The following is a 230,686-nucleotide window of genomic DNA, read 5'->3' as shown; positions in this document are numbered from 1 at the left end:
TTCATTTCAATTCTCTCCTTTTTACGATGCTCTATATTTGAACTTGGCTGTTAAGGTACCAGAACAATTTTTAATGATTGATCACCTTTTTTCATTAGTTCAAAACCTTCCTCAAAATCTTTAAGTGCTAATTGATGCGTCACAACGCCGTCTGTTGGGAAATCTCCTTTTGCTATACCATCGATAACAAGCGGATAACAATAAGGTCCTAAATGGCTACCCATCAAGTCTAATTCTTTACGGTCTGATATAATACTCCAATCCACTGTAACGGGATCAGCAAATACTGAAAATTCTACAAAACGGCCTAATTTTCTGATTGCACTCAAACCTTGCTCTACTGATTTAGGATGACCGGTGGCTTCGATGTAAGTATCACAACCATACCCTTCAGTCAGTGCTTTGATTTCTTTGACGACATCTACTTTTGATGGATTCATAACAATATCAGCGCCGAATTTTTTCGCTAATTCTAAACGATCATCTTTCATATCTAGCACTACTAACGTTTCAGCACCTGATTTTTTAGCAGCGCCCACCATGCCTAGTCCTAAAGTTCCTGCACCAGATAACACAACGAAATCACCGAGTTTAACATTCGCACGTTGTACAGCGTGTAGACTACATGCGTAAGGTTCAATTAAAATCGCTTTTGCAATCGGCATATCTTCTGGCACTTTATAATTAATTGCTTCTTTCGTAAATTTCATATATTCTGCCATACCGCCGTTTACATTGTTTTGGAAGCCATATAAATCATGTTTTTCACACATCCAATACTGACCATGATTACAAAATCTACAATCCCAACAAGGTACAATTTGTTCAGAAATTACACGATCACCAATTTCAAAATCTGTAACTTCATCTCCTTTTTCTACAATGCGTGCGATAAATTCATGTCCAGGTATCATCGGTGCCTTGATATATGACGGCTGTGTTTCATCACCCCAAAAGCTAGGTGCCCCATCATATGCTTTGATATCGCCTGCACAAATACCGCAAGCTTCTACTTTAACGACAATTTCCTTAGGATTATCAATTGTTGGCGTATCTACAGTTTCATATTTATATTCTCCAGGTGCATAAGCTACAACAGCATTCATTTTTTCCGGATAATTTTTCTTTGTCATTATTAACAGCTCCTCCACTTTTTTAGAAAGCGTTTTCATTTACAATTACAATTCTAATATATATTTTCGTTTCTTTCAAATATTTTTTCGTTTCTTTTCGTTTTGATCTGTTTTTATTTGCTTGTGTACGATTTATGTTAAAATAGTTAATGATACGAAGGAGGATATGATTCATATGAAAATGTACGCGGATGAACGAAGAGAGCATATATATACTTATATAAAATCACATAAACGTGCGACTGTTAAACAGCTTTCAGATTATTTAAGTGTGACAGAAGCAACTGTTAGGAGTGATCTTAGACGTTTAGAAGGTGAAAACAAAGTCACTCGAACACACGGTGGTGCAAAAGTAACTGAAAATATGACATCTAAATTAAACTTTTCTTATCGTCTGACACAAAAACATAGTGAAAAGTATAAAATTAGTAAATATGCATTAAAAAAGATTGAACCACAACAGTGCATTATGATTGATGCAAGCTCTACAACATATGAATTAGCAAAATTATTAGCAGAAACTACGATGGAACTTACAATTATTACAAACGGTTTAGAAAATGCGGTACTTTTAAAAGAGAACCCACATTTAACTGTTCTAGTAGTTGGAGGATTTGTTTCGCAAGACTCAAATGCTATTACTGGTAATATAGATTCACAAATATTAGAAATGTATCATATTGATTATTTCTTTTTATCCGCAAATGGCTTTACACTTGATAATGGATTAACAGACTTCTCACTACCTGAAGTTCAATTAAAAAAACAAATGGTGCGAGAAAGTGAAAATGTAATTGCACTTATTGATAAAAGTAAATTCGATATTTCTTCTACACTTTCCTTTGCAAAAATCAGTGATATCACCGAAGTTATAACAGATGAACCACCAACTCAAAAATGGACACATGACGTCCCTTTCACGCTCACAATTGCACACTAAATAAAAAAGGAACAATGATGAAAACTGTTATTTTAAAAGTTAAATATGACTTTTAAAATATCACAGTACATCATTGTTCCTTATATTTTTGTTATTTTTAAACGCCGCCACTCCAACCTACAGCAGTAAAGATGTAAAGTATAACCGAGCCAACGACAATCCAAATTAGAAATAGTGGTACCATAAATTTAAACCACGAGCCAAAGTTTGCTTTGGCAATCGCGATAGCACCTACTGTTGCACCTAAAGTTGGTGTAATTAAGTTACCTAACCCTCCACCAAACGATAAGGACGTTAATAACATTTGATCATTAACACCTAACGCATTAGTCACAGGTTGTAAAATAGGAATCATCACGCTCATTAACCCTGAACCAGATGGTACTAGTAAATTAAATATACCTGCGACAATAAATACGATAACAGCTACCATGCCAGACGATGAACCATCAAGTTGTGTAGTAAGGCTGTTTACAATTGTGCTCAATATCTTACCTTTTTCTAAAATCACACTAATTGTATTTGCCATGATAATTGCAAATGCTACGACTAACATCGGTTTAGCACCTTCCAAAAATCCATCAACCATTGCAGTTGTCCCTTTTTGTTTTATTAAATAGGCTAAAACAAAACTAATACCAAAAACAGTAATAAATACACCATTGCCGTATTTTTCTGTCCAGTTTAACATACCATTACCTAAGGCTAATATAATCGGTGTCACAATGACTAATGTAGCTACGATGATATCTCTCCAATTTACTTGTCTATCTTCAATTGCCATATCATCATTACTTTTTTCTTTATGATTAAACAGCCACTTTTGTGTCGGCATCATACTCTTATTAGGATCTTTAATGACTCTTCTTGCGTACCAAATCACATATAACAGAGTGATAATTAAAAACACTGCATACATTATAGCTCTTCCACCATAACCAGAATAAAGTGCTACTTCAGGATAAACAATTTGTCCAATTTTAGCCATACCTGAAGGTGAAATTGAAAAAGCCATATACAAAGGTAAAAATGTTATGGCTAGTGCCATAATAGGGTCTAATTTCAAACGATTTACGAGTATGACTCCAAGCGTTACGAACACGATCATTTGATCTCCACCAACGAAGAAACCGATAAACGCCATCAAGGAAAATAACCCGATAATTAATGGCAATGCACCAGCATGTTCGAAACGAAAAATCATATAATTCGTTAATTTTGTCACAGAGTCTAATTGTAATATACCACCCATTGCACCACCTATAAATAGTAATAGTGTAATCGTTTGGGCTGATTGAATCCCCCCATTAAGTATGAGTGTAATAGCATAAAATGGATTCACTGGGTTTTGTGAAATTGCATGATACGTCCCTTGTATCATTGATCCATCTTTACTTGTTTCAAATTGCCCAGCAGGAATGACATACGTCAATAAACAAGCAAACATCATCATAATAAGCATCATTAATAGCACATGAGGTAATTGGAATTTTCTTTTCACTTTTTTTTCAGTTTGCTCTGGCGCAGTGTTGACGTTACTATGGTTTACATGTTGATATGATGTTGTACTTGATTCTGACATGAACTTCACTCCTTATATTAAAAAAACAGACGCAACGTTTTAAAACAGAGGCGTCTATCCACTGTATTGTTTACTGAGTATTAGTGTGTTACTTCTTTCCTACTATATCTATTTTCTTTAAAAGGAATACCTATATGATCTCGTAATGTATCCCCCTGATATGCTTTATCGTAATAACCTTTTTCTTCTAAGATAGGTAATACATAATTTAAAAACTCATCATATACAGGTCCATTAATATGGGGGCCGAAGATAAATCCATCTGCTGCGCCATGTTCAAACCATTCAATGATTAAATTTGCTACTTCTTCATAAGTACCAGTGAAAGGAGAGCGACGGGCTGTTTCTTCCAAAGCGACATCTCTCAATGTTAAATTATTTTGTTTTGCGCGTGCCGCAATAGAATCTGCAGTAGCACGGAAACTATTTTGACCCACTTCACCTAAATCTGGAAACGGTGCATCGAGATCATATTGGCTGAAATCATGATGATCATAATATCTACCTAAGTAATCTAAAGCTTCGTCAATTGTCGCCAATGATTTTATTTCATCAAAGCGTGCTTCTACCTCATCGTTCGACTTACCAATAACTGGGGATAATATAGGATATACTTTAATGTTTTGTGGATCGCGTCCAAACTTTTTGGCTTGTGATTTAATACTGTCGTAATTACTTTTAGCGGTATCTAGTGATTCACCTAAAGTAAATACTGCATCAGCATATTGAGCTGCATATGCTTGTCCTTTAGGAGATGCACCTGCTTGAAATATAACAGGTTGGCCTTGTTTAGAACGACTAGCATTTAATGGACCCTTAACTTGAAAATATTGTCCTTTATAATCTAACGTATGCATTTTTTCCTTATCTAAATATGAGCCAGTCTCAACATCAAATGTAAAGGCATCATCTTCGTAAGAGTCCCATAACCCTTGAACGACTTGCAGATGTTCCTCAGCAATATCATACCTAACATCATGTTCAGGATGATCTCCTTTACTATAGTTATCGGCACTACCAGCAAGTGGCGAAGTTACTATATTCCAACCTGCACGCCCATGACTGATTTTATCGATTGTTGCGAGTTGTCGTGCAACAGTAAAAGGTTCACTATATGATGTTGAAATAGTACCAACTAAACCAATACGCTGAGTTACCGGCGCAAGCGCAGCTAAAAATGTTAACGGCTCATGTCTATCTAAAAAATGTGGAATAGATTTCTCATGAATAAATAATCCATCTGCCACAAATACAAAACTGAATCCTGCCTGTTCAGCTTTTTTAGCAACATCAAGTTGGAATTCAAAATTTGTACTGGCATCGCTCGGTACATCTTTAGATTTCCAAGCATGCATATGACCACCAGGACCGTTTAACATGATTCCAAAATCGATTTTATTTTGACTCATAATACCCCTTCTTTCTGCTTTTCTTTGTTATTCGTAATAGCTAATTGGTCTACTGTTTTAATTCTTAATTTATGATTTTGAACTGGCATATGTAGCATAAATTCATCTATATTGCCGTCACGATTTAATTGATTTAGCTGTTGCTTAATTTCATCCGCGGAACCATTAAAAACATCTATTTGCTTTTCTTCAACTTCAAAGTCTTCGTCACTTTGTTTTTTAAATGTTTCTACTTGTTCCTTTGTATTAACAGTGATTTTTCTACCATCATCGAAATGTAAAGCATAATTTGTACTACCTTCTTTAACTAATGCCTGTTCTTCTTTATTCTCCGATACAACGGCAGCTACCCCTACAATGACTCTGCCTTCAGGAAATTGTTGCTTATAATCTTTAAGGGCTTGTTGTAATGTTTCAATATTTGAATTTATGAAAAATGCATATATAAATCCAACTTTTTCTGTAGCAGCAAATTGAGCAGAACTTTCACTACCACCTAGTAGATAAATTTGTGGTGTGGAGATTTCATTATTACGTATCGTTGTTTTTAATTGTCCATAATCTTCGTTTGCAGAAAAATCTCCATTATTAAATTGATTTAATAAATGAAATTTATCATTGAAACTTGTTTGTGGTGACTTTAATTCTGTTTGCAACGCTTGTGTCGCTAAAGGAAAGCCTCCCGGTGCTTTACCTATACCTAAATCGACTCTTCCAGGTGCTAAATGACTAATGAAATGAAATTGCTCTATAACTTTGAATGGACTATAATGTTGCAACATTACGCCACCAGAGCCTACACGTATATTTTTTGTGTGATTCAATATATGTGTTACAAGTATCTCCGGACTCGTACCTGCAACTTCTTCTATATTGTGATGTTCAGCAACAAAGTACCTTGTATAATTTAATTTATCTGCTAGTTGTGCCAATTCAACTGTACGAGCTATACCGTCGTTTACTGTTTCATTTTTATCTATTGGACTTTGATCAAGAATGCTAATAGCTGTCACACGCTGTCCCCCCATATCAGTTTTCTGAAAAATTTATTATATGTAATATTATGCCTTCTATGACTTTTTGTCAAGTATCCCTATCTCTTTACTAAGGATTAAAAATAAAATGATTTGATACATGTGATTTATTATTCCAAATACAGCGATATTGGTTAATTTTCAACAATACAAAAAAGTTGAGAAAGTCTGTTTTACAACAAACTTTCTCAACTTTTAATTTTATATTTAATTATACTTTAGTAAGTCCAGCCCACAGTATGTTCTGTTTCTTCTTCACTTGAAAGTTCGTCAATATCAATCATTGCTTCTGATACATTTCTCGAATGATAGCCAATACGTTCTAGTATAGCAATCATATCTAGATATAACAGACCACCTTCTGGTGAACATTCACCTGAACTTAAACGCTTAATATGTTTTTTTCTTAAATCATGTTCAAGTGTATATGAATCGTTACTTAAATTAACAATTTCATCTTTTTTAACTTTGTCATATACGCTAAACATTTCAACTGATTTATCGAATGACATATTCACGTGTGAATAAAGTTTATCGATACTTTGTGCAGCTTTATCAGAGATTTGTACTGGTTCATTGTGTAACTGTTTCAAATCTAATATATACGCTTCAGATAATTCAGCTACTTTTAACATCGTACGGTTTACGTCAAATAACACAGACATTCTTTCTGCATCTTTTTTGGATATTTTCTTCTCAGATATTTTCGTTAAATATTCTTTTACATTGTCATGCATATTTTGAACAGCCGCATGTTTTTGAAGTACTTTTTTCTCATTTTTTTCATTGTATTCACTAACATTCTCTAATAATGAGTATGTCATTCGTCCAATGTTTTGGATTTCATCTTGTGCTTCTTGTAAAGCAATACTTGGAGCTCTATTAATTAAATTTTTATCTAGATGTCTAGGTTTATATTTTTCTGTTATATCTTCACCAGGAATAAGTTTTGTTACGATCCAAGCTAGAACAAATATAAATGGTAATTGAATCAATGTATTTGTAACATTAAATGTACCATGTGCAAAGGCAATCGTCATTTCTGGATTTAAGTGCATTACTCCTTGCATCCATTCAACAACCCATTGATAAATAGGTAAAATCGCTAAGAATATTGCCGCACCTATTACGTTAAACATAACATGTACTGCTGCTACACGTTTTGAAGCAAGTGAGCCAGCTAAACTTGCGAGTATTGCCGTGATTGTTGTACCAATGTTGTCACCTAACAATATAGGTAACGCACCATTTAAACTAACTAAGTCATTCGCATAGAATCCTTGTAGTATACCAATTGTGGCGCTTGAACTTTGAACAATAACTGTTAAAATCGTACCTGCTGCAACACCAAAAATTGGGTTAGTTGACATGTCTAGCATGAATTGATGGAAACCATCTAAATTAGCTAGTGGTTTTACGGCACTGCTCATTAATTCTAATCCGTAGAATAACGAACCAAAACCAAATAAAATCATACCAATATTTTTAACTTTACGCTTTTGAACAAAGAATATTAAAAATGCACCAATAGCTAATATTGGTAGCGAGTATGCACCAAGATCAATACCTATAATAAATGCTGTAACTGTAGTACCTATATTCGCTCCCATTACAACACCAATGGCTTGACGCATTGTCATAAATCCTGCACTTACAAGTCCAATGGTAATTACCGTTGTACCAGAACTACTTTGAATCAAAATCGTAACTATCGCACCTGCAAGTACGCCCATAAGTGGGTTGCTCGTAAATTTATTTAATATACTTCTAAGACGGTCTCCTGCTGAGGCCTGTAAGCCGTCGCCCATTTGCTTAATTCCGTATAAAAATATACCTAATCCACCGATAAAAGTGAAAATTGTCTCCATAACAGATGAATCCATTGTCACACCTCTTTAAATTATTTGTAAACTATGTGAATTATAACGCATATTTGTAAATTTAGTGTTAATTTTTTATTAAAATTATAGACCAATTTCTAAATGCTTTTGCAATCATATTTCAACGATATATCAGACCACCTAACAAATGCTTTGCTATCAGTGTTTTCCTATTTATTTTATTGATTTTATGTGTAAAATAATTATGTCTTTTTAATAAATTTAATCATATAAATATACTCAAAAGAATTAATTCTCTTTATTTACGTTTTTATTGAGGTATATGTATTAAAACCGTCTCCCCAAATTTTGAGAAGACGGTTTTAATTTGAACTTAATGCTTATATAGAAATTTTTCACTAAATGATTGTTATATACTGTTAATTACTTGATTTAAGATGGTAATTCTGATCGTTTCCCACTATGCTTTCTAATCATTGCTGCTAATATCGATGAAATTATGCCGAAAATTATAAATCCTACAAACATCCACATCGTTGAGTTCATTTCTAATGACTGATGCATATAGAGTAATTCTCTTAAATATTCAGCATAGTGCGTAAATGGGTTCCAATCCACTATATAGTCTTGATAAAATTTCGGTAACATTTGTTTTGGCGATGTTACGAGTTGCATACTAAAGAACATTGCTATAAAGAAAATAGGAATTGATTTCATACCTAGCCACGTCATTACACCTAAGATTAAACCCATAAATCCTAGAATAGAAATGGATATATAAATTGCTATTTTATTTATATCAGGGAAGTCAAAACCTAACACACCTGACATGAAATAAACATACCCAAATCCACCAACAAATGCTGTAATCACCCCTACAATCATTTGTCCTATTGAAGCGATAATACGTTGCGAAATTTCAATATTATTACTCGTTCTAAATGCAAAGAATAGTAGTAATGAAGCTACAATTGAGCTTATCCAGACTGGCATAAACATTAAGAACGGCGCGTTACCACTAGCTTGGTGGTCCTTCACTTCATTCACCTTTTTATTTATTACATTTACAGGCGTTGTAATATCTTTGATATCGCTCGCATCTATTTGCACATTCTGTTGGTCTAATGTATCTAAACTCTGTTTGGAAATTTGTTTGTTAAGATTATCCCCAATACCTTTCAGCATATTAGATGACATTTGTGAAGCCTGCATATTCGCCCCACTATTCGTAAGTGTTTTAAATTGAGCTTGCTTTACTGTTATATCTTGGTTACTACTTTCTTGAGCCATTTTCTGTTGCATTTGTTTGGCTTGAGCAGCAGGTATTTCACCTGATTTCACTTTATCTTCCATTTCTTGTTTCTTAGTATCCATTACTATCTTTTGAGTTTTACTCATCGCATTTTTTGAAAAATCTTCTTCGAAAATTGCAGCACCAAAATATTTTTGTTCATCTAATCCTTTACGTGCTTCTTTTTCACTATCTACATTGATCCATTTTATTTCGTCAGAGTTACTATCTTTCAATTTATCTTCTAAATTTTTACCTATATTTATATCTTTACTTTGAATAGATGTCCCTTCATCATGATTCACAATTGCGATTGGCATCTCTTTAGGTTGAGGATTATACGCTGGATAAAAACCAATTGAAAAAATTGCAAGTATGATTAATATCGCTATTGGCGCAATCCAAAGTAATTTACTTTTAAATATATTCATACCATTTACCTCCTTATTGAACATCATGTTGCTTATTCACTACTTTGTTTATTATAATGAGGTTAATAGAATATTCAATATGCAATAACAATCATATTGTCTTTTTATCAACATATCATTACATATTGTTAATTAACTAAAATGAGGTGACTACTATGCCAGAAGATCGACGTGTACGTAAAACTAAATCAGCGATTAAAAATGCTTTTATACAATTGCTTGAAGAAAAAGAGTTAGAAAAAATTACGATACAAAATATTACCCAATTAGCCGATGTGAACCGTGGTACTTTTTATTTACACTATGAAGATAAATACATTTTACTTTCTGATATGGAAGATGAATTTATATCAAGGTTAGCCGATAGAATTGTATTCGAAAAAGTCATCATGCATGATGTAAGTATTGAAGCATTTGCCAAAGCATTTTCAGAGGAAGTTTTAAAGAATATCATTACTTATTTATATGACAATATTGAATTTTATAAAGTGATTTTTAAACTTGATAGAAAAAGTAAAATAGAAGAAAAAATTTCTGATTTAATGCTAAATAATATGAAAAAAAGCATACCTTTTAGTAATACTGTTTCTGATATTCCTATTGATTATTTTCATAGTTATGTAAATGGGGCCACAGTTTCGTTTATAAAACATTGGGTACAAGATGAAGATAGAATGGATCCAGATACAGTAGTTGATTATTTGTTTAAAATTATCTTTAATGGTCCTTTACGTCTTATGGCAAATGAGCACCAGCATGCTGATCATACAAAGTAAACTTGTCATCTTTGTATTTCTCCGTCAATATTTAAAAGAATTTTAGAGAAAGGAACTATTATTATGATTAGTGCATATAAACACTCACAAACACATGAGATTGTTGAATCTCCATTAGATCAATCCGCTTCTTGGATAAATGTAGTTGATCCAAATTGGGAAGAAATTGATTCCTTAATAAATTTATACGGTATCCCAGAGGATTTTGTTAGAGATCCATTAGATGCTGAAGAAAGTGCTCGTGTAGAATATGATGAAGACACACGTTATTCACTGATTATTCTCGATATACCAGTTGTAAATGATACAAATTTAAAAGTACTTTCTTTTATTACTATTCCTTTAGGTATCATCATTGGCAATAAAAAAATAATAACTGTTTGTAATACTGAAAATGAATTTCTCGAGAACTTTAGTCGTCAAAATATTAATTTACATTTTCATAGTCGCTTTGCACTTAATATATTACTGACGATTTCCAATCACTATAATAGAAATCTTAGATTACTTAATAAAACAAGATTACGCATCGAACGTGATTTAAAAAATAATGTCACGAATAAACAACTTTATAATTTAATGGAAGTAGAAAAAAGTTTAGTATATTTTCTTGCGGCACTTAAAGGCAATGAAGCCATTATCAAAAAATTATTTCGACTACCTGCAATTAAGCGTTTCGATGAAGATGAAGATTTGTTGGAAGATTTGGTTATCGAGAATAACCAAGCCTTAGAAACCACAAAATTATATACAGACATTTTAGAGAGTATTACAACCTCTTATGCTTCATTGCTTTCTAATGAAATGAACAATACGATGAAGACATTAACATTGTTTACTGTTTTCTTAACCTTACCTACATTAGTATTTAGTTTTTTTGGTATGAATGTACCCTTACCTATAGATGATCACAGCTATGTATCATGGCTCATTGTTATTGCTATTTCATTAGTCATCGTGACGATTGTTGGCGCATTTTTATGGCGTAAACAAAAGCTTTGAAGGCATCCTAAAAATTGATATTTAACATAAAAACAAACCCACGTCGTAATTAACGTTGGGTTTGTTTTTATGCGTTATAGCAAAAGTCTAAATCTCACTAGAATTTATATAATTATCCTGCTTCATTTTTATATTTATTTCTAAAAGATAAAGTGTACGTAACCGCAAAGGCTACGATAAAGGTAATGAGCATCGCAATACCATAATGTAACCAACCATTATTCTGACCGCTAATAGATATAAAACCTGGAAGTCCTGCAGTACCTAAAGCAATTGCTTTAACTTTAAAGAATGAGATATAAGCTGAACCAATACCTGAACCTACAATCGCTCCAATGAATGGATACCTTAATTTTAGATTCACTCCAAACATTGCAGGTTCCGTAATACCTAAAAGTGCTGAGATGTCCGCAGCAGATGCTACACCTTTTAATTTCTTGTTCTCTTTTATAATAAAGAAAGCGGCTAAAGCTGCTGCACCTTGTGCTATATTAGACATCGTCGCTATTGGGAAAATAAATGAACCACCTGTAGACGCACTATCTGCAATCAATTGTGTTTCAATTGCAATAAAACTGTGGTGCATACCTGTAATTACAATTGGCGCATATAGCAAACCAAAAATAAGTCCGCCAATTGCACCACCAAATTCATATAACCACGTTAGTCCATCAGATAACCAATAGCCTAACGTGCGTGTGATGGGTCCAACAAATAAAAATGTTAAAAATGCAGTAACTAAAATTGAAAGTAGCGGTGTTAATAAATTATCTAATACAGCTGGTACTACTTTACGTAAACCTTTTTCTAAATTAGCTAAAATATAAGAAGCTACTAACATTGGCAATACTTGCCCTTGATAACCTACCTGATTTATTTCTAAACCAAGCACATTCCAAGAAGGTATTTCTTTCCCTTCTTCTAAAGCTTTGGGATAATCATAGGCGCTCATTAACTCTGGATGCACAAGAATCATCCCTAAGGCTGCTCCAAGAAAGGCGTTTCCTCCAAAGCGTTTAGCAGCGCTAAATCCAATTAAAATTGGCAGTAGCGTAAACGGTGCATTCGCAAAAATGTTAATCATTTCTGCCAGACCTTTGAATTGATTATGTACTTCTATTAACGACTGTTTATCATAGAAAATACCTGGTGCTGTTAGAATATTATTAATTCCCATTAATAAACCACCTGCTACGATTGCAGGGATAATTGGTACAAATATATCAGATAACATTTTCACAAATCTCTGGAATGGATTCATGTTTTTATTACCTTCTGCTTTTACTTCTGATGTCGTAGCAGCTTCTTTACCTGTTATGCTTTCTAACTCTGCAAATACCTTATTCACAGTACCCGAACCTATAATAATTTGATATTGGCCACCAGTAGAAAATGTTCCCTTCACAACATCCATTTCGGATAATTCTTTTTCATCTACTAATCTTTCATCCTTAAGAACAAGACGTAATCGTGTGGCACAATGTGCCATCGCATCTATATTTTCTTCTCCACCGATTGCTTGTAATATTTCTGTAGCAGATTTTTTATAGTTCATCTCTATACCTCCCATTTAAATAGAACCGGTTCCATAAATATGAATATTTTTATTGTAACCGGTTCCAATAAATTACGCAATAGCTAAATGAACTTTTACATCGCTTATTCTACGATATATATACCACTTACTAAATGATGTTCAGCCCATATTTTCGAGTTCAGAATCAACAACTTTATTATAATAGCCTTGAATTCTACTTATAAAATAATCTTTTAGTTTTAGTATAGATTCTGAATTTGTCTGTGCATCTTCAAGATGAATCTTCCATGCTCTGTCTGGGCATTCAGTTTCAAAAAATTCTTTGTGTATTCTAACGGTACTTCTGTTCACTGGTAAATTGTATTTTTTCAATAATAGTGCAGCAACCCAAAAACTAACTTCTTCATTTTTCATAAATTCTTGATCTGTAAGCACACCATCTCTTTTAGATTGGCATCGTTCTACACCTATAAAATGTGTATTGGCATAGACGTTACCACAATGCCATTCAACATATTCTGTTGGGTGAAACCAATAGCAAGTATGCTGATCTACATAAACACTTGCCCATCCTTTTTCAAGTTCATTTTTTTCGATTCTATTATTTAGCCAATCTATATAATCTTTGGCAGCATAATTCTCAGCATCATCATGAAGAACAATGCCTAATATATAAGGTTTTAAATCAGTTATTTTATTATTTGTGGTATAAAAATTGGAATAAATATGATTCATAATGAATAACCTCCTCTAAATAATACGTATATGAATTAAAAATTCGTTATTGTATAGCAAAAATTTATACGTACCTCACTTTACATTGTTCTAAATTTAATTTTTACATCTTTATAACAACATTATATTCAAAAATATTTATATTTAAAGTATTACTGTTCACAACATTTTATTATATAATGTAATTTGTTCAACAAATCATTTTTCTATTAGGAGTTGCTTTTATGATGGAAAGTACAACACTATGTATTCATGAATATTTAAGTACATACACACGACGTTGTATCGACCGAGTAATCTTGTTATTTTCTTTAAATAACCAACTTGACGTCGTGAATAATGGGAAACATGAGTCTGTTGGCAGCAATCTTATCGTTATCAATCATAGCGATTTATATCAAATAACGAATGCTGAACAACTTGTTGAATTAACAATACCTGTACAGCAATTTGCGGAAATAGATCAATCATTCTTTCATTGTTATTATAATTTCAAATTGATAAATTCTAGTGAATATATCAAGTATTTAACATTAACTATGATTGAGCAATTAAGTCGCTTAAATGATACGAAATATTCAAATATCATTGAAATTATTACCATTTTAAATAAAGAAGCTAAAATTAAACAAGATTTTATTTATGTACCTTCTATTCAATCTGAAAGTAACTTGTTAAATAAAATCACTGTATTTATTAAAGCTCACGTCACTCAGCCTATTTTTTCAAAAGATATTTCTAATTCTTTTTATATATCGGCACCGTATATCTCTATTTTGTTCAAGAAATACTTAGGCATAAGTTTTAAACTTTATATTGCTAGTTTAAAGATAGCCACCTCCTTAGCAGAATTAGTTCATAGTAAGGAGACAATCCATGCCATTTCAGAAAATATGGGATTTAACCATTATCCAAATTATACACATCAATTTAAAAACCACTTGAATATGACACCTAATGAATACAGGAAAAAGTTCATGGTATTACAGCGTATCCCTGTTAAGCTAATTAACGAAGACGTTAGTAATTATATACCCTATTTCGAATCTATTTCAGTAGAAAAGCCATTGCCATCTAATCAAGTCAACATCGAATTGGATCAATTAACCTATAAAGATATTGCAAAAACACCGACGCTTTTTATTCACATTGATGAACTGATGGATATCGTTCAATCAACTTTAAACACTAACCTCAATTTCACTGATTTATCCGAATCCTATTTAATGATTAACAATGTTAATAAGCTCGCTTTAGAAAAGTTGAATTTCACTGGCTTGATTGACTTCATTGACTCATTATTTTCAAATAATGTAGGTATCGCAATTAGGGTTAAATCTAGCCATCAATTTAAATTTATTCAAGATATCATCTTACAGTATTTAAAATATAAAAATGAGCACCATTATCAACAATCTAACTCTAATTTTATAATGCTTTTCGATGCTGAACATTTGTCATTAAAAGAAATTAACCGTTTATATATTAAAGTAAAAAATTTAAATATACGTATAAAACTAGCTATAACAGTAGAAGGTGTAATCAAACAAACACATTCCTTAAAAAGTGCATTTGATATATTACATAGATTCAATTTTGATTTTTATTTTATTGATATTGAACAAAAAGAGGTCCAATCATTGCTTAATAAGAAAAGTAATATGTTTAATCACTCAATGAGCTATTTTGACTATTATAATCAACTCATTGACTCATCTCAAATTCACACCTCTAAATTTGTATATACCAAACTCACCAAAAAGTGTTTTAAATTATATAAAGAAAATACTCCCTTAGAAACTGCCGACTTAATGTGCCATATATTAATTATGCTCAATCGCGGAAGTGGTGTAGGTTACGAATTAATGCCTAAAGATAATATGGATATTGCATTAATGAATCGTCACGGAATATGTGAGCCTTTAATATATCTATATCAAATTGTGAAACCTTTTATTGGTAAACCTTTATCAATTCATGAAAATTATATCGTTTTTAAGGATTTTCAATATATACACATCTTATTATTTAATTCATTGAAACATCGCTTTTCGCCACAAGAAGTACATAAATTTGTCCTAGGACCTCATGTATTACCTACTAAGGCAATGCTATTTATACAAACACTTAACAGAGAACATGGTTTTATTGATTACGCCCTACCACCTTTATTAAATGAAACGTATATCGAACGCACACTTTTACGTCATATAGAACAAGCAAATACGCCAAAAGCCGAGATAAAACAATTTATACGAACAGCTAATCCCCTAGAGTTTGAACTTCATTATGACGAGCTAAAGTATATACGTATCTCACCATTATAAATAGCAATCAATGTTACACTTAATGTAGTTTATCTTATAAATAAGTCTAAAATAGTACTATTTATTATAAATCGAATAAAATTACCCACTTTATAATTGCATTATTTTAGCATTTCAGATATAAAAGAAGAAACGGATATAAAGGAGATTTCAACTTTGAAAAACAAAAAAATGTTTGCAATTGTTATTAGTTCAGTAATGTTAATTGTTGCTATTGTTTTAGTCATTATGATGATGTCTAGTGGTCCAAAAGAAACTTACTATGGTTATATGGAAAACAGTACAACAGCTGAAAAAGTAATCAGCGAGAAAGATAAAAAGATAGAAAAAGATGTGAAGTTACCTTCTGAATCTGGATTTTCACCTAAGGGCGGAGATTTTGTTAAATTAGTAAAAGCTGAAGGTGACGATACTTATAGTGAAATGGAAGTTATCGATCATGACGATATGCCACATGGCTTAATGATGAAAATTCATGACATGGGTGAGATGAAAGGCATGTAATCCACAGGATTATGTAAGTGCTTAACTTCTTTACTCACATATATAAGAGCAGTTAAATTTTCTTAAATAGAGATTTACTGCTCTTTTTTTAATCTATATAGTCTCTGTAAAAAAGAAGTATTAATAAAATTAACGAACAAATATTATTTCAAAGAAACTAATCTAAAAAAGAGGCTGAGACATAATGACATGTCTTAGCCTCTTTTTTTTATATTGGCAGTGGCTGACTGAATTGAAAATGCGCTTATACCAAGCTTTTTTCAATTCTAGTCAGCTGTGCCGGGGTGGGACGACGAAATTTTATTAGAAAAATTAGATTTCTGTCCCACTCCCTTGTCTACGTTTTTATTTTCTTAGTTAGTCTTTAATTTTATAATCTTTTTTAAATGCATTATGTTTGGCACCTTTGATATCTTTATTTGTCTCCGGATCAAAACCTTGGACTACAATTCCTGTAGTCATGCTGATTGGTTGAACTACATAAGTATGTTTTGGATCATCTTTAAATTTAACTTCTTTATAAAACAAACCTTTTTTAGCACTGTACAGTGTTTCTTCAGATTTAATTTTCTCTGTCAAATTTTGATCTTCCATATAATGATCAACCAATTCTAAGTGTTTATGCCCTTGGTATGTTCTCATGGCAAAGAATAATACAATTGAAATTATAAGCGCTACAAGTAATACACCCATAATTTTAAAAAATGTCTTCATTTATAATCTCCTCTGGTTAACGCGATATCTTTCTATAGTAAAGTAAGTCATTAACTTAATATGTAAGTTATATCTTACTCAAATCATTAATATTCGCTCATTCAAATTGATAATAGTAATAGTATGACTGATTATAATACAATTATAAAGCGTTATAACTGTTTTGTAACAAAATCTCCTTATATTTCAGAGCAACCCAAACATCAAGTTAACATTTCTTAATATCATTTAATACATATAATACATAAATTCTATTTCAAGTTTAGTCGAATTGATTAAAATCCTATAATCTTTATATGAATTCAAGTAATTAAGACGTACGGAATGTTATAGTATTAAATTTTTACTTATTTAATAAGATAATAGTTAAAAAATAGTATAAAAAGCTATATCTAAAGGTGCGCAACCGTTCCTTGACAATGAATGGTGTTCATAATATGGTTAAATTTCAAAAGGGGTGATTAAATGGAGGAAAAGGACAGCTACCTAGAACAGCAACTATGCTTTCTATTTTATGTTTCTTCTAAAGAAATAATTAAGAAGTATACTTCTCATTTAAAAGAGTATGATTTAACATATACAGGTTATATTGTCTTACTCGCAATTAAGGTGGACGAAAAAATTAATATTAAGACACTTGGTGAGCGTGTCTTTTTAGATTCTGGAACACTTACACCTTTGTTAAAAAAACTTGAGAAAAAAGGTTATGTAACAAGAACTCGTGAGATTGATGACGAACGTAACTTACAAATTGCACTTACTGATAAAGGGACAAACGTGCAAGAACCGCTTTCAAAAGTTTCAAAAAAAGTTTTTAGTGAATTCGATATGGACATAGATGAAGCTATAGACTTAAAAGATACATTGCAAAAATTTGTTAATAAACATTTCTCGAAAGATATTTAAATCATATGGGGTTTGTTGAGGTTAAATGGGACAATGTGATACATACATAACATTTTTATCTTCGACTCACCTCTTTTTAATCCTACTTACTACAATACCCACTTACTTACTTTACTCCTGAAACTTATCTATCCAACGCTTGTTATAAAGCATTCTCTACATCTTAACGTTTCATTTTAAAATGTTTCAACTTTCATGCTAAAATAATGTGAATACAATGATTAATAGTTTGACTTTGATTTTCTTTGACTATTTTATTATAATGTATTTGTAAGGTAAACTAAGTGTTCACCTTAATTTTATACTTTTTATAACTTAAACTTCAATTCCATTCGATTAAATATAATAATTAAACTACGCTGAGGAGAGATGTAGCATGACTTTTGAAAATAAAAATTTTAACAATCCGTTTATCGATGTAAATCCAGGTGATTTATTCAGAGATTTTGGAAAACAAATTTTCGAACAATTTCCTGGCAATGAGAGTATTAAATCAGATATTAAAGAATTAGACAACGCCTATATCGTTGAAGCTGAACTTCCAGGTATTAAAAAAGAAAATATTAGTTTAGAATTTGAAAATAATTTGCTAACGATTGAAGGTAAGCAAATTGTCGAAGTTCAAGATGAAAACGACACTAAACGTGCAGTACACCAAGAACGTAACCATAGTGATTTGAGCCGCCAATTCCCATTTGAAAATGTTGATGATAGTAGTATCAAAGCTTCTTATGAAAATGGCCTACTCACTGTAACGTTGCCTAAAAAAGAGCAAAAAGAACAACCGAAATCAAACATCAAAATAGACTAAACATTCATAGATAATAAATAGCGCTACATTTCCAATTTATGGTAATGTAGCGCTATTTGTTTTCTTATTTTTTTCTATATTTAAGAAATCAGTCTCAAATTGTCTTTTTTTACGATATGTAGCATGGTAATGATGCCTATAACACCAAAGAATGCTAAAAATATAAATGCTAAATGGCTTGTACCAGTCATCATTGTGACATAAGATATGACAATTGGAGGGAAGAAACCACCAAGTCCGCCCATCATTGAAACAATACCATTCGCTGCTCCTGATTCTTTGGCAAAATAGAATGGAACGAGTTTGAACACGAGACCATTACCAGTACCTGCACATATACTAATAAGTAAACAACCGATTGTAAACAATAATATATGACTTGAAAACCCTAAAATAATTGCACCTATAATCATAAATACAAAATCTATCATTAATAAAATAACTGCATTAAATTTATCTCCTAAAATCCCACCTAATGGCCTTAAAAAAGTGGCTAACGCGATAAAGATACCAGATCTAATACCAGCATCTACTTCACTAATACCAAAGTTTTGAACTAAAAAATTCGGTAAAAATAATCCAAACGCTACAAAAGCACCAAATGTAATAAAATACCATAATGATAAATAATAAAGCTTAAGATCTTTCATTAATTTTTTAGACTGCTTAACGAGTGGCACCTTTATTTTTTTCTCATTCGCATCACCCAGAAGAAACATTAAAATTGCAAATAAAACAATAACAATCAAATAGCCTCTAACTGTCGTTTGCCATCCAATCATATCTGCAATAACTGGAGCTAAAAATGAAGAAATTGCAGTACCAATGTTCCCCATACCATATATTCCATTAGCAAGTCCTACTCTTTCTTTAGGAAAATATTTAGAAATTGATGTGACACCGACTGAGAAAATTGCGCCCCCAACACCTAAGAAGAAACCAGAAGCCATTAACATGCCCGGCGTTTGGGCTTGACTTAAAAAGTAAATAGGAAATAATAGAATAATAAAGCTACAGAAAAACACCCATTTAGCACCAATAATATTAGTTAAATATCCAAATGGCACTCTTAAAATAGAACCCAATATAACGGGTATTGCTAAAATAATTGAAAGTTGATTCCCCGTGATATTAATATCTTGGGAGATAAAAGGCATTAATGGAGATATAATACTCCATGCCATAAATCCAACTACAAGACTTAGCGTTTGTAAGCTAAGTTGGAAACCACCACTTGCTTTGTTCATTCATTTCACCTTCATTTTCATCTATTTAATTTCAATGATTAAATAGCCAGTATTTCGCAGTTACTCTACAATTAAAAAATATGCATATTATTTAATATTTATGAAAGTTAAAACTGGTGTAATATAAGCGAATTGAAAATTGCTTTTTGTTTACAAAATACTAGCTACACTTTCATTTTATGTTTATTGTGAAAAAATTAACATAAGGATTATCCCTTAAGTTAATGTGTGGTTTCCCCTATATTCATCAACCATTATTATTACTTTATATTTTGGTTTCACAGCACAGTAAATAAATCTTTTATAAAAAAAGTTAGCACGAAAAAATGACTGAATAGAACAATCATTTTTCGCGCTAACACTATATTGATGAATCTATGTGATTTAAAAGTCGACTAGTTTTTTCTTCATTGCATATTCAACTAATTCAGGTTTTGTTTTTAAGTCTAGTTTTTGCATGATATGTGTTTTATGTGCTTCCACCGTTTTGACAGAGACGAATAACTTTTGAGCGATGTCTTTATTGCCATATCCTTTTGCAATTAATGGCAAAATCTCGATTTCTCTTTTAGATAAAATTTTAAATGGATCATTACTCGCTTGAGTATCTTGAAACGAATTGTTAACGAATTCGTTTACTAGCGATGTTGTGAGTTTCATATCTACGTAAGTTTCACCTTGGTAAACGGTTCTTATAGCCAATAAAAGCTGTTCATCTGGAGCATTTTTTAAAATGTAGCCTTTTGCGCCATTCCTTAATACATGAAATAAATATTCCTCATCGTCAAACATCGTTAATATCAATATCTTTGTTTCTGGAAAACTCTCAGATATCTTACTTGTTGCAATAAGCCCTGATTCACCCGGTGGCATGCTTAAATCCATAATTAAAACATCTGGCTTGTATTCCATTACTTTCTGGTACGCTTCTACACCATCAGCTGCCGTCCCAACGACTTCCATATCTTCTTGATAGTTTAAAATCATAGAAAATCCTGTGCGCACAACAGCATGATCATCTGCTATCACTATTCTCAAAATTAATTTCTCCTTATTCCCTTATATTGGAACTTCTAATGTAACGATAGTACCTCTATCAATCTGTGTATCTATACTTACTTCTGCATTAACGAGTTCTGCGCGTTCATTCATACCATAAAGTCTTAATCCGGTACCTTGTGGTTGATCTGTTTTAATAAAGCCTTTGCCTCTATCTATAATTTCTGCAATTAATTTATAGTCGTTTACATGTAAATCAATATCAACAGTATCTACACCAGCATATTTTATTGCGTTAAACAATGCCTCTTGAACAACACGATATACGACTGTTTCAATCTCACTATCAAAGCGATGTGAAGCTAGATTAGAGTGATATTCTATGCGTATGCCATAATTGGCTTCAACTTGTTTGAAATAGGTTTTAAATGCTGCATCTAAACCTAGATCATCCAAAGATGACGGCCGCAATTCAACAGATAAATTACGAATATCATCTATCAATTTGGACATTAATCCTTCTATTCGCTTAGAATTATCTACCAAAGTTTGCATTTCTCTATGGTATTTTAGCAGCCTTAATTCCACATCGATGTTTAACATTTCTTGTACGAGACTGTCATGCAATTCACGTGATATTCTTTTTCTTTCATTTTCTTGTGCAGATATCGTTTTTTGCATCATTTTTCGCTGATACATCTTGTCATGACGCTCTATTTGAGGTGAAACATTTTGTAATGTAAATGCTTTAATATCTTTTGTTTCATCAATAGTTTGATATGTCGCTGTAAAAGGTTCAACTGTACCACGCGTCGTTTTCATAAATACTTGAAAACTTGTATTTCCAACTGAATCAGCTTCTAAAAAGCAATTTGTACATGATTGTAAATCATATTCATTTGTATACCCATCACAGCGACTACATATCGTATTAGTCATTTCTTGGTAGTCATTATCCGGTGAAATAATATCATGCGCTGCTTTATTCATCGCTATCACTTGACCATATTTATCAACAAATACTATTTTTTCACTTGTATTATTAAAATATTGAACTAACAATTGGTCTATACTTTCCACTTGATTCGTTTTCATAAAATCACCTAGTCTTCTTCATTAAAAACACCCAATTTATTTACGATTGAAATAGAGTGACATGTTTGAGGTAGTGGCCTATTATTTCTTTGACCTAATAATAGCACACCATAAACGTGATTTTCATACCATAATGGTATTGCCATCACTGCTGTTAGCCGTTCACATAATATTATTGGATATTTGTGTTTTTCGCTCGGTAAGAGAAATTGATTGATATCTTCTATCACCATTCGCTTACCTGTTTTCATCACATTTCCTGCAATCCCTTTACCTATTCTAAGCACAATAAGTTTATAGCGAGAATTGGTACTTCCAGATACATAATTCCATTTTATCGGTGACAATTGGTTTTCATCTTTGTAAAATGCCAATCCTGCAAAATCAAAACCTTCTTCAATACGTAGCGTGTCTAAAACGGCTTGATAATTCACTTGTTCATTAAAAGATAATAGGCTCAATCTTTCGCCTCCATTCACACTTTATGCTTTCGATAAATAATGTAACTACGGCTCACATAAGTTAGTGGTACACTCCACACATGAACTAATCTAGTAAACGGCCAAAAAGCCATAATCACAAATCCTAGAAGTATATGCATCTTAAACGCGAGTGGTACATGCGTCATTAATGTAGCATCAGGTGAAAACATAAATAGTTGTCTAAACCATATTGAAATTGTCTCTCTATAATCAAATGTTGGTATCGTTGCATTTGTTACTAAAGTAGCATAGCAGCCCATAAAAACAATAATTAGAAGTAAAAAATTCACAATAATATCTGAGGCAGAACTCAATTTTCTAATGTTCTTTTTAGTTACACGGCGTGCGGTTAGCAACAACATACCTATCATAGTTATTATACCAAATATACTCCCAATATACACTGCTCCTATATGATACAAGTGATCATTAACACCGACTGCTGATAACCAAGATGCAGGTATAACTAAGCCTACAAAATGCCCCATAGCTACGGGAATTATGCCTAAATGGAACATGAGACTGCCCCATTTCAATTGTTTCTTTTCAATAAATTCACTAGATTTAGCAGTCCATGAAAATTTATCAAATTTATATCGTGCGATGTGCCCAATTAAAAAAATAGCTACGCAAAGATAAGGTACAATCACCCATAGAAATTGATTAAACATTTGTCTTCACCTCTGATACAGGTTCGATGCACGCTTTCAAAGTAGCTCTTAATCCTTTGATTAAGTAATAATATGGGCTATCTTTTTCTTTTAATTGTTGTGCCATCGCATAAGTACCATCTTCAATAATCATGATGATAAATTCAATATTTCCTTGTGCGCGTGAATCATTTTGCCATTGTGCGACATATAAAAACTCTAGCATTAAAGGTAAATAATCTGGCAATTCATTGGCTGCCATTTCCAATCCAAACATCTCATATAATACTTTTAATTTAGCGAGTAACTGTCCACGTTCCTTTTGTGTATCAAATTTATTATAAGTCATATAAAGTGGTGCCTTTTTATTAAAATCAAATGTGTCTGAATACAATTGTTTAATTTCTAACAGGCTGAGTTCATGCATCTTTTCACGATAAATTAATAAATCATCAAACGCTGGATGTCCCAAATCAATAACTTCTTCAAATGTTTTCGGATGAAATGTCAATTTTTCAGGAAATTCCAACTGTTGAGCTAAGTAACCAAAAGTTTCTTGATAATAAAAATACTGCGTTAGATTAATCACGGAAAATCCCTCCATAGAAATTTTCGTTGTATATTTCTTGTCCTGATTTTTCAGATGCTGTACCCACAGGAACACCACATCCTTCACAATTAGAACCGAAGTATTCTCCACCATAACCTTGACTACCTTGAGCACGATACGTATCTATATAGTCTTCTTTATGAGATGTTGGTATTACAAAGCGATCCTCATATTTCGCTATAGCTAACAAACGATACATATCTTTTGTTTGGCGTTCAGTTAATCCAAGTCTTGACAATTTATCAGTATCAAATGGTTTGTTTGTCACTTCTGCACGCATATAACTTCTCATAATTGCCATACGTTGTAATGCTATTTTAATTGATTCTGTATCTCCAGCAGTAAATAAATTCGCTAAATATTGAATTGGTAATCTCATTTCTTCAATTGCTGGGAATATCATATCAGGATTTCTATTTGCATCTGTTGCCGTTTGCCCTTCAAAATAACTCATGATTGGACTCAATGGTGGACAATACCAAACCATTGGCATAGTGCGATATTCAGGATGCAATGGAAACGCAAGTTTATATTCAATAGCGAGTTTGTAAACTGGTGAATTTTGAGCTGCCTCAATCCATTCCATTGAAACACCATCTTTTTGTGCTTGTTCAATCACTGATTCATCATATGGATTTAAGAATAAATCGAGTTGTTTTTCATATAAATCTTGTTCGTTTTCTGCACTAGCCGCTTCTTCAACTCTGTCGGCATCGTATAATAAAACACCTAAATATCTCATACGACCAGTACAAGTTTCAGAACATACTGTAGGCGTGCCTGCTTCAATACGTGGGAAACAAAATGTACACTTCTCTGCTTTATTGGTTTTCCAGTTAAAATAAACTTTTTTATAAGGGCAACCTGTCATACAATATCTCCAACCACGACAAGCCTCTTGATCGACTAGCACAATACCATCTTCGTCTCGTTTATACATTGCACCAGAAGGACATGAAGCAACACAACTCGGGTTCAAACAATGCTCGCATAATCTTGGTAGATACATCATAAAGGTTTCATCGAATTTAAATTTAATATCTTCTTCAATACGTTGAATATTAGGGTCTTCTGGTCCAGTAACGTGCCCCCCTGCTAAATCATCTTCCCAGTTAGGTCCCCAATTCAAATCTAATTTCTCACCTGATATTAGAGAATGTGCTTTAGCGACTGGCGAATGATTACCTGCTTTAGCTGTCGTAAGGTGGTCATAATTATACGTCCACGGCTCATAGTAATCTTTAATCACTGGCATATCAGGATTATAAAATATTTTCCCTAATGCTATTTTGGACCATTTACTACCAGATTTAAGTTCTAGTTTTCCTTTTTTATTTAAGTACCATCCACCTTTATACTGTTCTTGGTCTTCCCATCTTTTGGGGTAGCCAATACCTGGCTTAGTTTCTACATTGTTAAACCACATATATTCAGCTCCGGGTCGGTTTGTCCATGTACTCTTACAAGTGACACTACAAGTATGACAACCTATACATTTATCTAAGTTTAATACCATTGCGATCTGTGCTTTAATCTTCAAGCCAGTCAACCTCCTTCAGTTTTCTAACAGCTACATAAACATCTCTTTGATTTCCAATAGGACCATAATAATTAAAGTGATAACTGATTTGTGCATAACCACCTACAAGTTGTGTTGGCTTTAAATGTATTCGTGTTGGTGCATTATGAGAACCACCTCTTGTTTCTGTAATTTCAGAACCTGGGGTTTCAATATGCTTATCTTGAGCGTGATACATAAACATCGTTCCTCTTGGCATACGGTGTGACACAACTGCTCGGGCAGTTACTACTCCGTTTCTGTTGTAGACTTCTAACCATTGATTGTCTGCAATATCATGTGCTTTTGCATCCTCTTTTGAAATCCAAACCGTTGGACCACCTCTAAACAGTATCAACATATGTTGGTTGTCTTGATAAGTAGAATGGATATTCCATTTACCATGTGGGGTTAAGTAGCGTAATACGAGTGTTTGATCATCCATCGTGACATGCTTATCCCTTGTCCCAAATACCATTGGTGGTAAAGTTGGTTTATAGACAGGTAAGTTTTCTCCAAATTGTTGGAATATTTCATGATCAATATAATAACTTTGACGTCCTGTTAATGTTCTAAACGGTACTAAACGTTCAATATTTGTTGTAAAAGGTGAATAACGCTGTCCATTTTTATTTGAACCAGGGAACACTGCAGTTGGAATAACTTCTCTTGGTTGGGCCGTCATATTTAAAAACGTTATTTTTTCTGATGCACGTTCACTAGAAATATCTTTTAATGGCATGCCTGTTTGTTGTTCTAAATCTTCATAAGATTTTTGTGATAATTTGCCATTTGTAGCTGAAGACAAATTCAATACAGCATCTGCTGCACGTCTTGCAGTATCTATTCTAGGTCTACCGTTTCTCACTGAATCTTCTTTGTCATCATTCCAAGTACCGACCATATGTTTCAGCTCTTCATATTGTTCTGACACTGTAAAACTCACACCATGAGCACCCACTTTAGCTTTTTCTAATAAAGGCCCTAGTGTGACATATTTATCAAATATTTTTGTATAATCTCTATCAACAACTGTGAAGCTTGGCATTGTCTTACCAGGAATGGCTTCTACTTCACCTTTAGTCCAGTCCTTTACAATACCGTTCACATTCGATATTTCTTGTTGCGTATCATGAGCTAAAGGTGTAGTTACGACATCTTTGTATACGCCTGTAAGGTGTTTTTTCGCAGTTTCTGACACTTCTTTACTTAACGATTTGAAAATATCCCAATCTGAACGTGATTCCCATAAAGGATCGATTGCCGGATTAAATGGATGTACAAAAGGATGCATATCCGTAGATGATAAGTCATGCTTCTCATACCATGTCGCTGCTGGCAAGACAATGTCTGAGTAAAGTGGTGTCGAAGTCATTCTAAAATCTAGTGACACAAGTAAATCTAGCTTACCTTCAGTGTCATCTCTCCATTGAATCTCTTCTGGTTTCACTTCTTCATTCGGTTCTGCCAATAGTCCAGACTTTGCTCCGAGTAAATGTTTCATAAAATACTCTTGCCCTTTCGCAGAACTAGATATTAAATTAGAACGCCAGAGGAATAACGTTTTCGGATGATTCTTTTTCAAATCAGGATCTTCAATCGCAAACTCTGTATCTCTCGATTTCACAGAATCTACTGCACGTTTTAAAATCGCTTCATTATTAAATTCATTTGCCTCTCTTGCTGCTTCACCAAATGACAAACTATTTTTATTAAATTGTGGATACGAAGGCAACCAACCTAATCTGGCTGCTAGCACATTATAATCTGCTGGATGTTGGTGCTTAATATTCTCAGCTAATGGGGATTTTATACTATCCACATTAGATTCTTCATATTTCCACTGATCTGTCGCAAAATAGAACCAACTCGTGCCATTTTGTAATCTTGGTGGTCCTTGCCAATCTTTGGCGAATGCAAGTGTATTCCACCCTTCAATGGGTCTACATTTTTCTTGGCCAACATAATGCGCCCATCCGCCACCATTCACACCCTGACAGCCACATAGTAATACTAAATTCAAGATAGAACGGTATATCGTATCTGAGTTAAACCAATGGTTAATACCTGCACCCATAATGATCATCGATTTACCCTTTGTATCAATTGCATTTTGCGCAAATTCACGTGCCACTTGCGTAACCACATCTTGTTTCACACCTGTCACTTTTTCTTGCCATGCAGGTGTATAATATGAATTTGCATCTTTATAGTCCTTCGCTTCTAATTCATGATTAAATCTTTTTATGCCATATTGACTTGTCATTAAATCATAAACTGTCGTTATATATTGTTCTTCTCCATTTGCTAGAGTAATTTTTTTAACCGCAATTGGTCGTTCAAAAATACCATTGCCCTCATTATTGAAATATGGAAATTGTATTTTTTCTAATTCAAAATGATCTTCTGCAAGACTCAGTGCCGGGTCAATTTTACTACCGTCTTCATTTTCTAATTTTAAATTCCATTGTTTATCTTTTTCCCAACGTTGTCCCATTGTGCCATTTGGAACCGTTAAGTCTTGAGTTATTTTATCAAAAATGACAGGCTTCCATTCACTATGCTCTACTGTTTCGCCTAAGTCATTTGCTCTTAAGAAACGACCTGCTTTAAAACCATTTTCATCTTTATCTAACATGATAATAAATGGCATATCCGTATATTGTTTTGAATAATTTATAAAATGCGCATTGGGTTGATTAACGTAATGTTCTTGTAGTATGACATGCGTCATCGCTTGCGCAAGTGCTGCATCAGAACCAGGATGTGGTGCTAACCAATTGTCTGCAAATTTCACATTCTCTGCATAATCAGGTGCAATTGACACCACTTTCGTTCCTTTATATCGAACTTCAGTCATAAAGTGTGCGTCTGGGGTACGAGTCATCGGTACATTAGAACCCCACATCATAATGTAAGATGCGTTATACCAATCACTTGATTCAGGCACGTCGGTTTGTTCACCCCAAATTTGAGGTGAAGCAGGTGGTAAATCTGCATACCAATCATAAAAACTCAGCATTTCTCCACCAAGTAAACTCACAAATCGTGCACCAGAAGCATAACTCAACATAGACATAGCAGGTATCGGGGTAAAACCAGCTATTCTATCTGGACCAAATTTTTTGATAGTATAAATAATTTGAGCAGATATGAGTTTCCCTACGTCTTTCCAATTCGTTCTCACTAATCCACCTTTGCCTCGTGCTTGTTTATATAATTTTGCTTTTTCCTCATCTTCTACGATAGATGCCCAAGCTTCTATCGTATTATTATCATGAGTTTCTAGGGCTTCTACCCAAAGTTCCCACAACTTTTTACGGATATATGGATAACGAATTCTTAAAGGACTATATTCATACCAAGAAAATGAAGCACCACGTGGGCAACCTCTAGGTTCAAATTCAGGCATATCAGGCCCACAACTTGGATAGTCTGTTTGTTGATTTTCCCATGTAATCACACCATTTTTAACAAATACTTTCCATGAGCAAGAACCTGTGCAATTCACACCATGAGTCGTTCTAACTACTTTGTCATGACTCCATCTTTCTCGATACATTTTCTCCCATTCCCGACTCTTACTTTCTAAGACCGACCAGTCACCATTAAATTTTTCTGTCGGCTTAAAAAAGCTTAATCCAAATTTTTTCATTGAAAACACCCTCTCAGATCATTGCCAGTAAAATTTTAAAAGTAGGATTCTATGGTTCACTTCATTCACTGCTTAACTAAATTGTACATTTTTTCACAAATTTCAAATATTAGGGAATCACCTAATAAGCAGTGGAAATACCCTTAGTTTTTAAGTGCACACTCATGAGCAAAAGTAATTTAATGTCCTATAAATATAAAAAAGACGATCTCTATTCACTACAATAGAAATCATCTTTTTATTCTTTGGGGTTATCAATTATCTTCTGAAATCATCTTATTTTATATCCTTAGAGTGAATTTTCTCATCAAAATGTCGCATTAATTGTTGTTCTATAAACAACTGTTGGCTGTGATGAAGCTCATGCTTTTCATCAGGGTTAATTAAGCACCATCCACCGTTTTCATAGATATCAAATGCTTGCTCAATTGCCTGTAAACGGGGTCCAGAAATTAAATATTTCTTACTAGCACATTTTTTTAAGGTGCTTTTAATATTTTCATAAGCTGCTATATCTCCTACAATCACTATGCCTGGTGATATTTGTTCTAAATCATCAGAAACCTGCTCCGCAATTGTAGTTACCGTACCTATAATATGTTTTTCATTAAAAGAAGAAACATTAAATATGAGCAATACTGGATAATCTACTTGTGTAGTCTGATATATTTCATTCATAATTTCACTCAACCGCTTCACACCCATATAAATAGCTAACGTGCCCCCATTTATAAGTGCTGTAACATCAACTTGCTGCTGACTATTTTTATTCAGATGCCCTGTCGTAAAAGTGACACTATGGGCGACATTACGAATTGTTAATCCTAAACCTACTGAGGCTACAGCAGCACTCGCTGTTGTAATACCTGGTACAACTTCAAAATCAATTCCGGCTTGTGACAATGTAACAACCTCTTCATGGACTCTACCAAAAATTGCAGGATCCCCACCCTTTAATCTAACAACACATCTATGGTGCTTTGCAGCTGAAATTAATTTTTCATTTATGACTTGTTGTTGTATATGCTTACGGTATGCTTCCTTACCCACATTTATTATTTCAATTTCTGGTCTTACTAATTGTAAAATGAATGGATTGACTAATCTGTCATACAATATGATATCTGCACTTCGAATAAGGCGTTCGGCCTTTCTTGTTAATAATTCAGGCTGCCCAGGTCCAGCACCTACGAGATATACCTTGCCATAAGTGTTTAGTGGCATATATATACAGCTCCATTATGAATTTCTACATCGTAAACATCCACACATCCAGTATCTGGTGACTGAACGAGTCCCGTTTTCAAATCTATTTTTTGATCATGCAAAGGACAATATACAAATTCACCGCTTACCGTACCTTCTGAAAGTGGTCCTTGTTTATGAGGACATACATTATGAACTGCGTGTATTTCACCTGATTCTGTTAAAAATAAACCAATTTCGATATAGTTTATGATTACCTTTTTGCCAACTAAAGGAACAAGCTCATCGACCGTTGCTACTTTTATTTTTTCTAATGCTTTCATAATTAAACTTTCTCCACTTCAAATATTTTTTGTGCTACTTCATTATTTATAATGTGTGACCATGGTTCAGCTTCTATAGCTTTTTTCGCTTCCATAATACGATTGAACAAATCGTCTTGTCTTTCTTGATTTAATAAAACTGCTTTAACGTTTTCAAAACCTAATCGCTGTATCCACGGTGCAGTACGTTCTGCATAAATACCAGTCTCTCTATAATATTGCATCATCGCACCACATAATTTAATAACCTCATCTTCTGTTTTGACGGTAGTTAAATGTATACCCTCTGTTACGTCCGTACCGCCATTGCCCCCAATATAAATTTGAAAGCCATTTTCAACGCTGATAACACCAAAGTCTTTAACACCAGATTCTACACAGCTTCTTGGACAACCAGAGACACCCATTTTAAACTTATGTGGCGTGTCGATGTATTCGAATGTTTTTTCTAAACGAATACCTAATTGCGTAGTATATTGCGTACCAAATCGGCAAAATTCCTTACCTACACAACTTTTAACTGAGCGTGTCTTTTTCGCATATGCTGGAGCTGAACGCATACCTAAATCAGACCATATTTGTGGTAGTAATTCTTTTTTAACACCATACAATCCTATACGTTGAGAACCTGTCACTTTCACTAATGGCACATCATATTTTTTAGCAACTTCTCCTAACCGAATTAACTGATCTGCATTCGTAACACCACCGCGCATTTGGGGAATCACAGAAAATGTACCGTCATTTTGAATATTGGCATGATAGCGTTCATTTGCAAAACGTGACTCAATTTCATCATTATGCTCAAATGGATAAACCATATTCAAATAATAATTAATAGCTGGTCTACACTTTGGACAACCCGACTTATCATTAAAATTGAGTGCATAGCGTACTTCCTTAGACGTTTTCAATCCTTTTGCTCTTATCTGAGTAACAATTTGATCACGCGTGAGCTCAGTACATGCACATATACCAGATGGTTTAGAAGCAACAAAATCATCACCTAATGTATACTCTAAAATCTGACCAATTTGCCCTTTACACTTACCACATGAATTGCCAGCTTTTGTTTCTTTTGTGACTGCTTCTACACTAGTAAGACCATGCTCATTAATTGCACTCACAATCTTTCCTTTGCTGACACCATTGCATCCACAAACTGTCTCATCATCTGACATGTCGACAATACTTATTTCACTCGTTTCTCCGCCTTTATGCATAAGTGAAACCATCGTGTAATCCTCTAATGGTTCTTGTTTTTTCATCATATTAAAAAATCTTGGACCATCATCAATATCTCCATATAAGACTGCTCCAACAATGCTGTCATCTTTTAAAAACACTTTCTTATAATGTTTATTAACACTGTCAAAAACCTCTACACCTTGGATATCTATATCTTCTTTAATTTGACCAGCACTATATAAATCACAACCCGAAACTTTTAAAGAAGTAAATGTTGTGGAACCTCGATAGCCTTCTGTTTCTCGACCGGTTAAATGGTCTGCCAATACTTTACCCTGCTCATATAATGGTGCAACTAATCCATATACTTTACCATTGTGTTCTGCACATTCACCAACTGCAAAAATAGCTTCATCGCTCGTTTGCATATAATCATTAACGACAATGCCTCTATTCACTTTTAAGCCACTTGACTGCGCAACTTGTGTATACGGTCGAATACCAACTGCCATGACCACTAAATCTGCTTCTAATGTTGTACCATCCGCTAACAAAACACCGGTAACATCTTCTTGTCCAAGTATTTCTTGTGTACTTGCCTGCAATTTAAAGTGCATTCCTTGTGCTTCTAAATCTGCTTTCAACATATCTGCAGCCTTTTTATCTAATTGCATTTCCATAAGCCATTCAGCAAGATGTACCACAGTAACTTCCATACCTTGATCCATTAATCCACGTGCACATTCTAATCCCAGCAAACCACCGCCGATTACGATAGCACGCTGCTTTGTTTTAGCAATTTCAATCATACGCTCAGTGTCTTCAATCGTTCTCCAACCTATTACACTCGATAAAGATGCACCTGGTATAGGTAATACAAAGGCACTCGAACCAGTAGCAAATATACAAATATCATAATTACATCTAAGGCCATCAGCTGTAATCACTTGTTTAAGTTCTCGATTAACCTCTACTACTGGATCATTTGTAATAAGCTGAATATCATTGTCTTTATACCACTCAAATGGATTCATAATGGTCTCATCCACTGTCATCTTTTTCTGCAATATATTTGATAACATAATTCGATTGTAATTTGGATATGGTTCCTTACCTATAATCGTTATGTTATATTGCTGTGCATCACGTTCTAATATTTCTTCAATCGTGCGTATGCCCGCCATGCCATTACCAATCATTACTAACTGCTTTTTAGACATTGTCTTCCGCCTCATACTCTTCATTTAAAAATGCTTGTACCGCTTTTGATAGTTGTTTCACTCCGCTACGATTTGTACCATTTGATCTAAAATGAATACTTATGTCTTTGTATTTTATTTCGCACATGTTGTAAAAATCAGATTGCGCTTTATCACCTATATGGTTAACAAGTTGATAACGCTTAGCATCTTGCTTAATTAGATGATTAACACCTTCGTCATCTGTTGCAGCAAAAATAATATCCGCATATTTAATATCTTCGCTGTCATAACACTTCGTAAACAACTTTATTTTAGGATATTCAATTTCAAAAAATTCCGGTAAAAATTTTTTGCTTATAATAACTAGCGACTGTATGTCTTCCTTAATAAGCTGTTGTACTTTTCTGTACGCAACTTTACCTGCGCCAATCACTACAACACGTTTATCTGACAAGTTGAGTTGAATTGGATACACTTTCAAACACCTCTAATTGTTTAATTCTTTCTGTAATCATCGTTGAGAGCAAAGGGTCAAAATTAATAGCTGCTGCATAATGTATATTACAACTATCATTCATTTGTGCTATATGACGTTTTGCTTTATTCACCAAAAAGCCGTCATAGAAAAATATGGGTACAATCAATATGTCTGTATTATTTTTTAAATAGTGCAGTAAGTTAAAGCGATAATTGTAGTCACCATATAATGTCATCATAGAAATAGGTATTTCAAACACGTCACAGTCTTGAGTTAACTGCCATAAAGCAATATCAGGATGACGATAACATTCGCTGCCATGAGCCATTAAAATAATGTGCTGTATTTTAGGATGACTTTTAATTTTAAATAAAATTTTCTGTTTAACTAGCGTTGTCATTAATTGATGTGTGCCAAGTGGCTCAGCAATTTTATATTTAATATGTGGATATTTATTCTCATAAAGTTTTAAGATCATAGGAATATCTTCTAAATAATGCTTTGCTGGAAAAAGTAAAAGTGGAATGATATTAAAACTTTTAGTACCCTGTTGAATACGTGTGTCTAGTACTTGTTCAAGACTTTGATTTTTACTTTCTAAGAAAGCAATATGATAATCACGTACGTTACGACTTACCAATTGCTCCAAAAAATGATGAAGTACTTCATTTTGTTTCCCTTTATTCATGCCATGAACAACAAGTATAAAATCAGTCATATGATCCCCCCTTTTCTTTACACTTGCATTGTAATATAAATTCAGTTGCTTTTGTGAATTAAATCACATGATAGTTTAAAAATAGGTAATCCCCTTATTCAATCACTAATGGGATTCCCTATGCATTTATTCAATTTATTAGAATGGTGGCGTACCTAGTACTTCTTCGTCAAAACTTTCCGGTATTAGTACTTTTCTCATGATAACTCCCAAATCTCCATCGTTACTCTCGTGCTCACCGTATATTTCATAACCACGTTTTTTATAAATATCTAGTAGCCAAGGGTGTAAACGTGCAGATGTACCAAGCGTCACTGCTGGTGCTTTAAGCGTGTCTCTTAAATAAGTCTCCTCAACATATTTTAACAATTTACTTCCAATACCTTTACCATCATATGACGGCTTCGTAGCGAACCACCAAACAAATGGATATATTGAGATACGACGTTTTCCTTCCCAAGGATAACGCACCGTAAGCGTTGAAATTATTTCATGATCATCTTCTAGTACAAACATCGTGCTTGTTTTAATATTCTTTTTAACTAATTCAACATTCGCATTAACTGATGGCCAATCTATACCTAATTCCCTTAACGGAGTAAAAGATTCATACATCAATTTTTGTAATGCCTCCGCGTCAGATTCCACAGCAACTCTTATATTATATTCAGACATTTTGTCACTCCTTCTCATTTATAGCTTATTCATTCATGGATAACTTCCCTAAAAAATCATAAACCATTTACAATCATATCAATACAATATGGCTTCTTAATTATTGAGTCAATTATTATGTTTTAAAAACTAAAAAAAGCACAATCACAAAAAAATTATGATCATGCTTGTTACTATTTTGAATACCATTAATTATGTAAGCTATTTCGTTTACCATTTAAATACGCATAAACTAGACCAACGAAAATACCTCCACCAATATAATTACCTATAAAGGCGAACACAATATTTTTTAATACGTGTAACCATGCGATTCCATCAAAATCATAAAACACCATACCTGCGTATAGCCCTGCATTAAATACAACGTGCTCATAACCCATAAATACAAAGACGATGACTCCACTAGCAATGAAAAATGCTTTAGTTAGACCATCTTTAAATTGAATTGATAAATAAATACCAATATTAATAAAGAAATTACAAAATATGGCTTTACCTAAAATGCCATACCATGTGGCATCTACCGTCTTACCATTCACAAGTTTCGTTAAGCTTGCAACCATGTCTGAAGTCATGATTGGCGTGAATTTCATTAAAGCAAATAAGAAAAATCCACCTATTATATTAAATAGAAAACATACCATCATAATACCCAACGCTTTATTCATACCGATAACTTTATAATACCAACCAACTGTTAAAAACATAAAGTTACTCGTTAATAATTCTGAATGTGACAGTACAATTAAAACTAAGGCTAAACTAAATGAAATAGCTCCCATTAAATTTATTAAACCTTCATTTGCACCTGCAAATTGTGTTTTTATAGCTAGCATAAATACAGTAACGATTGCTAGTAAGAATCCTGACATAATTGATTTAAGCGCATAACGACCAGGTGTCTTATCAAACAAAACTTCCTTCATTTGTACTTGATTATTAATATTATCAATCGTTTCTCTCGACATGTAAGTGTCCTTAATGGATTTATTATTATCTACCAAGAAATATGCCCCCTTTTTTATTTTAAAAAAATGATGATTTATCTATACCAATGATGTTATTATATTAGTTTCATTTGATATTTAATAGTCAAAAAATAAGTTTTTTAATTTTGAAATTTAATATATTGCGCATTAGCTTAAAATAACGTAAACTTTACTTGTACTAAAAACAAACACAAGTAAAACCTAAAGGAGGCCTATACTTGAATACACAATTCTCTGTTTCAATCCATATTCTCTCTCTGTTAGCTATAAAAAATGAACCTGTTTCAAGTCAATATATCGCTGACAGTATTAATAGTAACGCCACCTTAGTGAGAAAATTATGTCGTTATTTAAGAGACGGTAATTTTATACAGAGTAGCCAAGGTATTGCCGGTTACAGTTTATCTTGTTCATCCCATGATATTAAACTCGGTGATTTATATAAGCTTATTTTTGCTGACACAACCCATTTCGCCAAAATTCATGGTCACACTAACACAGATTGTCCTGTTGGGAAAAATATAACGCCTGCACTTGATGAAATATACAGTGATGTTGACGAAACGATTATAAATAAACTTAACGCCTATACAATTAAAAGTGTCATTGATCGCTTTTAAATAAATAACGCTTGATTAGCATGCTATATACTTAATTTTCATTAAGTATAAACAAGCTAATCAAGCGTTTATTTTTGTGAAGGAATATAGAAATGAGCGTTCTTATAATGGTATATCAGATGTGAACAATCAAATGGTATACCAGTAGTTGTATAAAATACTTGTTCATAATTTAAGCAAGGATCGCCCTCATCCAATTCTAATAATTCAGCTTCTTCTTCTTCCAATTTATCTACATTAAAATAAATATCAGAAAACCCAATCTTCACTTTTAAGTTTTGTTCTAAATATTTAAAAATAGAGTTTTCTGCTATAGATTCATTTAAAAATAGCACGATATCTTTATTAAAATACGACTGCTCGAAACAAAATATTTCACCATCTACATAAACAATACGCTCTAAAACATAGACTAATGTATCTTTCTCTAACTTTAATTTTTGTCGAACGCTTTCTGGTGAAATGACTTCCTCAACGCGCAATACCTTATTTGTTACATTTAGTCCTGTAAATTCATCACTAAAACCGCCAGTTGAAAAAAGATTAAGATATCCATCTCTTTTTTTATTACGCACATAGATACCACTACCGCGTGCTTGATAAATATTACCTTGCTTTTCTAATATTTCCAAAGCTTTAATAATCGTGCTTTTACTCACATTATATTTTATTTTTAATGCCTCAACACTTGGTAATTTATCCCCTGCTTGAAATTGACCACTTTCTATATATTCATTCATTTGTTGCGCAATTTGTTCATACTTGAGCATATACTTACCCCTTTTATATTAAAATTCACCCAATTATAACATGAATGCCAATTTAAACTATCGAACTTTTTATTTGTAAGGGTCTTTACAAATTGTACCGGTACAATTAGAATGTAAGAAACGATTACACAAATCGTGTTGATTAACTTATTAAAGGGGTTGGGAAATGTGGCAGACAAAAATAAAATACTCGCACAAAGTATATTAGAGGCAGTTGGAGGAGAAGAAAACCTTGTCAAAAGTACTCACTGTGCGACACGATTACGTTTAGTATTGAAGAGATCTATTCCAGATGCCAAAAAGAAAGTCTCAGAAATAGACGGAGTTGTAACTGTTGTAGAAAATAATGGGCAATTTCAAGTCGTTATTGGCAATAACGTTGGTGAAGTATATAAATCTTTTGAGATTTTAACTGGTAAACAACAATCTAATGATAATGATCAACCTGAAAATAAAGGTTCGATACTCAATCGTGTAATCGCAACAATGTCAGCAGTATTCGCACCATTTATTTATATTTTAGCTGCCGCTGGTATATTACAAGGGTTATTAATAATCATAAAACTTATAGTTCCAAATTTTGAAAATACCGGTACTTATGAAGTATTTAACTTCATATCTTGGGCACCTTTCACATTCTTACCAATATTCATCGCAATTACTGCTTCACGCCATTTTAATGTAAATACTTATATTGCAATTGCTTGTACTGCAGCATTGGTGAGTCCTGATTTAACTGGAATGGTAGAAAGAATACAAAGCGGAGAAACTATTAAATTGTTTGGTATGCCTCTTACAGAGACAAGTTATACTTCATCTGTTTTGCCACCATTGTTCTTAGTTTGGATATTATCCTATGTTGAAAAATACTTAAACAAATGGATACACGATGTAGTAAAACCTTTATTCACTCCATTTTTTAGTATTGTTATTATGGTTCCTGTTACGTTACTCGTTATTGGACCAATCACTACCCTCGGAGCACATGGTATTGCTGCTGGCTTTAATTTTCTAGTTGAAGTTGCACCATGGTTAGCAGGCGCACTTATTGGAGGTTTGTGGCAAATATTAGTAATCTTCGGTGTACATTGGGGAATCACTCCTATGGTTTTAGCAAATTTTGAACAACATCAAAGTGATTCTTTCCAAGCATTCCAAACAATTGCCGTAATTTCACAAATGGGAGCTGTTATCGGCGTATTAATAAAATCTAAAAGAACAGAAATTAAACGCGTCGCTTCTTCAGCTGCTGTTACTGGCATTTTTGGTATTACAGAACCTTCAATATATGGTATTAATTTACGCTTTAAAAAGCCCTTTATAATAGCATGTATTAGTGGTGCTCTAGGTGCATTTGTTGCAAGTTTCTTTAATCCTAAATATTATGCATATGCTGGCCTACCTGGTCCTATAACAATTATTAACGGATATAGTCCCGACAATCCTTCATCTATATGGGGCATTGTAATAGGATCAATAATTGCTATCATTTTACCTATTATATTAATTCAATTTTTAGGTTATGGTCATGATACGACAGAAGAAGTAGAAGACACAGAAATTAATTCAAGTACTGACCCTCAAACTAATTCAACAAATAATAATCTTGAAACACTTATTCATAGTCCATTAAATGGACAAGTCATTCCATTACCTGAAGTCGATGATCCTATTTTTGCTGAAGGTATGATGGGTCAAGGTATTGCTATAAAACCTCAGGATAATACAATTTATTCACCAATTGAAGGTACCGTAAGTATGATTGCTAACAGTAAACATGCAGTAGGAATTACTTCTCCTAATGGTGTAGAAATATTAATACATGTTGGTTTAGAAACTGTTCAGTTAAATGGAGAAGGATTTGAACTATTTGTTAATGAAAATGATGCAGTCAAGCAAGGTAAACCTTTAATAAGTTTCAATCAAAAATGGCTTGAATCAAATGGGTACGATACTGTAATTCCAATCATTGTCACTAATTCAGCTGAATTTAGTGAAGTAATTACTACAGATGCAGTACAAGTTTCGCAAAATGATGCATTACTAACAATTATAAATAAATAATAAGAATAAAGGAGTATATAATAATGACTAAATTACCAGAAGACTTTTTATGGGGTGGCGCTCTTGCTGCCAATCAATTTGAAGGTGGTTACGATAAAGACGGAAAAGGCTTAAGTGTTATTGATGTAATGACTAATGGAGAACATGGCAAGCCTCGTGAAATCACGCAAGATGTAGACCCAAATAAATATTATCCAAATCATGTAGGTATAGATTTTTATAATCGTTATAAAGAAGACATCGCATTATTTAATGAAATGGGATTAAATTGTTTACGTACGTCAATCGCTTGGTCTCGTATCTTTCCTAATGGAGATGAAACAGAACCTAATGAAGCAGGACTACAATTTTACGATAATATTTTTGATGAATTGTTAAAATATGGGATTGAGCCAGTGATTACTTTATCTCATTTTGAAATGCCTTTACATTTAGCACGCGAATATGGCGGTTTTAGAAATAGAAAAGTAGCAGATTTCTTTGCTCAATTTGCAGAAACTGTATTCAAGCGTTATAAGGATAAAGTTAAATATTGGATGACTTTTAATGAAATTAATAACCAAATGGATATAGATAATCCGATTTTCTTATGGACAAACTCAGGCGTCCTTATCGAAGAAGATGAAAACCCAGAAGAAGTACTGTATCAAGTCGCTCACAATGAATTAATCGCGAGTGCAAAAGCTGTAAAAATAGGTAGAGAAATTAACCCTGATTTTGAAATAGGATTAATGATTTCTCATGTAGCAATATATCCTTATTCTTGTAATCCAGAAGATATGATGGAATCCGTAAAAGCAAATCGTTTACGTTTCTTCTTCCCAGATGTCCAAGTTCGAGGCTACTACCCTAGCTATGCAAATAAAATGTTAGAACAAAAAAATTATGATATTGGTTGGCAAAAAGGAGATGACAAAATTTTATCAGAAGGTAATGTTGATTATATTGGTTTTAGCTACTATATGTCTACTGTTGTTAAACACGATGCAAAATCATATACTGGAGAAAATGTTACCAATGGTGGGTTAGCGAATTCTGTCGATAATCCTCATATTCAGCAAAGTGACTGGGGTTGGGCCATTGATCCTACAGGGCTACGTTATACTTTGAACATATTATATGATCGTTACCAAATACCACTTTTCATAGTTGAAAATGGCTTTGGTGCTGTAGATGAAATTGATGAAAACGGTGAAATTCATGATACGTATCGTATCGATTATTTAAAAGCACATATTAATGCAGCAATCACAGCAGTTGACGAAGATGGAGTGGATTTAATGGGCTATACACCATGGGGTATTATAGATATTATTTCTTTCACTACAGGAGAGATGAAAAAACGTTATGGTCTAATTTATGTCGATAGAGATAACCAAGGTAATGGCACTTTAGAACGTAGAAAGAAAGATTCTTTTGATTGGTATCGTAATGTTATTGAAACAAATGGTGAATCATTAAGTTAGTGATAAAGACAGTAATTTTCACTGATTCCTGTGGTAATAGTACTAATCATCGACTAATACTTTTGACTCTAACCTAAGTTAACTATTATGAAGAATATTGATTTACTTAAGTATACGCAAATAGAACTGACGACAAAGCCAAAGACTTTGTCGTCAGTATGAAGAGTAGTACAGAACTCTAATTAGAGCAATTAGAGTTCTGTACTACTCTCTTTTTATATAAAATATTAGTTTTTATACTTACTTAACACATGTAAACCATAAGCAAAGATGCCATATCCTGTTAATGTACGTATAAACCATTTAAATGTAGTATGACTCAAACTTTTTTCATTTAAAAATAACGCCGGTAGTAGCGTACTCACTGAATATAGTCCAAGTACTTTAACATAACGTTTATTCAATACACTCACCTCTTTTCATATACTATTATATCGAAAAGAGGCTTAGAATAAACAGGTGATTTTCAACATCTTATTGACTATTCTTATAATTTTGTTAAAAGTGTCTCTAAATTATCAAAAGTACTATTCATACCTTCTTCTACACCCATGTCCAACAATTGTTGTGCTGCTTTAGGATCTGGCAATTCTGCTATAGATTTAATCGTAGTTAAACCGTCACTCTTTTCTTCTATATGAATGATGTTATGCATACCTGCCATTTTTTCATCAATATTACCATCTTTGTCTGCAAAGTAATCATAGTAATCAATGAGTATAGGTTCCTTCACTTCATTATAATTAGTCACAGTATAGCTTGTACCTTGAGGCGCACGTATAGCAAAAAATGCATGTCCACCAGTCTGAACATTAAATTGAAATACCTCAGTCTTTGCACCTTGTGGATGAAACCATTGTTCAAATAAAGCACGGTCAGTATAAGCTTTAAATATATTTTGTGCAGTTGTGTTAAAATCTCTCGTAAAAATTATTTTATTTTCCTTAACTTGAAATGTCATTTACGATTCTCCTTCATTCATAATTACATATGATGTTATTTTTTTTACTTTAGCATTTTTGCTATGGCTTTCAAATTCAAAGAAGTCTGCAAAATAAACTGAATCTCCATTTTGAGCAATTTGAGTGCCATGAACTGCGCCTAATTTGCCATGTGAAATATTATGCGTTACTTCCAATGAAGCAATGTCGAATTTATGTTCGTTAATTTCATCATAAAACGCTTCAAAACCATGTAATTCAATAGCGCCAGGAACCTCCCATATAAAATCTTCTGTGACAGCTTCAAATAATTGTGCTTTATCTACTAATATTGAGCCTATTAAAAAATCTAACATTACTTTTCTTTTAGGTGCATTATCACAATTTAAATCTCCCGTTAATTTAAATGGTAAGTCTGACTCGGTTTCATTATTAAAATTCAAGTTGATATCTATTAACGATTCATGAAGAATTTCAATCGCTTTAGGTCCAATACCATGAATGCCTAATAGCGCTGTACGCTCATACTGTGATACTTTTTCCAAAGTTGTTACCCCTATATTATTAAGTGCTTGTGTTGCAGGTCTTCCAATTTTTGGCAATTCTGTTGACATGTTATCTCCCCCTATCTTAGTATCACTATACCCATTTCATCGTTTCATTATTTATCAATAAGCATTAATTATAACTCACTAACTTTTATCGTAAGATAGTTGACAAATCTTACAATTTAAACTACCTTATATTATAAGATAGTGAAAAGAGGGATGATATGTCAATTTCAAATCAAATGATGAAAGGATTATTAGATGGGGCCATATTGGGACTGATTTCTCAAGGTGAAACATATGGTTATGAAATTCTAGATAAATTAAAATCTCAACAATTCCCTGAAATTAGCGATGGCAGTATATATCCAGTATTATTACGACTAAATAAAAATGGTTATGTTACTACAATAACTAAAAAATCGGATACTGGCGGACCAAAACGTAAGTATTATTTATTAACTGAAGACGGAAAAAAAGAATTAGCAAATTTTAAAAGTAAGTGGAACTACTTAAATAATGGGATGAATAATTTAATGAGGAGTGTTGATGTTGTTGACTAAAAAAGCTGAAGATTTTTTACTTAAATTAAGAATCGAATTATTATTTCGTGGCAAGAACGAAGATGAAGTTAATGCGATTGAAGAAGAATTACGTGATCATATTACAATCGCTGAAGAAAACAATGATAATATTGATAATTTACTAAACACACCTATTAAAGATTATGCTGATAACTTTTCTAAAGAATTGAGTTTAACTAAAGGTATTCATAAATACATACTTTACATTATTTCATTTATGATTGTAATGACAACTGTTCCAAGAATGCTGGATAATTCATTCCAGTTAAGCTTATCTTTAATACTCTATATTTTGTTCATCTTTATTGGTTCTTTTGTATTGGTATTGTTTGTAGTAAAAAAAGTAATTATGAGATGGGGCGATAGTAAGAAAACATATGTTGCTGCTTTCGTTATTGCACCTGTTATTTTCGGAATTTACTTACTGTGTGAATTCGTGTTACGTAACCATCCATTATTTGTTTTTTGGTCACCCGATCAAACTACTAACTTTACAATGGGACTAATACTTTTATTAATTACAATGATTACTTGTTTTGTATTAAAACAAAAATATTTTGCTTTTTTAATATTAGTCTTATGTCTCCCAGACCTTATTGGAAGAATATTTACTGGTGGAGATCATACAAACTATAATTTCGTACTGATTACTAGTATCGGTACTATAATTATTCTCTGGAGTGTTAGTATTTATATATTCTTTAAATATTGGCGTGAGAGAAAAGAAAAAAGTCATTAATCTATATAAAAATAGCTACTAGATACCTATATTAGGTTATCTAGTAGCTATTTCTTTTAATAAGCGTTAAATTTTAGACGTTTATGTTTCTTAGTCTTCTAAAGCAAATTCTATACTAGCTTGGAATTTCACATCTTTACCAACCATTACGCCGCCTGTTTCCAGTTTTTGGTTAAATGACATGCCGTATTTTTCGCGATTGATTGTACCATTTACAATAAATCCTGCAGTTGTTGCACCATTTAATGGATTTTTACTTGAACCTTCATAAGAAGCATCAAAAGTTTCTTCTTGAGTTACATCTTTAATTGTTAAATTACCCGTTACTGATTTTTCATCTACTGAAGTAATTTCAAATTTTACATCTGGATAATTTTCAGAATCAAAGAAATCTCCACTACGTAAATGACCATCACGGTCTGCTACGTTTGTATCAATTGAGTCAGCTTTAATTACAGCTGTACCTTTAAGTGATTTTAAATCATTAATGTCGCCTTCTAAGTTTACATCGAAATCTTTAAATTTACCTTTAACGTTTGAAATCATTAAGTGCTTCACTGAAAATTCTACTACTGAATGTGCTGGATCAAAATTAAATGTTGTCATAAAAAACATACCTCCAAAGTATTATTAGTTTATTTGATACATTTAGTATACCAGATATATTTATTATATCAAGTGAAAAGTTTGCACTTTTCATCTACTTTTAATTTCATTCCCTTAATTCACTTTTTTATTCAATTTAAATTTAAAAAGTAATTTAACTTACAGTAAATTTCAATATTAATGCGCTAGCATCTCTGCTTTGATTTCTTTACTACTTAACGCTTTAGGATAATATGTCGGCCAATTATCTAATTCTTTCATCACTTTTTCTTTATCATTACCTATAAATATATGATAGTGATGTGCTTTCTTAGGTGCAATATTATGGTCACTAAATTGGACGTACTTAGGTAAATCTTTATCTTCATTACCCTCTAATTTAAATGTATATCTTACACCTCTGTTGCCTTTTTCATATTTCAAAATATCTTTGCCATCATACTTATATTTACCTGACGCTTTTTTGCCGTTCTTCTCAAACGTAATTGAGTCACTTGTGATATTGATATTATCTATATCTGTTTTATAACCCTTTTCGTAATACGCTTTATATTCTTTTGCTGTCATTGAATCATCTTCTTCAGCTTTATGCTTCATCACATCATCTAATGATCCATCTTTCAAATATGGATATACTGATTGCCAATCACCTTTATAATCCGCTAATGGTCTATCTTTAACTTGGTTATCTTTAAAGTAACCCTCTGAAATTGCTTTTTCATGTTTGCCTTGCTGTTTATCATCATTTACTTTGATATCGTTACTTAAAGCTTTATCAATGTTTTTTATATTTTTATTCATAAGGGATTGATAGGTTAAATCCTCATCCTGTTGTTGTTCTTTATTAAGAGATTCCATATTATAAAATTTTAATGGCTTAGCCTTTGTTTCTTTACGAATTGTATCTGTAACTTTATTTGAAACATTATCTTCATATAAAATATATTTTGCTCCTGAATCATTAATTTCATTAACTATTTCTGTTAAAGCTTTTTGAGATGGGTCTTCTGCATTCATGTTTTGAACACCTTTTTGTACAAAACCATATCTTTCAGATAAATAACCCATTGATTCGTGAGAAATAAACACAGCATTACCTTGTTTATCTTTTGTAACATCTTTCATTTTGTCATCTATTTTTTTCAGTTCTTTATCTAGTTTTTTATAATTTTCTTCATAATCTTTTTTGTGTTTTGGATCTTTTTTAATTAATTCATCTTTGATTTCTTTAGCAAAAGTTTGATTGAATTTAGGATCTAACCAAACATGCGGATCATATCCTCCATGATGATGTCTCTCGTGCTCATGCCCCTCTTCTTCTTCGTGACTATGTTGATCTGTAAGTAGTTGGGATTTGTCTAATTTATCTTCTAGCGATAATTTTTTATCTTCATCTTTTATCGTTGATGCCACTTTTTTAGCAACAGGGTCTAGGTTGTCCCCTGTGTATAAGAACAAATCTGATTTACTCGCATTAATTATGTCTTTTTGAGTTGGTTCATAGCTATGTAAGTCTGTGCCTGCTGGATAAATTGATTCTACTGAAACATGTTCTCCTCCAATTTCTTTAGCAAATGATTTTAGCGGAAAAACTGTTGTATTAATTTTTATTTTATTTTTGTCACCTTCACTTCCTTTTTCATTCGTATCAGCTTTGCCACATCCTGCTACGACAATTGCAAATGTAATGACCAAAGATATTATGTATAGTGTTTTTTTCATTCTACATCCTCCTATAAATAGTAATGCTTACGATTTAAAATTATAAACTCCCTTCGACCAAAACGCAATACTAAATAATAATGATTACGATTTATTTTCATGTAAAAGAAAAGCCTAAAGTACATTGTTATTACAATTTTTTGTACTTTAGACCTATTAGTTACTCGTTTTTCTCTATTAATTTTTTATAATTGTCGTAATCATACGGATCTTCCACTTTTTCTCCACCTATATAAACTGTAGGTGCGGTATCAATATTTTTATCTTCAGCTTGTTCTTTATCTTTCTGAGCTGCTTTCCATGATTTACTATCTTCAGTTTTATAATCTTTTTTAATTTTTTCTTTTTGTTTACTGTCGATACTTAATTTATCAATTTGTTTATCAACCAGTGACTCAGTTATCCATTCTTTTTCAGCATCGCCTTGTTGTTCAAACATTAATTTTTGAAAATCTAAATATTGCTTCGGTGCAATTTGCTGTACTGCATGACCAGCTCTCGATCCAATAATCGAATCATCACCAAGAAAAGCCATATTCACAAATTCATAATCCACTTTATCTTTATCTATATAATCTTTTTTAAGTTTAGGTATAATATTACTTTCTACTTTTTTACAATAGGAGCATTTAAAATCACCATATTCTATAATTTTAATTTTCCCATTGGCATTTTGCTTGTCATCTTTATGTGCATCCTCATCACTTGAGCAAGCAGTTATTAATAACATAGTAGCTATCAAACCTAAACATAGCCATAATTTTTTCATATGCTTTCAAAAACACCTCAATTTTAGATATCGCTAAATAAAATTATTCTTTAATATCCATATTTTCTTCTTTATAATCAGGTTCATGTTTGTGTGTATATGCTTTCGAATTAAAATCTTTTAAATGTTTTGCTTTATCGTCTTCAAATTTATAAGTATAATAATGTACTTCTTCGTCTTCTTTAAAAGGCTTATAAGCAAGCATGACATATTTACCCTTTTCATAAACGTATATATTCGCATTCTTTTTGTCGAATTTTTCTTCAAGATCACCTTTTTGTTTTTCAGATAAGTTCTCTTGATATGTTTGTTGTTTATTTACTGCTTTATCTATTTTATCGGCATACTTCCCACTAATACAGCCTGCTACAATAATCGTCGATATAGCGATCATGATCAATAACTTTTTCATTATTTGGCACACTCCTAAATCCAGTTTAACTATTCATGAATCACCTTTAAAATATACTTCTTCCATAAATATTATCATACAATGAACAACTTAAATGTTCTAGAGTGATTTTAAATTCATTCTTTTTAAATATTTTATTTTTACGAATAAAAATTCGGCTCGACAATTTATGTCAGGCCGAATTTATTGTTAATCTGCTAAGTGCATTTTAATTGCTAATGCACCATAATTTAATTCGTCAGTTTGCGAATATATTTGATATATGGCTGCTAATTTTTGAGAAAGCTGTTCTTCCTCTTTAGCACCGATTTCTTTATTTGTATAATGATTAATCAATGCTTGAAATGAAGGGAAACCCACCGTTTCTGTGACGACTACATTGACTTGTTCATCCGTCTCGAGATTTGTAAAAATAATAGTATCTCCATTTTGTACTTCTTGTCTTTTTTCATCATTTAATCTTACTTCGATTGTTTTTGTCCCATTTTTAACTAGATGAAATGGCTCATTATTTAATTTCATCGAATGTTCTATGATACATACACTCCATTCTTGTATTTATGTGGTTATTTATGTTTAAAAATATCACAATTGCAAATGTAATTACAGTGTTGTCTATAGTGCTTCGTAACATTAATCTATTATAATTCTTTTTGTTCTGCTCGTATCTTGCGTTGACTTTTCAGCATAAACACACTGAGTAAACTGATAATAGAAATAATAACTGCAAACCAAAATGCGCCATGATACCCACTTAATAAAGCTTCATGTTGTATTTGAGCTGCCATCTCTTGTTTTCCAATACCTTTATAATTACTCATATCAGGTGTGAAGTTTTTAGAAACTTGGGTCATCACTGTAATTAAGCCAGCTGTACCAATAGAAGCTGAAATTTGTTGCACTGTATTCGTCATTGATGAACCATGTGCATTCATCTCACGTGATAACTGGTTCATTGTATGTGTCATTAATGGCATCAATCCTAATGCAATACCTATCATGCGAATTGCATATACCGTTGCAAGAATTGCTGGTGAAGTCTGTTCGTCCATTATTACAAAATAAGAAGTCGTTATTACAACAATGGACATGCCAATTAATGCTAATATTTTAGCACCATACTTCTCATATAAAAATCCTGAAGCTACTGACATTATACCCATTACAATTGCACCAGGTAATAATATAAGCCCAGATTGAAGCGCTGAGTCTTTCATTATATTTTGCACGAACATTGGTAATATTGTTTCGGATCCAATCATTGATATCATTGTAAATGCCATAATTATAATACCTACAGCAAATTGACTGTTTTTGAATACTGAAAAATCTAGTAATGGCGTTTTTAATTTTGTTTGGCGGATAATGAAAGCTGTTACTAAGATAAGTCCGCCTATTACAGTTGTTAAAACTACTGGATCATTCCAACCATCACGTGAAATCGAACTTGTACCATAGAGTAAACCACCAAATCCTAGTATGGATAATATGATGGATAATACGTCAACTGGTACTTTTCTATTCGTACCCACGTTTTTCACAAACTTAAGTGCTCCGATGAATGTTAATGCTGCGATTGGTGCAACAACAAAGAAAAGTGAACGCCAATCAAAGTATTCAACAAGTACACCTGATAACGTTGGCCCTATGGCTGGTGCTAAACCAATTACTAAACCAAATGTCCCCATATACTTACCACGCTCATGAGGTTCAAAGATGTCTAATATTGTAGTCATCATCAGCGGTAACATAATTCCAGATCCTAATGCTTGAACAATTCTTCCCCCTAATAAAATTGAAAAATTAGAGCTAAATCCTGCAATTATAGTACCTATAAAAAATATTAATATTGCTGTTAAAAATACTTTCCTAGTTGAAAATCGTTGAATCACCATCGCTGATAATGGGACAACTACGCCATTAGTCAATAGAAAGGCTGTTGTGAGCCATTGCACTTGTGTGTAATCTATTTGAAAATCTTTCATTATACTTGGTAATGCTGTTGTTAATAACGTTTCATTTAAAAGTCCAAAGAAACCGCCAAGCAACATCATTAATATCATTAATATTTTGGCTTTTTGATTCATATTCTGTCTCCTGTTTTCCTATTAGTCTATCAACCATAAAATAGCTGCATTTATGCATTATACATATATTTCAACGACATCACATTAAATAAACTTAAAAACATTGCAAATCGTCGTAATTATTTTTTTATGCACAACCCCTATCTTTAAATCGTAATAATTACTATTTACAAAATATTTATGATACTTCATAATACACATAGATAAAGGAGGTCATATTTTATGAAATTAGATGTACAAACAGCACGTCGTAACTTAAATAGTCCTAATATAAAGACACGAAAACGTGCGCGCAAGATTATTCAGCAACACAAACGTAATAAATAATATTTCTACTTAAATACGTTAATTTTAAATTATAGTGACAGCTTAAATTCCCTCCAGAATGGTGTTTGTCAATTTCTATTAAATTATGCGGATTTTCTACATAAATTAATTCTCATATAACTGTGTGATAATGATGCATAAGAAGACGGACAGAAATCTAATTTTTCTAACAAAATTTCGTCGTCTCACCCCAGCACTGCCAACTAGAAAAATCGAGACTGAGACATGTGATATGTCTCAGTCTCTTACTTTTCATCAAGACAATAATATACTTAAAAATATTATAATTAAAGTATATTATTGCCTTTACTTTTTTCGGTAAAATAGTGTTGTACACCAATAATTTTATTTGAAAGGAGAATTTTATGCAACTTTTAACTATAGAAAATATTAACAAACGGATTAAGAAGCAAAAAATTTTAAAAGACATTTCATTCACTCTTAAGCAGGGCGAGGTCGTAGGTTTAGTCGGTGCTAATGGAGCTGGGAAAACAACGTTAATGAAAGTGATTTTAGGACTTTCTAATTATCAATCCGGTTCACTTAAATTACATGGGCCTATGAATAATAACCACATTGGCGCTTTAATTGAAAGCCCTGGAGTGTATCCTTTCCTTACCGGTTACGAAAACATGAATTTAATTAATGAAGATAAAGAAAAAGAAAACATGGAACAAATTATAAAAAATTTAGAAATGTCTCAATTCATACATAAAAAAGCTAAAGCATATTCTTTAGGAATGAAACAGAAATTAGGTATTGCACTTTCCCTTCTAAATCAACCTCAACTCGTTATCCTAGATGAGCCTATGAACGGATTAGATCCAAAAGCAGTGAGAAATGTAAGGGAAACTATTTTAAGTCTCAAAGCACAAGGTGTTTCGTTTCTTATATCAAGTCATATGTTAGGTGAACTCGTTAAAGTGACTGACTCGATTTTAATTATTGATAATGGTGCTATCGTTAAAGAAACGACAATGGAAGAACTCAATAATTCGAATGAAAGTGATTTGGAAAATGTATTGCTTAATATTATCGATCATAAGGAGGAGAAAAAATAATGGGAACATTGATAAAACAAGAATTATATAAAATTTTTAAAAAGAAATCATCAATTATTATACCAATCATTATTTTTATCATCATGATTGGTTTAGCTATTTTAAGCAAAAACTATTCGAATGTAATTGAGTCAAAGTTGCTACTTGAACAAGGTTATAGTGGCTTTTCTTGGATTATCTTTTTGATGATAATTCAAGCAAGTACAATTATTACTATGGAATTCCATTACGGTACAATTAAAAATTTACTTTATAGAAATTACACAAGAACAAGTATTATTTTAAGTAAATTTATTGCCTTGTTTATCTACTCTCTAATTGTATTTGTACTTTGTATTCTAATTAGTTTGCTACTTAACCTTACATTTTTCTCTGACATCGATATTTTAAAACACTCAGGAGAACAATTATCTCCATTACAAAGTTTATTATTAACATCATTAGCAACTTATGTAGGTATGTGGCTCATTTTAAGTTTAACGTTGTTACTTTCTTGTATACTTAAAAGTCCAGGCGTCTCAATCGCTGTCGGTATAGTTTTCTATTTTGCTACTTCGATACTCGCTGGCATTTTATTTATGGCAATTGAGCAATGGGAATGGCTTAAATGGAGTCCTATTAATATGTTAAATCTAAGTGTCCAAATTCTCGATAATGATATATACAAAAAAATGACAAAATTAGAATTACACGAATTACTTATTGGTAATATTGCATATATTGTAGTTTTCTTAGCATTAGTAGTTTTAGTCTTTAGAAAAAAGAACGTTTAATTTTTACTCCTAAGATAAGTTATTAAAACCAGACTCTCATGATGTGTTCTAGGTAAGCAAGCACGAAATTATAATATATAACAGCCCTGAATTTTATAAATTCAGGGCTGTTATATATTATATCTAGTTTATTACTTAGCTTTCATCATAAATAATATTTATCCGTCACTTTTAAATCATCTGTTAATTCATAAATAAGAGGTGCGCCTGTTTTTATTTCATAATTAACAATAGCTTCGTCAGATATATCCTCTAAATATTTAATTAGTGCTCGTAATGAATTACCATGAGCAGAAACTAATACTGTCTTATCATCTAATAACTGTTGAGAAATTTGATCATTCCAATATGGTATCACTCTAACCAAGGTATCTTTTAAGCTTTCAGATTCTGGCATAACTCTTCTATCTAAAAGTTCATATTTTCTATCATTTAAATAACTATTTCGTTGTTCTTCATTTTGCTTTGGTGGTGGTGTATCATATGATCGTCTCCAAATATGAACTTGGTCTTCACCAAATTCTTCACGAGCATCATTTTTATTTAAACCTTGCAATCCGCCATAATGACGTTCATTTAATCTCCAAGATTTTATAATTGGTATAAATAACTGATCAGATTCATTTAACAAATGATATGTCGTTTTAATAGCTCTTTTTAACAGAGACGTGTAAACAATATCAATTTCTATACCTTGGTCTTTTATTTTTTTACCAGAGGTAATTGCTTCATTTCTACCCTGTTCAGATAAGTTTACATCTGCCCATCCTGTAAATAAGTTTTTAGCATTCCATATGCTTTGCCCATGTCTACATAAAATTAGTTTTGGCATAATATTTCCTTCTTTCCATTAAGTAAAATATGGTTTTATACGATATTTACAGGAATGTTACAGCAATAATACTTATTGTTTATAGTTGCAAAGCTGACCACTCACCTATTCCTGCACTTATTATCGCATTTCTATATTAAAATTATAACAATTTACACTTTATTTTGAAATGATTGTATTCATTTATTCATAAAAGATACTTTCTTTTTATTTTTCTGTAACCTACTCACCATTTTTTGATGTTACAGTTATAAACGTTGAAATAAGAAAACAGCAAATAACTATTATTTATTAAATTTTTAAATACTTAAATGTAAAAACATAACCTGTGATATTTCATATTGTATACAGGTAAATCTATTAGGAGGATTTTAAAAAATGAAAAAATTATTATTAGCATCTTTCGCATCGATTACTATTGCAGCAACTGGTTTAGGAGTGAGTTCAAGTGTATCAACAGCAGACGCAGCTGAGACATCAACACAACAAACTAACAATGACGTATACAGTGAATTTATAGAAGCAGGCGGCACTAAAGCGCTATGGGATAATATTGTAATGCCTGAATCAAGCGGTGACCCTGAAGCAGTAAACGAATTGGGCTATAAAGGTTTAGGACAAACTAAAGAAGCTTGGGGCACTGGCACAGTTGAAGAACAAACTAAAGGTATGATTAACTACGCTGAGGAGCGTTACGGTTCAATAGAAGCAGCTATCGATTTCCGTCTAGCTAATGGCTGGTGGTAATTAATGCCACCTATTCAAGCACTACGTGTAAGAATAGATTGTTTTAACACATAAAAAGAGACCTGAAATTACTTTCAGGTCTCTTTTTATGTTATTAACTCAATTATTTATCAAATAACTATATTTTCCAGCGTAAAGGCTCGGACCGTATCTTAGGCAAGTAATTATAGAATTTACATATGTTAAAAAGTCGGAACAAAAAAACTGCCAACAATTGTCGACAGTCAGAAATTAATTACAAATATATTTAGTTTGAATATTATTTATTTTTAATTATTGTATAGATGCTGGTTCGGGATGTACATAAACTGAAGAAATACCTTTTTCATGCATATGTTGTTCTACTTTGTCACAGATATTGTGCGCATCTTCTAAAGATAAATCCGATTCTACGACAATAGTTACATCTACAAAAATACTACTGCCATGGTATCGTCCTTTAATATTTTGCACATCAATCACATCTTCTATTTCTAAAACATAATTTTTGTAAGCTTCTAATTCTTGTTCATTAAACCCATCACTTAAAGTAAAAATTGATTCTTTAAATATTCTAAAACCAGTGTAGATAATAAGTAAACCTAAAATCGTTGCTAATACTGTATCAAGAATTGGCAAACCAAATTGTGTAAAAATTAAACCTACAGCTGTTCCAATACTAACTAACGCATCTGATAAATTATCCTTTGCCGCTGAATTTAGCGAACTACTATTCGTTCGTCTAGCTAACTTTTGATTAATATAAAATACTATCAACATAATAATGCCACTTATAACACTGACATATATCGTAATTACATTAGGTGCATGGTGATCTTTAGAAAAAATTTCAGGAACACTTTCTATAACAACTTGTATACCTACAAACATGATAATAAACGAAACGAGTAACGTTGAAATATTCTCTGATTTTAAGTGTCCATAAGGATGGTTTTTATCCGCAGGCTTAATAGAAATTTTCAGTCCTATAATAACCGCTAACGAAACTACAATATCAGTCATATTGTTTAAACTATCTGCTCTAACTGCTGCTGAATCGTACATAGAGCCAATAATAAATTTGGCAATTGAAAGAACGATATATACAATTAAACTTAAATAAGCGCCTTTTTGCGCTGTTTTCAAATTTTCACTTTGTGTCATATCTGTTGTCCACCTTAATTAATATAGAACATTTATTATGACCTATCCCAAGCATATTTACAACAATTTTTATTCAAAAATTATTTAATATAAAAAATCTAATTATTTTTTTAGCCTTTCCTAAATAAAGTTGTTAAATTGTACAAAAACAAAAGCCATCACTATTCTAACTTTACTTTTAAGTCTTAAAAAAATCAGTCTTTCAGTATATATTTTGATAAAACAAAAGTAATAGGTATCGTTATAATTAATCCTGCAAACGGGGCTATTACTGAAGAAATATGAAACCACTGTACGAATATATACAATAGCAATGTCTGCATACCCATATTTACAACTTGTGTTAACGGAAATTGAATAAATTTACGCCATGTGGGTTTTACTTTATATACAAAATGGCAGTTTAAATAATATGAAATTATAAAACTAACCATAAACCCGCTTACATGACTGACTAGGTAATTTAAATCTATTAATTTTAATAAGATAAGGTAAACGATGTAGTAATTTAATGTATTAATGCCACCAACAATGATGAACTTTATAATTTCATAGTGGGTTTTATTTAAATTCATCTGCTTACTCCTTTGATTCATATTTATAATTATTTCGCACGTTCTGTTTGTTTTTTAGTATGTAAATTATCATTGCATTTCTAAATTCATATGGGATAATTATTTAGTTACAGAATAATTAAACTTGTATGTAATAATGCATAAGAGAGAAATTTAAAGGAGTACTTAACATGGACAAAACTTCAAATCGCCAAATACCGCTAATTGTTATTATTGTGTTAGGTATTATGACTACTTTTGGTCCTTTAACAATAGATATGTACGTTCCATCATTACCAAGTGTACAAAGTGATTTTAATACAACCGCTTCTCAAGCGCAACTCACACTGTCTTTCGCTATGATAGGACTCGCAATAGGACAATTTATCTTTGGACCTTTGTCAGATGCATATGGACGTAAAAAGATTGCTTTGATCATTATCATATTATATGCAATAGCTTCATTTATTGCAGTATTCGCAACTTCTATGTCTACTTTATTAACAATTCGTTTGATACAAGGTTTGACTGGTGGCGGAGCCATCGTCATCGCTAAGGCCTCTATAGGAGATTTACATAAAGGTAAAGCCTTAGCCAAAGGTCTAGCTTCACTTCTTGTCGTGAATGGGATTATTACTATTATCGCTCCACTGATCGGTGGTTATGCCTTAAGTGTCTCAAACTGGCAAGCTATTTTCTTTATTTTAACAATTGTTAGTATGATCATATTCTTTTTTGCCCTTTTCAAAATGGAAGAAACAAGAACAGCTGATCTTTCAAAACTTAACTTCGGCACTATTTTTAAAGACTTTGGTTATTTGTTGAAAAAACCAGCTTTTGTTTTTCCTATGTTGCTGCAAGGATTGACGTATGTGATGTTATTCAGTTTTTCATCTGCAGCCCCTTTTATTACACAAAAAATTTATGATATGACCCCCCAACAATTTAGTGTGCTATTTGCAATTAATGGTATTGGATTAATTATCATGAGTCAGCTCACTGCTATTTTAGTTAGCTATATCAATCGTTATGTATTACTGATTGCACTAACAATGATACAAATTGCAGGCGTCGTATTAATTTGTATCACACTCATATTACACTTACCAACCTGGGTTTTAGTCATCGCATTCTTCTTAAATGTTTGCCCAGTAACAGGGATTGGTCCGCTAAGCTTCACATTAGCAATGGAATCTCGTACAGGTGGTAGTGGCAACGCCTCTAGTTTACTCGGTCTTTTCCAATTTATTCTAGGTGGTGTGATATCACCGTTAGTTGGTTTACAAGGCGGATATAGTGTCATGCCATATTTAACGATTTTAGTTATTACTACGGTGCTAATTATTTCATTAGAACTTGGCTTAAAATTCACTACCAGAAGAAGTGTATTGAACAAATAATCTATATAAAACAAGTGGGACACCAGTCCTATTATTAAAGGGAGCTCCCAAATATTTGGAGGCTCCCTTTTATTTTTTGTTACTATGATTTATCTAAACGATAGGAAGCCATATTTCTGTAATATATTCTTCTGATCTAATTGGTCCCTCTTTATACAACTCAAAAAATGGCGCATCGCGAAATTCATAATCTAATGTAGGTAAAATATGTCTATTTATCTTTTCCATACCTTTTTTAATAGACTCAGGTACTGGCCCTTTAGCATCAAAGACAATGTATCTACCCTCAGATAATTCTGTTCGCTGCCATTGCGCTTCATCTGTATCATTGGTAACACCAATGAGGCAATGGACTTCACCATTAGCATGAGGCTTATAAACAGCCAATAGCCCTTGCAATTGATTATTACCTAGTGGCATTAATTCCTGTTTCTTCCCTTTATCATCAAAATCCATCCAGAAATTAAATATATCTTCTTGCGCTTTTTGACCAGTACCATACTCCTTTTTCACACCTAAAACTGAAGTCCGTGATAGCGTCTCTAATCTATATTCCATACACATCCACCCCTTTTTGTTATTATAACCAAAATACATATACAATTTCTATCGTGAACTATTATATGGATATTCAGGCATCTTAATATGCATCTTCAAATAATGGTTATATAATAAAATAAATTTCAAAACAATTCCATTTTTACAAATCAAGCAAGGAGCCATAGCATGAGTCGAAAAATTTTATCTGTAAAACCAATTAGTCAGCTTTTTCCTATTCCAATGGTTATGGGATGTGAAGGCGTATCCGCTGCCATGATACTACAATTTAATGAACACGCTATTCCAGCTACACAAATTATGAAACATTGGCCTAGACATGCAAATAACCCTTATAAAGGCTATGTGGGCAATCATCTATGGATTAAACGGGGGCGCATCACCAAACAATATTCCCGACTGCTTTAGTTCCTCATTTAAAACAATACGATGCACATATCAATGACAGTACTGGACAATCTTTAAATGACCTATGTAGCATTATTGATCAAGGCCAACCAGTCGTAATTTATCACACTGTGCTAGGTCAGCGTCCTGAGAAACGTACATTTAAATTAGATAACCATCCCACTCAGTTAGTGTCCAATATTCATGTCACTGTACTCATCGGTTATGACGAACATCATTATTATTATATTGATCTACTATGGTCAGATTTAGGTAAAATAATACTTGTTCCTGCAATCATACCCAATCAATTTCAAATTATTAAAATCAAAAAAGCTAAATTAGAACATAGTTATAACGCACCTGGTCGCATGAGTTTTTATATTCAACCATCATAATGTTGACAAAATAAAAATAGATAGGACGACATATAAATTTAATTTACTTTCATATTCTCGCCCCTACAAGGTTACTAAAAAATTGAAATACTATATAATGCATGATTGATTTCCTGTTCTATATCAGCTGAACGCCATTCTCTTTGATAACCTAAACATGGACAAATGTATGTGATACCGCGTTCTTCAAATGCATTTCTAAAATGAACATGCCCCATAATGCTATAGCGAATATCGTATTGTTGATATAGAGTATCAAAATCTGATGTTCCTATAAACGCATTAAAATAATCAAATATACGATGTGGCATCGGCACTGCAAATTTTGGATGCGTTACGATATGTGTCATAAGTATCACTTTTTTGTGTTTAACTTTTTCAATATCCTTTGCCGTTTGTTTGGCTGCAATGCGAGATAGTTTTCTATCTTCCATAGGCCAATCAATTTTCACTTTATCTTGCCATGTTGCACCGTAATACTTTCTACGAGCAATTCTTTCAATTGAAAATTTAGGATCCGCATACGTATAATCATACCAGCCTGTGTTCCCAACAATGGCCCATTCATCATTTATGTCATAAGGTTTTCCAATTAAGCACGATTCCATCGCCATATAAAAATCTAAAATCTCAGCTGATGTGGCACCTGTATCTGTAGACCAAAAATCGTGATTTCCCGGAATAAATAATACTTTTATTTGTGTTGTGCTTTCAAGCCGCTCAATAAATTGCTGTGTTAAGTTATAATTATTGGAGATATCTCCTGCAATTAGCAACATTTCTATACCTCGCTGATTTATAACTTTAATTAATACTTGTTGATAATCTTCAGGTTTCAGTGTCTTATGTCTATCTACATGCAAATCTGAAATCATACCTATTCTCATTTTCATCACATTCCTCTACTTCATAACAGTATCATTATTACATACTCTCTTATAGTTCATTAAGTAATCCGCATAATTTTGAATTGTTCTAATTAATAAAATAAATATAAATCATTAACACAACGTCATCACGTAATATATTTATTCTACATTACTATTGAAAGTGTAAATATTTCTTTTTAAAAATAAATGATGCTATAATAATATCAATTTAGTATATAAAGGAGGACATTCTATGGAGTTTACAATTAGAGCCTTGTCCGAAGAAGATAAGCACGGTAAAGCGATAGTTCATTATGAAAGTTGGCTGGAAACTTACGATGACATAGCTAAGAATGATTACTTAGAAAAACTTGATAAAGAAAAGTTTATCAAGCAGTCCTCCTTACATGATGTACCAACATTAGTTGCTATTGTTAATAACGAAGTTGTAGGTTTTATTTCCTATGGCAAGACACAAACATCAACGTCTTCAGACGATTGGAGCGAAATCTTCGCATTATATCTATTAGAAGAATATCAACGTCATATGATTGGCTTTGCGCTAACACAGCGTGCATTAGAGTTATCTTATCCAGATAATGTAATGCTATGGGTTGTAGAGGAAAATGACAATGCCATCAATTTCTATGAACAGGTAGGCTTTAAACGAACGCCTGAAAAAAAACCTACTTATCTCGGTAAAACATATAATGAAATAAGAATGAACTTCACAAGAACTGAACACGAGCAATAATTAAATCATAATAAACAAAGCGTACCTCCTACATAATGTAGACGTACGCTTTGTTTATTATGATGTAAGTTTTAGTGTGTTTCTCCTAACGCTACTTTGATATCTTTATCTGATTCAATGACCACTTCAAGTGCTACTTTCAAACCTTTAGCGATTGTCTCTAGAGACATCGATGGCTTTTCTACTTTATCTGTAACTTGTTCAGGTATGAATGGAACATGGATAAAACCAAATTTAATATTTGGAAACTTTGTCGCCTCTAAGTAACCAAGTTGATATAAAATATGATTACATACAAATGTGCCAGCTGTATTGGATAAACGTGCAGGTACACCTTGTGATTTTATTCCCTCAGTCATACGTTTAACCGGTAGATTAGAAAAGTAAGCAGCTGCTCCTGTTGTTTGTATGACTTCATCAAGTGGTTGATTGCCTTCATTATCTGGAATACGTGCATCATCTATATTGATTCCGACACGTTCCGGTGTTAATTCAAACCTACCACCTGCTTGTCCAATTGCTAAAACAATATCATATTCTTTTTGATTTAATTGTTCTTCTACGACCTCTTTACTTTTATGAAATACAGTTGGTATTTCTAATTTATCTATCTTATGACCATCAATTTCATCTGGCAAAAGTTTTACAGCTTCTAAAGCAGGATTAATTGCTTCTCCACCAAAAGGATCGAAACCCGTTATTAATATATTCATCATTTAATAGCCTCCTTTATTTTTAATTCACTAACGCTCAATAATTATGATTTAAAAAGCCCAAAAATACATTAAACCAATGTGTACAAAAATTAATATAAACGCGATAGGTGCTTGTGCTTTAATAACGCCAAATTCATCTTTCATTTCTAATAATGCTACTGGCAATGTATTAAAGTTTGCTGCCATAGGTGTTAACAACGTTCCACAAAATCCACCTGTCATTGCTAAAGCACCAGCTATAACAGGGTCTCCACCTTGAGCTATAACAAATGGAATACCAATACTTGCTGTGATAACCGTAAATGCTGCAAAAGCGTTGCCCATTAGCATCGTAAATAATACCATGCCTAATACATATGCTGTCGCTCCTAATAAATGATTGCCTTCCGATAAAAATGAAGATAGCCCTTTAGAAATAACATCTCCAACACCACTCACAGTAAATAGCACACCTAAAGCTGCTAAAAACTGAGGTAATATACCTACAGTGCCAATCTGTTGTGTTAATCTATCACTATCATAGAGTACATATTTGCCATTAGGTTTAATTACAACATAAGCTGCTAATAACCCTAAAACAGAGGATACACCTAAACCAATTGCGCCACCTAAGGGCGTCCAATTTGATACCGCGATTGCAGCCACAGCTAGTATAATAGCTGGAATAAATAATTTATTACCATATTTTTTTGCACCTTTATCCCCTGTTGTTTCATCAACATCAATGATATTTTTGATTATTACTTGCTTAAATAATGTTAATCCACCCATTACTAAAATAAATATACCGTTTATTACATTTGATATATAAGGACCTATGATAAAAGTTGTTGCTAGCAAAATCCAAAATAGTGCTGTACCATACTTCTTCTGATGTGACGAAGCTTTTAATACACGATATGCTGTATAAAGTAATTGTAAACCTATTAATATGTAAAAGAGTTCTAAAATATTATTTAATGTATTTTCACTCATTTTTGTTCACCTGCTTCGTGCCATACTTTTTCTCTAAATACTTATCAAACCTTATGTTATTAATCCACACAATAATGAAAACGATAATTGCAATTGGTAATGATGCGAGAACAAGATCGACTGCATCTACTTTAATGCCTAATGACTGAAACGTTCCAACCATTAGTAATACACCTGCTGCGCCAACAAATAAATTTTGTCCAAAGAAATTACCATAATTTTCCATTGCAGAAGCTTGTGCTTTTATCTTCTCAATATCTGTTGCATCGACTTCTTCATCTTTTAAGTTATAACGTGTTTTTAATGCACCTTGTACCATCGGATTAATCAGCGGCCTAACAAATTGTGGATGTCCTCCTATGCGAATCGACGCCACACCTGCTAGCTCTCTAATAACTAAATAAATTGTCATCAATCGTCCACTCGTTACACGCTTCACCTTTCCTATTAAATTAGAAGCTTGTTTTTTCAATCCAAACCTCTCTATTAATCCAACCATCGGTAAAGTTAAAATGAACAACGTCACCAACCTATTATCTACAAACGCCTTGCCCAATGTATCTAGAATTTCATAAATATCTATTCCTGATACAATACCAGTAACTACTGCGGCAATTAAAATTACTGCAATAGTATCAACTTTAAAGACAAAGCCTAATATGATAATCAAAATTCCTATTAATTTTAACCATTCCATAAAATCCCTCCTTTTTACTATAGTATAAATTTATTATTCCTAAATACAATGAATTTTCAGAAAAATTATGTTGATAACTCGCTTTTATGAAAATCCACAAAAAAGAGCGGGAGTATGAAATCCAATTTTGATTTCATACTCCCGCTCTCACAAAGCTAACTAGAAAAAGTTGCACTTCAAGAATAACTGTTATTTAGTTTAACTTACCCATAAGATTTATTTTTATAACAATTTCAATTCTGACTCAGGAACTTCACGTGAAGGTAATAGCGTCTCAACAATCAATATAATCGTACAAATTATTGACACAACATTTAAAAATATTGCAACGCTATTGATTTGTATAATATCAAACAAGATATTAACAAAAATCGATAAAATAATTAAAATGAGTGCAGTAACCCTTTTTCTACCTGCATCATAAAATCTTCTTAACGTCACTGAAACCATAGGTACCATGATTGCTAAAGCAAATATACCAATAAGTGCAGATAAAATCGCTGCGACAATAAAAGCCCCTGTTATAAAGCTAATTGCGCCGATTAACGCTACGATAAAGATGCCAATGATATGAACCAATACTGGTGTCCAAAACTCTAGTCTATCTGATTTCCCTTTAAAGTCAGCATATCTCTTCCAAAAACTTTTATACGCCTCTATCATATTGTTACCACTCCATTTTCTTCTTATGGAATTACCTGTGCAATGAATATATTCACTAATATATCGCACTAACCTATACACTAACAAGCATTAGTTTATAAAAATTTATTTAAGAAAAGATTACAAGTTATTCTTGTTCTTTTGCTGACTCAATATAAGAATTAATAATTTGTTCTAAAACAACAGGTAATTCTTCAAATGCACTTTTTTTATGCAAACGTTCACTGACTTTATGTGCGTCTTTACCTATCGGTCCACATAATAATATCGGCGCGCTAATAGCTTTAATAACTTCAAATGGTAGTTGATATGTTTTATTAAAATTAGGCGTATTTTTTTCATAGGCAGCAATTTGTTCCATATCTCCATCAAAGTTCAAATAACTACTATCACTAATACCATTAAAATAGTGAACACGTTCACTTTGACGTTGAAATTGATCGCGTAACGTTCGACGCACTAATTCAACTGTTGACTCAATACGCTTATCGTAAGACGAATTAACAGCAGGATAATATGGTGTTGCAAAAAATGTCACTACTGCTGGTGCAATATCTTTACAGGTTTGCATTAACTTATCAGCAACGTTGACACTTTGTAAATGTAACTCATCTGTCTCTTGGATCGCCTTATCAATTTGCATAGTTATATATGCCTCTCCATGTTGTTTAATGGCATATCGCTTTAATTGCTCATATGTGAGCACATTAATTTTCGTATCAAATTCTTTCTCTTGCTCTTCTAATATAGCGAGCCAATCACTTTCACAACGTTCTGTAGCGTGTATTACTGAATCGATAAACTGCCTAAACACATCAACTGGCTTATTTTTAAAAAGAAAAACATTAAATAATCCTTTTGTTCTGAATGGTGTTTGGACATCGTACGCCAATTTATAATCTCTCATATGCAGAGATACTGGAACGGGCGTTGCATCATTTTCAAAAACTTCTCTAAATGCATTGTTGTATTCAATTTCTTGCGTAATATAACTCATCATAAAGTTAGAACTCAAACCATCTAATGGATTACCTACATGCGTTTCTTTGCCATAACATAATACACCAGGCATAATCTTTCCAATTGACCCTGAATATATATAATGCTTTTCATCAGCACCAGCTTGTTGAAAAGTAGGTTCACTATTTAAATGAAGTTGTATATCCAAATGATATTGTTGCTTTAGCTGGGCAATTGCTTCTACTGCTTTGCGCATCCCTGAAGAGTGGACTTCTTCATCTGGCACTGTAACTAAAATTAAATTAATATCCCATGCTTCAACACTAGCTAATTCAATTAATGAAAGATGCAACATGAGCCCTGCTTTCATATCCATTGTGCCACGGCCAAATAAATAGGTGTCATTGTTTAAGTCTTCAATTGCTTCTGCATTTAAATAATGCTGATTTTGGGAAAATAATGATTTTAGTTCATCTGGATTAAACGCATTGCAATGAAAATTACCATAATCTTCTACACCAACAGTGTCATAATGACTAATTAACACAATTGTTTTTGCCGAAGTATTTGCTTGATAAAAGGCAACAACAGCTTCCTTATCATCTTCAGTTTGTGTCAATTGAATATGCTTTTTATGTTCTTGAAAGTATGTAAGTTGTAACAATAACTGCTTTACGAAGTTTGGAAATGTTAGTTCCCCTTCAGAATTCGTCACTGTTGGATGATTCACTAATCTCTTTAATAAATTTAATCGATTTTCGTATGATTGCCATAGCAATTTCGTCACTTTATCCCCTCTATTTGTAAGCGTTTTCTCAAGTATAATATGTATTGAAATTCAATAGCAATAGATTTAATTATAAAAGCGATATTTTAACGTATTTAATAGTTCCTCAATCGACACTTAGTTACAATTGAATGTTCCTAACTATAATATTCTATAAATTAATTAACAGTTTTCAGAAAATTAAAATTACATGTCATTATATCCTTGTAATCTGATAAGGATTGTTGTATTATTCATGTATTATCAATCTTGGAGGTTAATATTTATGACATTATATTTACTAGAAGCAAATGACTTAGCTTTTGCCTCAACAAAAAGCGAATTAGAAAAGAAAGCAGCTGATTTAACAACAGCTGAAGTACCAACGCTTATCGAAGTACAGGCGACAGAAGACCTTACACACGGATACTTTATCGTTGAAGCTAATGATGATACTGAAGCGAAACAATTTTTAGAAGATGCTTCAATTAATATAAATCTTGTTAAAGAAGTACGTTTAGTTGGTAAAGAATTAGAAGACGTTAAAAAAGGTGATGCACATGTAGATTACCTAGTAACTTGGAATATTCCAGAAGGCGTTTCTATGGATCAATATTTAGCACGTAAAAAGAAAAACTCAGTACATTATGAAGAAGTGCCTGAAGTACAATTCCAACGTACTTACGTTTGTGAAGATATGTCAAAATGTATCTGTTTATACGATGCACCAGACGAAGATGCTGTTCGCCGCGCACGTAAAGCTGTAGATACCCCTATCGATGATATCGAGAAAATATAGAAAAACTTATGACTAAAGTCATTAGTTTTTCTTAATGCAATAGCTTAGCTATTGTAATCCTTTATTCTAAAAGTGATTTTTAATCACTAGATTTTCTTATGCAATAGCTAAAGCTATTGTAATCCTTAATTTTGCTTCTCAATGAAATTGAGATTAGTAGTTCTTATGCACTTTTTTCAAAATAAAAAATTAAAACCAATCACTTCACGGGCTATGTGTATGCATAGCCCTTTAGTGTAAGGATAAACCATACTAAAACGATAAGATTAATCGAGGTGTTGTAATGATTCACATTGACCACGTTCAACATCAATTTGGCGATAACCAAGTCATTAATGATTTTGAATTAAATATAGAAAAAAGTAACATCGTAACTTTTATAGGTAAAAGTGGTTGCGGTAAATCAACGTTATTAAATATTATTGGTGGTTTTTTAACACCAACTTCAGGGACAGTAAATATTGATGGAAAAATTAAACAAACACCATCACCTGATTGTTTAATGATATTTCAACACCACAACTTACTTCCTTGGAAAAATATTAACGACAACATACGTATTGGTTTGTCTCAATACATAAGCAATGAAGACATTAATAAACAGTTAAAAACCGTAGATTTAAATCATAAAGGAAAATTATTTCCAGAAGAATTATCCGGTGGTATGAAACAACGTGTTGCGCTTTGTAGAGCACAAGTACACCAACCAAATGTCATTCTCATGGATGAACCTTTAGGCGCTTTAGATGCCTTTACACGTTATAAATTACAAGATCAGCTTGTACGTTTAAAAGAGCGCACAAAAGCAACAATCATTTTAGTTACGCATGATATTGATGAAGCGATTTATCTTTCAGATAATATCGTGCTACTCGGTGAGGGTTGTGAAATTATCAACCAATATAGTATAAAACAATCTCATCCTCGTAACCGCAATGATAGCCATTTATTAAAAGTTAGAAATGATATTATGGAAAAATTTGCGCTAAATCATCATATGGCAGAGCCAGAATATTATTTATAAGGAGTGTTAAAAATTGAAAAAATATATTGCTTTTACTTTAATACTCCTTCTTATTCTTTCTGGTTGTAGTCCAAATAAAAATCAAGATAGTCAAAATGGTGACAATAAAAAACAAACTATAAAAATAGGCTATCTTCCAGTAACACATTCAGCAAATTTGATGATGACAGAAGAAATTCAACAAAAGTCTAAAAAATCTGGTTACAAACTTGAACTCATACGTTTTAATAATTGGCCAGACCTTATGGATGCATTGAACAGCGGTAAAATTGATGGTGCATCTACACTGATTGAACTTGCGATGAAATCAAAACAAAAAGGCTCAGATATTAAAGCAGTCGCCTTAGGTCATCACGAGGGCAATGTGATTATGGGACAAAAAGGTAAGGAAGCTTCTGATTTTCACAATCACGGAGAATACAGTTTTGCTATCCCACATCGTTATTCAACACATTATTTATTACTAGAAGAAATGCGAAAGCAAATGAACTTAAAATCTAACACTTTTAGTTATCATGAAATGGCACCAGCAGAAATGCCTGCAGCGTTAAGCGAAAAGCGAATCTCGGGTTATTCTGTCGCGGAACCATTCGGGGCATTGGGAGAAAAATTAGGTAAAGGCGATACTATAAAGCATGGTAGTGATATCGTTCCAGATGCTTATTGTTGTGCACTCGTACTCAGAAGTGATCTTATTGATCAACATCATACAGTTGCCAAAGCATTCATGTCAGATTATAAACAAGCTGGTTATAAAATGAACAACAAAGAAAAAAGTGTTGATGTCATGGCAAAAAACTTTAAGCAAGATAGAAAAGTTCTAGAACAATCAGCAGAATGGACATCATATGGCGATTTAACAATTAAAAAAGATGGTTACAGTAAAATTACAGATTTAGTAAATGATCATAATCTTTTTAAAGCACCTGCTTATAAAGATTTTGTTGATCCTACGCTATATAAGGAGGGATAAATGAAATGACAGCTAATTTAGTCAAAAAATGGACATTACCAATCATTACTTTCATCATTTTCCTATTTATATGGCAATGCGTAATATGGATTGGAGATTACCAGCCCATTCTTTTACCGGGACCCTTACTTGTAGCAGAAAGTATTTGGCAGTTCATTATTACCGGGGAAATATTCTCACACTTAGGTATTAGTTTATTTCGCTTTATTGTAGGATTTGGATTTGCAGTTATCGTAGGGGTTCCTGTTGGCTTTTTATTAGGACGCAGTAATGCATTATTTGATGCAATAGAACCACTATTTCAATTAATCAGACCAGTCTCCCCTATTGCATGGTCGCCATTCGTCGTTTTATGGTTTGGTATCGGGAGTTTACCGGCGATGGCAATTATATTTATTGCAGCATTTTTCCCAATTGTATTTAATACAATCAAAGGGATTCGAAATGTGGAACCACAATACTTGAAAATTGCATCTAATTTAAATTTAAAGGGTTGGTCATTATACCGAAACATCCTCTTCCCTGGTGCATTTAAACATATTATGGGCGGTATACATATGGCAGTTGGAACAAGCTGGATATTCTTAGTTTCTGGTGAAATGATCGGTGCACAATCTGGACTTGGATTCTTAATTGTTGATTCACGGAATATGTTGAATTTAGAAGATGTTTTATCTGCCATATTCTTTATTGGGGTATTTGGATTTTTAATTGATCGCCTCATTAGTTATTTAGAGAAAATGATATTAACACGTTTTGGTGAATAAAGGAGAGTATATTTATGAGTTTAAAAACACACATTGAAAACGAATTAGATCCCTATTTAGTAGAAATTGATGACGGTTCACATTACCCTAAAACCTTCATTCAAACTTTATTTAAAGAAGGTTATTTTAAAGAAGATGATGTCAAAGCAAATTCAGAAGTCATCGAAGAAGTATCAAAATCTTGTCTGACAACGGGCTTCTGTTTATGGTGCCAACTGGCATTTTCTACCTATTTACAAAATGCAGAACAACCGCATTTAAATAAAGACTTACAACACCAATTACTATCAGGTAAAATTTTAGGTGCTACTGGATTATCAAATCCGATGAAATCATTTAATGATTTAGAATCATTCAACTTGTCACATCACTATAAGGATGAACAATTCATTGTGAATGGTAGATTACCTGCGATTAGTAACATTGCTTCAGAACATTATTTTGGTGCTATTTCTAAATCTGAAACATCAGATGAACTTGTAATGTTTATCGTTCAAGCCAATCAAGAAGGCGTTAATATAAATGAAATGTCTACCTTTTTAGGTGTAAATGGTTCAGCAACATTTTCAATTGAAATGAATGATGTGCACATACCTGAAGAACATATTATTACACACGATGCAAAAACATTCGCATCTAAGATACGTCCACAATTTGTAGCGTTACAAATACCGATTGCATTAGGTTCAGTACGTTCATCACTTGATTTAATTCATAAATTTTCTAATGCACAAAATGGCATTAACAAATATTTAGAATATGATGTTCAAGATTTTGAAGCACGTTATAACAATATAAAAAATCAATTTTACAATTTATTAGATACACATGATTTACACAATCAATTTGGTGACTTGATTGATTTGAAAAAAGAAGCCGGTTATTTACTACTTGAAGTCAATCAAGCATCTATGGTTAACGGGGGTTCTAGAGCATATTCACCTCGTGCACCTCAAGCACGTAAATTAAAAGAAGGCTTTTTCTTTGCAGCGCTAACGCCAACATTAAGACATTTAGGTAAACTACAAGAAGAATTCAAAAGCAGCAATGCTTCAGTTTAATAGCTCAATTCAAAAACAGTAATAACTGTTATATAATAGGAAATTACTTGTTGATATTTTTATTTTTAAGTAATAGCAGTTATTGGGGCCACTTCTGACTAGTTAATAAAGCATTAGCTGGAAACTACAGGATGAGGTGTACCCGCGAAAAGCGTGCACAAAAATTCAGACAAAGTCTGAGACTTTGTCGACATACTAAAACAGCGAACAACCGTGTAAATACAGTTGTTCGCTGTTTTTCTGTTATTATGCTTTAACAAACCATTCAATTGCACGTTTAATACTTTGATCCCAATAAGCATAATCATGTTCACCAGGTCCATCCTCAAATTGATATGGAACTGCTTTTTCATCTAAGTACTTGATAAATTGTTGATTATCTTCATGCAATTCATCTTCTGTGCCACACATGATGAGTAACTCCGGAATAGCTTTATTTTGGTCTACTGCTTGATCGACTAAATGATATGGATCTAAGTCAGTACCTTTAACTCTTTTACTTGTTCCTGCTATAGCTTCACCTGAGAAATCATACCAATCAAAATCCATAAGATGTTGACCATTAAACACTGCTGATAACGGACAAGCTTTAGCAAAACGATGTCCTTGTGATAAAGCATATTTAATGGTGCCATAGCCACCCATAGAATGCCCAGCAATAAAATTATCTTCTCTTTTATCAGATAATGGTAAAATTTGATGCGCATAATCTAACACTTCTAATACATAATCAAAATAGTTATGGCCATAAACCATGTTACTATATCCACTATGGTCCGCATTTGGCATAATGACAGCTAATTGATGCGTATTAGCATAACGTTCAATACTTGTGTAACGCATATAAGAAGTTTCATCACTTGAAAGACCATGTAGTAATAATAAAGTTTTCAATGGTTTCGGTTGTGCTGCTTTATTAAAATAACTTTTATCTTCCGGTAAAATCACCATAAAATGATGATGCATACCTATTGTTTTAGAATTATAATTAATTGATAAAATTGCCAACTTTAATCACTACCCTTTATTAATTAACACTTTGTGGCTTATGCTTTTCTTTTTTCTGTGTTTTGTTAGAAGGATCTAAACGTTTTTCTAAAAATCTCAATCCAACGTCAATTAGAATTGCGATTAATGCAATTGGAATTGCACCTGCAAGAATAAACGTTGTGCCATCTGTTGCGTTTGTACCACGAATAATAATGTCACCTAAAGTTGGTGCTCCAATAAATGACCCAACTGCTACAACACCAATTGCTACAACAAGTGCGATTCTTAAACCACCTAAAATTACAGATAAAGACAACGGTAACTCAATTAAACGTAACACTTGGTTTCGTGTCATACCCATACCTTTACCAGCATCTTTAATGTTTGCATCAACGCCAATAATACCTGTAAAAGTATTTTTAATTATAGGTAATAATGCGTATAAGAACACTGTTAAAACAACTGTATTTGGACCTAAGCCCATCACTAACATTAAAATTGCTAACATCGCAATAACTGGTACAGTCTGTATAATATTGGCAATTGTAATAATCGTCCATGATAATTTTTTATATCTAGCAATGATAATCCCCAATGGAATACCTACAATTGCTGCAAATAAAACGCCATATACTGACATTAATAAATGCTTAATGAATAAATCCCATAGGTAGCCAAAGTTGACTGAATAATATTCGACTAATTGCTGTAATAAATTACCTTCCATTAGTTTTGACCACCTTTCTTATCGTCTTCAAAATAGTTGTGTGCTTTCAAGAATTTTTCAGCTACAACAGCTGGTTCTTGACCTTCACCATCTGCTTGATAATTAAGCTTTTGCATTTCTTCTGTTGATATTTTGCCCTTCAACTTATTAATAATTGGTTTTAATTTTGGATGTTTTTCTAATAAACTATTCGTTGCTACTGCACTCGAATCGTATGGTGGGAAAAAGCGTCTATCGTCTTCAAGTACTTTTAAATCGTACCCCTCAATACGTCCATCCGTTGAATAACCAACTGCTACTTCTAAGTTTTTTGAATTTAAGGCATCATATACAAGTCCGATTTGCATTGGACGTACTGTATCAAAGTCAAACCCATATTCTTTCGTAAATCCTGGATAACCGTCACCTTCACGATGTAACCACGAACTGTCCACGCCAAGTCTTAACTCATCACTATGTTTTTCTAAATCTGAAACAGTTTCTAAATTATATTTCTCAGCTGTTTCTTTAGTAACCATAAATGCGTATGTGTTCGCAAAACCATATGAATCAAAGAATGTTTGATCAAATTTCTTTTGGAACCCATCTTGAGTCGCTTCCATCGCTTTTCCAGGATCTTTTATTGGATCTTCTTTTAAAGCACCTGTTAAATCTGTGCCATTATATCTTGCCCCTGACATATTTGCATCACCATTCACTAAAGCATTATGTTGAATGGTACTTGAACCTAAATTGTTAATTAATGATGGTTTAATCTGACCATCTGTATCATGTTCTATTAAAAGTCTCAACATATGAGACATAATTTGTGATTCACTCGTTGCAAGTGCTGTAATTTTAACTTCATTATCTGAGCTGCTACCACTTAAACCAGGTAAACTACATCCAGATAACACCGTCAGACACAGTACAAGCACGATACTATACTGTTTAAACTTCTTCATAATGTCCTCCTTTTATTATCTGGATACTTTTAAGCCTTTTGGAACAGCCCATTTTTCGACTAATGAAAGTAATACATCTACAACTAAAGCTAAAATTGTTACAAGTATAGCTGCACTTACAATCATCAATGGATCATATAAATTTAAACCGTTAAATACAAAGTCACCTAAGCCGCCTGCACCAACATAACTTGCTAGCGTCGCCCAACTGATTACATATACAGATGATAATCGAATACCACCTAATATAAGTGGTAAAGCTAACGGTAATTCAATATCTTTCATAAGTTGTAACTTGGTCATTCCCATACTTGTGCCAGCTTCTTTAATATTAGTGTCGATGTTTTTGACGCCTAACACAGTATTATTCAATATTGGTAAAAGTACATAGATAAATAATGCTACAATTGCAGGTAATTTCCCCACGCCAAATATTGGTATCATGATAGCTAATACCGCAAGTGTTGGTATTGTTTGAAGCACACCAGCAATTGTGAGTACGATATTTGAAGTTCTTTTCATTTTGGATAAGATAATGCCTAATGGAACAGCCACTACGATAGCGATTAACAATGCGATCATTGAGATATAAAAGTGTTCAGCTGTTTTTGATATCAGTTGCCCACCATATTGCTCTATGAAAACTTTCATTATTTATCAGCTCCTACATTTTCGGGCTCTACTATTGCATTTTGATCCGCATTGTCATCTTCGTCTATTTCGCCCCAAATACTGTCATAAACAATATCCACTAGGTTTGCTCTCGTAACTAATCCAATTAATGTTTCACCATCTTTATCCACTACCGGAACGTTTCTTACATTTCGTTTTAAAATTGTACGTACTGAATCTTGCAATTTACTGTCTATTCTTACTCTATAAATATCACGTTGCATCGTATCGATAAGCTCTTTGTTTGCACGTAAGCCTTGGTTAATATCTTCAATATCTAAGTAACCTAGTAATCTATTGCTATTACCTACCACAAAAATAGTATCTACACGACGTTCTCTCATGACTTTAACTACTTCGTTCAGTGAACGATCTGCGTGTACAGTTACTGGTTTAATCATTGCATCTTTAACTGTACGCATATTTGGACGATCTTGAATTAATCTATTTTGACCAATAAAATCACGTACGAAATCGTTTGCAGGATGACGTAAAATATTATCTGGTGTGTCAAATTGTATAACTTGTCCTTCAGACATAATACAAATTTTGTCTGCTAGCTTAATCGCTTCATCCATATCATGCGTAACAAAAACAAATGTTTTACCTAATTTTTGTTGTAATTCTTTCACTAAATCTTGTAATGTATCTCTTGTAATCGGGTCTAATGCACCAAATGGTTCATCCATTAAGATGACATCTTGTTCAGCAGCTAATGCACGCACTACCCCAATACGTTGTTGCTGTCCCCCAGATAATTGAGATGGATATCTATCTAAAAACTCTTCTGGTAAATCTACGAGTTTAATTAATTCTTTCGCTTTACGTTCTTTCTTTTCTTGAGACCATTTTAATAATTTCGGTACTAAAACGATATTTTCTCTGATTGTCATATGAGGCATGAGTCCTATTTGTTGAATTACATAACCAATTTTTCTACGTAATTCTACTGGATTCATTTTGCGGACATCTTTGCCATTAATTGTTATTTGTCCCTCAGTAGCTTCTATCATTCTGTTGATCATTCTTAAAGCAGTAGTTTTACCACTACCACTTGTTCCTATAAACGCAATAAATTCACCAGATTCAATATCTAATGATATATTATCTACAGCTTTCTTCCCACCGCCGTAGACTTTTGATAAGTTTTTAATACTTAACATGGTTCAATCCCTTTCTATGTACATATTTTAAATTAAAAATATTTCATAATAATTTTAGACTATCTGTGGATGTTATACAAATTCTAAAATAAGTAACAACATAGCTACAAATAGCCCTAATTTATTCGTTTTGGTTGTTAAAAAACAAATCAATTATATAATAAATTAAAATTTGATTTTGTTACCCTATACAATAAGATACCTTAATTAATAAAAATAAATAATTTATACTTATGAGTTTTGTTACTTTAAACATTCAATAAACATTGTTAATCAATCGTTTCAAATTGATTTCAATTATACTATTTATGCTTAATGCCAATAAGATGACCAAGCTCTTGAGGCTTATTTTCAATCGTATTTATAGTAGCATAATCTTCAATCGCTTTTTTTATCATTTCTGGAAATACTTCGGGTTTATCTATAGCTGTATTCATTCCCATGAGCATTACTTCATAAGTTGCACAACGAGATTGATTTGCATCTCTTAACGTCATAAACACATGTAAACGTTTCGCATCATAATCATATAGCTCAACATTAACCGAGATTAACTCATCTACTTTAATTTCTTTTAAATACATCACATGATTTTCTAAAGTAAACACTGTGTATTGGCTTTGTGCTATCGTCTCTTTATCTAGTCCTAGATAGGCAAGCCAAGCATCTGTCGCATCACTAAAAACACGATTATATTCAGCATCATTCATATGACCATTGTGGTCTACCCAAATATCTTTCACTTTAGTCGTATATTCAAACTGTGAATGTATCATATTAATACACCGAAGGGCTTGTGGCTTTTTTCATTGATGGTGTATCTTCTGGCCAATATTCTTCTGCTAATTTTTTTACTTTGATTAAGAATTCGTTGCGTTTCTGATCAAGCTCTGACATTGTTTGGCCTTGTGATGATGCTTCACATCCTTTAACGACTTCTTCATATAAATCTTTCGTTAATTCTGGTGCTACTAATTTAGTCCATGGTTTTTTCAAAGCTGGGCCAAATTGTTTTAACATGTGGCGCATCCCACCTTCTCCACCTGCCAAATGGAAAGTCATGAACGGTCCGTATTGTGCGTAACGCAATCCTGCTGCATGCGTGAATGCTTTATCTACTTCTTCTGTAGTAGCTATGCCATCATTTACAATATGCAATGCTTCTCTCCAAAGTGCTTCCATTAATCTATCAGCAATATGACCTTCTATTTCATGTCTTACATGCAGTACGTCCATGCCGATACCTTCATAAGCTTGTTCAGCTTTTACTGTCGTTGCTTCCGCAGTTAATTGTCCTGGAACAATTTCTACAAGTGGTAAAATATATACCGGATGGAATGGATGAGCTACAACTAAACGCTCTGGATGTTGTAAGTTTCGCTGTAACTCTGAAGGTTTAATACCTGAAGTGCTTGAACCTATTGTTGCATCAGGTCGTGCATAAAAGTCTATTTCAGTCAGTACTTGCTCTTTTAATGATTCAATTTCAGGCACATTTTCTTGTATATGATCTGCTTCTTTAACAGCTTCTTCTAAATAAGGTGTAAATGTAAGATTTTCTAATGAAGCACCTTCTGCTAAGCCAAGTTCTTGGGCAAATGGCCAATTTTGTTTTACTTGTTTCAACATTCTTTCATATGCGCCTTCACTTGGATCAGTAGCGATTACTTCATGACCATGTGCTAACATTCTTGTAATCCATCCACTACCAATAACGCCTGTACCTACAACTGCGAATTTCATTTTGCCCCTCCTTGTGGATCTCTAAGTTGATATTTTTCACGCGCTTCAGCTGGCGTCATTGGTTCTATATCTAAACCTTTTAATATTTCTACAGCCTTTTCAACGAGTTGTTCATTAGTGGCTTTGACACCTTTTTCCAAATATAAATTATCTTCTAATCCCACACGTACATTGCCTCCACGTTTAGCCGCTTCTTCTACTGTTGGAAATTGCATTCTGCCAATGCCAAATGCTGACCAGTGTGCATTTTCAGGTATACGTGTCTTAAAGTATTCTATTGTTTCGGCGTCATTTTCTGCTCCCCAAGGAATGCCAAGACAGAATTGGAACATTGGTTCTCCTTCGATTAAACCTTCATTTATAAGTTGCTTAGCAAATGATATATGACCACTGTCAAAACACTCTAACTCAGGTTTCACCCCAGCTTCTTTAACAAGTTGTGCTTGTTCTCTTAACCAACCTGCTGGACTTAAATAAAGCGTGTCACCCATATTGACACTACCACAGTCTAGGGTACACATTTCTGGTAATAATGCGCCTACAGGTTCGTGTCTTTCTTTTGGTGTTTGCATGTCTGTTCCTTTTGCACCAGTATATGGATCTTTTAGATTCGGGATGAAGTCTCCTCCTCCACCAGAAGTAATATTTATAACAATATCTTCGTCTGCTTCTCTAATTAATCTCACAGCTTCTTTAAAAAATTCAACGTTATGACTAATGCCACCTGTTTCTGGGTCTCTAGCATGTATATGTGCCACAGTCGCTCCTGCTTTTGCACATTTTATCGCTGAATCAGCAATCTCTTGTGGTGTTACAGGAACATTTTTATTTTTTTCTGTAGTATCTCCAGCACCTGTTATAGCTGCTGTTAGCATAACTTTCTTCATTAATATAAACCTCCAACAGAGTTTTTTAATACATCGATTAGTGTACCAACCAGACGGTTTAGTTTCAACCTTATAAAATATAAAAAAAGGGACTAATCAATTTTTAATCATTGATTATCCCTATATTATCAGTGCTTTACATGAAATTTTCATTTAATTATTTTTTTATAATTTCTATTTTTATCGACCCTTTTTAATCGATTTTTTCATTTTTAGTATAAGCTGTTAGTCTTTCTAATACTTCAGCTCGCATCGAATCATCTATGGCATCTAAACCAAATATTTCAGACAGCCATAGCCCATCGACTGCCATTCGAATAATTGTCGCATCAACTTTGTCTAATCCATCATTTTCAATATTGAATTGCCATTCTTTATATGTGTCTTGTAAAGGTAATAACAAATTACTATTTATACCTTGTGCAGCTAACATTCCTGAAGTGATAGATGCATTTTCCGAACTGTATTCGCGTGTAGCATCTATAAATGCGCGTATCCATTTACCTTGTTGTTGGTCATCACCTTGCACATGTTTATCAACGTTAATTCGATATATTTCGTCTGCATGATCGACAAGTCCTTGAATTAATGCAAATTTGTTTTTGAAATGATACAACAAGCCACCTTTACTTACGCCTGCTTTCTTAGCAACAGCATCCAAAGTTAAATATTCACTGCCTTGTTCATTAACGATAGATGCAGCTGCCTCTAGTAATTGTATCCGTTTAGAAACTCTTGGCATTAATACACCTTCTCTCTAAAAGTACGTTACGAGTTGATATCTCATAACACTTTTTATATTCGAGCAAACTATAAACGATAATTGTTAAAGTTGCAACTGTATCTTTTTATTATTAATTAAAATAATGACCATTAAACAAGCGATATGAACTAAATACACGTTTTATTTTATTTATATTAAATATGAATAACTCTTAAAAATCATTCTACACTTTTTTCAACTTACTTAAATTATGTTGCTATTTTTCTAGACTTATTCTGTTATTTTAATATCAACTTCAAGTCTATATTATTTATCATCTATACCCTTACCTTCTAAAATATGATCCACATATTTTTCAACACGTTTTTCACGTGTTGTCGCTCTTTTAGCTTGTCCGATATGGAACATGTACTGTCTCTGTCTACCGGGTGTTAAATTATAAAATGCTTCTTCAAGTTGAGGGCTGTCATTTAATTTTATTTGTAGTTCTTCTGGCATTTCATAGTCTGCTGTTTTTTTCATTGGCACTTGCTTGCCTGATTTTTCAATTCTTATTGCTTCTTCAACATACCATTTAATTTCATCTCTTCGGTTTTCAACTTCTTCTAGGCTTTCAAAGCGCAACTGTCTTCCAGCTTGAACATTTTTCGTTTGTTGAATAAGTGATTGATATGGGTCTTCCATGATAGATCCTTTTTCAAAAAGCAAAGCACAATAATGTTTAAAATCTTGAATAATCACAACATTTTTATTCTCTAACGTGTAACAAGGGTGCATCCATTTATAATCTTCTACTAATTCAGTTTCTCGAATAATTTCACGCATTATTTTAAATTCATCTTGCCATTGTTTTAATCTATCAATAAATGCATTTACTTTAATATGATCATCGTGTTCATTAGTCATAAAAATTACACCTCTTTATAATTAATTTACTTATATTTATTCTACTATGAAATGATTAATTTTATCTAGATTTAATCTTTTTAATATTTATGTTAAGTTTTCCGATTGATATACTATGAATTGAATGGTTGTTATGGTATGATTTTTTTATTATTTAGACTATTACATAGAATATGAGGTGATTTTAATGCAACAAGCAACAAATTTAAAAAAAGTACTAGGTTTAACTGACGTCTTGGGTATAGCTATCGGGCAAATCATAGGTGCCGGGGTCATGTCACTTACTGGAATTGGTATACAGATGACTGGTAGTGGCATAACACCTGCATTTATTTTATCTGCCATCATCACCTTACTTACGATGCTCCCTATCGCAATATTAGGTTCGACATTACCTACTACTGGCGGAATGTATCAATACACTAGTCGTTTATTGTCTCCAAAGACAGGCATTTTTTGGTTATTATTATTTATCTTTTTACAGATTACGTTGTCATTATATGCATTATCATTCGCACAATATTTAGAAGGTCTTTTCCCTGGAGTACCGGTTAGGACTGTCGCCTTCTCATTATTAACTATTTTATTTATCGTAAATATCGTTGGTATTAAATCTGCCTCTATTATTGGAAATATTATGGTAGTCACTTTAATAGTGGCTTTGTCTTGCTTTATCATATTTGGTGTTCCACATGTTAACTTTGGTGTATTTAATACGAAATTTATGCTCCCAGATGGTTTCACCGGCTTCTTTACTGCTGTAGGCCTTGTTTCTTTTGCGACTGGTGGTGCTCAAGTAGTTGCTGAACTTGGTGGAGAAATGAAAAACCCTAAAAGAGATATTCCCATTGTTATTATTGTTGCTACTATATTTGTCGGATTATTATACGCATTTATTGCCTCAATTGCAGTAGGTGTATTACCTATTCCAGAAGTAGCAGGTAGACCTTTAACGAGTGTCGCAAAAGAAGTATTACCAACCCCGGTATTTATCTTCTTTATGGTTGGTGGCGCGATGTTTGCTTTAGCAACAACACTTAATTCGACTTTTACTTGGGTAACAAAAAGTTTATTAGTGGCAATTCACGATGGTTATTTACCTAAATATTTAGGTAGCGTAAACAAACGGTTTGGTACACCTCATTGGCTATTACTTATCTTTTACATTATTGGTGCATTGCCTATTATTACAGGTATGTCTTTAGATGTTGTTGCACAACTTGGTACAGGCATTTCTCTAATTGTATTTGCATTTCCAGCCTTAGCTGTGACACAATTGCCAAAAAAATATCCTGAAGCATATAAACAATCCCCATTTAAAGTGCCTTATCCTATCCTAGTGACAATAGCTATAAGTGCAATTATAGTCTTGCTATGCCAATCTTATTTGCTAATTTCAGATTTAAAATTAGGTTATATCATAGGCACCTTTATATATATTATTATCTCAGCATTTATTGCTCATTTCTCAAATAAAAAAGCGCATTTAAACATTAGTGAAATACAACTAAATTCTAAGCAAATCCCCGAAAAACAAATCAACTTTTCTAATAATCTATAATTTAATAAAAATGAGGACGGTCACATGACATCAATTTTCCAATCGACATGTGTCCGTCCTCATTACTGTTTGACTTCCCAAAACTCTGTTTTCTGCTTAAAATAAAATATTAATTTACATATAACAAAAGCTTATTTATCACTAATTTTTGTGAGCCAATCAGCTATTTTTGATACTCTGAATTAAAGTTACTTACGCTTTATTATATTTTGCTACTTTTTTTAAACTTATAACCAATATAAGTGCCACTAGAGCAATGGCAGCACTAAAGTAAGTTACAGCTAAAACATCTATTTTCGAAACAACTAAACCACCTATGATACCACCGATACCAATACCGGCATTTAAGCTCGACATATTCCAACTCATCACTTGACTTGTATCCCCGTCAACGTGTTCAATGATACCACTCTGAACTGCCGGATTTGTACTCCATTGCATAATGTTCCAAATAAAGATAACCATTAATAGCAAGCCAGTACCTGGTAAGAAAACATTCAATACTAACATCATAAGAATAAATATTGAAGTTGCAATCGTTAACCAGCGCTTACTTGTTAATTTATCTGATAGTACTCCACCCATCGAAGTTCCTATTACACCTGCAATACCATTGATTAATAAAGCTATAGAGACAAATGATAAATCATGACCACTGGACAACATTAACGGATTAATGTAGATAAATGTAACGGAATTCGCTACTAATAATAGGAATGTAATCCCTAAATATTTTGTAATTTCTGCAGGTCTTAAGATTTTAGAATAACTACTGCCACGTTTTTGACTACTTGTGCTTGTTGTAGATGCTTTAAACTCTGGATCAGGTACATAAAAGTACATAAGAATACCAACAAGTATACTTACAGCTACTATAAATAGAAACGTAAATCTCCAACCAACTAAGTCACCAATAATTGTTCCAATAGGCACACCGAATACGTTAGCACCACTAAAACCTGAATAAACGATACCTATCATTTTCCCACGATGTTGAGGCGCCGTTAATAAAGCTGTTAATGCTAGTATCTTCACTACAATTAAAGCTGCAGCTGCTGAAGATAAAATGCGTCCAAATACTAAAATAGTAAAATCAGGGGCAACTGCAATAATTACGTTCCCTAACATAAACATTACTAATGCCCATAATAAAACTGGTCTTGGTGAAAAACGATTTGTAACTTTAACCAAAATCGGTCCTGCAATAGCAAAGGTAATTGCATATAAAGTTACTAACTGACCAATAATTGCTTCAGAAACACCTAAATCATTACTCATTAAATTCATAATCCCAGCAACCATCATTTCAACCATACCTACAATAAATATGCTCAAAATAAATGTTGCAATTCGCATAGCTGACATACGTTTCACTCCTTTCTTTTATTTCGTTGCAATTTTTACATAACCACTATATTATAAACCATTCGTCAACAGGTTTGAATATATTTACTTGGTGCCACCTCTAACGTATTAATAACATTTAACAATTCACAAAGTACCGCAATATTCATTAATTAGCTCATAAAGTTAAAAACAACAATGAATAAAGGGAACATCTTATTTTAGATGCTCCCTGACTGAGTTTCTTCTATAAAAATTAGCGTTGTTCAACATGCAAGTGACGTCCTATCAATTGATTGCGATGATTAAAAAATTGTTTGTAGCTTAAGTATGTAGCAATTAGTGCTGACATGATTGTTGCTGTTGTATGAATAAATACAACCATCAATTGAAATTTCACAGCTTCTAATGGGTCAACACCACCAATAATTAACCCTGTCATCATACCAGGTATAGATACAATACCATATGTTTTAACAGAATCTATTGTTGGGACGATTGCTGTCTTTACACTTTCTCGTATTGTCGTTTTTGAAGAAAGTTTCGGTGTAGCACCTAGCGCTAATTTAGCTTCAATTCTACTCATCTCTTTAACAAATTCTCTATCTAAATTCTGATAAGCCAAATTAATAGCAATTAGTCCATTACTTCCAAGCATACCTGCAATCGGAATGACTTCATTAGGCTTGAATTGAATAGCACCTGTTATGATGACGCCTGCTAATGGTAATGCAACACCAATAAATATTGCTGCAAAAGATATCCAAAACACATGATGCATCACTGGTGATGCTCTACTGATTGTATTCCAGGAAGCATTAATAATGATAATAAATACAAATAGTAAGAGTAACCATTTTTGGTTAACATCAAATATAAAGTGCAAAAGATACCCTAAAATAACAAGTTGAACGACAGCTCGTGTTGTTGCCACGAGTAAATCTTTAATAATATGTAATTTTTCTTTATAAGAGACAATCATGGGAAAGATTAGGAGTAACCCTGTTAACACTAAAGCTGTTGTACTCATTATAAATCCTCCTGTTTGTCTATTTTGCCATCAACAATTCGAATTCTTTTTTGAAAATGTCTAATACTCTGATTCGTACTATGTGTAATCCATAAAATTGCAACACCTTCATCAGCAAGCTTGAAAATGAGGTCTTCTACTTTCTCACTATTTTGCGTATCCAATGCACTTGTTGCTTCATCTAATAATAGTATTTGAGGTTTATACATTAATTGTCTAGCAATTGTAATACGTTGTCTTTCTCCACCTGATAGATGCTCTACACTTGTATTAAAATTATAGTGACCTAAACCAACAGCTTTTAATAACTTCTTAGCTCTTTTACGATCAAATTTGTCCTCTCGAACTACAGCAGGAAATGCCATATTATCGCCTATTGTAAGATCAAACAAATCACTTTCTTGTAATAAATAACTAATGTCCATACGTAATGATTCAGGTTTAATTTGTTCATAAGCTTTGCCATTAAAATATATGTCACCCTGCGTTGGACTAATTAAATTATTAAGCAACCGCAACAATGTACTTTTACCGCTTCCAGAAGGTCCTATAATAGCAATTGTATCTCCCTTTTCTATTTTCAAATTGATATTATCGATGATGTATCTATTGCCTATTTTGTAAGAAACATTTTTAACTTCTAACATCATCTGCCCTCCTTAAATTATGAATCATTTCATCTTATTTATTCCCTAAATCAATTATTTTAATAGCCTTTTCATGCAATGCGTTGGGATCAGACGTTCACCTAATAATTAATATGTCATTCAACAAATTTCATTTACTTATTTTTATTTCATAAAAACAATAGCTATGAATGAAATTAAATTATTTACAGCATGCAACGTTATAGCCAGCGCTAAATTCATACCACTCTTTAAATAAACAAAAGCAATCGCCAGGGCAATAATAATATAGGAGCCTATCTCAAATGGAGATGTGGCACCAATCACATGAACACCTGCAAACAATACAATTGAAAGGACTGTAGCAAAACCATATGTAATTTTTTTGCCTAGTTCATGGATGATTAAATGCCTAAATAATAGTTCTTCAATAATAGGCGTTAAAATCACAATATCAATAAATAAAAATGGTAACATCCTGTTATCAGCGAACATTTCCTCTAAGAATATTTGATTTTGTGTTTCATTATATTGTAATGACTTAGGCAAAAATTCCATTAACCAAGCGTATGTTGAATTTAAAATTAAAATTAATAGATATGCAGCCATAATCATCAATAGATATCGAGGTACTTTTTTAAACCTATCCATTGCAATCGATAGCATTTTATCTTTTTTATGCATTGCATAAAAGCTATATAGAATGATTATTTCTGCAATGACTGCGCTCATGATTAATATATTTTCATCAGTAACAAACGATTCATTTTTTATATCAATAATAGAATATATTCCATATATTAAAACAAAGAAAATAATAGGAACTATATTATTAGCAACAATATATATAGGGAATAGCCAAAAATCTCTTTTTACAATCTTGTCATTGTTCCATATGTTATTTTCATTGTGTTCTTTTTTTATCTCATGAGTTGACTGTTTAGCCATATGACACCTTCCTTATCGTTGTATACAATGAATATACCATGATTTAAATTACTTATATACATTTTATAATATATTTATTCGTCAGCTATTCCCAGCTCTAGTATATTGGTCAGCCCTACTTTATAGTAGGTATCATATTGTAAAATGCGTATTTTGTTGTAGTATATATGTAAATGGGGAGGGATGTTACATGGCAATTTTGACAATATTACAATTCATCGTAAATATCATCATAGTGCTAATTTTATTAAGTGTATTAATTATTGGGGGATTTTTACTATTTAAAGATAAGCATCAAAAGCAACATAGTGTATTACGTAATTACCCATTACTTGCACGTGTTCGCTATTTTGGAGAAAAAATTGGTCCTGAACTCCGTCAATATTTATTTTTAGCGGATACGAAAGGTAAACCATTTTCCAGAAATGATTTTACTAACATCGTATTAGCTGGAAAATATAATTCTAGAATGACGAGTTTTGGTACACAAGAAGATTATAAAGATGGCTTTTATATACAAAATACAATGTTTCCTTTACAAACATCAGAATTACACATTGATCAGTCACCTATGATTTCTTCTTTTATCTATGAAATTGATAATGAACGTCTGTTCAATCGTGATGAACATAAAATTCAAACTGAACTTAATCCTTACTATATATCAGAAGAAAATCGTGTCACTTTAGGTGCAGAACTTAAGCACCCATTCAAACCTAAACGCTTAGTTGGTCAATCTGGTATGAGCTATGGTGCATTAGGTAGTAATGCAATCAATGCATTGTCTCAAGGACTTGGTCAAGCAGGTACTTGGATGAATACGGGCGAAGGTGGATTATCAAAACACCATCTCTCTGGAGACGTGGATCTCATCTTTCAAATTGGACCGGGATTATTTGGAGTACGTGATAAAGCAGGCGTATTTGATATAGATGCTTTTCTCGAGTTAGCACATAGAGATAAGATTAGAGCCTTTGAAATAAAACTCGCACAAGGTGCCAAAACACGTGGTGGGCATATGCAAGGTAATAAAGTAACTGAAGAAATTGCAAATATACGTAAGGTTGAACCATGGAAAACAATTAATTCGCCTAACCGCTTTGATAGCATTAACAGTCCAGAATCTTTACTTAATTGGGTAACTCAGCTCAAGCAACAAGCTCAAAAACCGGTTGGCTTTAAAATTGTTGTAAGCAAAGTTTCAGAAGTAGAAAAACTTGTACAAACTATGGTTGAGACAAATCAATATCCTAGCTTCATCACCGTTGATGGGGGTGAGGGCGGTACTGGTGCAACCTTCCAAGAATTGCAAGATGGTGTTGGTTTACCTTTATTTACGGCTTTGCCTATTGTAACTTCAATGCTTGAAAAGCATGGCATACGTGACCGTGTTAAAATCTTCGCATCTGGAAAGCTTATCACGCCAGATAAAATCGCAATTGCTTTAGCACTTGGCGCAGACTTAGTGAACGTGGCACGTGGCATGATGATTAGTGTCGGCTGTATCATGAGTCAACAATGTCACATGAATACTTGTCCAGTAGGCGTAGCTACTACGGATCCTAAACTCGAAAGAGGACTAATTGTCGATGAGAAAAAATATCGTGTCACTAATTTTGTAACAAGTTTACACGAAGGATTATTTAATATAGCTGCTGCAGTCGGTGTGGAGTCACCTACAAAAATATCTAAAGACCACCTCATTATTAAAAATAAAGATGGCGGTGTTCAATCAATACGCGATTATAAACTGAAATTAATTGATCAACATCGATGACATAAATAGAGCTCTATTACTTAAAAGTAATTAAACTGCTTTTCAAAGTAATAGAGCTTTTTATTATTTATTTGCTTCATTTATTTGTTGCGTTAGTTTTGTTTCTATAGTGCTTTGCTCATCTTCTAATGGATTGAACTCAAATTTCTTATCATTTATAAATACTGTTGGTATGCCTTTAATTCCTCGACTAACCGCTTCTTCAGTAATCGCTATAGAGCGTTCATCAGCTTCTTTCTGAGGTGATAAGTTAAACTGTTTCTGCATTTTCTCTTCTATAGTAGCAAAATCAACTGTCCATTCTTTTTGAGTATCATACAATTTACGTATAATTTCTAGTGTTTCGTCAGTATTTTGATAATCTAAATGAATATTTGCAACCGTACCTTTTAATAATCCATTCTTCGTTTTATCAAAGTGCTTAATTACATGTTGTACTTTACCTTGATCTATCAGTGGTTTTAATGATTGATCTGCGGCTTTAAAATAATTTTTACAATATGGACAAGCCAAATTTATAAATGATTCCACTTTAACAGGCGCATTTGGTGACCCTAATGTAAGATGTTTAACTTCTGTCATATAAAATCCCTCCACTTTGTCTATATTTATATTGAAACATGCTTATTCTTTTTATGCACACTTTTAGTCTGAGTAATTTAATAGGAATTTTATTTTTCAAACCAATTAGCGACGTTCCTCACTACTTATTCTCCCTCATAGTCAAAATGCTATGTAATTGCATACTTCATGTTAAAATAAAGTTATCAATTTTAATGGGAGGCATTATATGAACAATTCAGTGAAGTTATTAAAATCACTAACAGATGTTGATGGTATTGCAGGCCACGAAATGGCAGTTAAATCTTTAATGCACGAATATTTAACACAAGTAAGCGATGAAATCATAGAAGACAATCTAGGCGGGGTTTTTGGTAAAAAGACTGCTACTACAAGTAATAAAACATTAATGGTTGCTGGTCACTTAGATGAAATCGGCTTTATGGTGACTAAAATAGATAAAGATGGCTTCCTAAAATTCACCCCTATTGGTGGCTGGTGGAATCAAGTCATGCTCTCTCAAAAAGTAACAGTAACTACAGATGATGGTAGAAAAATCAGAGGTATTATCGGTTCTAAACCGCCACATGTATTGTCACCGGAAGAACGTAAAAAAAATGTTGATATGAAAGAAATGTTTATTGATATTGGCGTTAAAAGCAAAAAAGAAGCACAACAATTCGGTATCGAATTAGGCAATATGATAACACCATATAGTGAATTCGAAGCATTAGCGAATAACAAATATTTAACTGCAAAAGCTTTTGATAACCGTTATGGTTGTGCCCTTGCAGTGGATGTATTACAAAACCTTAAGAATGAGACTATTGACATCAATCTTGTCTCAGGTGCCAATGTTCAAGAAGAAGTTGGTCTTCGCGGAGCTAAAGTAGCATCTAACAAAATCAAACCTGACTTAGCTATAGCTGTAGACGTTGCTGTCGCATATGATACACCAGGAATGTCTGGTCAAGTAAGTGATACAGCAATTGGTAATGGTCCTGTCGTTATTTTAATGGATGGATCTAATATCGGTCATGTTGGATTTATGAAGCATATTAAAGCAGTGGCTAAAAAACATAATATTACGATTCAATTAGACACTACTGCTGGCGGTGGCACTGATGCCGGAAGTATTCATGTAGCGAATGAAGGGACACCAACTGTTGCTATTGGGGTCGCATTACGTTACATGCATTCCAATGTTTCTGTGTTACACACAGATGATTACAAAAATTCAGTAGCCTTAGTTACAGAAATTATTAAATCTCTTAATGACGATGTGGTTGACCAAATCATTTGGTAATCTAGGAGTTAACTGAGATACAGTATTCAAATGTAAAGTTAAAACAAACATAGTACGGATTCAAATATACTAGCTATACGGATAAGGGAGCGGGACAGAAATCAAATTTGATTTTCTATCCCCTCCTTTTTTATACTTTTTAAACGAATTTTTAAACAAACACACGAACGTTCATATATGTTATATATATTTAAACTTTGAAAATTATAAAGTTTTCAGAATATTTATTCTATTTTTATTCTTAATTTGTTATACTACCGATAACTTATTAGGGAGGTCGTTATGATGATTTCGAATACTAAAGGTAAGCCAACGCTAATAAATAGATTTTTGAATATTGTAGAAAAAGTTGGAAACAGATTACCCGATCCTAGCATTTTATTTTTCTTAATGTGTGTAGGACTCGCAATACTTACTTGGGTTGTATCATTATTTCAGATTTCCGTAAAACATCCGGGCACAGGCGATACGATTGCAATCAAAAGTATTTTAAGTAAAGATGGACTGTCGATGATTCTGAATGACGCCATAAAAAACTTTTCAGAATTTCCAGCATTAGGTCTTGTTCTTGCAGTCATGCTTGGTATTGGGGTAGCAGAAAAAACAGGTTACTTCGATAAATTAATGATTCAAGTTGTACATAAAGCACCAAAGAATTTCATTGTGCCAGTCATTATTATTATAGGTATTATAGGCAATGCTGCGGGTGATGCAGCGCCGATTGTGTTACCACCATTAGCAGCGATGGTCTTTATTAAATTGGGCTACCACCCTATTGCGGGTTTAGCAATGGCTTACGCGTCTGCACTTGGAGGATTCTCTGCAAATGTCATGATTGGTATGTCAGACGCATTACTTTATGCATTTACAAAACCAGCTACAAGCATTGTTTCTGATAGTGTGCATGTCAACGTAGCAATGAACTGGTACTTTATTGCAGCAAGTGTGCTCGTCTTATTGCCTTCCGTATATTGGGTTACTATGCGTTTTGTCATTCCTAGATTAGGTAAATATGATGATTCTAATTCAGCTATTCAAGCAGATGATTCTAATTCAAAGCTCACACCTCAAGAAAACCGTGCCGTGTTTTGGGCAAATATCAGTTTTTTTGTATTAATTGTATTGCTTATCATTTTAGCTATACCGCAACACAGTTTTCTGAGGAATGCCAACACAGGTAGTTTATTGAATGATGCACCTATCATTAACGGTGTCGGTCTAATTATTTTAGTATTATTTTTAGTTCCTGGTTTAGTGTATGGCATTATGGTAAAAGAATTTAAAAATTCTAAAGACCTAGGAAAAATGTTAGCTGATTCAATGTCATCTATGGGTTCATTTATCGTCATTGTGTTTTTTGCAGCGCAGTTACTTGCCTTTTTAGAATGGAGTAACCTGGGCATTATCGTTGCTGTTAAAGGCGCTTCAATACTTCAAGGACAGAATGGCGTTGTACTTATCCTAGGTATTATCTTATTAAGTGCACTGATTAATTTATTAATTGGTAGTGCATCTGCCAAATGGGGTATTTTAGCACCTATTTTTATCCCAATGCTTATCATTGTAGGTTTCCATCCAGCATTGACTCAAATGTTGTATAGAATTGGTGATTCTATTAGTAATCCAATAACGCCTATGATGCCCTACTTACCATTGCTATTATCTTATGCACAAAAATATGATAATGATATGAAATTAGGTTCATTATTATCTAGTCTAATGCCCTATACAATTATATTAAGTATCGTGTGGCCATTATTCATGATTGCTTGGTATCTATTAGGTTGGCCGCTTGGTCCAGGTAGCCCCTTACATGTAAAATAAATTATTAAAAAAGAGACAGACAAGAAGGAAATATTTCCTTCTTGTCTGTCTCTTTACTTTCAATTATATTAACCTCTGAAATAATCATCGTGTAGTTATACTTTTATTAAGTAATATTAAATATTTTAGAACACATTTTTTTCTAATTGTTGTAATATAAAAGTAAGAAAAGGGTAAATAAAGTACAAGTAAAGTAAAATAACCTCATTTACTTAGGAGGAAATTATGGAACGTATAGGATTAATAGATATTGGTTCAAATACCATTCGACTCGTTATTTTTGAATTTGATCATAAAACAGGATTAAATGAAATATTAAATATCAAAACACCTGCAAGATTAAGCCAATATTTAACTGAAGATTTGGCTATGACGGATGACGGTATTGAAGTATTAACTAAAGCATTGCGCAGTTTTAAAAAGGTTGCTGACAAGTTTAATATAGATGAATTGCATCCGGTAGCAACCGCAGCCATTAGACAATCTACCAACCAAGAGCAGATTATTAAACATATCAAAGAAGCACTTAAAATCAATATTAAAATTATTTCAGAGCAAGAAGAAGCATTTTATGGTTTTTATGCTATCACACATACTACTGATGTTAATGACGGCGTGTCTGTAGATATTGGTGGTGGTTCTACAGAAGTCACACTCTTTAAAGATAAAAAACTAATAGAATCACATAGTTTTCCATTTGGTGTTGTTACATTATCCCATCGCTTCTTTGAGGGCAAAAACCACAATGATAAATCAGCAGTCAAAAACATGGAAAAGTTTTTAACTAAACAATTTGAACAACTTTCTTGGTTAAAAAATCAAGAAATCACCTTAGTTGGTATCGGGGGTTCCGCACGTAATGTCGCACGCATTCATCAATCTGAGCACTCATACCCTATTGGTGGCGTTCACAACTATGCAATGACTGAAGAAAATATTGATGAAGTGTACGCAATCATTAAAAAAAGTTCATATGACGATTTAAAAGATATAGATGGTCTAAGTAGAGATCGTGTAGACATTATCCTGCCCGCTGTAGCTGTCTTCAAGTCATTATTTAATAGAATTAATGCGAATCAATTCACATTTTCTCGAAAAGGGCTACGTGAAGGTTATGCGATGAAATTAATTTCTGAACGTCACCCTGAAGAATTTAAAAAAGAGAATATTCGTCAAGATGCTCTATACCATTTAGCTAACGAATATCGCATTGAGGAAACAAGTGCTAAACAACGTGTGAAGCTAGCACAAACATTATTAGAACAATTAATAGGCTTTAAAAAATTAGAAGTAACTCAAAAAGAATACGAACTATTTGCTGAAGGGGCTTATTTGTACTACTTAGGAAGATTTATTGATGCTGATTCAAGCTCACCGCACACCTATTATATTATCGCGAATTCAATGATTGATGGTTTTCCCCATGAAGATAGAGTGAAGCTCGCTTTACTTGCTAGTTTTAAAAATAAGTCATTATTAAAATTCTTTAGTCATGAAACCAAATGGTTGCGTGGCAAAGAATTGGATAACATCCAATCTCTAGGGGGCATTATCAAATTTGTCAATGCACTTAATGTGTCTCATACGAGTTCTGTAGAGCAAGTAGAATTACAACAAAATGATGATGGTTACACTTTATTTGTATACTACAACGGTGAGCCTATCGCTGAAGAATATCAATCCTTGAGGCAGAAAAAGCATATTGAAAAAATCTTAAAAGATGACCTATCTATCATCTTTACAAAATCTTAAAATTTATATGATAAGTTATACGTAGCAAAATACAATATTCAGACTACAACGAGGTGTAATTAGAGTTATGCATAGAAATTTGGGAGCAAAAGATTTGAACTTACCACAATACTACAATAATAGAGAACTCAGTTGGTTAGATTTTAACTATCGCGTATTACAAGAAGCCAATGATAAAAACAATCCATTGCTTGAGCAACTTAATTTTGTTTCGATATTTAGTTCGAATTTAGATGAGTTCTTTATGGTCCGCGTAGCTGGTTTACAAGACCAAGTCAAAATGGGTTATGACAAACCCGAAAATAAAGCCCAATTAACACCAAAACAACAACTTAATCAAATCAATATCAAAAATAAACAAAATGTCGACTTACAATATAAGCGTTATAATGAATTGGTAGAAGATTTACGTCAACATAAAGTTGAAATTGTTCAACCGGATGAATTACCTGAATCGTTATTATCTCAATTAGAAACAGAATTCAAAACTGGTATCTTACCAACATTAACTCCATTAGGGATAGATGCTTATCACCCTTTCCCAAAATTAAATAATAAAAGCCTGAATATCTTTGTTGATATAGATACTGAAGATGCGATTAATTCTGCAATTGTCCAAATACCTTCTTTAATACCTAGGTTTTATTCATTAAATAAAGGCGATACGCAATTCATTATTATGGTAGAGGACATCATTACGCATTTTATTAATGAATTATTTAGCGGATATGAAGTACTAAACACTTTTACGTTTAGAATTACTAGAAATGCTGATTTAACTATACATGAAGACGGTGCGGAAGACCTTCTCATTGAAATTGAAAGGTTTTTAAAGGAACGTAAACGTGGTACTGCTGTACGCTTAGAAGTGGATGGACGATTCGCCACGCATGAAGACATTGTGTGGATTATGAACCAAGTAGAAGTACATGATGATGAGGTTTATTTTGTAGACGGTCCGTTAGATTTAACGATGCTGTCTAACTTAGTTGATCACTTATCTAATAAATTGAAGCACTTAAAATACAAAAAGTATGTGCCACAGACACCACAGTCTTTAGGTAACCATAATGTGTTTGATTTATCGTTGAAAAAAGATATATTCTTCCATCACCCTTTCGAATCGTTTGAGCCCATTGTCGACTTCATACGTGAAGCCGCTGAAGATCCAGATACAATTGCTATTAAACAAACGCTTTATCGTGTCAGTAAAGATTCCCCTATTATTAATAGCTTGAAAACCGCTGCTGAGAATGGGAAACAAGTTACTGTACTTGTTGAGTTAAAAGCACGTTTTGATGAAGAAAATAATGTGCATTGGGCAAGAATGTTGGAAGACGCTGGCTGTCATGTTATATATGGTATGACCCATTTAAAAACGCATAGTAAAATTGCGCTTGTAGTCAAACGTGTCAATAATAAACTCACTTCCTTTATTCATCTAGGCACTGGAAACTATAATGATAAAACCGCTAAATTATATACGGACATGGGGCTAATTACTACAAACGATGCAATTGCTGAAGACGCACTAAACTTTTTCAATTATCTTAGTGGTTATTCAGTCAAACCTGTTTATAATAAACTTATTGTTGCACCATTTGATATTAGAGATGTCTTCTTAGCTCGTATAGACAATGAAATTCAAACACATCATGAACATGGTAACGGCAAGATTATAATGAAGATGAACTCTTTAACAGATAAAGATATTATTCTTAAATTATTTGAAGCCTCTTGTGCTGGTGTTAAAGTTCAACTTATTATTCGTGGTATTTGCTGTCTGAAACCAGGTATCCCGGGTATTAGTGAAAATATAGAAGTCGTAAGTATCGTGGGGCGCTTTTTAGAACATTCACGTATTTACTATTTCCACAATAATGGAGATGAAAAAATCTACTTATCTTCTGCAGATGCCATGACACGTAACATGATTAAGCGTGTAGAAATCTTATTTCCTGTTGAAGACAAAGCCATTGCCAAACGTTTATTAGATTATATGAACCTTCAGTTATCTGATAATCAAAAAGGACGTTTTCAAGATTCACATGGACGTTATCATTACATTGAAAATAACTTGTCACCATTAAACTCTCAAGCTTATTTAATGAAGGAAGCAGTGAATTATGGTCAACAACTTCAAGATGAAGTATCGCAACCACAACCTCATGTTGTATCAGCCAATTCACCTCAAGGTTGGTTCTCTAAAATACGTCGCACTTTCAAAAAATAATCCATTACATTAAATATAGCGCTGAATGCTCCGTTTAAAAGTGAGCATCCAGCGCTATTTATTATGTTTTTGTTATACAATAGCGCTTGCCATTATATATTAATAATGCTTCCATACATAATTATAAAGTTTAGACATCACCCACTTGTGTATCGGAGCTTGTGAAACTAAATATACTAGCCAAGGTAATGCGGGTTCATAATGATTTAAACCAATCACGCATCTATAACACGATGCTGATGTTCTAAATTCGAGCATTCCATCTTTTCCTCCATTGCTACTTACTAGTAAACCGCCTGTTACTTTTAAAATAAAATTGGTTGGTGAGCTGTATGCTTTTTCCATTTTTATTAATGGATATGGTAAAAACTTCAAGCTAATTTCAAAGCGTTTCTCTGTTTGCTTAATTCTAATCCATCCTAAACTACATTCTTTTAAATATTGTTCATACATGTCAACAAGTTGTATGGCATTGATTTCTTTTGTAAGTAACATATGTTGAAATGAATAGACTTTTTTATATTTATCTTGCATTTGTCTCGAACATTTACCTATTCTATTTATAACTTTAGAAACTGACATATCAATTACTTTGACGTTTTGCGAATTAAATATATTTTTAAAATGATTGTTATACTTTTTTTCCACGTTCAATATGTGGAGCTTCTTGTCACTACATGAAGGTAAGGCGTGTAATATATTTTCAATAGCCCACATATGCATACTATGCGAATGTCCTTGTAAATATCCATTGGGAAGTGCTGCTTTATTCGTTATATATATAATATGATGCATTTGTTTTAAAGTACGTTGCAATTCATAAGTTTGGAATACATTTGTTGCCACAAAAACACTCTTCAAATGTACAATATTATTATTTCGCCGATTGTAAAATTAAGCTAGACACATAAGAAAAGCCACTCGTGATACACTCAAAATGAATTTCCAACCAAAGAAATCATAGGAGTGATCACGAATGACCTACACCCATCTTAGCACGGATGAATTGATAATAATAGAAGCCTATTTCCATCAAAATAGCTCTGTCACAAAGATTTCAAGACAGATGGGCCGGGCCCGTCAAACAGTGCACAATGTGGTGACTTTTCTGAAAGACGGGCACACGGCACTGGATTATTACAAGCGCTATAAGCAGAACAAGAAACGCTGTGGTAGAAAACAGACTGTACTACCCGCCGATCAACATCTCTATGTTGAAGAAAAAGTCGCTCAGGGCTGGACCCCCGATGTGATTACTGGTCGCGAGGAACACCCAATTAATTGTTCGGGACGGACACTGTACCGGCTATTCAAACGTCAGCAGTTTGATATTTCTACACTGCCGATGAAAGGCAAGCGAAAACCAAACGGTCATAAGGAACGCCGGGGCAGACAGACATTCAAACGGAACATTTCTGAAAGAGAGACGGATTATCCGGCATTCAACGAAGAATTTGGTCATCTTGAAGGCGACACGATTGTCGGTGTCCACCATAAAAGTGCCATCATTACATTGGTTGAACGCCTGTCAAAAGCCATCATCACGCTAAAACCCGAAGGCAGAACAGCGAAGGATATCGAAACCACGCTCAACACATGGTGTCATCAGGTGCCCAGAAACCTGTTCAAATCCATTACATTCGATTGTGGCAAAGAATTCTCGAATTGGCGGTCAATCAGTAATCAGAATGATCTTTCCATCTATTTCGCTGATCCGGGCACCCCTTCCCAGCGCGGGTTGAATGAACATTCCAATGGGTTATTGCGGACAGATGGATTGCCTAAGGGGATGGATTTCAATCAGGTGGACCAGCGGTTTGTTTCCTCCGTCTCTACCAGAAGGAACCATATCCCCAGAAAGTCATTGAATTATCAAACCCCGTTGGAAGTATTTATGAGTTACATGGATGTAGGTAAACTGTCTAGCTTATTTTGACAAACGAAGTTTGTATAAACTTCATGATGCTTTTGTAATTTCTTAATTAATTGTTTACCTAAATAACAATTCGCACCAAATATAAACACTTTCATTATTATCGCTCCTATTGACACTCTAGTTGATAATTGATTTGATATTTTTTAAACGACCCATCAAATGATATCATTCGTATCATTCGCATTTTAACACACTATTTTTGCTATAATTAATAAATGAAAGATTTCGTATTATAGGAGGATTTTTATGCTTGAATTAGAAAAATTAAAACAAAATTTCCCTTTAATTAATGATATGCAACAATATAAACCTATCTTTTGGGAAAACCCCAAGTTTCATCAAGTTGAAGCTCTCCCTTTTTCAATAGAAGATATGGAAGACGCAGCATTACGTCTCGAACGATTTAGTAGTTATATACGCAAAGTATTTCCTGAAACAGAGAAAGATCACGGATTAATTGAATCACCATTGAAGCCCATCCCCTTTATGCACAACCACCTTTCTCAAACAGAACAACATGGAGCTAACGGGAAGTTATGGTTGAAATGCGATAGCCATCTTGCTATCTCAGGTTCTATCAAAGCTCGAGGTGGTATTTATGAAGTTCTTAAGCTGGCTGAAACGATAGCAATGAAACATGGTGGTCTCGAATGGACAGATGATTATCGTATTCTAGATGAACCACATTATAAAGAATTATTCAGTAACTATAATGTTTCAGTTGGCTCAACTGGCAACTTAGGTTTAAGCATAGGTATCATGAGTGCCAAACTTGGTTTCAGCGTTACTGTACATATGTCTAGTGATGCTCGTCAATGGAAAAAAGATTTATTACGTGCTCGTGGTGTAGAGGTTGTAGAACATCAATCTGACTACCAATTTGCTGTTGCTGAGGGTAGAAAAAGTGCAGAACATGATGCATCTTGTCACTTTGTTGATGATGAAGGTTCTGCTGATTTATTCTTAGGTTATACTGTAGCTGCATTACGCCTAAGAACACAATTAGATAGTCAAAATATTCAAGTAGATGCTGACCACCCACTTTTCGTCTATTTACCATGTGGCGTTGGTGGTGGCCCTGGTGGTGTTGCTTTTGGATTGAAAAAAGTCTTTGGTGAACACGTTTATTGTATTTTTGCCGAACCGACACATGCACCTTGTATGTTACTAGGAATGATGACGCAATTGCACGATGAGATTTCAGTGACTGATATTGGATTAGACGGACGTACTGATGCAGATGGGCTTGCTGTATCACGCCCTTCCCGTTTAGTCGGTCAAATAATGAACACACTTTTATATGGCGCATTTACAGTTGATGATAAACAAATGTATCGCTACTTATATATGTTAAGTGAGAAAGAAGATATCTTTATCGAACCATCTGCCGCTTCAGGTTTTGCTGGCCTTACTGAAGCTACAAAACACGCTAAAAATAAAGGAATTCATATAGAAAATGCCAACCATATCGTGTGGGCTACTGGTGGAAATATGGTGCCAAAAGACGAAATGATGAAATATGTGACTTACGGTCACAGTTTAACTTAGTATGTTGAATTGTCAGTAGTTGGCTCATCTTTAGTCAGCCTATCTGGGAGTGAGACAGAAATCTAATTTCAATTTTTGATTTCTGTCTCGCTCTTTTTTAATCATTTTCTTCCACTTCTTTAATAAGAAACTTTTAGTTATCTAAGTTAAATCAAATATCTATTTTCAGAATATTTATTGAATTTAAAAAATAACTATGTTAAAGTATTCTTTATCAATCCACTTTAGTTCGGTAGAGTAACAAAGTAAAAAAAGACAAAGGATGGTCATATTATGAATACAACGACACTTATTAACAACAAAGAATTTGAATTAGCCTTTTTAAAACATTTTCAGCAAGCTGAATTCAAACTCGTAGATTTCAGTTTTATCGAATCACTGTCATGGCAAACCCTTACAACAGACGATTTGCAGCAAATGACTGAGCGCAGTTTCTGGCAACATGACCATCATATCTTTGCATTACGCAATGATTTTACCGATCAATTATTACGTTATTACAGTAATTATCCACCACAATATCAAAGTGTTGCCTACACTGGCCCTATTGTTCGTGATAATGAAGTTTATACTCAACTAGGCATCGAACATTACAATCCAACAATTACAGACATGCAAAACGACTTCATCACCTTTTATGACTACATCAAAACAACATTAAATGATGATATTGATTTTGTGATTTTAGGTCATTATCAACTGATAGATTTACTTTTATCGCCTAAAGAACAAACTGAAGATGTATTGAAACTCATACAGGAACGTAATATTTCAGAACTTACATCTCAATTAGGTATAGCGCATCCCGTTGTTCAACTACTCACTACCAAGACCACAGAACAACTTGATTTATTAAGTCAGCTATTTCCACATGATCATCGAACAATACAGGCATTACGCCGATGGGAACAATGGTTTAAATCTCAAGATATTACTAATATTCACTTAGATATCACGCCACAACCACCACGTTCTTATTACAAAGGTGCCTTTATGAGATGTCATCTTAAAAATAATAAATCACAACAACTTACAGGTGGTTTTTACAAAGGTGAATTAGAAGGCTTTGGACTTGGTTTTATACTTTAATTAAAAAGGGAGAGAACATCATGCTTACTGTAGCTTTAGCGAAAGGAAGATTACTAAAAAGCTTCATTGCTTATTTGAATGAAGTAAATGAACAAGAACTAGTACGCGCATTGGAACAGAGAGAGCGTCAGTTACTCATCTCTGTAGGAGAAATCCAATTTGTTTTAGTTAAAGGGAGCGATGTACCTATTTATGTCGAACAAGGTGTTGCAGATGTAGGCATCGTAGGTAGTGACATTTTAGAAGAAGGTAATTACACAATCAATAATTTACTTGATTTGCCTTTTGGTGCTTGTCACTTTGCATTAGCAGCTAAACCAGATACAACAACTTTTACGAAGGTAGCTACATCTTATACTAAAACAGCTAGAAAATATTTTGAAGCCCAAGGGTTAGACGTAGAATTAGTAAAACTATCTGGTTCTATCGAATTGGCATGTTTAGTCGATATGGTCGATGGTATTGTAGATATCGTCCAAACAGGTACCACTTTAAAATCGAATGGCCTAGTTGAAAAAGATACTATTAAAAATATTAATGCCAAATTAATTACAAATAAACAATCTTATTTTAAAAAATCAGCCGAAATAGACGATTTTATACAAACATTGGAGGTGTCTCTCATTGATTATAAATAAAGCTACATTTTTAAAGGACTATTTAAATCAATCCGCATTAAATGAAGGGTTATATCCTCTAGTTAAGGATATTTGTGACAATGTAAAGCTTCAAGGTGACCAAGCTTTAAAAGCTTATAACCAACAACTTGATCATGTAGAGACATCAGAACTTGAAATTCCTTATGAAGTTTTAGAAACGGCTTATAATCGCATTGACGATACATTACGTGATGCGCTTCAGCAAAGTCACTCACGTATTAAAGCTTATCAAACTTCTATTAAATCTACAGCACAACAAGGTACAAATGAATGTTATGAAATGTATCATCCATTAGAACAGGTCGGTGTATATGTACCGGGCGGTAAAGCAAGCTATCCTTCAACTGTGTTAATGACTGTCACATTAGCTAAGGTAGCTGGTGTTAAAAATATTTTTGTTGTCACACCACCGCAAGCCCGAGGATTACCTGATATTGTTTTAGCAGCTTGCTATATTGCAGGTGTCGATAGAGTATTCCAGGTTGGAGGCGCACAAAGTATCGCAGCGCTTGCTTATGGTACAGAAACAATTCCAAAAGTAGATAAAATTGTAGGTCCCGGCAATCAGTATGTTGCTTACGCAAAAAAATACCTCTTCGGTCAAGTAGGTATTGATCAAATTGCTGGTCCAAGTGAAATCGCCTTAATCATAGATGAGACGGCTGATTTAGATGCTGTAACTTTCGATGTATTTGCTCAAGCAGAACATGATGAACTTGCGAGAACGTTTGTGATTAGTGAAAATAAAGCGTTATTACAACAACTCGAACAACGCATCCAACAAACTTTAAGCCAAATAGAACGTCAACCTATCGTTGAAGCAAGCTTAACAAACAATCATTTTTTAATTTCAGTAGATAATTTTAATGAAGCATGTGATTTAATGAATCAAATCGCCCCAGAACACGCATCAATTCAAACAGCTTCACCACGTGATTATCTAAATCATGTGCGTTATGTGGGCGCACTATTCTTAGGACATTATTCTCCAGAAGTTATCGGTGATTATGTAGCGGGACCGAGTCATGTCTTACCGACCAATCAAACTGCGAGATTTACCAATGGTCTATCCGTTAATGACTTTTTAACACGTCATTCTGTGATTGATTTATCTGAAGCTACATTTGAAAAAATTGAGGGTTCTGCACGTAAGCTCGCTCATACAGAACAACTTTTTAACCATGAACAATCTATAGAAATCAGATCACCAAAGGAGCCACGTAATGATTAGAATCAACAAAAATGAAAGTCCACTTCGTCCATTATCTGATTCAAAATTGGCAACAATTATTCAAGAAGCAACATTTAATTTCTATCCAGATGACGAGTATGAACGTTTTAAAGCAGCTTACGCAAATTATTATAATCTTTCAGCTGAGCAAATTATTGCAGGTAATGGTTCTGATGAATTAATTCAAAAATTAATGCTGATTATGCCAGAAGGCCCAGCACTTACATTGAACCCAGATTTTTTCATGTATCAAGCCTATGCTTATCAAGTTGATCGCCCAATTGAATTTGTAAATGCTGAACCAGATTTATCATTCGATTTGGAACGTATTTTGCAACGTATAGATGAAGTTCAGCCAGCGTTCTTTATCATGAGTAATCCGCACAATCCGTCAGGCAAGCAATATAGCCTGACGTTCTTAAAAGCAATTGGAGATAAAATGAAAACATTAGGTGGTTATTTCATCATAGATGAGGCTTATTTAGATTTTGGTAATACTTATCAAATAGAAATGCAGCCCCACATTTTACAAATGCGTACACTTTCAAAAGCATTTGGCATCGCTGGCTTAAGATTAGGCATGCTTATTAGTACGCCCGAAACAATACAAGAAATTAAAAGGATTGAACACCCTTACCCATTAAACACAATTACATTGCATATTGCTTTATATATGTTTGAACATACAGAAATGCTGAACAATTTTATAAATCATCAAAGACAACTTGCTATAAAATTACGCAATATGTTTGATGACTTAGTATCAGATATCATGGTCGTATTTCCTTCCTCGACGAACTTTGTTTTAACAAAAGGAACTGCAGCACAAAGTTTGGGCGCATTTATTAAAGCGCACGGTTTCCTACCTAGAGTCTATGACGAAAACGAAATGGCTGATTATGTTCGTTATTCTATAGCTACAGATGAACAGTTAGATGAATTAGCAGCAATCATTAAAAATTGGAGGTCTCAATATGATTTATCAAAAAACACGTAACACTGCCGAAACACAATTAAGTATTTCACTTGCAGATGATCAACGTACAAGCAAAATTGATACGGGTGTGGGTTTTCTAGATCATATGCTTACCCTCTTTACTTTTCACAGCAAATTGTCAATTACAGTAGAAGCGAATGGTGATACGGAAGTCGATGATCACCATGTGACTGAAGATATTGGTATCGTACTTGGTCAATTATTATTAGAATTAGTTAAAGAACGCAAAAGCTTTCAACGCTATGGCGTAAGTTATATTCCTATGGATGAAACACTTGCACGCTCAGTTGTAGATATCAGCGGCCGTCCGTATTTATCATTTAATGCAGACTTTAGTAAAGAAAAAGTAGGTACTTTTGATACGGAACTTGTAGATGAATTCTTTCGTGCTTTAGTGATTAATGCACGATTAACAACACATATCGATTTATTACGTGGCGGTAATACGCACCATGAGATTGAAGGCATATTCAAAGCATTTGCACGTGCACTAAAAGAAGCTTTAGCAAGTAACGATTCAGAAGGCATTCCCTCTTCTAAGGGTGTGATTGAATGATTGCTATCATAGACTACGGTCTAGGAAATATTAAAAATGTACAACGTGCAGTCGAACATTTAGGCTATAAAACGATACTAACAGATAAGCAAAGTGAAATAGAAGCTGCAGATATCATCATATTACCTGGTGTGGGTCATTTTAAAGACGCAATGCAAGCGATACAAGCACGTGGCTTAGCATCAGTGCTACAGTCAATTACAGATAAACCGATTATAGGTATCTGTCTTGGTATGCAACTCTTATACGATTGGAGTGCAGAAGGAAATGTCGAAGGTTTAAAACTTTTCCCGGGAAATATTGTTCCAATCGAAACACACTATCCTGTACCTCATTTAGGCTGGAATAATTTAATTAGCAACCATCCTCAATTGGCACAAGATGTATATTTCGTACATTCATATCAAGCTGAAATGTCTGAACATGTCGTTGCTTTCGCTGAATACGGTGATCCAATTCCAGCAATTGTTCAATATAAACACTATATCGGCATTCAATTTCACCCAGAAAAAAGTGGAGCCGATGGATTAACAATACTCAACCAAGCATTGAAAGGCGGTTTCTTATTATGATTAAACTCTGGCCAGCAATTGATTTAATCAATGCTACAAGTGTACGACTAACTGAAGGTAAATATGATTCAGAAGAAAAAATGCCACGTAGCGCTGAAGAAAGCATCAAATTTTATAACCAGTTTAAGTGTGTTGATCGTATTCACATTGTCGATTTAATCGGCGCAAAACAACAATCATCTATTGAAAGAAATTATATAAAAGAGTTACGACAACTTACTGAAAAATCAATGGAAGTTGGTGGCGGTATTAGAAGTATCGACACAATAGAAGCCTATTTCAATGACGGTATTGATTATTGTATTGTAGGTACCAAAGGGATTCAGGATTTAGCATGGTTAGAGCAAATGGCAAATCAGTATCCAAATCGTATATACATTTCTGTTGATGCTTATCGTCGTGATGTAAAAATCAATGGTTGGGAACAAGACGCTCAACTAGATTTATTTGATTTAGTTAACGAAATTGAACGCTTCCCACTTGGTGGTATTATTTATACAGATATTTCTAAAGATGGTCGATTGGAAGGACCTAACTTTGAAATAACAGGACAATTAGTAGCAGCGTCTGATAAACAAATTATCGCTTCAGGTGGTATACGAAACCAACAAGACTTAACACAGTTAGAATCACTAGGCGTCTATGCTGCAATCGTCGGTAAAGCAGCGCACAATGCTGATTTTTGGGAGGGATTATCATGATTAAAAAGAGAATTATCCCCTGTTTAGATGTAAAAGATGGTCGCGTAGTTAAAGGGATTCAATTTAAAGGGTTACGCGATATTGGTAATCCAGTAGACTATGCGCTTTATTACAATGACCAAGGTGCAGATGAACTCGTCTTTTTAGATATTTCTCGAACTGAAGCTGGTCACGATCTCGTACTTGATGTCATTGAGGAAACTGCCGGAAAATTATTTATTCCACTTACGGTTGGCGGCGGTATTGCTACTTTAGATGATATATCGGAACTACTTAACCATGGTGCAGACAAAGTTTCACTGAATTCAAGCGCACTTAAAAATCCAGAGTTCATTCAACAAGCAAGTGAAAAATTTGGAAGTCAGTGCATTTGTATCGCTATTGATAGCAATTATGATGACGAACTGAAAGACTACTATTGTTATACTCACGGTGGTAAACAACGTACTGATAAACGTGTATATGATTGGGTCCAAGAAGTAGAAGCATTAGGCGCAGGTGAACTACTCATCACAAGCATGACTCACGATGGTATGAAACAAGGCTTTGATGTGAAACATTTACATGATATTGAACAACTTGTAAATATTCCTGTCATCGCTTCAGGTGGTGGCGGAAAACCAGATCACTTTGTTGATTTATTTAAACAAACAGATGTCTCTGCAGGCCTCGCAGCAAGTATATTACACGATAAAGAAACCACTGTAGATGAAATAAAACAAACAATGGCACAAGGAGGTATTCCCATTAGATGACACAACAACCTGATTTTAGTAAAGGACTCTTACCAGCAATTTTGCAAGATGTTGATACAAAACAAGTGCTCATGCTTGGCTATATGAACGAAGCAGCATATAATAAAACATTAGCAGATGGCATTGTTTGTTTCTATTCTCGCTCTAAAGAACGTTTGTGGACCAAAGGCGAGTCTTCTGGCCACACGCAAGTAGTTAAAAACATTCATTTAGACTGCGATCAAGATACACTACTCATCGATGTTGTGCCAAATGGTCCAACTTGTCATACTGGGAGCCAAAGTTGCTTTAATACCGACGTTCCTTTTAATATCCAACAATTAGAACAAACTGTAACTTCAAGTGCACAATCTAATAAAGAGAACTCATATACACAATATTTGTTAAATGAAGGTCTTGAAAAAATCACCAAAAAATTTGGAGAAGAATCGTTTGAAGTTGTTATTGGCGCGATGAAGTCTGACCGTAATGAAGTGACAAATGAAACTGCAGATTTAATGTATCATCTATTCGTATTATTACATGCTTTAGATATTAAATTTGAAGACATCGAAGCTGTATTAGCACAACGTCATCAGACCTCAAATAACTTCAAAGGCGAACGTAATGATATAGACAATTGGTAAAATTAACAATTGCTTTACTACGATGTGAATCCTTTTTAATTTTGCTAACATAGCAAGATGATTGCTATCAGTCGATTTTAAATCATAAAAAAGAGAGCGAAAATCAAAATTTGATTTCCACTCTCTTTTACTTTATATTTTATCTGTTTTTCAAAAGTTCTTTTTTGAAAAATTCTGCTTGTTTTTCTACTGAGATCAAATCAGCATAAATGGCTTCATCCATTGAATAATAGATCACATTGCCATTTTGTACAGCTTCATTATTATGCCATATGTTCGATTTAACAAATTCATTGTTCACTTTCCCACCATCTTTTGTTGGTAAGAGTAAGTAATCACCTGAATAGTCATTGAATTTTTCTTTAGGTACTTTCATGAATTTTTCTTTTGGCATTGCTTCCTTAGCTTCGGGATCTTCTTTTAGTTTAAACCCTTCGTAAATTGCTTCACTGCCTCGTCCAAATCTAGGTCCAAATTGATAAATATCTTTTGCTTGAATATCCATAATTGAAAAAGTTTTATCTTCCCCAATGGCTTTTTTAATTTCTTCACCATCTTTTGCTAACTTTTTAGATAGTTCATCAGCTTGTTTCTTAGCTTTGCTTTCTTTGTTTACTAACTTACCAATTTCAATATGAGTATCTTTATAGTCCATATTTTGTACTTTTATAGGTACTGTTGGCGCTATTTTAGATAATTTTTTATTATTTTTATTTTCTTTATATGTAATAATCAAATCTGGTTTCAACTTAGCAGCAGCTTCTACATTTTCTGAATTAATTTTCTTAACTTCCCCCATGTCTAAATACTTAGAGTCTGGATATACATTCGTAATACCAACAGGTTTAACACCTAGTTTTTTTAAGTTCCCGTAATTTGCTGTTAAAACTAAGACTCTCTTCGGATTTTTAGGTATTTTAACTTTACTACCATCCTCAGTAGTATAAGATTTCGTATCCTTATCATCTTTTGCATCTGATTTATTAGATTCATTGCCACTACTACATGCCGCTAAAAATATTATAAAACATAACATTAAACATAGTATTTTTTTCAAATTAATAACCTCTCCCATTGTATAATACCTTCATTATAATTGAAATTGATTATCAATTGCAATTTAATTATACTTTTACAAGAAATAAATATATACTTTATTTAATAAGATAAATAAAATTACTGCTCTTTTAATTATCTTTTGATATTATAAAATTATATTAGGGAGATGACTGAAATGGAAAATTACTTTTTAGGAATTGATCATGTACAAGTTGCTGCCCCGGCCAATCGTGAATCAGAAGCTCGCGAATTTTATTCAGAAACACTTGGATTCAAAGAAATTACCAAACCTGCTAACTTAGCCTTAAATGGTGGCGTATGGTTTCAAGTCGGTCACCAACAACTACATGTTGGTGTTGAAGATGACTTTTCACCGGCTAAAAAAGCACACCCTGCTTTTCTCGTTCATAACGCTACTGACGTAAGAAAATCACTTGAATCTAAAGCAATTGAAATTATATATGGGGATGAACTCGAAGGTGCAGATCGTTTTTATATTTATGATCCATTCGGCAACCGAATTGAAATTATTGAATGGTTATAACTTAGTGTGTTTATTAAAGTCCTTAAAAATACGCCTTGCACATAATCATTTATGTACGAGGCGTTTATTAGCTAATTTTTGCAATTATAATTGTTCATCTATCAATGTTAACGCAATTTCTAATGCTTGAATTCTATTTTTTAATAATGTCGTTCGACTATTTGGATTTCCTTTTGTTCTAATTGCGTCAGCGATTTTTAACATTTTGTTAAAAGCGAGCGTATTTGTGTCCTACTTTGTTGTAATCCTGTTTTGTTATACTGTTCCATTATTTTCTCCCAATGCTGACTTACTAATCTCAATGTTTATAATCAGCTTAAAGTTCTAGACACATTAGGTCCTCATCATAGTAAACAGTTCCATCGTATAGTGCTTTCGGCTCAGTTCCATAACGTTTAAATCCTAACTTTTCATATAAACTAATTGCACGTTTATTTTCACTAAGCACGCATAAATTGATTGTTTTTATTGTATTTTGTTCAACCACATAATCAACGATTTGTTGGATTAGTTGCTCAGCTATACCTTGTCGTCTATATCGTGGGTGACAATATACCGAAACTAAATTACCTTTATGCTTTATTTTTTCTAAAGTCTCACTATAAAACGTCGCAATACAAACCAGTGTTTCTTCATCAAAAGCCCCTACAGTAAAATGAGTAGCACTATTTTCTAACCTCACTTTGAATTTCTCAATCGAAAATTCAATCTCTCTATCATATGTAGAAGCAAAGCCATTAGGGTCTGTCTGGAGTGAACTGAGTCTTAGTAATCGATACTGTGATACATCAGCTTCACTTAAATATCTAAAGTCCATTTAATCACGCCTTTCAGTCTATCGCTACAACTATCATTATAGACCCTTAGCTCTGCTTGAAGTTACGGGTCTACACTTATATTCTTCTAAACTGGTCGTACAGTTACTTCGTTCACATTGACATGACTTGGTTGTTGTAATGCATATATAGCTGCTTCTGCAATATCTTCAGGGTCTAATTTTTTACGTTCTCCCCAATCCGTTGCTCCACTTAAAGGTGTATCAACCATTCCTGGTGAAATACTCGTTGCCCTAACGCCTGTCTTAGCCAATTCTTTTTCTAAGCCTTGTGTTATCGCATGTACAGCTGCTTTTGACGCACTATATAATGTACTTTTTTTCGTTACTTCAAATCCAGAGATAGAAGCTATATTTATAATATGACCACTTGATTGATTTAAAAATGTTGGTAGCACTGCATTTATGCCATAAAGTGTTCCTTTAACATTCACATCAATCATTGCATCCCACGCCTCTACATCACCATCTGTAATTGCTGAAGACAGCATTTGACCAGCACTATTGATTAATATATCTACACGACCATATATGTCTTTCGCCGTTTGGACTAAGCGCTCAACATCTTGTTTGTTTGTAATATCCACTGCTAATGTCTCAACGTCTGCATTGCCTGCTTTTTGAATACGTTGGGCAGTATCATTTAAACGTGATTCATTACGCCCTGACAATACCACTTTCACTCCATGACTTGAAAGTACTTGCGCAATACTTGCACCAATCCCACTACTTGCTCCTGTAACAATTGCAACTTTATTTTTTAATTCAACCATTTATAACTTCCTCTCTTTATAATGTAGGTAAATCTTTCCTTATATTTTCACATTGTATCATGCAGTTATAAGGATAAATAAATAATTGAATTTGGGTTATCTTGTCAGAATACATATTTCATTATAAAGTAGGTGTATATAATAAATATAAGTAGCAATATGTTCGATGCTTAAAGGAGGATGGCTCATGAATTTTGAAGAACGCTTAGCTAAGTTACGTGAAACGATTGGTAAAACAAGCTTTGATTTTCGATTTGAATCATTATTTGATAAAGAAGAATGGATTAATATGAACATACCACAGCGTAAACAATTAGAACGTGAATTTCATAAATTTATAGAACAAAACGACCATTTACGTATACCTTACACTACCGAAGACCATATTCGTATGCGCTTGTATAATTTAGTTTATGATTACAATGAAATTAAACATAATTTTAAGTCCTATATTTGATTCCTTCATACTAAGATAACGTTTGAGTATGCATTTTATATACAATACAAAAGCCTATACTACTGGATGAACAGTAAGTATAGGCTTTTTTAAGCTTCTAACGGACGAACGGTAAATCATGAAAGTTGATACTGTGGAGAAAACCATGTTAGAAGTTGGCTAATACCTTTCATTATTACACAGTCATAACGAGAGGTATTACTCAACGCCATAATCACTCAATGCACACAGTGTATAAATCATTAGCTAGCTACTTTTTTTGCAAGTCCATAATTGTATAATTTCTCTGCATCAACGTAAGCTATATAATCAATACTTCTGTATCCATCTTTAATATCATTGATAATACCTTGGTTTACACCGGTATGAGTGTAAATATCATAACTACTTTCATTTGAAAAAATAACTTCCTCAATTACTTTTCTCATTATAATCACTCCGTATTTTTACTTTCGCTAAGCTTTTCTATCTTCTACACTTTCATCATAATAGATAGTAACTTGATTTGAAAGTGTTTTGTGATTATTTTCACAAAATCATCACTTTTAAGCTTTTTCTATTTATTAAAATCGTTTATTAATTGACTTCTCAAATTAATTGAAGTGATTTCTTTATTTTTATGTTGTTGAAAGTATTCTTATATTATTATTTTTATAGAAATACATAAGCTATGAGTACCTCATTACGTTCTTTCACAAACATATTTTTTATTAAAAGAATAACCTTTTTGTTAAAATTCCTCCTTAAACTAAACATTTTGTGAAAGTTATCACATTATTCCGTGAAATAATGTGGTATTTTTGCTTTGAGCGTGATAATTTTAATAGTGTAATGTAAGCGCTTTATAAAATTCTCTACGCTTAGACTAACAATACTTTAACTATTTATTCATAATGTTTAGATAGCTATAAATAAAAATTATTTTTGAAAGGAGCATTTAATATGATCGAAACTTTATCACAATATCAACCTAAATTTAAAAAATTGATTTGTGTTGATTCAGATGGTTGTGCCATTGATTCAATGACAATTAAACACGAACGCGCTTTTGGCCCTGCGCTTGTAAATGAATGGCAACTTGATGATATCAAAGAAGCTGTGTTACAGCGTTGGAATGCTTTTAATTTGTATGAAATAACAAGAGGGATCAATCGTTTTAAAGGCCTCGAAAAAATGTTAAGCGAACTTGTAGCAAAGGGATTAAACATTGAAGGTTATGAAGATATAAAGCATTGGGTTCAAACCACTGCATCTTTTTCCAATCCGGCTCTAGAACAAGCAATACAAGCCTCTCCTGAAAAGTTAGGCTTACAAAAAGCACTGGCATGGTCGCACAGTGTAAATGACCACATCAAGAATTTACCTAGTATTGGTCCTTTCGACCATGTCCAACGTACGTTGAAAAATGCCTCAACGTTTGCAGATATTGCAATCGTATCTTCCGCAAATTTATCCGCAGTTGCTTATGAATGGGAAACATATCACCTTACACCCTATTTGAGTGGCATGTTTGCTCAAGAAGCTGGTACTAAAGAATACTGTTTAGAACAATTGAAACAATATTACAATACCGAAGACATCATCATGTTAGGTGATGCTATGGGTGACATGGATGCTGCAAAATCGCATGATATTTATTTTTATCCTATTTTAGCAGGACATGAAAATCAATCATGGTTAGATTTTGATAATAAATATTTAAAATTATTTAAAGAAGGTCGATTCAATCAAGACATTCAATCATCCTTAACTACTATATTTTATAATAATTTCGAAGGAGAGAACTAAATTTATGGCAAAAGTAAATTTAAAAGCAACACCTTATAATTTAGATGACGAACAAATTTCATGGGTAGAGCGTACACTTGGCAGTTTGACAGACGAAGAAAAAATTGGACAACTCTTTTTTAATTTATTTTCTTTAGAAGGCGGTAAGAAGTTTCATGATGCTGACTTAACAAATAAAGAAGTCTTAGAACGTTTCCACATTGGTGGCGCACGTTATGAGGGCGGGAATAAAGAAGATGTACAAAATTTACTCAATGATTTACAAAAACACGCAAAAGTTCCAGTCTTAGTAGCCGCAAACTGTGATTCAGGTGGTAACGGCGCTTGTAAAGATGGTACCTACATCGCAAGTGCTGCTCAATGTGAAGCAGCACAAGACAAAAAAGTAGCTTATAATGCTGGCCTCGTATCAGCACGTGAATCTTCTGCTTTAGGCGTACATATTAATTTCGATCCATGTGTAGACATTTTGCAAAATTGGCGAAATACAATAGTGAACACACGTGCTTATGGTACAAATGCAGAAACAGTTATAAAATATTCTAGCGCTTTTATAGATGGATTTAACTCTGAACGTGACATGATTACTTGTATCAAACACTTCCCAGGAGATGGTACTGAAGAACGTGACCAACATCTCGTACTTGGTGTAAATGAACTCTCAACACAAGAATGGGATGATAGTTTCGGAAAAGTTTATCAGCATCATATCGATCGTGGTGTTCAAATGATTATGGCAGGTCATATTGCACAACCCGCTTATTCTAAAAAATTAAATCCAGCGCTTGAAGATAAAGATATCTTACCTGCTACACTTGCACCCGAATTAATTACAGGCTTATTAAAAGAAGACTTAAACTTTAATGGATTAGTTGTTACTGATGCCAGCCATATGTTAGGTATGACCGCTGCAATGCGTCGTGAAGACTATGTGCCACAATCTATAGCTGCCGGCTGTGATATGTTCTTATTCTTCAATGATTTAGAAGAAGATTATCAATTTATGTTAAATGGTTATAGAAATGGTGTTATCACTGAGGAGCGTTTAAATGATGCTGTACGTCGTATTTTAGGACTTAAAGCTCAAATGAATTTGCATAAACAACAAGCAGAGGGTACACTAATCCGCCCACAAGAAGATTTAGCTATTATTGGTTGTGATGAGCATTTAGCAATGCGTACTGAAGCTGCTGACTTAGGTATCACTTTAGTTAAAAACACTTTAGATCAATTACCGATTCGACCTGAAACGCATAAGAATATTCAGTTATATATTATAGAAGGTGAAAAAGATGGGATCTATAAATCTGCAAACAATGTAGAAGAAGATATTATTCAAGAATTAGAATCACGTGGTTTCCATGTGACATTGAATGATGGTTCTACACGAGTTAAAGGTAAAACGTTAGAGTATCGTGAAAAAGTAGATGCAGCACTTGTCTTTGCTAATATTATTGGTTACGCAGCTGAAAATAATTACCGTATTAAATGGGGCACTGCCATGAGTAATGAAATTCCTTGGTATGTGCATGAAGTCCCAACAGTATTCGTTTCTTTAAACTTCACAACTCATTTGCACGATGCGACTATGGTCAAAGCTTATATCAATGCCTACCATTCAAACCCAGAAACAATCAAACAAACAGTAGATAAAATCATGGGTGAAAGTGAATTCAAAGGTATTCATAACGACTTAGTTTGGACAGATAAATGGCAAGCAAAATTATAATATTAAGTAAGTTTTCTATATTAGATTGTTGAAACATTTTAAGAACATAAATACTTATCAACGACTAAAAGGGATTTTCCACTTATGGAAAACCCTTTTTATATTTGTCGTTACAGTCGTTACCTTTATTTGCATTTTCAATCATGCTTTACAACGAACCAGCCTCAACTAGTAGTCCTCGGCTAGTGTTTTATTAACTCGTCAGGAGTCGCCCTAAACTACTACCACTTTTCAAACAACATAGGATATAACTTAAAAAGTGATAGTGTTTATAATATTAATTATATTAATAGTTAAAAGATATCAAATGAAGTAGTTTTCATATTGGAATGCTTTCACAATAATCACTTATTACATAAATTAGTTAGCAAAAAGTTTCATGATATTTATAAATGTATACAAAATAAACCCCCTACAAATGCCATCATCCATCGTAGAGGGTTCAATGTTTAAACTTTATTATAAATCATGTGTGTTATTGTTTATATCCAAAATCAGGAATATTATCCCAACGTTTTTTAAAATAATGTGCGACTGCTTTCGGTCTTCTCTCACGAGTGAAGATACCCTTTTTATTTCCTTGGACTCTAATAATTCCACTAGATGTTTCGAAGTCAGCAAAGTTCCATGTTTGTTCACCTATAAATTGAGGATAGTTATCTATAACTTCATGATTGGCTTCATAATAACGAATTTGATATTCTTCCGTAAATAATTCGTCATTAATTGCGTGCATCCCCGCTATTGTATCTGCACCGTATTCCGTAAACATAATTGGCTTGCCTGGTTGTTTCTCGCTCCAACCATCTAACTCTGTTCTCAATGCTTCTTTTGCTGCTTCTAAATCGCCGGACTGTGTATACCAACCGTAATATCGATTTAAGCACAGCACATCTACTAAATCTTGTACCTCACATGTATCTGGTTGTGAAGTGAGAATTGTCACAATCGTTACCGGACGTTGTTGTGGATCACATGCTCTAGCTAAGTTTACTAAAGGTTCAAAGTACGCTTTAGCGCCTTTTTCAGTAGAAGCCGGTTCGTTGGCGACAGACCACATCACTACACATGCATAGTTCTTATCACGCTCAATCAGATCTTTAATTACCGCTTCATGCGCTTCTTTAGTATCTATTTCCTTAAACGTATCTCGTGTCGTAGTACCAGATAAAATAGCGCTAAAGTTTAGGTGCACACCTACCGCAGTCGTTTCGTCTATGATGACGATACCTTGTTCATCTGCTAAGCGCATCATTTCTTCTGAATATGGATAATGTGATGTTCTAAATGAATTAGCACCAATCCATTTCATCAGATTAAAGTCTAATACGTTTGTAACTTCATTCATACCACGTCCACTATAATAAGCATCCTCATGTTTACCAAAGCCTTTAAAGTAAAATGGTTCTCCATTAATTAAAAATTGTCCTTCTCTGACTTCTACAGAACGAATACCGAAACGCTCTGCATACGTATCAATAACTTGGTCATTATCTAACAGTGTGACTTCTAAATGATATAAATAGGCATTTAATGGTTGCCATAGATGAGGATTATCTACTTCTATGATACCTTCTGCGCCTGATGTTTCAGCTACGATATTATCCTTTTCATCTCGTAGCTTAACAACTATTGTAGGCACTGCTTCATTCGTAGTGACTTTATATTGTACCTTAGCACTGTTTTCTAATACTTCTGGCACAATTTCAATATCTTCTATAAATACTTTAGGTGTCGTATATATTTTCACAGGTCTATGTAAACCTGCATAATTAAAGAAGTCGAAGTTTGGTGAATTTTTGTTAATTATTTTACCATCATTATTAATCGTTTCACTGTACTCACCAACTGGCAAAGTGGTTTCATCTAAAATATTATTCACACAAACTGTTAAACGATGCTGACCAGAACCAAATTCCGAATCGAAGTCAACTTCAAATGGTAAGAAGCCACCTTGATGTGATGTTACTTCTTTACCATCGATATATACTGTTGCTTTATGTGTTGCAGAACCAAATCTTAATACAACACGCTCGTTTCTTAACACGTTAGGTATTGTAAACGTTCTTTCATACCATACATTACCAACGTGATTACGAATATCAGAAGTAACACCTTGGTCGTTATATGATCCTGGCACTGCAATAACTAAATCCGTATCTAATGGTCGTGTCACATCAATTTGATCATCTACGCCCTCTATCTTAAAGTCCCAGATGCCATTTAAATCAATGATACTTCTATATTTATTTATCACTGGATATAACATGATTTAACCCCCTCTAAAACAGTTCAATTATCTAAAAATGAATTATAATTCTTCTCTAAGTGCTAATTCTTTAACAATTTGTTTATGTCTATGGTCAGTTAATGGATATGCAAAGAAGAACAATATCACTGCGATTAAACAAAGTGAAGCAGGTACAATAAAGAACAATACTTTTAATCCTGCTATTGTTTCAGCTGATTGAGCTGCTTGTGGTACATAACCAATGAGCGTTAAAGCTAAACCTGGTAGGAAACCAGCTAAACCTTGTGATATTTTTCTAGTGAAACTGTAACTTGAATAAATAATACCTTCTGATCTAATACCTGATTGCCATTGGCCATATTCTACAACGTCTGCAATAAATGCCCAAGTCACAGTATTAGGAATAACTAAGAATAATTGTGCAATCGTATTAACGATTAAGAATAATAACACGTTATCGGAGAAGAACATGAAGTTAATAAATTGGAATACAACGAAACCAGATACACCGATAACTGCTGTCATTTTCTTACCTACTCTTTTACTTAAAAATGTAGTTAAGAACAATGCGGGTACTAATATAATAACGTTTAATGTACTCACAACGCCCACTAAATTAGCTTCACCCAGCACATATTGGAAGTAATATAGTTGCGAGGACTGTTGTAAGAATAATGCTGTAATCGTTAATAAAGTATATAATGCTAAAATGATAAATGGTCTATTTTTAAATAAATTTAAAAACGCTTTACGACCAATACCTTTTTCTTTCGGTCTTTCTACTGTATGGCGTTCTTTAACACCTTTGTAACACAATAGATGGAATGTCACACCAGCGACAGCAAGTATACCTACTACAACTGGATAACCCAATGCATGACTAGAGAATAGACTAACTAATGGGATAACTACAATCCCAGAAATAAACATAGCCCCCTGTGAACCTAAGTTACGAAACACTGATAGTTGCGTACGATCATCTGCATTAATTGTCATAGATGCTGATAATGAGCCATATGGGATATTCACAAATGAATATGCTGCGTTAAATAATAAGTAAGTTCCAAATGCCCATATTATTTTCCCCGTTTGACTAATATCTGGTGACATAAAGGTTAAAACTGTAAGTAATGCGAGCGGTATCGTACCGTACAAAATAAAAGGCTTAAACTTGCCACGTTTAGCAAAGTTCCTTTGATTATCTACTAAAGTCCCCACTCCAGTATCTACAAAGGCATCAAAGAATTTCGCAACAAGAAACACAGCTCCCCCAACTACTGACGGTATGCCCAAAATATCTGTATAGAATAACAGTAAGTAAATTTGTCCCATATCAAACATTAAGCCATTACCTAAATCTCCAAATCCATATGCAAGTTTTTCTTTGAATTTTAATCTTGGTGATTGAATTTCTTTAAAACTCTTTAACTTACTATTTGCCGGTTTTAATTTTGCTGTAACCATGCTGATAACCTCTTTCCACTATAGAAACGTTCCTGACTGCGCTTTGCTGTTTTAATCGTTTCTTAGTATGTATTAGTGATTGTTACAATCAATCGATAATAAGACACATAATTATGTAAGCGTTTTCTTATATCGTTAAAATTTTTTATTCCCATAAATTAAATTACTTTTGAAATCGTTAATGACATATCGCTCACCCTTATTTATAGGAATCTTAACTTTATTATATTTTTAATTACAGAACAGTCAACATTAAAATAACAACGTTGTTATAAAATGAATTTCACTTAATTAATACATCGTAAGCGTAGGTGATTCACAAACTCTATAACTACAGCTTTTATTGACATACGAACTCAGCTATTTCTTTTGGTTTGCCTACAATTCATTTTTTAAATATAAGTGTGTAAACTTGTATGTTAAACAATGGTTTTACATCATAATTATCATTTTATTAATATTTTTAATAATATATTCACTAAAAATGAAACAATTAATGCTTTTTCTAATTTTCTATACTTCATTATCCTAATAAAACTCTTTATGTTTTGTTCGATAACTTAATGGTGTTGTTCCGTATTGTTTTTTAAAGCACTGTGTAAAGTAACTTTGCTCTTTAAATCCAACATAATTTGCCACTTCAGCGACGGTCATTTTAGTTCTCGCAATAAGGTCACGTCCCTTTTTCACTCTTGATTCAATGATGTATTGTGAGATAGATTTATGAATTTCCTTATTAAATATTTTGGACAAGTAACTTGGTGCCAAACCAACATATGAGGCGAGCTCATTTAATGACAATGCACTATCTAAGTTTCTTTCAATGTATTGAATTACCTTACTTACTTTTGGACTATAGGCATTCGCTTTTACTTTCATCGCACTATCTGTATATGCTTTAACAATTGAATGGGTGATTTCATCTAAAGTTTCTATGTCCATTGTTTGATCTATTAATGCCGCATACTTTGCAGATATTTCATCAATATGAATCAAACTTACACCCGCTTTTTCTCCGGCTTTACGGCATAACGTATTTATCAAATATGCTTTGTATTGTTCATTTGAAATATCATCCCTTACACGTCGTAAGCCTGCAACTGATAAATTCATTGCATTTAGAATTGATAAAGCTTCATTAGCATTGCCATTTTCAACTGCAGTAAGTAGCTGATTCTCCATATTATAACGATACTCTATTTCTTTTAATGTATAATCCATTTGCGCTTTGGATTCTGCTAACTCCTCTGTATTCGAATGAAAACTAAAATCAATTTTCACAGTTTCATAAATGCTATTTCTTTTTTTCAAAAAACGAATTGCCAAGCGACACATTTTTTGTGCTTTAACTTGGTGACACAAAGGTATCGTCAGTAAATATTGCTTCAATATAGAAAGTTTCGATATTTTAATATCTAAGCTTTGGAGTAACTCATTACAACGACGTTCATTTGGTCGCTTCTCCATATATGGACCAACAATATAAATTTGCTTATACTTTTTAAATTTGAAAATTAAAAAGTTTACACCAAAACGATTCGTATAATGATAAATTTTATTGCTATGCATTTGTACGATAAAATGTTTCAACTCATTATTGAACTGCTTGCGTGCAGTATTTGTAAACGGCGTCTTGATATGATTAATCACCCCATTCATATCACTCATATCATATCCTTCTAGCCGAATTCCCAATAATTGTAGCGCATGCATCTGTAAAATCTCTAGCGTTTCCTCATTCATAAAAAACACCCCATTCCTTATATTTTTATTATATCTAAAAATATAAGGAATGGGGTGTGAAATTTATATTAAATTTCTTTGAACTTATCAAACAATTCTATAACCAGTTCGTTTTTTATTATCAAAAAAATTAATTCAAAATATTAATTCAAATTGGATAAACAGCTATTTACGGTATCTTCACACGTTTACTCATTTGAATTTTTCTTACCAAATTTGAGTTTAAATGGTGCATAGAATAATACAAATATAAGTACAAGTCCTAAATAACCTATTAATGGATAGAAAATTGCTACTAAATCTGTAAAACCTACGAAACTCAAACACAAACCAATGATGACTGTAACTGTAAAGAAAAGTTTAAAACGTTTCGTATCTACCACCGTAAAGCGTGTTGCAAATGCATAGAACATACCTAAACCTGTATTGAAAATCATACCGAAAATGACAAAAGCCATAACGACACCAAGTATAGGTGAAATATGATTCACGATACCTAACATTGGCATCTCCATTTCGCCAACAATATCGATTTGTGTAAAGATAGCTAAATGACTTAGTACAATCATAACGCCTAATGCAAGTCCACCGAATAAACCACCTAATGCTGCAACTTTTGTATTTTTCTCAGAACCACCCATAACAATTGCCATAGAAGCACCAACTGCTGTATTAAATGATGCATAGTTTACACCTGCTATAAACCAGTTCGGTAATGTTGATGGTTTCGCATCTGAAATTGTATTAAGTTGTGAGAATGGTACATCTGTTGTCATAAAACTATAAACTGAAATTATTATAATGAATATAATTAAAAATGGAGTTATATTCCCAATTACTTTAACAACGCCCTCTACTTTCATCATACCCGCAAGTAAAATAAGTATTGTCATAAGAATCGTACCTACAATTGAAGGCAATCCGAATTGTTGATTAAGGTTTGATCCAGCTCCTGCAATCATAACGACACCTACACCAAAGAGTGTAAAGATAATGACTAAATCAATAATCCATCCTAAAATTTTACCGAATATAGATTTTCCTGTGATATTATGTATAACTTCTTTATGAGAATCTGTCTTAGATTTACTTCCTAACCAAACAAGCATCATACCCACATAAGCAAATAATGCTGTAGTAATGATAGCGCCAAATGTCCCCATAATGCCAAAGCTCGTAAAGTATTGAAGTACTTCTTGCCCTGATGCAAATCCAGCTCCTACAATGACTCCAATAAATGCGCTTGCGATCAGTAATATTCTTTTCATAATTAAGCCCCCTATTTTACTTACTATAAATGAGTTGTGTATAATTTCAATACTCGTATATTTGTGTAACATCAATAACTCACTTTTCAATCACTCAAAAAGGTTGAAATAGACGTTTTGATACCGCTAGAAATTTGATATTGATTCTATTTTATCATTTTAAAGCAATTGGATGTTGTTCTTCTCAACGACATCTATATTTAAGTAACGTAAAATCACAACAAAAATTTAAAAATTCATAATAAATTAAATAAAAATCCTCTTAGCTATTAAAGAGTCCTTTATTGAGATTATCTTTGTTCATCAATTTCATTATTTAATTCTAATAGAAATTAAGTTAATCTTTTTTCGCTTTTTCAGTTATATTTTTATATGTTTTTGCTATTATATGAGTTCAATCATAAGATTATTTTAGTTTAAAGTAGCAATTATTTGGGCCGACTCCTGACTCGTTAAGAAAGTACTAACCGAAGATTAGAGACTGTGCCCGCGGAAAACGTGCACAAAAAAATGCCAACAAAGTCGTTAAACTTTGTTGGCAGATTGGCTTTCTATTTTAGACAAACATATTAAGTATAAGTATGAAGATTAAACCAGATACTGAAATCACAGTTTCAAGTAATGACCACGTTAAGAAAGTCTCTTTAACAGTCAAACCGAAATATTCTTTGAACATCCAGAATCCTGCATCATTAACGTGAGATAAAATAACACTACCCGCACCTATTGCAAGCACAACGAGTGCAACGTTAACATCTGATACTTGTAACAATGGTAAGACGATACCTGTAGATGAGATTGCTGCAACTGTTGATGACCCTAAAGCAATACGAAGTACTGCAGCAACAAGCCATGCTAAGAATATCGGAGACATTTCTGTACCTTCAAACAATGTAGCAATAGTATCTCCAACGCCACCTTCAATTAATACTTCTTTGAAAGTACCGCCACCACCAATAATTAAGATCATCATCCCAATTGGATAAATCGCATTAGATACTGAATCCATAATTTCTGAGTTTTTACGTCCTTGTTTAATACCCATAGTAAAGATTGCAAACAGTACAGCTATAAGCATTGCCGTAGCTGCAGTACCAATAAAGTAAATAAATGATTCAAAGCCATTTGTAGCTTCTTCATGGCCTGTAATCAATTGTACAATTGTTGATAGCAACATCAAAATAACAGGAGAAATCGCAGTTAATAAACTGACTCCGAATCCCGGCATTTCTTCTTCTGAAAATTCTTTTTGTGCACCTAAGGCTGATATATCGCCCTCACGTGTATAAGCCGTTGGTGCAATTTTTTGTGCAATTTTATTAAACAATGGTCCAGCTATAATTGTAACTGGAATTGCAATAATCATACCGTAAAGTAATACGTGGCCTAAGTTTGCGTCTAATTCTTTAGCTATAACTACTGGTCCTGGATGTGGCGGTAAAAATCCGTGCGTTACAGATAAAGCCACAACCATTGGAAAACCTAATTTTAACTGTGAAACATTTGCACGTTTAGCAATCGTAAATACTAAAGGAATCAATAATACTAAACCTACTTCAAAGAATAAGGCAATACCTACAATAAACGCAGCTACAAGCATTGCCCATTGTACATGTTTAGGTCCGAACTTATCGATAAGCGTGTCGGCAATACGTGTCGCACCCCCACCATCAGAGAGTAGTTTCCCTAATATAGCACCTAATCCGAAGATCAATGCAATATGTCCTAGTGTACTTCCCATACCATTTTCTACTGTTTCAATGATTTTATCTAAAGGCATACCTAGTAAAATTGCAGTCACAATTGATGTGATAATTAATGAAATAAATGTGTTTAACTTTAAGAAAATAATAAGTGATAATAATACGATAATTCCTATTACCACCGTAATCAATGGCCAAATTGTTTCAAACATCATCGTTCTCCCCTTTCAAATTAAAGATTGAATTAGAACTTTACAGACATGTATCTAATCAATCGTGGTAACGCTTTCTTTCATAATTAAAATTTTAAAGAGTATGTGACAAGTTCTTCGTAACGTGAGTGTCGCTTGTTTACTTGTCACTTTTCTCTTTAAAGGCTCTTTCTATATCGCCTTACTATGGTTTGTCATCCGTCATATGTTCACGTTGGAATGTTGCAATTTCTGTGTAGCGATCCTCTAATGAACGACTTAAGTTGATAAATATAGAAATGAGTTGTTGATACACCTTCACATTATCTTGGTTCGGCTTATGTTCGTTTGTAGTACCGACCATCTCTTCGATAATAGAAAAATCATCAATTTCGCCAAGTGCTTTCATTCCTAATACACATGCACCTAAGCAAGAGCTTTCATAACTTTCAGGTACAATTAAATTCGTATCAAAAATATCTGCCATCATTTGGCGCCACACTTCACTTTTCGCAAAACCACCTGTTGCTTTAATTGTCGAAGGTGTTTCATCCATTACTTCGATTAGCGCAAGATATACGGTGTAAAGATTGTAAAGAACACCCTCTAAAGCAGCACGAATCATATGTTCTTTTTTATGCGTTAGTGTTAATCCAAAGAATGAACCTCTGGCATCTGCGTTCCATAATGGGGCACGTTCACCAGCGAGATATGGATGGAAAATCAATCCTTCTGCACCTGGTTTAACTCGATTAGCAATTTTAGTTAACACGTCATATGGATCGACGCCTAAACGTTTTGCAGTCTCTACTTCGCTGGCTAATAATTCATCACGAAGCCAACGTAATACGACACCACCATTGTTTACAGGACCACCTATAACATAATGATCTTCAGTTAACACATAGCAGAAAATACGCCCTTTATAATCTGTACGTGGTTTATCTATCACCGTTCTAATTGCTCCCGATGTTCCTATCGTCACCGCAACTTCACCTTTTTTAAATGCATTCACACCTAAATTGGAAAGTACACCATCACTTGCACCAACCACAATTGGTGTATTTTCATCTATGCCCATCAATGTTGCATAGCGACGTTTCATACCTTTTAAAATATGTGTTGTTGGTACAACCTCTGGTAATTGTGTCTCTTCAATACCTAGCAGTTCTAGCGCTTCTTTGTCCCAAGCTAATGTTTCTAAGTTAAGCATCCCAGTAGATGATGCCATAGATTGATCTATAACAAATTGCTCAAATAATTGATAGAAAATATATGTCTTAATATCAGCAAATGTAGCAGTTTGGTTGTATATTTCTTGTTGTTCATGCTTCATCCAAAATATTTTAGCCAACGGGGACATAGGATGGATTGGTGTGCCGGTTCTTTGATATATTTCATTACCATTATGTTCATTTTTAATCTGTTCAGCGTATTGGCTTGCGCGATTATCTGCCCAGGTTAAATTTTCAGTTAGTCGTTGGTTACTCGCATCCATTGCTATTAAACTGTGCATCTGAGCACTAAATGAGATTAATTTAAGATCTTCTTTAGCAATATTAGCTTCTCTCATTACATATTTAACTGTCATTAACACTGCATCAAATAACTCATCTGGGTTTTCTTCAGAAGTTTCCACATTCGGTGTATGCAATGGATAACCGATATTGTGTTTCATTATAAATTGACCTTTTTCGTCGTAGAGTACTGACTTCGTACTCGTTGTGCCTATATCGACACCTATCATGTATTTCATGATTTTTCCTCCTACTTCTTTTACCGGGTTAAAACACTAATTTAACCAGAAACTGTCAACATCCTCGCCAACATCATCAAAGTTGAGATGGAATGCTTCTCTAAGTTTTGCAGCATCTTGCTTCGCAATCGCTTCTATAAACACTTCATGATTACGATGAATACGCTCAAAATCTTCTGGATTCTCGCTCATGCGTTTACGCATTGACAATAATATCAGTGCTTCCATTACCGGTCTTAAGTTATTCCAAAAAGTTTTTAAGTATTGGTGCTTTGAAGCGAGTATCGTAACTTCATGAAATTTCATATCATGTTCAGTAAATGCTTCTGCATCTTCAAATTTAACTGCCACTTTCATCATTTCTAATTGTTTACGTAATTCTTTAACAATCTGTTCATTATTCAAAGTTTTGATTCTACTAAACGCAAATGATTCCAACATTATTCTTAAATCATAAAGTTCTTTTTTCTCTGTATCATCAAAAGGCAATACTTCTGCGCCCATTCTTTCTAAATGTATCAATTGATCTTGCTTTAATAATTTAAATGCATCCCTGACTGGTGATCGACTAACATTAAATTCTTTAGCAATTTGATTCTCCGTCAATAACGTATCTGGCGTTATTGTGCCCTCAACAATTCTTAAACGAATCTCTGCAGCAATCATTTCACCTTTCGAGACACCCTCTAGCCATTGTTCTGGATACTTATAATTCATGATGATATCACCTCTTTTTATCAATACGATATACTTGTATACAAGTATAGTAATACACAACTTCACTATTTGCAAACGCTTGCAAAGGGTGTTTTTATCTATTTTCAACTAAAAAAACCGACATGACAGGTCTTGAACCTATCATATCGGTTATTATATTTATTTTACTTTATAAAAATTTGAAGCATTATGACGGTTGAAGCTCACGACATCCATTCCTCAGCAACAACAAATTAGAGCTTCAACTTTAATGTAGTTTTACTTAATTATCGAATACTTCAGAATGTATATTTTGCATTTTACTTTCAACCATTGTGATTTCGTTTGCACATTGCTTTAATGCATTTCTATAGTTCTCAGTATTTTCCGTGTTTTTATAACGTATTTTATGCTCTAAGCTTGCCCACATATCCATACCAATTGTTCTGATTTGAATTTCTACAGGCACAGTTTCTACTGTATTAGCTAAAAATACTGGAATTGCCACAACGATATGTAAGCTACGATATCCATTATCTTTAGGATTTCCAATATAGTCTTTACGTTTCAAGAGCTTCACATCTTCTTGTTTAAGTAATAACTCTTCTATCACATAAATATCATCTATATAGTTACAAATCACTCTAATACCTGCAATGTCTAATATATTTTCTCTAGCTGACTCTGTGCTTATCTCTAATCCTTTACGATTTAACTTTTTAATTAAACTTCGCATTTCTTTAACACGACGCTCCATATGATGGATTGGATTATGTTTATACATTTGTTGAAAATTATCATCTAAAATATCTAATTTTGTACTAATTTCTTTAAGTGCTGAAGAATATAATTGTTCCAAAGCAACGAACCCTATTACCATATCAAATGCATCTTCTTGATTATTGATATGCTTTATACTCTCTTCAAATTCTTCCTTCAAATCGTCTATATTTAGTGATGGTTTACGTTCAATGTACATATTTCTTTCCTCCCAAGAAATCTACTTAGACTACATTATAGCTGATTTTTATTTATTATCTAAATAAAAAGATACTTCAAATATGATAAAGTACACTTTTAAAAAATCGTTGTTTTTTCAAACTAAAATATGTTTATAAAAAAAGTACTAGTCCATCAAGTTAACGGAATAGTACTTCGGCGATTAGTATCTATGTCCCGAAATCTCATACTCTATGTTCTATTATTTCATGGGACAATTGAATATTTGATTGCTATTCATCTTTCTTATGTTCTCTCACTTCTGTCGATCTGTTATCAGCAATATTACGTGCACGTTTCATCGCATCCTCTTTCTTATCAAAACTATCAGAAGCTTGCTTAGCACCGTCCGTTTTAATCTTCCATTTATTATCTTCATAATAAACGTGAACATCTTTATTATTTAATTCAGGGTTCGCTGAATCATCTTTTTCATGTTTAGTTATTTTCTTGTTTTTCAATTCGTCTAATTCTTTTTTAGAAGCGTCTTTATACCAAGATTCAGCTTGTTTAGTTGCAATAGGTATTGCTCTATCTTCCTTATAACCATCTTTAAGCATCGCATTTCCAATATCTATTGCTTTTTTAAGTTCTAATTTTTCCATGTTTTTCCAACTTTGTGGGTAATCATCCATTGTCCAAGGCATTAACTTTAACCTCCTACGTTATAATTTATTCTTCGTCTTAATTGTTGTTTACCACTGCTGAAAAGTTACAAACAAAGCAATATACACTTTCAATTAAAAACTCAAAATAGATAGCAATGATTAATTTTCTTAATGAACGGGAATTAAAGTATGAATCTAATCATTTCACACACTATTTAAAAGGAGGGATATAATGACAAATATAGCGATAGGTTTAATTCCTTCACCTGACATGCCACACAAACTTATTAATAAAATTTCCGATTATCTAGCCGATGATATCCATAACCATGTAGATGATAAAACAAATTGGGATTTTGAAACACATGTCGCTTCCATGGTTGGGACAGCTGAACATATGGATAAAGCACTAGATATCGCATCAAATATAAAAAAACAAAAGAATTGGGACTACACAATTTGTATCACTGATTTACCAAGCCTATCTAATAATAAAACTGTGATTTGTGATATAAATCTAGATGACAAAACAGCATTAATATCTGTGCCAGCATTAGGTGCTGTGAATTTAAAACACAAGCTACGTCATTTTATTACATTTATTGTTAAATATTTTTTTACTTCAGGTTCAGATAAAAGCCTTTTGAAATCAAAGTATTTTAAATTAACAAAATTCAATGAAGTTATACCAAATGAAGATAACAAACAAGATAATAGAAAGCGTATTGTTTCTAAAACATCATTTTTAGGTTGGTTTCATTTAATCTTAGGCATGACTTTTTCTAATGAACCTTGGTCTGCTATTTTAGATTTCAAAAAAATTATTTCAGTATCCTTTGCAACTGGAACATATATCGCAATCTTCTCAACACCATGGGATTTGAGCTTAGATTATGAATACTGGCGCTTTATTCTACTCATGTTATTATCTATAAGCGGCATGGTCGGATGGTTAATATATTCATATAATTTATGGGAACGCCCAAATCCAAAAACACAACAATCCTATCGTTTCATTTACAATTTCACGACATTGACTACATTATTCGCTATCACCATTTTTAATTTTGCTGCATTATTTATATTACTCACAATAAGTACATTATTATTTGTACCACCAGAGATCTTTTCTAGCTGGACTTCTTTGAATGAAAAACAACCAACTTTTGTCAACTATATTAACCTTATTTGGTTTATCACTTCGTTGGGTATTTTAGCTGGTGCCATGGGTTCAACAGTTGAAAATGCTGAAAAAATCAAACGTGTAACATATTCATTCAGACAATATTATAGATATAAAGAACTAGAACAAGACGACGATAACACTAATAGTACTATTCAAGCGTCAGATTACAATAATGGCAAAAAACTATCACACAGTGAGGAGGATTCCAATGACAAATAGGATGATTGAAATCGGATTAGTAGCGGCACCAGGTATAACGGAAAAAATCGCTCACAATCTTGAAAATAACTTGCCAGACATATTAGCGAATTATTTCGCTAAAGATATTGAATGGAAAATCAATACAGTTGTTGATCCCCTTACTGGTTCTGCAGAAACTTCCAAAGAAATATTCGAAAAAATTGCTAACTACCAAAATAATAATAATTGGCAATACACTATAGGACTGACTGACCTCCCTATTATTAAAGATAATAATGTTATCGCTTTTGATATTAATAAAAGTAATGGTGCCAGTTTAATTTCCGTACCTTCCTATGGATGGCGACCAGTTCAAAAACGTATACAAAAATCTATAGTTGGAATTATTGAAACTGTGAATATGGATCATTCACAGGATTTACAAAAAAATGATTACAACGATAAAGGAAGTCAAGAGAAATTAAAATCACAATTTCCACTTTCAACTTTAAAATCACGCACAGCATATTTAGAAGACACAAATTCCAAACATACACACTATTTTGTTTCATCTAATACAAAAGGTTCTTTTCGTTTAATCAGTGGTATGACATTTGCAAACAACCCATTAAACATGCTCAGTAGCTTGAGTAATGTCGTAGCCATCGCATTCACTACTGGTGCTTTTGGTATCGTTTTTACTACGATGTGGAATTTAAGTTATGTTTATTCATCTTGGCGCATGTTACTCATGATGGTAGTCGCCATTTTGGGCATGATGTTTTGGATTATTGTAGCGCACCATTTATGGGAATCGAAAAAAGAAAGTAGAAATAAAAGAGTTACGATGTTATATAATTTGACGACAGTGCTAACGTTAACTGTTTCACTTATCATTTATTATATAATATTGTTCTTTTTATTCTTAATTGCTACTCTTGTAGTCTTGCCTTCAGGCTATTTAGGTCAAACTTTACAAATGGGTGGCTCCGCAAATTTAATCACTTATATAAATCTTGCTTGGTTTGCTACTTCTATATCAACAGTTGCCGGTGCAATTGGTGCTGGTTTAAACAATGAAGAACTCATATTAGAAAGTACTTATGGTTTTAGACAAAAAGAACGTTATAAAAAAATGGAAGACCAAGAAAAACAACAAGAACAGAAAAGAACTGAAGCTAAGAAAGATATTGAAGAGAAGAAACAGGAAGAAGAAAAGAAAGCAGAACAAGAAGCTAAAAATAAACAAGATCACTAGGGACAGTCTTACCTCAGACAAACCTCAGACTTCCTTTCATACTTGAAAACTTGTTTGACACCTTAAAACAAATAAAAAACAAAGCAAGCCAACCAGTGATTTCATTCATCATAAAGGTTGGCTTGCTTTTTAAACTTGTGCTAAATTTACTTTTTGTCTTGCGTTCATACAATTATTTTGAATGCTCATCAATGATGTTTTAATGTGCATATACTGAGGTAGTTCGGGTATTTCTTGAACTTTAATATGCGAACCTCTTTCAAAATGTTTTGCTATATTTTCAAAAATAAGTAAGTATTCACCCATTGTTTCATCATCTATATGATACCTTTCTTCATTACTCAAAGCTCTTGTAAGCATAAAGCTAATTTCTTCTAGAGCATAAATACTCGGATAATAATACTGTATAACCATCTTATTACTAAACAGTTCACCATTTGCGCTGTTATATACTTGCTTCATGTTATTAAGTTTCACGCTTGACTGAAGCATTTCTTGTTTGTCTTGTTCTCGTGATGAATATTTACTACTTGCAAACAAGTAATGGAATAATACTGCCTCGTCTCTTGCTACGTCCGCTAGTGTTGCTGGTAACATGGATGACGCTGTCTTTCTGCCTATTACCAATAAACAAATAACAGCAATTGCGATACCCACAATTACATCAATCACACGTGGTAATGCAATTAAAATTGTTAAGTGATTCGCTGCTATACCATTCAACAAGATCACTTGAATCGTTATAAAAATAACAGCGAATGAATAGTTAGCACCCACAAATACCTCTGTCACACCTGCTGCTGCAGCTAACAAGATAATCGCAATTGGTAACGGTGGCGTCGATAATAAAATTAGAGATAATACAAGCACACCTATAATTGTACCAACACCCCTAGATCCAGCACGTTCAAAACTATGTAACGTTGTTGAACCTAATAGTACTGTATGTGTACTTAAAGGGATCCAATATGCTTTTTCAAAGCCAAACATAAGTGCAATAAAAATTGAAATAGCCATAATAACTGTATAGCGTAATGTATTTCTAAACACAAAGGAATCCAAAGTTAAATTTGTTAACATACGGTGTCCATAAATAGGAACACGAATATCAATTTCATGTTCTACACGTTCATTACCTGCATTCATGATTGCATCTACTTTGAATATATTATCAACTAGATTTTGATATTGGTCATCAATTTCCACTGCTTTTGTCCATTGTTTTTTAAAATTACCTTCAGAGTATACAAGTTTTATTACAAAATCTGCCATTTCTTTGATTTCTTTAGGTAAAGGACGCATGTTCTTTTCATTCAGCTCTAATAATTCTGAATGAATACCTTGCGCTGTATTATGAAGTAATAGCAAACGCTGAAATTCGGGCGATTCTTTAGATTTCGCAGTACTAGAAGTAATCAGTTGAGTATCTGAATTTCGAAAAGCAGTCACTGCGAATTGTGATGCTTTAGCAAATGCCTTCGGATCATCAAAATTATAAATAAGTTGTTTAATGATATTATAGTCATTTTTGATGGCTTTTGACTCTGCAGATTCTTTAGAAATAACTATAAGTATAGTAACAATTAATGTTGCTAATAATCCCCCAACAAACATAGCGAGCCCTCTATATAAAGCTTCTTCTGGAGCTACAGGTAAGTTGAAAGGTAAACTGAAAGCAACAATAAAGAATGTCGATGAAGGTCCAGGTATATTCAATGAACTAAATATATAATACGGAATGACCGTAACTATAAGTAGTAATACACCAAAGATAAGTGGCTGGTTTACTGTGAGCGTACCTAATATCATTGCTATAGATAACCCTATCGATGAGAAAAATACGATACGCAGTTTTGATTTAGATGACCCACCAAATACATATATATGTGCTAAAGTACCAGTAGATATTAATAATCCTGTAGAAAGATGACCCATTAAATAACCAATAATGAGTGGGATAAACATTAATATAGCTTGTCTTAAACCTTTAGCAACATCGATTTTCATGGAATTAAATCGAACAAGTGACTTTAAATATTTAACCAATGTTGGTGTTCATCTCCTTTAATATTTTATTTTTCATTAGTTTAATACGTGTGTGCTCTACAAATTAAAGTCTTTAAAAAGCACAAATAAAAATGGGAGAAGGAGAGAAATCAAAAATGTGAAATTTGATTTCGTATTCCAACCCCCACAAGGCTGACTAAATATCTTAAAAGTTTGATATAAGTACAATTAGATATCAGACAGCTACTGTGTAATCTCAAATTTACATTTACGACATAGTATGTTGTATTTATATCCCAGTCTTATTAGGTCGTAAACACATGTAGTCTATTTATCTCAGCTTACTAACAATTCAATATTTAATACAATATTGTTTATTATCGTAAAAATTACATATGTCCAACTTAAAACATCACTTTACTATTTTAACACTTTTTGAAAAATATTTTGTCGTATTTGATTGGATAATATCATAGACAATTTATTATAAATCATTTCATTGTTAGTATGATGTAAAAAATCTTTTTATATCGCCCAAATGATTTATTCTGCTTCTTTAATATCTTCATGAACGCTTGAATAATCGATATCTGTTTCTAAAAATTCATCATTATTCACAGGAAAGTGTTGTTCAAGTGTTTCTATATTACTAATTTCTACTGAGCCACTATTAAATTCAAAGTCTAAGACATGGCCACCAAACGTTTTATTTTTATCAACAAAATGTAAATGAAATCCTCCTGCAGCTACGCCATGAAATAATTGTGGAGAATAAAATCCTACAATCGTACCATGCACTTGTTCTTGCGTATATTCAGGTTGTTTTTTAGCCGATTCTATTAATTTAGTATAAGGTATCTCTTGTTTCGGCATCATTCTGACATGAATCATTTCAAATTTACCGGTGATTTTGACAGCTATAAATATATTATTACTCGCTGCTTGACGTTGTATTTCATTTAACAAAGCTTCAGAGTCCGTGATATAGCGAACATCAAATTGCTTATCTACTTTGAAAGGGGTAACTGTAGAAAATGGTGTCATTTCATTACCTTCTAATTGTTTGAACTCACCATATTCATTGGCATGATATGCGTTACCATCTAATATAATAACTTCACCATCAGAACCAGTTAACGTTCCTATACCTAAATCACCATGTTCTAAAATTTCGTTAATCGTAGCAGTGCCTTCTAATAAACCTGCCATCAACGTCCCTAAAGTTCCGTGTTGATATAACATTATTTCTTCTCTCCTTACTAAAACGTATTACTTACTTTTTAAAATAGGGGTATTTTTATTATAATTGCTTCCAACATGAAATTATACACTATTATATTACACTGCAACAGCTTAGTGTCTTAATCGACCATATTAAAAGGCATAAAAAGTCTAAACTCACGAGATTGTGTAAGTTTAGACTCTTATTTTTGAAATGGTATTTTATTTAGTTTGAGAAACCTTAATATCAGGTTTTGTAATCAAATATTGCGTAACTTCTTTGAAAAAGTGTTGAAAGTGTTCTGTGCCATTGTGTACTTCTAAAGCTTCTTCATTTTCATATTGTTCGATAAAAGCAAATGTATTAGGCTCATCCGTTCGTTCAAAATGTGCATAATACAATGCGCCGTCTTCTTTGTTAGCTGCTAGTACAAGCGGTTCTACTAACGCTAAATACTGATCACGCTTTGACGGATCAATTTTCATTATCGCATTTACAGTAATCATCTTTTTCTCCTCCTAGGAAATCATTATCTTTATAAATTACCGCAAACTAAATATCGCAAACATTGCATGCTTAATATCAATTGTTAAAAAAAGTATCATTCAGTAATAAATCGAAATACTCCAAATTTTGAAACCAAATATATCAAAAAAAGACTAACTCCCCCTTTGAAGTTAGTCTTTTATTATATATAATTTCTCCCGTTTTAAACTAAATGAGTGACTTTATAGTTTAATATAAAACTTCATCTAGCTTATTTGTTTAATTTTGACTACATAATTTAAACCCCTTATTTAAATTATGTTTTACTTTTTCTTGCCAACGCTTTTAACAGTTTGACGTACATCTGCTAAATCCCCTTCAACATCGATGTCAGGTTTTTTAGTAAATTTACTTACTACAACCGTTACAATTAAACTTGTTAAGAAGCCTGGTATGATTTCATATAAATTAAAGAAATCATTAATTTCACCAAGTGGTTTAACAAATGCAATCCATATAATTACTACAATTGCCCCTGCTAACATACCACTTACTGCACCAGTACGACTTAAGCCTTTCCAATATAATGACAATAGAACAAGTGGTCCAAATGCTGCACCAAAACCTGCCCATGCATTACCTACAAGACCTAAAATCGTGTCGTTTGGTGTCCAAGCAATCCAAAGCGATATAAGTGCTACAACGATTACTGATAAACGTCCCACCAAAACAAATTCTTTTTGATGTTCTTTGGCTGCTTTCTCACCACGGAATAATTTATAAAAATCTTCTGTTAATGAACTTGATGTCACTAACAATTGTGAAGAAATTGTACTCATAATCGCGGCTAAAATAGCAGCAAGTAAGAACCCACCAACAAGCGGATGGAATAAAATTTGTCCCATTAAAATAAATAGTGTTTCTGGATCTTGTATGTCTGCGCCACCACTATTAATAAATGTGATACCTGTAAGACCAACCCCTACTGCACCTAGTAAGCTGACTGCCATCCAACCGATACCAAAACGTCTTGCTGTTGGTATTTGTTTAATTGATTTGATAGACATAAAACGTACAATGATATGCGGCTGACCAAAATAACCTAGGCCCCAAGCAAAGAATGAAATAATACCTATTGCTGTTGTACCTTTAAATAAATCCAAATTCGTAGGTTTTATTTCTGCTGCTTGTGATATTGTATCAAGTCCACTTAACTGCATCATAGCAACAATCGGTACCATAACCATAGCGATAATCATAACGACCCCTTGGAAAAAGTCTGTTAATGATACTGCTAAATAACCACCAAAGAATGTATATGCAATAACAATAATTGCTACGATTACCATACCTAAGTGATAATTTACACCAAATGCACTTTCAAATAATACCCCACCTGAAACCATTCCAGAATGAGTATATAACGTAAAGAATACAACAATAATTGCCCCGGCAATTATTTTAATAGAGTTAGATTTATCATCTAGTCTATTTTTAAAGAAATCTGGTAGCGTAATGGCATCCCCAGCTTTCTCTGTATATACACGGAGACGCGGTGCTACAACAATATAGTTTATGTATGCCCCTATAGTTAGACCAATCGCTAACCACGCTGCTGATAGCCCAGTTGTATAAACTTCCCCAGGTAGTCCCATAATCATCCAACCACTCATGTCGGATGCACCTGCGGATAGTGCTGTTACATATGGACCAATATTTCTGCCGCCCAACATATATTCACTGACATTGCCTGTCGATTGTTTAAAGCCATAGTAACCTATGCCTAGTAAAACAATGAAATAAACAATTAGCATAATATAAGTTTGCCAGTTCGGGTCTACTTGACTCTGTAATGATGCTCCCAATGTAAACATTGAACAAACCCCCTTTTATTTTATGATTTTGTCACATGCATTCATTATACAAAAATCAGAGAGATTTTAAACCACTTATCAGAAAGTTTTTTCTTATATTTTTTAATAAAAAGGTTTTATGGCACTTTGAACACTGATATATAAGCGTTTTTAACGCTTAAAATTAAAAGTGTAATAATTCTCCTTTGGTGCTTTTAATCTCTTTTTACTATTCACAAAAATGTATGTTTCCCACAACTTTTATATAAATATCGTTTTTAATGTATTTGAGTAACATGTTATTTTACATTATTTTTTGTAATAATCGAACTTTTTTATTTATAAGCTTATGTATACATTTTCTATCTTTTATACATTATTAAGCCATTTTTTAGAATTTATTTACAGTTAATAATATAATAAGAAATAGACATAATAATCAAAATTAATGCTACAATAAAAACTATATAATGAAAGCGTTTTACATAGCTGTAATACAAAACATTACAAAAACTATACAACTGGAGTGACATAAATCATGTGTAAAACAACGGATAAAAGCGTAAAGGACAGATATTTAGATTTACTTTCAGAACAATTCCACTCAAAAGAAGAATTGGCTACAGAAATCATTAATTTGGAATCTATTTTAGAACTTCCAAAAGGTACAGAACACTTCGTCAGTGATTTACATGGCGAGTTCCATGCTTTCCAACACGTGTTACGTAATGGCTCTGGAAATGTACTGTCAAAAATCAATGACATTTTCCAAGATACTTTAACACGTAAAGAAATTAATGAATTTTCCTCACTCGTATACTACCCAGAAGAAAAAATAAAATTAATAAAAAATAATTTTACTTCTAAAGCTGAATTAGATGAGTGGTATGTAACTACAATTAATCGTTTAATTAAATTGATTACATATGCCTCATCAAAATATACACGAACAAAATTACGTAAATCGCTGCCTAAAAACTATGTCTTTATTATTGAAGAATTACTGTATAAAAGTAATAAATACAATAACAAACATTCCTATTACGAAACATTAATCAATCAAATCATAGAGCTTGAACAATCTGATGATTTAATCATCGGTCTATCATTTACCATCCAACATTTAGTAGTTAATCATTTACATGTTGTGGGTGATATTTATGATCGTGGACCAGAACCAGATAAAATTTTAGAAACACTTATTGATTATCCCTCAGTAGATATTCAATGGGGCAATCATGACGTTTTATGGATTGGAGCATATGCTGGTTCTAAGGTTTGTTTAGCCAATTTACTGCGCATTTGTGCACGTTACAATAATTTAGATATTGTTGAAGATGCCTATGGTATTAATTTACGTCCATTATTAACACTTGCTGAGAAATACTATGATGGTAATAATAAGGCATTTCAACCTAAAAATACTCAGGATTTAACCCAAGCAGAATTAGAACAAATTACGAAAATACATCAAGCTGTCGCAATCTTACAGTTTAAATTAGAAGCGCCTATTATTAAACGTCGTCCAGCATTCGAAATGGAAGAACGTTTAGTGTTAGAAAATATCGACTATGCAAAAAATGAAGCAACATTGTACGGCAAGACTTACACGTTAGAAAACACTTGTTTCCAAACAATTGATCCTGAAGAGCCTAATAAATTACTTGAAGAAGAAGAAGAAGTGATGAACAATTTATTATTATCTGTTCAACAATCAGAAAAATTAAAACGTCATATGACTTTCTTAATGCAAAAAGGTAAGCTCTATTTGCCTTATAACGGTAATTTACTTATCCATGGTTGCATTCCTGTAGATGAAAACGGTGAAATGGAATCTATGACGATAGACGGTGAAAAACGCTATGGTCGAAATCTATTAGACTACTTTGAAACTCACGTCAGAAAAGCATTCGATAATAAAGAAATTGAAGATGACTTAGCAACTGATCTCGTGTGGTATTTATGGACTGGTAAATATTCTTCACTATTTGGTAAACGAGCAATGACAACTTTCGAACGTTACTTTATTAGTGATAAATCAGCACATAAAGAAGCTAAAAACCCATATTATTATTTACGTGAAGATGTAGATATGTGTAAAAAAATGCTAAAAGACTTTGGCTTAGATCCTGAACAAGGCCATATTATCAACGGACATACCCCTGTGAAAGAAATTGATGGCGAGAATCCAATTAAAGCAGAAGGTAAAATGATCGTAATCGACGGCGGCTTCTCAAAAGCCTACCAATCAACGACTGGTATCGCAGGCTATACCTTACTTTACAACTCATTCGGTATGCAGCTTGTAGCTCATAAACATTTTAATTCGAAAGAGCATGTTCTGCTTAACGGTGCTGATGAACTTTCGATTCGTCGCGTCGTAGATAAAGAATTACAACGTAAAAAAATACGTGATACGAATTCAGGTCAAACTATCCAAGAAAAAATCGATATCTTAAAAGAATTAATGCATGACCGCTTCGTAAATTAAAACAACTCAATAAACGCATAAAAAATCCATTTGCTAACAATAAATTATTGCGCAAATGGATTTTTTCTATATATTCTGATGTAAATAAGCGTCTTTCAAATAACCAATCATCCCTTTTTCTGATTCTACAGGATTATTATTACCACGCTTGAATGTTACGACTTTACCATCACTAATATGATAAAGTATCATATCATTTTTAGTTAACTCACCTTTACAAGATACTGGTATTTCTATAATATTGTGATCTTTAATAAAACGGTTAAACCAACGTGATGTAAAATTCCAATCAAAAAGGATATGATTTTTGATTGGCCCGTCCACATTACTTCGTGCATGTTCATCACTAAACGACACGGGCATCATATCTACATTTTTCAAACCAAATTCTGGGACTAATTCATTAAATGCTAGACTGTTAAATACAAATGATTGCGTCATGAGTAAACATTTGTTGTAACGCGTCATATCTGCATAAATACGATCATTACTAGACAGTAAATTGCCTTCAAAAATTTCAAAATCTAAATCATGTGAGCGTTGAGACGTATTTTTAAATAAATTAAATGCCATAACTGGAATATTATGTTCTCTCAATTTTGCGCCGAGATGAAAAGCAAATTCACTTTCTCCTACAATGATTACACCTGGTGGTTCTGTACTTGAAAGCCTCATAACTTTACTCAATGGTAAGAAACTAAAACCATAAATTACTACGGTAATAAACACTAATCCAAAAGTAACTGGCGTGATGAATTCAGCCATTGGTGTACCTTTCTCTACAAATAAGCCACCAAAAAACTGAGCAACAGTAAGTACGACAATACCACGCGGCGCCATCATAGATACCATCGCGCGTTCACGTTTTGAAATTTCTGTATTTATCGTAGCCAGTATGATTGAAATCGGTCTAATTAAAATAATCATGATTGCACAGAAAATAAATAATTTCCATGACATGACACTTTTTAACACTTCTAATGTTAAAGAAGATGTAATTAAAATAAATACCGTCGAGATCATGATTGATGATGTGTTCTCAATAAAATGATCAGATTCTTTGAATATTAAATCGTGACGTTTCATACGTGCCATCATTAAACCGAAAATTGTAACTGCAAGTAATCCAGATTCTGGTAAAATTTCATCACAAATAGCAAATATTAATAAAATAAAGACTAATTGAATCGGTGGCATGAGATTTTGAGGGATTAAATCACGTTTAATCAGCCACATAAATAAGTATGATGCACCAAAACCGATGACCACAGCTACTAAGAAGCGTAAGACGAAACTCAATATAATTTGCAATTCAAAGCCCTGCTCAAATATTTGAAACACATAAAAAGCACCGAGCGCTAACATAGGTCCAATAGGATCAAGTATGATACTTTCCCATCTTAATATTGAATCTACACTTTTTCGAACTTTAGCTTGTTTTAATAATGGTTGAATTACGGTAGGCCCCGTTATTAAAAATAAACCGCCTAAGACGAGTGAAATTGCCCATGAGAATCCTAATACATAATGTAAGGCAATTGAACCTAAGATCCAAGCAATCGTAGCTCCTATAGTAATGATACGCATCACTGCCTTAGAAATACCTTTTAATTCACGAAAGTCTAAATTACTACTTCCTTCGAATAAGATAATAGCTACAGCTAATGATACTAACGGACTGAACACTTCTTGTCCTAAACTTTCTTGAGGGTTAATCAGACCAAATATAGGCCCTACGAGTAACCCTACGATAGCCATGACTACAATCGATGGCCATTTAATTCTGGTAGCAAACCACTGGCTGAAAATGCCGAGCGCTAAAAATATAACGATGAGCAACATTAATGGTAAGTTTAGTAAAGTCACATAACTCCCTCTCTCTATTTTTAATATCAAACAATTTTTGTATACTTTCTTTCAAAAATTCATTAACAGAAAAACATACTATCAAAATTTTAAGTTTAACGCACTAAAATGACCTTCACTATATACCCACACATATTTCACTTTAATCGTAGTGTTATTCCGAAATACCTCATTAAGTACTCTCCTGATATACATATGTCTACACCAAATAAACTTTCGTGTTTATTTCTCTTCCTTTTTAAGGTAGAATTAACTATTGTGATGCTTTTTATATAACATAACTTAATTCGGATAATGAATTGTCATGAAAGGATTCCAAACAATATGAATAAATTAAAAGAAATTATTATTGTTGCTTTTGCATTTGTCGGTGTTGTAGTAGGTGCTGGCTTTGCTACAGGGCAAGAAATTTTCCAATTTTTTACAAGTAACGGTAATTTTAGTGTGTATGGCGTTTTTATTACTGGCTTGATTATTACTGTTGGCGGGGTTTTTGTACTGAACACAGGTTATCGTCTGCGTTCACATAGCCATACAGAACCGATCAAATTTTACTTACCTCGTACTATTGCAACGATATTTGATGTCATATTAACATTATTTTTATTTGCATTAGCAATGATTATGACTGCAGGTGGCGTATCTACAATTAATGAAAGTTTTGATATTCCCTATGGTCTTAGTTCATTTTTATTAATCTTAGTTATTTTATTAACACTATTTTTAAAATTTGATCGCTTAATTACTGTATTAGGCATGGTTACCCCATTCTTAGTCTTAATTGTAACGATTATTGCCATATATTATTTTTCAACTGGCCAATTTAATTTTGAGGCTGCTAACAGCTATGCAAATAGTGAAGGCCGCACAGATAACTGGTGGTGGTTCGATGCCATCAATTACGGAAGTTTACAAATTGCTGCTGCTTTTAGCTTCCTTTCAGTAATGGGAGGTCGTTTAAAATTTGAGAAATCAACTATTTGGGGCGGTATTTTTGGTGGTATTATCATTACCTTCCTATTATTAATGCTCAATCTCGGTATGGTTACAGAATTTGCCCAAATTACAGGCGTTGCACTCCCATCATTATTACTAGCCAATAATATTTCCCCTTTTATTGGTGTATTTATGGCTATCGTTATGATTTTAGTTATTTATAACACAGTCGTAGGATTAATGTATGCGTTCGCTTCACGCTTTACTGAGCCTTATAGTAAATCGTATTACATTTTAATTACCATAATGGCAATTATTACTTTTGCTACAACTTTTATTGGTTTTATCGAATTGATAGGCAAAGTATTCCCTATCATGGGTATTTTCGGTTTCATTCTATTAATTCCAATATTTATTAAAGGTATACTTAAAAACAAACCCGAATAACACATAATTGATTATCTATATTCCGAAAGAAAATCAGTTTTATAGGATACAGACAAAATTGAATATTTTGCCACCGCACTGAGTCACTCTATTTTGAGAGTGACTCTTATTTTTTATCTATTTTAAATCTAGTTATTATGATCTATAAATTAAAAAACAAGACATAAACTGCATGCGCTCTATTACACACATGAAGTTTATGTCTTCTATTTCTTGCTATTGTTTTAATGTTTCACATTTTTCATTATTATATATTATTGATTTAATACTGTTTGACCTGCTTGAATACCTGCTTGCGTCAGTTCGTGACTATTCACCCAAACTTGCGTCACATTTGCTCCACGACTCTCAAAAATATCAATTACGTTCTTACTAGCTTCTACAGTAACGATTGGATCGTTTTCTCCCATAGAAAGTAATACATCTACATCACTTAAATCTTTATTGTTCACTAAATCTACAGGATAAAGTGGTGCATATAACAATGCTTTTTTAAATGTAATATCATCATGTAACATCATGCTAATCGCTATATTTGAGCCATTTGAAAATCCTACCGGTATGCCTTGTGCTAAATCAAAGTTATATTTATCAGCCGCTTCTTTTAAAAATGTAATTAAGCGCTCTGTTCTATATTCTAAATCTTCGATATCGTATTTTCCTTCTCCTAAACGTTTGAAGTAACGGTTCATACCATTTTCAGAAACCTCTCCTCTAACGCTTAATACATTATATTTAGAATTCAATACTTCACCTAATGGTAACAAGTCGTTTTCATCCCCGCCTGTACCATGTAATAAAATAAATGTAGGTGCGTTTGCTTCGCCTTCTTTAAAAATGTGTTCCATATATCGACATCTCCTTTAATTGTGTATTATATTCATTAAACTTGCTACTGTGTAAAATTGCTATTATCATACATCATTATATTTTAATTGGTGGTAAATGGCGTAAAAGTTCTTCTCTTTTTTCTTCATATTGAGGTGGTAACATCAAATGTGTACCAAGTTCCTCAAACCGTTCATCAACGGTAAACCCTGGCCCCTCTGTCGCAAATTCAAAAATAATACCACCATGTTCTTTCATGTAAACTGCATTAAAATAATTACGGTCTTTAACATCTGTTACGTGGTAACCTTTTCCTGTCATTTTTACTTGCCAACCACGATGGTCTTTATCTGTAGGTACAGACCAAGCAATGTGATGTACAACGCTAACACCCCAACGTACATGTTCTTCCGGTGCGACTTTCTGAACCATGACGTGATGTTGCCAATCACCAGCTGTTTCAATATGGATATAATCATCGTTTTCACTTACTTGCGACAATCCCATATCATTTGTTAAGGTACGTGCAGTCGCTATTGGATCCATCGACAACATCGTTACACCATGAAAACCAATAATGTCTTTGTCATTATCTGCATTTTTTTCTCCTTCAACAAGTGCCAATGGCAAACCATGTATATCATCAAACTCTAAAGTTTCTTTATCGAATAACTGTGTTCTTTCTACATTTATATCATTTTCTAGTAAATGTTGTTCCCAAGCTGCAATAGCATCTTTTGGAATTCTAAACGCAATTCTTTCAACTTGGCCTGCACCAATACGACCTTTATGCGCATTTGGCCAATTGAAAAACGTTAATATCGTTCCATTATCGACGTTGCCATTCGAGAAATATAAATGATACGTAGACGGGTCATCGAAATTCACTGTTTTTTTAATTAATTTTAAATTTAATATATCTCTATAAAACTGAATGTTTTCTTCTGGATTACCTACAATTGCTGAAATATGATGAATGTGTTGAATTGCTTCCATAATTATTCCCCCCCTAATTATTTACCTTTGCACTTTTTTTAAACGCGAGTACTTTATCGTTTTGTGTTAAATGGTTTGACTTCTGATTCAATATATTCACGTTGTTCTTCTAAAAATGGTGGCAGTGCTAGACTTTCTCCAAGTGTTTCATATGGTTCGTCACCCATAAAACCTGGGCCATCTGTAGATACTTCAATTAATATATGACCAATACGTGCATATAAAGCTTCAAAATAAAATCTATCTACTAAGCCAGAATTACCTATACCTAATTCTTTATATTTTTCCATCCATTGCTCAATTGCTTCATGATCTTTTAATCTAAATGACACATGATGTACTTCACCGTAGCCTTGACGCGATGCTGGTCCTTCAGCATCTTTTCTTAAAATTACTTGACCGCCATTGCCACCTTCGCCGACCTCTAATAAAGCAACATTTTCTTCTTCATGTTTCACTTTCATACCAAAGACTTGTTCTAATATTTTGATAAAATCTTCAAAATAGCTAACTGTAATTTCAATTGGCCCCAATCCATAAATAGCTTTGTCTGTTGGTACAGGAGCATTTTTCCATGGTGTACCCGGTGCAACACCTGTATTATGTTCATCTGATACAAGTTGGTATCTTTGACCATCCACTTCTTCAAATGGTAAAACTTTTGTGCCAAATAACGTTTGTATGCCATCATGTTTTATTTCAAAGTCATTAAAACGTTGTTCATAATATTCAAGCGCTGCATCATTTGGAACTCTAAACGATGAACGTGAAATTGAATTTGTTCCCCCAGTACCTTTTGGCACATTAGGAAAATCGAAAAATGTCATATCTGTTCCTGGTGAACCTACATCATCTGCAAAAAATGTGTGATACGTATATATGTCATCTTGGTTTACTGTTTTTTTAACAAGTCTCATACCTAATACTTCTGTGAAAAATTTATAGTTTCTTTCTGCATCGTCAGTGATCGCAGTTACGTGGTGGATACCTAATAATTGATTGTTTGTCATAATAAAACTCCTTATTTTATAATTTATCTCGATTTCGAAGTAATTTTCACTAAATTTTAAAAGTGCTACTACACTTCTGTGGATTGAGCACTTATTTTTTTCAAAGCTTGTTTTAATGTGGTCATTTCTTCATCGGTAAGTACCGAGAATGTTGATGTTAACGTTGCTGCATGTTCTGGAAATATATCATCCATCAATGCATGTCCTTGATCGGTAAGCGAAGCATTGGTAACACGTTTATCTTGTTCATTACGTATTCTGATTACAAAACCTTTTTCTTCTAATTTATCTACAACATATGTGATGCTACTGCTAGCAATTAATACTCTCTGTCCAATACGTTGTATCGGTTGATCACCTTTGTTATACAATAATTCCATTACTTCAAATTCTGTAAGATTTAAGCCATAACGTTGAACGTCTGTCCTAACAATTTGTTCCAAATAGTCTACCGTTCGGTTTAATCCAATGAATGTATTTAATGATTCTTTTGTACGGTCCATTACGTCACCAACTTTCAATTTGTTTCGAATTCGAGATAAATATAACACCTCTCAATAACATAGTCAACATATAAGTATAAAAAATATACCAAAATAAATAAAACATCTATTTTATGGTCTTAGTTGAGACTAAAAGTCATTTTCATCGCTTATTTTCACTTCAAAATCAAATTAAAATATCTCATTAATTATTATACAAAATAATATTATTTCTCTCATTCTCGTTTTCAAAAAACATTCAGTGGTAGAAGAAAGTATATGGAGGTGTCATAATTGAACAAATTATTTATTAATAATGAATTTATCGAAAGTAAATCAACTGACACAGCAGACGTAATCAACCCTGCTACGGAAGAAATAATAGATACAATTTCATTCGCAACAGAATCCGAAGTTAATGATGCAGTAGAAAAATCAAAACACGCCCAGTTAGAATGGGAAAAAGTACCTGAACCTACGCGTGCTGATCATGTAAAATTATTAATTCCATTATTAGAACAGAATAAAGATACATTGGCAGAACTATACGTTAAAGAACAAGGTAAAACACTTGCTTCAGCTAAGGGTGAAATTGATAAAGCGATTCAGTTCATCGATTATATGACTAGTTTAAGCATGAGTAACAAAGGTGAAGTTTTACAAAATAGTCGTGAAAACGAAACTATTTTACTTACGAAAAAACCTGTTGGTGTTACTGCTGGCATCGTTCCTTGGAATGCGCCAATTATGGTATTAATGAGAAAAGTCATACCAGCTATCGTTACTGGCTGTTCGGTAGTGATTAAGCCAAGTGAAGCAACTTCTTTAATTACACTTAAACTTGCAGAACTTATTCGTGAATCTACAATACCTGCTGGTCTTGTACAAATTCTACCAGGTAAAGGCGAAACAGTTGGCACTCAATTGGCACAACATCCGGACATTCAATTAATCTCTCTTACTGGTAGTATGCGTGCAGGTAAATCTGTATACGCTGAAAGTGCTAGTACAGTTAAAAAGGTTAATTTAGAGCTTGGTGGTAATGCACCTGCGCTCGTCACTTCAAACGCTAATTTAGATAAAGCTGTTGACTATATCGTTACAGCAAGAGTAAACAATGCTGGTCAAGTGTGTACATGTCCAGAACGTATTTTTGTACACGAAGCGATTCACGATACATTTATCAATAAATTAAAAGGTAAGATGGAACAACTTAAAGTTGGTGATCCATTCAATAAAGACACGGACTATGGTGCTATTATTAATCAACAACAGCTTGATAGCATTGATGACAAAGTACAAGATGCTGTGAAAAATGGTGCTGACTTAATTACAGGCGGACATAAAGTTGATGGCGCCGGCTATTTTTATGAACCAACTATTTTAGATAAAGTTAATCCTCAAGATAGTGCATTTAAAGAAGAAATTTTTGGTCCTGTCATACCGATTGTGACATATAATGAATTTGAAGATGCTATTGAACAAGCAAACGATACTAATGCCGGATTATCGTCATTTATCTTTTCTGAAGATTTAAAAGAAATAATGACTGCTACAGAGCGACTTAAATTTGGCGAAGTTTATGCTAACTGTGAAGCTGAAGAAGTTGTAAATGGTTTCCATGCCGGTTGGAGAGAATCTGGTATAGGTGGCGCTGATGGCATTCATGGACTTGATGAATATTATAATACCACTGTATCTTATATAAGATACGACTAGACACATCAGTCACAGACTTGAATAATAACAGTAAAAAGCCACGAAGAAATGTGCTAAAACAGCATTCTTTCGTGGCTTTTTGACTTTGGCTTTTTAATCGTTCAAAGCTTTATCCAATGATTTTATGTTTTCTTTCATCAATGATTGATATGATATGTTTTCTTTATCCGCTTCGGATTTGGACAAGGTTGCCATATTATGGAAACCTAATGGTGTCGTATCAGATTCTTTCTGAATGACATCCGTTACTTTAGAAGAAATATTTTGTTCATATAAAACGTAAGGTTGTCCTGTTGCTTTAATGTTTTTAACAATATCCATCAAATCTCTTTGACTTGGTTCTTCATTATTCATACCGCTAACACCCACTTGTTCAAAACCATATCTGTTAGCTAAATAACCGATAGAATCATGCGAAATAACTACTTTATCACGTTTCGTATCTTTAGTAATTGCTTTCATTTGCTCATCAATATCTTCAATATCTTTAACTAATTTTTGATAATTTTTGTCATAATAATCTTGGTGTTTAGGATCTTTTTTCGTTAAATCATCTCTGATTTCTTTCGCAAATATTTTGTTCATTTCTGGATCAAGCCACACATGAGGGTCATTCTTGCCATGTTCATGACCTTCGTGTTCGTCTTCATGTTCATGGCTATGCTCTGCTTCCTCGTGTTCGTGCGCTGTTTCCTCATGTTTATGATTAGCGTTAAAATCGTCTTCACTCAAATTTTTTGCTAAGGGCAATTTTAAATTATCATTATTGATAGAACGTGTAATTGTTTTTGCGACTGGATCCATAGCTTCACTGGAATAAACAAATAAATCACCTTTGGCAATATTAATCATTTCTTTTTGCGTAGGCTCAAATGAGTGCATATCAGCACCGGGCGGGTAAATAGATTCTGCTTCAACATATTTACCACCGATTTGTTCGGTAAAACTTTTGAATGCAAATGCAGTCGTATATATTTTAAGTTTATTTTTAGAACTGACGTCTTGTTTTTCTTCTTTATTAATATCCCCGCATGCACTGAGTAACACAGCGCATACACATGTCAGTATCAACAGTATACTTTTTTTCAAAAAATTGCCCCTCCAAATCGAAATTGTTCCGTTAAAACTATAAACTTATTTCACATATTTTTCAATGGTTTTCGCTTAATCATTATATATTTCCTTACTTAACTTTATCACTTCTATGTTAATTCATACTGTAAATTGTTTAACATTTGGTAAAACGTGATATTTAGTAAGTAATACATTTATAATAGGAGTGATAAAATGGCTGATATTAAACAAGGTACGAATAAATTTTACATTGGTGATGATGAAAATAACCCACAAGCGCAAATTACTTTTAAACAACAAGGTGATAATCAAATTGATATCGATCACACTGGTGTTCCAGAAGAATTTGGTGGACAAGGTATTGGTTCAAAATTAGTTAAATCTGTTGTAGATTATGCACGTGAGAATAATTTAAAAGTAACTGCATCTTGTCCTTTTGCTGAAGCAGTAATTGAAAAGAATTCAGATTATCAAGATGTTTACGTAGGTTAAGCTTTAAAATTTTAAATTAGATATTTCACAATAGCTAGCTGAAATTTAACTTAATTTGTTTCAAGTTCTTAAAGAACTACTTCCTCATTTATGGAGATGACTAGTTCTTACGCAAGAGCTTTAGTTCTTGTATTCTTTTTTCAGTCATCCTTGTAGGCCGGGCGTATGGAATCAAATTTGATTTCATACGCCCGCCCTCTTTTATCCATTTTGTAGTAAATACATATTATGATATATACCATGTTGCGCAATCAATTGATCATGGGTCCCTCTTTCTACGATTTCCCCACGATTTAATACAAGGATTTGATCCGCATCTTGTATTGTGGATAATCTATGTGCAATTGCTAAAGTTGTGCGACCTTTTCGCATTTCATTTAATGATTTTTGTATTTGCTCTTCTGTTGCTGAATCTATATTTGCAGTTGCTTCATCTAAAATTAATACTTTGGGATTCGTAGCAATTGTTCTCGCGAATGCAATTAATTGTCTTTCACCGCTTGAAAAAGCACTCCCTTTTTCTATTACTTTATGATTATATTGCTCAGGCAATTTCTCAATAAAATGATTAGCATGTACAAATGCTGCTGCAGCCTTCACTTGTTCAAACGTCATCGTAGGATGATATAACTTAATATTAGAGGCGATTGTACCGTAAAATATAAATGCATCTTGTAAAACTAAACCTATTTTCTCTTTTAATTCAGCTTTAGGTATAGTCTTAAGTGAATTGCCATCGACTTCAATGTCACCTCGGTTAAATTCATAAAAACGCATAAACAAGTTAACGATGGAACTCTTTCCAGAACCCGTATGGCCAACCAATGCTACCATCTCACCAGGATTGGCAGTAAAAGTGATATCTTTCAGTACATCTGTTTCACCATCATAACTAAAACTAACATGTTTAAATGCAATTTTCCCATCCTCAATTTTGTGTGTATTGGTTTCATGCTGTTGTGGTTCATAAGTGTCATCATCAATAAGTGCAAATACTCTGCTAGCTGATACAAGTGCTTGTTGTAAGATATTTAAATTCTGACTCACTTGATTAATAGGTTCAAAGAAACGTTCCATATATTGTACAAACGCAAATACAACACCCGCCGTGATGCCAGTAGTAAAACTAATAACACCAAAATAACCAAGAATCATGACCACTGCAAAAACAGATATAGAACTGATAGCAGGACGTAATAATAAACTATCAAGTTTTACTGTTTTCAGCATATAGTCATAATGTTCATCATTAATCTTGTTAAATTCTTTATTTAATCGTTGCTCTTGATTAAACGCTTGAATAATTCTCATACCTTCAATTGATTCTGCTAATTTAGAATTCAAATCAGATAATCTTTGTCTCGTTTTAGTAAAAAGAAAGGCAGAATATTTTCTATACGTCGCTAATATTATAAAAATAATAGGTAAAAACACAAGTGCAATTAATGCTAATTTTACGTCCAAAATAAACATCATAATGTAACTTGCAATCATCATAAAAAATGCCATGATAAAAGTTGAAAACACACCAATGATCATATCCACGATTGTTTCTGTATCATTCGTCAATCTTGATACAATACTGCCTCCAGGAACTTTATCGAAATACTTCATTCCTAATTTACCTAATTTATTAAAAGCGTCAATACGTAATTGTTGAATTACCTTAAAAGCTAAATATTGGAACATATACTGACTAAAATAAAGGGTGATAGCACCTATAATTTGTATACCTAAAAATATAACAATCAACCAAATCATCGTATCTTTTGGAAAATGGCGTGGCGTTAAATAATCATCAATAAATACCTTGACCATATACGGTGTCATCATACTTGCCACAGTGGATAAAATAAGCATGATAAAGGCTAATGTAATCGTACCTTTATAGGGTAACGTATATTTAAACAACCGAATTAATGCACTTCCTTGGTCCTTTGCAGTTAAGTTAGTACGTTCAGTCATTTTCATCGCCCCCTTTCGTAAGATGATCTAAGTTACGTGATAACTTATCTTGTAAAGCTTGGGCTTGATACGTTTCATAATACCAACCTTTTTTCTCTATGAGTGAGTTATGAGTACCACTTTCAACGATTGTCCCTTCATCCAATACAATGATGAAGTCTGCATGTTTTACAGCGCTCATGCGATGTGCAGTAATGATATTGGTTTTACCATTTCTCACACTTTCTAAATTAGCTAAAATAGCTTCTTCCGTTTGCGCATCCACAGCTGACAATGAATCATCCAAGATAAGAACTTCTGGGTCTACTAACAATGCTCGTGCGATTGACACACGTTGCTTTTGACCACCAGATAAAGAAACACCCCGTTCACCAACTACAGTATGATAACTATTGGGGAAAGCCATAATATCGTCATGAATATGACTTAAGCGACTCGCTTCATAAATACTGTCATCATCAATCTCCTCATTACTAAATGCAATATTATTACGTATCGTTGTGGAGAATAAAAAATGTTCTTGTGGCACATAGCCAAATTGAGCTCTTAAATGCTTCACATTATAATCACGTATTGGATGGCCACCGTAAGTGATATCTTGCGGTCTTTTAGTATCAAATTCTCTCAATAGCAAACGTATTAATGCACTTTTCCCAGAACCTGTACGTCCTACAATTCCAAGTGTCGATCCCTGCTTAACTGAAAAATGCATATCATATAGTCCTTGTTCATCATTACCCGTGAAATTAAACTGTTCTATATTAAATATAATGTTACCCGTTGGAGGACCATCGATTTTATAAGTGGTTTCTATATCGTTCGGTAAGTTTTCAATTTCATCAATACGCTCATAAGACGCTTTGGCTCTCTGCACAATATTAAAAAATAAACCTAGCGCTAATAATGGCCATACGAGCATGCCTAAATATGTAGTAAAAGTAATAAGTTGTCCTAGCGTAATCTCATTTTGAAATACCATTTGTGCACCAAATGCAATCGCTAAAAAATAGCTAGTACCAATTACCAAAGTTATCGTAGGATCAAATAAAGCATCTATTTTCGATACTTTTAAATTTTTAGCTACAACATCATCACTGAGTGCTTTAAAATCTGCTTGGTCACTTGATTCATAACCAAATGTTTTAGTCACTTTAATACCTGCAACACTTTCCTGCGTTTTATCATTCAATTTACTAAACGCAGCTTGTGCTTTTTTAAATCCTTTGCTTAAAAGTGATCCATAGTAACTCGTTAATAACACCATAAAAGGTAAGGGAATAAGCGCAATTAATGTTAGTTTCCAACTTACCGTCGTAGCCATAGTAATTACAACGGTACCTCCACTAATTAACGAATCAGCAATCATTAGAATACCCGCACCTGCAGCATTTTGTACTGCTCTTATATCGTTAGTTGCATGCGCCATTAAATCGCCTGTACGTCTGTTTTGGAAAAATATCGCGCTCATAGCCGTGTATTTTTCATACAAATAGGTTCTCAAAGTCTGCCCTAGCTTTTGACTCGTTCCAAAAATGGATAATCTCCATACATATCTTAAAACATACGTTAATATCGCTACAATAGTTAGGATAATAAGGTAGATTGTTAATAATTCGGGTGTTAGCTTATTTGTCGTCATTTGGTCTATTGTCTTACCTATGATTTGAGGTGGTACGATTTCAATTAATGCGATTAATAGCAACGTAAATAAACCAACAATATAACTCTTTTTTTGTTGTTTAAAAAACCATCCTAATTTCCAAAATACTTTCAAATCCTCACCTCCAAAATCATGTTAATTACACTTTCTCTATAGTTTACCACAAGTTTACATAGGTAAATATATCAATATTTTTACACTACAAGTCACTAAAAGACATATAAAAATACCGGCAATGAAAATCACTGCCGGCATAAATACAATACATTTTAGTTTGAGTTTTTTCGCTGTTGTTCTTGAAATTCGTAAAACACTTGGAACAACATAATTAACATTGCTGGGTGATACGTTTCACCTTCAATATATACGTCATGACGTGACGCTAATTTAAAGCGCTCAGACTTTGTTTGCATTAATTCATTATGTCCATCTGTCACTTTTACACTTCTAGAAAAAAGTCCTGATTGAAATTTTAATGTATCACCTTTATTACCCTCAAAAAGCAACGTAGGTTTAAAGCCTATTTTCGAACGAAAAACACCTATTGGATTGTCGTTTTTTTCTACTTGCCATACTGTTTTAAATGGTGTTTTAAACGCCCCACTTATAGTTTTTTCCTGAAGAATACGATACGTATCTTTGCCATCTGTGATCTCAAAGTTTTGTTTGCTATTGCCAAACATTGCAAAAGCCTCTTGTGTTGATGAAGTATAAAATAATTGTAACTTAAATACCGCTTCATCCTTATCATTAAACACATCAATTGCTGATTTGGAAGAACTGAAAAAATTTTCTTTAAAATAATAATGTGCCATTTTCAAAACTCCTATCCGTTAACTTTTTTCATTTAACCTTAATATACCACATGATGAAATTCAAACTATAAATCGCTTTGAAATTCTATTTGTACATTCGAGCAAATTGTGTTGACTTATAAAATAAGATACTCTAAACTCAAACTTGTAACAATAACAAATACAAGTAATGATAAGGAGCTTTATTATGACTTTTCACGATAATACATCAATCCAAGTAACGAATATCACTTTAAATGTTGAAAACCTATCAACAATGATTAAATTTTATAAACAAATTTTAGGTTTAACCGTCAATACTGAAACTCAAAAGGACGTCATATTTAATATAGGCAACCATGGTCACACTTTAACTTTACACGAAATCACTGATGGACGTCGCCCTTCTATGAAAGAAGCGGGTCTATTCCATATCGCCCTACTATTACCATCTAGAATAGATTTAGCTAACTTCTTATATCACGCATCAAGTTTAGGCGTTCAAGTTGGTGGAGGTGACCACCTTGTCAGTGAAGCGTTATACCTTTCAGATCCTGAAGGCAACGGGATTGAAATCTATGATGACCGCTCAAAAAACGAATGGTCATGGAACGGCAATAAAGTAAAAATGGATACACTGCAAGTCGATGTTAATGACCTTGTTGCACAACGTACAGAAACAGGTTGGCAAGGTATGCCTGACGATGCCAAAATAGGACATTTACATTTAAAAACTGCAGACTTAGAACAAGCGCGTCATTATTATATTGATCAATTGGGATTAGAACATATTTCCGATTACCCACAAGCGCTATTTATGTCTACCAATCAATACCACCACCATATCGCAGCAAACGTATGGCAATCCAACACGGTACGTCAAGATAACGACACAAGTTTAGGTTTATCACATGTTGATATATACAAACCTAGTGCAACTTCTGAACAATTTATCGGACCAGAAGGTTTTGAAATTGCAATACACAGCGACGCTTCACTTGTGGCTGATAAAAATAAATAACTACTGGTAACTTTTCGAATAAAGTATATAAAGAAACCTCCAAAGCTTCTACAAAAAGTAGGTAGTTTGGAGGTTTTGTTTATTATACAAATTCAAATATTTATTATAACCATTCTACAACATCTGCTTGAGGCTGGCGTACTTTGTCTTTAGATTCTGTTTCTCTATAACCAAAAGCTGCCATTACGGAAGGTGCAAAGTGTTCTTTATCTGCAATACCTTCTTCAGCTAAAAATTGAGTGACTGCATCCAAATCAAAACCTTCTATAGGACAAGAATCAATGTTTAACAATGCTGCACTCGTCATCATATTTCCAAGTGCAATATATGTTTGTTTCTTAGCCCATTCTAACAATGTTTGTTCAGTTTCATTAATATGAAAACTCGTTTGGAAATTTTCGAATTTTTCTTCTGTTGCTGGAATACTTTCTTCACTATACTTTTTAATATCACGTATCATATGTTGAACGAATGGTGATTTCGCTGTAACATTTTTGCGTGCTAAGATTAAGACAAAATGACTTGCTGTATCTAGCTGGCCTTTTGCACCCCAACTAATTTCTTTCAATTTGCTTCTAATCTCACTATTTTGAATCACAACAAATTTCCATGGCTCTAATCCGAGTGAGCTTGGTGAAAGTCTGCCCGCTTCTAAAATAGTATTAAAATCACTGTCTTCTATTTTTTTACTTGCGTCAAAACGTTTCGTTGCATGTCTAAAATTAAACGCATCTAAGATCGTTTGCTGCATTTGTGTCATAACCTGAGTGACCTACCTTTCAAATCAATTATATATATCAGTATAGCTACTTTCTAATTCTTATTGAAATAATATGTTTATATAATAGCGGCGGCTAATATAAGCGATTAAGACTGTGCCCTAGGCAAGCGAGTATGAAATTTATATAGCACTATCTAAATTATGTCTGTAAAAAAGAAACAAAAAACTGCCAACAAAGTTACGATTTTGTCGACAGTTTAAGCGTAATGCACATATATACAGCAAAGTTAAAGATTTCTGTCCCGCTTTCCTATATATTTAATTCAGTGCGCTTAATACTTTTTCTTCAATTACAGTTAACACACCTTGTTCATCATTCGTAGGTGCAATGTGATTTGCTACTTCAAATAATGTTTTATCTTCACTATTTTTCATAACATAACTATGTGTTGCAAGCTCTAACATATCTAAGTCATTATTGGCGTCACCAAATGCCATCAAGCTATCAGGACTTAATTCCCATTTCTTTAATAAACGATGCAATGCCTGGCCTTTAGTCATTCCAGGTATAATAAGATCGATACTGTCTCGACCACTTGATACAAGCTTTAAATCTTCAGTAAAGTTTTCACTTAAGTCTTCATCTAGCGTTGGGTGTGATTTTCTATCAATATTCAATGCTATTTTCACATATTCATCATCTGGTAAATCTTGAAATGACTCAATTTCTTTCAATTGACGATAATAAAAATGCGCTTCTTTTTTAAACGCTTCTGTATTATCTTTTAGTATATAGGCACTACGTAATCCACAAACAATCAGATTATCAATGCCACGCTCAATGTTTAAATAGTCAATTACTTTTTGATAAAAGCTTCTATCAAATGCTTCATAGTCATATAAAGTATCCCCTTCATATATAACCGCCCCATTTTCAGCTACAAACAACATATCACGTTGTCCGAAAATAGATTTTAATTTAGCATATTGGTTACCACTTGCTGCAATAAACTTAATGTCATGTGCTTTGAGCTGTTGAAAAATTTGTTCAAATCTTTTTTCATCGTAACCTTTTTTGGAATCTAAAAATGTTCCATCCATATCAACCGCAATTGCTTTTATCATAATATCCCCTCAAATCTTCCTATTTATGTATATCTTTACATTATATCGACTATACAGTGTGATTCAAAGTAAATTCATCATATATTGTAATTTAATTATTAATATTAAAGGCTCACTGTCTTATTAAAAAATCATTTTTAAGTAATTTAATTTTATATTTTTTCCTATAGCTTAAATAATGGAAAATAAATACAAAAACTGCCGAAAAATTTAATACTTTTTCGACAGTCTATATACTTCCAACGTACTGATTTTTGCTTTTATTTCAAGCTATATTATGTCTTTAACAGTTATTTTAATTAAGTTAAGTAGTTGTATGATGCTGCTTAACTTTTATGTTTTTTAACATGCACTTTAGAAATATAATTAGATTTTTCTTTAATGTCATAAATCGTTAAGCCTTTAATATCTTTCTTCTCACCTGGGACAATAATACTCACAATATAAGAGAAGATAAAAGCAACTACAAATGAAATAATTGAAACAAAGAATGGTGAGTTTCCTCCACCTACGCCATTAAAGATATAAGCAATAATGATTCCCAAAATTAGTCCTACAATTACGCCAAATGTATTTGTACGTTTTGTAAATATACCAACTGCAAATACACCTGCTAATGGTACGCCTACAAGGCCTGTAACTAATAAGAATAAATCCCATAAATCATTGGAATCTGCTGCAATAAGATAGAGCGACATTCCAAAACCAAATAAACCAGCTAAAATAATCATCCATCTTGCAAAAGCGACTTCGCTTTTTTCTTCACCTTTGCCGAAAAATCTATGTTTAATATCAACAGATAAACAAGCAGAAATTGAATTTAAGCTTGATGAAATCGTTGACTGTGCGGCTGCAAAAATAGCAGCAATTAATATTCCAGCAACAAACGGCGGCATTTCAGTAAGTATAAAATACGGTACGATTGATGACGTATTAAAGCCTTCTGGTAAAGTACTTTCATGGCTATAGAATGAATAAAGCATTGTACCCATACCATAAAATAATGGTGCAGAAATTAACGCTAAAGCACCATTCATCCACAATGCTTTTTTCGTTTCTTTCATTGAATCTGACGCTTGGTAACGTTGTACCACGTCTTGACTCGCAGTATATTGATGTAAATTATTAAATATATTACCTAAGAAAATAATAGGAATTGCTGCAGCTGCCGAATTTAATTTCCAGTTATCTACACTAATAATTTTCTTATTTTCCATTGCATCTGATATAAGTGTGCCCATACCATCTTGTAAGTGTGATACACCTAGTATGATAATTGCTGCGGCACCGCCTAATAAGATGACCCCTTGAATAAAGTCACTCCATACTACACCTTCAAAGCCCCCTAAGAAGGTATATAAGATACAAAGTATCCCAACGAGACTCGCAACCACATAAGGATTCATATCAGATACTGCTGTGATTGCCAATGTAGGTAAATAAATTACAATTGCAACTCTACCTATATGAAATAACACAAACAGTAATGAACCTATGACACGGACACTCGGCCCAAATCGTGCTTCTAAATACTCGTATGCAGAAGTAACATTTAACTTTTTGAAAAACGGTACATAAAAATAAATTAACAGTGGAATAATAGCTACAATTGCAATATTACCAGCAATATAAGACCAGTCAGTTAGAAATGCTTTTTCTGGCGTAGACATAAACGTGATCGCACTTAAAGTGGTTGCATAAATAGAAAAACCTACTGCCCAAGACGGCAAACGTCCACTTGCTGTGAAGAAGCTATCTGTATTTTGACTTGCGCGTTTGGTAAAGTATGCACCAATTAATAACATAATCAATAAATAAGCGATAACTGCTACCCAGTTCCATGTACCAAAACCTACCTGTTGCATTTACTTCATCCCCTTGTGTGATGTTTTATAAATTATAGTTTTTGATTAATGTTTCCAATTTACTTCTATTACTTTCATCAAATGGTTTGAATGGGCGCTTAGGTTGGCCACCATCAATACCACGCGTTGCTAGAATTTCTTTTAATGTTGAATAGATACCCATGGATAATACATTTTCAATAATGTCATTTGTATCGTGTTGAATTTGATAAGCTTCATCAATTTCACCATTTTGAGCTTTTTCAAAAATTTGTCTAGCGCGCTTACCATTCACATTATAAGTTGATCCAATTGCGCCATCTACCCCAGATATTGCAGCTTGGACTAACATTTCATCAAAGCCAGAAAGAATTAATTTGTTTGGATATGCTTTACGTATACGCTCGAGCAAGAAGAAGTTTGGTGCAGTGTATTTCACACCGATTACTTTTTCATGTTCAAAAAGTTCGCCAAATTGCTCTATTGATATATTCACACCTGTTAAATCAGGAATAGCATATATAATGAGATTGTTTTGAGTTGCTTCAATTAATTCAAAATAATAATCTTTAATTTCTTCAAATGAGAAAGGATAGTAAAATGGCGTAACTGCTGAAATTGCATCATAGCCCAATTCTGTAGCATATTTCCCCAATTCAATCGCTTCATTTAAATCTAAAGAACCGACTTGTGCAATCATCTTCACGTCATCATTTACTGCTTCTTTAGCAAGTTTGAAGATTTGTTTTTTCTGTTCTTTATTTATTAAAAAGTTTTCTCCAGAACTACCATTTACATATAATCCGTCTAAACCTTCTGTTTCAATTGCATTTTTAGCAATCTGTTTTAATCCTTCTTCTTTCACTTGACCTTGTTCATCAAACGGTACTAACAACGCTGCATATAAACCTTTTAAGTTCTCTTCCATGTGATAACCCTCCATCTATTTTTCTTAAGTTATTATTATAAAAAATGTATATAACCTTTTATGATCTATATATCATCTTCCATAGATTTCTATTTACATCTCAAATTGTAAACGCTACCATAAATAGTGGCAATAGCTTTTTGAAAAGTTTCATCATTTATTACGATATTTTATGAAAATGATTTTCAAATGTAGTTATAACTACACATTTAAATATAAAGATGATACATATAATAAGAAGATGTTACAGGAGGCATGGCATATGGAAAATTATAAAGTCGCAATTGATATCGGAGGAACAGCAATTAAGGCGGCTGTTTTAGACGAAGATTTAAGTTTTATAGATTATCACAAAGTTTCTACACCGGACAATATTAATCATCTTATCGTTGATACTGTATACGCATTAGTTGAACGTTTTCAAAAAGAATACAATCTTAATCCCTTACAAGTAGGCATATCTAGTGCTGGTGTTGTTGATGAAGAAAATGGCATCGTTGTCTACACTGGACCAACGATACCTAATTATAATGGCACAAATTTTCACCATTTACTAGCACCACTGAATGCACAAGTACAAGTCTTTAATGATGTGAATGCCGCCTTACTCGGTGAACTTAGTCTTCACCAATATGAAGTGGATAATATATTTTGTCTTACACTAGGTACTGGGATTGGCGGCGCTTTTTATAACGATACGCTACAGTTATACAATGGAGAACGTAATAGAGCAAATGAAATAGGTTATTTATTATATAACGCGGAAGAGAATAAAACATTTGAACAACGTGCCTCAACTTCCGCACTAAAATCTTTAATGTTATCTCGTGCGTTTCCCTATGAAGAGGATGTACCTAAACTATTTGAATTAGCTGAGCAAGGAGACACGTTGGCACTATCTATTCTTAATCAATGGAGTCAAGCTGTTGCCGAAGGTATTGCACAAATTCAAATCATCTATGATCCTGGTTTAATTCTTATCGGTGGCGGCATATCTTCCCAAGACCAGCAATTACTCAAATATATCACACCAAAAATAGAAAGGTTCTTACCTCCACAATATGGTCATGCAGCCATACAAACTACACGTACACAAAATCATGCTTCACTGTTTGGTGCAATTTCTAAATTTTAAAAATAACCTGTGAAATCCTGCGTTTTCTTTAATTTGAACGACTATATGTCATTCAGTAAATATGAGAAAAGTCACGCACTCCATTTCGCAGGTTATCTGTTGTTATCATTCATTTAAAATCACTTTTTTAGTTTGTTGATAAACATTATTCATATATTTATCATCTAACAATAAATAACTGACAATATCTATTAAGAAAAGCGTCGCTATTTGTGTATTAATAAATTGTGTATCATTAATTCTAGATTGATCCGTTGTAATTAATACCAAATCTGCGCATTGCGTTAAAAGACTTCCTTCATAATTTGTAATAACTACCACATAAGCACCTCGTTCATGTGCAATTTCTGCAGCAGCAATTAACTCTGTAGTCTCACCGCTATTTGAAATAGCTACAAAAGTATCCGAAGCTGTTAATAATGACGCAAATATTTTCATTTGATGCGCATCTGTAGAAACGCTCCCCTTCAGTCCCATACGCATCATGCGATAGTAAAATTCAGTTGCAGATAAACCTGAACTACCGAGCCCAGCATAAATAATTTGACGGCTACGATTAATTTGATTTACAAAACTCTGAATTTTTTCATCAGATATAAACTCTCCTGTTTGTTGAATAATATCTTGATGATACTTATGGATACGTTGAATCAGGGGGCTGTTCTCAATAACTCTGTCCGTCATTTCTTGTTGTAAATTAAATTTCAAATCTTGAAAGTTGTCATAATTCAATTTATTACTAAAGCGTGTAATGGTCGCTGGTGATGTTTTAATAGCATACGCTAGCGAATTAATTGTGGAAAATGTATCATCAAAATCATTATTTTGAATGTAATCAAGAATTTGTTTATCAGTTTTTGTAAATAAATGATGATAACGTTGAATACGATTTTCAAATTTCATAAAATTCACCCTTTCAAAATAAATAATAATTAAAGTATATATGAAAATGTTTTTCATAACAACGAAAACTATTGATTATTATTTTCTTGATGTTATATTAAAATTACTAAGTCGATACAAATTATTTTTTATATTAAATCTACTAAAGTTATGGAGTGTAATATTATGTTACCACAAGGATTAATTGTTTCATGCCAAGCTTTATCTGATGAGCCTTTACACTCATCATTTATCATGTCAAAAATGGCTCTAGCTGCATACGAAGGTGGCGCAGTTGGCATTAGAGCAAATTCTAAAGAAGATATCATTGCTATCAAAAAAGAAGTTAACCTACCAATCATCGGTATCGTTAAACGTGATTACGATAATTCAGACGTTTTCATTACAGCAACAAGTCAAGAAATTAATGAATTAATTGAAAGTAAATGTGAAGTAATTGCCTTAGATGCTACAAAACAACAACGTCCCAAAGAATCATTACAAGAACTTGTTTCATATATACGACAAGCAGCACCAAATATTGAAATTATGGCTGATATTTCAACGCTTGAAGAAGCGCAATACGCGGACGAATTAGGTTTCGATTATGTAGGCACTACATTACGTGGCTATACCTCTTATACTAAAGGACATATTTTATATGAAAATAATTTCCAATTTCTTAAAGATGTTTTAGCAAATGTTAATGCTAAAGTTATTGCTGAAGGTAATGTCATCACCCCTGAAATGTTCAAAGCAGTTACTGATCTCGGTGTACATTGTACTGTCGTTGGCGGAGCAATTACGCGTCCAAAAGAAATAACAAAACGTTTTATCGACGTTATCGATCAATAATATAAAAGACCGTTATCAAGCGATTATTGCAAGCTCATGCTTGCCGTTAAACTACACTCTTGTTCAATCACAGTAGTTTAATACAATCGTCTCGATACGGTCTTTTTTCAATTACTAATATCATTTAAGTCGCTTCAGCTACAAATATTTTACGGTCTTCCCACTCACCTGTTTGTTCATTATAGCTATCACAAGTAATTAAAGTTAATTGCTGTTTATCTAATTGTTGTTCTTCTAGAACTTCAACATCTTCAGGCTTCACGTCAAATATTTTAGTGATTTTATATGTTTTTTCCTCATTACCAGTTTTAAAATAGACACTGCTTCCTTTTTTTGCTTTTGGCAAGTTAGAAAATTGATAGGTCGATGAACCTGTGAACGTATGACCAGCAATTGCAATGTTTTGATCTTCTAATGACTCATCTGCTTCAGCAAAACTCACACCTCTTTCAAGTTGAGCTGGTGTCGCTGGTCCAGGATAAACTGGTGTTTTTATATCTGCATCTGGCACGGATATATAGCCTGCCATTTCTGATTTATCATTTGGTATTTCAACATGCTTTTGTTGGTTCTTGTTATGTTGTTTATCGAAAGTTTCAACTTTTTCCTCGTTCTCTTTCTCAGTAAAATAATTATCAATATGTGGCTTGGCAAAGATATAAATAGCTGCCAATATAAGCAATACTCCAATAAGTGAAATGAGTCGGCTCCCCCATTTTTTCATGCTTTATAACTCCTTTATTAGCTTTAATTATTATAGAATTCTACATAAGTATAGCACAACGCATAATAGGCTATACATTCTTTTCTTAAGGTATTGTCTATTATATAATCTAAGATGTTAACTTTCATAACAATAAATTGCGTATTCATCATATTAGGTGTTAAATATAAATAAATGATTTTCTAACTACACTTATGAATTATTTTCACAAAAACTCACTGAAAGGATGATATATTATGATACGTAACGCAGTTCAATCCGACTTACCTAATATATTAGACATCTATAACGATGCTATACTCAATACTACAGCAGTTTATACATATAATCCCCAAACCCTAGAATCACGAGAAGCTTGGTTCGAAAAAAAGGCCGACAATAATGAACCTATCATCGTATATGAAGAGCAAGGAGAAGCAATCGGTTTTGCTACTTATGGTTCATTTCGAGATTGGCCTGCCTATCAATACTCAATTGAACATTCTATTTACGTTAATAAACACCATAGAGGTAAAGGTATTGCTTCTCAATTACTCTCAGAAATCATTGAACAGGCACACAGCAATGGCTATAAAACATTAGTTGCTGGTATTGATGCTACAAATGATTATAGTATTTATTTACATAAAAAATTTAACTTTACGCATTCAGGTACCATACATAAGGTAGGTTATAAATTTGATAAGTGGCTTGATTTAGCCTTTTATCAATTAGATTTAAGTACTATACCATTGAAATAAGACTATACACTTCAAATATTTGTCTTCGACAACGTCATATACGAAATTTAACATATCGATTTTGATTGAAAAGTTACAGTAATTTAGGCCGACTCCTGACTAGTTAAAAAGGCATAAGCTAAAGACTACAGACATTTTTTGCCTGCATAAAAATATGTCGACAAAGTCGTGAACTTTGTCGACACTCTGAACAGCCCTAAAATTGAGGGCTGTTTTATTATATTTATTTATTCATTTCTAACCACTTTGCCATTTCATTTAAATTATTCACTGTAATGGTCGGCGACTGTCCATTATCATCATATTGTTCTCCTTTACGATTTACCCATACGGTATCAAAACCAAAATTAGCTGCTCCCGTTACATCCCAAGAGTTTGAAGACACAAACAAAATATCTTCTCTAGTCATTTTATAATATTCTAATATTAACGCATAGCTCGCAGGACTTGGCTTATATTGCTTAATCTCATCTACACTAATCACAGTATTTATATAGTCACTGATTTTTGAATTGTCGACTAACGGCATTAACATACTATCATTGCCATTAGAAAGTATACCAATATCGAAACCTTTTCCATTCAAACTAGAAAGTACACGTGGAATTTCATTAAAATAATTTAAATCTAAAAAGGCATCAAATAATTGATTTATGTCGTCCCTATTATACTGAATTTTATGTTCATCCAGTACATAGCGTAAAGCATCTTTAGTTAAATCATCAAATGGAATATAGCGCTGCATAATTTGTCTTAAAAACATATGGTTTAATTGCGTTTTTCGCCATAGTTTTGAAATTGATGCTGCTAATTCATCATCAAATTGAGTCATATCATTTTCTAAGGATGACATATCAAAGATTGTTCCATACACATCAAAGATAATAGCTTTATACATATTGAACCTCCCCTTCTTGATAAAACTAAACTACTTACTCTTTAGCACAATATTGGCATGTTAAACAGTTTTGACCTAAGATTTAAACTTAATTTATTAAATTCTTGCTTTTTCTTATGCAACATTTATATTGTTCGCTATAACTTGACTGCTTATCACTTTTATAAAGTTTTGGTAAATTTATACATATTACTATTACTTTTTGTTTAATCGGTTATAGAGAAATAAGAGAGGAGCTTGGTGACTATGAAAAAAATACTTTTGTCTGATATATTAAATCTTTTTGTTATAGCTTTAATCTACATGGTCTTTATCACGTTAATACTGTTCTCCCTTGATTTGTTTGAAATCCAAACAACTGGCTCCATATTTTTGGAAAAACTTAGCTCTATAACCATCTTTCAAATCTTCAGAAATACTTTATTTAATGGCTTATTTACTTTGTTTTTATTTATTACCTATTCAATTTTAATTTTCAAATCTATAGACTTATATGCTAACCAAAAATGATTCTACTAAAAATTATTTCTCTCTCATTATTAAGTGCTAACTTATGTTAATTTCAAGAAAGTTAAGCCATTTTAACAAACCTACTTTGCATTGTGCAAATTTTTATTATTTATGCATTTTATATTGTAAGACTACATTGTTAGTTATATAATATTTATAGAGAATGTGTTTGCGTTTTATATAAAGGCCCATCATCGTGCCGTTTATTATCATAGTTATATTCCATTCCCAGAATTAAACTTTATGCACCCGTTTTAATAAAGCGTATCAACATGATTCTCAGCAAATGAGCATATACTTCAATATGGCCCATTGCAAGAGATCTAAAATCACTTTCAGGCTGTGGTTTTAGATCTTCTTGTATTGTTCACTGTTCCCTTTATTATCCTTCTAAATAAATCATAAGGTTAGCACGTCATCCTTATTTTTAAGTGCAACAAACTCCTTCTTTTTCATTATTTACTACTTTCTCTCACTTTAATTTAAAACAGAAGTATTTGTATCATCATTTTTATGTTTATTGCATATATTTAGCTTATGTTTAAAAATTATATACAAATCCATTTATTTGTAACTAACCTCAAATTTTCACGTTCTAAATGAAGTATCTTATTTATTAATTTAAAGCCCAATAAATTTAATGAATTCCAATTCTCCATTAAGAAATCATTTGTCTGAACGACTAATTATTTCTTTAAGATATCCATTTATTAATCTTGTTTGATATTTGAACATTTTTTCATGTCACAGTTGTACAATAACGTTATTACTATAAAGCAATCGGTTTATATTTAGGCAAAGGTGATATTTGTGATAAGTTCTTTATCTATTAGAAGTCATTACACAACTGAATTAACACGCTGTATAAATAAGGTTATTATACTTCTTCCGTTAGGTAAGCCATGTAAAATTAATTTGAATGGCTCAATTATGACGATAGAAAATGGCGTTATAATTAACAATGCTGATTTATATCAAATGATTGATGTTCAAGATCTTCTTGAACTAGATATCCCATTACCTTTATTTATTGAAAAAGATGCATGTTTATCGCATTCATTTTTTGACTTTAATCAAATACGTTATGTAGAGCAATTCAAAAATTTAATTTTACAAAAGCTCCAAAATAATGCTCAAGACAAAAATGTAATGAATTACTATATTTCTAATATAATCGAGTTTTTACTAAAAGAAGCAAAAGTGACATTACAATATAATTATTTACCACCTCTATACACAAAGCACCCACTAGTTTATCGCCTAACACAATATATCCATAAAAATATCTATGACACTTTAACTACTAAGCAAGTATCCAAAACATTTTTCATTTCACAATCCTATATCTCTATTTTATTCTCAAAAATATTAACTATGAATTTCAAACAATATATAAGTTCATTGAAAATTGCTTTATCAGTCTTTGATTTAATACAGGATAGTAAAGCGATTCACGATGTAGCAACAAAATATAAGTTCATGAATGTGAGTACTTATTCAAAACATTTCAAACATTATATTGGTGTACCTCCTAAAAGGTATATTTATCAATTTAGAAAAGGGTATTTCAACGATCCTTATCAAATAGCAATCAACGAACCTAATTTATCCAAATATTTTTCGGATATTCATTATTATTCTCGCAATCAAACAGAAATACCATATACTTTAAATCTGGCTGACCTATCTTTTAATCAACGCTTCCATGATACTTTTATGGTTATTCGGATAGATAATTTACAAGACTTATTAAAATTTAATTACAATGCTATACAAAATAATATTTATTCCAACTTCTCTAAAGTAAACTTTTTAATTAAAAATACAGACTTTGTGTACTTAAATGATTTAGATACTCAACAGTTATTTGAAACAATTAAATATTTAATTACTCAAGGATATGATTTAACATTTAAAATTACAACTTTAAATTTAATGCAAACATTTGATTATCATGTACTTAAAGTATTGAAAGAAACGCTTAATACTAAAAATTGCTTAGAGCAAATAACTCTATTATTTGAACTTGAAATCAGTTCTATTAAAGATATGCAATGCCTCATCAAAAGATTAAATCACCAATTTCCTTTGTTAAAAACAGGAATCGTTATAGATTCTTTTATTGAATATGGTCATAACCTCACTCACATCATTAAGAAAATTAATGCATTACAAGTAGATTATTTTTACATTAACCATGACTTGATTACATTTGGAAACTTAATTTCAAAAAAATCAACTTATTCTAAATCAGAAAATACTTTAAAACAAAATATAGCGCTGTTCCTTCATAAAATGGGGATAAAACATTCAAAAAAATTAATTTTCGCTAAAATAACCCACAATGCATTAAAAGCTTATTTCAATAATGAGACTGATGCTACCCATATATTATTGTCTGAATTATTGATTGAACTAAATCAATACATCGCTGGCTTTGGCTATGCCTATTATACAGATGATAAAGAGCACTTTATGCTTATCAATCACCATCAAAGCGTAATGCCTATCGTTCATGTTTATAGTTTATTAAAGCCTTTTCTCAATAATCAAGTTGCATTGCTTTCTTATGGAATAATAGCTAAAACAAAAAACCATTATCATTTTTTATTGTTTAATAATCAAAGCAATCAGACTCATAAATACGTAGAGGTCAATATTAACCATAATTTCTCCAACGATTTCCCTGTATTTACGCGTCTACTTAACCGTGACCATGGTATGGTTTCACAATTGGTACCTCACAAGCTCAACCAGAAATATATTAATCCTGCAATACTGAAACAAATAAATAATACCAACTATCCATTAGCAAAATTAAATATGCATGCTCATAAAGAACCTATGGTATTAACAGTTTCTAATTCTTCACTTTTGTATTTCATGATTCCCATAAAATAATTATATTGTAAAAAAAATGACTGTTAGATTTCCGTAGAATTCTAACAGTCATCTATTAAATTTTGAGTTTAAGCTTAAACGTCTTTAAAGATAGACTAATATATCATTAATACTTTAAGATTAAATGCGGCGTTTCAATTCTAAAGTTCTTTTTAAGTTCGCTTGCTTTCACTTTCTCATGCACAGTTAAATCATATGTCATCTTATCGTTTGTGTTTAAACTGTTTAAATAACCATAAGTGAAGCGTTTAGGCAACATAAGTGCTGTCATCCCTTCTGATAATAAGTAATTGAATTTTAAGCTACGTAATTGTATTGTTTTACTATCTTTAGAAGTAACTTCTAACATGTCATAAAGTTTATTATTAGTTACATAGAATGACAGATTATCAAAATCTTTCGTGAAGTATGGCGTAAAGCGATAATATTTATTATTACTTTCTGCAATTGTACTTGTCTCTACTTCATAAGGGTATTTTGCACGTTTACTACCAATACGTTTTTCAACAATCATATTATCTACTCTCATCTATAAAAAGGCATCCCAAACTTTTTCTTTCACCAAGTATGGGATTATATCATTCATCGACGCACTAAATTTAAAGCGAGATTGATCGTTAATTGCTAACGGTACATAAATCAGTTCTTTTTTGTTTCGAGAAACAAGCTTTAATTGAATCATTGTCGCAACATGATTAGGATTAATGATTGATTTTAAGAATTCTAGCTCTATTTCAAATCCTTTATCATTAAATTTAAAATGTGACATTCTTAAATCAGGTTTAATCAATTGTTTGAATTTGAAAAACGGCTCATTTTCACCAAATTGTATTTCCAGTTCTCCTTGGTGTGCATTATAGTTATAAAAGCGACCATTTTTATAACTTTCTTCAACCTTTTGGTAATGTTTCATATCTTTTAGACGTGCGTAATACAACAATGGTTTCAAGGAATCGTTTACTAATTCATCTACTTCTGAAGGTACTTTTTGAATAAAGTTACCTAATGCATCCATCCATACTTCTTTTTTATCATCGGCTATTTTCAGAGAAAAATTATTAGTTCTTGAGAAGGAGAAATGACGATCTATAAAATAACCTAGCACCTTATGTTTATTATCTAAAGGACTGTCTAATATTGCTTCTGTTATCAATGACATGACCTTGTAAAAATCTTCTGGTGAAACGTAGGCTGAACTCATATGTTCGCCTTCACGTTTTGCAGCATAGTAATAAGGTTTATCAGCTAGTACAGCTATTTTATCCGCATTGAGATAAGCTTTCATTGTAAATAGTTGATCTTCAGCGCTACGCAAATCTTCTGGAAAATCAATATTATTATTGCGTAATAACGATGTTCTATAGAACTTAGTAGGACCTAGTGTATATATAATCCTCGAATTTTCCAGTGTCACAGAGTCACTTGTTTCTTTAAACATAGACCTTGGAACACCACGACCATTTACACCTTCCATTCTTACTAATACCACATCTGCATTATTGTTATCTACAAATTTAGACACATCTTTTAACGTATCGTTATTAATATAATCATCAGAGTCTACAAAAAATACATATTCTCCTTGAGCAATTTGTAATGCTGTATTTCTTGGCTTACCTGGGCCACCTGAATTAGTATCAAGCTTTTTCACAATTAAATTCATCTTATCTTTATATGGCTCTACAATTTTTAGTGTGTCATCTGTTGAACAATCGTCAAAAACTATCACTTCAAAATCCTTTTTATCGTACTTTTGATTTTTTAGACTGTTTAATAACTCTTCAATATATTTTTCCGAGTTATAGCTTGGTACTATAATTGAAAATTTCACTTTATTTCACCTCATAAAAAGTGAGCTAAGATACAATGCAATATACTTAGTTTAATAGCAAATAAAATATACGCTATATCTTACCATCAGTCTATTTATCATTGTACTTAACTCACTATATTGATCTTATTATTTTAGTTGTACTATAAGTTAACTTCCAAATACATTTCTTACTAAACGTTCACTTGAGCGCCCGTCTTGATATTTAAAATGTTTGTCTAAGAAAGGTGATACTTTTTCTACTTCGTAATCGCTATTATCTAATGCCGTAATTAAATCTTCAAATGATTCGATAATTTTACCTGGAACAAAAGTTTCATAAGGTTCATAAAAATCACGCGAAGTAATGTAGTCTTCAAGGTCAAATGCATAAAAGAGCATTGGACGTTTAAATACTGCAAATTCATATACAAGAGAAGAATAATCACTGATCAATATATCTGTAACAAATAGAATGTCATTAACTTCTCTAAAATCTGATACATCTACGAAATATTGTTCATATTCTCTAGGTATATTTAATCTGTTTTTCACAAATGGATGCATTTTGAACAGCACAACTGCATTATTTTCACGACAATAACGCGCAAATCTCGCAAAGTCTATTTTAAAGAATGGGTAATGTGCTGTGTGGTGGCCACTGCCTCTAAATGTTGGTGCAAATAGAATAACTTTTTTACCTTTAATGATAGGTAAATCTTGCTCCATTTCAGCTACAATTTCTCTTTCATAATTTTCATCGAAAAGAATGTCTGTTCTAGGCACGCCTGTTGGTATAATATTCTGTTCTTTAATGCCAAACGCTTCCCCATAAAAAGGAATATCTGTTTCAGATGAGACAAAGGCTTTTGTATAATTTCTATGGTTGACGGAATTAAAGAACGGCCCACCTTTTTTACCAGTACGGCTATATCCAACTGTTTTAAAGGCACCTACTGCATGCCAAACCTGTATAATTTCTTGGCTTTTTCTAAACTTCACTGTATATAATAGTGGATGAAAATCATCTACGAAAATATAATCTGCTTTACCTAATAAAAACGGAAACTTAAACTTATCTATGAAATTTCTTCTTGCAGAAATATTCGATTTAAACAAGGCATGAATTTTATACTTTTCATCTAAATTTTGACGTAACATTTCATTATATACATACTCAAAGTTACCTGACATATATTCTCTTGAATCAGAAGTGAATAATACTGTATTGCCTTTTTTTAAGTGGAAAAATTTAGTTACTTTAAATATAGATTGAAATACAAAATTACGCACATTAAAAGAGTATCTATTGTATTTCAAACGCAAATCTATTATTTTTTTCTTAACTGGATTTACTTTTGGTAAAGGCGCTTTAAAATCAATATTTAATACAAATTCATTTATTTCGCTTGAAATCATTGGCTGAACAATATATTCTGTTTTCTTAGAATTGCCACCTTTTTTAAATACGAACTCATAATGCGTCAAAAGATAATTATTTTTTCCATTTTGTGTTTCTTCTGCTGCATATTCTTCTAGTTGTGTATCATCTAATTCATAACTATCAGGATTCAGTAATGTTTCATTGATATGTGCAATATAATCATAATCGTCTTTATAGACAATGAGATATTCACCAGATGGAAGATAGTTTCCATCATCTAAAATCGCCACATTGAAGCGTGCTTTAAACTTGTTTCCTTCAATTTTCACATCATTTGCTGCTAATTCTTTAGTTTCAGTCAAATTTCGCAAAACAAAATTTTTCTTGTTAAGCTCAATATCGTTAACGTGACCTTCAATAAATAATTGAATTCGCTCCCAATAGATGTCATCAATTATTATTTTAGATTTGCTCAATTTTAAAAACCCTCTCTTGTTCAATTAATTAGTTTTATAACCATAGAATTGATATTAATAACTAATTTAAAATAAATATAAATTCGAATTTTCAGTTATTTATATTTATATATTCACGTTCTTTACATTGTCCATTTAAGCACAGTCTTGCCCCATGATGTTGATAAATCTGTTTCAAATGCTTTTACCGCATCATTAATTGTTTTAATATCAAATTCATTACCTTTTAGAAGTTCTAATTTTTCAACGACATCAGGATTGTCTTTATAAAATTGAGCAACATCTCTGAAATCTTGTGCACCACTTCTACTACTACCAAACATCGTTATACCTTTTTCTAATACAAGACGTGTATTTACTTCTATTGGATATTCACTTACGCCTAACAAACTAATTGTCCCTTCTGGAGAAATCAAATCAATAATCTGATTCACCGCTGACTGGCTTCCTTTACCGCCTACACATTCGAAACCATGGTCAAATGAAACATTTTCCGGAACTTCATGAATGTGATATATATGTTCTACAAATGAAAAATGACTTAACTTGTAATCCGTTTTACCGAAAACATAAATTTTAGCGTTTGGATATAGTTTATGAAGTAAAATAGCTGTTATATAACCTAAATTCCCATCTCCCCATACACCAAAACTATTTTTATATGAAATTGATTTACGTTCAAAACGTTGAATTGCATACCAAGCTACGCTAACTAGTTCAGAGTAAGCAATTGTACTTAAATCTTCGATGCTATCATCTATTTCAACGACTCTATCGTAATCCATAAATACATAATCTTGCATAAATCCATCAAAACCACTAGATCTAAATTTACTGCTTGGCAAATAATTTTCAGCTATGACATCATCTTTTTCTACTGGTGTATTAGGCACCATGATAACTCTCGTACCAATCTCAAACACACCTTTATTATCGTAAACAACTTCACCAACACCTTCATGAATCAATGACATTGGCAGCTTGTTTTTCAGCACTTTTTCATTTCTACTACCTGTATAATATCTTTGATCTGCTGCACAAATTGACAAATACAGTGGTCTTATAATAACTTTATCGCTTTTAATGTCTTCATTATTATATGTTACTTCAAATTGTCTCGGAGCAACGAGTTGATATACTTGATTAATCACTCGACATCCCACCTTTTATGATTGAGTTAGCAACTTTAAGATCATAAGGTGTCGTTATTTTTATATTGTATAATTCTCCCATAACTAGTCTTACAGATTTGTTTGCTACAACTAGTATCTTACAGGCATCTGTCATAATTTTCTTATCGTCACTTGAAAGCTCATTATAACTATTTCTTAACAAATTAATATTAAAAGATTGAGGCGTTTGACCTTGATACATTTCACTTCTAACTGGTATAGACTTTATGGATTCACCATCTTCTGATGTGATGATTGTGTCAGTAGCTGTTATTACAGTATCTACAGCGCCATATTTCAAAACACTTGCTATGTTTTCTTTAATAATACGGTGTGTTAAAAACGGTCTAACTGCATCATGTGTAACAATAACATCTTCATCAGTAATACCATTTTCAGCTTCTGCTGCTTCTATAATACTCATAATTGTTTCATTACGGTCCTCGCCGCCTTGAACAACTTTAATTCTGTCATCATTAATATTATGTTTACGTAAAGTATCTTTTGTATGAGAAATCCATTTTTGAGGTGTAGCAATATAGATTTTATCGAATTCACTTGTTAATAAGAATTTCTCTACTGTATGAATAAGAATAGGTTTCCCATCTAAATCTAAAAATTGTTTTGGTAATGGAACATTTCCCATTCTTGATCCAATACCTACAGCCAAAATACCAGCATATATCATATATTTCCCTCCTATGTAGTTGTTGCTTTTTCAGTTTTTATTTTATTTTTCAAATTTTATTATTAAATAACTTAGCTATAAAAACTGTTTTATAAGTCCATTTTTACACTGTACTCATAAAATGTATTATATAAACATTATATTACCACCTTATTATAGTCTTTTTCTACTTATATCCATACCCGTACCAGTTAATATAGTTTTTTTCTAATTTCAAACCACATCTTTACTTTTATAATAAATATTACAGAACTTTATAAAATTTATTTCCGACTAATATCCTAAACTTATTTAAAATGATATGGCAAAAAAGCAGATTTCCTAGTTAAGGAAATCTACCTTTTCATTTTTTGCCATCGAATTTGTTTTTTTCACTAAACTAACTCATTTAGCTTGTGCCTTATTTTATCTATTACCAACATCGTGTCCTATTTCTACAGTCTTATCATTTTTATTGTAAAGTGCTGCTTGAACACTACCAAAGTTAGGATCATTTCGTTTTTCTTCTACTTTAAAACCTAAACTTTTGAAAATAGAAACATCTGCCTTACTCATAGCATTTTCATAAAACACTGTACCACCATCATTGTAAAAGCGTGGCTTATCTATTGACTCTTGAAGCGTGCCATTACCTTTTAAGTAATCTATCAGCACTTCGTTGGTTGTGGTAGGAATCTTATTACCGCCTGGCGTCCCAATACCCATATAATAATCAGGACCCACGACTATACTTGGAGCTGTATATGATCTAGGTGTTTTATGTTTCCCACCATGGTTAGGGCTTAAAGGATCAGAAGAAAAGTTTGATAAGGAGTTGTTCATATAGAAACCTTCCTTCATAAAATCACCTGAACCAAAGAAACTTGATAATGTATTAGTAGTACTTGTTACTTTGCCCTCTTTATCAACTACAACAAAGTGTATTGTACTTGTATTATCTACATTATTTGTATTGAAATTACTTTCAAAGTTCACTTCATTTAGTTTGCCTAATAAATAATCTTGAGATAAGTATTCATCGTAATCTTCATCTTGTCCATTGACTATATCTCTATTTCGATACATAAGTGCTCTCGATTTTAAAATACCAGTAATATAATCTAAACGGTTATTAGGGGTAGTTTGATTATTTGGGTCTATTTGCTCATTTTCTGGCGCAGACTGGGTATTTTGCGGCACTTGATTGTTTGTTGCTTCATCTATTTCTAAACCTTGAAGCATCAGTGTGCCACCCAATGGATTAGATGCAGAATAAACTTTAGTATTTAAATAATCTGTGCTAACCGGTTCTTTTTTCGTGGTTTTATAACTATTAAAATCTTTTTCAGTTATTTCTTCATCTACTTGATCAGAAACACTTTCGCCCACTTTATCATAGAAGTAGTCTGGTCCATGATCTCTAATTCCTTTGATTGTTTTAGCTAATTCTGGCTGTTTAACTACTTCACCTTCTCTTTTGGTTTTATCACCTTCAAAGAATGGTGAGTCCCTATCAACATCAGAACCGTATAATTTTAAACTGCGTTCTAATTCTGAATCAACTTCAAAACCTTCTTCTGCTAATGGAATCACATAGTTTAAAATTTTCTCTTCATCCATTTTACCCGCTTCTTTATGTGCATCATGTATCCCACGTACAAAGCCTGGTGTACCTATTTCGTCTTTCTCATCATATTTAAACGATGAAATATCTTTGTATTGCCATTGCTTTGGCGCAACATTCGGTTTGCCATCATAGGCTAACATCGCGCCTCCACCACCTAAACCAGATGAGTGAGGCTCGGTTATTGCTAATGCATATGAAACACCCATGGAAGCATCAACAGCATTGCCTCCGTCTTTAATAATTTTCTCCCCAACACGGCTTGCTATTGGATTATTCGAAGCAACACCGTAATTTTCATCTGATGGGTTCTGATCATGATCTGCAATCTTATTTTCATATAATTCATCTTTATTATAATTATCTTCTTTGGTTGCTATAAAAAAGATAAAAGAAATAATTATAGTAAGGAGTAAGATTGCGATGAGCGTTTTTTTATTATAAATACTCATACTTAAGCTCCTTTAGACAAATATTGGTGATGCGATGTTTTAAGTTCATTTTGTTCATATTGATCTAAACCTTCATTCGCTTGAGCAAATACAATTAATAAAAAGATGACTAACACTATTGAAACTACTGTAATACCCACCCATTGTGTTTTAATGTTCATATACGTAACCTCCATTCTCTTTTTTTAGATCCACACTTTTACTTTCAATATTGTTCAATAATTTAATTTCTTCCACTTTGTTAGGATTGGATTCTGTTATTTTTCCGCCCTGTGATTTAATTGGTGTTACCATAAATTCTGAATCATTACCATTCCAATTTTGTTGAACAGCCAAGCCTTGTTTATTCTTAGATAAAAAATCCTCAGACGTTACGTTACCAAGACTATAAAAAATACTAGTACCTTTATATTTTTCAATCTGTTGAATCACTGAGTTGTGACCAATAATTACATCTGCACCAGCATCAACAAGTGAATGTGCATATTTCTTTTGTCGCGTTGTAACAGCACGTTCATCCGTTATTCCCCAGTCGACATTGACTACAACGTAATCATTTTCCTCTTTTAACTTTTTGATTAATGGAATATAAATATCCGGTTCTAAACTTACCGAAGTTGTATTCTTCAAGGAGTCAGTGTAATCAGACTCAACATCTGTAAACGAAACATTGGCAATTTTTTTACCTTTAACTGTTTGTTGTACTGTTTTACTATTAATAGGATTCGAACCATTTCCAGTTAAGTAATTATAACCAGCCTGCCCTTCTACCGCTCTACTAAACTCTCTCGCTGTTATATTATCGGTGACCTGGTTAATAATATTTAAACTTTTAATATTTAACCCCCTTAAAAACATGACATTCTCTAAATTCTTATTAATATTTGCTTTTCTATCTTCTGAAAAATTGGTGAGTTTTAAGCTTGCTGTTGAGTAATCACTTGCATTTAAAACACTTTCTATCGGACTAAAGGTGTCGTTAATATTGTTTTTCCTTATGTGCTTATTCATTTCTATATTACCTAAATAAGTCATCCTTATATCATCTTTGGCTTTCTTCATAGCTTGAACTGGTTCAACTTCTTGTGATGACATAGTGAATATTAAAAGTGCAATTGCCCCTATTAAAATAATGCCGGTGTATATAGAGTTGCGTTTTTTGTGACGTTTCGTCCATTTTAATACCCGTTCCTCTATAGTAAATCGTTTAGATTGCTTCATATTTATGCTCCTTACTAATTGATAAAGCTATAAAAGAATAAGATGACATAAGTAATACATGTTAATAACATACATGTAGATAAAGTAATAATGACACCTTGTTTTTGAATTGTATTTGCTATGATACCTGGAATAACAACGCCAATCCCTGACATTTCCACCATTTCAAATGGAGTTAAGGGATAAATGATGTCAAATACAAACTTTAATACCATACCAGTAAGTATCATTGCCGCAAATTTTCTACGACCATATAAAATTACGATTTTGCTTACACCATGATTAACAATGAAATATGTAATGCAACTAATAATGAGTACAGATAGTAACATAATCGGCTGATCAAAAATCAGCGCTAAATATCCTGGTACTACTAATCCAGCTGGACTAATACCAAATTTCTCGGCAAAGATTAGACTTAGTACAATGCCCACAAATAATGAAAAATATAACTCTGAACCTATCATATTATTTGATCCCTTCTATATATTGCGCTATTTCTTTACCTGGTCCGTGAATGTTACCAACACAGAAAATCAAGGCATTTTGAGACTCTTTATATAATGCGCGCTCAACTTCTTTTATATCTTTACCTTCGAAGTTTAAATACTTCTTATTCGGCTGGCCTTCCATTACATCGTTGACCATTTGAGTACTTTTACCTGTACAAATTAATGTATCGAATTCGACATCCTTTAAAAAATCTTCACAAAATTGTCTCGTTCTGTCGATTCTGTCTGAACGACAATTTAATATAAGTACAATTTTTTTATAAGGATAATTATAAGTTTCAACTTTGTCTAATATTGCTTTTGAAGATTTCGGTTCATTTGCAGCAAATGCATTAACATAAACGTTAGTTGAATTATTAGCGTTAAAGTATTTAACTTCAACCGCTCCAACATCAGGGGGTGCATTTAACATGCCACGCAAGGCTGTATCTCGATCTATACCCATTGCTTCGGCAACACCCATAGCAATTGCAACATTATCTGGGAATACAATGTAACCGAACTTTCTTAGATAGGATTCGGGCACCTCTTCTTTATCAACAACAATTAATTTTGTTTTACGTTTTTTAGCAACTTTAGCAAAAAATTTAGTGTAGTCATCTTTCATTACTACAAGATGTCCTTTGTATGGAATGGTCGCTGTAAATGCTTCGGCAACTTCATCTAACGTCGGTCCTAACACATCCATATGATCTTCCATCACATTTACAATCACACCAATATTTGCTTTCACTAAGTCTTTTTGGAATGTAATTTGATAATCTGGATTAACTGCCATACATTCATTTACTAAGGCGTTGGCTTTTTGTTTTACAACTTTGCGAATAATATCACGTTGTTCGCCGATATTTGCTCCTTGAGGCTTCCTATAAACTGGATACTCTCTTGGTGTAAACCAATACAACATACGTGCATCTGTTCCTGTAGTTTTACCTATAACTCGGTAGTCATCCTCACGTAGTGTACTGTAAATCAATCTAGTTATAGTAGATTTACCTCTTATACCATTTATATTTATGCGTATCGGTACTTTTTCTAATCTGTAAGAATGTTGTTTTTTCTCAACAATACCTAGCCAAAGAATTAGACCTACGCATATGATGATGAGTAGCAAATTTTATCCCTCTTTTCAGCAGCGTATTTAATTTTATGTAAATATCAAAGCAGGTTAATCATGTTATTAATACATAGTGAAGATGTATCAACTAAAAATAGCATTCACAACATTTAAACAATTCCTACCTATCAATACGGTTATCCTACCATGTAGTTATTGATTTAATATAAATTGTTTGAAGTATAGATTAATTATTCGTAAATTCAAATTTACAAAACATGTAATATTCATCTTTTATCTTTATAAACCCTTATATAATGGCATTTTTATTTTTAGAAAAAATAAATACTTTTTTCGAAAAAATTTAATTTAATTTAGTAATGGGGGATTTTTTGCCATAAACAAATATATAATATTTACTACTTCTTAACATGCTATTAAAATTCAAATGTTATCTTATATGTGTAGGGAGCAATAAATCTATCTAGGAGGCAGTTTATGAGTAAATCTGTTAAATTAGTAGTTTCTATATATCTTGTTGTTGTATTTCTTATCACTTGTAGCTATCTCATTTTGATTTTAGTTGGAAGTATTCAAGGTAATGATATGAAGGGTGCAGTATTAGATACTGCCAATCCTACAAACATTGAAAATGTAGAATACAATAATGAATCTTCACCTGAAAAGACAACAACTGAAAGTAATAGCGTACCTGATGAATTACAATCTAGTCTTACTAAACCATTAAAAACAGAAGCTTTATCACACAATGTTAATACTCATACAGGGTCCCTAGATCGCACTTTTTCTAAGAGCCCTGTATGATTTTTTTGTTAAATATACGATATGTGCTCAAAATATAACTAAAAACTCAAATAAAATTCGCCTTTATTATTCATCTCCTATTTCGATACTTTAAAATTTAATTAGTCTGAATCTTCAGATATAATTAAATTGATAGTTATTATTTTATGAAAAGGGGTTTTATTAAGATGAGTAAATTTTCAGAAGCAGAAAAAGTTCAAATACTAGAAGATTTAGTAAGTATTAAATCTGTAAATGATCATGAAGTTGAAGTTTGTGAATATCTTAAAGATTTATTATCTAAACATGGTATCGACTCCAAAATAATTAAAATCAACGATACGCGCGCAAATTTAATAGCAGAGATTGGTAAAGATGGACCAGTTCTAGGTATTTCTGGGCATATGGATGTCGTTTCAGAAGGCGATAAAAATAAATGGACATATGATCCATTCAAATTAACTGAAGTAGATAATAAATTTTATGGACGTGGTTCTGCAGATATGAAATCAGGACTTGCTGCATTGGTCATCAGCTTGATTGATATCAAAGAACAAGAATTATTAGACCATGGTAAAATTCGTTTGCTCGCAACTGCAGGCGAAGAAATCGTCGGTGAAGGCGCAAAAGCTTTCCAAGAGCAAGGCTATATGAAAGATGTAGAAGCGCTCGTTATTGCCGAACCATCTCAAGATAGAATTATTTATGCGCATAAAGGTTCAATGGACATTCGTGTTACTTCAAAAGGTAAAGCTTCGCATAGTTCCATGCCACACCTCGGGTTTAATGCTATTTCGCCACTTGTGAAATTTGTTTATAAAGCAGATGAAGGTTTTGAAAAGTTCAACAAAAGCAATACCCTTTTAGGTAATGCCATTATGAATGCTACTATCTTTAATGGCGGTAACCAAGTGAACTCTATTCCAGAACACGCTGAGTCAGAATTTAATATCCGTACTATTCCAGAACATGATAACGAACAATTCATTTCTTATTTTAATGAGATTTTAAAACAAGTTGAAACTGATCAAACAGATATTGAAATCGACACTTACATGTCTAGACCCCCTGTTTATACAACTGGTCAAAATAAACTAGCAGAATTAGCTCACGAAATGGGTACAAAATATTTAAATACTGATTTACCTTTAGAAGCTTCACCAGGTGTAACCGATGCTTCCGACCTACTTGTAGATAAAGATAAAGACTTTTCATTTATTATGTATGGCCCTGGTTTAGTCAGCCAAGCGCATCAAGTAGATGAATATGTAGAAAAAGATGTATATTTAGCATTTATTGATTTATTCACAGAATTTTTCCCAACTTATTTAAAAAATAAATAAATGATACTGCTAATCCGTATCATTTCCTAAAATGACTTAAGAAACAATATTTTATATATGAATTCAGACAATAACAATGAATAGTTTGATTATTTTTTTCTTTTTACTAATTATAGTGCTTTGCGCCGACTCCTGACTAGTTAATAAAGCACTAGCCGAAGACTACGAACTAATGCTGTGACAGCGGAATGTGCACACAAAAAACTGCCAACAAAACCCCAAACTTTATGGCACTCTAAAAGGGCTTTCCAAAAAATGGAAAGCCCTTTTATTTATATAGATTAATTTATAAAGATTTTTAGATTAAAAGATAAATTATTCTTAATGATTATTGATAATTTGCTTTAGTTGTTCTAAAAATTGTCGTCTTTCCGGAATTGGAAAGATTGGATGAATATGGAATAAATTATAACCTGGTAAGAAATCATGTTCGATATTTTTTTCATTTAATAAGTTCGATAATTTCACTGCATCTGGATATAACGTTTCTTTTGTACCTATTGAAATCGTAATATGTCCTAAGCCATCTAATGAACCATTGATTGGAGAAACCCGCCAATCTGTTAATGCTGTATCACCTGTCCACAATTCTATGAAACACTGTGTACCTTTAATAGCCAACATAGGATCTATTTTTTCATACGCAGGTGCTTCAGGATTAGATAAGGTCACATCTAAAACGGGAGAAATCAATACAATGTGACTTGGCTGTTCTAATTCTAATGTTTTGATATATTGCGCAAATGATAATGCAATTTGACCGCCTGCAGAATCACCCATGATAATCACTTGTTGTGGATGTTCTACTTGAGCAATTATATTTATATAGATTTCAGTAAGCAATCCAAACGTTTCTTTGTAAGTTGCATGTGGTACTTTGGGATATACAGGCATAATGACCTTCGCGTCCAATTCATCTGCAAGTATATCTATATACTCAAAGTGCTTTTTGATAGGGTCTTGGACCCACGCACCTCCATGTAAATACAGTATAACTCGCTGCTGGCTATCTGCTTTATCATTCACTATATACGTCGTTGCATTTTGTATGGTTGTAGTTCGAACATCGTTTCGAAAGCTATAATCCGTGCCTTTGTGTGGCCCTTCTGTATCTCTCATCACAACTTTCAACATTTTCCTCGCATTTTCTACACTTTCAAATGGCTTTTTCATTTGTGTAGCTCTTATTGTTGCTTCATATAAAAAGCTTTTATAGCTACGTTTTTCTTTTACCTTAGCATAAAAGTAGGAAGTTATTACGCCAACACTCGTTAATCCTATAATTTTTTTAAACAAAATATATAACCTCCTCAATTCGTCTGATATATATTTTATAATAAAGAAGTTCATATTTTTAGTAAAAGCAATTATTTATATTCAATATTTTAATTTTATGTATATATCGTTGATTTCTCAACCTTACCTTGTCTTTTCGCCTGACATCTACAACATGCGCGTAGCATTAGGAATAAAATCCTAATCCAATATCATTGCCATATAGAGTTCATCATAGTAATGTTCATCCATATAAATGGATTCACGCTTAATACCTTCGATTTTAAATCCTAATTTTTCGTAAAAATTTATAGCAGGTGTATTCGATGTGATCACATTTAATTCTAAGCGTCTTAACCCCTTACGCTTTGCCCACCTAATTGTTTCATCAAACATTTTGTTGATAAACCTTGCTGTTGCTTATTATTAACAAGTCCTGTCATAATATAACCAATATGTTTCACCTTAAATAATGTACTAATATGTACAGAAAGATATCCTAAGATTTCATTGTCCTCTGTTTTAACACCAATATAAAAATTACGCTTAATATCATCAATAAATACTTCTTTATCAAAGCTACGTTCATCTGGCAAATACAACATATATTGCGTTTCTTGGTCGATTTTCTTCATACAAGTATATAGTTCCTCTGCTTCATCAGGACAGATTCTTTCTATTCGCATATACATCCCCCTATTGTACTATTAATATTCTTTATCATACATTATTCATAAGAAATATGAAACTTTTTATCTAATTACTCACATTTTTATTTTAAACAATTTAATTATTTTGTGTTATTAAAAGTATCAACAACACAAAGATGGACTCATTATCAATGCGTTTTTGTTCTATATGATGGCTTTTGATTTTGAGATAACCACATCATACGAATACTATCTGAAAGTGTAGCTTCAATTCTTCGTCCAGAAAATATAGATTGTGTATAGCATAAAGAATTACTTTCAATATCATTTTAGGGTGATAAGGTGATGCACTATTTAAGTGATTGAATTCGTAGAATTATGTTTCTGGGATTGTTTCAACAATTTGATTAACTGCATATGCGATATCATTGTTAGGAATCAAAATTTCAGTCTCCATTGGTAGTGTTAACTGAGTCATATTATAATTTTTATACATAAGACACCTCGTTTTAAAGTTATGTTAGAGTAACTTTAAAACGAGGTGTCTTATTTTTGTATTAATTTATATAATTGTACGCTACAATGCATTAATCTATACTTTGATACATCAAATTCAACTGATGTTCAAATCGTTGCATATCAATAAAGCGACCTTGTCTGTGCATTTCTTTTCCATCTAAATATATTAAATCTACTGGCACAGTAAATATCGATAGTTCACCAGCGATAGCTTCTAAATTACTTTGGTTTATAACCCCTAGTGACACATTAGGATATTCACCTACAAGTCCTTCTATTTGTGGTAACACTGCATGACAAACGCTACAATTGTCTCTCATTACATGTATAACCGCCAATTTATGATTGTTAACAAACGCGTGAAATGATTCTATCGTAGTCAATGTTCGCGTCATTTTTAAACACCATCCTCGTCACACAAATTGTATCTCATTATGAAACATTTTCAGATGAATAATCAACGTATTTGCTTCGAAAATACAATAACCCAATATTCTAAAATAGCTACTATCCTTTTAGCAATTGAACATATTATATTTTAAAATATAGCATACGACTATTATAGTGACTTGGTGTTTTTTAACAGTAATTGTTCGATACGCGTTCTTATCTCTTGCGTATAACCTTGTAAGCCACCTGTATGAATAAATAAAATGGATTGCTGATCATTATAATGACCTTGTTTTATTTCCTCAACAAGACCTCGAAAAGCTTTTCCAGTATATGTGGGATCTAATATTATTCCCTCTTGTTGCGCAATGTCGATATAAAACTGAAGTTCTTCATCCGTTGCTTGACCATATCCTAAACCAATATATTCGTCGTTGATTAAAATCGATTCAAACGAGGGCGTGTCCTTGTCTAAATCTTTAATAATCTCAATCACTTTATTTTTAAAGGTTTCAGCATTTTTGTTTACAGCATATCCAATGATTTGAGTCGCTAAATTATTACTCGTTTTGCCAAACCAAAGTCCAGCATATGTCCCACCAGAACCTACCGCTAAATTAATAGAATCAAACTGAACACCCATCATGATTTCTTGGTTTAATATTTCTTCATAAGTATTAATATAACCATGAGCGCCTATCCAGTCAGATGCGCCAGCAGGTATTTTAAATGGCGTTTTGCCAGCTTCTTCTAATTCTCTATACAATATTTCCATCGTTTCTTCTCTTGAAGCGCTAGGTTCTATAAAATGTATATGAGCGCCTAACATCGTTGACAAAAACAAATTCCCTTCATAGTACTTCTTAGTTCCTCTCAATATTAAATGGCATTCTATATTGTATTGCGCGCAGACAGCAGCAGTTGCACGCGCATGATTAGATGTGATTGCTCCAGTTGTAATGACTGTATCATAACCGTTATCTAATACATACTGTATTGTATATTCTAATTTCCTTACCTTATTGCCTGAAATTTCGGTTCCTGTATAGTCATCTCTTTTAATATAGATGTCTTTACCTAATGACTGACTTAGTGTTTCTAATTTATGAATAGGTGTCTTTAAATTCGCGATATTTAATTTTCTTTGTAGCATCATCGATTCCCCTTAATTAAAGTATAATATTTATTTTTTAGGTATAAACACTTCAGCTTCACTGTCATTTGGATAATAATAACCATTAGGGATGGTCTGTAATTCAATTAAACTCCCCCATGGCGTGCGTATATATACGGTTTTATTATTTGCTGTATCTTCATATTTTGTATTACTGTGTGGTGCCGAAATCGGTTCGCCTCCTGCTTGTTTCACTCGATTAAAAGTTGTTTCAAAATCATCTACGTAAAATGAAATATGTGTAAAACCAATATCTTGTAATGATGCCGGACTTTGCTGAGTAGCATCTTTGAATTCAAACATTTCTATATTAGGTCCATTATGAAACACCATCATGCGTTTTTTTATAATTTTTGCTCCTTGTTCTATATCTAAGACATGTTCTACAAATGAACCTGATCGCGAATCATCAGCTTTGGTTTGACTATCATAGGCTATCTTGCCATCCAAAGCTTCTTTGAAAAATGTAGTTGCAACTTCAATATCTGGTACCGTCAATCCAATATGGTTTATCCCTCTTGAGATATCCATATCCATCCCCCTTTCAATTGCAGTTAAAGTGTTCAATTTATTCTAGTGGAACTGTTCTTTTAATAATATATAACGGTTCATATCTCTAAATACTTCTCCATCGAATACATCTTGATAATCTGTAGCAACAAAAGAAAAGCCAACTTTTTCAGCAACTTTATTGCTTGGTATATTTCGAACATCGGTTAAATAGTCAATTTATTTAAGCTTAACGTTTCAAATGCATAATGGCACATATACTTCACGCACGTCGTTGTAATTTGCTTACCTGTATAATCTTCAGCAATCCAATAACCAATTTCTGCTTTGCGATTTTTCGTATCTATTTTATGTAAATCTATGGTACCTATAAGATCATCTTCATAATAAATAAGAAATAAACGACCTGTATTGTCTGCATGTTGTTGAATCATCATTGTCAAATATGCACTTTCGTCTTGTACTGTGACATCTTCTGTAATAAATTCTAGAAATGGTTCTAAGTGTGAAAAATTTTCTTTAATTGTTTGATATAATGCTTCAGCCATATTTGACTCTGGTGGCACAAGTGTTACTTTGGGCATCACTTGCATTGATGGTCTATAGTTCATAATTTCACCCTCATTTTTAATATAATCATAACTCCTATGATATTTATAATTTCAGAATATTTCAACATTTTATTTTGTAAAATAAAAAACAGTTCGAATTCTTATCAATTCGAACTGTTTGAGATGCTATATAATATGATTATTTAGTCTTGTTTAACTGTCATAATCAATTGTTGTGATTTCACTTCTGATACATCAGTTATTTCAAGTGTACGATTTTCTAAGTTTGTTAATATCAATGGTGTCACAATACTAGGTGCATTTGCTTTAATATAGTCTAAATCAACTTGCATTAGCTTTTGACCTTTTTTAATTGTGTCTCCTGTACTCACCATACTTTCAAAGCCAGAACCATCTAATTTAACAGTATCAATACCAATATGAATAAGTAATTCTATACCTTCATCTGACTCTATACCAATCGCATGTTTTGTAGGGAATATTGTTTTTACTGTACCGTCAAATGGTGCCACAATTTCTCCATCTTCAGGAACAAATCCTACACCATCACCCATCATTTTTTGAGCGAACACTTGGTCAGGTACTTCTGATAAAGGTATGATTTGACCTTTACCTGGTGAGTAAATTTCCACTTCATCCAAATCATCCATATGTGTAACTTTATTATCGTCTTCAACTGGTACTGTTGTTTCAGTTGGTTTTGTAATTTCACCTTTCATAATCATAGCCATATCATGCTTGATTTGATCGGATTTAGGACCGAATATTGCTTGCATATTATTACCTACTTCAAGCACGCCAGAAGCACCCAATTCTTTCAATCCAGCAACATCGACCTTACTCTTCTCTTTCACTTCAACACGTAGGCGTGTGATACAAGCATCAAGATGTTTAATATTCTCTTGGCCACCCATCGCATCTAATACTTCAAATGGTAATTCACTCGCTGTTGCTGTAGAAGCTTCAACTTGCTTGTCTTCACGACCAGGCGTTTTATAATTGAATTTTGTGATTAAGAATCGGAATACAAAGTAGTAAATTACTGCGTATACCAGTCCTACTGGAATCACAAGCCACCAATTTGTTTGGTTCGGTAACACGCCTAATAATACAAAGTCTATAAAACCACCTGAGAATGTATATCCTAAATGCACGTCTAATAGATACATAGTTAAGAACGCTAAACCATCCAGTATTGCATGAATAAAGAATAATAATGGCGCTACGAATAAGAATGAGAATTCTAATGGTTCCGTAATCCCTGTTAAGAACGAAGTTAAAGCTGCAGAACCCATCAAACCAGCCACAACTTTCTTACTTCCAGGTTTCGCTGTATGATAAATAGCCAAAGCTGCTGCAGGTAAGCCAAACATCATTACCGGGAATTCACCCTGCATAAATTTACCAGCTGTTAAATGACTTCCTTCACGAATTTGTTCTATAAAGATACGTTGGTCACCACGAATAATATCTCCTGCTGCGTTTGTCCATGAACCAAATTCAAACCAAAACGGTGCGTGGAAAATGTGATGTAAACCAAACGGTATTAATAAACGTTTGATAAAACCGAATAAGAATACAGATAAACCTGTATTGGCATCAAGTAACCCTTCACTAAATGCATTTAATCCTGTTTGAATAGTTGGCCATATTAAAGCCATCGGGAATGCTAATACAAAAGAAGTCAGTGCCATCATAATTGGCACAAAACGTTTACCAGCAAAGAACCCTAAATATGATGGTAATGAAATATTAAAGAATTTGTTATAACACCAAGCAGCAAGCGCCCCAATGATAATACCGCCAAACACCCCTGTTTGTAATGTTGGTATACCTAATACACTCGCATAACCACTCGCTGCATCATTTACGTTATCTGGTGACACATGTAAAAATGCACCCATCGTTTTATTCATAATGATATAGCCGACAAACGCAGCAATAGCTGCAACGCCGTCACCACCAGCTAACCCGATTGCAACACCCATCGCAAATATGATTGGCAAGTTATCGAATATAATACCACCTGCACCAGCCATCATTTCACCGATACTTTGAATTCCTCCATTTTGTATAAATGGAAGGTATTGTTGTAGGGATTCCCCTTGAATTGCTGTACCAATTGCTAGTAATAAACCAGCGGCTGGTAAAATTGCGACTGGTAACATTAACGCTTTACCAATACGTTGCAATTGTCCAAAAAACTTTTTAAACATACACATAAACATCCCTTCTCTATCTTTTTCGCCAAAACGCACACAAAAAGGCATGAGCAAACAGACTATTCCCGATAGTCGCTTTGTTTGCTCATGCCTGCTTAACCAGTAACACGCAATATGACGATTTGTTTTAATTTAGTATATACTATTTCAAAAATTTATACAATATCCATTCGCATTCTATTTTTCAAATTGTTATAACTTCTTTTCACTATGATGTGCAATCAGTAGCCGATTATTAATGCGATAGACATCCCGATACTACAAATTACTATCCATATCACAATTAATTTCCACGCAAATTTCAGCCATTGTGTATAAGTAATTTTCCCAACAGCTAACGCACCCATGAGTATTGCCGACGTTGGGAATAAAACATTGCTAATCGCATCGCCATATTGGAAGGCAAGCACAGTAACTTGTCTATTAATATTTAATAAGTCAGATATAGGTACCATTAAGGGCATTGTTGTTAATGCTTGGCCTGAACCTGATGGTATAAAGAAATTCAAGCAAAATTGTAATATAAACATTGCTATGATTACCATTGAAGAAGGTATATCTGCTAATAAAGTTGTCATGCCATATACAATTGTATCAATGACTTGACCATTCTCTAAAATCACAATAATACCTTTAGCAAAGCCGACAATCATTGCTCCAAATAGTATATCTTTCATACCTTCAATCATTGCATCGAAAGTGCCATTCATCCCTAGACCACCAATGAAACCTGCTAATAAACCTGCTAGTAAAAAGTTCGCACTCATTTCATTAAATGACCAACCATAAGTAAAAATACCATATACGTTTAATACAATCGCTGCAACGATTAAACCTAAACCTATTGCCTGTCTTTTTGTAAAGCGTGGTGTGGACATTTGGGTTTCTAGATTACTTTCTGCTTCTTCCAATTCATAAACAAGACTTTTAGTTTTATCCTTCTTAACTTTTCGAGCATAAAGCATTACTGTCATTATCGCGGCGCTTAAAATAAACAGATAGATGATTGTCCGTAGCCCCCAACCTGAAAACATGGGTAATTCAGCTACAGATTGCGCTACACCGACTGTAAATGGATTGAGCATACCACCTATAAATCCACTAGCTGCCCCAAGTATTACCATAGCAGCACCTGTAAGCGCATCATAGCCTAATGTTCGGGCGATAATGATACCAATTGGCACGAAAATAATCGTTTCTTCTGCTAGCCCAATAGAAAATCCTAGAATAGAAAAGATGGTCATTGTTAAAGGGATCATAAGCCCTTTATACGTTCCTAATGCTTGCATCGCTTTATTGACACCATTTTCAAATGCACCCGTCTTATGTACGATACCGAAGGCGCCACCTACTAAAAAGATGTAAAATACAATTTCTCCACCACTAATTAATCCTTCAGGTATCGCACGAAATATATCGAAAAATGATACACCATGTTGTGCTACTTCTTGATAAGATCCTGAAACAACTAGAGTTTGTCCATCTTTTTTCTCACGTGCAAACTCCCCTGCCGGAATTATGTATGTAAGTAAGCTTGAAAAAGCAATTATTATTAATAATAATGCATATGTATGTGGTGTTTTAAAACGATTTGATTTAAAAAATGATTTAAACATCACGTTCTTCCTTTCTTCTCTCAAACTTACATTCGTCGCTATTTGCTATTTATATACTTATATAGCCTATTTTATGCGAAATAAGCACTCATGTTAATTTTTTATACAAAGCTCCTAATATATAGACTAGTAACAGAGAACAGTGTACTCACTTCTATTCATATTTTACGCTGTAATTGTATACAAAAAAGCTTAATCTCTCAATATCAATTTTGAGAAATTAAACTTTTAACTTATATTCTGGAAGAAGGACGTTTCAGCCAAGAATTGTGCTTTCTCGAAACTGTTCGATAATACTCGCTTTTATTGTTTGACGAAAAAATTATCTATTTAAATGTTACTCATCTTCTTTAACTCGCATTAGTCTCATACCATTCAATGCCACAAGTAGCGTTGCACCCATATCTGAAAGTATCGCGATCCAAAGTGTTAACCATCCTGGAATAACTAAAAGCAATGCAATAATTTTTATTATTATTGCAAAAGTAATATTCGCTTTTATGATATTCAGCGTTTTACGGCTCAGTTTAATCGTAAATGGCAGCTTATTCAAATCATCTGCCATCAATACTACATCTGCCGTCTCAAGTGCTACATCCGTGCTTGCTCCGCCCATAGCGACACCGACTGTCGAAGCTGCTAAAGCTGGCGCATCATTGACACCATCTCCAACCATAGCCACGCGTTTATATTTGGATTTTAATTGTTTAATCACTTTAAGTTTATCTTCAGGTAGAAGTTCTGCTTTTATATCTGTAACACCAACTTGATTACCAATCGCCCCCGCAGTATTCTGGTTATCACCTGTTAACATGACAGTGTTTTCAATACTTACCTGATGTAGTTTGTGCAGTGCTTGTTGGCTCGTTTCTCGCACTTCATCAGCAACAGCAATTATGGCTTCAACACCTTTATCCGTTCCTGCTAGCATCACTGTTTTACCTTGCTCTTGAAGAGAAGAAATTAAATTTCTAAGTTTATTTTCAGAGTTATTTGCAGTTAATAACTCTGAAAACATTTTTGAATTCCCAACGTAAGTCATACGACCATCTATTCTACCTTTTATACCTTTACCTGTAATAGAAGAGAAATCTTCTACAATAAGATCTGAATAAGATATGTGTTCAGCATTCGCTTTACTCATAATTGCAGAAGCCAATGTATGTTGGGATCGATATTCTAATGCAGTAATAATGGACATTATTTCACGTTCATCCACTCGATTATTGATAACTTTGAAATCAGTCACGACTGGAACGCCTCTAGTCAAAGTGCCTGTTTTATCAAATGCAATTGCTTTCAGTGCTCCGATTTCTTCTAAGTAAATACCACCTTTGACAAGTACACCTTTCTTCGCAGCATTACCTATTGCCGATACTATGGCTATTGGTGTAGAAATAACAAGGGCACACGGGCATCCAACCACAAGAACTGCAAGCCCTTGATATACCCATTTATCCCAACTTGCTTCAAAGAATAGTGGTGGCAATAAAGCAACCATTGCCGCACTCATTATGATCACAGGTGTATAGTATTTTGCAAATTTATCTACAAATGCTTGTGACGGTGCACGTTCTGCTTGTGCTTCCTCCACGAGATGTATAATTTTGGATATTGTGGTATCTTCAACTCGTTTTGTAATTTTTACTTCTAGAAATCCTTCTTCATTTAGTGTGCCTGCATACACATCATCATCTTTATACTTTTCAACTGGGACAGATTCACCAGTGATTGCTGCTTGATTAATTGATGAGTAGCCATCAATTATAATACCGTCCATCGCAATTTTTTGACCTGGTTTTACAATCATAACATCCCCAACGACAATATCATCAACATGTACAGTCATTTCTTGGTTATCACGTTTGATTAAAGCCTTATTCGGGGCAACATCCATCAATGAAGTAATCGATGCTCTGGCTCGATCCATGGAGAATCGTTCTAATGATTCGCTAATTGAAAATAGAATCACCACAACTGATACCTCTGCCCATTCACCGATAATGACACCACCTATAACAGCAATTGTCATCAATGTTCTCATATCGAACTCTAATTGAATCAAATTCTTGAGACCAGTTGTTATCATGGAAGCGCCGCCGACAATCATTGATGTAATAAATAAAAGCGCCGTTATAATATTTTCATTTCCATTAATAAACATGGAAATAAAACCCAGCGACATAAATAATGCCGAATAGATTAATATACTATGTTTCTTATAAAACGGAATGTTTTCTTCTTGTTCATCTTTTGAATCCGAAGTTGTACGTGTTGTTGTTTTTGGTATTACTTTTAAATTTTCAAATGCACCGGCTTTTTCCAATTCTTCAATACTTACTTCACCCTGCACAGAGATTTGAGAGGCACCAAAATTAACACTTGCATCGTGTACATTAGGCAGTTTTTTAACATTATTTTCAAACTTCCCTGCGCAATTGGCACATGAAAAACCCTGTACTCGATATGTACTACTTTCTTTATTTGTTACTTTGTCTTGCTGCTCAGACATTAGCGCTCACTTCTTTCCTATGCGTTAATGCCATCATCATAATCTGCTTGATATGTTCATCATCCAGCGAATAGAAAGCCATTTTCCCTTCTTTTCTAAACTTGAGTATCCCTTGTTTATTAAGCGTACGAAGATGATGAGAGGCATTTGCGATCGTCACACCTATGATATTTGAGATATCGCATACACATAATTCTTCTTCCTGACATAAAGCATAAGTAATTTTAGCTCTATTTTCGTCTGCGATTGCTTTCAAAAGTTGAGAAACACCGCAAATATCTATATTTTGTAAATCATGCTGTACTTTATTAACCTTTTTTTCGTCATAACAGAAAACTTCACACGTTTCATTTTTATTCATATCTTCCAACCTCTCATTAAAGTATATATTTGAATATCATTATACATTTAACTCAATAGTCATTCAAGTGTAGACTTTAATGAATAAGGATATGTAACGCTAAAATTTTATGTAACATACTAAGTAAAAAATGGCAGTAATTTGTGCCGACTCCTGCGGGAAAAGCACTAGCCGAAGACTACAGGCTGAGGCTGTGCCCGCGGAAAGCGTGCACAAAAAAAGTGCCAACAAAGTCGGAGACTTTGTCGACACTCTGAAAGCTACCAAACATAAATCGTTTAATAGCTTAAAGTTAATATATTTAGAAGAAACGTTTTACCGCCGTTGACATTGGAGGTAACTCCTCTAGGTCTAATTTTCCATCTTCAGTAATTGATCTAAATGCCCATTTACCATAATTCATTGCTTCATCCATCACAATCTTGCCTGGTAATGGTGCTGCAGTTTCATCAACGTACACGTTGACAATTGTTGGACGGTCTTGCGACATTGCATCTTCAACTACTTCGTCAATTCTATTTGGGTCAGTTAATGTGTAACCAACGCCACCACAACTTTCAGCAAATTTTGCGTAATCAATATCAGTGAAATTAATTGCATATTCTAATTCACCAGCTGCTTGTTGTTCATATTTAATAAATGAAAGTTGTTGATTATTTAACACAAAGAACGTCATTGGTAAGTCATATTGTACTGCTGTTGCAAAGTCTTGCATTACCATTTGGAATGCACCATCACCAGCAATACCGACAACTTGACGATTAGGGTATGCTGTTTTAGCAGCAATGGCACCTGGCAATGCACAACCCATTGTACCTAACCAACTAGATACAATAAATTTATTGTTAACTGTTAAATTTAAATAACGTGTTGACCATACTGTTGATGTACCTACATCAATAGAAAAGATTGCATCGTCTGTTCTTACTTGGTTAATTGCATCCATTAGACGTTCTGGTCTAATGGGTTTACTGTTATCTTCTAAATCTTTTGCCATCCATGCATCCCAAGTTGCTTTTCTTTCTAATGTTTTCGTTAAGAAATCACGTTCTGATACATGTTTTACTGAATCTGTTAATTGTAGCAATGATAATTTACTGTCACCAACAATGCCCACATTCACATCAAAACGATGGCCAATATTTTCAGCATTGTTATCAATTTGAATTGCTTTAATATTTTTCTTAGGTAAATAATCCACATAAGGATAATTCGTACCTATCATGATTAATAGGTCGGCATCTTGTATTGTTTGGTAAGATGTTTTCGTTCCGATTTTACCTAGATTACCAATATTATAAGGATGCGCATCCGCTAATAAACCTTTCGCAGGTAGCGTGATAATTGAAGGTATTTTCACCGCTTCAATAAATTGAAGTAGTTCATCTTTGGCATGCTTAGCACCCATACCGACAAGTACTACCGGACGTTTACTTTTATTGATAAGCTTAGTTGCTTTTTTAATACTACGTGGTTTTGGTGTTACACGTGCTGGTGGTGCAGTGTCCACTTTTGTATTTGTTGTATCTTTAACTTTATTTGTTAATAAGTTATTCGGTAAGATTAATACGGCTACACCTTTTTTCTCATATGCAGTACGAATCGCTTCATTGACAATACCAAATATATCTTTGTCATTTTCAGATATTTGACGGTTATAGACTGACACGTCATCAACTAATTTGCTAATATCTGTTTCTTGGAATGCTTTCGTACCTAAAGCTGTACTATCTGTTTGACCAGCTAAAATAAGTTGAGGTACATTGTCCATTTTCGCATCATACATACCGTTAAGTAAGTGAATTACACCAGGTCCACCAATACTTAAAGCTACTCCAATTTTGCCAGTCACTTTCGTATAACTTGAAGCAGTTAGACTTGCAACTTCTTCGTGTCTAACATTAACAAATTTAATATTATTTCTAACTGTTCTTAAACTATCTACGACTGCATCTATAGAATCTCCTGGAATACCATATAAATGATCAATATCCCATGCTTGCAACGCTTTTACTAATGCTTCATTTGCTTTAATTTTTGCCATTTTTAAAATAGCTCCTTTCAAATTTCAATCATTTTAAATCGTTGATTCTTCTGATGTTGTTTGCAGTAAAATATCTAGTTCGTTTTAAAACTTAATATAATAAGAGGACGAGTATCGGTAATACAATAGAACTTAAAACGGCTGTTAAAATCATACCGATAGAACTAAAAGCCCCCGACTCACCATCTATTTCAAATGCTTGTGCCGTACCGAATGCATGAGATGCATTACCGTACGTTAAACCTTTTGCAATAGCGGTCTTAAATCTTCCCACTTTTAATAAATAAGACCCTAATATACTACCAATTAACCCTGTCGCGACGATAAACATAACAGTAATCGTATCTACCCCGCCCAGTTGGTTTGAAACTTCTATACCAACTGCGGCAGTCATAGAGCGTGGTAACATCGTCATAATAACTTCTCTTGAATAACCTAATATTTTCAATAAGCAAAATATAAACACAAAGTTTAATATCACTGCTGAGAAGACACTACTGAATATGATATTGGCATGTTTTAATATTTTATGACGGTTCTGATATAATGGAAAAGCTAAACAAACCACCGTACAGTTTAATAGATAATTAATCCATTGACCGCCAACCATATAACCTTGATAATCTACATTAAATAGAAGCAAGATCGTAATAATACCAATAGAAGATATGAGTGCTGGATTTAAAAACGGGTTTTTAAATTTTTGCTGTAATTTTTTAGCTCCAGCATACATAACAATTGTTAAGACAATCATTATCAAAGCATTTAAAAGTGTCATCTAATCTTCTCCATTCCCATATTCCGTAGTTCTAACCATTTTCTCCGCTATAAACCCTGAAATTAAAGCAACACAGCAAGTTCCTAAAATAATCATTGCGAAGAATAAAATGAAATTTAAATTAATCTCAGATACGACATCCATGACCCCTACAACGGAAGGTACAAAGAAAAATACCATAGTTGTTAAGAAAAAATTCGAACCTTTACTAACCCATTGTGATGGGATAATTTTAAATTGTAGTAAGAGAAAAAATAAAATTAAGCCTACGATGCTTCCTGCAATTGGAATGTGCAGAACACTTTGCAAGACATTTCCAGCATACGTAATAGCCATAATCATTAATATTTGAAATAAAACTCTAACTACCTTTAGTGACATCTGCATTTTTATCAATCCCTTTATCGTCATTTTTATTTGGTGTTTTATTGATTACATATACTAGTATAAGCCCGTACGTAATATAATAAAAATATTGATTATCAATGACACCTATTACTTTTTTTCATGTAAGCGATTGAATACATTATATTTCATTATATTAAACAATAATAATGAAACTTTAAATACTCATGCTTTTCATTCAACAGCCCCTGCTATTTCGGCACTTACATGACTTTACATTTGATTATTTATGCTGTTGCAAACAAAAAAGAGAGCAGGAAGAAATCAAAACTTGATTTCTTCCTACTCTCATAAGACTGACTAAAGTCATAACCAACCTATATAGGTATTTTTATAACCTTTGTTTCATAAATTCAATCCACTTTTTAGTCGCATGACTTAAATATTTTTCCTTTTTCCATATAACGCCTAACTCCCAACGCATTGCTGGGTCATCAATTTTTATACTTTTAAAATTACCATCAAGTAAATTCACAATATTCTCTGGTAAGATACTCACACCAAGATGTGCGCTTAATAAATTTTCAATAAAGTTCCACTGAGAAATTTTAGAAATTGTATTTGGCACAAATCCTGAATTTTTAGCCGCTTCAATAATTTTGTCATTTAAATAGAAATCTTCATTAAATAGTATAAAGTCCTCTTCTTTTAACATACTCATGTTTATTTGTTCATAATTCGCTAATCTATGCTCTTTATTCAATACGAGTCTCAATTCTTCCTCATATAACAACACAGAGTGAAAAATGGACTGATCCACTGGAATTGTGGTAATACCAATATCAATCTCATCTTTAATTAACTGAGTCTCAATCATCTTCCCACCATTTTCCACTAAATTGTATGTAACATTTGGGTATTTTTGATGAAACTCACCAAGTATATGAATAAACTTATTCATGTTCATCACTGCAGACAAACCTATACTGATATGACCTGTTTCTAAACCAAGTAGACTATTAACCTCTCTAGGCAAATCATTATAGAGCGTTAAAATTTCTTTGCTTTTCTGATAAAACACCCTACCAGCATCAGTCAATGCAAGTTGTCGTTTACTGCGGTCGAAAAGTGTCATGTTCAATTCTTTTTCTAAATCTTTTATCGCTTTACTAATCGTTGGCTGAGCAATATATAAAGATTTGGAAGCATTTGTCATACTATTTTGATTTACAACTTCAACAAAGTACTTCATCTGTTTAATATCCATGCACGTACTCCTCTACTTGAAACATAATTAATACTTTCAAGTATACGTTTAAATTTTAATTTTTCAATATCAACTCATTACAAAAACATTAATACACAGACCATTGTTATTTTTAAATAACTATCACAAACGAACAAATCAACGTGAAAAATGCACTCCTAAAAAATTGAAACTAAATTCAACTTTGGAGCGCATTTATTTTTCAATATATTCGGACAATTTTAATTAATCAGAAATATATGTTTATACACTTAATTCATATTATATTGTTTAGCTTACTAACCTTGAATTAGATACAACTGTTACAAATCAACGTGTTGACTGCTTTTAAATCAAATTGCTGCATTATGTTAGGTTCGCCTCTTCTTCTTCTTTTCTATTTTGTTCAATTTCTTCTTTACTTAATCCTATAATTTTAAAACCAATATACCCAAATATAATAGATATGACTGGTACTGTATAATTTAAAATTGCATAAGGCGCATATTCTATAACAGACACACCTAATGTCGAAGCAATAAATACACCACAAGTATTCCATGGTACAAACACAGACGTTAACGTACCGCCATCTTCTAAAGCTCTGGATAAGTTTTTAGCATGTAAATTTTTCTTTTTAAATGCCCCTGCGTACATTCTGGATGGGACGATAATTGATATGTATTGTTCCGAACATGTAAAGTTTGTACCAATACATGACACTATAACAGATGCAATTAATGATCCAGTAGATTTAGCAAATTTTAAAATAACCGAAATTAATGCAGTTAACATGCCTGAATATTCAAGCACACCGCCAAATGTCATTGCGACAAGTGTAAGTGAAATCGTATAGAACATTGATTCTAATCCACCACGGTTAAATAATTCATCAACGAGTTCATTACCAGATTCAATCGTGTAACCTGTTTGTAATGCTGTTAATCCATCTACAATCGAGTCACCTTGTATAAACAGTTGCGCGAAGAACCCTAATATAATACCTACGCAAATCGCTGGTATTGCTGGTACTTTGACTACTACAAGTGCGATGACTGCCAATGGTACTATGAGCAACCACGGTGTAATCACAAAACTATCTTGCATCGTAGTCAGTATTTCATCTATATTTTTGGTGTCAAAGTTTTTATCACCAAAACGTATACCTATAAAGAAAAATGCAACTAGTGATATCACCAAAGCTGGTATCGTTGTAAAAAACATGTGTTGAATATGTTCAAATAAATTAACACCAGACAAACCAGAAGCTAAATTTGTCGTATCAGATAATGGACTCATTTTATCACCAAAGTAAGATCCACAGATGACTGCGCCTGCAACCATACCTGGCGAAATACCCATGCTCAGGCCAATACCCATAGATGCTACACCTACTGTCGCCATTGTAGACCAACTACTACCTATAGCTAATGCCACAATACCACATAGCACAATTACTACGACTAAAAAGTATCTTGGGTCGATTAATTGCAGTCCGTAATAAATCATAGTAGCTACTACACCACTACCTATCCATGAACCAATTACTAAACCTACGAGAATAATGATTACTATAGCCGGTAATGCATGTCGAATCCCCTTATACATCATTTCCTCTACTTCGCTAAATGCGTATCCATGTAACATGGTTATAATAATCGCAACTGCCGTACCAATCATTAATGGTATATGAGGCTCTTTCTCAAGCACCGCTACCGTTAATAACATTGAAGTTATCATAATGATTAAAGTAATTAAAGCAGATGTAAGTCCTAATTCTTTCTTTGTTCTAATCTTTTCGCCATTATTTTTAGATTTCTTATTAAAAATAGTAGGCACCTCCCCTTTGTTATTTTATATCATACTTAACTTTTTATGCGCTTTCAACAGCGTATTTATTATTTAAAGGTAGTTATTATCACATTTGTAGTTATTTTACATCATTCAAACCACTTTTTTTATACAGATAGGCCACTATTTTTTACAACTCGCTTTTTTAAAACAACAAGTCACATCATATTCCTCCAATCTTAATTAAAGGGAATGACTATGTATTAAAAACATTAATATAGAAAAAATGTAACTCCGAGTCGAAGTTACATTTTTTCTATATCTGTTTATTCAATTAAATTTAATGAAATTGGTAACTCTGATGTCCCTTGGCAAAACCTTTAGCAGTAAATAACCAAGAGTCCCCACCCATTTCTATATCGTTCGCACTAATAATTAATTGATCTGTACCAGGAATAAAGGCAGGATGCGTTGATCTCAACATATGCCCTTGGTCACGCCCTGGTATCAAGATTTGACCTATTGGATAACCTTTTTTATTAAAAACAAGTACTCTTCCTTGAACATACATTGCAACATAAAGGTTGTCATCGCTATCAATGCAACAAGAGTCTGGACCTTCATGTCCTGTGAAGTGATAAGGAATAGAGGCTCCAAATGGTGCAATCGTAACACCATCATCCAATAAATCTATGCGATGTAATCGATTTGCATTTGTCTCTGTAACCCACAATGTTTTTTCATCAGTACTTAAGGCCACACCATTGGCCACAGCAAGATTCTGAATGACAGGTGTGATCGTTTTATAATCTGGTGACACATAGTAAACGCCACCTTTAGGATTTGTAGAATAACCACGGAAATCTGTAAAATAAAATCCACCTTTACTATCAAATACTAAATCGTCAACACAATATTCAGTATCAATATCTGAAACAATTGGAACTTCTTGTTCACCTTCTGAATTTACTGCAAAGATACCTCCTGAGCTTTCAAAATCCCCCAAATAACAAACAAAAAGTCTTCCATCTTTATGTATTTTAACTGCTGCTGGATTTTGTTTTTGTGATTGAAATAGTGTTGTTACTTTTTTCTCTGGCAGGTCTACGTGAAAGATTGTACCTCCAAATACTTCACATAAAAGTAGATTCCCATCTTTATTAAAGCATAGCCCTTCAAGTTGTAAACCTTCATCAGAGATTTTTAGCCATTGTTCTGCCGTAACCGTTTGGATATCCGCTTCATGTGAAAGTATTGGCACAGCTGTACTTGCATTCCCTTTATATGATAATGCCGGAATGTTGTTGTTTTCCATTATTCATACCCCTTTTCTACTTTTTCTTATATAACAAGTATATGATAGTATTTTCTTAAAATAAAATCATAACCATAGCATTGGATAATAGAAATAGCGTTTTAACAATTTAACCAGAGATATTTATTTCTCTTCAAACTAAGCACGCTAAAGGGGAGTGGACATTATCGTGTCTCACTCCCCTAATACATCCACCTATGATTCAATTATACCTTTCACATTGAAGGTACTTTATATATACTAATTCTATTTGTTCTCTCTTAATTGATCTAGCAATTGTTGTGCTGTAGCTGTATTGGCTCTTGGCTCATCTTTCAACATATCTGCGATTTGTGCGATTTCTTTACCTTCTGCACCCACAACAATGGCTAACGATTTATACTGTAAGCTCATATGTCCTTTTTGGATACCTTCTGATACTAATGCACGACAAGCAGCAAAGTTTTGTGCCAAGCCAACAGCAGCAACTACATGTCCAAGTTGTTCAGCGGAATCTACTTTCATTAAATCTAGCGCTGTTTTAGCAATTGGTAACACTTTTGTACCGCCACCGGCTGTCGCTAATGTCATAGGAACTTCAATCGTCCCAACTAATGTCTGACGTTGCTCATCATAATGCCATGTTGCTAAGCCACGATACTGTCCATCTTTACTTGCATATGCATGTGCGGTTGCTTCAACACCACGTGTGTCATTACCTGTTGCTAAGACAACAGCGTGGATACCATTCATTACACCTTTATTATGTGTCGCTGCACGGTGAATATCTACTTGTGCTAATACAGAAGCACGTTCCATACGTTTCGCTACTTCTTGTCCATTGCGGCCATCTTTGGATAAAGCAGAAACTTCTATTTCACCTTGTACTTTAACTACAGACGCTGTCGCATGGTTAGATAAAATACTCATTAAAATATCAATATTGTCTAATTCATTTTTCAAATAAGCTGTAATACCTTCTAAAATTGTATTCAGCATGTTCGCACCCATAGCATCTTTTGTATCTACAAATACTTTTAATGACAATAAGCCTTCCGCTGAAAACGTATCAATTTCTATGCGGCGGTAGCCCCCGTCTCTTTCTAAAATTGAAGGATATACTTCATCAGCAATTTGTTTAATTTGTGATTCCAACTGATTAATTTTTTGTGCAAGTGCCTGTGTATCATTTACGCTATCAAATACAATTTGGCCAATCATTAAACGTTCACTAGATACCACTTTGAAACCACCAGTTTGATTGACAAGTTTAGCACCATAGCTTGCAGCTGCAACAACTGAAGGTTCTTCTACCATCATTGGCACGACAAATGGTTTTTGATCAACAATAATTTCAGGTAGTAATCCTACAGGTAAAGAACCTTGACCAATTACATTTTCAATCAAACTATTCGCAATCTCTTCAGGAATAAGCGGGTTATTTAGCAATACCGCTTTATTTTCATTGCTCAACCAGCCTTTTTGAACAAGTTGCTCTAATTTCTCTTCACGAGATAAATGACGAAATGACTTATCTAATGCTTCCATTATTTATGCCTCTTTTCAATTTCTAGTGCTATACCTAAGCCGCCGCCAATACAAGCTGTAGCGATACCATTTTGTTTATCCTCTTGTGACAATACATTCACAAGTGTCGTTACTAAGCGTGTACCAGTTGCACCGATTGGGTGACCTAGTGCAATCGCACCACCATATAAATTGAGTTTCTCTTCAGCTATGCCTAAATTATCTCGAACAGGGATACTTTGTGATGCAAATGCTTCAGTCATTTCAACTACATCTACGTCATCAATATGTTTACCTGTCTTATCTAATAATTTCGTAACTGCATGATATGGTGCATATCCCATATAATCAGGGTCACAACCTATTTCAGCGTGTTCTCCTAGAAGCGCTAAAATTTCATAGCCTTGTTCTTTTGCATAAGCTGCGTCCATTAAGATAATAGTTGAACCACCATCATTAATACTAGATGCATTACCACCAGTAACTGTGCCATTTTCCTTAAAAATTGTTTTTAAAGTTGCAAGCTTTTCTATACTCGTATTGCCACGTATACCTTCATCACTTGTCATCCATTCGCCATTTACGTCTTTTAAAGGTACAATTTCATTATCAAATTTGCCCGCTTCAGTCGCTTGATGTGCTTTTTGATGAGAATCATTTGCAAATTTATCTTGTTGCTCACGTGTTACATCGTATTTTTCAGCTATTTTTTCTGCTGTGATGCCCATTGGCACATTTGAAAAAGCATCTGTTAAACCGTCATGCATAAAGCTTTGAACAGGTGATTCTCCTTCTTTCAAAATAAGTTGTGGTGCGTTCGTCATACTTTCTACGCCACCAACTGCAACTACTTTCGCTTCTCCCAATTGGATTGCTTGTTTACCGAGAATAATTGATTTTAATCCTGAACCACAAACTTCATTAATCGTCATAGCTGGCGTCGTATTCGGTACACCTGCATTGATACTAATTTGACGGGCTGGGTTTTGTCCGCTTCCACTTTGTAACACATTGCCATAAATGACTTGATCTATTGTATTTGGGTCTAATTTAATTGCTTCTATTGCTGCTTTTAATGTTTTCTTTCCAAGTTCAACTGCTGAATAATTACTTAATTTCCCTTTAAATCTTCCAATTGGTGTACGTTTTGCACTTACGATTGCTATTTTATTCATTTTCAATCTCCTTTATTTACAGTTAATTTTAAATCATTGTATTTTATAAGCGTGATTTGGTATGATACAGGTGCTTATTTATATATAGAAAGGTGTCGATACGCTTTATGACAATTGGTATTGATCAAATTAATTTTTACGTTCCAAGATTTTATGTAGACATGGCTAAACTTGCAGAATCACGCCAAGTTGACCCAAATAAATTTCTACTTGGCATTGGCCAAAATGAAATGGCAGTTAGTCCAGTAAGCCAAGATATTGTTACAATGGGCGCAAATGCCGCAAAAGACATCGTTACTGATGAAGATAAAAAACAAATCAGTATGGTTATCGTTGCAACAGAATCTGCAATTGATTCTGCGAAAGCTTCAGCAGTACAAATACATAACTTGCTTGGCATTCAACCATTTGCACGTTGTATTGAAATGAAAGAAGCTTGCTATGCTGCAACACCAGCAATTCAATTAGCTAAAGATTATTTAGCACAACGTCCAGATGAAAAAGTATTAGTTATCGCTAGCGATACTGCACGTTACGGTTTAAACTCTGGTGGCGAACCTACACAAGGTGCAGGTGCAGTTGCTATGATAATATCACAAAACCCACGAATTCTTGAATTAAATGATGACGCAGTTGCATTCACTGAAGATGTCTATGATTTTTGGCGTCCAAGTGGACAACCTTATCCTCTCGTTGATGGCGCATTGTCAAAAGACGCTTACATTCACTCGTTCCAAGAAAGCTGGAATGAATATGCTCGTCGCTACAATAAAACATTAGATAATTTTAAATCATTATGTTTCCACGTACCATTTACTAAAATGGGTAAAAAAGCACTTGACTCAATTTTAACAGATTCTGTTGATGAACAAACAAAAGCACGCTTAACTTCTGGTTATGAAGATGCTACATATTATAATCGTTATGTAGGTAACATCTACACTGGATCTTTATACTTAAGTTTGATTTCATTATTAGAAACGCATGACCTTTCTGGCGATGATACAATCGGACTCTTCAGTTACGGTTCAGGTTCTGTAGGCGAGTTCTTTAGCGGTAAAATTGTAAAAGGCTACCAAGATGCACTTGATATTCAAGGACATAAAGACCTTTTAAACAATCGTACTGAAATTTCAGTTGAAACGTATGAATCATTCTTTAAACGTTTTGATAATTTAGAATTCGATCACGAAACTGAATTAGCTGATGAACCAAAAAATATTTTCTATCTTGAAAGTATTAATGATCATATCCGTAATTATAATACCTTAAATTAAATCTGAAATCACTTAATCGTATCATGATTAAGATGCATAATTTAAATTACCATATTTAGCTTATGCATTTAAATCATGTGCTAGGAAGTCTTTACTGAATTTAATAAAATTATGTATATAAAAAGCACATTCATGAAAAATGAATGTGCTTTTCTTTTTACTCAACAAACTAAAACAGAGGAGATATTTGTCAATTTACGACTGTATCTCCTCTGTTTTATGTACGTCTCATGTTATAACGTAATTATTTTTCTGCTTGTTCTTGTTCAATCTTACGTGTATATGCTTCGTATCGTTCTTTATTAGGTTGTAAAGTCAAACCTAGATATTTCCGTTCTTTGTTTGCATCTTTATATAAAGCAATCATCATTAATATCACTACAAAACTAAACGGTAGTGCTGATATGATAGCAGCAGATTGTAAGGCGTCTAAACCAGTATCTCCGCCAGCTAATAATAAGACATATGCAATACCTGCTAATGCTAATCCCCAAACAACTTTAACAAAAGCAGTAGGGTTTAACGTACCGTGTGCAGTCTGCATACCTAAGACATAGGTCGCTGAGTCTGCCGAAGTAATAAAGAATGATGCAATAAGTGCTAATGCAATCATTGAAAGAATAAATCCAAATGGTAATTCATTAAAGATTCCAAATAATTGTGTCTCAGGTGGTAATTTAAATAATTCACCGTGTTCTTGTCCAACTGTGATACCTGTTGTACCAAAGGCACTAAACCAAATGATACTAACCACTGTTGGAACACCTAACACTGCAACAACAAATTCTCTTATACTACGTCCTTTTGAAATCCTAGCGATGAATATACCAACAAACGGACTCCAGCTCATCCACCAGCCCCAATAATAGATTGTCCATGTTTGTAACCAGTCCGACTTTTGTTCATTTAACGGAGCAACGTCTAAAGTATTAAATAAAATTGAATTCAAATAGTCTCCTGTGCCACTTGTCATCATGTTTAAGATAAGTAGCGTTGGTCCCACGATAAAAACAATTACGAGTAGTAAAGCAGCTAACACCATATTCAAATTACTTAAATATTGAATACCTTTGCTTAAACCACTCCATGCACTATATAAAAACAATACAGTAACTACTGCTATAATTATACCTTGAACCAATGAATTAGCTGGTATACCAAATAAATAATTAAGCCCAGCGTTAATTTGAATGGCCCCTACGCCTAAAGAAACTGCAACACCAATTACTGTTGCAAAGACTGCTAGCACATCTACAACCGTGCCAATAGGACCTTCTACTCTATCGCCTAAAACTGGGCGTAGTGTTCTTGAAATCAAACCATTTTCACCTTTACGGAACTGTGAATATGCTAGTGCCAAAGCAACAACACCGTACATCGCCCATGGATGAACACCATAGTCTAGAAATGAAGATTGAAACGCTTCTGACATGGCTGCTTTTGTTTCAGCATCTGCTGTTGGCGGTGCTAAATAATGCGAAATAGGCTCTGATGCTCCGTAGAATACTAAACCTATACCCATACCTGCACTAAATAACATCGCTAACCATGACACCGTACGAAATTCTGGTTTATCCGAAGGTTTACCTAGCTTTAATTTACCGATTGGGCTAAATGCTAGAAATATGCAAAAGCCTAGTATTACAGTATATAACAACATATAATACCAACCGAATGTATCTGAAACCCAAGTAGACACACTACCTGTAATACTCCCAAATTGTTGAGGGAAAATTGCGCCAACCAAAACAAGTAATCCTATGATGGCAGCTGAATATATAAATACACTTGAAAATTGTTTTTTCTCTTTTGGCAAAATTCTCACCATCCCTTAAATTTTTAGCAAAGACGTGTAATAGAATACCATACTGAGTTAAATTATCAACTTAGTTAGAGTTTTTTTACAACTTGCAAGCGTATTTAAGTAACTTTTTTGAACACTTTAATTCATTGATCAACCTTACTGCTTCAAGGCTTTGTACTATGCTTAGGTCTATAAAATGCATCCATATCCATTTTTTCTAATTTAAGTAACTCAATTTTGGTATCAATGCCACCACCATAACCGGTTAAACTACCATCTTTACCAACAACTCTATGGCATGGAATGATAATTGAAATTGGATTGCTGCCTACTGCGCCACCCACCGCTTGTGACGACATTTGAGCTTTACCTCTTTTTTTCCCTATTATTTGTGCTATTTCACCATACGTTGCTGTTTCGCCGTAGGGTATTTCTAAAAGTGCTGCCCAGACTTGTTCACGAAATTCCGTGCCAGACGCTTTTAAAGGAAAATCAATTTCCGGAATATTTCCCGAGAAATATGCGTCTAACCAACGTTCTACTTTATCAAAGATAGGTTGTTCTGTTTCTACTAACTTATGGTCATATTTTAATTCGAAATCGGTTTGGTTGGGTAGCCACAAGCCAGTGATATGCTCTCCGTCAGATGTTATTGCAACGCGTCCGATAGGTGCTTGATAGTATCTTTTATAATGCATGATGCTCCCCTCTTTCTGTCCTTCTGAATTTGTTTTATCATAAATCTTTCTTGGTTTTATGTAAACCATTAAGGGAATGAGTAAGACAACTCAAGATATGTATGGGAGGCCTTTTCTATGTCTAAATCAAAGCAACAAAATTCTATTAACAAAAGTGCTGATTTAAATTTTAATACACCTCAAAGATCTGAACGTCTTACAATGATTTATAAAGCACTATACCAATTAAACGATGTTGTTCTTGGCATCATATTCTTAATAGGTAGTTTTTTATTTTTCAGTGATACTACTGTCACTATAGCTACAGTATTATTTGTAATCGGCAGTATACAGATGACAGTTAGACCGCTTATTGCATTGTCACATGATTTACATTTGGCACATAAATATAAAAAATTAGAAATGTATGACCAATAGTATACTTTATAATTCAACGTAATAAAGACCACTGCAACGATAACGTTACAATGGTCTTTAATTTTAATATTTAACTATTTATTTTACGTTTCGGTATGATTAATGCACTCGCGAGAACACCACAACCAACAATACAAGCACCAACGATAAAGCCTGCTGTTGCCGCTGTATGTAAGCTTTGTCCACTTTGCATGATCGCTGTGTAAATAGAAATCATAATTGCAATACCAAATGCGCCACCAAGTGTTGAGCCCATTTTAAATATACCGGAAGCGACGCCCACTTTTTCTGGAGGTGTAGTTGAAACTGCAGTACTCAATGCAGGTGTTGCAAAGAGACCTGTACCGCCACCAAAAAAGACTGATGCAATTAACGCTACAACGATATACCCTGAGGTACCAAAGAACGTTAAACTAAATAATAATATACCTATTCCTGTAAATATTGGTCCGATAACCAACGCACGTTTCGCGCCAAATCTTTTAATGCTCTTTTCACCTAATCGTACAACAATAAGTAGTGTAATCAAGTACGGTAAAGTAAGTAAACCTGCTTGGAACGCACTAAATTCCAACCCACCTTGCGCATACATATTAAATAAAGCAATGACACCAACGCCTGTGTTAAGTAAGAAGTTCGCAAGTACTGCGCCTATATAAGGTCTATTTTTAAATAATTCCAAATCGATAAACGGCACTTTTTTGCCACGTTCTACTTTGAAGAACATAAATACACATATGATAAAGACAGCTAATAATATTAATGTTGGCGTACTCAGCCATCCCATTTTATAACCTTGTGTAATGACAAAACTAATACTCGCAATCATAATCACAAATATTGTAAGTCCTACATAATCAAAACGATTTGCTTTGTCTTTAATTAATTTACTTTCTGGTAAATGTTTTAATAGCATCAGCGCAACAAGAGATAATATAATCGACAAAATAAAGATAGATTGCCACGAAATAAATGTTGCCAATGTTGCCATTGCTCCTGCAAAGAAAGATGATAAACCTGTGCCGCCAAACGCACCAATCGACCAAAAACTCAATGCTTTTTGTCTTTCGTCCCCTTCAAAAAAGTCATTGACGATGGAAATCGTCGCTGGCATGATAATTGCTGCTGATAAACCTTGCACAACTCTACCTAGAATCAATAATACGACATTTCCTGAGACGATAAGCATAAGTGAACCAACGATACTTAGTATGAGTGCAATACGTGTCATTTTCACTTTACCAAATTTATCTGAAATGTTACCTGCTACTACCATAAACACACCAGTAACAAATGACGTTAAACTTATAGAAATATTGATAATACAATACCCGTCAACAATTTACCCCCTGAAATTTGTTTCATTTTTTCTACCATAAAAGCATCCCCTATGTTTGTTAATAATATAAAGTTAGAATTTAAAAGACACTTCTCTTCGCAAATTACAAATGAGAATATTACACAATTAAGTGTACGATTATTTCTTTTAAAAATTCTTACACTTTAAATTTTATCATTAATTAAGCATAAAGGTCAGAATTTACATGCTATTATTTCGAATTTTTTGATAAATAATGGCTATAATTTGTCATTTTTTACGTGAGCAAATTAACTAAAATAATTTTTTTACCGCTTTATTAAAGTATTTTTTGAAATAAATTTGCTGGTGTAATCCTTTATTATTTGTAACAAAATGAAATGTCATTTGTTCAGAAATTAAGAGCTCATTTAGAATGTCTACGCCTTGTTCAGTTTGAGCTAAGATATTGGTATTGATCTCTGGATGTTGTTCATCTTCAAGCGTGCCAATATACCAATAAACATGTTCTTCTTCTTTAATAATAGGTTGCTTTTTCATAAATGTTAGAAAGCCTGGATACCATATTGAAGGTGAAATCAGTATATATGTGCCAAATGTATCTGGTTTCTTGAATAACGCATAGAGCACAACTAATCCACCTAGTGACGCCCCAGCAATACTTATATCCAAGCGCTGTTCAGATACATTGAAACATTTTTTTAAATAAGGTAACAATTGATCAGAAATCCATAAGAGATAATCATCCACTGCACTATAAAATGATTCATCTTCGACTTTATCTTGCCAAGCCGCATAAATTTTGTCATTATCATTCTGCACTAATCCTACAAATATGACTTCTCGTTCAATATCCTTAAATAAGTCATCACCATCTTGAACGATAACTAAAGGATATGGACCAGCTTTACGCTTAAAGTATCCTTTAGGTAATTTCACTTTAATATCACAGTGTTGAAAACGAATATTAAAATTTCTTATATTCATAGCAATCAACCCTCTTCCTATTCACCTCCATTAACTCAGGTGATTTTATAGAAAATTATATAACTCGATATCATTTTCTTTCGCATATTCTAAAGCAAGTATTTCTAAGATATTAATTAGTGCAGGGTTACCTTTAACTTTAATATATTGGAATTTCAAATTATGTTCTTCTGCTTTAATATTTTTTAATTCTGATTCATCTAAATTTTGTTGCGCTACATAGGCTTTTCTAAATTTTGCTGTGCCAGCATCTGATTTCACATTGAATTGTGCGAGCTTATCATTTAAATCTTTTTGAGTAAGTTTGTATCCAGTCATAAACCCACCTGCTTGTCCTACATATAATGGTTTTTTATTTTTAAAGATAACAAAAACACCTTTTTGTTCTTGAACTTCACTTCTAGTTTCTTTATCAAATGTAAGTGCCTTTGACTTATCATATTTGAATAATTTTTTTAACGGCTTATTATAATCTTCAAGCAATTCACTTAGTTTTTTATCTGCATTCATTTCAATCATCCTTTTTTATTGTTTTATTATTCTATATATACACTTTAATGCGCCTGCATAAACTACATGAAAAATGGGGAGAAAATTATGCACACAAAAATAAAGGTTGTAGCCCAGTATAATAAGCTACAACCTTTATTTTATGTTTTAATACTTTATTTTAAATAATTGAATACGGTAACGCCTACTGCTTCAGCTGCTACGCGTAATGATTTTTCACTGATATCAAATTTAGGATGATGATGTGGATGAATGTCACCATTGTCAGGTGCAGCACCTGCATAAATAAATGTGCTCGGTATAGCTTTAGCATAATATGCAAAATCTTCAGAAGGTGGTTGTGCTTCACATCTTTCTATACCTTTAATTGCATCTGTATCAGCACTTTCAATAGATTCCACAACAAAATTCGTAAACTCTGGATCATTGTACAATGCAGGATAATCGACATTATATTCTAATTCACATGTCACACCAAACATTGCTTCTAAGCCATCTGTTAAACGTTTAACCTCTTTTTTAATCGTTTGTTTGGTTTCATCAGTCAAGGCACGTACATCGCCCTCTACTTCAATACTATCTTTGATTACATTAAATTGTCCTTTACCGTCAAATGAACCAATTGTTACAACGCCAATTTCAAAAGGATTCAAACGTCTTGAAACTATTGTTTGTAAAGCATTAACAAAATATGCACCAGCTACAATACTATCATTTGCCGTATGTGGTGATGAACCGTGTCCTCCTTGGCCATTCACTTTAAGTTTAAAGAAATCTCTACCCGTTTGTACATTACCTTCACGATAATATACATTACCAGATGGCATATGACTCATCACATGGACACCTAATACATGGTCGACACCATCTAAGACACCATCTTTAATCATCGCTTGTGCACCGCCTGGAGGTACTTCTTCAGCAGGCTGATGAATAACAACAACTTTACCTTTAAATTGATCTTTCAATTCAATAAGTGTTTCAGCAAGAATTAGCATATATGCTGTATGTGCGTCATGACCACAAGCATGCATCACGCCTTCATTTTTTGAAGCAAATTCTAACCCAGTATCCTCTTGAATTGGTAGTGCATCAAAATCAGCACGTATTGCAATTGTCTTACCAGGTTTCCCACTATCGATTGTCACCTTCAAACCATTAGGACCTACATTTGTTTCTACTTCACAATCTTTATCTTTATAAAAATCTTCAATATACTTAGGCGTTTCTTCTTCGTGGAAAGATAACTCAGGATATTGATGAAGATAGCGACGTATCTCAATCATTCGATTTTCTTTCTCTTTCAATATATCTATTAATTGTTTCACCATAACAGTTCCTCCTATATTAAATATATTCAACTTATTTACATTATATACTTTTTGAGTGTAATTTATGTGTTAGAGCATTTGTTGAATAACGTAAATGTTATGCCTTTTTAAATGATGGGACAGTAATCAATATGATAATTAACGATAATAATGCCATCAACACATTGAGTAATAATCCTATTAATGCGCCAGTTTGGACATTAGTAGTACTTGCCACGATACCATAAAGTGCGCCTGATAACGCGATACCAAATGCACCACCGAGTGATGAAGCCATTTTATAAATACCAGAAGCCACACCTACTTTATCTTCAGGTGAATTTGAAATAGCCATATCAGTTGAAGGTGTAGCATAGAAGCCGAGTCCCAAACCATAAAGTAAATATCCAATGATACAAACAACTACATAAATTGTGCTTGGTAAAAATGTAAGCGAGATTAAAATTATACCAAGCATATTAAAAAATGTGCCGAGCATCATCGGCTTTTTAGCGCCTACTTTTTGTAGAATCTTTTCTCCTACTCTAATCATTAACAATACTGTTACCAAATAAGTAATAGATAATAAACCAGTGTGGAATGCATTAAAGCCTAAACCTTGCTGCACAAATGTGTTAGCTACTAACAGTGCACCTGCTACACCATTTAATAAAAAATTAGAAAGTGTGGCACCTGTATATGCTTTATTATTAAAAAGTTTGAAATCGATTAATGGATTTTGTTTTTTATTTTCCATTTTAATAAAACTTATTGTCGAAACTATAAATATTATTATTAAACCTATAATGATTGGTGAAAAAATACCCAATGATGCACTTTGTGTGATCACCACATTAATACTTAACATCATAACAACAAATAATAGTAATCCTGTGTAATCAAATCCTACCTTAGTTTTGCTAACTGATTTTGTTTCAGGTGTGCCTTTTATTAATAACATCGAAACTAAGGCGATGATGATAGACAAGATAAATATCCATCTCCATCCTACAAATGTCGATACCATTCCGCCAAATAAAGATGCTAAACCTGAGCCTCCCCATGAACCGATAGACCAATAACTTAAAGCACGTTGTCTATCTTTCCCATCAAAATAAGCTTTCATTATGGCTAATGTTGACGGCATAATTGCTGCAGCAGACAACCCTTGAATCACTCTACCTACAATAAGTAAGATAGATAAGTTACTCACGATAATCAATAATGAACCAATAATACTAAGCCACAAACCAATATACGTTATTTTTACGCGTCCAACTTTATCAGCGAGACTACCTGCACCTACCACAAACATTCCTGAGAAAAGCGCAGTAATACTCACCGCAATACTCACTGTTCCTATATTACTGTTAAAAGATTGCTGCAAAGTCGGTACTACATTTAATAGTGATTGTGCAAACAACCAAAAGGTGACGACCCCTAATACAATTCCTAATATTAATTTATTATCTCCTTTATATGTCTGTACATTTCCTTTTTGAGTCATTTTTTATCCTCCTAAATTAAATTTTCAAATGACAAACAGGAAAGATAAGCCTAATTGTAAAATGTTTTTCTCTTAACATCCTCAATCAATAACGCTCGCTATCCTTTATAAAAAATATTGTAGCGCGTAATTTTAGATCTCAATATAGCGTATTTGTTGTTTTTATATCTTATTTATAACGCATTCAATTTATATTACTTCTATGACAAAAATGTGCATATTGATTTTTGTCATCAACAATTATTCTCACGTTTTAATATAGGATTACTGGTACTTACTCGAAATAAAAACTAGAGAATAGGACAGACACTCTACTTTTTCAAATGAGCTTCCGTTGTCCAACCTCTAGTTGCTTTTTAGTTATATTTTTTATCAAAATATCTTCTGAATTCAATAATTTGAATTGCATTTGTAAGTAATTTTAAGTGATATGTTATTGTATCGATTATATCTACTTCACTTACATCCAGTTTGGGAAAAGATACTCGATTAACATAATTAATCGTTTCTTCATCCATGCCATGTTGCGTATTATATTGTTGCCATATTTTATATAACGCACCATGGTTTTTATCTAATGTTAGATGCTTAATTTTGTATGTCCCAGGTAATAAATCAAAAATATTTATTTGATACTCTTTATGATTTAAGTCATTAGAGGAATCATTCAAAGTAAAATAAGGGTTATAATGTTCTGCATCCCAGAGCACAATTTGAAAATGTTCGGTATTACCTAAAGCAATACAATTTCCATTTCTATACAAGATGTTTTTTAATAATTTTTTGAAAAACATACTTGTAAAAAAAGCAGGTCTTTTACCATCAAATTGATGGTATAAATCAATACCATTTAATTCTTTTTTTATATCTTTCTGACTATATTTCTGATGTATCTCAAAATTCAACCAGTATCCAATCATATTAATATGGCCATTCATTTCTATAAGTTGTTCAAAAATAATGCCTGCTCTAAAATATTCTCCATTTGTCAGATTTGTATCGCCTGTCAATGTATTCCAATTCAATAATGTAAAGGAAATTTTTCGATTTTTTACATCTAACCATTCCATAATTTTCTTTAATTTGAGCGTGATGTGTTTCTTAGCTAAATTAAATTGGTCACTCTCGATAGATTGAAAATTAATTATGTCATTTTGATTTGCACAGAATGCAATACTATCAATATGTTGCTTATGATCCTCTAAAATGCGTTTAGCTATGTGTACTTCTGCTTGATTTTCAATATTAAAGTTCAGTACAATTGTGTTATCTGTATAAATCAAATCTTCCTTACAATGCTCAAGTCTTATGTGAATCAGATATTGATTGAATCCCATTCCCATTTGCTGTGTGAAAATTTTTGATAAATACGTAGTGCTAAGTGCTACCTTTTTGGCTACTTTAGTTAACGAGATATCATTGGTGTAATTACTTTGAATATAGTTACATACAAATTCTACTCGATAGTCATTTAACATTGTTTTATATGATTCGTTCATTTTTGTCGGTAAGAATCGTACAATTATAAACATTAAATTTATTAACTGCTGTTCTATATACAAACGATAATACTTCCCCTTTCTAATATTCACAACGCCTATCATTGCAATAGCATTTACGATTTGTTTATAAATAACTTCTTGCAAACACCCTTTTTCTAAAATTAAAATTTTATTATTATAATCATCTATATATTGCTTTAAGTAACTTTCAGTTAAATGAATAGAAATATAGAGTGTATCTTTATTTTCTATGAAACGAAATTGCTCACGATGATTAACAATAAAAATATCACCTTTCTGGTATTCATATTTTTCATTATATTTCCATACTATCAATCTACTTCTCAGCACTAACACAAGACGTAATCCATCATTTATGCTGACTGTTACCTTGTTTGGTTCATTAAATTCTACTTGATAAAAAGTTTTCATGATTCACCTCTTTATAATTCAATATTTTAATAAAAATTATAAATTTGGCTATAATCTATACTATTTTGTTGATTTTTGGACAAAAAAACTGCCAACAAAATCTGAAATTTTGTTGGCAGTAATTGATTCTCAATATAATTAAGAATCCTAATATATTTAGACTTATTTTTTATTAATCGTTTTCTCGATTAATTCATTCAGTTTTTTAATATTTTTACTTTGTTGCGCTAACAGTGACATAACATCTTCATCTTTGTTTTCTGTACTTGATGTTGTATTACGTTCTGTACTGTTATCTACATTATTAGCGTCATTATTATCACTGTAATAATGCGGTTGTTTTTTACCTGCTTGATAGTCTGCTAATGCTTGATATAAGAAATCTGTTTGCGCTGTTTGTTGCGCAATCTCGTCATATAGCATTTTAGTTTTTCTATCAACTGAAATTGCATTACTATTTTTAGCTGTTGTCGTTGATTGTTGGTGAATATTGAATGTACGATCATAACTTTCTTTTGAAGTACTCACTTTCTGAGCAGGCATCATACTTTGTAATTCATGTCCTTCAATATCCACACTTGGTAAAATTCTATTTAACCATGCTGGCATATACCATGATGCTTTACCAAACAACTGTGTCAGTGCAGGTATCAATAGTAAACGAACGACAAATGCATCGAATAATACACCGAAACCAAGTGCTATACCCATTGATTTTATCATCACATCATCTTGGAAGACAAAAGCGATGAACACACTGAACATAATTAATGCTGCAGCAACCACAACCGGGCCACTTTCTTTAATACCCACTTTAATAGAATGTTCGTTGTTACGTGTCTTACTGTATTCTTCATGGATACGTGACATTAAGAACACTTCATAATCCATTGCGAGACCAAATAATAAACCGATTGTTATTACTGGTAAGAATGCGAGTAATGGGCCTGTCGTATCAACACCAAACAGACCAGACATGAATCCTTCTTGCATGATTAATGTCGTAAAGCCAAGTGTTGCTACTAATGATAATACGAACCCTAGTACTGCCTTCAATGGAATAATAATTGAACGGAATACTACCATTAATAGAATAAATGCTAAAGCTACGATAACACTCGCAAATAATGGAATTGCTTCATTTAATTTTTGAGACATATCAATGTTGATTACACTTTGACCAGACACTTCTGTTTTGAAATCATATTTATCTTGTGCATCGTCATTATAATCTCTTAAATCATGGACTAAATCATTTGTAGATTGTGCGTTAGGTCCTTTTTCAGGAATTACAGCAACTAAGGCATAATCTTTACTATCACTTAGTTGAGGAGGCGTCGCCATATCCACGTTATCCATACCATTAATATCTTTTGTCAGATCTTGTAAATCTTTTTGTAATGCTTGAGGATCATCTTTCTTATCTTTAACATTCACAAGCATAGCAATTTGGCCATTATAACCTTCGCCAAATTTGTCTGAAATAATATCATATGCTTTTTTCTGTGTCGTATCTTCCGATTTCATACCATCATCTGGAATACCTAAACGCATATCACTAATTGGGATTGCTGCTACTACTAAAATAATAAGTCCAATTAAGACTGCTGCTAAAGGTTTGCCTACAACAAATTTTGACCAAGCTGTATCAACATCGCCTTCAAATTCTGATTTACTTTGTTTAGGCTTAATGCTCTTATGGAAAATGCTGATGATTGCAGGTAATAATGTTAAAGCACTAATTACCGCTACTAATACACTAATAGCTGACGCATAACCCATGACTGCTAAGAAGTCTATGCCAACGAGGGCTAGCCCACAAACTGCAATAATTACAGTTACACCAGCAAAGATAACAGCACTACCAGCTGTACCTACAGCTAAACCGATAGCTTTAATATGATCTGGTTCTGTCTTCACTATTTGACGATATCTAAATAGTATAAACAGTGCGTAATCTATACCTACTGCAAGTCCAATCATAACGGCTAACGTCAATGTAACGTTTGGAATATCGAACGCGTAAGTAAGTAATGAAATAATCCCTACGCCTGTACCCAAGCCAAGTAATGCACTGATAATTGGCATACCTGCCGCAATAAATGAGCCAAACGTAATTAATAATACAACGAATGCTACGATAATACCTATTATTTCTGAAGCACCGCCAATTTCAGTAGACTCCATTCCTGAACCCATTAATTCAGCTTGTACATTATGTTTATCTTCTAATTTTTCAACTTCATCTTTTACATTATCTTTAGAATCTGCTTTTAAAGCTGTAGCAGACACATAATAATTGACATCCGCAAAAGCAGTTGTCTTATCTTTACTTATTTGTTTATTATCATAAGGATCTGAAACATTCTTGATATCATCATCATTGTCTTTAATGTCATTCAATGTGTCTTTGATATCTTTAGTCATATCTTCCTTAACTATGCCATCTTCAGAATCGCTCTTAAATACAATTCTTATTTGTGCTTTTTCACTATCCTGGTTAAATTCATCTTCTATTTTTTCATTTGTATCGAGTGATTCTAAACCGTTCATAGTGATGTCATTATCAAATTTAGGTGAACTTATTGTAAGTGGTATAATAATTGCTGCGAGTAAAACGACCCATGCAACAACACTCCACCATTTATGTTTTGCAATAAACGAACCTAATTTATACAAAAACTTTGCCAAACTATTGCCTCCTAATTTAATCAACGTTATAGTTTATACATATAGTGTAGATTATTTATATTAACATTTTACAAGCTAAGTCGTATTATAAAAAGAACTAATTATGCCAATATGTCTATTTAAACTACAAAAAGGGAGAAGTGTAGAATGAATGAAAAAGATCTACGTGTTATTAAAACAAAACGCGCGCTGTCTAAAAGTTTTTATGATCTCTTGGAAAAACATCCTTTTTCAACAATTACCGTAAACCAAATTTGCAACGAAGCTTTGGTACATCGAACAACTTTTTATAAACATTTTTACGATAAATATGATTTACTTATTTATTTAATTACCTATTTAATGAAAGATTATTTTTCAATTGATTTTAAAGAACGCATTAACAATCCATTTACTATTATGGAAAAAACAATAACAGATATCGATGAACTTAACAAAGTTAAAGAAAAGCAAATAGAAGACAAAGATTTTGAACGAACGATTACAAATTATTTCATCCGTGTATTACAAAATGACATTAAAGACAATATGTCACGTATTTCTGTAGATCCGAGTGTTCCAATCGAACTGATTTTTTATGTATATGGCGCAAGTTTATTTGGCTTTATGGAGTGGATGCGCGACCACAATATTAAACGCCCGGCACACGAAATAGATGAAATCTTTCATAAAATGATTAATATCAAAGTAAAGACGTAAAACAATAAATTCACGCCAAAAAACCTCTCACTGCAAAGCAATGAGAGGCTTTTAAATTATTTTATAATTTTAATTAGAACATTTCTGAAGCGACTTTTTGTTCTAAGAAGTTTAATAGATAGTCTGGGCTACCTGTCTTAGCGTCAGTACCTGACATTTTGAAACCACCGAACGGGTGATAGCCAACAACTGCTGCAGTACATCCACGGTTAAGGTATAAGTTACCTACATCGTATTCTTCAACTGCATGAATCCAGTTTTCACGATTATTAGTAATTACAGCACCTGTTAAACCATAATCTGTATCGTTAGCAATGTCTAATAGTTCTTCAAAGTCGTTGCCTTTAACAAAGCCAACCACCGGACCAAAGATTTCTTCTTGCATGATTTGGTCTCTTGATTTTAAGTCTGAGATGATTGTAGGTTCAATAAAGTATCCAGTAGTACCATCCGTACCACCACCGAACTCTAATTTACCTTCTTTGCTACCAATTTCAATATAATTTTTAATTTTATCAAATTGTTTTTTATTAATAACTGGTCCCATGTTCGTGTTATTCTCAGTATTGCCCAATGTTAAATTCTTAGTTAATTCAACTGTTTTTTTCAATACTTCATCATATACATCTTTGTGTACGATTGCACGAGAACACGCTGAACATTTCTGTCCTGAGAAACCAAATGCAGAACTTACAATAGATTCTGCTGCTAAATCAGTGTCGATATCTTTATCAACTACGATTGCATCTTTACCACCCATTTCAGCAATAACACGTTTTAAGAACTTTTGTCCTTTTTGTACTTTTGCAGCTCTTTCAAAAATTCGAGTACCTGTAGCAAGTGAACCTGTGAAAGTTACAAAATGCGTGTGTACGCTATCTACAAGATAGTCACCGATTTCTTTTGGATCCCCTGGTACAAAGTTAACAACACCTTTTGGTAATCCAGCTTCTTCTAAAATTTCAATTAATTTATATGCAGTTAATGGTGTATCTTCTGCTGGTTTTAAAAGTACTGTGTTCCCTGCAACTACTGGCGCTAATGTCGTACCAGCCATGATTGCAAACGGGAAGTTCCATGGTGGAATTGTAACACCAGTACCAATTGGTTTATAGAAGTATTTATTATGTTCTCCTTCTCTATCCAATGTTGGTTTACCGTCTGCTAATTCCATCATTGATCTCGCATAGTATTCAATGAAATCAATACCTTCTGCTGCGTCACCTACAGCTTCATCCCATGGTTTACCTGCTTCGTAAACCATCACCGCTGAGATTTCTTCTTTACGACGTCTAATAATTGCCGATACTCTAAGTAAAAATTCAGCACGATCTTTGTGTGACCATTTCTTCCATGATTTATAAGCTTCGTTTGCAGACTCAAATGCTTTATCTACATCTGCTTGAGTTGCTTTTGAAACTTCTGCAATAACTTCAGTAGTATTGGCAGGGTTGATAGATTGATACGTATCTTTTGTGAATATTTCTTCCCCATTAATTACTAAAGGAATTTTTTGATTTAATTCACCTTTAACTTTCTTTAAAGCCTCTTTAAATGATTCTACATTTTTACTGTCTGTAAAATCGATACCTGGTTCATTCTGATAATTAACTACCATTTTTCTACCCCCATGTCAGTTTGTAAATAGAAAACACGAATGGAATTATTCCACTCTTGATTTTATTGTATATGTATCACACCACAAATGCAATCGCTTACAATCACTTTTTTTAATTAAATCGTATCTCACCTATTCCGCATTATTCCCTAAAATTTGCTATTATATTCATTGATATTTATTGTTAATATCATATAAATAGTAAATGCTAATTTAATAAAATTTATCTTAATATTTACACTGAATTCTCATTACGTATGTTATTATTTAAACTTGAATATAATCATAACAATATTTATTTTCAAAAAAAGAACAATCGAGAGGTTAAGCTATTTATGAAAACATATACGTCTGTTATTTTTTGGATGCGTACTATAGCTTGTTTAAGTATTGTTCTCATTCATGCGATTACAACTACATTTTCCAAAATGGATTTTGTGGGCCATGGCACTGCTATTAGAATTTTTCAATTATTGCTAATGTTTAGTACGCCATTATTTGTATTCATTTCAGAATTTTTATTAGCGAAAAATTATCACGTTAAAACAAAACCTGGTTTCTTTAAAAACAAATTGATTTATTTAGGTATCCCATATATTGTGGTTAATCTAGCTATCTCATATTTCTATTTTGAACCTGAGACATTAGATGATTACTTTGGGCATGTTTCAAACACGATGTTCCATGGTGGCGCTGTGACATACTTTATTGTAATTATTTTCCAATTCTATATATTACACATTCTCTTTGCTAAATACATAATTAAATGGAAACCTATTCCTGTAATTATTGGTGCAACAATATTCGCCACATTGTATTGGGCATTTAGAGAATTTGTACCCCCATCAGAAAATCCAATTTTAGGATTGTTTTGGGGAAGAGAAGGTTGGATGCTCTTTTTAGGTTGGATTAGTTATTTCTTACTTGGTTTTTATACAGGCATATACTATGAGTCCCTCATGAAGAATATTAAAAAATATACTTGGCTTATTATTTTTGGCGCAATCTTGTCAGCAGGTATATTAATTAGTAACTATTTATTTGGTGTTAGTACTTGGGTAGAATCTAAACGCTTTGATATACCATTTTATGTCACAATGGTGATCTTGCTGTTTTTCTTATTCTCATCCTATGTCAAATATGTTCCAAAATTCGTATTATTCATAAGTAACTACTCATTCTGTATATATTTAGTTCATTACTTCTTTGTGCATGATTTAGGCTTATTGAGAGCGGATAGTTCATTAAGAAACATTGCTTTCACTTTCATTCTCACAGTCACAATATCAGTTTGTCTAGCATATGTATTCAACTTATTCAAACTCGGAAAATTTATGGTAGGTGGTATTGGACACATCAATTACGACAAAGTGTATGAAAGTTATAAACACGGCAAGATGGATTAGTAAATTAACAAATTATATATCAAATACAATAATTAAAAGAGGACTAGCTGTTTTTTACAATCAGCTAGTCCTCTTTCTTTATCTTATTATTTCATAGTATCACCATTTATCATTTTACGTTCATCATGAAATACTTCGATTTTATTTATCTTTACGATCTTGGCGACGTTGATACGTGTGTTCATCAGAAGTCGATACCGCTTCGTCTTTGTCATCACTTAGTTTCTCTTGCTTTGTAAAGTCTCTATCATCAGTTTGATGTTCTGGTGCTTCATCTTTTAATTCAGTATTTCGCTCTTGATAATGATTGTCTGTATTGCTTCTATTATTTGAATTCGTAACACCTTCATAGCTCGGTTTATGCGCTTTTCTTACTAATAGTAAAATACCAGCTACTAACCACAATAATGCAGTAATCCAATTAAATGTAAATACTGTAACAATTGCAATTAATATCAGTACAACACCCGATACTTTAGGAATTTTATTAATTAATAACGCAAATATAATTGCGATAATTGTACATACGATAACTGCTCCTAAAGCTACAATAAACAAGCTACTCGCCATATCTAATAATTGAGATGGTGTCATTTGATTTGATACCTGATTAAATTCTTGACTATTGTTCATTGATTGTATGAGTGAATCTTTTACGCTCGCATCATTTAAAAATGGCGTAACGATAGCCATTAAAAATATTAAGATAAACTGTAGGATAATGCCTACCCAGGTTAATATTTTTTCCACAGTTCTTTTCATAATTTTCCTCCTCAGGAATTTACTTCTAGCTTTGTTAATGCTATACCCCTCACAAATAACGTTATGCAATAATATGATTGCTCAATCTATTCTATTGTATTTAAATACTTAAAACAAACGAATTTAGTCCAATGAGTAACAAAATAATAATAAGGGTATGTAATTATAATCTAAATAAACAAAGGAATGATTAAATAGCGTTATGAATAATAAGCATAAGAGAAAAACAAAAAATCGTAATTTGGTCTACATTATTTCAGTAGCTATCATTTTACTCATCACTTTAGTTGCTGGTATTTTCCCAAAGGGGTTTGGAACATACGCACAACAAGTTTATGACTACATATCAAATTCTTTCGGATGGTTATTCTTAGTTATTATTTTTATTTTAGATATCTTTTTAATCGCGTTAGCTGTATCTCGTTATGGACGCTTTAAATTAGGTAGAGATGATGAAGAGCCTGAGTTTTCTATGCATTCTTGGATTGGAATGCTATTTTCAGCAGGCTTAGGTGTAGGGATTGTCTTTTGGGGTGTGGCTGAACCATTAAGTCATTATTTACATTCTCCCTTCCCAGGCACAGTCGCAGATGAGTCGGCAGAATCTGCAAGAGTCGCAATGGGCTATACATTTTTCCATTGGGGTATTTCACAATGGTCTATATTTGCAATTGCCGGTCTTACTGTCGCTTATTTCCAATTCAGAAAAAATCGTGACGGGCTAATTTCAACAGCGATGGAGCCTGTATTTGGCGAAGCATATAAGCGCCCTTACAGAAACATCATCGATATTTTAGCTATTATTGCGACAGTGATGGGTATCGCAACTTCAATTGGATTAGGTATTATGCAAATTAGCGGTGGGTTAGAACATGTCTTTAATATACCTAATAATAATATTACTAAAATCACAATTACTGTATTAATGGTAGCTATTTTCTTAACTTCTGCAGCAACTGGTTTAAATAGAGGTGTCAAATGGCTAAGTAATATTAATATAGGATTAGGTGCCTTGCTTCTTATCTTTATGTTCATTTTTGGTGATTTAAAATTCATTTTCGAATCTTACACTTTAGCAATTGGTGATTATTTACGCCATTTTATTGAATATAGTTTACGTATTAGTCCATATACCGGAGACAATGGCTGGATTCAACAATGGACAGTCTTTTATTGGGCATGGGTGATTTCATGGTCTCCATTTATAGGTGGTTTCGTTGCGCGGGTTTCACGTGGACGTACGATAAGAGAATTCATCGTTGGTGTACTCATTATTCCACCGCTAATTTCATTTACTTGGATTGCTGGTTTTGGGGGTACAGCAGTTAAAATTGCACTCAAAGAGAATGATAATATTGCTAACGTTGTTGATCAAGACTACACCGTAGCGTTATTTGAATTGTTATCTAAATTCCCTCTTGCTGACATTACGAGTGCTTTAGCAATTGCACTGATATTTATATTTATTGTCACAAGTGCTGATTCAACAACACATATTGTCTCAGGCATGGCAACAGGTGGCATAGCAAATCCTAAGACGAAGCACAAAATCATTTGGGGTATTTTAATCGGTGCAATTTCAGTATCTATGACAATTGCTGGTGGCTTAACAAGTTTACAAACCGCTTCTGTTGTCACAGGGCTTCCGTTCTCTATTATCTTGCTATTAATGATTGTGTCATTAATGCGTGCATTGCGTAGAGAACCAACGAAACATTTTAAAATGACACATATAGATGATGATAAAGATTATTCAATTCCACTTGAGCAACGTGAAGATGATGATACTAATGATTCAAAAGACGATTCAGCAAATGATAAGCAAAGCACAACTCATGATGAAAAAGAAGCTGAATTAAACAAACAATATAGAAATAATAAAAAAGACGAAAATAATAACGACAAATAAAATGATTCACCCCTCCTATTCTCTAGCTAATGGAGGGGCATTTTTATAAACTTGTAATATACATATATTTAACTGTTATGACTTATTTTTGCTAAACTAACGATAAGTTTTAAATTAAGGGGATGGTTTTATGAATTTAGATAATATACAGCCACATAAACTAAGAGAAATGATTAGTAATGGAGAACTTACTGACCCTACCAGTGGTATGGCTAAAGGATACGTACAAGCCAATGTCGTTATTCTACCTTCAAGCTACGCATATGATTTTTTAAGGTTTTGTTTTAGAAATCCTAAAACATGTCCACTTTTAGATGTATCCGAAAAAGGTTCTACTACCTTTCCTTTCTACGGTAAACAAGCAGATATTAGCACAGAGGTGGCAGAATATCGTGTCTATCGTTATGGCGAGCTTGTTGAATCACCAACAAATGTCTCGCATCTATTTAATGGTGATATGGTCAGCTTTTTAATCGGTTGTAGTTTTACCTTTGAACATGCCTTATTAGAAGCCGACATTCCGATTCGACATATTGAAGAAGATCACAATGTACCTATGTTCATCACTGATATACCCGCAGAACCAAGTGGCGAATTTGCAGGTAATATCACAGTAAGTATGCGCCCGATGACAATGCAGCAAGCCATTAAAGCAACTGAAATTACTACACACTTTAAAAATATGCATGGGACACCGCTACATATTGGTGATCCATCTAAAATAGGTATTGATAATATTACAAGACCTGATTTTGGAGAACCTGCCACAATAAAGGAAAATGAAGTTCCTGTCTTTTGGGGATGTGGTGTGACCCCACAATCTATCGCTCTAGATGCCAAGCCAGAATTAATGATTACCCACGCACCAGGACATATGTTTATTACAGATATACTTAATAGTCAAATTGGTGATTAATAACTAGTTATCTATTACTGTTTCAAATATCTCAAAAAATAAAAGGAGGTTTAGATTTCATTTGAAAAATCTAAACCTCCTTTTTTATTCAAGATTTTATACTACAACGCATTACAACGTATGTTTTAACGGGATTCTATATCCTCTTGCGTTACAATTGGATAATTTTTGAAAAGTTTAGAACATACATAGCCTACAATTAGACCAATAACAGCGATAATTGCGCCATAAATGAAAATTTTCAATGGATCATTAAATCCAAACATGACTAAGAAACCAGCTAGTGGGGTTGCCGTACCAGTTGCATCATTTATCATTCCAGATGAAGCGATAACCGCTCCCGCTAATGCACCACCTATAAAATTCGCAGTATATATTGGAACAGGATTTGCCGACACAATATCTGCTTGAGATAATGGTTCAATACAAACAGCAATTCTAGATTTACGATCGCCTAATTTCAATTTATTAAACATTGTGCCATTAATAAATGAAGAAGAGAAAGAAACCATAGCAGCAATTGCCATTGGCATACCAGTTAGACCAAGTAATGCCGTTAAAGCCATAGAGCTTAATGGCGCTGTTCCTACTACTGTAATAACACCACCAAGAATAATCCCCATAATAATTGGGTTTATTTCTGTAGAACTTTGAATGATGTCACCTATTTTTAATAGTGAATTGTTAACTAACGGGGTAATACCCGTCGCAACTAATCTTGCTAAAGGTGCAATAATTAAAATACCTACGATCAAATCTATACCATCTGGTACTTTTCTTTCCGCGTATTTCATTAAATAACCAACAACATAGCCAGCGACGAAACCAGGTATTAAATCTAGTCCTCCACATGAGGCAGCTATAACTAAAGCATATACAGGTGAAACACCAATAGCTAATGCTACAAGTCCAGCTGCAGCTACACCACCAAGACCTCCAGCAGCATCGCCCAGTTCACCTAAAAATTTAATACCTAATAGGTCGCCACCTACGTATTTATGAAATGCTTCAACTAAGAATGTTGCAATTGCAGCATTTGCTAAAGCACCCATCGCACGCATACCCATAGGTGCTCGATATGTAAACAGTGTAAATAATGCTAACACTACAACTAAAAACAAAGTTCCAATTAATATATCCATCTTTGAAATGCCTCTTTCCTTTTCTTGAAGTAGTTATGTTTTTGTGTGGACATAATTGTTTCAATTCTAACTATAAGCAGATTTATCGATTCCTTTCTAAAAATCAGATTCATCTATCTTATATATATTCATCTACAATTATATTACTTACCTTTTCACTCACATTTTTATATCTTAACACATTTCACTATTATATTCCGACCAATTTTATTATTTTAAATTTAAGCTCCGCAGAATATTTTTCTACATTGTTTTAATTTGTTTTTTAATATTACACGATTTAATGATAATGACTATTGTAGATTATTTTTATATTTCATGATTATTTACACTATGTACAATAAAAAAATGGTGGTAATATCCATTACGTAATGAATGTTACCACCGCTTTTTCTGTTAAATATTTATTAATTATCTATTTTATTTATAGGTTTAGCTGGTGTTCCGACTGCTAGTACATTTTCCGGAATATCCTTGGCCACAACACTACCTGCCCCAATGACTGCTCCATCACCGATTTGAACACCCGGCAACACAATAACGTTAGCACCTAACCACACGTTATTTCCTATGTTAATAGGTAATGCTTGTTCTAACCCTATATTTCTCTGTTGATATTGAAGAGGATGAACAGCTGTATAAAGTCCACATTTCGGACCTATAAAAACATTATCTCCAATAAAAATCTTTCCGCCATCCATAAAATAACAATCATGATTTACAAATACATTATTTCCTAAAAAAACATTGTAGCCATAATCTACTTGGAATGGGCTTAATATTTCTAAATTATCTGGCTTATCATTGAGTAAGTCAGTTAAAATTGCATTGCGTTTTTCTGAATTGCTCGGCTTTGTGTGGTTTAATTCAAAGCAAAGATCTTTCGCTTTATTCCTTTCAACATCCAAAGCTTCATCAAAGTTAGCATCATACCATTCACCTGCTAACATCTTTTCTTTTTCGTTCATACATATATCCCTCCATCATTAAGTTCCGTCAAATATACATACATATTCTAACACCTTTTACAATTTATCCTAGATGAATAAATAATTGATACATCATTGTTCCAGCATAATTTCCTATTACATAACCTAATGTACCAATAATAAGTATCGGGCCCACTAAACCTGACCAGCCTTTTCCAATAGCTAATGCTGCTGCAGTAGTAGGCCCTCCCGCAGTTGCATTACTTGCTAACAATATTTCTTCAATTTTAAATTTAAAGAGCTTACCTAAAATAAGACTTAAACCTAAATTGAAAATCAAAATAATAATGACAAAAACAAATAACAACGGTGCAGTTGTAATAATTGTAGCAAATGAAGCCGGCGTGCCAATGACTACAAAGAATATATAAATAAGGAAAGTGCCAATTTCTGATGCACCTGCTAACTTCTCAAAGAAATCTCCCCAGATAGCAACAACTATTAATGTCAGTGTTGTTAACAATAAATAAGAATCACCAAAGAAAGATACAATGATTGTTAATATGAGATTACTTTTAGGTACCCATAGTTGTATCAATTCTGCTATTTTGAAACTAATCGCTACAAGTGCAATGGCACTTGCCATTGAAAATGCAATATCTAATAATTGAATTTTTTTTGGTTGCCAAAATGACTGTTGTGTCTCAGGTGTCGTTTCGGCTTTATAATTAGTAGTAAAATATTTTTTTATCCAAGGCATTGATGGAATGGCTATAAGTAATATAAAATACAGTGCCATAACACTGTTATCAGCAACTACTGTCGAAGAAACCATGTCTCCAGGTGTTTGGAATTTAGAACTTAAAGCTGCAAAATTCACGCCACCACCAATATAGCTTCCAGTCATCATGGCGCCTATTTTAGACAGGTAAGGTATCCATTGATTTAAAGTAAGAAATGCGACCACTGTACCTATCATTGTCCCTACCGAAGCAATCATAAAAATGAATAATAATCGTCTACTTTCTTTCCATATCTTTAAAATGTTTGAACTAAATAATAATAATGGAATAGAAAGTGGCACGATAAAATCCCATACCGTATCATACACCGGTGAACTCGTTGGTATCACTTTAAAGTTTGATAAGAGCATTGCCCCCACTAGCGCTATAATAGCTCCCGAAATTGTACTTGCCCACTTGTATCGCTGTTCTAGGAATAAACTTATTGTTGCCCAAACTATAATAATTGCCCATAACATCCACGTGTCATCTTTAGCTATAAGTGCACCTAATACCATGAACATTCCCCCTTTGAAATAAATTTTTATTCTAAGATATTAAATACAGTTTACCAGTATTTTTCATTAATTTTTATAATTTTCTGAAAAATACATTGTTTTGCTCTTTTTAAATTGATATTCTTGCAACTATAGACAATAACAAGGGGGGATTTTTGCAAATGAAAGAAAAAATCGGTTTAATCTTAGGGCCATCACTCTTCATCATTTTTTATTTTATACCCAGTATTACAGGTTTAGCGGATGAACCACGTGCTGTTCTTGCAGTCACACTTTTTGTGGCTACATGGTGGATTACAGAAGCAATTCCTATACCTGCTACGTCACTCATTCCATTGATATTACTACCTTTGAGTGGCGGGACAAATGAACAAGTAGCTGCGAGTGCTTATGCTGATCCAATCGTCTTTATGTATATGGGCGGCTTTATTATCGCACTGGCCATTGAAAAATGGAATTTACATAAACGCATTGCTATGACCATCATTTCTTTGATGGGTTCAAATAGTAATCGTATTATTTTAGGTACGATGATTGCAACTGCATTTATTTCAATGTGGATTTCAAATGCAGCAACCGCACTTATGATGTTGCCAATTGCATTAGCATTAATAAAAGAAATTAAAGATGCACAATTCCTCAAACCAGAATCAGCCCACAAATTCGGGAAAGCATTATTATTAACTGTCGCTTATTCAGCATCTATCGGTGGCTTAGCAACGCTTATTGGTTCAGTACCAAATGCGGTTTTCGCAGCCATCGCTTCTTCTAGTTTAAATAGAGAAGTGTCCTTTGCACAATGGATGTTATTTGCCTTACCGTTGACAATTATTTTGTTAATCATTTTATACTTGTTAATGACAAAATGGTTATTTAAAATTGAAGACTCCGATAAAATATCTTCAGATTTTGCAAAGAAAGCTTTACATGATTTAGGTCCGATGAGTTTAGAAGAAAAGTTAACAGGTATTGTCTTCCTTTTCGTTAGTATCTTGTGGATTGGTGGCGGTCTCTTGCCTGCTTCTTTAAATTTATCAGATACAGTTATCGCAATGTTAGGTGCTGTATTGCTCTTCCTTATTCCTGCAAAATCTTCTAACGGTGCATTACTCGTATGGAATGATATGAGTAGACTACCATGGGGTATATTGCTATTATTCGGCGGTGGCTTATCCTTAGCTGCTGCATTTGAAGATTCAGGACTGACAAAATGGTTTGGTGGCATGCTAGGTTTCGTCGAACCACTACCATTAATCCTTGTCGTTATCGTATTATCGACGTCTATTTTATTCTTAACAGAAGTGATGTCTAATACGGCAGTTTCCAATATGTTAATGCCAATCAGTATTGGTTTAGCCGCAGCAATTAGCCAAGATCCATTTATTATTATGGGAATTGTCGCAGTATCCTCAACGTGTGCATTTATGTTGCCAATTTCAACACCACCAAATGCTGCGGTATTTAGTTCTGATGAATTAGAAATGCAAGATATGGTTAAAGCTGGATTTATTTTAAACATGTGTGCAATTGTGGTAATATCACTATTCGTATATTTCTGGTTACCTATTGTATTTGGTTTATAAAAAGAAAGTTCTTAATAGTTTGTATCGTTAGGATACAACTAAGGTATGATATAATTTCGATACTAGGGACGCATGTCACAAAGTACAAAACGGTATAGAATAAGAGTATAAACTTATAGAAGGAGTCATTTATTATGAAGACAATCATTAAAGGGGCTATTGCAGTATTACTGATATTAGGCGTAGTTAAAACATTCCAGGACCATGACGTGCAAGCAGAAGCAGTTAATTATTATAACCAAGCTAAAAATGGTGAACTACTTCAAAGTATAGAAAGTGTGAATTTCGATTCATTAAAGCACTTACAATTCGATGATCTTATCCCTTCTGATTTCTTTTAAAGTTTATCAACTTTCTTCTAGATAATTACAGAATAAACGTCATCTGATATGCTAGGTGTCAACCTTGTCTCAATTTCGTATCGATACTGTAATTGTCGTACCTTATTAACATAGATTTCAACAAATAGGTTTGCCAAGACAACCTTCAGACAAATAAATTACGAGCATCTCCTAATATTTAAAGGAGATGCTCTTTTTTATGAAAAAATATAAATTTTTAAAGGGTAAGTGTAAAAAAATCATAATGAGATATTTTAATGAAAATTATATAATAATATAAATTAATACCAAAGGAGGCTATGCAAATGAAAAAGACTATTATAAGTGTTTTATTGTATTTAGCAATAGTATTAGGCTCTGGAACAATAGCAAATGCAGCAACTATCTATGCTCAAGGTGGAATTTGGAATTATGGAGTAGGAAGCAAATATGTTTGGTCATATTACAGTAATAATTATAAAGCACATGGCTCTACAGCAGTGGGTAAATATAAATCCTATAGTGGAAAACGAGAGCAGGTATCCAAGCTAGAGCATCTGCCCCAAAATCATTCTTCGTAAATAGAACATATTACAACGTTTACTAATAATAGCTGGGAAATGAATACAATTTGTATTCATTTCCTTAATTGATGAGGTACTGTATGAAAATAATAAAATTAACCTTAGATATCATAACGCTTGGCATCATTACTATATTAGTCCTAGTGTTCACATTAAGAGAAGAGCAAGAATTATTACCTGGTAGTCATACCATATTAAACATTTCTGCTTGGGATTATAGTCACAATAAGCAAGAAATTTATGAAACAATTGAATCGATTTCCCAAAAAGAAAATATCACAATCTATAAATCTATCTCAAATACAAATCAAAATACAGACAAATATATATACTCGTTTAACGAAGAAAAACCAAAATTTCAAAATCATATTAGGTATAAATATATCAACTACGACACCCTTCTGAGTAAAGATGTCCGAGGGAATTATTTTGTAATGGGAGATTCATTTGATTCTCATAATATTAAACAACTACTACAGAAAAAAGGTGTAGAATCAGAAATAGTTAGTTTAAATAAATTCGTTTTATTTTTATCTGTCATAAATGATAAGGGGCTCCTATTCCCTATGACTTCAATATTAATACTTCATGTTTTTATTTTTTACAAATAGCCAATATAAAATTTAAAGAATATGGTATTAAAAAATTACATGGTTATTCAATTTCAAAAATAATATCTGAAGATATGCTTAAGAAATGTTTATACTACACTTCCTTATTAAGTGTCTTTTTAATTTCTATAATAATTTTGTCACTAGTATTGGACATTTCAGACAATAATTTTATTTTTATAGTGCGTGTTTTCTTAGGTGTAATCATTTTATTCAGTATACTTTTTCTAATTTCACTTTGCTCTTATACACTATTTATAAAAACAGATATACCATTAATTATCAAAGGCAAAAAACCCTACACTTTATTACGAATGATAACTGTATCGTTCAAGATAATTGTTCTATTTGTCTTAGTAATTTTGTTAGTACAAAATTTAAGTTCATATCATGAATTGAAAAAGATTAAAGAAACTGAAAAATACTGGACAAAGTTAGATGATTATTACGTCATTGAAGTTGCACCACTTAAGTACACTCATTCAGAAGAAAATGATATATCCAAAAAATTTCATAAATTAATCTCAAATACTGAAGCACAACGTGAATCATTACTTATTAGACACAATAATTTATATCATCCCCAACCTACGAATTACACGCCTGAAAATGGTAACGTTATTTTTTTAAATAGCAATTTCATAGATTTTTATAATAGTGCATTTAAAACACAATTTGAACTGTCCGATTCTAAAAATACAATAGACTTATTATTACCACCTAAAGCGCATATCTTTCAACAAGCAATTAAAAAAGATTTCAAAGATTGGATTAACTTTCAACGGGATAATGATAATCAAATTAAAGAAATTAACATGAAACAAACAAATGACAACTTTGAAATATATACTTTTGATACCAGATCTAGTTTAAAAAATAACTTTAGTAAAAATCCTCTAGTTGTATTAATAGATACAACAGACCTAGGAAATAACTTTTATTATTCATCGGTCACACAAGGTAGTTACTTGTTTAAAGATTATGAAAATACCAATAAATATTTGAAGGAATATGGATTAGAAGATGTTGTAAGTGGTGTTACAAATTATAAAGACATAGTATTGAAGGATTTTGAAGATCTTAATCTTAAAATCCTTATTGTATCTATTTCAATACTTTTGTCTTTTATCACATTGGTTTTAACAATAATTTTTGATATCCAACAATACTTTGAAAAAAATATAAAATTTTTAATGATAAGAAAAATACATGGTTTCAATTTAATTAAAAATAATAGTAAATACTTACTATTGAGTAATGGATTAGTCATTTTAGTTGGCGTTATATCTATAACAGTTATGAAGAATAGTGCAATCCTCCTTTTATTTATCTTTATTATAATTATTCAAATTTTAATACAAAGTATATATATAAATAAGTTAGAAAAAAATAACTTAATTAACTTAAAGGAGCTAGAATAATGAGTAAAAAATTAATTATCGTTATTACTGTTATCATACTACTTGCTGTTACTACATTTTTAACAAATGATAACTTTGATAGATTTAATCCCTTTCTACAAGAAGAAAAATCGTATGCCATAGTTAAACAACACACACAGCAATATAACGATGTCACAGCGTATTCCAAGAATGGGGAAAAACTGAACTATAAATTAACATTCGGTGGTTATGATCCAAGTAAAAAGTTTGTAGAAATCATTCATAAAGGTACATATGTGAAAGAAATACACTATATTGAGAAACAAGAACTCCCCAAAAATATCAGGTGATGATAATGATAAAAATACAAGGATTAACGATTACAAAAGAAGGAAATACTATATTTAAAAATTTAAATTACTCATTTAAAAATGGTAACTCGTATGCATTAATGGGGTATAGCGGTTCCGGTAAATCTACATTATTAAATAGTATTGCTGGATTTGAAAAAATAGATTCAGGTAATATATATCTTAATGGAAAAAAATTAATTGCTGATAACCATTTCTATAAAACACAATTAGGTTATCTATTTCAAAACTATGGATTAATAGACAATTTGTCAGTTGATGAAAATTTAGACATTGGACTAGCGTTCCAAAAACAGTCGAAGGCAGAAAAACGAAAACGTAAAAATATATTATTAACAGAATTAAATGTAAATGTTGATTTAAAGCGTAAAATATCAACATTAAGCGGTGGAGAACAACAACGCATCGCTTTAATCAGATTATTGTTAAAAAACCCTAATATTATACTAGCCGATGAACCAACAGGATCATTAGATAGAACAAATGGAGAAAAAATCCTAGATAAGTTATTAGCATGTTTAAATGACAATAAAATTATCATAATAGCAACACATGACACTGACGTTGCTAAAAAGTGCAATGTTGTAGTAAACATGGAAGATTTAAATTGTTAGTTCTTCAACAATCTCGATTCATTTTAAAGATAGACAAAAGCAGCAAGACCCTTTTCAATAGGAGTCTCGCTGCTTTATTTTTCTTAATACTCATCTATAAATTTATGATGTCATATAATCTCCACCATTGACGTGGATAACTTGGCCTGTAATATACGAACTATCTGCGTACGTTGCTAAAAATACATAAGATGGTGCCAGCTCAGCTGGTTGCCCTCTACGTTCCATTGGTGTATCAGAACCTTGATTTTCAACTTTGTCTTCTGTGAATGTTGCTGGAATTAACGGTGTATAAATTGGTCCAGGTGCCACTGCATTGACACGAATACCTTTTCCAATCAACGTAGTTGCTAATGAGCGTGTGAATGCAACAATCGCTCCTTTTGTTGCTGAATAATCTATAAGATGTCCCGAACCTCTATAAGCTGTCACACTCGTGGTATTAACAATCGCATCGCCATCACTTAAGTGTGGTACTGCAGCTTGAGATAAAAACATCATTCCAAAAATATTCGTTTCGAATGTTTCTTTTACTTGTTCTGGTGTGATATCTTCAAAATTATCTTTTGGAAATTGAACGCCACCATTATTAACTAATATATTGAGTCCACCAAAATCATTTACGACTTTTTCAATTAAATCTTGTGATGATGCAACATCTTTCAAATCATGTGCATAGGCTTTTGCTTTTACACCTAAAGATTCCAAACGATTTACTACCGCTTCAGCATCTTCATGTTCATCATAATATCCAATCGCGACATCTGCGCCTTCTTTAGCATATAGTGTTGCCACTGAACGCCCAATACCTGAATCTCCGCCGGTAATCAAAGCAACTTTCCCTTTCAATTTTCCACCACTTTTATAATCTTTCATTTCTGAAAGTGGCTGTGGATTCATATCTTTTTCAATTCCTGGTTGTCTATCTTGTGTATAACCTTTAATTTGTTTATGAAATTCAGTTAAGTTCATTTGTATACCTCCATTTTTACGCCTATTACTTGCTAGATACCACTTCAGAACACATACAAACATTTTGAATTTTTAATTAGTTTTGAGCAATATAAAATGAATACATTGACAACACACTATAACAGTGCCGCTATAGTGTGTTGACTGAGCTTTAAGATTATTAATTGGATTTAGATAGAATGTTTAATGATTCTACTTGAATGGATAAATGACATAACTGCAAATATGCAATAAACAATTGAATATGCACCCATAACAATATAGACAGGTAACATATTTGTAGTACTGAGGATTAACATAAATGCTTTAGCTGCAAAATATGCATGTAATAATGACACTACTAGTGGCAGTCCAAAATTAAACATTACTTTAAGCCCTAACCCTTTGAGCATATCACTATGTGTGTATCCAATTTTGCGTAATATACGGAAACTTGGTATCTCATCTTCTGTTTCATCCATCTGTTTAATATAAATAATACAACCTGACGCAACTAAAAATGCTAGCCCTAAGAATGATGTAACAAATAATAATATACCCGCAGAGTCATTCAATTCTTGACGTACTAATTTTTGAGGGTAGATATCAGAATGAACCGAATGCGCCATTTTATTAGCTTCTTCCCAATTATTTTGATTTTTTAAATCATAACCATATTGAGTACGTGTTTCCTCACCTTGTGGTTTCAAGTGATTATATTGCTGTTCACTTATGAGTAATACAGGTGAAGCAAAGCTGACATCGTTTTTAAAATTCACTTCTTTTTTAGCATCAATCACTTTAAATGTGTCCACTGGTTTAGTATCAAATTGAATTTTTGTATTTAAATTGAATTTCATTATACTTGCGGATGAAGCCATATTTATCATTTTCGCTTTATGATCCGTAATATCCTTATCATTAAAATATTTATTACTTGTTATAAACATTTTATCAGTTTCACCAAAATTACTACTGTAATCATAAAAATTCTCTTTAGTTACTTTTAATTCAGTAACTTCTTTATATACTTTGTTATAACCTATATCCTTTTGTTTCAATTTATCTTCAAATTGTTGGGCTTGCTTATTTTCCAAGAAATTAAAATCTTGTGGTGAGGATTGCTTCACTGTATCGTCAATCGTTGACTTACTGATTGCACCAAAGCACAGTACGGTTACAGTAACAGCAGATATCGTCGCTATTATTGTGAGTGACAATGCATTTTTCTTCATTCTGTGCATGATTGAAGACGTAAATACAACATCTGTTATAGAAACATTACCATTTTTTGAACGCTTCAATGTTTTAAAAATCAGCGACACTGAACTTCTAAAGAATAGATATGCACCTATAATAGTTAAAAATAAAATGGCGAATGGCGCGTACATTAATTGCTCGGCGAATTTGCCAAACAGTTCAGTAGACATATAATAGCCAAAAGCAATCATGGCTATGCCTAAAATGCCTGAGATAACTTCAATAACGGTCATCTTAGATTGGGTTGCTTCAGATTTTGTACTATCATTCATCAATGATAATATACTGCGCTTACGTAAAAAGATGAAGCTTTGTGCCATAATCAATAGGAAAGACACGATAATTAATAAAATTGTTTGTATAACAGCAGGAAATTGGAACGTTAATGATACACTCGTGTCTATAGTTAATACCTTGAGTACAATCATTAAGAGAATTTTCGAACCAAAGACACCAATAATTATGCCCATCAACCCTGTTATTAAAAACATTGCAGCTTGTTCAATTAATAATATGCGCATAATATTTTTTCGAGTTAAACCTATTAATTGATATAAAGCAAATTCACGTGTCCGTCGTTTTATAAATAATTGATTTGCGTACATTAGAAATACGAGTATAATCGCAAATAAGAAATATGATCCTACTTCAGAACCCTTTCTAATAATAGACATTGAATTTACATTGTTTATACTCTCTGTATACTTTAATGTTACGAAACTAAAATATAATACAATACTGACAATCAATGAAAATATATACATCGCATAATGCCGTATGTTTTGTCTGAAGTTCTTAATTACGATCTGATTAAAACTCATTTGCTACACCACCCAAAGCAGTTTGCATATGAATGATATTTTTGTAAAACGCTTGATTCGAGTCATCACCTTGGTAAATTTCAGAATGGACGCTGCCATCTTTCAACATAATGACACGATTAGAATAACTTGCTGCCACTGGATCATGTGTCACCATTACAATCGTTGCATCTATGCTTTCATTCAAATCTTCAAGCCTGTTTAGAAGATCTTGTGCACTTTTTGAATCTAATGCGCCAGTAGGTTCATCAGCAAAAATAATAGCAGGTTTATGTACCGAAGCGCGTGCTGCTGCAGTACGTTGTTGTTGCCCTCCAGAAATTTCATTAGGATATTTATGACCCAGTTCATGAATACCTAGCGCTTTTGTTACTTCATTATAATTATTTTCTTTTTCTGTTTTAGACATTTTTTGAATTGATAAAGGAAGCATGATATTTTCTTTTACCGTTAATGTGTGT

208 protein-coding genes and 3 pseudogenes (1 of these 211 cut by a window edge) are annotated in these 230,686 nt (G+C 33.0%); 71 read left to right on the top strand and 140 right to left on the bottom strand.

Going from position 1 to position 230,686, the window contains the following annotated elements; translation table 11 throughout:
* A protein-coding gene (locus NSR03_RS01055) for a dihydroxyacetone kinase subunit DhaK (RefSeq protein ID WP_069802302.1) crosses the window boundary here: on the bottom strand, nt 1-5 show its beginning. 994 nt of this gene lie to the left of the window's left edge; only the first 5 of its 999 coding nucleotides appear in the window; its start codon is at nt 3-5; the stop codon falls past the left edge of the window.
* A gap of 45 nt (nt 6-50) precedes the next feature.
* Entirely contained in the window at nt 51-1,133 is a 1,083-nt protein-coding gene (locus tag NSR03_RS01050; protein WP_069813288.1) for an MDR/zinc-dependent alcohol dehydrogenase-like family protein, read from the bottom strand.
* 175 nt (nt 1,134-1,308) lie between these two features.
* On the opposite strand from NSR03_RS01050, the gene NSR03_RS01045 reads away from it, so the two are divergent.
* Nucleotides 1,309-2,073: a DeoR/GlpR family DNA-binding transcription regulator gene (locus NSR03_RS01045; RefSeq protein WP_021338496.1), complete on the top strand. Its 765-nt coding sequence runs from the start codon at nt 1,309-1,311 to the stop codon at nt 2,071-2,073.
* Between the two features lie 97 nt (nt 2,074-2,170).
* Here the strand turns inward: NSR03_RS01045 and NSR03_RS01040 are convergent, their stop codons facing one another.
* The 5 genes from NSR03_RS01040 to NSR03_RS01020 form a co-directional block, all read right to left on the bottom strand.
* Entirely contained in the window at nt 2,171-3,655 is a 1,485-nt protein-coding gene (locus tag NSR03_RS01040; RefSeq protein ID WP_069813290.1) for a Na+/H+ antiporter NhaC family protein, read from the bottom strand.
* Between the two features lie 80 nt (nt 3,656-3,735).
* On the bottom strand, nt 3,736-5,064 hold the full coding sequence (locus NSR03_RS01035) for an LLM class flavin-dependent oxidoreductase (RefSeq protein WP_021338498.1): 1,329 nt from the start codon (nt 5,062-5,064) through the stop codon (nt 3,736-3,738).
* On the bottom strand, nt 5,061-6,077 hold the full coding sequence (locus NSR03_RS01030; RefSeq protein WP_021338499.1) for an MsnO8 family LLM class oxidoreductase: 1,017 nt from the start codon (nt 6,075-6,077) through the stop codon (nt 5,061-5,063). The genes NSR03_RS01035 and NSR03_RS01030 overlap by 4 nt, the downstream gene beginning before the upstream one ends.
* A gap of 239 nt (nt 6,078-6,316) precedes the next feature.
* On the bottom strand, nt 6,317-7,981 hold the full coding sequence (locus NSR03_RS01025) for a Na/Pi cotransporter family protein (protein ID WP_069813294.1): 1,665 nt from the start codon (nt 7,979-7,981) through the stop codon (nt 6,317-6,319).
* 390 nt (nt 7,982-8,371) lie between these two features.
* The gene (locus NSR03_RS01020) at nt 8,372-9,661 is read right to left on the bottom strand and encodes a YhgE/Pip domain-containing protein (protein ID WP_069813296.1); all 1,290 of its coding nucleotides are present in this window, start codon (nt 9,659-9,661) and stop codon (nt 8,372-8,374) included.
* Nucleotides 9,662-9,816: 155 nt separating this feature from the next.
* Between NSR03_RS01020 and NSR03_RS01015 the strand changes: the two genes are divergently transcribed.
* Together NSR03_RS01015 and NSR03_RS01010 are read left to right on the top strand one after the other, a co-directional pair.
* On the top strand, nt 9,817-10,437 hold the full coding sequence (locus NSR03_RS01015; RefSeq protein ID WP_069813298.1) for a TetR/AcrR family transcriptional regulator: 621 nt from the start codon (nt 9,817-9,819) through the stop codon (nt 10,435-10,437).
* A gap of 63 nt (nt 10,438-10,500) precedes the next feature.
* Nucleotides 10,501-11,439 (top strand): magnesium transporter CorA family protein, encoded by a 939-nt coding sequence (locus NSR03_RS01010; protein WP_056935863.1) that lies wholly within the window; start codon nt 10,501-10,503, stop codon nt 11,437-11,439.
* Nucleotides 11,440-11,551: 112 nt separating this feature from the next.
* Here NSR03_RS01010 and NSR03_RS01005 read toward each other — a convergent pair whose 3' ends face one another.
* Nucleotides 11,552-12,994 (bottom strand): sucrose-specific PTS transporter subunit IIBC, encoded by a 1,443-nt coding sequence (locus NSR03_RS01005; RefSeq protein ID WP_069813300.1) that lies wholly within the window; start codon nt 12,992-12,994, stop codon nt 11,552-11,554.
* Nucleotides 12,995-13,135: 141 nt separating this feature from the next.
* Nucleotides 13,136-13,711, bottom strand: a complete 576-nt coding sequence (locus tag NSR03_RS01000) for a peptidoglycan recognition protein family protein (protein WP_069813302.1) — start codon at nt 13,709-13,711, stop codon at nt 13,136-13,138.
* A gap of 224 nt (nt 13,712-13,935) precedes the next feature.
* Between NSR03_RS01000 and rsp the strand changes: the two genes are divergently transcribed.
* Both rsp and NSR03_RS00990 read left to right on the top strand, forming a co-directional pair.
* The gene (gene rsp / locus NSR03_RS00995; protein WP_069813304.1) at nt 13,936-16,038 is read left to right on the top strand and encodes an AraC family transcriptional regulator Rsp; all 2,103 of its coding nucleotides are present in this window, start codon (nt 13,936-13,938) and stop codon (nt 16,036-16,038) included.
* A gap of 156 nt (nt 16,039-16,194) precedes the next feature.
* Nucleotides 16,195-16,542, top strand: a complete 348-nt coding sequence (locus tag NSR03_RS00990; RefSeq protein WP_069802287.1) for a DUF4889 domain-containing protein — start codon at nt 16,195-16,197, stop codon at nt 16,540-16,542.
* Between the two features lie 357 nt (nt 16,543-16,899).
* Here the strand turns inward: NSR03_RS00990 and NSR03_RS00985 are convergent, their stop codons facing one another.
* On the bottom strand, nt 16,900-17,256 hold the full coding sequence (locus NSR03_RS00985) for a DUF3139 domain-containing protein (protein ID WP_021338508.1): 357 nt from the start codon (nt 17,254-17,256) through the stop codon (nt 16,900-16,902).
* 465 nt (nt 17,257-17,721) lie between these two features.
* On the opposite strand from NSR03_RS00985, the gene NSR03_RS00980 reads away from it, so the two are divergent.
* Nucleotides 17,722-18,162 carry a MarR family winged helix-turn-helix transcriptional regulator gene (locus NSR03_RS00980; RefSeq protein ID WP_002511489.1) on the top strand — a complete coding sequence of 147 codons (441 nt, stop codon included), beginning with the start codon at nt 17,722-17,724 and terminating at the stop codon, nt 18,160-18,162.
* A 376-nt stretch (nt 18,163-18,538) separates the two neighbouring features.
* Nucleotides 18,539-18,973 (top strand): Hsp20/alpha crystallin family protein, encoded by a 435-nt coding sequence (locus NSR03_RS00975; RefSeq protein ID WP_002506812.1) that lies wholly within the window; start codon nt 18,539-18,541, stop codon nt 18,971-18,973.
* Between the two features lie 80 nt (nt 18,974-19,053).
* Here NSR03_RS00975 and NSR03_RS00970 read toward each other — a convergent pair whose 3' ends face one another.
* The 15 genes from NSR03_RS00970 to NSR03_RS00900 form a co-directional block, all read right to left on the bottom strand.
* Nucleotides 19,054-20,220, bottom strand: coding sequence for a nitrate/nitrite transporter (locus NSR03_RS00970; protein ID WP_069813306.1), 1,167 nt, complete (start codon nt 20,218-20,220; stop codon nt 19,054-19,056).
* Nucleotides 20,221-20,604: 384 nt separating this feature from the next.
* Nucleotides 20,605-21,258 (bottom strand): nitrate respiration regulation response regulator NreC, encoded by a 654-nt coding sequence (gene nreC / locus NSR03_RS00965; protein ID WP_002506810.1) that lies wholly within the window; start codon nt 21,256-21,258, stop codon nt 20,605-20,607.
* A gap of 21 nt (nt 21,259-21,279) precedes the next feature.
* The gene (locus NSR03_RS00960; protein WP_069820740.1) at nt 21,280-22,314 is read right to left on the bottom strand and encodes a sensor histidine kinase; all 1,035 of its coding nucleotides are present in this window, start codon (nt 22,312-22,314) and stop codon (nt 21,280-21,282) included.
* Between the two features lie 8 nt (nt 22,315-22,322).
* The gene (gene nreA / locus NSR03_RS00955) at nt 22,323-22,775 is read right to left on the bottom strand and encodes a nitrate respiration regulation accessory nitrate sensor NreA (protein ID WP_002506808.1); all 453 of its coding nucleotides are present in this window, start codon (nt 22,773-22,775) and stop codon (nt 22,323-22,325) included.
* Nucleotides 22,776-22,789: 14 nt separating this feature from the next.
* A complete protein-coding gene (gene narI / locus NSR03_RS00950; RefSeq protein ID WP_002506807.1) occupies nt 22,790-23,467 on the bottom strand; it encodes a respiratory nitrate reductase subunit gamma in 678 nt (225 codons plus the stop codon).
* Complete coding sequence (narJ, locus tag NSR03_RS00945) at nt 23,460-24,035, bottom strand: nitrate reductase molybdenum cofactor assembly chaperone (protein WP_069813310.1); 576 nt, start codon at nt 24,033-24,035, stop codon at nt 23,460-23,462. The genes narI and narJ overlap by 8 nt, the downstream gene beginning before the upstream one ends.
* Entirely contained in the window at nt 24,028-25,596 is a 1,569-nt protein-coding gene (narH, locus tag NSR03_RS00940) for a nitrate reductase subunit beta (protein ID WP_069813312.1), read from the bottom strand. The genes narJ and narH overlap by 8 nt, the downstream gene beginning before the upstream one ends.
* Nucleotides 25,586-29,269, bottom strand: a complete 3,684-nt coding sequence (locus tag NSR03_RS00935) for a nitrate reductase subunit alpha (RefSeq protein WP_069813314.1) — start codon at nt 29,267-29,269, stop codon at nt 25,586-25,588. Before NSR03_RS00935 ends, narH begins: the two co-directional genes overlap by 11 nt.
* 276 nt (nt 29,270-29,545) lie before the next feature.
* Nucleotides 29,546-30,493 (bottom strand): uroporphyrinogen-III C-methyltransferase, encoded by a 948-nt coding sequence (gene cobA / locus NSR03_RS00930; protein ID WP_069813316.1) that lies wholly within the window; start codon nt 30,491-30,493, stop codon nt 29,546-29,548.
* Complete coding sequence (locus NSR03_RS00925) at nt 30,484-30,798, bottom strand: nitrite reductase (NAD(P)H) small subunit (protein ID WP_069813318.1); 315 nt, start codon at nt 30,796-30,798, stop codon at nt 30,484-30,486. The genes cobA and NSR03_RS00925 overlap by 10 nt, the downstream gene beginning before the upstream one ends.
* Before the next feature lie 2 nt (nt 30,799-30,800).
* Nucleotides 30,801-33,206, bottom strand: coding sequence for a nitrite reductase large subunit NirB (gene nirB, locus NSR03_RS00920; protein ID WP_069813320.1), 2,406 nt, complete (start codon nt 33,204-33,206; stop codon nt 30,801-30,803).
* On the bottom strand, nt 33,199-33,642 hold the full coding sequence (locus NSR03_RS00915; protein WP_285336418.1) for a precorrin-2 dehydrogenase/sirohydrochlorin ferrochelatase family protein: 444 nt from the start codon (nt 33,640-33,642) through the stop codon (nt 33,199-33,201). The genes nirB and NSR03_RS00915 overlap by 8 nt, the downstream gene beginning before the upstream one ends.
* Nucleotides 33,632-34,384, bottom strand: coding sequence for a sirohydrochlorin chelatase (locus NSR03_RS00910; protein WP_069820742.1), 753 nt, complete (start codon nt 34,382-34,384; stop codon nt 33,632-33,634). Before NSR03_RS00910 ends, NSR03_RS00915 begins: the two co-directional genes overlap by 11 nt.
* A gap of 138 nt (nt 34,385-34,522) precedes the next feature.
* On the bottom strand, nt 34,523-35,059 hold the full coding sequence (locus NSR03_RS00905; protein WP_002506798.1) for a GNAT family N-acetyltransferase: 537 nt from the start codon (nt 35,057-35,059) through the stop codon (nt 34,523-34,525).
* A gap of 188 nt (nt 35,060-35,247) precedes the next feature.
* Nucleotides 35,248-36,066, bottom strand: a complete 819-nt coding sequence (locus NSR03_RS00900) for a formate/nitrite transporter family protein (protein WP_002506797.1) — start codon at nt 36,064-36,066, stop codon at nt 35,248-35,250.
* Between the two features lie 203 nt (nt 36,067-36,269).
* On the opposite strand from NSR03_RS00900, the gene NSR03_RS00895 reads away from it, so the two are divergent.
* A complete protein-coding gene (locus NSR03_RS00895) occupies nt 36,270-36,671 on the top strand; it encodes an Rrf2 family transcriptional regulator (RefSeq protein ID WP_021338519.1) in 402 nt (133 codons plus the stop codon).
* Between the two features lie 68 nt (nt 36,672-36,739).
* Here the strand turns inward: NSR03_RS00895 and NSR03_RS00890 are convergent, their stop codons facing one another.
* The gene (locus NSR03_RS00890; protein WP_069813324.1) at nt 36,740-37,441 is read right to left on the bottom strand and encodes a GntR family transcriptional regulator; all 702 of its coding nucleotides are present in this window, start codon (nt 37,439-37,441) and stop codon (nt 36,740-36,742) included.
* Between the two features lie 168 nt (nt 37,442-37,609).
* On the opposite strand from NSR03_RS00890, the gene NSR03_RS00885 reads away from it, so the two are divergent.
* Both NSR03_RS00885 and NSR03_RS00880 read left to right on the top strand, forming a co-directional pair.
* Complete coding sequence (locus NSR03_RS00885; protein ID WP_069820743.1) at nt 37,610-39,505, top strand: beta-glucoside-specific PTS transporter subunit IIABC; 1,896 nt, start codon at nt 37,610-37,612, stop codon at nt 39,503-39,505.
* A gap of 23 nt (nt 39,506-39,528) precedes the next feature.
* Nucleotides 39,529-40,971 (top strand): 6-phospho-beta-glucosidase, encoded by a 1,443-nt coding sequence (locus NSR03_RS00880; RefSeq protein ID WP_069813328.1) that lies wholly within the window; start codon nt 39,529-39,531, stop codon nt 40,969-40,971.
* Nucleotides 40,972-41,198: 227 nt separating this feature from the next.
* Here the strand turns inward: NSR03_RS00880 and NSR03_RS00875 are convergent, their stop codons facing one another.
* From NSR03_RS00875 to NSR03_RS00865, 3 genes are all read right to left on the bottom strand, one after another.
* Nucleotides 41,199-41,384 carry a hypothetical protein gene (locus NSR03_RS00875; RefSeq protein WP_390895388.1) on the bottom strand — a complete coding sequence of 62 codons (186 nt, stop codon included), beginning with the start codon at nt 41,382-41,384 and terminating at the stop codon, nt 41,199-41,201.
* A gap of 74 nt (nt 41,385-41,458) precedes the next feature.
* Nucleotides 41,459-41,932, bottom strand: a complete 474-nt coding sequence (locus NSR03_RS00870; RefSeq protein ID WP_069813330.1) for an SRPBCC family protein — start codon at nt 41,930-41,932, stop codon at nt 41,459-41,461.
* Complete coding sequence (locus NSR03_RS00865) at nt 41,933-42,526, bottom strand: DNA-binding protein (RefSeq protein WP_069813332.1); 594 nt, start codon at nt 42,524-42,526, stop codon at nt 41,933-41,935. It lies immediately after the preceding gene.
* Nucleotides 42,527-42,684: 158 nt separating this feature from the next.
* On the opposite strand from NSR03_RS00865, the gene NSR03_RS00860 reads away from it, so the two are divergent.
* Entirely contained in the window at nt 42,685-43,023 is a 339-nt protein-coding gene (locus NSR03_RS00860; RefSeq protein ID WP_002506789.1) for a PadR family transcriptional regulator, read from the top strand.
* On the top strand, nt 43,010-43,783 hold the full coding sequence (locus tag NSR03_RS00855; RefSeq protein ID WP_081329716.1) for a hypothetical protein: 774 nt from the start codon (nt 43,010-43,012) through the stop codon (nt 43,781-43,783). Before NSR03_RS00860 ends, NSR03_RS00855 begins: the two co-directional genes overlap by 14 nt.
* A gap of 90 nt (nt 43,784-43,873) precedes the next feature.
* Here NSR03_RS00855 and NSR03_RS00850 read toward each other — a convergent pair whose 3' ends face one another.
* The 6 genes from NSR03_RS00850 to NSR03_RS00825 form a co-directional block, all read right to left on the bottom strand.
* Nucleotides 43,874-44,389, bottom strand: coding sequence for a YceI family protein (locus NSR03_RS00850; RefSeq protein ID WP_069813335.1), 516 nt, complete (start codon nt 44,387-44,389; stop codon nt 43,874-43,876).
* 177 nt (nt 44,390-44,566) lie between these two features.
* A complete protein-coding gene (gene adcA, locus NSR03_RS00845; protein ID WP_069813337.1) occupies nt 44,567-46,111 on the bottom strand; it encodes a zinc ABC transporter substrate-binding lipoprotein AdcA in 1,545 nt (514 codons plus the stop codon).
* A 160-nt stretch (nt 46,112-46,271) separates the two neighbouring features.
* Complete coding sequence (locus NSR03_RS00840) at nt 46,272-46,880, bottom strand: DsbA family protein (RefSeq protein WP_069813339.1); 609 nt, start codon at nt 46,878-46,880, stop codon at nt 46,272-46,274.
* A gap of 43 nt (nt 46,881-46,923) precedes the next feature.
* The gene (locus tag NSR03_RS00835; protein WP_069813341.1) at nt 46,924-47,292 is read right to left on the bottom strand and encodes a cystatin-like fold lipoprotein; all 369 of its coding nucleotides are present in this window, start codon (nt 47,290-47,292) and stop codon (nt 46,924-46,926) included.
* A 189-nt stretch (nt 47,293-47,481) separates the two neighbouring features.
* Nucleotides 47,482-47,814, bottom strand: coding sequence for an ASCH domain-containing protein (locus NSR03_RS00830; protein ID WP_081329715.1), 333 nt, complete (start codon nt 47,812-47,814; stop codon nt 47,482-47,484).
* Between the two features lie 119 nt (nt 47,815-47,933).
* Nucleotides 47,934-49,379: an MDR family MFS transporter gene (locus NSR03_RS00825; protein ID WP_069813343.1), complete on the bottom strand. Its 1,446-nt coding sequence runs from the start codon at nt 49,377-49,379 to the stop codon at nt 47,934-47,936.
* Nucleotides 49,380-49,601: 222 nt separating this feature from the next.
* Between NSR03_RS00825 and NSR03_RS00820 the strand changes: the two genes are divergently transcribed.
* The 3 genes from NSR03_RS00820 (at nt 49,602) to NSR03_RS00810 (ending at nt 51,540) form a co-directional block, all read left to right on the top strand.
* Nucleotides 49,602-49,706, top strand: a complete 105-nt coding sequence (locus NSR03_RS00820; protein ID WP_002511503.1) for a putative metal homeostasis protein — start codon at nt 49,602-49,604, stop codon at nt 49,704-49,706.
* A 365-nt stretch (nt 49,707-50,071) separates the two neighbouring features.
* Nucleotides 50,072-50,767 carry an ABC transporter ATP-binding protein gene (locus NSR03_RS00815; RefSeq protein ID WP_069813345.1) on the top strand — a complete coding sequence of 232 codons (696 nt, stop codon included), beginning with the start codon at nt 50,072-50,074 and terminating at the stop codon, nt 50,765-50,767.
* The gene (locus NSR03_RS00810; RefSeq protein ID WP_031265849.1) at nt 50,767-51,540 is read left to right on the top strand and encodes an ABC transporter permease; all 774 of its coding nucleotides are present in this window, start codon (nt 50,767-50,769) and stop codon (nt 51,538-51,540) included. Before NSR03_RS00815 ends, NSR03_RS00810 begins: the two co-directional genes overlap by 1 nt.
* Before the next feature lie 145 nt (nt 51,541-51,685).
* Here NSR03_RS00810 and NSR03_RS00805 read toward each other — a convergent pair whose 3' ends face one another.
* Nucleotides 51,686-52,372 (bottom strand): 2,3-diphosphoglycerate-dependent phosphoglycerate mutase, encoded by a 687-nt coding sequence (locus NSR03_RS00805; RefSeq protein WP_069813347.1) that lies wholly within the window; start codon nt 52,370-52,372, stop codon nt 51,686-51,688.
* 378 nt (nt 52,373-52,750) lie between these two features.
* On the opposite strand from NSR03_RS00805, the gene NSR03_RS00800 reads away from it, so the two are divergent.
* Entirely contained in the window at nt 52,751-53,119 is a 369-nt protein-coding gene (locus tag NSR03_RS00800; protein WP_002506777.1) for a hypothetical protein, read from the top strand.
* Between the two features lie 273 nt (nt 53,120-53,392).
* Here NSR03_RS00800 and NSR03_RS00795 read toward each other — a convergent pair whose 3' ends face one another.
* Together NSR03_RS00795 and NSR03_RS00790 are read right to left on the bottom strand one after the other, a co-directional pair.
* The gene (locus NSR03_RS00795; RefSeq protein WP_021338527.1) at nt 53,393-54,262 is read right to left on the bottom strand and encodes a cation diffusion facilitator family transporter; all 870 of its coding nucleotides are present in this window, start codon (nt 54,260-54,262) and stop codon (nt 53,393-53,395) included.
* 194 nt (nt 54,263-54,456) lie between these two features.
* On the bottom strand, nt 54,457-54,837 hold the full coding sequence (locus tag NSR03_RS00790) for a GtrA family protein (protein ID WP_002506775.1): 381 nt from the start codon (nt 54,835-54,837) through the stop codon (nt 54,457-54,459).
* A gap of 170 nt (nt 54,838-55,007) precedes the next feature.
* Between NSR03_RS00790 and NSR03_RS00785 the strand changes: the two genes are divergently transcribed.
* Complete coding sequence (locus NSR03_RS00785; RefSeq protein WP_002511504.1) at nt 55,008-56,216, top strand: multidrug effflux MFS transporter; 1,209 nt, start codon at nt 55,008-55,010, stop codon at nt 56,214-56,216.
* A gap of 93 nt (nt 56,217-56,309) precedes the next feature.
* Here the strand turns inward: NSR03_RS00785 and NSR03_RS00780 are convergent, their stop codons facing one another.
* Nucleotides 56,310-56,774, bottom strand: coding sequence for a GyrI-like domain-containing protein (locus NSR03_RS00780; RefSeq protein WP_021338528.1), 465 nt, complete (start codon nt 56,772-56,774; stop codon nt 56,310-56,312).
* A 168-nt stretch (nt 56,775-56,942) separates the two neighbouring features.
* Between NSR03_RS00780 and NSR03_RS00775 the strand changes: the two are divergent.
* A pseudogene (locus tag NSR03_RS00775) lies at nt 56,943-57,559 on the top strand (C39 family peptidase).
* A gap of 74 nt (nt 57,560-57,633) precedes the next feature.
* Here NSR03_RS00775 and NSR03_RS00770 read toward each other — a convergent pair.
* Nucleotides 57,634-58,446, bottom strand: coding sequence for a metallophosphoesterase (locus tag NSR03_RS00770; RefSeq protein WP_069813437.1), 813 nt, complete (start codon nt 58,444-58,446; stop codon nt 57,634-57,636).
* A gap of 235 nt (nt 58,447-58,681) precedes the next feature.
* Between NSR03_RS00770 and NSR03_RS00765 the strand changes: the two genes are divergently transcribed.
* Nucleotides 58,682-59,182 carry a GNAT family N-acetyltransferase gene (locus tag NSR03_RS00765; RefSeq protein WP_021338531.1) on the top strand — a complete coding sequence of 167 codons (501 nt, stop codon included), beginning with the start codon at nt 58,682-58,684 and terminating at the stop codon, nt 59,180-59,182.
* A gap of 71 nt (nt 59,183-59,253) precedes the next feature.
* Here NSR03_RS00765 and pcp read toward each other — a convergent pair whose 3' ends face one another.
* The 5 genes from pcp to NSR03_RS00740 form a co-directional block, all read right to left on the bottom strand.
* Nucleotides 59,254-59,895 carry a pyroglutamyl-peptidase I gene (gene pcp, locus NSR03_RS00760; RefSeq protein WP_069813439.1) on the bottom strand — a complete coding sequence of 214 codons (642 nt, stop codon included), beginning with the start codon at nt 59,893-59,895 and terminating at the stop codon, nt 59,254-59,256.
* A 51-nt stretch (nt 59,896-59,946) separates the two neighbouring features.
* Nucleotides 59,947-60,873, bottom strand: coding sequence for a DUF979 domain-containing protein (locus NSR03_RS00755; protein WP_069813349.1), 927 nt, complete (start codon nt 60,871-60,873; stop codon nt 59,947-59,949).
* A complete protein-coding gene (locus NSR03_RS00750; RefSeq protein WP_069813351.1) occupies nt 60,866-61,570 on the bottom strand; it encodes a DUF969 domain-containing protein in 705 nt (234 codons plus the stop codon). The genes NSR03_RS00755 and NSR03_RS00750 overlap by 8 nt, the downstream gene beginning before the upstream one ends.
* Before the next feature lie 222 nt (nt 61,571-61,792).
* Entirely contained in the window at nt 61,793-62,233 is a 441-nt protein-coding gene (locus NSR03_RS00745) for a DUF805 domain-containing protein (RefSeq protein WP_069813353.1), read from the bottom strand.
* A gap of 127 nt (nt 62,234-62,360) precedes the next feature.
* A complete protein-coding gene (locus tag NSR03_RS00740) occupies nt 62,361-63,980 on the bottom strand; it encodes a M20/M25/M40 family metallo-hydrolase (protein ID WP_069813355.1) in 1,620 nt (539 codons plus the stop codon).
* 265 nt (nt 63,981-64,245) lie between these two features.
* On the opposite strand from NSR03_RS00740, the gene NSR03_RS00735 reads away from it, so the two are divergent.
* From NSR03_RS00735 to NSR03_RS00715, 5 genes are all read left to right on the top strand, one after another.
* Nucleotides 64,246-64,758, top strand: a complete 513-nt coding sequence (locus NSR03_RS00735) for a DUF4242 domain-containing protein (protein WP_002506764.1) — start codon at nt 64,246-64,248, stop codon at nt 64,756-64,758.
* 283 nt (nt 64,759-65,041) lie between these two features.
* Complete coding sequence (locus NSR03_RS00730; protein ID WP_021338538.1) at nt 65,042-65,782, top strand: ABC transporter ATP-binding protein; 741 nt, start codon at nt 65,042-65,044, stop codon at nt 65,780-65,782.
* A gap of 13 nt (nt 65,783-65,795) precedes the next feature.
* Nucleotides 65,796-66,755: an ABC transporter substrate-binding protein gene (locus NSR03_RS00725; protein ID WP_069813357.1), complete on the top strand. Its 960-nt coding sequence runs from the start codon at nt 65,796-65,798 to the stop codon at nt 66,753-66,755.
* Between the two features lie 5 nt (nt 66,756-66,760).
* Nucleotides 66,761-67,522, top strand: a complete 762-nt coding sequence (locus NSR03_RS00720) for an ABC transporter permease (protein ID WP_021338540.1) — start codon at nt 66,761-66,763, stop codon at nt 67,520-67,522.
* Nucleotides 67,523-67,536: 14 nt separating this feature from the next.
* The gene (locus NSR03_RS00715) at nt 67,537-68,583 is read left to right on the top strand and encodes an acyl-CoA dehydrogenase family protein (protein ID WP_069813358.1); all 1,047 of its coding nucleotides are present in this window, start codon (nt 67,537-67,539) and stop codon (nt 68,581-68,583) included.
* A 246-nt stretch (nt 68,584-68,829) separates the two neighbouring features.
* Here the strand turns inward: NSR03_RS00715 and NSR03_RS00710 are convergent, their stop codons facing one another.
* From NSR03_RS00710 to NSR03_RS00665, 10 genes are all read right to left on the bottom strand, one after another.
* Nucleotides 68,830-69,591 (bottom strand): alpha/beta hydrolase, encoded by a 762-nt coding sequence (locus NSR03_RS00710; protein ID WP_021338542.1) that lies wholly within the window; start codon nt 69,589-69,591, stop codon nt 68,830-68,832.
* Nucleotides 69,592-69,610: 19 nt separating this feature from the next.
* Nucleotides 69,611-70,300 carry an ABC transporter permease gene (locus tag NSR03_RS00705; RefSeq protein ID WP_021338543.1) on the bottom strand — a complete coding sequence of 230 codons (690 nt, stop codon included), beginning with the start codon at nt 70,298-70,300 and terminating at the stop codon, nt 69,611-69,613.
* Nucleotides 70,300-71,244: an osmoprotectant ABC transporter substrate-binding protein gene (locus NSR03_RS00700; protein ID WP_069813361.1), complete on the bottom strand. Its 945-nt coding sequence runs from the start codon at nt 71,242-71,244 to the stop codon at nt 70,300-70,302. Before NSR03_RS00700 ends, NSR03_RS00705 begins: the two co-directional genes overlap by 1 nt.
* Before the next feature lie 15 nt (nt 71,245-71,259).
* The gene (locus NSR03_RS00695; RefSeq protein WP_002506756.1) at nt 71,260-71,895 is read right to left on the bottom strand and encodes an ABC transporter permease; all 636 of its coding nucleotides are present in this window, start codon (nt 71,893-71,895) and stop codon (nt 71,260-71,262) included.
* A complete protein-coding gene (locus NSR03_RS00690; RefSeq protein WP_069801956.1) occupies nt 71,895-73,079 on the bottom strand; it encodes a betaine/proline/choline family ABC transporter ATP-binding protein in 1,185 nt (394 codons plus the stop codon). The genes NSR03_RS00695 and NSR03_RS00690 overlap by 1 nt, the downstream gene beginning before the upstream one ends.
* A 302-nt stretch (nt 73,080-73,381) precedes the next feature.
* A complete protein-coding gene (locus tag NSR03_RS00685; protein ID WP_046465933.1) occupies nt 73,382-73,855 on the bottom strand; it encodes a thioesterase family protein in 474 nt (157 codons plus the stop codon).
* Between the two features lies 1 nt (nt 73,856).
* Nucleotides 73,857-74,822: a 3-hydroxyacyl-CoA dehydrogenase NAD-binding domain-containing protein gene (locus NSR03_RS00680; protein ID WP_069813363.1), complete on the bottom strand. Its 966-nt coding sequence runs from the start codon at nt 74,820-74,822 to the stop codon at nt 73,857-73,859.
* Nucleotides 74,819-75,709 (bottom strand): BKACE family enzyme, encoded by an 891-nt coding sequence (locus NSR03_RS00675; protein WP_069813364.1) that lies wholly within the window; start codon nt 75,707-75,709, stop codon nt 74,819-74,821. The genes NSR03_RS00680 and NSR03_RS00675 overlap by 4 nt, the downstream gene beginning before the upstream one ends.
* Nucleotides 75,710-75,902: 193 nt before the next feature.
* Nucleotides 75,903-76,451, bottom strand: a complete 549-nt coding sequence (locus NSR03_RS00670; protein ID WP_002506751.1) for a TetR/AcrR family transcriptional regulator — start codon at nt 76,449-76,451, stop codon at nt 75,903-75,905.
* Nucleotides 76,452-76,739: 288 nt separating this feature from the next.
* The gene (locus NSR03_RS00665; RefSeq protein ID WP_069813366.1) at nt 76,740-77,339 is read right to left on the bottom strand and encodes a YdeI/OmpD-associated family protein; all 600 of its coding nucleotides are present in this window, start codon (nt 77,337-77,339) and stop codon (nt 76,740-76,742) included.
* A 187-nt stretch (nt 77,340-77,526) separates the two neighbouring features.
* Here NSR03_RS00665 and NSR03_RS00660 point away from each other — a divergent pair, with 187 nt between their 5' ends.
* Nucleotides 77,527-78,900 (top strand): APC family permease, encoded by a 1,374-nt coding sequence (locus NSR03_RS00660; RefSeq protein WP_069801966.1) that lies wholly within the window; start codon nt 77,527-77,529, stop codon nt 78,898-78,900.
* Between the two features lie 192 nt (nt 78,901-79,092).
* Here NSR03_RS00660 and NSR03_RS00655 read toward each other — a convergent pair whose 3' ends face one another.
* The 4 genes from NSR03_RS00655 to NSR03_RS00640 form a co-directional block, all read right to left on the bottom strand.
* Complete coding sequence (locus tag NSR03_RS00655) at nt 79,093-80,265, bottom strand: MFS transporter (RefSeq protein WP_002506748.1); 1,173 nt, start codon at nt 80,263-80,265, stop codon at nt 79,093-79,095.
* Between the two features lie 235 nt (nt 80,266-80,500).
* A complete protein-coding gene (locus NSR03_RS00650; protein WP_002506747.1) occupies nt 80,501-81,274 on the bottom strand; it encodes an ABC transporter permease in 774 nt (257 codons plus the stop codon).
* On the bottom strand, nt 81,274-81,924 hold the full coding sequence (locus tag NSR03_RS00645) for an ABC transporter ATP-binding protein (RefSeq protein ID WP_031265854.1): 651 nt from the start codon (nt 81,922-81,924) through the stop codon (nt 81,274-81,276). Before NSR03_RS00645 ends, NSR03_RS00650 begins: the two co-directional genes overlap by 1 nt.
* 141 nt (nt 81,925-82,065) lie before the next feature.
* Nucleotides 82,066-82,848, bottom strand: a complete 783-nt coding sequence (locus NSR03_RS00640; protein WP_069813368.1) for a CPBP family intramembrane glutamic endopeptidase — start codon at nt 82,846-82,848, stop codon at nt 82,066-82,068.
* 190 nt (nt 82,849-83,038) lie between these two features.
* Here NSR03_RS00640 and NSR03_RS00635 point away from each other — a divergent pair, with 190 nt between their 5' ends.
* Nucleotides 83,039-84,625 carry an FMN-binding glutamate synthase family protein gene (locus NSR03_RS00635; protein ID WP_069813370.1) on the top strand — a complete coding sequence of 529 codons (1,587 nt, stop codon included), beginning with the start codon at nt 83,039-83,041 and terminating at the stop codon, nt 84,623-84,625.
* Nucleotides 84,626-84,688: 63 nt separating this feature from the next.
* Here NSR03_RS00635 and NSR03_RS00630 read toward each other — a convergent pair whose 3' ends face one another.
* Nucleotides 84,689-85,207, bottom strand: coding sequence for a thioredoxin domain-containing protein (locus tag NSR03_RS00630; RefSeq protein WP_002506743.1), 519 nt, complete (start codon nt 85,205-85,207; stop codon nt 84,689-84,691).
* Between the two features lie 208 nt (nt 85,208-85,415).
* Here NSR03_RS00630 and NSR03_RS00625 point away from each other — a divergent pair, with 208 nt between their 5' ends.
* The 4 genes from NSR03_RS00625 to NSR03_RS00610 all read left to right on the top strand — a co-directional run bounded on the left by NSR03_RS00625 (nt 85,416) and on the right by NSR03_RS00610 (nt 92,301).
* Nucleotides 85,416-86,492 carry a M42 family metallopeptidase gene (locus NSR03_RS00625; RefSeq protein ID WP_069813372.1) on the top strand — a complete coding sequence of 359 codons (1,077 nt, stop codon included), beginning with the start codon at nt 85,416-85,418 and terminating at the stop codon, nt 86,490-86,492.
* Between the two features lie 285 nt (nt 86,493-86,777).
* A complete protein-coding gene (locus tag NSR03_RS00620) occupies nt 86,778-88,316 on the top strand; it encodes an AbgT family transporter (protein WP_002511516.1) in 1,539 nt (512 codons plus the stop codon).
* A 222-nt stretch (nt 88,317-88,538) separates the two neighbouring features.
* Complete coding sequence (gene ppx / locus NSR03_RS00615) at nt 88,539-90,068, top strand: exopolyphosphatase (protein ID WP_069813374.1); 1,530 nt, start codon at nt 88,539-88,541, stop codon at nt 90,066-90,068.
* A gap of 67 nt (nt 90,069-90,135) precedes the next feature.
* Nucleotides 90,136-92,301 carry an RNA degradosome polyphosphate kinase gene (locus NSR03_RS00610; RefSeq protein ID WP_069813376.1) on the top strand — a complete coding sequence of 722 codons (2,166 nt, stop codon included), beginning with the start codon at nt 90,136-90,138 and terminating at the stop codon, nt 92,299-92,301.
* Between the two features lie 99 nt (nt 92,302-92,400).
* Here the strand turns inward: NSR03_RS00610 and NSR03_RS00605 are convergent, their stop codons facing one another.
* A complete protein-coding gene (locus NSR03_RS00605) occupies nt 92,401-93,147 on the bottom strand; it encodes a hypothetical protein (protein WP_256092605.1) in 747 nt (248 codons plus the stop codon).
* Between the two features lie 130 nt (nt 93,148-93,277).
* On the opposite strand from NSR03_RS00605, the gene NSR03_RS00600 reads away from it, so the two are divergent.
* The 11 genes from NSR03_RS00600 (at nt 93,278) to hisIE (ending at nt 102,971) form a co-directional block, all read left to right on the top strand.
* Nucleotides 93,278-94,237, top strand: a complete 960-nt coding sequence (locus NSR03_RS00600; protein ID WP_040762886.1) for an IS30 family transposase — start codon at nt 93,278-93,280, stop codon at nt 94,235-94,237.
* A 246-nt stretch (nt 94,238-94,483) separates the two neighbouring features.
* Nucleotides 94,484-95,785: a D-serine ammonia-lyase gene (locus NSR03_RS00595; protein WP_069813379.1), complete on the top strand. Its 1,302-nt coding sequence runs from the start codon at nt 94,484-94,486 to the stop codon at nt 95,783-95,785.
* A gap of 273 nt (nt 95,786-96,058) precedes the next feature.
* The gene (locus tag NSR03_RS00590; RefSeq protein ID WP_002506735.1) at nt 96,059-96,874 is read left to right on the top strand and encodes an ATP phosphoribosyltransferase regulatory subunit; all 816 of its coding nucleotides are present in this window, start codon (nt 96,059-96,061) and stop codon (nt 96,872-96,874) included.
* Nucleotides 96,875-96,894: 20 nt separating this feature from the next.
* Nucleotides 96,895-97,512 (top strand): ATP phosphoribosyltransferase, encoded by a 618-nt coding sequence (gene hisG / locus NSR03_RS00585; RefSeq protein ID WP_002506734.1) that lies wholly within the window; start codon nt 96,895-96,897, stop codon nt 97,510-97,512.
* A complete protein-coding gene (gene hisD, locus NSR03_RS00580; RefSeq protein ID WP_394802333.1) occupies nt 97,502-98,764 on the top strand; it encodes a histidinol dehydrogenase in 1,263 nt (420 codons plus the stop codon). Before hisG ends, hisD begins: the two co-directional genes overlap by 11 nt.
* A complete protein-coding gene (locus tag NSR03_RS00575; RefSeq protein ID WP_046465945.1) occupies nt 98,757-99,761 on the top strand; it encodes a pyridoxal phosphate-dependent aminotransferase in 1,005 nt (334 codons plus the stop codon). Before hisD ends, NSR03_RS00575 begins: the two co-directional genes overlap by 8 nt.
* The gene (gene hisB / locus NSR03_RS00570) at nt 99,739-100,317 is read left to right on the top strand and encodes an imidazoleglycerol-phosphate dehydratase HisB (RefSeq protein WP_046465946.1); all 579 of its coding nucleotides are present in this window, start codon (nt 99,739-99,741) and stop codon (nt 100,315-100,317) included. The genes NSR03_RS00575 and hisB overlap by 23 nt, the downstream gene beginning before the upstream one ends.
* A complete protein-coding gene (hisH, locus tag NSR03_RS00565; protein ID WP_046465947.1) occupies nt 100,314-100,889 on the top strand; it encodes an imidazole glycerol phosphate synthase subunit HisH in 576 nt (191 codons plus the stop codon). The genes hisB and hisH overlap by 4 nt, the downstream gene beginning before the upstream one ends.
* Complete coding sequence (gene hisA, locus NSR03_RS00560; protein ID WP_046465948.1) at nt 100,886-101,590, top strand: 1-(5-phosphoribosyl)-5-((5-phosphoribosylamino)methylideneamino)imidazole-4-carboxamide isomerase; 705 nt, start codon at nt 100,886-100,888, stop codon at nt 101,588-101,590. The genes hisH and hisA overlap by 4 nt, the downstream gene beginning before the upstream one ends.
* The gene (gene hisF / locus NSR03_RS00555; RefSeq protein ID WP_046465949.1) at nt 101,587-102,345 is read left to right on the top strand and encodes an imidazole glycerol phosphate synthase subunit HisF; all 759 of its coding nucleotides are present in this window, start codon (nt 101,587-101,589) and stop codon (nt 102,343-102,345) included. The genes hisA and hisF overlap by 4 nt, the downstream gene beginning before the upstream one ends.
* Complete coding sequence (gene hisIE, locus NSR03_RS00550; RefSeq protein WP_046465950.1) at nt 102,342-102,971, top strand: bifunctional phosphoribosyl-AMP cyclohydrolase/phosphoribosyl-ATP diphosphatase HisIE; 630 nt, start codon at nt 102,342-102,344, stop codon at nt 102,969-102,971. The genes hisF and hisIE overlap by 4 nt, the downstream gene beginning before the upstream one ends.
* Before the next feature lie 139 nt (nt 102,972-103,110).
* Here the strand turns inward: hisIE and NSR03_RS00545 are convergent, their stop codons facing one another.
* On the bottom strand, nt 103,111-104,007 hold the full coding sequence (locus NSR03_RS00545; protein WP_256093236.1) for an ABC transporter substrate-binding protein: 897 nt from the start codon (nt 104,005-104,007) through the stop codon (nt 103,111-103,113).
* Between the two features lie 198 nt (nt 104,008-104,205).
* Here NSR03_RS00545 and NSR03_RS00540 point away from each other — a divergent pair, with 198 nt between their 5' ends.
* A complete protein-coding gene (locus NSR03_RS00540; protein ID WP_002506725.1) occupies nt 104,206-104,574 on the top strand; it encodes a VOC family protein in 369 nt (122 codons plus the stop codon).
* 316 nt (nt 104,575-104,890) lie between these two features.
* Here NSR03_RS00540 and NSR03_RS00535 read toward each other — a convergent pair whose 3' ends face one another.
* Together NSR03_RS00535 and NSR03_RS00530 are read right to left on the bottom strand one after the other, a co-directional pair.
* Nucleotides 104,891-105,391 (bottom strand): GNAT family N-acetyltransferase, encoded by a 501-nt coding sequence (locus tag NSR03_RS00535; RefSeq protein WP_056935904.1) that lies wholly within the window; start codon nt 105,389-105,391, stop codon nt 104,891-104,893.
* An 86-nt stretch (nt 105,392-105,477) separates the two neighbouring features.
* Nucleotides 105,478-106,182 carry an SDR family oxidoreductase gene (locus tag NSR03_RS00530; protein ID WP_069813383.1) on the bottom strand — a complete coding sequence of 235 codons (705 nt, stop codon included), beginning with the start codon at nt 106,180-106,182 and terminating at the stop codon, nt 105,478-105,480.
* 187 nt (nt 106,183-106,369) lie between these two features.
* On the opposite strand from NSR03_RS00530, the gene NSR03_RS00525 reads away from it, so the two are divergent.
* Nucleotides 106,370-106,639 (top strand): DUF1413 domain-containing protein, encoded by a 270-nt coding sequence (locus NSR03_RS00525; protein ID WP_002506721.1) that lies wholly within the window; start codon nt 106,370-106,372, stop codon nt 106,637-106,639.
* Between the two features lie 242 nt (nt 106,640-106,881).
* On the opposite strand, the gene NSR03_RS00520 is transcribed toward NSR03_RS00525, so the two are convergent.
* Nucleotides 106,882-107,067, bottom strand: coding sequence for a hypothetical protein (locus NSR03_RS00520; RefSeq protein WP_002506720.1), 186 nt, complete (start codon nt 107,065-107,067; stop codon nt 106,882-106,884).
* A gap of 514 nt (nt 107,068-107,581) precedes the next feature.
* Here NSR03_RS00520 and NSR03_RS00515 point away from each other — a divergent pair.
* The gene (locus NSR03_RS00515) at nt 107,582-108,427 is read left to right on the top strand and encodes an HAD hydrolase-like protein (RefSeq protein ID WP_002506719.1); all 846 of its coding nucleotides are present in this window, start codon (nt 107,582-107,584) and stop codon (nt 108,425-108,427) included.
* Between the two features lie 4 nt (nt 108,428-108,431).
* On the top strand, nt 108,432-110,156 hold the full coding sequence (locus tag NSR03_RS00510) for a glycoside hydrolase family 3 protein (RefSeq protein ID WP_069813385.1): 1,725 nt from the start codon (nt 108,432-108,434) through the stop codon (nt 110,154-110,156).
* A gap of 475 nt (nt 110,157-110,631) precedes the next feature.
* Here the strand turns inward: NSR03_RS00510 and uidA are convergent, their stop codons facing one another.
* The 9 genes from uidA to NSR03_RS00465 form a co-directional block, all read right to left on the bottom strand.
* On the bottom strand, nt 110,632-112,425 hold the full coding sequence (gene uidA / locus NSR03_RS00505) for a beta-glucuronidase (RefSeq protein ID WP_069813387.1): 1,794 nt from the start codon (nt 112,423-112,425) through the stop codon (nt 110,632-110,634).
* A 42-nt stretch (nt 112,426-112,467) separates the two neighbouring features.
* Nucleotides 112,468-113,871: an MFS transporter gene (locus NSR03_RS00500; protein WP_069813389.1), complete on the bottom strand. Its 1,404-nt coding sequence runs from the start codon at nt 113,869-113,871 to the stop codon at nt 112,468-112,470.
* A gap of 528 nt (nt 113,872-114,399) precedes the next feature.
* Entirely contained in the window at nt 114,400-115,614 is a 1,215-nt protein-coding gene (locus NSR03_RS00495; protein ID WP_002511521.1) for a helix-turn-helix domain-containing protein, read from the bottom strand.
* Between the two features lie 188 nt (nt 115,615-115,802).
* Entirely contained in the window at nt 115,803-116,882 is a 1,080-nt protein-coding gene (locus tag NSR03_RS00490) for a YkvI family membrane protein (RefSeq protein ID WP_002506714.1), read from the bottom strand.
* Nucleotides 116,883-117,438: 556 nt separating this feature from the next.
* Complete coding sequence (locus tag NSR03_RS00485; RefSeq protein ID WP_002506713.1) at nt 117,439-118,797, bottom strand: gluconate:H+ symporter; 1,359 nt, start codon at nt 118,795-118,797, stop codon at nt 117,439-117,441.
* Between the two features lie 184 nt (nt 118,798-118,981).
* Nucleotides 118,982-120,532, bottom strand: a complete 1,551-nt coding sequence (gntK, locus tag NSR03_RS00480) for a gluconokinase (RefSeq protein ID WP_021338574.1) — start codon at nt 120,530-120,532, stop codon at nt 118,982-118,984.
* A 36-nt stretch (nt 120,533-120,568) separates the two neighbouring features.
* The gene (locus tag NSR03_RS00475; RefSeq protein WP_021338575.1) at nt 120,569-121,249 is read right to left on the bottom strand and encodes a GntR family transcriptional regulator; all 681 of its coding nucleotides are present in this window, start codon (nt 121,247-121,249) and stop codon (nt 120,569-120,571) included.
* Nucleotides 121,250-121,511: 262 nt separating this feature from the next.
* Nucleotides 121,512-122,207, bottom strand: coding sequence for a GTP pyrophosphokinase (locus NSR03_RS00470; protein ID WP_002506710.1), 696 nt, complete (start codon nt 122,205-122,207; stop codon nt 121,512-121,514).
* 253 nt (nt 122,208-122,460) lie between these two features.
* Nucleotides 122,461-122,874, bottom strand: coding sequence for a DUF2188 domain-containing protein (locus NSR03_RS00465; protein ID WP_002506709.1), 414 nt, complete (start codon nt 122,872-122,874; stop codon nt 122,461-122,463).
* 193 nt (nt 122,875-123,067) lie between these two features.
* Here NSR03_RS00465 and NSR03_RS00460 point away from each other — a divergent pair, with 193 nt between their 5' ends.
* Nucleotides 123,068-124,240, top strand: coding sequence for a hypothetical protein (locus NSR03_RS00460; protein WP_069813391.1), 1,173 nt, complete (start codon nt 123,068-123,070; stop codon nt 124,238-124,240).
* The gene (locus tag NSR03_RS00455; RefSeq protein WP_069813393.1) at nt 124,230-125,459 is read left to right on the top strand and encodes a tripartite tricarboxylate transporter TctB family protein; all 1,230 of its coding nucleotides are present in this window, start codon (nt 124,230-124,232) and stop codon (nt 125,457-125,459) included. The genes NSR03_RS00460 and NSR03_RS00455 overlap by 11 nt, the downstream gene beginning before the upstream one ends.
* A gap of 129 nt (nt 125,460-125,588) precedes the next feature.
* Here NSR03_RS00455 and NSR03_RS00450 read toward each other — a convergent pair whose 3' ends face one another.
* The 4 genes from NSR03_RS00450 to putP form a co-directional block, all read right to left on the bottom strand.
* Nucleotides 125,589-127,505 (bottom strand): FUSC family protein, encoded by a 1,917-nt coding sequence (locus NSR03_RS00450; RefSeq protein WP_141713896.1) that lies wholly within the window; start codon nt 127,503-127,505, stop codon nt 125,589-125,591.
* A 504-nt stretch (nt 127,506-128,009) separates the two neighbouring features.
* On the bottom strand, nt 128,010-128,708 hold the full coding sequence (budA, locus tag NSR03_RS00445) for an acetolactate decarboxylase (protein WP_069813394.1): 699 nt from the start codon (nt 128,706-128,708) through the stop codon (nt 128,010-128,012).
* A gap of 201 nt (nt 128,709-128,909) precedes the next feature.
* Nucleotides 128,910-129,194 (bottom strand): putative quinol monooxygenase, encoded by a 285-nt coding sequence (locus NSR03_RS00440; RefSeq protein ID WP_002506704.1) that lies wholly within the window; start codon nt 129,192-129,194, stop codon nt 128,910-128,912.
* 303 nt (nt 129,195-129,497) lie between these two features.
* Complete coding sequence (gene putP, locus NSR03_RS00435) at nt 129,498-131,048, bottom strand: sodium/proline symporter PutP (protein ID WP_021338583.1); 1,551 nt, start codon at nt 131,046-131,048, stop codon at nt 129,498-129,500.
* A gap of 517 nt (nt 131,049-131,565) precedes the next feature.
* On the opposite strand from putP, the gene NSR03_RS00430 reads away from it, so the two are divergent.
* A complete protein-coding gene (locus NSR03_RS00430) occupies nt 131,566-133,518 on the top strand; it encodes a fructose-bisphosphatase class III (RefSeq protein WP_046465959.1) in 1,953 nt (650 codons plus the stop codon).
* 66 nt (nt 133,519-133,584) lie between these two features.
* On the opposite strand, the gene NSR03_RS00425 is transcribed toward NSR03_RS00430, so the two are convergent.
* Nucleotides 133,585-135,360 carry a cation:proton antiporter gene (locus tag NSR03_RS00425; RefSeq protein WP_031265858.1) on the bottom strand — a complete coding sequence of 592 codons (1,776 nt, stop codon included), beginning with the start codon at nt 135,358-135,360 and terminating at the stop codon, nt 133,585-133,587.
* Between the two features lie 348 nt (nt 135,361-135,708).
* On the opposite strand from NSR03_RS00425, the gene NSR03_RS00420 reads away from it, so the two are divergent.
* Nucleotides 135,709-136,767 carry a YkvI family membrane protein gene (locus NSR03_RS00420; RefSeq protein WP_021338586.1) on the top strand — a complete coding sequence of 353 codons (1,059 nt, stop codon included), beginning with the start codon at nt 135,709-135,711 and terminating at the stop codon, nt 136,765-136,767.
* Nucleotides 136,768-137,021: 254 nt separating this feature from the next.
* Here the strand turns inward: NSR03_RS00420 and mhqD are convergent, their stop codons facing one another.
* From mhqD to NSR03_RS00400, 4 genes are all read right to left on the bottom strand, one after another.
* Nucleotides 137,022-137,615 (bottom strand): methylhydroquinone degradation carboxylesterase MhqD, encoded by a 594-nt coding sequence (gene mhqD / locus NSR03_RS00415; protein ID WP_069813396.1) that lies wholly within the window; start codon nt 137,613-137,615, stop codon nt 137,022-137,024.
* A gap of 76 nt (nt 137,616-137,691) precedes the next feature.
* Nucleotides 137,692-138,591 carry a VOC family protein gene (locus NSR03_RS00410; RefSeq protein ID WP_021338587.1) on the bottom strand — a complete coding sequence of 300 codons (900 nt, stop codon included), beginning with the start codon at nt 138,589-138,591 and terminating at the stop codon, nt 137,692-137,694.
* 53 nt (nt 138,592-138,644) lie between these two features.
* On the bottom strand, nt 138,645-139,601 hold the full coding sequence (gene mhqE, locus NSR03_RS00405) for a ring-cleaving dioxygenase MhqE (protein ID WP_046465962.1): 957 nt from the start codon (nt 139,599-139,601) through the stop codon (nt 138,645-138,647).
* 68 nt (nt 139,602-139,669) lie between these two features.
* Nucleotides 139,670-140,104 (bottom strand): MarR family winged helix-turn-helix transcriptional regulator, encoded by a 435-nt coding sequence (locus tag NSR03_RS00400; protein ID WP_002506696.1) that lies wholly within the window; start codon nt 140,102-140,104, stop codon nt 139,670-139,672.
* A 273-nt stretch (nt 140,105-140,377) separates the two neighbouring features.
* Between NSR03_RS00400 and aldA the strand changes: the two genes are divergently transcribed.
* The gene (gene aldA / locus NSR03_RS00395; RefSeq protein WP_002511527.1) at nt 140,378-141,802 is read left to right on the top strand and encodes an aldehyde dehydrogenase; all 1,425 of its coding nucleotides are present in this window, start codon (nt 140,378-140,380) and stop codon (nt 141,800-141,802) included.
* 93 nt (nt 141,803-141,895) lie between these two features.
* Here the strand turns inward: aldA and NSR03_RS00390 are convergent, their stop codons facing one another.
* Nucleotides 141,896-142,891, bottom strand: a complete 996-nt coding sequence (locus tag NSR03_RS00390; protein ID WP_046465964.1) for a metal ABC transporter solute-binding protein, Zn/Mn family — start codon at nt 142,889-142,891, stop codon at nt 141,896-141,898.
* A 198-nt stretch (nt 142,892-143,089) separates the two neighbouring features.
* Here NSR03_RS00390 and NSR03_RS00385 point away from each other — a divergent pair, with 198 nt between their 5' ends.
* The gene (locus NSR03_RS00385; RefSeq protein WP_002506693.1) at nt 143,090-143,368 is read left to right on the top strand and encodes a GNAT family N-acetyltransferase; all 279 of its coding nucleotides are present in this window, start codon (nt 143,090-143,092) and stop codon (nt 143,366-143,368) included.
* A 201-nt stretch (nt 143,369-143,569) separates the two neighbouring features.
* Here the strand turns inward: NSR03_RS00385 and NSR03_RS00380 are convergent, their stop codons facing one another.
* The 3 genes from NSR03_RS00380 to NSR03_RS00370 form a co-directional block, all read right to left on the bottom strand.
* Nucleotides 143,570-145,333: an ABC transporter ATP-binding protein gene (locus NSR03_RS00380; RefSeq protein ID WP_069813398.1), complete on the bottom strand. Its 1,764-nt coding sequence runs from the start codon at nt 145,331-145,333 to the stop codon at nt 143,570-143,572.
* Nucleotides 145,326-147,107: an ABC transporter ATP-binding protein gene (locus tag NSR03_RS00375; RefSeq protein ID WP_069813400.1), complete on the bottom strand. Its 1,782-nt coding sequence runs from the start codon at nt 147,105-147,107 to the stop codon at nt 145,326-145,328. The genes NSR03_RS00380 and NSR03_RS00375 overlap by 8 nt, the downstream gene beginning before the upstream one ends.
* A gap of 155 nt (nt 147,108-147,262) precedes the next feature.
* The gene (locus NSR03_RS00370) at nt 147,263-147,808 is read right to left on the bottom strand and encodes a tubby C-terminal domain-like protein (protein ID WP_021338594.1); all 546 of its coding nucleotides are present in this window, start codon (nt 147,806-147,808) and stop codon (nt 147,263-147,265) included.
* A gap of 187 nt (nt 147,809-147,995) precedes the next feature.
* Between NSR03_RS00370 and NSR03_RS00365 the strand changes: the two genes are divergently transcribed.
* Nucleotides 147,996-148,808 carry a VOC family protein gene (locus NSR03_RS00365; protein ID WP_069813402.1) on the top strand — a complete coding sequence of 271 codons (813 nt, stop codon included), beginning with the start codon at nt 147,996-147,998 and terminating at the stop codon, nt 148,806-148,808.
* A gap of 103 nt (nt 148,809-148,911) precedes the next feature.
* On the opposite strand, the gene NSR03_RS00360 is transcribed toward NSR03_RS00365, so the two are convergent.
* From NSR03_RS00360 to NSR03_RS00345, 4 genes are all read right to left on the bottom strand, one after another.
* Nucleotides 148,912-149,568, bottom strand: a complete 657-nt coding sequence (locus NSR03_RS00360; protein ID WP_069813403.1) for an NAD(P)H-dependent oxidoreductase — start codon at nt 149,566-149,568, stop codon at nt 148,912-148,914.
* A gap of 279 nt (nt 149,569-149,847) precedes the next feature.
* Nucleotides 149,848-150,654: a Cof-type HAD-IIB family hydrolase gene (locus tag NSR03_RS00355; protein WP_021338596.1), complete on the bottom strand. Its 807-nt coding sequence runs from the start codon at nt 150,652-150,654 to the stop codon at nt 149,848-149,850.
* Between the two features lie 326 nt (nt 150,655-150,980).
* Entirely contained in the window at nt 150,981-152,519 is a 1,539-nt protein-coding gene (locus tag NSR03_RS00350) for a sodium:solute symporter (RefSeq protein WP_046465968.1), read from the bottom strand.
* A gap of 25 nt (nt 152,520-152,544) precedes the next feature.
* Nucleotides 152,545-153,426 carry an N-acetylneuraminate lyase gene (locus NSR03_RS00345; RefSeq protein ID WP_002506684.1) on the bottom strand — a complete coding sequence of 294 codons (882 nt, stop codon included), beginning with the start codon at nt 153,424-153,426 and terminating at the stop codon, nt 152,545-152,547.
* A 262-nt stretch (nt 153,427-153,688) separates the two neighbouring features.
* Here NSR03_RS00345 and NSR03_RS00340 point away from each other — a divergent pair, with 262 nt between their 5' ends.
* Nucleotides 153,689-154,561, top strand: coding sequence for an ROK family protein (locus NSR03_RS00340; RefSeq protein ID WP_021338598.1), 873 nt, complete (start codon nt 153,689-153,691; stop codon nt 154,559-154,561).
* Between the two features lie 105 nt (nt 154,562-154,666).
* Here NSR03_RS00340 and NSR03_RS00335 read toward each other — a convergent pair whose 3' ends face one another.
* Nucleotides 154,667-155,464: a MurR/RpiR family transcriptional regulator gene (locus NSR03_RS00335; protein ID WP_069813405.1), complete on the bottom strand. Its 798-nt coding sequence runs from the start codon at nt 155,462-155,464 to the stop codon at nt 154,667-154,669.
* A 165-nt stretch (nt 155,465-155,629) separates the two neighbouring features.
* Here NSR03_RS00335 and NSR03_RS00330 point away from each other — a divergent pair, with 165 nt between their 5' ends.
* Nucleotides 155,630-156,298: an N-acetylmannosamine-6-phosphate 2-epimerase gene (locus NSR03_RS00330; protein ID WP_002506681.1), complete on the top strand. Its 669-nt coding sequence runs from the start codon at nt 155,630-155,632 to the stop codon at nt 156,296-156,298.
* 124 nt (nt 156,299-156,422) lie between these two features.
* On the opposite strand, the gene srtA is transcribed toward NSR03_RS00330, so the two are convergent.
* Nucleotides 156,423-157,022, bottom strand: coding sequence for a class A sortase SrtA (gene srtA, locus NSR03_RS00325; protein ID WP_069813407.1), 600 nt, complete (start codon nt 157,020-157,022; stop codon nt 156,423-156,425).
* A gap of 236 nt (nt 157,023-157,258) precedes the next feature.
* Here srtA and NSR03_RS00320 point away from each other — a divergent pair, with 236 nt between their 5' ends.
* Entirely contained in the window at nt 157,259-157,762 is a 504-nt protein-coding gene (locus NSR03_RS00320) for a GNAT family N-acetyltransferase (RefSeq protein WP_021338601.1), read from the top strand.
* A 223-nt stretch (nt 157,763-157,985) separates the two neighbouring features.
* Here the strand turns inward: NSR03_RS00320 and NSR03_RS00315 are convergent, their stop codons facing one another.
* Nucleotides 157,986-158,660, bottom strand: coding sequence for a haloacid dehalogenase type II (locus tag NSR03_RS00315; protein WP_021338602.1), 675 nt, complete (start codon nt 158,658-158,660; stop codon nt 157,986-157,988).
* A gap of 1,440 nt (nt 158,661-160,100) precedes the next feature.
* Between NSR03_RS00315 and NSR03_RS00310 the strand changes: the two genes are divergently transcribed.
* On the top strand, nt 160,101-162,071 hold the full coding sequence (locus tag NSR03_RS00310; RefSeq protein ID WP_226957252.1) for a helix-turn-helix domain-containing protein: 1,971 nt from the start codon (nt 160,101-160,103) through the stop codon (nt 162,069-162,071).
* 106 nt (nt 162,072-162,177) lie between these two features.
* Here the strand turns inward: NSR03_RS00310 and NSR03_RS00305 are convergent.
* The 9 genes and pseudogenes from NSR03_RS00305 to pgsB all read right to left on the bottom strand — a co-directional run bounded on the left by NSR03_RS00305 (nt 162,178) and on the right by pgsB (nt 172,503).
* A pseudogene (locus tag NSR03_RS00305) lies at nt 162,178-163,902 on the bottom strand (glycosyltransferase).
* 150 nt (nt 163,903-164,052) lie between these two features.
* Nucleotides 164,053-165,741 (bottom strand): teichoic acid ribitol-phosphate polymerase TarL, encoded by a 1,689-nt coding sequence (tarL, locus tag NSR03_RS00300; RefSeq protein ID WP_065367495.1) that lies wholly within the window; start codon nt 165,739-165,741, stop codon nt 164,053-164,055.
* Between the two features lie 122 nt (nt 165,742-165,863).
* Nucleotides 165,864-166,892, bottom strand: coding sequence for an alcohol dehydrogenase catalytic domain-containing protein (locus NSR03_RS00295; protein WP_069813409.1), 1,029 nt, complete (start codon nt 166,890-166,892; stop codon nt 165,864-165,866).
* A complete protein-coding gene (locus NSR03_RS00290) occupies nt 166,885-167,601 on the bottom strand; it encodes a D-ribitol-5-phosphate cytidylyltransferase (RefSeq protein WP_069813411.1) in 717 nt (238 codons plus the stop codon). The genes NSR03_RS00295 and NSR03_RS00290 overlap by 8 nt, the downstream gene beginning before the upstream one ends.
* 405 nt (nt 167,602-168,006) lie before the next feature.
* On the bottom strand, nt 168,007-169,656 hold the full coding sequence (locus NSR03_RS00285) for a gamma-glutamyltransferase (RefSeq protein ID WP_069813413.1): 1,650 nt from the start codon (nt 169,654-169,656) through the stop codon (nt 168,007-168,009).
* Nucleotides 169,657-169,658: 2 nt separating this feature from the next.
* Complete coding sequence (locus NSR03_RS00280; RefSeq protein WP_021338608.1) at nt 169,659-169,817, bottom strand: hypothetical protein; 159 nt, start codon at nt 169,815-169,817, stop codon at nt 169,659-169,661.
* Nucleotides 169,807-170,877 carry a CapA family protein gene (locus NSR03_RS00275; RefSeq protein ID WP_046465976.1) on the bottom strand — a complete coding sequence of 357 codons (1,071 nt, stop codon included), beginning with the start codon at nt 170,875-170,877 and terminating at the stop codon, nt 169,807-169,809. Before NSR03_RS00275 ends, NSR03_RS00280 begins: the two co-directional genes overlap by 11 nt.
* Nucleotides 170,878-170,891: 14 nt before the next feature.
* Nucleotides 170,892-171,344 carry a poly-gamma-glutamate biosynthesis protein PgsC gene (gene pgsC, locus NSR03_RS00270; protein ID WP_002506667.1) on the bottom strand — a complete coding sequence of 151 codons (453 nt, stop codon included), beginning with the start codon at nt 171,342-171,344 and terminating at the stop codon, nt 170,892-170,894.
* Between the two features lies 1 nt (nt 171,345).
* Complete coding sequence (pgsB, locus tag NSR03_RS00265) at nt 171,346-172,503, bottom strand: poly-gamma-glutamate synthase PgsB (RefSeq protein ID WP_002506666.1); 1,158 nt, start codon at nt 172,501-172,503, stop codon at nt 171,346-171,348.
* 441 nt (nt 172,504-172,944) lie between these two features.
* On the opposite strand from pgsB, the gene NSR03_RS00260 reads away from it, so the two are divergent.
* Together NSR03_RS00260 and NSR03_RS00255 are read left to right on the top strand one after the other, a co-directional pair.
* Nucleotides 172,945-173,271, top strand: a complete 327-nt coding sequence (locus NSR03_RS00260) for a hypothetical protein (protein ID WP_021338609.1) — start codon at nt 172,945-172,947, stop codon at nt 173,269-173,271.
* A gap of 167 nt (nt 173,272-173,438) precedes the next feature.
* Nucleotides 173,439-174,593 carry an ArgE/DapE family deacylase gene (locus NSR03_RS00255; protein WP_069813415.1) on the top strand — a complete coding sequence of 385 codons (1,155 nt, stop codon included), beginning with the start codon at nt 173,439-173,441 and terminating at the stop codon, nt 174,591-174,593.
* A 321-nt stretch (nt 174,594-174,914) separates the two neighbouring features.
* On the opposite strand, the gene NSR03_RS00250 is transcribed toward NSR03_RS00255, so the two are convergent.
* The 20 genes and pseudogenes from NSR03_RS00250 to NSR03_RS00155 form a co-directional block, all read right to left on the bottom strand.
* Nucleotides 174,915-175,889, bottom strand: a complete 975-nt coding sequence (locus tag NSR03_RS00250) for an alpha/beta hydrolase fold domain-containing protein (RefSeq protein WP_069813416.1) — start codon at nt 175,887-175,889, stop codon at nt 174,915-174,917.
* A 180-nt stretch (nt 175,890-176,069) separates the two neighbouring features.
* Nucleotides 176,070-176,264 (bottom strand): GNAT family N-acetyltransferase, encoded by a 195-nt coding sequence (locus NSR03_RS00245; RefSeq protein WP_226956842.1) that lies wholly within the window; start codon nt 176,262-176,264, stop codon nt 176,070-176,072.
* Nucleotides 176,222-176,554: a hypothetical protein gene (locus tag NSR03_RS00240; RefSeq protein WP_256092526.1), complete on the bottom strand. Its 333-nt coding sequence runs from the start codon at nt 176,552-176,554 to the stop codon at nt 176,222-176,224. Before NSR03_RS00240 ends, NSR03_RS00245 begins: the two co-directional genes overlap by 43 nt.
* A gap of 164 nt (nt 176,555-176,718) precedes the next feature.
* Nucleotides 176,719-177,014 (bottom strand): annotated as a pseudogene (locus NSR03_RS00235) (transposase); the annotation flags it as partial.
* A 91-nt stretch (nt 177,015-177,105) separates the two neighbouring features.
* Entirely contained in the window at nt 177,106-177,432 is a 327-nt protein-coding gene (locus NSR03_RS00230; protein WP_021338614.1) for a thioredoxin family protein, read from the bottom strand.
* Between the two features lie 164 nt (nt 177,433-177,596).
* Nucleotides 177,597-178,580: a D-cysteine desulfhydrase family protein gene (locus NSR03_RS00225; protein WP_069813418.1), complete on the bottom strand. Its 984-nt coding sequence runs from the start codon at nt 178,578-178,580 to the stop codon at nt 177,597-177,599.
* A gap of 30 nt (nt 178,581-178,610) precedes the next feature.
* Nucleotides 178,611-179,132 (bottom strand): VOC family protein, encoded by a 522-nt coding sequence (locus NSR03_RS00220; protein WP_069813420.1) that lies wholly within the window; start codon nt 179,130-179,132, stop codon nt 178,611-178,613.
* Nucleotides 179,133-179,317: 185 nt separating this feature from the next.
* The gene (locus NSR03_RS00215; protein WP_256092525.1) at nt 179,318-179,722 is read right to left on the bottom strand and encodes a GNAT family N-acetyltransferase; all 405 of its coding nucleotides are present in this window, start codon (nt 179,720-179,722) and stop codon (nt 179,318-179,320) included.
* Between the two features lie 143 nt (nt 179,723-179,865).
* Complete coding sequence (ptsG, locus tag NSR03_RS00210) at nt 179,866-181,899, bottom strand: glucose-specific PTS transporter subunit IIBC (RefSeq protein WP_002506657.1); 2,034 nt, start codon at nt 181,897-181,899, stop codon at nt 179,866-179,868.
* A gap of 227 nt (nt 181,900-182,126) precedes the next feature.
* Nucleotides 182,127-183,521: a YfcC family protein gene (locus NSR03_RS00205; RefSeq protein WP_069813422.1), complete on the bottom strand. Its 1,395-nt coding sequence runs from the start codon at nt 183,519-183,521 to the stop codon at nt 182,127-182,129.
* 337 nt (nt 183,522-183,858) lie between these two features.
* Complete coding sequence (locus NSR03_RS00200) at nt 183,859-186,033, bottom strand: heavy metal translocating P-type ATPase (RefSeq protein ID WP_069821037.1); 2,175 nt, start codon at nt 186,031-186,033, stop codon at nt 183,859-183,861.
* Nucleotides 186,026-186,394 (bottom strand): ArsR/SmtB family transcription factor, encoded by a 369-nt coding sequence (locus NSR03_RS00195; protein ID WP_069813426.1) that lies wholly within the window; start codon nt 186,392-186,394, stop codon nt 186,026-186,028. Before NSR03_RS00195 ends, NSR03_RS00200 begins: the two co-directional genes overlap by 8 nt.
* Nucleotides 186,395-186,695: 301 nt before the next feature.
* Nucleotides 186,696-188,438, bottom strand: a complete 1,743-nt coding sequence (locus NSR03_RS00190) for a pyruvate oxidase (protein ID WP_002506655.1) — start codon at nt 188,436-188,438, stop codon at nt 186,696-186,698.
* Between the two features lie 91 nt (nt 188,439-188,529).
* A complete protein-coding gene (locus tag NSR03_RS00185; RefSeq protein WP_002511541.1) occupies nt 188,530-189,216 on the bottom strand; it encodes an LrgB family protein in 687 nt (228 codons plus the stop codon).
* Entirely contained in the window at nt 189,217-189,603 is a 387-nt protein-coding gene (locus tag NSR03_RS00180; protein ID WP_021338622.1) for a CidA/LrgA family protein, read from the bottom strand.
* A gap of 349 nt (nt 189,604-189,952) precedes the next feature.
* Entirely contained in the window at nt 189,953-190,828 is an 876-nt protein-coding gene (gene cidR / locus NSR03_RS00175; RefSeq protein ID WP_002506652.1) for a cidABC operon transcriptional activator CidR, read from the bottom strand.
* A gap of 345 nt (nt 190,829-191,173) precedes the next feature.
* Entirely contained in the window at nt 191,174-192,646 is a 1,473-nt protein-coding gene (gene nhaC / locus NSR03_RS00170; RefSeq protein ID WP_021338623.1) for a Na+/H+ antiporter NhaC, read from the bottom strand.
* Between the two features lie 292 nt (nt 192,647-192,938).
* Entirely contained in the window at nt 192,939-193,913 is a 975-nt protein-coding gene (locus NSR03_RS00165; protein ID WP_069813428.1) for an SMP-30/gluconolactonase/LRE family protein, read from the bottom strand.
* Between the two features lie 246 nt (nt 193,914-194,159).
* Nucleotides 194,160-195,440, bottom strand: coding sequence for a hydroxymethylglutaryl-CoA reductase, degradative (locus NSR03_RS00160; RefSeq protein WP_069813429.1), 1,281 nt, complete (start codon nt 195,438-195,440; stop codon nt 194,160-194,162).
* Complete coding sequence (locus NSR03_RS00155; protein ID WP_069813431.1) at nt 195,440-196,594, bottom strand: thiolase family protein; 1,155 nt, start codon at nt 196,592-196,594, stop codon at nt 195,440-195,442. The genes NSR03_RS00160 and NSR03_RS00155 overlap by 1 nt, the downstream gene beginning before the upstream one ends.
* Before the next feature lie 107 nt (nt 196,595-196,701).
* On the opposite strand from NSR03_RS00155, the gene NSR03_RS00150 reads away from it, so the two are divergent.
* On the top strand, nt 196,702-197,871 hold the full coding sequence (locus tag NSR03_RS00150; protein ID WP_002506647.1) for a hydroxymethylglutaryl-CoA synthase: 1,170 nt from the start codon (nt 196,702-196,704) through the stop codon (nt 197,869-197,871).
* A gap of 244 nt (nt 197,872-198,115) precedes the next feature.
* Here NSR03_RS00150 and NSR03_RS00145 read toward each other — a convergent pair whose 3' ends face one another.
* Together NSR03_RS00145 and NSR03_RS00140 are read right to left on the bottom strand one after the other, a co-directional pair.
* Entirely contained in the window at nt 198,116-199,699 is a 1,584-nt protein-coding gene (locus tag NSR03_RS00145; protein WP_172457952.1) for a BCCT family transporter, read from the bottom strand.
* A 140-nt stretch (nt 199,700-199,839) separates the two neighbouring features.
* Nucleotides 199,840-200,373 (bottom strand): methylated-DNA--[protein]-cysteine S-methyltransferase, encoded by a 534-nt coding sequence (locus NSR03_RS00140; RefSeq protein ID WP_021339728.1) that lies wholly within the window; start codon nt 200,371-200,373, stop codon nt 199,840-199,842.
* A gap of 117 nt (nt 200,374-200,490) precedes the next feature.
* Between NSR03_RS00140 and NSR03_RS00135 the strand changes: the two genes are divergently transcribed.
* A complete protein-coding gene (locus tag NSR03_RS00135) occupies nt 200,491-200,790 on the top strand; it encodes a YrhK family protein (protein ID WP_069813433.1) in 300 nt (99 codons plus the stop codon).
* Between the two features lie 70 nt (nt 200,791-200,860).
* Here the strand turns inward: NSR03_RS00135 and NSR03_RS00130 are convergent, their stop codons facing one another.
* From NSR03_RS00130 to NSR03_RS00100, 7 genes are all read right to left on the bottom strand, one after another.
* Entirely contained in the window at nt 200,861-202,066 is a 1,206-nt protein-coding gene (locus NSR03_RS00130; RefSeq protein ID WP_141713897.1) for an MFS transporter, read from the bottom strand.
* A 336-nt stretch (nt 202,067-202,402) separates the two neighbouring features.
* A complete protein-coding gene (locus NSR03_RS00125) occupies nt 202,403-203,095 on the bottom strand; it encodes an alpha/beta hydrolase (RefSeq protein WP_069813582.1) in 693 nt (230 codons plus the stop codon).
* 45 nt (nt 203,096-203,140) lie between these two features.
* A complete protein-coding gene (locus tag NSR03_RS00120) occupies nt 203,141-203,605 on the bottom strand; it encodes a hypothetical protein (protein WP_021339732.1) in 465 nt (154 codons plus the stop codon).
* A 155-nt stretch (nt 203,606-203,760) separates the two neighbouring features.
* Nucleotides 203,761-204,936 carry a M20 family metallopeptidase gene (locus NSR03_RS00115; RefSeq protein ID WP_069813584.1) on the bottom strand — a complete coding sequence of 392 codons (1,176 nt, stop codon included), beginning with the start codon at nt 204,934-204,936 and terminating at the stop codon, nt 203,761-203,763.
* A gap of 97 nt (nt 204,937-205,033) precedes the next feature.
* Nucleotides 205,034-206,422, bottom strand: coding sequence for an MFS transporter (locus tag NSR03_RS00110; protein WP_069813588.1), 1,389 nt, complete (start codon nt 206,420-206,422; stop codon nt 205,034-205,036).
* A gap of 356 nt (nt 206,423-206,778) precedes the next feature.
* The gene (locus tag NSR03_RS00105; protein ID WP_069813590.1) at nt 206,779-208,356 is read right to left on the bottom strand and encodes an AraC family transcriptional regulator; all 1,578 of its coding nucleotides are present in this window, start codon (nt 208,354-208,356) and stop codon (nt 206,779-206,781) included.
* A 162-nt stretch (nt 208,357-208,518) separates the two neighbouring features.
* On the bottom strand, nt 208,519-211,047 hold the full coding sequence (locus NSR03_RS00100; RefSeq protein ID WP_069813592.1) for an MMPL family transporter: 2,529 nt from the start codon (nt 211,045-211,047) through the stop codon (nt 208,519-208,521).
* 147 nt (nt 211,048-211,194) lie between these two features.
* Between NSR03_RS00100 and NSR03_RS00095 the strand changes: the two genes are divergently transcribed.
* Nucleotides 211,195-211,746, top strand: coding sequence for a TetR/AcrR family transcriptional regulator (locus NSR03_RS00095; protein WP_002506635.1), 552 nt, complete (start codon nt 211,195-211,197; stop codon nt 211,744-211,746).
* A 73-nt stretch (nt 211,747-211,819) separates the two neighbouring features.
* Here the strand turns inward: NSR03_RS00095 and pruA are convergent, their stop codons facing one another.
* Nucleotides 211,820-213,364, bottom strand: a complete 1,545-nt coding sequence (gene pruA / locus NSR03_RS00090) for an L-glutamate gamma-semialdehyde dehydrogenase (protein WP_064783413.1) — start codon at nt 213,362-213,364, stop codon at nt 211,820-211,822.
* Between the two features lie 335 nt (nt 213,365-213,699).
* Between pruA and NSR03_RS00085 the strand changes: the two genes are divergently transcribed.
* A complete protein-coding gene (locus NSR03_RS00085) occupies nt 213,700-214,770 on the top strand; it encodes an acyltransferase family protein (protein WP_021339738.1) in 1,071 nt (356 codons plus the stop codon).
* Nucleotides 214,771-214,911: 141 nt separating this feature from the next.
* Here the strand turns inward: NSR03_RS00085 and NSR03_RS00080 are convergent, their stop codons facing one another.
* Nucleotides 214,912-215,532: a DUF4064 domain-containing protein gene (locus NSR03_RS00080; protein WP_021339739.1), complete on the bottom strand. Its 621-nt coding sequence runs from the start codon at nt 215,530-215,532 to the stop codon at nt 214,912-214,914.
* A gap of 202 nt (nt 215,533-215,734) precedes the next feature.
* On the opposite strand from NSR03_RS00080, the gene NSR03_RS00075 reads away from it, so the two are divergent.
* Together NSR03_RS00075 and NSR03_RS00070 are read left to right on the top strand one after the other, a co-directional pair.
* Complete coding sequence (locus NSR03_RS00075) at nt 215,735-217,441, top strand: BCCT family transporter (protein WP_021339740.1); 1,707 nt, start codon at nt 215,735-215,737, stop codon at nt 217,439-217,441.
* A gap of 130 nt (nt 217,442-217,571) precedes the next feature.
* Complete coding sequence (locus tag NSR03_RS00070; protein ID WP_021339741.1) at nt 217,572-218,357, top strand: putative hydro-lyase; 786 nt, start codon at nt 217,572-217,574, stop codon at nt 218,355-218,357.
* Nucleotides 218,358-218,482: 125 nt separating this feature from the next.
* Here NSR03_RS00070 and NSR03_RS00065 read toward each other — a convergent pair whose 3' ends face one another.
* From NSR03_RS00065 to NSR03_RS00055, 3 genes are all read right to left on the bottom strand, one after another.
* Nucleotides 218,483-219,499, bottom strand: a complete 1,017-nt coding sequence (locus NSR03_RS00065) for a PTS sugar transporter subunit IIC (RefSeq protein WP_002506629.1) — start codon at nt 219,497-219,499, stop codon at nt 218,483-218,485.
* A 407-nt stretch (nt 219,500-219,906) separates the two neighbouring features.
* Nucleotides 219,907-220,467 (bottom strand): sugar O-acetyltransferase, encoded by a 561-nt coding sequence (locus NSR03_RS00060; RefSeq protein ID WP_002506628.1) that lies wholly within the window; start codon nt 220,465-220,467, stop codon nt 219,907-219,909.
* Between the two features lie 64 nt (nt 220,468-220,531).
* Entirely contained in the window at nt 220,532-221,728 is a 1,197-nt protein-coding gene (locus tag NSR03_RS00055; protein ID WP_065367500.1) for a DUF819 family protein, read from the bottom strand.
* A gap of 161 nt (nt 221,729-221,889) precedes the next feature.
* Between NSR03_RS00055 and NSR03_RS00050 the strand changes: the two genes are divergently transcribed.
* The 7 genes from NSR03_RS00050 to NSR03_RS00020 all read left to right on the top strand — a co-directional run bounded on the left by NSR03_RS00050 (nt 221,890) and on the right by NSR03_RS00020 (nt 227,193).
* Nucleotides 221,890-223,311 carry an SLC13 family permease gene (locus NSR03_RS00050; protein WP_021339744.1) on the top strand — a complete coding sequence of 474 codons (1,422 nt, stop codon included), beginning with the start codon at nt 221,890-221,892 and terminating at the stop codon, nt 223,309-223,311.
* A 134-nt stretch (nt 223,312-223,445) separates the two neighbouring features.
* Nucleotides 223,446-223,652 carry a hypothetical protein gene (locus tag NSR03_RS00045; RefSeq protein ID WP_002506625.1) on the top strand — a complete coding sequence of 69 codons (207 nt, stop codon included), beginning with the start codon at nt 223,446-223,448 and terminating at the stop codon, nt 223,650-223,652.
* A 305-nt stretch (nt 223,653-223,957) separates the two neighbouring features.
* Nucleotides 223,958-224,212: a lactococcin 972 family bacteriocin gene (locus NSR03_RS00040; RefSeq protein ID WP_021339745.1), complete on the top strand. Its 255-nt coding sequence runs from the start codon at nt 223,958-223,960 to the stop codon at nt 224,210-224,212.
* An 83-nt stretch (nt 224,213-224,295) separates the two neighbouring features.
* Nucleotides 224,296-224,826 carry a hypothetical protein gene (locus NSR03_RS00035; RefSeq protein WP_069813596.1) on the top strand — a complete coding sequence of 177 codons (531 nt, stop codon included), beginning with the start codon at nt 224,296-224,298 and terminating at the stop codon, nt 224,824-224,826.
* 362 nt (nt 224,827-225,188) lie between these two features.
* A complete protein-coding gene (locus NSR03_RS00030) occupies nt 225,189-226,247 on the top strand; it encodes a DUF1430 domain-containing protein (protein ID WP_069821040.1) in 1,059 nt (352 codons plus the stop codon).
* Complete coding sequence (locus NSR03_RS00025; protein WP_064783407.1) at nt 226,247-226,558, top strand: YxeA family protein; 312 nt, start codon at nt 226,247-226,249, stop codon at nt 226,556-226,558. Before NSR03_RS00030 ends, NSR03_RS00025 begins: the two co-directional genes overlap by 1 nt.
* A gap of 5 nt (nt 226,559-226,563) precedes the next feature.
* A complete protein-coding gene (locus NSR03_RS00020) occupies nt 226,564-227,193 on the top strand; it encodes an ATP-binding cassette domain-containing protein (protein ID WP_065367505.1) in 630 nt (209 codons plus the stop codon).
* A gap of 102 nt (nt 227,194-227,295) precedes the next feature.
* Here the strand turns inward: NSR03_RS00020 and NSR03_RS00015 are convergent, their stop codons facing one another.
* The 3 genes from NSR03_RS00015 to NSR03_RS00005 all read right to left on the bottom strand — a co-directional run.
* Nucleotides 227,296-228,165: an SDR family oxidoreductase gene (locus NSR03_RS00015; protein WP_021339749.1), complete on the bottom strand. Its 870-nt coding sequence runs from the start codon at nt 228,163-228,165 to the stop codon at nt 227,296-227,298.
* Between the two features lie 170 nt (nt 228,166-228,335).
* Nucleotides 228,336-230,225, bottom strand: a complete 1,890-nt coding sequence (locus NSR03_RS00010) for an FtsX-like permease family protein (RefSeq protein WP_064783405.1) — start codon at nt 230,223-230,225, stop codon at nt 228,336-228,338.
* Nucleotides 230,215-230,686: ABC transporter ATP-binding protein (locus NSR03_RS00005; RefSeq protein ID WP_340719169.1), on the bottom strand; the 472-nt coding region annotated here is incomplete at its 5' end. The genes NSR03_RS00005 and NSR03_RS00010, both read right to left, overlap by 11 nt.

Origin of the sequence: Staphylococcus sp. FSL W8-1207 (assembly GCF_038003745.1) — a bacterium.
GTDB lineage: Bacteria > Bacillota > Bacilli > Staphylococcales > Staphylococcaceae > Staphylococcus > Staphylococcus equorum.
The sequence above is the reverse complement of the archived record's forward strand: the minus strand, read 5'-3'. Positions and strand labels throughout refer to the sequence as shown.

Coding starts and splice junctions, on each gene's coding strand:
- NSR03_RS00630 (WP_002506743.1), bottom strand. CDS start 85,207: ATGACAGAAGTTAAACATCTTACATTAGGGTCACCAAATGCGCCTGTT.
- NSR03_RS00785 (WP_002511504.1), top strand. CDS start 55,008: ATGGACAAAACTTCAAATCGCCAAATACCGCTAATTGTTATTATTGTG.
- NSR03_RS00320 (WP_021338601.1), top strand. CDS start 157,259: ATGATACGTAACGCAGTTCAATCCGACTTACCTAATATATTAGACATC.
- NSR03_RS01000 (WP_069813302.1), bottom strand. CDS start 13,711: ATGAATCATATTTATTCCAATTTTTATACCACAAATAATAAAATAACT.
- NSR03_RS00215 (WP_256092525.1), bottom strand. CDS start 179,722: ATGAACTATAGACCATCAATGCAAGTGATGCCCAAAGTAACACTTGTG.
- NSR03_RS00085 (WP_021339738.1), top strand. CDS start 213,700: ATGAAAACATATACGTCTGTTATTTTTTGGATGCGTACTATAGCTTGT.
- NSR03_RS00510 (WP_069813385.1), top strand. CDS start 108,432: ATGGCAAAAGTAAATTTAAAAGCAACACCTTATAATTTAGATGACGAA.
- NSR03_RS00460 (WP_069813391.1), top strand. CDS start 123,068: ATGACAAATATAGCGATAGGTTTAATTCCTTCACCTGACATGCCACAC.
- NSR03_RS00370 (WP_021338594.1), bottom strand. CDS start 147,808: ATGGCACATTATTATTTTAAAGAAAATTTTTTCAGTTCTTCCAAATCA.
- NSR03_RS00365 (WP_069813402.1), top strand. CDS start 147,996: ATGACTTTTCACGATAATACATCAATCCAAGTAACGAATATCACTTTA.
- putP (WP_021338583.1), bottom strand. CDS start 131,048: ATGTTTACATTGGGAGCATCATTACAGAGTCAAGTAGACCCGAACTGG.
- mhqE (WP_046465962.1), bottom strand. CDS start 139,601: ATGACAAACAATCAATTATTAGGTATCCACCACGTAACTGCGATCACT.
- NSR03_RS00050 (WP_021339744.1), top strand. CDS start 221,890: ATGAAAGAAAAAATCGGTTTAATCTTAGGGCCATCACTCTTCATCATT.
- NSR03_RS00380 (WP_069813398.1), bottom strand. CDS start 145,333: ATGACTGAACGTACTAACTTAACTGCAAAGGACCAAGGAAGTGCATTA.
- NSR03_RS00135 (WP_069813433.1), top strand. CDS start 200,491: ATGTCTAAATCAAAGCAACAAAATTCTATTAACAAAAGTGCTGATTTA.
- NSR03_RS01040 (WP_069813290.1), bottom strand. CDS start 3,655: ATGTCAGAATCAAGTACAACATCATATCAACATGTAAACCATAGTAAC.
- NSR03_RS00980 (WP_002511489.1), top strand. CDS start 17,722: ATGGAGGAAAAGGACAGCTACCTAGAACAGCAACTATGCTTTCTATTT.
- NSR03_RS00420 (WP_021338586.1), top strand. CDS start 135,709: ATGAATAAATTAAAAGAAATTATTATTGTTGCTTTTGCATTTGTCGGT.
- NSR03_RS00905 (WP_002506798.1), bottom strand. CDS start 35,059: ATGTCTGAATATAATATAAGAGTTGCTGTGGAATCTGACGCGGAGGCA.
- NSR03_RS00665 (WP_069813366.1), bottom strand. CDS start 77,339: ATGACTAATGAACACGATGATCATATTAAAGTAAATGCATTTATTGAT.
- NSR03_RS00855 (WP_081329716.1), top strand. CDS start 43,010: ATGTTGTTGACTAAAAAAGCTGAAGATTTTTTACTTAAATTAAGAATC.
- NSR03_RS00125 (WP_069813582.1), bottom strand. CDS start 203,095: ATGAATATAAGAAATTTTAATATTCGTTTTCAACACTGTGATATTAAA.
- NSR03_RS00645 (WP_031265854.1), bottom strand. CDS start 81,924: ATGATGTTAGAAGTTAAAAATGTTTCTTACAAAATAGGCAATAGATAC.
- NSR03_RS00520 (WP_002506720.1), bottom strand. CDS start 107,067: ATGAGAAAAGTAATTGAGGAAGTTATTTTTTCAAATGAAAGTAGTTAT.
- NSR03_RS00015 (WP_021339749.1), bottom strand. CDS start 228,165: ATGAACTTAACTGAATTTCATAAACAAATTAAAGGTTATACACAAGAT.
- NSR03_RS00700 (WP_069813361.1), bottom strand. CDS start 71,244: ATGAAGAAGTTTAAACAGTATAGTATCGTGCTTGTACTGTGTCTGACG.
- NSR03_RS00890 (WP_069813324.1), bottom strand. CDS start 37,441: ATGCTCAAGTATGAACAAATTGCGCAACAAATGAATGAATATATAGAA.
- NSR03_RS00430 (WP_046465959.1), top strand. CDS start 131,566: ATGTGTAAAACAACGGATAAAAGCGTAAAGGACAGATATTTAGATTTA.
- NSR03_RS00985 (WP_021338508.1), bottom strand. CDS start 17,256: ATGAAGACATTTTTTAAAATTATGGGTGTATTACTTGTAGCGCTTATA.
- NSR03_RS00720 (WP_021338540.1), top strand. CDS start 66,761: ATGACAGCTAATTTAGTCAAAAAATGGACATTACCAATCATTACTTTC.
- NSR03_RS00410 (WP_021338587.1), bottom strand. CDS start 138,591: ATGGAAGCAATTCAACACATTCATCATATTTCAGCAATTGTAGGTAAT.
- gntK (WP_021338574.1), bottom strand. CDS start 120,532: ATGAAATACATGATAGGTGTCGATATAGGCACAACGAGTACGAAGTCA.
- adcA (WP_069813337.1), bottom strand. CDS start 46,111: ATGAAAAAAACACTATACATAATATCTTTGGTCATTACATTTGCAATT.
- hisIE (WP_046465950.1), top strand. CDS start 102,342: ATGACACAACAACCTGATTTTAGTAAAGGACTCTTACCAGCAATTTTG.
- NSR03_RS00230 (WP_021338614.1), bottom strand. CDS start 177,432: ATGACGCGAACATTGACTACGATAGAATCATTTCACGCGTTTGTTAAC.
- NSR03_RS00195 (WP_069813426.1), bottom strand. CDS start 186,394: ATGAATAAAAATGAAACGTGTGAAGTTTTCTGTTATGACGAAAAAAAG.
- NSR03_RS00055 (WP_065367500.1), bottom strand. CDS start 221,728: ATGGTATTAGGTGCACTTATAGCTAAAGATGACACGTGGATGTTATGG.
- NSR03_RS00765 (WP_021338531.1), top strand. CDS start 58,682: ATGGAGTTTACAATTAGAGCCTTGTCCGAAGAAGATAAGCACGGTAAA.
- NSR03_RS00475 (WP_021338575.1), bottom strand. CDS start 121,249: ATGAATTATAAGTATCCAGAACAATGGCTAGAGGGTGTCTCGAAAGGT.
- NSR03_RS00880 (WP_069813328.1), top strand. CDS start 39,529: ATGACTAAATTACCAGAAGACTTTTTATGGGGTGGCGCTCTTGCTGCC.
- NSR03_RS00535 (WP_056935904.1), bottom strand. CDS start 105,391: ATGGACTTTAGATATTTAAGTGAAGCTGATGTATCACAGTATCGATTA.
- NSR03_RS00160 (WP_069813429.1), bottom strand. CDS start 195,440: ATGGAAGCATTAGATAAGTCATTTCGTCATTTATCTCGTGAAGAGAAA.
- NSR03_RS01015 (WP_069813298.1), top strand. CDS start 9,817: ATGCCAGAAGATCGACGTGTACGTAAAACTAAATCAGCGATTAAAAAT.
- NSR03_RS01045 (WP_021338496.1), top strand. CDS start 1,309: ATGAAAATGTACGCGGATGAACGAAGAGAGCATATATATACTTATATA.
- srtA (WP_069813407.1), bottom strand. CDS start 157,022: ATGAAAAAATGGGGGAGCCGACTCATTTCACTTATTGGAGTATTGCTT.
- NSR03_RS00360 (WP_069813403.1), bottom strand. CDS start 149,568: ATGACACAAATGCAGCAAACGATCTTAGATGCGTTTAATTTTAGACAT.
- NSR03_RS00020 (WP_065367505.1), top strand. CDS start 226,564: ATGATAAAAATACAAGGATTAACGATTACAAAAGAAGGAAATACTATA.
- NSR03_RS00120 (WP_021339732.1), bottom strand. CDS start 203,605: ATGAATGCAGATAAAAAACTAAGTGAATTGCTTGAAGATTATAATAAG.
- NSR03_RS00225 (WP_069813418.1), bottom strand. CDS start 178,580: ATGCTACAAAGAAAATTAAATATCGCGAATTTAAAGACACCTATTCAT.
- NSR03_RS01035 (WP_021338498.1), bottom strand. CDS start 5,064: ATGAGTCAAAATAAAATCGATTTTGGAATCATGTTAAACGGTCCTGGT.
- NSR03_RS00350 (WP_046465968.1), bottom strand. CDS start 152,519: ATGCAACAGGTAGGTTTTGGTACATGGAACTGGGTAGCAGTTATCGCT.
- NSR03_RS00095 (WP_002506635.1), top strand. CDS start 211,195: ATGAATGAAAAAGATCTACGTGTTATTAAAACAAAACGCGCGCTGTCT.
- NSR03_RS00970 (WP_069813306.1), bottom strand. CDS start 20,220: ATGAACAAAGCAAGTGGTGGTTTCCAACTTAGCTTACAAACGCTAAGT.
- NSR03_RS00070 (WP_021339741.1), top strand. CDS start 217,572: ATGAATTTAGATAATATACAGCCACATAAACTAAGAGAAATGATTAGT.
- NSR03_RS00330 (WP_002506681.1), top strand. CDS start 155,630: ATGTTACCACAAGGATTAATTGTTTCATGCCAAGCTTTATCTGATGAG.
- NSR03_RS00825 (WP_069813343.1), bottom strand. CDS start 49,379: ATGAATCAAAAAGCCAAAATATTAATGATATTAATGATGTTGCTTGGC.
- NSR03_RS01010 (WP_056935863.1), top strand. CDS start 10,501: ATGATTAGTGCATATAAACACTCACAAACACATGAGATTGTTGAATCT.
- hisB (WP_046465946.1), top strand. CDS start 99,739: ATGATTTATCAAAAAACACGTAACACTGCCGAAACACAATTAAGTATT.
- NSR03_RS00870 (WP_069813330.1), bottom strand. CDS start 41,932: ATGACATTTCAAGTTAAGGAAAATAAAATAATTTTTACGAGAGATTTT.
- NSR03_RS00045 (WP_002506625.1), top strand. CDS start 223,446: ATGAAGACAATCATTAAAGGGGCTATTGCAGTATTACTGATATTAGGC.
- NSR03_RS00530 (WP_069813383.1), bottom strand. CDS start 106,182: ATGGTTGAATTAAAAAATAAAGTTGCAATTGTTACAGGAGCAAGTAGT.
- NSR03_RS00400 (WP_002506696.1), bottom strand. CDS start 140,104: ATGGACCGTACAAAAGAATCATTAAATACATTCATTGGATTAAACCGA.
- NSR03_RS00705 (WP_021338543.1), bottom strand. CDS start 70,300: ATGGAAGGTAATTTATTACAGCAATTAGTCGAATATTATTCAGTCAAC.
- NSR03_RS00355 (WP_021338596.1), bottom strand. CDS start 150,654: ATGATAAAAGCAATTGCGGTTGATATGGATGGAACATTTTTAGATTCC.
- NSR03_RS00165 (WP_069813428.1), bottom strand. CDS start 193,913: ATGGAAAACAACAACATTCCGGCATTATCATATAAAGGGAATGCAAGT.
- NSR03_RS00180 (WP_021338622.1), bottom strand. CDS start 189,603: ATGCAGATGTCACTAAAGGTAGTTAGAGTTTTATTTCAAATATTAATG.
- cidR (WP_002506652.1), bottom strand. CDS start 190,828: ATGGATATTAAACAGATGAAGTACTTTGTTGAAGTTGTAAATCAAAAT.
- narI (WP_002506807.1), bottom strand. CDS start 23,467: ATGTTTAATCAATTTCTATGGGTGATTGTACCTTATCTTTGCGTAGCT.
- NSR03_RS00280 (WP_021338608.1), bottom strand. CDS start 169,817: ATGAACATTAAAACACAATGGGTGGGTATTACAGTAGTTTCAATAGTG.
- NSR03_RS00810 (WP_031265849.1), top strand. CDS start 50,767: ATGGGAACATTGATAAAACAAGAATTATATAAAATTTTTAAAAAGAAA.
- NSR03_RS00865 (WP_069813332.1), bottom strand. CDS start 42,526: ATGTCAACAGAATTGCCAAAAATTGGAAGACCTGCAACACAAGCACTT.
- NSR03_RS00010 (WP_064783405.1), bottom strand. CDS start 230,225: ATGAGTTTTAATCAGATCGTAATTAAGAACTTCAGACAAAACATACGG.
- NSR03_RS00455 (WP_069813393.1), top strand. CDS start 124,230: ATGACAAATAGGATGATTGAAATCGGATTAGTAGCGGCACCAGGTATA.
- NSR03_RS00655 (WP_002506748.1), bottom strand. CDS start 80,265: ATGTCAGCTATGCGAATTGCAACATTTATTTTGAGCATATTTATTGTA.
- NSR03_RS00145 (WP_172457952.1), bottom strand. CDS start 199,699: ATGGTGAGAATTTTGCCAAAAGAGAAAAAACAATTTTCAAGTGTATTT.
- NSR03_RS00680 (WP_069813363.1), bottom strand. CDS start 74,822: ATGAAATTCGCAGTTGTAGGTACAGGCGTTATTGGTAGTGGATGGATT.
- NSR03_RS00205 (WP_069813422.1), bottom strand. CDS start 183,521: ATGTTTAAATCATTTTTTAAATCAAATCGTTTTAAAACACCACATACA.
- NSR03_RS00275 (WP_046465976.1), bottom strand. CDS start 170,877: ATGAAGCAATCTAAACGATTTACTATAGAGGAACGGGTATTAAAATGG.
- NSR03_RS01020 (WP_069813296.1), bottom strand. CDS start 9,661: ATGAATATATTTAAAAGTAAATTACTTTGGATTGCGCCAATAGCGATA.
- NSR03_RS00500 (WP_069813389.1), bottom strand. CDS start 113,871: ATGGTTACAGCAAAATTAAAACCGGCAAATAGTAAGTTAAAGAGTTTT.
- NSR03_RS00035 (WP_069813596.1), top strand. CDS start 224,296: ATGAAAATAATAAAATTAACCTTAGATATCATAACGCTTGGCATCATT.
- budA (WP_069813394.1), bottom strand. CDS start 128,708: ATGTTATATCAACACGGAACTTTAGGGACGTTGATGGCAGGTTTATTA.
- NSR03_RS00040 (WP_021339745.1), top strand. CDS start 223,958: ATGAAAAAGACTATTATAAGTGTTTTATTGTATTTAGCAATAGTATTA.
- NSR03_RS00685 (WP_046465933.1), bottom strand. CDS start 73,855: ATGATACATTCACAGTTTGAATATACGACTAAAGTGAAAGATATTTGG.
- NSR03_RS00115 (WP_069813584.1), bottom strand. CDS start 204,936: ATGGTGAAACAATTAATAGATATATTGAAAGAGAAAGAAAATCGAATG.
- NSR03_RS00750 (WP_069813351.1), bottom strand. CDS start 61,570: ATGGAATGGTTAAAATTAATAGGAATTTTGATTATCATATTAGGCTTT.
- NSR03_RS01005 (WP_069813300.1), bottom strand. CDS start 12,994: ATGAACTATAAAAAATCTGCTACAGAAATATTACAAGCAATCGGTGGA.
- NSR03_RS00910 (WP_069820742.1), bottom strand. CDS start 34,384: ATGACTGATTTTATACTTGTTGTTCATGGCATGAATAAAGGGAAACAA.
- NSR03_RS00790 (WP_002506775.1), bottom strand. CDS start 54,837: ATGAATTTAAATAAAACCCACTATGAAATTATAAAGTTCATCATTGTT.
- NSR03_RS00595 (WP_069813379.1), top strand. CDS start 94,484: ATGCTTGAATTAGAAAAATTAAAACAAAATTTCCCTTTAATTAATGAT.
- NSR03_RS00080 (WP_021339739.1), bottom strand. CDS start 215,532: ATGAAAAGAACTGTGGAAAAAATATTAACCTGGGTAGGCATTATCCTA.
- cobA (WP_069813316.1), bottom strand. CDS start 30,493: ATGCCACTAAACACTTATGGCAAGGTATATCTCGTAGGTGCTGGACCT.
- NSR03_RS00340 (WP_021338598.1), top strand. CDS start 153,689: ATGGAAAATTATAAAGTCGCAATTGATATCGGAGGAACAGCAATTAAG.
- rsp (WP_069813304.1), top strand. CDS start 13,936: ATGATGGAAAGTACAACACTATGTATTCATGAATATTTAAGTACATAC.
- NSR03_RS00060 (WP_002506628.1), bottom strand. CDS start 220,467: ATGAACGAAAAAGAAAAGATGTTAGCAGGTGAATGGTATGATGCTAAC.
- NSR03_RS00065 (WP_002506629.1), bottom strand. CDS start 219,499: ATGGATATATTAATTGGAACTTTGTTTTTAGTTGTAGTGTTAGCATTA.
- NSR03_RS00635 (WP_069813370.1), top strand. CDS start 83,039: ATGGCAATTTTGACAATATTACAATTCATCGTAAATATCATCATAGTG.
- NSR03_RS00545 (WP_256093236.1), bottom strand. CDS start 104,007: ATGTTATGTTTTATAATATTTTTAGCGGCATGTAGTAGTGGCAATGAA.
- NSR03_RS01025 (WP_069813294.1), bottom strand. CDS start 7,981: ATGGATTCATCTGTTATGGAGACAATTTTCACTTTTATCGGTGGATTA.
- NSR03_RS00105 (WP_069813590.1), bottom strand. CDS start 208,356: ATGAAAACTTTTTATCAAGTAGAATTTAATGAACCAAACAAGGTAACA.
- NSR03_RS00830 (WP_081329715.1), bottom strand. CDS start 47,814: ATGAAATTAAATAATGAGCCATTTCATCTAGTTAAAAATGGGACAAAA.
- NSR03_RS00690 (WP_069801956.1), bottom strand. CDS start 73,079: ATGTTAAGTATTAAAAACTTATCAAAAGTCTACGGCGGTGGGAAGAAA.
- NSR03_RS00730 (WP_021338538.1), top strand. CDS start 65,042: ATGATTCACATTGACCACGTTCAACATCAATTTGGCGATAACCAAGTC.
- NSR03_RS00840 (WP_069813339.1), bottom strand. CDS start 46,880: ATGAAAAAATTATGGCTATGTTTAGGTTTGATAGCTACTATGTTATTA.
- NSR03_RS00815 (WP_069813345.1), top strand. CDS start 50,072: ATGCAACTTTTAACTATAGAAAATATTAACAAACGGATTAAGAAGCAA.
- pgsC (WP_002506667.1), bottom strand. CDS start 171,344: ATGATAGGTTCAGAGTTATATTTTTCATTATTTGTGGGCATTGTACTA.
- NSR03_RS00485 (WP_002506713.1), bottom strand. CDS start 118,797: ATGTTTGAAACAATTTGGCCATTGATTACGGTGGTAATAGGAATTATC.
- NSR03_RS00975 (WP_002506812.1), top strand. CDS start 18,539: ATGACTTTTGAAAATAAAAATTTTAACAATCCGTTTATCGATGTAAAT.
- NSR03_RS00660 (WP_069801966.1), top strand. CDS start 77,527: ATGCAACAAGCAACAAATTTAAAAAAAGTACTAGGTTTAACTGACGTC.
- hisG (WP_002506734.1), top strand. CDS start 96,895: ATGCTTACTGTAGCTTTAGCGAAAGGAAGATTACTAAAAAGCTTCATT.
- pruA (WP_064783413.1), bottom strand. CDS start 213,364: ATGGTAGTTAATTATCAGAATGAACCAGGTATCGATTTTACAGACAGT.
- hisA (WP_046465948.1), top strand. CDS start 100,886: ATGATTAAACTCTGGCCAGCAATTGATTTAATCAATGCTACAAGTGTA.
- NSR03_RS00290 (WP_069813411.1), bottom strand. CDS start 167,601: ATGATATATGCTGGTATTTTGGCTGTAGGTATTGGATCAAGAATGGGA.
- ptsG (WP_002506657.1), bottom strand. CDS start 181,899: ATGTTTAAAAAGTTTTTTGGACAATTGCAACGTATTGGTAAAGCGTTA.
- pcp (WP_069813439.1), bottom strand. CDS start 59,895: ATGAATATATTAATAACGGGTTTCGATCCTTTTGGTGGAGAAGCAATT.
- NSR03_RS00610 (WP_069813376.1), top strand. CDS start 90,136: ATGCATAGAAATTTGGGAGCAAAAGATTTGAACTTACCACAATACTAC.
- NSR03_RS00075 (WP_021339740.1), top strand. CDS start 215,735: ATGAATAATAAGCATAAGAGAAAAACAAAAAATCGTAATTTGGTCTAC.
- nirB (WP_069813320.1), bottom strand. CDS start 33,206: ATGTCTAAAAAGCAGTTAGTAATGATTGGTAATGGCATGGCGGGCATA.
- NSR03_RS00715 (WP_069813358.1), top strand. CDS start 67,537: ATGAGTTTAAAAACACACATTGAAAACGAATTAGATCCCTATTTAGTA.
- NSR03_RS00335 (WP_069813405.1), bottom strand. CDS start 155,464: ATGAAATTTGAAAATCGTATTCAACGTTATCATCATTTATTTACAAAA.
- NSR03_RS00805 (WP_069813347.1), bottom strand. CDS start 52,372: ATGCCAAAACTAATTTTATGTAGACATGGGCAAAGCATATGGAATGCT.
- NSR03_RS00625 (WP_069813372.1), top strand. CDS start 85,416: ATGAACAATTCAGTGAAGTTATTAAAATCACTAACAGATGTTGATGGT.
- NSR03_RS00260 (WP_021338609.1), top strand. CDS start 172,945: ATGAGTAAATCTGTTAAATTAGTAGTTTCTATATATCTTGTTGTTGTA.
- uidA (WP_069813387.1), bottom strand. CDS start 112,425: ATGTTATATCCAGTGATAAATAAATATAGAAGTATCATTGATTTAAAT.
- NSR03_RS00820 (WP_002511503.1), top strand. CDS start 49,602: ATGAAATTAGATGTACAAACAGCACGTCGTAACTTAAATAGTCCTAAT.
- NSR03_RS00255 (WP_069813415.1), top strand. CDS start 173,439: ATGAGTAAATTTTCAGAAGCAGAAAAAGTTCAAATACTAGAAGATTTA.
- NSR03_RS00675 (WP_069813364.1), bottom strand. CDS start 75,709: ATGAAGAAAGTTATGCTAACAGCAGCTATAACAGGTGCTGGAGATACT.
- NSR03_RS00780 (WP_021338528.1), bottom strand. CDS start 56,774: ATGGAATATAGATTAGAGACGCTATCACGGACTTCAGTTTTAGGTGTG.
- mhqD (WP_069813396.1), bottom strand. CDS start 137,615: ATGGAACACATTTTTAAAGAAGGCGAAGCAAACGCACCTACATTTATT.
- hisF (WP_046465949.1), top strand. CDS start 101,587: ATGATTAAAAAGAGAATTATCCCCTGTTTAGATGTAAAAGATGGTCGC.
- NSR03_RS00315 (WP_021338602.1), bottom strand. CDS start 158,660: ATGTATAAAGCTATTATCTTTGATGTGTATGGAACAATCTTTGATATG.
- NSR03_RS00590 (WP_002506735.1), top strand. CDS start 96,059: ATGAATACAACGACACTTATTAACAACAAAGAATTTGAATTAGCCTTT.
- NSR03_RS00515 (WP_002506719.1), top strand. CDS start 107,582: ATGATCGAAACTTTATCACAATATCAACCTAAATTTAAAAAATTGATT.
- NSR03_RS00650 (WP_002506747.1), bottom strand. CDS start 81,274: ATGAGTACAACAGCTTTAGTGTTAACAGGGTTACTCCTAATCTTTCCC.
- NSR03_RS00240 (WP_256092526.1), bottom strand. CDS start 176,554: ATGCGAATAGAAAGAATCTGTCCTGATGAAGCAGAGGAACTATATACT.
- NSR03_RS00200 (WP_069821037.1), bottom strand. CDS start 186,033: ATGTCTGAGCAGCAAGACAAAGTAACAAATAAAGAAAGTAGTACATAT.
- NSR03_RS00850 (WP_069813335.1), bottom strand. CDS start 44,389: ATGACAACATTTAATTTTGATCCAGCACATTCAGTAGTAGAATTTTCA.
- NSR03_RS00245 (WP_226956842.1), bottom strand. CDS start 176,264: ATGTTTGATGAAACAATTAGGTGGGCAAAGCGTAAGGGGTTAAGACGC.
- NSR03_RS00425 (WP_031265858.1), bottom strand. CDS start 135,360: ATGTTGCTCATCGTTATATTTTTAGCGCTCGGCATTTTCAGCCAGTGG.
- NSR03_RS00470 (WP_002506710.1), bottom strand. CDS start 122,207: ATGTACATTGAACGTAAACCATCACTAAATATAGACGATTTGAAGGAA.
- NSR03_RS00860 (WP_002506789.1), top strand. CDS start 42,685: ATGTCAATTTCAAATCAAATGATGAAAGGATTATTAGATGGGGCCATA.
- NSR03_RS00670 (WP_002506751.1), bottom strand. CDS start 76,451: ATGCCAAGAGTTTCTAAACGGATACAATTACTAGAGGCAGCTGCATCT.
- NSR03_RS00155 (WP_069813431.1), bottom strand. CDS start 196,594: ATGAATAAAATAGCAATCGTAAGTGCAAAACGTACACCAATTGGAAGA.
- NSR03_RS00150 (WP_002506647.1), top strand. CDS start 196,702: ATGACAATTGGTATTGATCAAATTAATTTTTACGTTCCAAGATTTTAT.
- NSR03_RS00600 (WP_040762886.1), top strand. CDS start 93,278: ATGACCTACACCCATCTTAGCACGGATGAATTGATAATAATAGAAGCC.
- NSR03_RS00745 (WP_069813353.1), bottom strand. CDS start 62,233: ATGATAGAGGCGTATAAAAGTTTTTGGAAGAGATATGCTGACTTTAAA.
- NSR03_RS00190 (WP_002506655.1), bottom strand. CDS start 188,438: ATGGCAAAAATTAAAGCAAATGAAGCATTAGTAAAAGCGTTGCAAGCA.
- NSR03_RS00440 (WP_002506704.1), bottom strand. CDS start 129,194: ATGATTACTGTAAATGCGATAATGAAAATTGATCCGTCAAAGCGTGAT.
- NSR03_RS00490 (WP_002506714.1), bottom strand. CDS start 116,882: ATGAAAAGAATATTACTGATCGCAAGCGCATTTATTGGAGTCATTGTA.
- NSR03_RS00575 (WP_046465945.1), top strand. CDS start 98,757: ATGATTAGAATCAACAAAAATGAAAGTCCACTTCGTCCATTATCTGAT.
- NSR03_RS00385 (WP_002506693.1), top strand. CDS start 143,090: ATGGCTGATATTAAACAAGGTACGAATAAATTTTACATTGGTGATGAT.
- NSR03_RS00925 (WP_069813318.1), bottom strand. CDS start 30,798: ATGAAAGCATTAGAAAAAATAAAAGTAGCAACGGTCGATGAGCTTGTT.
- NSR03_RS00525 (WP_002506721.1), top strand. CDS start 106,370: ATGAATTTTGAAGAACGCTTAGCTAAGTTACGTGAAACGATTGGTAAA.
- NSR03_RS00835 (WP_069813341.1), bottom strand. CDS start 47,292: ATGAAAAAGTTATTGATCATGATCGCTATATCGACGATTATTGTAGCA.
- NSR03_RS00130 (WP_141713897.1), bottom strand. CDS start 202,066: ATGGTAGTAGCAGGTAACATTTCAGATAAATTTGGTAAAGTGAAAATG.
- NSR03_RS00755 (WP_069813349.1), bottom strand. CDS start 60,873: ATGAGTGAAAATACATTAAATAATATTTTAGAACTCTTTTACATATTA.
- NSR03_RS00935 (WP_069813314.1), bottom strand. CDS start 29,269: ATGAAAAAATTTGGATTAAGCTTTTTTAAGCCGACAGAAAAATTTAAT.
- NSR03_RS01050 (WP_069813288.1), bottom strand. CDS start 1,133: ATGACAAAGAAAAATTATCCGGAAAAAATGAATGCTGTTGTAGCTTAT.
- hisH (WP_046465947.1), top strand. CDS start 100,314: ATGATTGCTATCATAGACTACGGTCTAGGAAATATTAAAAATGTACAA.
- NSR03_RS00800 (WP_002506777.1), top strand. CDS start 52,751: ATGAAAAAATTATTATTAGCATCTTTCGCATCGATTACTATTGCAGCA.
- NSR03_RS00770 (WP_069813437.1), bottom strand. CDS start 58,446: ATGAGAATAGGTATGATTTCAGATTTGCATGTAGATAGACATAAGACA.
- NSR03_RS00695 (WP_002506756.1), bottom strand. CDS start 71,895: ATGAAAGTTTTCATAGAGCAATATGGTGGGCAACTGATATCAAAAACA.
- NSR03_RS00345 (WP_002506684.1), bottom strand. CDS start 153,426: ATGGAAGAGAACTTAAAAGGTTTATATGCAGCGTTGTTAGTACCGTTT.
- NSR03_RS00795 (WP_021338527.1), bottom strand. CDS start 54,262: ATGACACAAAGTGAAAATTTGAAAACAGCGCAAAAAGGCGCTTATTTA.
- NSR03_RS00220 (WP_069813420.1), bottom strand. CDS start 179,132: ATGGATATCTCAAGAGGGATAAACCATATTGGATTGACGGTACCAGAT.
- NSR03_RS00640 (WP_069813368.1), bottom strand. CDS start 82,848: ATGGCTAAACAGTCAACTCATGAGATAAAAAAAGAACACAATGAAAAT.
- NSR03_RS00620 (WP_002511516.1), top strand. CDS start 86,778: ATGATTTCGAATACTAAAGGTAAGCCAACGCTAATAAATAGATTTTTG.
- NSR03_RS00025 (WP_064783407.1), top strand. CDS start 226,247: ATGAGTAAAAAATTAATTATCGTTATTACTGTTATCATACTACTTGCT.
- NSR03_RS00110 (WP_069813588.1), bottom strand. CDS start 206,422: ATGACTCAAAAAGGAAATGTACAGACATATAAAGGAGATAATAAATTA.
- NSR03_RS00960 (WP_069820740.1), bottom strand. CDS start 22,314: ATGAAAACGAATCAAGTGGAAAGTATAGACCAATTGTTAGTTCAATAT.
- NSR03_RS00735 (WP_002506764.1), top strand. CDS start 64,246: ATGACATTATATTTACTAGAAGCAAATGACTTAGCTTTTGCCTCAACA.
- NSR03_RS00285 (WP_069813413.1), bottom strand. CDS start 169,656: ATGAGTATTTATAATAAAAAAACGCTCATCGCAATCTTACTCCTTACT.
- NSR03_RS00140 (WP_021339728.1), bottom strand. CDS start 200,373: ATGCATTATAAAAGATACTATCAAGCACCTATCGGACGCGTTGCAATA.
- NSR03_RS00495 (WP_002511521.1), bottom strand. CDS start 115,614: ATGAATGAGGAAACGCTAGAGATTTTACAGATGCATGCGCTACAATTA.
- NSR03_RS00310 (WP_226957252.1), top strand. CDS start 160,101: ATGACGATAGAAAATGGCGTTATAATTAACAATGCTGATTTATATCAA.
- NSR03_RS00540 (WP_002506725.1), top strand. CDS start 104,206: ATGGAAAATTACTTTTTAGGAATTGATCATGTACAAGTTGCTGCCCCG.
- NSR03_RS00465 (WP_002506709.1), bottom strand. CDS start 122,874: ATGCCTTGGACAATGGATGATTACCCACAAAGTTGGAAAAACATGGAA.
- NSR03_RS00185 (WP_002511541.1), bottom strand. CDS start 189,216: ATGACACTTTTAAATGCTTTGATAATGATTGTCTTAACAATTGTTATG.